The 230,686-nt window shown below is 64.5% G+C and carries 193 protein-coding genes, 9 tRNA genes and 1 riboswitch; of the genes, 127 read left to right on the forward strand and 75 right to left on the reverse strand.

All coding sequences use genetic code 11. The annotated features are described in order from the left end of the window. Nucleotides 1-47 precede the first annotated feature (47 nt). The 4 genes from xylF (at nt 48) to U5782_RS07465 (ending at nt 7,267) form a co-directional block, all read left to right on the forward strand. Nucleotides 48-1,076 carry a D-xylose ABC transporter substrate-binding protein gene (gene xylF / locus U5782_RS07450; protein ID WP_322043187.1) on the forward strand — a complete coding sequence of 343 codons (1,029 nt, stop codon included), beginning with the start codon at nt 48-50 and terminating at the stop codon, nt 1,074-1,076. A gap of 94 nt (nt 1,077-1,170) precedes the next feature. Next, complete coding sequence (gene xylG / locus U5782_RS07455; protein WP_322043188.1) at nt 1,171-2,724, forward strand: D-xylose ABC transporter ATP-binding protein; 1,554 nt, start codon at nt 1,171-1,173, stop codon at nt 2,722-2,724. Beyond that, the gene (locus tag U5782_RS07460) at nt 2,721-3,920 is read left to right on the forward strand and encodes a sugar ABC transporter permease (protein WP_322043189.1); all 1,200 of its coding nucleotides are present in this window, start codon (nt 2,721-2,723) and stop codon (nt 3,918-3,920) included. Before xylG ends, U5782_RS07460 begins: the two co-directional genes overlap by 4 nt. A 479-nt stretch (nt 3,921-4,399) precedes the next feature. After that, nucleotides 4,400-7,267 (forward strand): ATP-dependent Clp protease ATP-binding subunit, encoded by a 2,868-nt coding sequence (locus tag U5782_RS07465; protein WP_322043190.1) that lies wholly within the window; start codon nt 4,400-4,402, stop codon nt 7,265-7,267. 83 nt (nt 7,268-7,350) lie between these two features. Here U5782_RS07465 and U5782_RS07470 read toward each other — a convergent pair whose 3' ends face one another. Next, nucleotides 7,351-9,636 carry an ATP-dependent DNA helicase gene (locus U5782_RS07470; RefSeq protein WP_322043191.1) on the reverse strand — a complete coding sequence of 762 codons (2,286 nt, stop codon included), beginning with the start codon at nt 9,634-9,636 and terminating at the stop codon, nt 7,351-7,353. Then, nucleotides 9,633-11,393: a VRR-NUC domain-containing protein gene (locus U5782_RS07475; RefSeq protein ID WP_322043192.1), complete on the reverse strand. Its 1,761-nt coding sequence runs from the start codon at nt 11,391-11,393 to the stop codon at nt 9,633-9,635. Before U5782_RS07475 ends, U5782_RS07470 begins: the two co-directional genes overlap by 4 nt. 151 nt (nt 11,394-11,544) lie before the next feature. Here U5782_RS07475 and U5782_RS07480 point away from each other — a divergent pair, with 151 nt between their 5' ends. Then, a complete protein-coding gene (locus tag U5782_RS07480) occupies nt 11,545-12,159 on the forward strand; it encodes a hypothetical protein (RefSeq protein WP_322043193.1) in 615 nt (204 codons plus the stop codon). Nucleotides 12,160-12,171: 12 nt separating this feature from the next. On the opposite strand, the gene U5782_RS07485 is transcribed toward U5782_RS07480, so the two are convergent. Together U5782_RS07485 and U5782_RS07490 are read right to left on the reverse strand one after the other, a co-directional pair. Further along, on the reverse strand, nt 12,172-13,488 hold the full coding sequence (locus tag U5782_RS07485) for a DUF3443 domain-containing protein (RefSeq protein ID WP_322043194.1): 1,317 nt from the start codon (nt 13,486-13,488) through the stop codon (nt 12,172-12,174). Then, nucleotides 13,485-13,979: a DUF2844 domain-containing protein gene (locus U5782_RS07490; protein ID WP_322043195.1), complete on the reverse strand. Its 495-nt coding sequence runs from the start codon at nt 13,977-13,979 to the stop codon at nt 13,485-13,487. Before U5782_RS07490 ends, U5782_RS07485 begins: the two co-directional genes overlap by 4 nt. Nucleotides 13,980-14,375: 396 nt before the next feature. Between U5782_RS07490 and bamC (U5782_RS07495) the strand changes: the two genes are divergently transcribed. Beyond that, nucleotides 14,376-15,626: an outer membrane protein assembly factor BamC gene (gene bamC, locus U5782_RS07495; protein ID WP_322043196.1), complete on the forward strand. Its 1,251-nt coding sequence runs from the start codon at nt 14,376-14,378 to the stop codon at nt 15,624-15,626. A gap of 119 nt (nt 15,627-15,745) precedes the next feature. On the opposite strand, the gene U5782_RS07500 is transcribed toward bamC (U5782_RS07495), so the two are convergent. The 6 genes from U5782_RS07500 to U5782_RS07525 all read right to left on the reverse strand — a co-directional run bounded on the left by U5782_RS07500 (nt 15,746) and on the right by U5782_RS07525 (nt 22,281). Then, on the reverse strand, nt 15,746-17,347 hold the full coding sequence (locus U5782_RS07500; RefSeq protein ID WP_322043197.1) for an L-lactate permease: 1,602 nt from the start codon (nt 17,345-17,347) through the stop codon (nt 15,746-15,748). A gap of 301 nt (nt 17,348-17,648) precedes the next feature. After that, nucleotides 17,649-18,188, reverse strand: a complete 540-nt coding sequence (locus tag U5782_RS07505) for a hypothetical protein (RefSeq protein ID WP_322043198.1) — start codon at nt 18,186-18,188, stop codon at nt 17,649-17,651. Between the two features lie 351 nt (nt 18,189-18,539). Further along, nucleotides 18,540-18,761 carry a glycine zipper 2TM domain-containing protein gene (locus U5782_RS07510; protein WP_322043199.1) on the reverse strand — a complete coding sequence of 74 codons (222 nt, stop codon included), beginning with the start codon at nt 18,759-18,761 and terminating at the stop codon, nt 18,540-18,542. A gap of 228 nt (nt 18,762-18,989) precedes the next feature. Further along, the gene (gene thiC / locus U5782_RS07515; RefSeq protein ID WP_322043200.1) at nt 18,990-20,921 is read right to left on the reverse strand and encodes a phosphomethylpyrimidine synthase ThiC; all 1,932 of its coding nucleotides are present in this window, start codon (nt 20,919-20,921) and stop codon (nt 18,990-18,992) included. Between the two features lie 106 nt (nt 20,922-21,027). Then, nucleotides 21,028-21,167, reverse strand: a riboswitch (TPP riboswitch). 182 nt (nt 21,168-21,349) lie between these two features. After that, nucleotides 21,350-21,757 (reverse strand): GreA/GreB family elongation factor, encoded by a 408-nt coding sequence (locus tag U5782_RS07520; protein WP_322043201.1) that lies wholly within the window; start codon nt 21,755-21,757, stop codon nt 21,350-21,352. 128 nt (nt 21,758-21,885) lie between these two features. Beyond that, on the reverse strand, nt 21,886-22,281 hold the full coding sequence (locus tag U5782_RS07525) for a hypothetical protein (RefSeq protein ID WP_322043202.1): 396 nt from the start codon (nt 22,279-22,281) through the stop codon (nt 21,886-21,888). Nucleotides 22,282-22,503: 222 nt separating this feature from the next. Between U5782_RS07525 and U5782_RS07530 the strand changes: the two genes are divergently transcribed. Beyond that, on the forward strand, nt 22,504-23,433 hold the full coding sequence (locus tag U5782_RS07530; RefSeq protein WP_322043560.1) for an EamA family transporter: 930 nt from the start codon (nt 22,504-22,506) through the stop codon (nt 23,431-23,433). Nucleotides 23,434-23,605: 172 nt separating this feature from the next. Here U5782_RS07530 and U5782_RS07535 read toward each other — a convergent pair whose 3' ends face one another. Next, nucleotides 23,606-23,743, reverse strand: a complete 138-nt coding sequence (locus tag U5782_RS07535) for an entericidin A/B family lipoprotein (RefSeq protein ID WP_322043203.1) — start codon at nt 23,741-23,743, stop codon at nt 23,606-23,608. Nucleotides 23,744-23,953: 210 nt separating this feature from the next. Here U5782_RS07535 and U5782_RS07540 point away from each other — a divergent pair, with 210 nt between their 5' ends. Both U5782_RS07540 and U5782_RS07545 read left to right on the forward strand, forming a co-directional pair. Then, complete coding sequence (locus U5782_RS07540; RefSeq protein ID WP_103704055.1) at nt 23,954-24,115, forward strand: DUF1328 family protein; 162 nt, start codon at nt 23,954-23,956, stop codon at nt 24,113-24,115. Between the two features lie 75 nt (nt 24,116-24,190). Beyond that, nucleotides 24,191-24,733, forward strand: coding sequence for a ferritin-like domain-containing protein (locus U5782_RS07545; RefSeq protein ID WP_322043204.1), 543 nt, complete (start codon nt 24,191-24,193; stop codon nt 24,731-24,733). 47 nt (nt 24,734-24,780) lie between these two features. Here U5782_RS07545 and U5782_RS07550 read toward each other — a convergent pair whose 3' ends face one another. The 7 genes from U5782_RS07550 to U5782_RS07580 form a co-directional block, all read right to left on the reverse strand. Beyond that, nucleotides 24,781-25,992: an MFS transporter gene (locus U5782_RS07550; RefSeq protein WP_322043205.1), complete on the reverse strand. Its 1,212-nt coding sequence runs from the start codon at nt 25,990-25,992 to the stop codon at nt 24,781-24,783. A 137-nt stretch (nt 25,993-26,129) separates the two neighbouring features. Beyond that, nucleotides 26,130-26,957, reverse strand: coding sequence for a phosphodiesterase (locus tag U5782_RS07555; RefSeq protein ID WP_322043206.1), 828 nt, complete (start codon nt 26,955-26,957; stop codon nt 26,130-26,132). 21 nt (nt 26,958-26,978) lie between these two features. Beyond that, complete coding sequence (locus tag U5782_RS07560; RefSeq protein WP_322043207.1) at nt 26,979-28,019, reverse strand: ABC transporter ATP-binding protein; 1,041 nt, start codon at nt 28,017-28,019, stop codon at nt 26,979-26,981. Next, the gene (locus U5782_RS07565) at nt 28,016-28,948 is read right to left on the reverse strand and encodes an ABC transporter permease (protein WP_322043208.1); all 933 of its coding nucleotides are present in this window, start codon (nt 28,946-28,948) and stop codon (nt 28,016-28,018) included. The genes U5782_RS07560 and U5782_RS07565 overlap by 4 nt, the downstream gene beginning before the upstream one ends. Then, nucleotides 28,945-29,769: an ABC transporter permease gene (locus U5782_RS07570; protein ID WP_322043209.1), complete on the reverse strand. Its 825-nt coding sequence runs from the start codon at nt 29,767-29,769 to the stop codon at nt 28,945-28,947. The genes U5782_RS07565 and U5782_RS07570 overlap by 4 nt, the downstream gene beginning before the upstream one ends. 47 nt (nt 29,770-29,816) lie before the next feature. Further along, the gene (locus tag U5782_RS07575; protein ID WP_322043561.1) at nt 29,817-30,851 is read right to left on the reverse strand and encodes an ABC transporter substrate-binding protein; all 1,035 of its coding nucleotides are present in this window, start codon (nt 30,849-30,851) and stop codon (nt 29,817-29,819) included. An 86-nt stretch (nt 30,852-30,937) separates the two neighbouring features. Continuing rightward, entirely contained in the window at nt 30,938-32,005 is a 1,068-nt protein-coding gene (locus tag U5782_RS07580) for a substrate-binding domain-containing protein (protein WP_322043210.1), read from the reverse strand. Between the two features lie 460 nt (nt 32,006-32,465). Between U5782_RS07580 and U5782_RS07585 the strand changes: the two genes are divergently transcribed. Then, nucleotides 32,466-32,921, forward strand: a complete 456-nt coding sequence (locus U5782_RS07585; protein ID WP_322043211.1) for a hypothetical protein — start codon at nt 32,466-32,468, stop codon at nt 32,919-32,921. Between the two features lie 170 nt (nt 32,922-33,091). Here the strand turns inward: U5782_RS07585 and U5782_RS07590 are convergent, their stop codons facing one another. Further along, a complete protein-coding gene (locus tag U5782_RS07590; RefSeq protein WP_322043212.1) occupies nt 33,092-33,364 on the reverse strand; it encodes a hypothetical protein in 273 nt (90 codons plus the stop codon). Nucleotides 33,365-33,704: 340 nt separating this feature from the next. Next, nucleotides 33,705-33,953, reverse strand: a complete 249-nt coding sequence (locus U5782_RS07595) for a hypothetical protein (RefSeq protein WP_322043213.1) — start codon at nt 33,951-33,953, stop codon at nt 33,705-33,707. A gap of 470 nt (nt 33,954-34,423) precedes the next feature. On the opposite strand from U5782_RS07595, the gene U5782_RS07600 reads away from it, so the two are divergent. The 5 genes from U5782_RS07600 (at nt 34,424) to U5782_RS07620 (ending at nt 37,993) form a co-directional block, all read left to right on the forward strand. Continuing rightward, nucleotides 34,424-35,038, forward strand: a complete 615-nt coding sequence (locus tag U5782_RS07600; protein WP_322043214.1) for a glutathione S-transferase — start codon at nt 34,424-34,426, stop codon at nt 35,036-35,038. 191 nt (nt 35,039-35,229) lie between these two features. Further along, nucleotides 35,230-35,439 (forward strand): hypothetical protein, encoded by a 210-nt coding sequence (locus U5782_RS07605; protein WP_322043215.1) that lies wholly within the window; start codon nt 35,230-35,232, stop codon nt 35,437-35,439. A gap of 307 nt (nt 35,440-35,746) precedes the next feature. After that, a complete protein-coding gene (locus tag U5782_RS07610) occupies nt 35,747-37,162 on the forward strand; it encodes an FAD-containing oxidoreductase (protein WP_322043216.1) in 1,416 nt (471 codons plus the stop codon). After that, a complete protein-coding gene (locus tag U5782_RS07615; RefSeq protein ID WP_322043217.1) occupies nt 37,159-37,491 on the forward strand; it encodes a cupin domain-containing protein in 333 nt (110 codons plus the stop codon). Before U5782_RS07610 ends, U5782_RS07615 begins: the two co-directional genes overlap by 4 nt. A gap of 25 nt (nt 37,492-37,516) precedes the next feature. After that, nucleotides 37,517-37,993, forward strand: coding sequence for a metallophosphoesterase family protein (locus tag U5782_RS07620; protein ID WP_322043218.1), 477 nt, complete (start codon nt 37,517-37,519; stop codon nt 37,991-37,993). A 76-nt stretch (nt 37,994-38,069) separates the two neighbouring features. On the opposite strand, the gene proP is transcribed toward U5782_RS07620, so the two are convergent. From proP to argA, 3 genes are all read right to left on the reverse strand, one after another. Continuing rightward, nucleotides 38,070-39,524, reverse strand: coding sequence for a glycine betaine/L-proline transporter ProP (gene proP, locus U5782_RS07625; protein ID WP_415914268.1), 1,455 nt, complete (start codon nt 39,522-39,524; stop codon nt 38,070-38,072). A gap of 648 nt (nt 39,525-40,172) precedes the next feature. Continuing rightward, complete coding sequence (locus tag U5782_RS07630; protein WP_322043220.1) at nt 40,173-40,448, reverse strand: oxidative damage protection protein; 276 nt, start codon at nt 40,446-40,448, stop codon at nt 40,173-40,175. Nucleotides 40,449-40,521: 73 nt separating this feature from the next. Next, a complete protein-coding gene (argA, locus tag U5782_RS07635) occupies nt 40,522-41,925 on the reverse strand; it encodes an amino-acid N-acetyltransferase (protein ID WP_322043221.1) in 1,404 nt (467 codons plus the stop codon). A 23-nt stretch (nt 41,926-41,948) separates the two neighbouring features. Between argA and hrpA the strand changes: the two genes are divergently transcribed. The 5 genes from hrpA (at nt 41,949) to U5782_RS07660 (ending at nt 50,802) form a co-directional block, all read left to right on the forward strand. Next, complete coding sequence (gene hrpA, locus U5782_RS07640) at nt 41,949-46,625, forward strand: ATP-dependent RNA helicase HrpA (RefSeq protein ID WP_322043222.1); 4,677 nt, start codon at nt 41,949-41,951, stop codon at nt 46,623-46,625. Nucleotides 46,626-46,840: 215 nt separating this feature from the next. Continuing rightward, a complete protein-coding gene (locus U5782_RS07645) occupies nt 46,841-47,872 on the forward strand; it encodes a beta-propeller fold lactonase family protein (RefSeq protein WP_322043223.1) in 1,032 nt (343 codons plus the stop codon). Between the two features lie 20 nt (nt 47,873-47,892). After that, nucleotides 47,893-48,969, forward strand: a complete 1,077-nt coding sequence (locus U5782_RS07650; protein WP_322043224.1) for a sterol desaturase family protein — start codon at nt 47,893-47,895, stop codon at nt 48,967-48,969. 140 nt (nt 48,970-49,109) lie between these two features. Beyond that, nucleotides 49,110-49,943, forward strand: a complete 834-nt coding sequence (locus U5782_RS07655; RefSeq protein WP_322043225.1) for an EI24 domain-containing protein — start codon at nt 49,110-49,112, stop codon at nt 49,941-49,943. Nucleotides 49,944-49,986: 43 nt separating this feature from the next. Then, on the forward strand, nt 49,987-50,802 hold the full coding sequence (locus U5782_RS07660; protein ID WP_322043226.1) for a competence/damage-inducible protein A: 816 nt from the start codon (nt 49,987-49,989) through the stop codon (nt 50,800-50,802). Nucleotides 50,803-50,902: 100 nt separating this feature from the next. Here the strand turns inward: U5782_RS07660 and U5782_RS07665 are convergent, their stop codons facing one another. Continuing rightward, nucleotides 50,903-51,367, reverse strand: a complete 465-nt coding sequence (locus U5782_RS07665; RefSeq protein WP_322043227.1) for a rhodanese-like domain-containing protein — start codon at nt 51,365-51,367, stop codon at nt 50,903-50,905. 522 nt (nt 51,368-51,889) lie between these two features. On the opposite strand from U5782_RS07665, the gene glnA reads away from it, so the two are divergent. From glnA to U5782_RS07685, 4 genes are all read left to right on the forward strand, one after another. Further along, a complete protein-coding gene (gene glnA / locus U5782_RS07670) occupies nt 51,890-53,305 on the forward strand; it encodes a type I glutamate--ammonia ligase (protein ID WP_167056238.1) in 1,416 nt (471 codons plus the stop codon). A 221-nt stretch (nt 53,306-53,526) separates the two neighbouring features. Beyond that, on the forward strand, nt 53,527-54,669 hold the full coding sequence (glnL, locus tag U5782_RS07675) for a nitrogen regulation protein NR(II) (RefSeq protein ID WP_322043228.1): 1,143 nt from the start codon (nt 53,527-53,529) through the stop codon (nt 54,667-54,669). Between the two features lie 64 nt (nt 54,670-54,733). Continuing rightward, on the forward strand, nt 54,734-56,314 hold the full coding sequence (ntrC, locus tag U5782_RS07680; protein ID WP_322043229.1) for a nitrogen regulation protein NR(I): 1,581 nt from the start codon (nt 54,734-54,736) through the stop codon (nt 56,312-56,314). A 97-nt stretch (nt 56,315-56,411) separates the two neighbouring features. After that, nucleotides 56,412-58,493 carry a prolyl oligopeptidase family serine peptidase gene (locus tag U5782_RS07685; RefSeq protein ID WP_322043230.1) on the forward strand — a complete coding sequence of 694 codons (2,082 nt, stop codon included), beginning with the start codon at nt 56,412-56,414 and terminating at the stop codon, nt 58,491-58,493. Between the two features lie 48 nt (nt 58,494-58,541). Here the strand turns inward: U5782_RS07685 and xth are convergent, their stop codons facing one another. Together xth and U5782_RS07695 are read right to left on the reverse strand one after the other, a co-directional pair. Beyond that, a complete protein-coding gene (gene xth, locus U5782_RS07690) occupies nt 58,542-59,327 on the reverse strand; it encodes an exodeoxyribonuclease III (protein ID WP_322043231.1) in 786 nt (261 codons plus the stop codon). A 423-nt stretch (nt 59,328-59,750) separates the two neighbouring features. After that, complete coding sequence (locus U5782_RS07695) at nt 59,751-60,740, reverse strand: nitronate monooxygenase family protein (RefSeq protein WP_322043232.1); 990 nt, start codon at nt 60,738-60,740, stop codon at nt 59,751-59,753. 171 nt (nt 60,741-60,911) lie between these two features. Between U5782_RS07695 and U5782_RS07700 the strand changes: the two genes are divergently transcribed. Both U5782_RS07700 and U5782_RS07705 read left to right on the forward strand, forming a co-directional pair. After that, nucleotides 60,912-61,460 (forward strand): PadR family transcriptional regulator, encoded by a 549-nt coding sequence (locus U5782_RS07700; RefSeq protein WP_322043233.1) that lies wholly within the window; start codon nt 60,912-60,914, stop codon nt 61,458-61,460. Between the two features lie 121 nt (nt 61,461-61,581). Continuing rightward, nucleotides 61,582-61,658, forward strand: a tRNA-Met gene (locus U5782_RS07705). Between the two features lie 255 nt (nt 61,659-61,913). On the opposite strand, the gene U5782_RS07710 is transcribed toward U5782_RS07705, so the two are convergent. After that, a complete protein-coding gene (locus tag U5782_RS07710) occupies nt 61,914-63,050 on the reverse strand; it encodes an acyltransferase (protein ID WP_322043234.1) in 1,137 nt (378 codons plus the stop codon). Nucleotides 63,051-63,547: 497 nt separating this feature from the next. Continuing rightward, nucleotides 63,548-64,243 carry an aspartate/glutamate racemase family protein gene (locus tag U5782_RS07715; protein ID WP_322043235.1) on the reverse strand — a complete coding sequence of 232 codons (696 nt, stop codon included), beginning with the start codon at nt 64,241-64,243 and terminating at the stop codon, nt 63,548-63,550. Between the two features lie 220 nt (nt 64,244-64,463). Between U5782_RS07715 and U5782_RS07720 the strand changes: the two genes are divergently transcribed. Then, nucleotides 64,464-65,750 (forward strand): amidohydrolase family protein, encoded by a 1,287-nt coding sequence (locus U5782_RS07720; protein WP_322043236.1) that lies wholly within the window; start codon nt 64,464-64,466, stop codon nt 65,748-65,750. Between the two features lie 66 nt (nt 65,751-65,816). Here the strand turns inward: U5782_RS07720 and U5782_RS07725 are convergent, their stop codons facing one another. The 4 genes from U5782_RS07725 to fixL form a co-directional block, all read right to left on the reverse strand. Further along, complete coding sequence (locus U5782_RS07725) at nt 65,817-67,913, reverse strand: M3 family metallopeptidase (RefSeq protein ID WP_322043237.1); 2,097 nt, start codon at nt 67,911-67,913, stop codon at nt 65,817-65,819. 263 nt (nt 67,914-68,176) lie between these two features. Continuing rightward, nucleotides 68,177-69,031, reverse strand: a complete 855-nt coding sequence (gene folD, locus U5782_RS07730) for a bifunctional methylenetetrahydrofolate dehydrogenase/methenyltetrahydrofolate cyclohydrolase FolD (RefSeq protein WP_322043238.1) — start codon at nt 69,029-69,031, stop codon at nt 68,177-68,179. A 313-nt stretch (nt 69,032-69,344) separates the two neighbouring features. Then, the gene (fixJ, locus tag U5782_RS07735; protein ID WP_322043239.1) at nt 69,345-70,001 is read right to left on the reverse strand and encodes an oxygen response regulator transcription factor FixJ; all 657 of its coding nucleotides are present in this window, start codon (nt 69,999-70,001) and stop codon (nt 69,345-69,347) included. Further along, on the reverse strand, nt 69,998-72,514 hold the full coding sequence (fixL, locus tag U5782_RS07740) for an oxygen sensor histidine kinase FixL (protein WP_322043240.1): 2,517 nt from the start codon (nt 72,512-72,514) through the stop codon (nt 69,998-70,000). The genes fixJ and fixL overlap by 4 nt, the downstream gene beginning before the upstream one ends. 294 nt (nt 72,515-72,808) lie before the next feature. Here fixL and aceE point away from each other — a divergent pair, with 294 nt between their 5' ends. The 3 genes from aceE to lpdA all read left to right on the forward strand — a co-directional run bounded on the left by aceE (nt 72,809) and on the right by lpdA (nt 79,102). After that, nucleotides 72,809-75,505: a pyruvate dehydrogenase (acetyl-transferring), homodimeric type gene (gene aceE, locus U5782_RS07745; RefSeq protein WP_322043241.1), complete on the forward strand. Its 2,697-nt coding sequence runs from the start codon at nt 72,809-72,811 to the stop codon at nt 75,503-75,505. Between the two features lie 78 nt (nt 75,506-75,583). Continuing rightward, nucleotides 75,584-77,251 carry a dihydrolipoyllysine-residue acetyltransferase gene (aceF, locus tag U5782_RS07750; protein ID WP_322043242.1) on the forward strand — a complete coding sequence of 556 codons (1,668 nt, stop codon included), beginning with the start codon at nt 75,584-75,586 and terminating at the stop codon, nt 77,249-77,251. Between the two features lie 87 nt (nt 77,252-77,338). Beyond that, entirely contained in the window at nt 77,339-79,102 is a 1,764-nt protein-coding gene (gene lpdA / locus U5782_RS07755; RefSeq protein ID WP_322043243.1) for a dihydrolipoyl dehydrogenase, read from the forward strand. Nucleotides 79,103-79,372: 270 nt separating this feature from the next. Here the strand turns inward: lpdA and U5782_RS07760 are convergent, their stop codons facing one another. Continuing rightward, complete coding sequence (locus tag U5782_RS07760) at nt 79,373-79,945, reverse strand: phasin family protein (protein WP_322043244.1); 573 nt, start codon at nt 79,943-79,945, stop codon at nt 79,373-79,375. A gap of 207 nt (nt 79,946-80,152) precedes the next feature. After that, nucleotides 80,153-80,584 carry a hypothetical protein gene (locus tag U5782_RS07765; RefSeq protein ID WP_322043245.1) on the reverse strand — a complete coding sequence of 144 codons (432 nt, stop codon included), beginning with the start codon at nt 80,582-80,584 and terminating at the stop codon, nt 80,153-80,155. A gap of 122 nt (nt 80,585-80,706) precedes the next feature. Between U5782_RS07765 and pbpG the strand changes: the two genes are divergently transcribed. From pbpG to U5782_RS07780, 3 genes are all read left to right on the forward strand, one after another. After that, a complete protein-coding gene (pbpG, locus tag U5782_RS07770) occupies nt 80,707-81,891 on the forward strand; it encodes a D-alanyl-D-alanine endopeptidase (protein WP_322043246.1) in 1,185 nt (394 codons plus the stop codon). Nucleotides 81,892-82,137: 246 nt separating this feature from the next. Continuing rightward, on the forward strand, nt 82,138-82,434 hold the full coding sequence (locus tag U5782_RS07775; protein WP_322043562.1) for a hypothetical protein: 297 nt from the start codon (nt 82,138-82,140) through the stop codon (nt 82,432-82,434). A 3-nt stretch (nt 82,435-82,437) separates the two neighbouring features. After that, entirely contained in the window at nt 82,438-82,962 is a 525-nt protein-coding gene (locus U5782_RS07780; RefSeq protein ID WP_322043247.1) for a DNA-binding protein, read from the forward strand. A gap of 19 nt (nt 82,963-82,981) precedes the next feature. Here U5782_RS07780 and U5782_RS07785 read toward each other — a convergent pair whose 3' ends face one another. Continuing rightward, a complete protein-coding gene (locus U5782_RS07785) occupies nt 82,982-83,782 on the reverse strand; it encodes an IclR family transcriptional regulator (protein ID WP_322043248.1) in 801 nt (266 codons plus the stop codon). Nucleotides 83,783-83,986: 204 nt separating this feature from the next. Between U5782_RS07785 and U5782_RS07790 the strand changes: the two genes are divergently transcribed. The 12 genes from U5782_RS07790 to iscX all read left to right on the forward strand — a co-directional run bounded on the left by U5782_RS07790 (nt 83,987) and on the right by iscX (nt 93,613). After that, nucleotides 83,987-84,709: a (Fe-S)-binding protein gene (locus U5782_RS07790; RefSeq protein WP_322043249.1), complete on the forward strand. Its 723-nt coding sequence runs from the start codon at nt 83,987-83,989 to the stop codon at nt 84,707-84,709. A gap of 46 nt (nt 84,710-84,755) precedes the next feature. Further along, nucleotides 84,756-86,195 carry a lactate utilization protein B gene (locus U5782_RS07795; protein WP_322043250.1) on the forward strand — a complete coding sequence of 480 codons (1,440 nt, stop codon included), beginning with the start codon at nt 84,756-84,758 and terminating at the stop codon, nt 86,193-86,195. 169 nt (nt 86,196-86,364) lie between these two features. Then, a complete protein-coding gene (locus U5782_RS07800; protein WP_322043563.1) occupies nt 86,365-86,601 on the forward strand; it encodes a hypothetical protein in 237 nt (78 codons plus the stop codon). A gap of 144 nt (nt 86,602-86,745) precedes the next feature. Beyond that, nucleotides 86,746-87,228, forward strand: a complete 483-nt coding sequence (locus U5782_RS07805) for a low molecular weight protein-tyrosine-phosphatase (RefSeq protein ID WP_322043251.1) — start codon at nt 86,746-86,748, stop codon at nt 87,226-87,228. 179 nt (nt 87,229-87,407) lie between these two features. After that, nucleotides 87,408-87,941 carry a Fe-S cluster assembly transcriptional regulator IscR gene (gene iscR, locus U5782_RS07810; RefSeq protein ID WP_322043252.1) on the forward strand — a complete coding sequence of 178 codons (534 nt, stop codon included), beginning with the start codon at nt 87,408-87,410 and terminating at the stop codon, nt 87,939-87,941. A 69-nt stretch (nt 87,942-88,010) separates the two neighbouring features. Beyond that, nucleotides 88,011-89,234 carry an IscS subfamily cysteine desulfurase gene (locus tag U5782_RS07815; protein ID WP_322043253.1) on the forward strand — a complete coding sequence of 408 codons (1,224 nt, stop codon included), beginning with the start codon at nt 88,011-88,013 and terminating at the stop codon, nt 89,232-89,234. A 97-nt stretch (nt 89,235-89,331) separates the two neighbouring features. Beyond that, nucleotides 89,332-89,736, forward strand: a complete 405-nt coding sequence (gene iscU, locus U5782_RS07820; protein WP_322043254.1) for a Fe-S cluster assembly scaffold IscU — start codon at nt 89,332-89,334, stop codon at nt 89,734-89,736. A 186-nt stretch (nt 89,737-89,922) separates the two neighbouring features. After that, a complete protein-coding gene (gene iscA / locus U5782_RS07825; RefSeq protein ID WP_167056156.1) occupies nt 89,923-90,246 on the forward strand; it encodes an iron-sulfur cluster assembly protein IscA in 324 nt (107 codons plus the stop codon). Between the two features lie 86 nt (nt 90,247-90,332). After that, the gene (gene hscB, locus U5782_RS07830; protein WP_322043255.1) at nt 90,333-90,869 is read left to right on the forward strand and encodes a Fe-S protein assembly co-chaperone HscB; all 537 of its coding nucleotides are present in this window, start codon (nt 90,333-90,335) and stop codon (nt 90,867-90,869) included. A gap of 148 nt (nt 90,870-91,017) precedes the next feature. Next, a complete protein-coding gene (gene hscA, locus U5782_RS07835; RefSeq protein ID WP_322043256.1) occupies nt 91,018-92,889 on the forward strand; it encodes a Fe-S protein assembly chaperone HscA in 1,872 nt (623 codons plus the stop codon). 158 nt (nt 92,890-93,047) lie between these two features. After that, nucleotides 93,048-93,389 (forward strand): ISC system 2Fe-2S type ferredoxin, encoded by a 342-nt coding sequence (fdx, locus tag U5782_RS07840; protein ID WP_322043257.1) that lies wholly within the window; start codon nt 93,048-93,050, stop codon nt 93,387-93,389. 26 nt (nt 93,390-93,415) lie between these two features. Then, on the forward strand, nt 93,416-93,613 hold the full coding sequence (gene iscX / locus U5782_RS07845; RefSeq protein ID WP_322043258.1) for a Fe-S cluster assembly protein IscX: 198 nt from the start codon (nt 93,416-93,418) through the stop codon (nt 93,611-93,613). 122 nt (nt 93,614-93,735) lie between these two features. On the opposite strand, the gene U5782_RS07850 is transcribed toward iscX, so the two are convergent. The 5 genes from U5782_RS07850 to U5782_RS07870 form a co-directional block, all read right to left on the reverse strand. Beyond that, nucleotides 93,736-94,473: a glycine zipper 2TM domain-containing protein gene (locus U5782_RS07850; protein ID WP_322043259.1), complete on the reverse strand. Its 738-nt coding sequence runs from the start codon at nt 94,471-94,473 to the stop codon at nt 93,736-93,738. A 390-nt stretch (nt 94,474-94,863) separates the two neighbouring features. After that, on the reverse strand, nt 94,864-96,408 hold the full coding sequence (gene lysS, locus U5782_RS07855; RefSeq protein ID WP_322043260.1) for a lysine--tRNA ligase: 1,545 nt from the start codon (nt 96,406-96,408) through the stop codon (nt 94,864-94,866). A gap of 129 nt (nt 96,409-96,537) precedes the next feature. Continuing rightward, nucleotides 96,538-97,642, reverse strand: a protein-coding gene (gene prfB / locus U5782_RS07860) for a peptide chain release factor 2 (protein WP_322043261.1) whose coding sequence is annotated in 2 segments (ribosomal slippage) — nt 96,538-97,560 and nt 97,562-97,642 — 1,104 coding nt in all. Because the reading frame shifts where the segments join, the coding sequence is not laid out codon by codon here. Between the two features lie 150 nt (nt 97,643-97,792). Next, nucleotides 97,793-99,499, reverse strand: a complete 1,707-nt coding sequence (gene recJ / locus U5782_RS07865) for a single-stranded-DNA-specific exonuclease RecJ (RefSeq protein ID WP_322043262.1) — start codon at nt 99,497-99,499, stop codon at nt 97,793-97,795. A gap of 29 nt (nt 99,500-99,528) precedes the next feature. Continuing rightward, nucleotides 99,529-100,650: a regulator gene (locus tag U5782_RS07870; RefSeq protein ID WP_322043263.1), complete on the reverse strand. Its 1,122-nt coding sequence runs from the start codon at nt 100,648-100,650 to the stop codon at nt 99,529-99,531. Nucleotides 100,651-100,999: 349 nt separating this feature from the next. On the opposite strand from U5782_RS07870, the gene U5782_RS07875 reads away from it, so the two are divergent. From U5782_RS07875 to ftsB, 9 genes are all read left to right on the forward strand, one after another. Continuing rightward, nucleotides 101,000-102,253, forward strand: a complete 1,254-nt coding sequence (locus U5782_RS07875) for a lipoprotein-releasing ABC transporter permease subunit (protein WP_321841656.1) — start codon at nt 101,000-101,002, stop codon at nt 102,251-102,253. Next, entirely contained in the window at nt 102,246-102,977 is a 732-nt protein-coding gene (gene lolD / locus U5782_RS07880; protein WP_322043264.1) for a lipoprotein-releasing ABC transporter ATP-binding protein LolD, read from the forward strand. The genes U5782_RS07875 and lolD overlap by 8 nt, the downstream gene beginning before the upstream one ends. A 44-nt stretch (nt 102,978-103,021) precedes the next feature. Beyond that, nucleotides 103,022-103,810, forward strand: coding sequence for a TatD family hydrolase (locus U5782_RS07885; RefSeq protein ID WP_322043265.1), 789 nt, complete (start codon nt 103,022-103,024; stop codon nt 103,808-103,810). A 103-nt stretch (nt 103,811-103,913) separates the two neighbouring features. Next, nucleotides 103,914-106,475, forward strand: coding sequence for a ComEC/Rec2 family competence protein (locus U5782_RS07890; protein WP_322043266.1), 2,562 nt, complete (start codon nt 103,914-103,916; stop codon nt 106,473-106,475). A gap of 99 nt (nt 106,476-106,574) precedes the next feature. Next, nucleotides 106,575-107,378, forward strand: coding sequence for an alpha/beta hydrolase (locus tag U5782_RS07895; RefSeq protein ID WP_322043267.1), 804 nt, complete (start codon nt 106,575-106,577; stop codon nt 107,376-107,378). Nucleotides 107,379-107,563: 185 nt separating this feature from the next. Next, entirely contained in the window at nt 107,564-109,225 is a 1,662-nt protein-coding gene (locus U5782_RS07900; protein WP_322043268.1) for a CTP synthase, read from the forward strand. Then, a complete protein-coding gene (kdsA, locus tag U5782_RS07905) occupies nt 109,222-110,076 on the forward strand; it encodes a 3-deoxy-8-phosphooctulonate synthase (RefSeq protein WP_322043269.1) in 855 nt (284 codons plus the stop codon). Before U5782_RS07900 ends, kdsA begins: the two co-directional genes overlap by 4 nt. A 364-nt stretch (nt 110,077-110,440) precedes the next feature. Beyond that, on the forward strand, nt 110,441-111,724 hold the full coding sequence (eno, locus tag U5782_RS07910) for a phosphopyruvate hydratase (RefSeq protein ID WP_167056108.1): 1,284 nt from the start codon (nt 110,441-110,443) through the stop codon (nt 111,722-111,724). Between the two features lie 100 nt (nt 111,725-111,824). After that, nucleotides 111,825-112,244, forward strand: coding sequence for a cell division protein FtsB (gene ftsB, locus U5782_RS07915; protein WP_322043270.1), 420 nt, complete (start codon nt 111,825-111,827; stop codon nt 112,242-112,244). Nucleotides 112,245-112,343: 99 nt separating this feature from the next. Here the strand turns inward: ftsB and U5782_RS07920 are convergent, their stop codons facing one another. From U5782_RS07920 to U5782_RS07930, 3 genes are all read right to left on the reverse strand, one after another. Then, nucleotides 112,344-112,760 (reverse strand): hypothetical protein, encoded by a 417-nt coding sequence (locus U5782_RS07920; RefSeq protein ID WP_415914283.1) that lies wholly within the window; start codon nt 112,758-112,760, stop codon nt 112,344-112,346. 78 nt (nt 112,761-112,838) lie between these two features. Beyond that, the gene (gene hslO, locus U5782_RS07925; protein WP_322043272.1) at nt 112,839-113,801 is read right to left on the reverse strand and encodes an Hsp33 family molecular chaperone HslO; all 963 of its coding nucleotides are present in this window, start codon (nt 113,799-113,801) and stop codon (nt 112,839-112,841) included. 66 nt (nt 113,802-113,867) lie between these two features. Further along, a complete protein-coding gene (locus U5782_RS07930; RefSeq protein WP_322043273.1) occupies nt 113,868-114,392 on the reverse strand; it encodes a gamma carbonic anhydrase family protein in 525 nt (174 codons plus the stop codon). A gap of 223 nt (nt 114,393-114,615) precedes the next feature. On the opposite strand from U5782_RS07930, the gene U5782_RS07935 reads away from it, so the two are divergent. The 10 genes from U5782_RS07935 (at nt 114,616) to U5782_RS07980 (ending at nt 123,851) form a co-directional block, all read left to right on the forward strand. Continuing rightward, nucleotides 114,616-115,512 carry a ferritin-like domain-containing protein gene (locus U5782_RS07935; RefSeq protein ID WP_322043274.1) on the forward strand — a complete coding sequence of 299 codons (897 nt, stop codon included), beginning with the start codon at nt 114,616-114,618 and terminating at the stop codon, nt 115,510-115,512. A 70-nt stretch (nt 115,513-115,582) separates the two neighbouring features. Further along, the gene (locus U5782_RS07940) at nt 115,583-116,470 is read left to right on the forward strand and encodes an alpha/beta hydrolase (protein ID WP_322043275.1); all 888 of its coding nucleotides are present in this window, start codon (nt 115,583-115,585) and stop codon (nt 116,468-116,470) included. Nucleotides 116,471-116,554: 84 nt separating this feature from the next. Then, nucleotides 116,555-117,385, forward strand: a complete 831-nt coding sequence (locus U5782_RS07945; protein ID WP_322043564.1) for a 3',5'-nucleoside bisphosphate phosphatase — start codon at nt 116,555-116,557, stop codon at nt 117,383-117,385. Between the two features lie 202 nt (nt 117,386-117,587). Next, the gene (locus U5782_RS07950; protein ID WP_322043276.1) at nt 117,588-118,223 is read left to right on the forward strand and encodes an L-threonylcarbamoyladenylate synthase; all 636 of its coding nucleotides are present in this window, start codon (nt 117,588-117,590) and stop codon (nt 118,221-118,223) included. Nucleotides 118,224-118,304: 81 nt separating this feature from the next. Continuing rightward, nucleotides 118,305-118,970: a site-2 protease family protein gene (locus U5782_RS07955; RefSeq protein ID WP_322043277.1), complete on the forward strand. Its 666-nt coding sequence runs from the start codon at nt 118,305-118,307 to the stop codon at nt 118,968-118,970. A 4-nt stretch (nt 118,971-118,974) separates the two neighbouring features. Continuing rightward, nucleotides 118,975-120,177, forward strand: coding sequence for a tryptophan--tRNA ligase (locus tag U5782_RS07960; RefSeq protein ID WP_322043278.1), 1,203 nt, complete (start codon nt 118,975-118,977; stop codon nt 120,175-120,177). A gap of 18 nt (nt 120,178-120,195) precedes the next feature. Beyond that, nucleotides 120,196-120,876: a class I SAM-dependent methyltransferase gene (locus U5782_RS07965; RefSeq protein WP_322043279.1), complete on the forward strand. Its 681-nt coding sequence runs from the start codon at nt 120,196-120,198 to the stop codon at nt 120,874-120,876. A gap of 44 nt (nt 120,877-120,920) precedes the next feature. Continuing rightward, entirely contained in the window at nt 120,921-121,826 is a 906-nt protein-coding gene (gene dapA, locus U5782_RS07970) for a 4-hydroxy-tetrahydrodipicolinate synthase (RefSeq protein WP_322043280.1), read from the forward strand. A gap of 98 nt (nt 121,827-121,924) precedes the next feature. After that, the gene (gene bamC, locus U5782_RS07975) at nt 121,925-123,067 is read left to right on the forward strand and encodes an outer membrane protein assembly factor BamC (protein WP_322043281.1); all 1,143 of its coding nucleotides are present in this window, start codon (nt 121,925-121,927) and stop codon (nt 123,065-123,067) included. Nucleotides 123,068-123,074: 7 nt separating this feature from the next. Next, nucleotides 123,075-123,851, forward strand: a complete 777-nt coding sequence (locus tag U5782_RS07980) for an MBL fold metallo-hydrolase (protein ID WP_322043282.1) — start codon at nt 123,075-123,077, stop codon at nt 123,849-123,851. A 116-nt stretch (nt 123,852-123,967) separates the two neighbouring features. Here U5782_RS07980 and U5782_RS07985 read toward each other — a convergent pair whose 3' ends face one another. Beyond that, nucleotides 123,968-124,666 carry a Bax inhibitor-1/YccA family protein gene (locus U5782_RS07985; protein ID WP_322043283.1) on the reverse strand — a complete coding sequence of 233 codons (699 nt, stop codon included), beginning with the start codon at nt 124,664-124,666 and terminating at the stop codon, nt 123,968-123,970. A 294-nt stretch (nt 124,667-124,960) separates the two neighbouring features. Here U5782_RS07985 and ndk point away from each other — a divergent pair, with 294 nt between their 5' ends. The 17 genes from ndk (at nt 124,961) to U5782_RS08070 (ending at nt 144,605) form a co-directional block, all read left to right on the forward strand. Continuing rightward, complete coding sequence (gene ndk, locus U5782_RS07990; protein WP_158949587.1) at nt 124,961-125,386, forward strand: nucleoside-diphosphate kinase; 426 nt, start codon at nt 124,961-124,963, stop codon at nt 125,384-125,386. Between the two features lie 122 nt (nt 125,387-125,508). Further along, on the forward strand, nt 125,509-126,672 hold the full coding sequence (rlmN, locus tag U5782_RS07995) for a 23S rRNA (adenine(2503)-C(2))-methyltransferase RlmN (protein WP_322043284.1): 1,164 nt from the start codon (nt 125,509-125,511) through the stop codon (nt 126,670-126,672). 224 nt (nt 126,673-126,896) lie between these two features. Continuing rightward, nucleotides 126,897-128,060: a helix-turn-helix domain-containing protein gene (locus tag U5782_RS08000; RefSeq protein WP_322043285.1), complete on the forward strand. Its 1,164-nt coding sequence runs from the start codon at nt 126,897-126,899 to the stop codon at nt 128,058-128,060. A 112-nt stretch (nt 128,061-128,172) separates the two neighbouring features. Continuing rightward, nucleotides 128,173-129,492: a flavodoxin-dependent (E)-4-hydroxy-3-methylbut-2-enyl-diphosphate synthase gene (gene ispG, locus U5782_RS08005; protein ID WP_322043286.1), complete on the forward strand. Its 1,320-nt coding sequence runs from the start codon at nt 128,173-128,175 to the stop codon at nt 129,490-129,492. 76 nt (nt 129,493-129,568) lie between these two features. Continuing rightward, nucleotides 129,569-130,906, forward strand: a complete 1,338-nt coding sequence (hisS, locus tag U5782_RS08010) for a histidine--tRNA ligase (protein ID WP_322043287.1) — start codon at nt 129,569-129,571, stop codon at nt 130,904-130,906. Nucleotides 130,907-131,041: 135 nt separating this feature from the next. Beyond that, the gene (locus tag U5782_RS08015; protein ID WP_322043288.1) at nt 131,042-131,671 is read left to right on the forward strand and encodes a tetratricopeptide repeat protein; all 630 of its coding nucleotides are present in this window, start codon (nt 131,042-131,044) and stop codon (nt 131,669-131,671) included. Between the two features lie 61 nt (nt 131,672-131,732). Then, nucleotides 131,733-132,878, forward strand: a complete 1,146-nt coding sequence (gene bamB / locus U5782_RS08020; protein ID WP_322043289.1) for an outer membrane protein assembly factor BamB — start codon at nt 131,733-131,735, stop codon at nt 132,876-132,878. A 445-nt stretch (nt 132,879-133,323) separates the two neighbouring features. After that, nucleotides 133,324-134,661, forward strand: a complete 1,338-nt coding sequence (der, locus tag U5782_RS08025; protein WP_322043290.1) for a ribosome biogenesis GTPase Der — start codon at nt 133,324-133,326, stop codon at nt 134,659-134,661. A gap of 164 nt (nt 134,662-134,825) precedes the next feature. Beyond that, nucleotides 134,826-135,062: an RNA chaperone Hfq gene (hfq, locus tag U5782_RS08030; RefSeq protein WP_027814901.1), complete on the forward strand. Its 237-nt coding sequence runs from the start codon at nt 134,826-134,828 to the stop codon at nt 135,060-135,062. Nucleotides 135,063-135,136: 74 nt separating this feature from the next. Beyond that, nucleotides 135,137-136,309 (forward strand): GTPase HflX, encoded by a 1,173-nt coding sequence (hflX, locus tag U5782_RS08035; RefSeq protein WP_415914269.1) that lies wholly within the window; start codon nt 135,137-135,139, stop codon nt 136,307-136,309. A gap of 91 nt (nt 136,310-136,400) precedes the next feature. After that, nucleotides 136,401-137,864 (forward strand): FtsH protease activity modulator HflK, encoded by a 1,464-nt coding sequence (gene hflK, locus U5782_RS08040; protein ID WP_322043291.1) that lies wholly within the window; start codon nt 136,401-136,403, stop codon nt 137,862-137,864. An 11-nt stretch (nt 137,865-137,875) separates the two neighbouring features. Further along, nucleotides 137,876-138,775 carry a protease modulator HflC gene (locus U5782_RS08045; RefSeq protein ID WP_322043292.1) on the forward strand — a complete coding sequence of 300 codons (900 nt, stop codon included), beginning with the start codon at nt 137,876-137,878 and terminating at the stop codon, nt 138,773-138,775. A 44-nt stretch (nt 138,776-138,819) separates the two neighbouring features. Next, on the forward strand, nt 138,820-139,011 hold the full coding sequence (locus tag U5782_RS08050; protein WP_322043293.1) for a DUF2065 domain-containing protein: 192 nt from the start codon (nt 138,820-138,822) through the stop codon (nt 139,009-139,011). A gap of 120 nt (nt 139,012-139,131) precedes the next feature. Beyond that, a complete protein-coding gene (locus U5782_RS08055; RefSeq protein ID WP_322043294.1) occupies nt 139,132-140,286 on the forward strand; it encodes an ATP phosphoribosyltransferase regulatory subunit in 1,155 nt (384 codons plus the stop codon). Nucleotides 140,287-140,466: 180 nt separating this feature from the next. Further along, a complete protein-coding gene (locus tag U5782_RS08060) occupies nt 140,467-141,813 on the forward strand; it encodes an adenylosuccinate synthase (protein ID WP_322043295.1) in 1,347 nt (448 codons plus the stop codon). 23 nt (nt 141,814-141,836) lie between these two features. Then, nucleotides 141,837-142,409 carry a phosphoribosyltransferase gene (locus tag U5782_RS08065; protein WP_322043296.1) on the forward strand — a complete coding sequence of 191 codons (573 nt, stop codon included), beginning with the start codon at nt 141,837-141,839 and terminating at the stop codon, nt 142,407-142,409. Between the two features lie 309 nt (nt 142,410-142,718). Beyond that, on the forward strand, nt 142,719-144,605 hold the full coding sequence (locus tag U5782_RS08070; protein ID WP_322043297.1) for a potassium transporter Kup: 1,887 nt from the start codon (nt 142,719-142,721) through the stop codon (nt 144,603-144,605). Nucleotides 144,606-144,731: 126 nt separating this feature from the next. On the opposite strand, the gene U5782_RS08075 is transcribed toward U5782_RS08070, so the two are convergent. Continuing rightward, nucleotides 144,732-147,074, reverse strand: a complete 2,343-nt coding sequence (locus tag U5782_RS08075) for a Tex family protein (protein WP_322043298.1) — start codon at nt 147,072-147,074, stop codon at nt 144,732-144,734. 42 nt (nt 147,075-147,116) lie between these two features. On the opposite strand from U5782_RS08075, the gene U5782_RS08080 reads away from it, so the two are divergent. The 4 genes from U5782_RS08080 to U5782_RS08095 all read left to right on the forward strand — a co-directional run bounded on the left by U5782_RS08080 (nt 147,117) and on the right by U5782_RS08095 (nt 151,129). Continuing rightward, nucleotides 147,117-148,271 carry a hypothetical protein gene (locus U5782_RS08080; RefSeq protein WP_415914284.1) on the forward strand — a complete coding sequence of 385 codons (1,155 nt, stop codon included), beginning with the start codon at nt 147,117-147,119 and terminating at the stop codon, nt 148,269-148,271. An 80-nt stretch (nt 148,272-148,351) separates the two neighbouring features. Further along, nucleotides 148,352-148,585: a DUF465 domain-containing protein gene (locus tag U5782_RS08085; RefSeq protein WP_322043299.1), complete on the forward strand. Its 234-nt coding sequence runs from the start codon at nt 148,352-148,354 to the stop codon at nt 148,583-148,585. 75 nt (nt 148,586-148,660) lie between these two features. Beyond that, nucleotides 148,661-150,913, forward strand: coding sequence for an ATP-dependent DNA helicase (locus U5782_RS08090; RefSeq protein ID WP_322043300.1), 2,253 nt, complete (start codon nt 148,661-148,663; stop codon nt 150,911-150,913). 21 nt (nt 150,914-150,934) lie between these two features. Continuing rightward, a complete protein-coding gene (locus U5782_RS08095; protein WP_322043301.1) occupies nt 150,935-151,129 on the forward strand; it encodes a hypothetical protein in 195 nt (64 codons plus the stop codon). A 14-nt stretch (nt 151,130-151,143) separates the two neighbouring features. Here U5782_RS08095 and U5782_RS08100 read toward each other — a convergent pair whose 3' ends face one another. Beyond that, nucleotides 151,144-151,419: a hypothetical protein gene (locus U5782_RS08100; RefSeq protein WP_082991928.1), complete on the reverse strand. Its 276-nt coding sequence runs from the start codon at nt 151,417-151,419 to the stop codon at nt 151,144-151,146. 232 nt (nt 151,420-151,651) lie between these two features. After that, nucleotides 151,652-152,887 carry a cupin domain-containing protein gene (locus U5782_RS08105; RefSeq protein ID WP_322043302.1) on the reverse strand — a complete coding sequence of 412 codons (1,236 nt, stop codon included), beginning with the start codon at nt 152,885-152,887 and terminating at the stop codon, nt 151,652-151,654. 32 nt (nt 152,888-152,919) lie between these two features. On the opposite strand from U5782_RS08105, the gene U5782_RS08110 reads away from it, so the two are divergent. Next, on the forward strand, nt 152,920-153,465 hold the full coding sequence (locus tag U5782_RS08110) for a peptidylprolyl isomerase (protein WP_322043303.1): 546 nt from the start codon (nt 152,920-152,922) through the stop codon (nt 153,463-153,465). A gap of 97 nt (nt 153,466-153,562) precedes the next feature. Here U5782_RS08110 and U5782_RS08115 read toward each other — a convergent pair whose 3' ends face one another. The 4 genes from U5782_RS08115 to U5782_RS08130 all read right to left on the reverse strand — a co-directional run bounded on the left by U5782_RS08115 (nt 153,563) and on the right by U5782_RS08130 (nt 160,071). Further along, a complete protein-coding gene (locus U5782_RS08115; RefSeq protein WP_322043304.1) occupies nt 153,563-154,930 on the reverse strand; it encodes a hypothetical protein in 1,368 nt (455 codons plus the stop codon). Continuing rightward, nucleotides 154,896-157,592 (reverse strand): DNA mismatch repair protein MutS, encoded by a 2,697-nt coding sequence (mutS, locus tag U5782_RS08120; protein ID WP_322043305.1) that lies wholly within the window; start codon nt 157,590-157,592, stop codon nt 154,896-154,898. Before mutS ends, U5782_RS08115 begins: the two co-directional genes overlap by 35 nt. A gap of 163 nt (nt 157,593-157,755) precedes the next feature. Next, nucleotides 157,756-159,054 (reverse strand): lysophospholipid transporter LplT, encoded by a 1,299-nt coding sequence (gene lplT / locus U5782_RS08125; protein WP_322043306.1) that lies wholly within the window; start codon nt 159,052-159,054, stop codon nt 157,756-157,758. Nucleotides 159,055-159,261: 207 nt separating this feature from the next. Further along, nucleotides 159,262-160,071 carry an inositol monophosphatase family protein gene (locus tag U5782_RS08130; protein WP_322043307.1) on the reverse strand — a complete coding sequence of 270 codons (810 nt, stop codon included), beginning with the start codon at nt 160,069-160,071 and terminating at the stop codon, nt 159,262-159,264. Between the two features lie 383 nt (nt 160,072-160,454). Between U5782_RS08130 and U5782_RS08135 the strand changes: the two genes are divergently transcribed. Further along, nucleotides 160,455-161,306, forward strand: coding sequence for an RNA methyltransferase (locus U5782_RS08135; protein ID WP_322043566.1), 852 nt, complete (start codon nt 160,455-160,457; stop codon nt 161,304-161,306). A gap of 227 nt (nt 161,307-161,533) precedes the next feature. Further along, complete coding sequence (cysE, locus tag U5782_RS08140; protein ID WP_322043308.1) at nt 161,534-162,355, forward strand: serine O-acetyltransferase; 822 nt, start codon at nt 161,534-161,536, stop codon at nt 162,353-162,355. An 85-nt stretch (nt 162,356-162,440) separates the two neighbouring features. Here cysE and U5782_RS08145 read toward each other — a convergent pair whose 3' ends face one another. The 4 genes from U5782_RS08145 to U5782_RS08160 all read right to left on the reverse strand — a co-directional run bounded on the left by U5782_RS08145 (nt 162,441) and on the right by U5782_RS08160 (nt 165,321). Continuing rightward, nucleotides 162,441-163,253 (reverse strand): UDP-2,3-diacylglucosamine diphosphatase, encoded by an 813-nt coding sequence (locus tag U5782_RS08145; protein ID WP_415914270.1) that lies wholly within the window; start codon nt 163,251-163,253, stop codon nt 162,441-162,443. Nucleotides 163,254-163,320: 67 nt separating this feature from the next. Then, entirely contained in the window at nt 163,321-163,815 is a 495-nt protein-coding gene (locus U5782_RS08150) for a peptidylprolyl isomerase (RefSeq protein WP_322043309.1), read from the reverse strand. A 141-nt stretch (nt 163,816-163,956) separates the two neighbouring features. Further along, entirely contained in the window at nt 163,957-164,544 is a 588-nt protein-coding gene (locus tag U5782_RS08155) for a peptidylprolyl isomerase (protein WP_322043310.1), read from the reverse strand. Nucleotides 164,545-164,619: 75 nt separating this feature from the next. Next, on the reverse strand, nt 164,620-165,321 hold the full coding sequence (locus U5782_RS08160; RefSeq protein ID WP_322043311.1) for a tetratricopeptide repeat protein: 702 nt from the start codon (nt 165,319-165,321) through the stop codon (nt 164,620-164,622). 293 nt (nt 165,322-165,614) lie between these two features. On the opposite strand from U5782_RS08160, the gene cysS reads away from it, so the two are divergent. The 8 genes from cysS (at nt 165,615) to U5782_RS08200 (ending at nt 174,333) form a co-directional block, all read left to right on the forward strand. Beyond that, nucleotides 165,615-167,012 (forward strand): cysteine--tRNA ligase, encoded by a 1,398-nt coding sequence (cysS, locus tag U5782_RS08165; protein ID WP_322043312.1) that lies wholly within the window; start codon nt 165,615-165,617, stop codon nt 167,010-167,012. A gap of 47 nt (nt 167,013-167,059) precedes the next feature. Further along, nucleotides 167,060-168,019: a DNA-3-methyladenine glycosylase gene (locus tag U5782_RS08170; RefSeq protein WP_322043313.1), complete on the forward strand. Its 960-nt coding sequence runs from the start codon at nt 167,060-167,062 to the stop codon at nt 168,017-168,019. Nucleotides 168,020-168,213: 194 nt separating this feature from the next. Continuing rightward, a complete protein-coding gene (locus U5782_RS08175) occupies nt 168,214-169,185 on the forward strand; it encodes an acetyl-CoA carboxylase carboxyltransferase subunit alpha (RefSeq protein WP_322043314.1) in 972 nt (323 codons plus the stop codon). 48 nt (nt 169,186-169,233) lie between these two features. Next, a complete protein-coding gene (tilS, locus tag U5782_RS08180; RefSeq protein ID WP_322043315.1) occupies nt 169,234-170,685 on the forward strand; it encodes a tRNA lysidine(34) synthetase TilS in 1,452 nt (483 codons plus the stop codon). A gap of 487 nt (nt 170,686-171,172) precedes the next feature. Then, nucleotides 171,173-172,423: an aspartate kinase gene (locus U5782_RS08185; RefSeq protein ID WP_322043316.1), complete on the forward strand. Its 1,251-nt coding sequence runs from the start codon at nt 171,173-171,175 to the stop codon at nt 172,421-172,423. Between the two features lie 205 nt (nt 172,424-172,628). Continuing rightward, nucleotides 172,629-172,722 (forward strand) — tRNA-Ser (locus tag U5782_RS08190). A 334-nt stretch (nt 172,723-173,056) separates the two neighbouring features. Continuing rightward, entirely contained in the window at nt 173,057-173,542 is a 486-nt protein-coding gene (locus tag U5782_RS08195) for a hypothetical protein (RefSeq protein WP_322043317.1), read from the forward strand. 452 nt (nt 173,543-173,994) lie between these two features. Beyond that, entirely contained in the window at nt 173,995-174,333 is a 339-nt protein-coding gene (locus U5782_RS08200; RefSeq protein WP_322043318.1) for a hypothetical protein, read from the forward strand. Nucleotides 174,334-174,488: 155 nt separating this feature from the next. On the opposite strand, the gene fabI is transcribed toward U5782_RS08200, so the two are convergent. Then, nucleotides 174,489-175,280 carry an enoyl-ACP reductase FabI gene (gene fabI / locus U5782_RS08205; RefSeq protein ID WP_322043319.1) on the reverse strand — a complete coding sequence of 264 codons (792 nt, stop codon included), beginning with the start codon at nt 175,278-175,280 and terminating at the stop codon, nt 174,489-174,491. Between the two features lie 109 nt (nt 175,281-175,389). On the opposite strand from fabI, the gene U5782_RS08210 reads away from it, so the two are divergent. From U5782_RS08210 to U5782_RS08230, 5 genes are all read left to right on the forward strand, one after another. Beyond that, complete coding sequence (locus tag U5782_RS08210; RefSeq protein ID WP_415914271.1) at nt 175,390-177,327, forward strand: extracellular solute-binding protein; 1,938 nt, start codon at nt 175,390-175,392, stop codon at nt 177,325-177,327. A gap of 24 nt (nt 177,328-177,351) precedes the next feature. Beyond that, complete coding sequence (locus tag U5782_RS08215; RefSeq protein WP_322043320.1) at nt 177,352-178,389, forward strand: microcin C ABC transporter permease YejB; 1,038 nt, start codon at nt 177,352-177,354, stop codon at nt 178,387-178,389. 1 nt (nt 178,390) lies between these two features. Further along, the gene (locus U5782_RS08220) at nt 178,391-179,497 is read left to right on the forward strand and encodes an ABC transporter permease (protein ID WP_322043321.1); all 1,107 of its coding nucleotides are present in this window, start codon (nt 178,391-178,393) and stop codon (nt 179,495-179,497) included. Further along, on the forward strand, nt 179,494-181,122 hold the full coding sequence (locus tag U5782_RS08225; protein ID WP_322043322.1) for a dipeptide ABC transporter ATP-binding protein: 1,629 nt from the start codon (nt 179,494-179,496) through the stop codon (nt 181,120-181,122). Before U5782_RS08220 ends, U5782_RS08225 begins: the two co-directional genes overlap by 4 nt. 160 nt (nt 181,123-181,282) lie before the next feature. Next, complete coding sequence (locus U5782_RS08230; protein WP_322043323.1) at nt 181,283-182,005, forward strand: C40 family peptidase; 723 nt, start codon at nt 181,283-181,285, stop codon at nt 182,003-182,005. A 101-nt stretch (nt 182,006-182,106) separates the two neighbouring features. Here U5782_RS08230 and U5782_RS08235 read toward each other — a convergent pair whose 3' ends face one another. Then, a complete protein-coding gene (locus U5782_RS08235) occupies nt 182,107-183,066 on the reverse strand; it encodes a patatin-like phospholipase family protein (RefSeq protein ID WP_415914285.1) in 960 nt (319 codons plus the stop codon). 500 nt (nt 183,067-183,566) lie between these two features. Here U5782_RS08235 and gltX point away from each other — a divergent pair, with 500 nt between their 5' ends. The 9 genes from gltX to U5782_RS08280 all read left to right on the forward strand — a co-directional run bounded on the left by gltX (nt 183,567) and on the right by U5782_RS08280 (nt 186,803). Then, entirely contained in the window at nt 183,567-184,988 is a 1,422-nt protein-coding gene (gltX, locus tag U5782_RS08240) for a glutamate--tRNA ligase (RefSeq protein ID WP_322043324.1), read from the forward strand. 224 nt (nt 184,989-185,212) lie between these two features. Continuing rightward, nucleotides 185,213-185,288 (forward strand) — tRNA-Ala (locus tag U5782_RS08245). Nucleotides 185,289-185,343: 55 nt separating this feature from the next. After that, nucleotides 185,344-185,419: transfer RNA gene (locus U5782_RS08250), tRNA-Glu, on the forward strand. 76 nt (nt 185,420-185,495) lie between these two features. Beyond that, nucleotides 185,496-185,572: transfer RNA gene (locus U5782_RS08255), tRNA-Asp, on the forward strand. Nucleotides 185,573-185,642: 70 nt separating this feature from the next. Next, a tRNA-Glu gene (locus U5782_RS08260) sits at nt 185,643-185,718 on the forward strand. Nucleotides 185,719-185,796: 78 nt separating this feature from the next. After that, nucleotides 185,797-185,873, forward strand: a tRNA-Asp gene (locus U5782_RS08265). A gap of 56 nt (nt 185,874-185,929) precedes the next feature. After that, nucleotides 185,930-186,005 (forward strand) — tRNA-Glu (locus U5782_RS08270). 78 nt (nt 186,006-186,083) lie between these two features. Beyond that, nucleotides 186,084-186,160 (forward strand) — tRNA-Asp (locus U5782_RS08275). A 136-nt stretch (nt 186,161-186,296) separates the two neighbouring features. Beyond that, complete coding sequence (locus tag U5782_RS08280; RefSeq protein WP_322043325.1) at nt 186,297-186,803, forward strand: GNAT family N-acetyltransferase; 507 nt, start codon at nt 186,297-186,299, stop codon at nt 186,801-186,803. A gap of 35 nt (nt 186,804-186,838) precedes the next feature. On the opposite strand, the gene U5782_RS08285 is transcribed toward U5782_RS08280, so the two are convergent. Further along, nucleotides 186,839-187,711: a helix-turn-helix transcriptional regulator gene (locus U5782_RS08285; RefSeq protein WP_322043326.1), complete on the reverse strand. Its 873-nt coding sequence runs from the start codon at nt 187,709-187,711 to the stop codon at nt 186,839-186,841. Between the two features lie 159 nt (nt 187,712-187,870). On the opposite strand from U5782_RS08285, the gene U5782_RS08290 reads away from it, so the two are divergent. Next, nucleotides 187,871-188,272, forward strand: a complete 402-nt coding sequence (locus U5782_RS08290; RefSeq protein WP_322043327.1) for a gamma-glutamylcyclotransferase family protein — start codon at nt 187,871-187,873, stop codon at nt 188,270-188,272. Nucleotides 188,273-188,381: 109 nt separating this feature from the next. On the opposite strand, the gene aceB is transcribed toward U5782_RS08290, so the two are convergent. Further along, a complete protein-coding gene (aceB, locus tag U5782_RS08295; RefSeq protein ID WP_322043328.1) occupies nt 188,382-189,974 on the reverse strand; it encodes a malate synthase A in 1,593 nt (530 codons plus the stop codon). 71 nt (nt 189,975-190,045) lie between these two features. After that, complete coding sequence (locus tag U5782_RS08300) at nt 190,046-190,822, reverse strand: haloacid dehalogenase type II (RefSeq protein WP_322043329.1); 777 nt, start codon at nt 190,820-190,822, stop codon at nt 190,046-190,048. A 141-nt stretch (nt 190,823-190,963) separates the two neighbouring features. Here U5782_RS08300 and U5782_RS08305 point away from each other — a divergent pair, with 141 nt between their 5' ends. Both U5782_RS08305 and U5782_RS08310 read left to right on the forward strand, forming a co-directional pair. Beyond that, nucleotides 190,964-191,872, forward strand: a complete 909-nt coding sequence (locus U5782_RS08305; protein WP_322043330.1) for a LysR family transcriptional regulator — start codon at nt 190,964-190,966, stop codon at nt 191,870-191,872. A gap of 210 nt (nt 191,873-192,082) precedes the next feature. Beyond that, on the forward strand, nt 192,083-192,517 hold the full coding sequence (locus tag U5782_RS08310; protein ID WP_322043331.1) for a universal stress protein: 435 nt from the start codon (nt 192,083-192,085) through the stop codon (nt 192,515-192,517). Between the two features lie 145 nt (nt 192,518-192,662). Here the strand turns inward: U5782_RS08310 and aceA are convergent, their stop codons facing one another. From aceA to U5782_RS08325, 3 genes are all read right to left on the reverse strand, one after another. After that, nucleotides 192,663-193,970 carry an isocitrate lyase gene (gene aceA, locus U5782_RS08315; protein ID WP_322043332.1) on the reverse strand — a complete coding sequence of 436 codons (1,308 nt, stop codon included), beginning with the start codon at nt 193,968-193,970 and terminating at the stop codon, nt 192,663-192,665. Between the two features lie 467 nt (nt 193,971-194,437). Further along, nucleotides 194,438-196,180: a DEAD/DEAH box helicase gene (locus tag U5782_RS08320; RefSeq protein WP_322043333.1), complete on the reverse strand. Its 1,743-nt coding sequence runs from the start codon at nt 196,178-196,180 to the stop codon at nt 194,438-194,440. A 448-nt stretch (nt 196,181-196,628) separates the two neighbouring features. Next, nucleotides 196,629-196,898 (reverse strand): acyl-CoA-binding protein, encoded by a 270-nt coding sequence (locus U5782_RS08325; RefSeq protein ID WP_322043334.1) that lies wholly within the window; start codon nt 196,896-196,898, stop codon nt 196,629-196,631. 163 nt (nt 196,899-197,061) lie between these two features. On the opposite strand from U5782_RS08325, the gene tsaB reads away from it, so the two are divergent. Genes tsaB through U5782_RS08345 form a run of 4 tightly spaced genes read left to right on the forward strand, consistent with a single transcriptional unit; the run spans nt 197,062 to nt 200,405 of the window. After that, nucleotides 197,062-197,883 (forward strand): tRNA (adenosine(37)-N6)-threonylcarbamoyltransferase complex dimerization subunit type 1 TsaB, encoded by an 822-nt coding sequence (gene tsaB, locus U5782_RS08330; RefSeq protein WP_322043335.1) that lies wholly within the window; start codon nt 197,062-197,064, stop codon nt 197,881-197,883. Continuing rightward, nucleotides 197,880-198,374, forward strand: coding sequence for a ribosomal protein S18-alanine N-acetyltransferase (gene rimI, locus U5782_RS08335; protein WP_322043336.1), 495 nt, complete (start codon nt 197,880-197,882; stop codon nt 198,372-198,374). Before tsaB ends, rimI begins: the two co-directional genes overlap by 4 nt. Then, complete coding sequence (locus tag U5782_RS08340) at nt 198,361-199,350, forward strand: uracil-DNA glycosylase (protein WP_322043337.1); 990 nt, start codon at nt 198,361-198,363, stop codon at nt 199,348-199,350. The genes rimI and U5782_RS08340 overlap by 14 nt, the downstream gene beginning before the upstream one ends. Further along, the gene (locus U5782_RS08345; RefSeq protein WP_322043338.1) at nt 199,347-200,405 is read left to right on the forward strand and encodes a DUF1853 family protein; all 1,059 of its coding nucleotides are present in this window, start codon (nt 199,347-199,349) and stop codon (nt 200,403-200,405) included. Before U5782_RS08340 ends, U5782_RS08345 begins: the two co-directional genes overlap by 4 nt. A gap of 10 nt (nt 200,406-200,415) precedes the next feature. On the opposite strand, the gene thiD is transcribed toward U5782_RS08345, so the two are convergent. Further along, nucleotides 200,416-201,222 carry a bifunctional hydroxymethylpyrimidine kinase/phosphomethylpyrimidine kinase gene (thiD, locus tag U5782_RS08350; protein ID WP_322043339.1) on the reverse strand — a complete coding sequence of 269 codons (807 nt, stop codon included), beginning with the start codon at nt 201,220-201,222 and terminating at the stop codon, nt 200,416-200,418. 129 nt (nt 201,223-201,351) lie between these two features. Beyond that, complete coding sequence (lplT, locus tag U5782_RS08355) at nt 201,352-202,662, reverse strand: lysophospholipid transporter LplT (protein WP_322043340.1); 1,311 nt, start codon at nt 202,660-202,662, stop codon at nt 201,352-201,354. Between the two features lie 219 nt (nt 202,663-202,881). On the opposite strand from lplT (U5782_RS08355), the gene alr reads away from it, so the two are divergent. The 3 genes from alr (at nt 202,882) to U5782_RS08370 (ending at nt 205,822) form a co-directional block, all read left to right on the forward strand. After that, a complete protein-coding gene (gene alr / locus U5782_RS08360; protein WP_322043341.1) occupies nt 202,882-203,952 on the forward strand; it encodes an alanine racemase in 1,071 nt (356 codons plus the stop codon). An 85-nt stretch (nt 203,953-204,037) separates the two neighbouring features. Continuing rightward, on the forward strand, nt 204,038-205,414 hold the full coding sequence (gene radA, locus U5782_RS08365; RefSeq protein ID WP_322043342.1) for a DNA repair protein RadA: 1,377 nt from the start codon (nt 204,038-204,040) through the stop codon (nt 205,412-205,414). 144 nt (nt 205,415-205,558) lie between these two features. Further along, a complete protein-coding gene (locus tag U5782_RS08370; protein WP_322043343.1) occupies nt 205,559-205,822 on the forward strand; it encodes a DUF2866 domain-containing protein in 264 nt (87 codons plus the stop codon). A gap of 99 nt (nt 205,823-205,921) precedes the next feature. On the opposite strand, the gene U5782_RS08375 is transcribed toward U5782_RS08370, so the two are convergent. Continuing rightward, nucleotides 205,922-207,130, reverse strand: coding sequence for a CaiB/BaiF CoA transferase family protein (locus U5782_RS08375; RefSeq protein ID WP_415914273.1), 1,209 nt, complete (start codon nt 207,128-207,130; stop codon nt 205,922-205,924). A gap of 49 nt (nt 207,131-207,179) precedes the next feature. Next, nucleotides 207,180-209,141: an ATP-binding cassette domain-containing protein gene (locus U5782_RS08380; protein ID WP_322043344.1), complete on the reverse strand. Its 1,962-nt coding sequence runs from the start codon at nt 209,139-209,141 to the stop codon at nt 207,180-207,182. 184 nt (nt 209,142-209,325) lie between these two features. On the opposite strand from U5782_RS08380, the gene U5782_RS08385 reads away from it, so the two are divergent. Then, nucleotides 209,326-209,808, forward strand: a complete 483-nt coding sequence (locus tag U5782_RS08385) for a glutathione peroxidase (protein WP_322043345.1) — start codon at nt 209,326-209,328, stop codon at nt 209,806-209,808. 28 nt (nt 209,809-209,836) lie between these two features. Here U5782_RS08385 and cls read toward each other — a convergent pair whose 3' ends face one another. The 6 genes from cls to dapC form a co-directional block, all read right to left on the reverse strand. After that, a complete protein-coding gene (cls, locus tag U5782_RS08390; RefSeq protein ID WP_322043346.1) occupies nt 209,837-211,303 on the reverse strand; it encodes a cardiolipin synthase in 1,467 nt (488 codons plus the stop codon). A 244-nt stretch (nt 211,304-211,547) separates the two neighbouring features. Then, nucleotides 211,548-212,444, reverse strand: a complete 897-nt coding sequence (gene prmB / locus U5782_RS08395; RefSeq protein ID WP_322043347.1) for a 50S ribosomal protein L3 N(5)-glutamine methyltransferase — start codon at nt 212,442-212,444, stop codon at nt 211,548-211,550. A gap of 32 nt (nt 212,445-212,476) precedes the next feature. Next, a complete protein-coding gene (gene dapE / locus U5782_RS08400) occupies nt 212,477-213,616 on the reverse strand; it encodes a succinyl-diaminopimelate desuccinylase (protein WP_322043348.1) in 1,140 nt (379 codons plus the stop codon). 114 nt (nt 213,617-213,730) lie between these two features. Then, nucleotides 213,731-214,096, reverse strand: a complete 366-nt coding sequence (locus U5782_RS08405; protein WP_322043349.1) for an arsenate reductase — start codon at nt 214,094-214,096, stop codon at nt 213,731-213,733. Next, nucleotides 214,096-214,923 carry a 2,3,4,5-tetrahydropyridine-2,6-dicarboxylate N-succinyltransferase gene (dapD, locus tag U5782_RS08410; RefSeq protein WP_322043350.1) on the reverse strand — a complete coding sequence of 276 codons (828 nt, stop codon included), beginning with the start codon at nt 214,921-214,923 and terminating at the stop codon, nt 214,096-214,098. Before dapD ends, U5782_RS08405 begins: the two co-directional genes overlap by 1 nt. A gap of 143 nt (nt 214,924-215,066) precedes the next feature. Then, the gene (gene dapC / locus U5782_RS08415) at nt 215,067-216,290 is read right to left on the reverse strand and encodes a succinyldiaminopimelate transaminase (RefSeq protein WP_322043351.1); all 1,224 of its coding nucleotides are present in this window, start codon (nt 216,288-216,290) and stop codon (nt 215,067-215,069) included. A 286-nt stretch (nt 216,291-216,576) separates the two neighbouring features. Here dapC and U5782_RS08420 point away from each other — a divergent pair, with 286 nt between their 5' ends. From U5782_RS08420 to def, 5 genes are all read left to right on the forward strand, one after another. Next, nucleotides 216,577-217,740, forward strand: a complete 1,164-nt coding sequence (locus U5782_RS08420) for a DMT family transporter (protein ID WP_322043352.1) — start codon at nt 216,577-216,579, stop codon at nt 217,738-217,740. Nucleotides 217,741-217,950: 210 nt separating this feature from the next. After that, nucleotides 217,951-221,469: a chromosome segregation protein SMC gene (gene smc / locus U5782_RS08425; RefSeq protein ID WP_322043353.1), complete on the forward strand. Its 3,519-nt coding sequence runs from the start codon at nt 217,951-217,953 to the stop codon at nt 221,467-221,469. 164 nt (nt 221,470-221,633) lie between these two features. Beyond that, nucleotides 221,634-222,989, forward strand: coding sequence for a cell division protein ZipA C-terminal FtsZ-binding domain-containing protein (locus U5782_RS08430; RefSeq protein WP_322043354.1), 1,356 nt, complete (start codon nt 221,634-221,636; stop codon nt 222,987-222,989). Between the two features lie 220 nt (nt 222,990-223,209). Beyond that, nucleotides 223,210-225,270 (forward strand): NAD-dependent DNA ligase LigA, encoded by a 2,061-nt coding sequence (gene ligA / locus U5782_RS08435; RefSeq protein ID WP_322043355.1) that lies wholly within the window; start codon nt 223,210-223,212, stop codon nt 225,268-225,270. Continuing rightward, nucleotides 225,267-225,800, forward strand: coding sequence for a peptide deformylase (gene def, locus U5782_RS08440; protein WP_322043356.1), 534 nt, complete (start codon nt 225,267-225,269; stop codon nt 225,798-225,800). The genes ligA and def overlap by 4 nt, the downstream gene beginning before the upstream one ends. A gap of 90 nt (nt 225,801-225,890) precedes the next feature. Here def and U5782_RS08445 read toward each other — a convergent pair whose 3' ends face one another. After that, nucleotides 225,891-226,640 (reverse strand): pseudouridine synthase, encoded by a 750-nt coding sequence (locus tag U5782_RS08445; protein ID WP_322043357.1) that lies wholly within the window; start codon nt 226,638-226,640, stop codon nt 225,891-225,893. Nucleotides 226,641-226,667: 27 nt separating this feature from the next. On the opposite strand from U5782_RS08445, the gene U5782_RS08450 reads away from it, so the two are divergent. After that, nucleotides 226,668-227,891, forward strand: coding sequence for a hypothetical protein (locus U5782_RS08450; RefSeq protein WP_322043358.1), 1,224 nt, complete (start codon nt 226,668-226,670; stop codon nt 227,889-227,891). 3 nt (nt 227,892-227,894) lie between these two features. Here U5782_RS08450 and U5782_RS08455 read toward each other — a convergent pair whose 3' ends face one another. Continuing rightward, a complete protein-coding gene (locus U5782_RS08455; RefSeq protein ID WP_322043359.1) occupies nt 227,895-230,474 on the reverse strand; it encodes a [protein-PII] uridylyltransferase in 2,580 nt (859 codons plus the stop codon). Nucleotides 230,475-230,686 lie beyond the last annotated feature (212 nt).

A 230,686-nucleotide genomic window follows, 5' to 3' on the forward strand; every position in this document is an offset into this window, starting at 1 on the left:
CGCCGCGCTACGCACGGCAAGCGCGCCACATCACGAGGAGTGGAGACATGAAGTTCGCCAAACGTCGTTCGGTTCTGGGTTCACTAGTCTGCGGCGCAGTGCTCGCGAGTCTGTCGCTGGCCGCACCGCTCGCGCACGCGAGCAAGGATCATCCGGAAATCGGCTTCTGTATCGACGATCTGCGCGTGGAGCGCTGGTCGCGCGATCGCGACTACTTCGTCGCCGCGGCGGAGAAAATGGGCGCAAAAGTCTCGGTGCAATCGGCCGATGCGAGCGAGGAACGCCAGATTTCGCAGATCGAAAACCTGATCTCGCGCGGCGTCGATGTGATCGTGATCGTGCCGTTCAACTCAAAGACGCTCGGCAACGTGGTGGCCGAAGCGAAGAAGGCCGGTATCAAGGTCGTCTCGTACGACCGCCTGATCCTCGATGCCGACGTGGACGCCTATATCTCGTTCGACAACGAGAAGGTGGGCGAACTGCAAGCCCAGGGCGTCTACAACGCACAGCCCAAGGGCAATTACTTCCTGCTGGGCGGCGCGCCCACGGACAACAACGCCAAGATGCTGCGTGAAGGACAACTGAAGGTTCTGAAGCCGGCAATCGATCGGGGCGACATCAAGGTGGTCGGTCAGCAGTGGGTGCCGGAGTGGAGCGCCTCGACGGCGCTGCGCATCATGGAGGACGCGCTCACGGCGAACAACAACAAGATCGACGCGGTGGTGGCCTCGAACGACGGCACGGCTGGCGGCGCGATCCAGGCGCTGGCCGCGCAGCATCTGGCGGGCAAGGTGCCAGTCTCGGGTCAGGACGCGGATCTCGCGGCAGTGCGGCGTGTGATGGCGGGCACGCAGACCATGACGGTCTACAAGCCGCTCAAGCTGATCGCGGGCGAAGCGGCCAAGCTGGCTGTCGATCTCGCGAAGGGCCAGAAGCCCGCCTTTAACTCGCAGTACGACAACGGCAAGAAGAAGGTCGATACGGTGCTGCTGCAACCGACGCTGCTCACGAAGAGCAACGCCGACATCGTCGTGAAGGACGGCTTCTATACGCAGGCGCAACTCGCGAGCCAGTAAGTCCGGCCAACGGGCGGCCCGGGCGCGGGATGACTTCGCGCGCGGGCCGGTTCAACGCAACTCAAGCGGACCGACAACGCGGACTGAAAAGCGTATGACCGAACCCTTACTGACGATGCGCGGCATCGTCAAATCCTTCGCGGGCGTGAAGGCGCTGGACGGCATCGATCTCACGGTGCGGCCCGGCGAATGCGTGGGCCTGTGCGGCGAGAACGGCGCGGGCAAATCCACGCTGATGAAGGTGCTCTCGGGCGTCTATCCGCATGGCACCTGGAGCGGCGAGATCCGCTGGGAAGGCGCGCCGCTCGAAGCGCAAAGCGTGCGCGACACGGAGCGCGCGGGCATCGTCATCATCCATCAGGAATTGATGCTCGTGCCCGAGCTGTCGGTGGCGGAGAACATCTTTCTCGGCAACGAGATCACGCTGCCGGGCGGGCGCATGAATTACGCGGCGATGTATCAGCGAGCCGATCAGTTGCTGCGCGAGCTGGGCATCGACGGCATCAACGTCGCACAGCCGGTGATGAATTACGGTGGCGGCCATCAGCAATTGATCGAGATTGCCAAGGCGCTGAACAAGCGCGCGAAGCTGCTGTTGCTAGATGAACCGTCGTCTTCGCTCACGGCAGCGGAGACAAAGATCCTGCTCGATATCGTGCGCGATCTGAAGCGGCGCGGCGTGGCCTGCGTCTACATCTCCCACAAGCTCGACGAGGTCGAAGCCGTGTGCGATACGGTCAGCGTGATCCGCGATGGCCGTCATGTGGCGACGGAGCCGATGGCCTCGCTCACCACGGATCGCATCATCGCGATGATGGTGGGCCGCGAGATCAAGAACCTCTTTCCGCGCGAGCCGCATGACATTGGCGAAGTGGTATTCGAGGCGCGCAACGTGACGTGCTACGACGTGACGAACCCGCGCCGCAAGCGTGTGAACGACGTGTCGTTCGCGGTGCGGCGTGGCGAGATTCTCGGTGTGGCGGGGCTGGTGGGCGCGGGGCGTACAGAGACCATGCAGGCGATCTTCGGCGCGTATGCCGGCAACTGCACGGCGAGCGTGCTGCTCGAAGGCCAGCCGCTCAGGATCCGTTCGCCGCTCGACGCGATTCGCGCGGGCATCGCGATGGTGCCCGAGGACCGCAAGCGCCACGGCATCGTTCCGCAACTGGGTGTCGGGCACAACATCACGCTCTCGGTGCTGGATCGCTTCGCGAAACACGGACGCATCGACACGGCCGCCGAGCTCGACACGATCCGCACCGAGATGCAGCGTCTTTCGGTGCGTGCGGCCAACCCGATGTTGTCGATTGCGAGCCTCTCTGGCGGCAATCAGCAAAAGGCGGTGCTGACCAAGATGCTGCTCACCGAACCGAAAGTGTTGATCCTCGACGAACCCACGCGCGGCGTCGACGTGGGCGCGAAATACGAAATCTACAAGCTCGTGTTCCAGCTCGCGAAGCGCGGCGTGGCGATCGTGATGGTGTCGTCCGAGTTGCCGGAAGTGCTGGGCATCAGCGACCGCGTGCTCGTGATCGGCGAGGGCGAGGTGCGCGGCGACTTCGTCAACGACGGCCTCACCCAGGAACACATTCTCGGCGCCGCAATCCAGAGCGCGCGTCCCCAATCCTTTTCAGCGAGTGCAGCATGACCCCCGACGTCACGACCCAAGGCGCGCGCGAACCGCAACTGGCGGGCGGCAACGGCTTCGGCCAGCGTTTCCAGCAACTGTTCGCGCGCTACAAGATCCTCGCCCTGTTGCTTGCCGTCGCTGCGATCTGGGTGTTCTTTTCGGTGCTCACGCACGGCGCCTTCGTCACGCCGCGCAACGTGTCGAACCTGCTGCGTCAGATGTCGATCACGGGCATGCTCGCGTGCGGCATGGTGTTCGTCATCATCGCGGGCGAGATCGATTTGTCGGTGGGCTCGCTGCTCGGGCTGCTCGGCGGCGTGGCCGCGATCCTCGACGTGAATCGCCATTGGCCGATCGGCATCACGGTGCCGGTGGTGCTCGCGCTTGGCGTGCTGGTGGGGCTCTTCAACGGCTGGTGGTCGACCTACAGGCGCGTGCCGTCGTTCATCGTGGGACTGGGCGGCATGCTGGCGTTTCGCGGGGTGCTGCTCGGCATCACGGGTGGTTCGACCATCGCACCTGTTTCGGATTCCTTTGTGTTTATCGGGCAGGGCTATCTGCCGCGTATCGTGGGCGATGTGCTGGCCTTCGCGCTCTTCGTGCTGCTTGCGCTGCTCACGGTGCGTCAGCGTGCGAACCGGCGCCGCTATCAGTTGAGCGTGGTGCCGCTGTGGCAGGACGGTGTGAAGATCGTCGGGGCGGGCGCGATCGTGCTGGCTTTCGTGCTGATGCTCGACAGCTACGGCGGCATCCCCGTGCCGGTGTTGCTGTTGCTCGCGCTGCTCGGCATCTTCACGTGGATCGCCACGCAAACCGTGTTTGGGCGCCGGATCTACGCGGTGGGTTCGAATCTCGAAGCAACGCGTCTTTCGGGCGTGAACACCAACCGCGTGAAACTGGCGATCTTCGCGCTGATGGGCCTGATGTGCGCGGTGGCCGGCATCGTCAACACCGCGCGCCTCGCGGCGGGCTCGCCGTCGGCGGGCACGATGGGCGAACTCGATGCGATCGCGGCCTGCTTTATCGGCGGCACGTCGATGCGGGGCGGCTCCGGCACGGTGTACGGCGCGCTGATTGGCGCGCTCGTGATGGCGAGCCTCGACAACGGCATGTCGATGCTCGATGTCGATGCCTACTGGCAGATGATCGTGAAGGGCGGGATTCTCGTGCTGGCCGTGTGGGTCGATGTGGTGTCGGGGTCGAACCGACGTTGACTGACAGGGCGCGCGTGGCATCAAACAGCGCGCCTTTCGTATGACATGCTGCCGCGTCTGCGACGGCGTTGAAGGTGTTTCCCCAGTTGTTCTCCTCGCGCGTGAAACACGCGCACTCCGGGCGGGATAGTCATCCCGCCCGCTTTTCCCCCGCCATTTGCCAAGATCGCAAGGCCGTTGTCAGCGTCGTGCACGATGCACATTCGGCGCGCAGCGCCTCGAATCCTGCCACAATCGTTTCGTCGTGTGCCTCCGGCGCATCCTCATCGCTTCATGCCGCTGGAGCTGCCACCGCCCGTCGCGGCGCTGCACGCTTCGCGCGTTGCGCTTCACCTGGCATCAATCAGCCGCGATCGGCTTTTATCGGTGCCGCGCGCCGCCGCCTGTCACATTTCCGACGCATCCGCGCGATGCGCCGTGCTGCTTGACGTGCATGCCGCGCATGCCGTGAAGCGGCGCCGAACTGGAGACAAGTCGCCATGCCTACTCTCTGCGAGATCTGCAATACGCGGCCTGCTGTCGCGCGCGTGACCGTGGTGCAAAACGGCCAGCGCAAGTCGATGTCGATCTGCGATTACGACTACCGGCAATTGATGCGCCATCAAAGCATGCTCAATCCGTTCGATTCGCTGCTCGGCGGTGGGGGCGGCGGACTGTCGCGCTTCCTCGGCGGCCTCGGCGGCGAGGGTGATCACGACGATGACGACGATGCGGGCTTCGAAGCCGAAGTGCCGCGCGAATCCGTGGACGCGACCGATGCGTTCAGCGAACAGACGCTCGAAATCCTGCAACGCGCCGCTGAAAAAGCGCACGAATTGCGCCGCACCGAACTCGACACCGAGCATTTGCTTTACGTGCTGGCCGACACCGATGTCTGCGCCGCGCTGCTCAAGGAGTTGAAGCTTTCGCCGCAGGATATTCAGGGCTATATCGATCAGCACGCGCAGAAGGGCACGGCCAACCCGGACGCGCCCATCGACAAGATGACGATCTCGCCGCGTCTGAAGAAAGCGTTTCAATTTGCGTTTCAGGCGTCGCGCGATCTGGGCCACTCCTACGTCGGTCCCGAGCATTTGCTGATTGGCCTCGCGGCGGTGCCGGACAGCATCGCGGGCACGCTGCTCAAGAAGTATGGCGTGACGCCCGAGACGTTGCGCCAGAAGGTCGTCAAGGTGGTGGGCAAGGGCGCGGAAGATGGCCGCGTGGACGCGCCCACGGGCACGCCCACGCTCGACAAGTTCGGCCGCGATCTCACGGCGATGGCGCGCCAGGGCAAGCTCGATCCGGTGCTCGGCCGCGCACAGGAAATCGAGAGCACGATCGAAGTGCTCGCGCGCCGCAAGAAGAACAATCCGGTGCTGATCGGCGAGCCGGGTGTGGGCAAGACGGCTATCGTCGAAGGGCTAGCGCAGCGCATCGTCAATGGCGACGTGCCCGAGGTGTTGCGCGGCAAACGCCTCGTCGAAGTCAATATCAATTCGATGGTGGCGGGCGCGAAGTATCGCGGCGAATTCGAGGAGCGCGCCAAGCAGCTGATCGACGAAGTGACGGCGAAGAACGACGAACTGATTCTCTTCATCGACGAGTTGCATACGATCGTGGGTGCGGGGCAGGGCGGCGGCGAAGGCGGCCTCGATATCGCCAACGTGCTCAAGCCCGCGCTTGCGCGCGGCGAGCTGAGTCTGATCGGCGCGACCACGCTCAACGAATACCAGAAGTACATCGAGAAGGACGCGGCGCTCGAGCGGCGCTTTCAGCCGGTGCTGGTGCTCGAGCCCACGGTCGAGCAGACCATCGTGATCCTGCGTGGTCTGCGCGACAAGCTGGAGGCGCACCATCAGGTCACCTTCGCCGACGATGCGTTCGTGGCGGCAGCCGAGCTATCGGATCGCTATATCACGTCGCGTTTTTTGCCCGACAAGGCCATCGACCTGATCGACCAGGCGGCGGCGCGGGTGCGTATCGGGGCGACCTCGCGCCCGGCCGATATTCAGGAGCTCGAAGCAGAAATCGCCCAGCTCAAGCGCGAGCAGGATTACGCGTCTTCGCGCAAGCGTTTCGATCAGGCGAAGGGCTTCGAGGAGCGCATCAACGAGAAGCAGACGAAGCTTGAAGAACTCACGGAGGCGTGGCAACGCAAGACCGGTTCGGAGACGCTGGAGGTGACGGCCGCGTCGATCGCAGAAGTGGTCTCGCGGCTCACCGGCATTCCGGTGACCGACCTCACGCAGGAGGAGCGTCAGAAGCTGCTCCAGATGGAAGAGAAGCTGCGCGAGCGCGTGGTGGGGCAGAGCGACGCCGTGGTGGCCGTGAGCGATGCCGTGCGGCTCTCGCGTGCGGGTCTCGGCCAGGAGCATCGGCCGATTGCGACTTTCCTGTTCCTCGGGCCGACGGGAGTGGGCAAAACGGAGCTGGCAAAGGCGCTCGCGGAAACCGTGTTCGGCGACGAGCAGGCCATCATCCGCATCGACATGAGCGAGTACATGGAGCGTCACGCCGTCGCGCGGCTGATCGGCGCGCCGCCAGGATACGTGGGTTACGACGAAGGCGGGCAATTGACCGAGCGCGTGCGCCGTCGCCCGTACAGCGTGATCCTGCTCGACGAGATCGAGAAGGCGCACCCGGATGTCTATAACGTACTGCTACAGGTGTTCGACGATGGGCGGCTCACGGACGGCAAGGGCCGCGTGGTCGACTTCAGCAACACGATCATCATCGCCACGAGCAATCTGGGCGCGTCGATCATCATGGAGAACCTCGAGCAGCCCGAGGCGAAGCGCAAGAGCGACAAGGAGGTGCGTGGGGAATTGATGAAGGTGCTCAAGGGCCATTTCCGGCCCGAGTTCCTCAATCGTATCGACGAAATCATCGTGTTCCATGCGCTCTCGAAGGACAACATCCGCAATATCGTGCAGATCCAGCTGGACCGCGTGACGCGCACGGCGGCCGCGCAGGACATCACGCTCAAGATGAGCGACGCACTCGTCGAGCATCTGGTCGAGGCCGGTTATCAGCCCGAATTCGGTGCGCGCGAATTGAAGCGGCAGATTCGTCAGGAAGTGGAAACGCGCCTTGCCAAGGAGATTCTGGGCGATGCGCTGCAATCGGGCGACACCGTCGAGATCGGCTACGACAAGGCGGACGATGAAGTGACGATCAACAAGATCGCCGTGCCGGCCGATATCCCGGAAGGCAAGCCGGCGAAGAAAAGCAAGGGCGACGGCAAGGCGGCGAAGCTCGATGTAAAGGAAATCGCGCCCGAGATCGCCGCGGATGATCTCGAAGGCGATCCACCGCCGCCGCCGAAGAAGGGCGGCAAGGGTGGCGGCAAGTCGAAATCGGCTTGATGGGTGATGGATGGGTACGCAGCGCCGTCAGTGGCGCTGCGTTTGTGTCGTGTGAATTAATTCGTCGTGCGTATCAATGCGTGTCAGGCGACATCCCACCACGCAGGCAATAACGCGCGCACGTCGGGGCGCGCGAAGCGGTCGTCCAGCAGATGCACCACGCCGCTGTCCTGCTCGCTGCGGATCACGCGGCCCGCGGCCTGCACGACCTTGCGCAAGCCGGGAATCAGATAGGTGTAGTCGAAGCCCGAGCCATAGAGCGTGTCCATGCGCTCGCGCATCGCCTCGTTGACGGGATTCACTTGCGGCATGCCCAGCGTCGCTATGAAGGTGCCGATCAGGCGCGTGCCAGGCAGATCGATGCCTTCACCGAATGCGCCGCCGAGCACCGCGAAGCCGATTCCACAGCCATCCTCCACGAAGCGGGCAACGAACGCCTGCTGTTGCGCCTCGTCCATCGTGCGCGACTGCATCCAGGTCGCAATATGCGGATGGCGAGCGATGAAGGCATCGACGGCTTGTTGCAGATACTCGTAGCTGCTGAAGAAGCACAGATAGTTGCCCGGCCGCGCCGCGTATTGCCGTGCGATGCGGGCGACCAGCGCATCGAGCGAGCGCGTACGGTCCTTGTAGCGCGTCGAAATATCGCGCGCGATGTGCACATCGAGCTGCTCGGCGCGGAACGGCGTGCCGATCTCGACCTGCACCGTGTTGGCAGGCAGGCCGAGCATATCGGCGTAATAGTGCGCGGGCGCGAGCGTCGCGGAAAAAAGCGTCACGCTATGCGCGGCCGCCACGCGCGGTCGCAATGCGTTGGCGGGTACGAGATTGCGGATGCAGAGCGTCGAGCGCGTGTGCTTGCTGCGCGTCACGCTGGCTGGCAGCGGCGTGATATCGAAGATCGACTGCGCGTCGAAGCGCTCGGCTAGACGCACGAAATGCAAGGCGTCGAAATAGAAGCGTTCGAGTTCGGCGTCGCGCACGAGCGCGGGTTCCGCGAGTTGATCGCCGATGGCCGCAATTACATCGCCGAGTGCGGGAATCAGCCTGTCGGGCAGCGCATCGCTCGCACGCCACGCATCGGGCGAGATCGCGTTCTGCGCATTCCAGTGCCTCGCGAGACGCGTGAGCGCGCGTTTGACCGGCGCGCTCGCGGCGCGCCGCACGGCATCCACACGCGTTTGCACAAGCTCGGCGGAATACATCGCACGGGCGCGTTCGGGCAGGTTATGGGCCTCGTCGATGAGCAGGCTCATACGCCATTGATTGTGCGCGCCAAGCATGAACAGCATCGCGCTGACGTCGAAGTAATAGTTGTAGTCGCCGACGATCACATCGCTCCAGCGCGCGAGTTCCTGGCCAAGGTAGTACGGACAGACCGCGTGCTCGCGCGCGACTTCGCGCAGCGTCTCGCGGTTGAGCGTGACGTGCATGAGCGCGGCCTCGCGGGCCGCGGGCAGGCGATCATAGAAGCCGCGCGCGAGCGGACACGACTGCCCGTGGCACGCGAGTTCCGGATGCTCGCAGGCCTTGTCGCGCGCGACGAGCTCAAGCACGCGCAGCGGCAATCGTTCGTTATCCTGCGCATGGGCTTCGACGAGTGTGTCGAGCGCATCGAGCGCCAGCTGACGCCCCGGGCTTTTCGCGCTCAGAAACAGTACTTTGTCGATGCTGCCGCGCGCGCACGCCTTCAACTGCGGGAACAGTGTGCCGATGGTCTTGCCGATGCCGGTGGGCGCCTGGGCGAGCAGGCAGCGGCCTTGCGTCGCGGCGCGCCAGACGGCTTCGGCGAGATCGCGCTGACCCTGGCGAAAGGTGGGATGCGGCATGCGCAGCGTGGCGAGCGCCGCGTCGCGTGCTGCTCGGTGCGCGCTCTCCTGGTCGGCCCAGGCGACGAAGCGCGTGCATTGCGCTTCGAAGTCGGCACGCAGTTGCTGCGCGCTCGGCTGCTCGACCAGCGCCGTTTCGCGGCCCGAGCCGATCTCGTAGTACACGAGCGCGAGTTCGAGCGTATCGAGCGGGGCGAGGCTGAGCTTTTCGCACATCAGCGCGCCGTAGACCCGCAGTTGCGCCCAATGCAGCGCGCGCTGGTTTTCGCGCATCGCATCGAGATCGCCGCGATAAGTCTTGAATTCTTCGAGGCGGCGGCGCGCAGGATCGTAGCCGTCGGCGCGCCCGCGCACGGTCAGGGTGCCGAAAGTGCCGCTCAAGGCGATCTCGGTTTCGTAGCCAGCGGGGCGGCGTGCGGCGATGGCGGCGTGGCCCGCGCGACCCTCGCTTGCGTCGGGCGAGGGCGTGAAGCGCAGATCGAGATCGCCGCGTTTGGCGGTGAATTCGCAGAGCGTTCGAACCGCGACGGTATAGCTCATGACGTCGGGGCCGCGTGTTGGATAGTTTCGTCGCCGGCCTCGACGGCCCAGCGCGCTTGCAGCACCGTCACGGGCATGCCGTGCGCGGCGCAGTAGGCGAGCCAGCGGCGTTGGTTGTCCTGCAGGCGGTCGCCGGGACCCTTGACCTCGATGAGCTCGTAGCGCTGCTCGTGTGGCCAGAAGCGCACCAGATCGGGCAAGCCCGAGCGGTTCGCGGCGGGCTCGCGCAAGAGGCGCTCGAACCACAGGCGCAGATGCGCGGCAGGAAAGCAGTCGAGCGCCAGCGCGAGCAGGGCGGCGTCGAGCGCGGGCCAGGCGACGAAGGGCGACTGCGTGCCGTATTTGTCGGCGAATCGCTGCTCGATGGTGGCGCGCCAGGTGCCCGCTTCGAGTTCGGCCAGACACGCGGCGAACAGGTCGGCGCGGCGGGCGACGAAGTCGCTCGCGTGCAGATCGGCGGGGCCGCGCTGGAAGGGGTGGAAGAACGCGCCCGGCAGCGCGGCGAACAACGCGGGCCAGCAGAGCAGGCCGAAGAGGCCCGTGATCAGCGTGTTCTCGACGTAGAAGACCGGGGCGGCGGCGCTTTCGAGGGCGCGGCGCGCAGCTTCCTCCACGCGCAGATGCGCGTGAGCGGCAGGCAGCGTGAGTTCGATGAGCGCGTGAGTGGGCGCGCTGTCCGCGGAAGATGCCGTGGCGCGCCGGCGATCGAGACGGCCGAGCGTGCGCGTCGCGCGCTGCGCTTCTTCTTCGCTTTCGGGTGCGGCGGCGATGGCCTGGGCGAGGGCGCGCGCGTCGTCGCGGCGGCCGAGTTGCTCCAGCACGCGCACACGCCGGTAGCGCGATTCAGGATGCCCGCAGTCGAGGTACGCACGCAGCGCGAGCGCTGCTTCGCCCAACCGCTCGGCCGACTGGCCCACTGCGTGGCGCACGCGGTCGTGGCGCGCGCGCAGCCATGCGTTGTGGTGCGTTTGCGGCGCTAACGCGTCGAGCGTGTCGAGCGCGTTGGCGAGGTCCTCGGCGCTCAAGGCGGGCGGCGCGAGATCGAAGGCTTCGCGGCAGTCGCGCAGCGCCAGATACGCGTCGATATCCGCGCGCTGCTGGAATGCGCGCGAGGCGCCGTCGAGCGGCACCGGCTCGTAACGGTAGACGCCGAGATCGGCCAGTACGAACTCGCTCCAGTCCTGGCGCAGGTTACCGAAGAACATCAGCCGCAGCCGCTCGCACAGCGGGGCAGCGGCGAATTCGAAAACCGTGTCCGGCGATGCCGGGAACCAGGCTTCCCAGTCGCGCGCCTCGGGCGCGGCGGCGTGCAGCGCGTCGAGCGTCGCCGCGCGCGTGGCGGTGCGAAGCGGGAGGGCGCGCAGCGCATCCAGTGGGGCTGAAGCGCCATCGGCATTGGCCTCGTTCACGAGTCGCGTGGCGAGCGTTTGCAGTTCGGCCTTGGTGACAAGCGCTGCCAGTGCGTCGAGCGCGAGCACCGGCGCGGCGTCCAGCCATCCTGCCTCGATCAGCGCTACAGCCGCCGCGCGCGGGCAACCGATCTCGGCATAGTCGAGCTTGCTCGCACGAAAGTGCGGGCCCTTGCGCATCAGCATGCGTACGAACAGCGCGCGCGAGGCGCGCGGCAGGTCGCCGAAGCCGGACGCGAAACGCCGCTCGGCAGCGTCGAACAGGTCGGCGCAACGCGCGTCGAGCCAGCCGAGCGCGCGCTCGAAGTTTGCGAGGTAGTAGAACGGATCGGGAGAGTCGGGGAGCACGCGCGGCACTGTACGGATATACAGCGGCGATGATAGCAGGCTCGCGCGCGGGGCTGTCCGGCGCGCGCGGGAATCTGGCGAGCCGTAAGCTACAATTGCCGCAGCCTGAAAACCGAACCGCGCACCATGCGCGACAACAGCGACAAGAGCGATGAAGAAACGGAATGCCTGTCTCGTCGGCCTCGCGGCCGGCGCCACCCTGCTCGCGGGCTGCGTTGCGCAGTACCAGAACCCCAGCGCCTGCGAACAGGAGATGCGCACCCGGCTCGCCAATGCGTCGCTGGGCGAATTCTCCGTCACGCATACGGCGGCGGCGTATCGAGGCAAACGTGTCGTCATCGAAGGGCATCTCGAGCGTGGCATGCTGCCCGCCTCCCGTGTGCTGAGCGCTTCGGAAGCGGCTGCCGTTGGTGGTATGCCGGCGCCTGGCGCGGCACCCACCGGGGCCACCGCAGCATCGTCCGCCTCTGTTGCATCCGCTGCTTCGGCGGCTTCCGGCGTGGGTGCGACGCAGCATGCTGCGGCAGCCTCGGGCGCAACGGCTGCGAGCGCGCCGTCAGTGGCCCCCGCTAGCAAGGTCGATGAACCCAAGCCCACCACGCCGATCGAGATACTCGTCGCCAAGCTTGGCCTGCACAAGTCGCCGCCGCCACAAGCCGCCGCCGAATGTCTCTATGACCGCAACGGCGCGCTCACGGCGTTCCGCTGGCTCTCGCCCGCGGCGCTTGCCAAGACCACGCCGGCCTCGGAAGCCGCGGCAGAATAAGCCTCGCGCGCCTCAAAACGCGTAGAACGGGCCGGCGCCCGCCGGCGTCGTCTGCGCCTCGATCGCGGTGTACACGCGCCGCCCGAAGAAGAACGGCAGTCCCCAGCCGAACGCACTGCCGTTATAGCCCGCGAGGTTGTTGAACGCCCAGTTGCCGGTCGCAAACAACGTCGTCGCGCTTGCGACCGAGAGCGAGGCGGCGGCCGTGACGCCGTCGACGCCCTTGAGCGTCGCGCCGAGGCTCTGCGGCGAACTCGGGCAGAACCACACGCCGCAGCGCGTGAGCGTTGTATTCGCGAAGAAGAAGCCGTTCGAGCCGCTGTCGATGTAGCTCTGCGAATAGACCGTGCCGTCCGAGGTCGTGGTCGAGACAAAACCCGTCACCGAATTGCCGCGCAGCACCGTCGCGCCGCCGAGCGTGTTGTTCGCCTGCGAGCCGATGCCGAAGATCAGCGAGCCGCTCACGGTGCTCGAGCCGGTGCTCGAAATCGCGGGCAGATCGATGACGACGCCGTTGTTGTCGGTGGCGAATGCCGCGACCGGATTGCTCACCTGCTGCGCGAGCGGCTGTGCGCTCGGCGTGCAGTTGCCTGAAGGGCATGCGTAGTACCACGAACTATTGGGCTGATTCACGCAGGACGCGCCGCAGTCGGCGCCGAACGGCCCCACGCCGAGGATGCCGTTCGAGCGCAGTGCGGTGCTATTGATCATCGCGAGGCCAAAGCCCTTGCAGACGCTCGGTATGGTCGGCACCGACGGGTCGGCGATCAGCTGGATCGGCAGTGCGGCGGCCACTTCGCCTGCGAGCTTCACGTCGGCGCTGCGCACCGCCCCCCACGTGTAGCCGGAGCCGAAGGCCGCGCATGAGCCGGCCGGGTCGGTGCCGCTGCCGGCCGTCACGACGGGCAGCGCGAAGCCAGCCGGCAAGGCCGAGGCGAGCAGGCGCAGCCCCTGCGAGCCGGTGTCGACCTGGACGTTGTCCACCGTCGCGCAGGTGCTCGTTCCAGGCACGCAGACCGTCACGCTCGCCATCAGCATGTTGCGCGTCGAGGTGGGCGTCGAGGCCACCGCGATCGACAGGACGTTCGGCGTGGTGGACTGCGCCACGCTGCCGGTGTTCGAGGCGGTCGACGTGCTCGAGGTCCCTGAGGTACTCGATGCGCCCGATGATCCGCTCGAGGTCGCCGATCCTGAGGATGCCGCCGATCCAGAAGCGGCAGACGCGCTGGCGGGCGCCGCCGCGCTCGACGTGCCCCCGCTGCCACCGCCTCCGCAGGCGACCAGCGCGGTGGCGAGCGCCCCGGCGAGCAGGCACAGGCGCGCGTTCATCGCAGGTCTCCTTCAGTCACGCCCGCCGGCAGCGCGGCTGGCAGCCAGACGCGTCCCACGTAGCTGCGCATCAGCCCGCCCGATTCGACGACGACGCTGGGCGTATCGACGCGAGCGGCGTGCAGGCCGTCGCGCCCGGACGTGTGGAGCGCGACCACGCCGCTCTGGTAGTCGGCGGCGTAGCGGCCGAGGAGCGCGCCGAGGTCGGGCGCCGAGGGACCCTGCCACGTGTAGGCGACGATCTCGCCGCTGGCCGTGGCCACGTATTCGCTCAAACGCGTGCCGCCCGCGTCGACGGACTGCGTTACCTGCACGGCGCCGCCCGCGAGGAGGCGGGCGGCGTTCGCCTTGCTCGCGGCATTCACAGGCGAGACGGCGGGGGCGATGTCGCCGAGCGCCGCCCACGCGGGGCCGCTCACGCCCGCAACGGACGAAACGAGGCAGGCGCAGACCGCGGCGCGGCCCGCCTGCATGAAGCTGCAAGTTGTCATGACTCTCTCCGTACGACGTTCTGGAATTTTTCTTCTGATTTTTCGGCGAAATTAGCACCGGGTCGCCGAGACAAGTCATGTGTGACGAAGATGTCGATTTGCGCAAAGTTACGGGGGCGCGCAAATCACGGGCAAGTCATTGATAAAAAATGGGATTTATCCGATTAATGGCGTTGATGTGGAGTTTTTAGAATGTGGACGAACGTTACATGGAGCGGTCAGATCAACGCTCTAACATGCGTCCTGAACCACCTGGCGCGTGCGCTTCTTTACGGTTGCAATAGACGGAAACGTGCCCGTCTATTGCTGTTTTTGCACAGCGCGGCATCTCGCCGGTAAAATATCTGGTTGATCCACGGAAACTGGCCGTGGCGTAGCCGAAGGGATTACCCGAACATGAGTGATTTTCATCAACGTCTTGCCGCACGCGCGTTCGCGCTCCTGATGGCGGGCGGGCTGGTCGCCGGCTGCAGCTCGCCGACGCCAGGCAAGATCGATTACCGTAGCGACGCGAAGGCGAAGCAGTCGTCGCTGGCCGTTCCGCCGAACATGCTCGACGAGACGGCGGATCAGCGCTCGCTGCCCCCGCAGGGCGGCGAAACCTCGCTGTCCGCGCTCAAGCAGGTCCAGGCCGACGCGCCGCCGAGCACCGACGAAACCCAGGTGCTGCCGCAGGTTCCGGGCATGCATATCCAGCGTGACGGCACCGAAAGCTGGCTCGTCATCGACAGCAAGAAGCCCGACGAAGTCTGGGCGCAGGTGCGACGCTTCTGGCAGGAACAGGGCTTCCTGCTGGTGGTCGATCAGCGCGACAAGGGCCTGATGGAAACCGACTGGAACGAAACCCATCCGAAGATCAACGACGGCCTGATCCGTAACACGCTGTCGTGGGCCACGGGCAATTCCTACGTCACGGCGGAGCGCAACAAGTACCGCACGCGTCTGGAAACGTCGCCGACCGGCGGCACGTATGTGTTCATCAGCCAGAAGGGTCTGAGCGAACAGCTTTCCGGCACCAACAACGAAACGAGCAAGTGGGTGCCCAAGGCCAACGATCCGGCGCTCGAGCAGGAATACCTCAAGCGCCTGATGGTCACGCTTGCGCGCGCCAAGCCGGGCGTGCCGGACGCTCAGGTGGCCGCCGAAGCGGACGCCAAGGCCGGCGACAACGCGAAGGGCTCGAAGGGTGCAGCGTCGAAGCCGGATGCCGCCGCAGCGGCCATCGCGGCGCAGAACGCAGCGGCCGTGGGCCAGAGCGCGAAGGCTGGCGGCGCTGCCGCGGCAGGCGGCCCGTCCGGCCAGTACACCTCGACCGAGCTGACGCTGGGCGAGCCGTACGACCGTGCATGGCTGCGCGTGGGCCTTGCGCTCGACCGTGCGAACTTCACGGTGGACGACCGCGATCGCTCGAAGGGCGTCTACTACGTGCGCTACGTCGATCCGCAGGACATGACCTCGGCCGAACAGGGCTTCTGGAACCAGATCTTCCACGGTCGCAAGGAAAAGGTCGCGAAGCAGTACAAGGTCAATGTGCGCGCCGTCACCGACAACCAGACCCGCGTCGCGGTGGTGGACGACAACGGCCAGATCGATTCCTCGCGTGCCGCACGCGAAATCATGGGCCTCGTGGTCGAAGAACTGCACTAACGCTTAGGCATTAGTCACAAGGCAACGCGCAAGCGTTGCCTGCAAAAAACCCGCCTCTGCACAAGCAGGCGGGTTTTTTTTCGTCCCGATCTCGCTGCGGTGCGAGCGCCGCGCCGCGCTCAATGCGGCGGAATCATCCAAGTGAACACGTTCTGCTGCAGCCACACCAGAATGCCGAGCAGCACCGTCATCAGGATCGAATGCTTGAAGGTGCGTGCGAAGACGTGGCCTTCCTGACCTTTGAGTTCGGTGGTCGCGACGCCTGTGGCGATGTTCTGCGGCGAAATCATCTTGCCCATCACGCCGCCCGACGAATTGGTCGCCGCCATCAGCACCGGATTCAGGTTGAGCTGCTGCGCGGCCACGACCTGGAGATTGCCGAACAGCGCGTTGCCCGACGTGTCGCTGCCAGAAAGAAACACGGCGACCCAGCCGAGGAACGCCGACACCAGCGGAAACAAGGCGCCCACCGACGCGACGCCCAGCCCCAGCGTGTAGGTGAGGCCGGAGTAATTCATCAGGAACGCGAGCCCGACGATGGTCGCCACGGTCAGGATGGCGATGCGCGTCTGCACCCACGTATCGACGATCGCGCCGCCGAAGTCCGAAGGCTTCAGACGCACGACGAAGGCCGTGATGACGGCCGCGACCAGAATCGCCGTGCCCGTGGCGAGCGGCTGGAAGTCCCACACGGCGGCATAGGGCGTCTTGTAGAGCGTGATGAAGACGGCCTTGTTCAGGCCCGGCCAGGGCACCTTGACGTCGCCGATCGTGAACACCTTGGCAACGGTCCAGACGATCACGACCGCCGCGACGATGATCCACGGATACCAGCCCTGCGCGCCCGTCACGGCGCCGCGCACCTCTTTGGCACGATCGACGCGGATCGCGAACTGCGTATCGGGCTCGGGCTTCCATACGCGCAGGAACAGGATCGTGAGGATCAGAGAGACGAGCGAGGAGAGCACGTCGGTGAGGCTGTAGTTGATGAAGTTCGCGGTGATGAACTGTGTGACGGCGAAGCTGCCGCCCGACACCAGCAGCACGGGCCAGATGCGCAGCATGCCGCCCACGCCCGCGTAGATCGCGATCACATAAAACGGCAGCAGCAGCGCGAAGAAGGGCAACTGGCGCCCGACCATCTGGCCGAGCACGTCGGCGGGCAGATGGGTGACCGCGCCGAGCACGGTGATCGGCACGCCGAGCGCGCCGAACGCCACCGGCGCCGTGTTGAAGATCAGCGTGAAGGTGAGCGCTTCGAGCGTCGGGAAGCCGAGCATGATGAGCAGCGAACTCGTGATCGCGATCGGCGTACCGAAGCCGGAAATCCCTTCGAACAGCGCACCGAACGAAAAGCCCACCACCACCAGCACAATGCGCCGGTCGTTGGGCAGGTTGTCGAGCAGCCACATGCGAAAGGCTGCGAAGCGGCCGGAGCGCAGCGCGATGTTGTAGAGCAGGATGGCCGTGACGACGATCCACATCACCGGCCAGAGCGCGAAGACCACGCCGTTGAGCACCGCGCTGATCGCCAGATTGACCGGAAACTGCCAGCCCGCGATGGCGACCACGAGCCCGACGACGAGCCCCGCGAGCGAGGCCTGCCAGGCGGGACGGCGCGCCCAGCCCAGCATCGCAAGCACCACGACGATCGGCAGAACGGCGACGATAAACGACAGGGGCAGTGAATTGCCGATGGGAGTCAACAGCTGATGGAACATGACGTCTCCTTTCTGCTGGTTCGTATCGGCGCGTCGATGCTCAGGGGCGCATGACGTGCCGGGCATGGCGTCGGCGAGGCGGCGATGCGGGCGATCAGGCAAGGCAGTACGGCAGGCAGGCGGCACGGCAGCCTGCCTGCTTCACGAGCGTGAAGCGTGCGGCTGCCGCCAGAGGGAGGGCTTATTCAGTAAGGCAGTGCTTCAATCCCCGATGCCCACTTGCAGGATAGAAAATGGTGCGCAAGCGTCAAGGAGGGAAAGTACGGTCGTGCGGGGCGCGAGCGTGCGATGTCGCTCGGTCTCAACGGTGCCAGTGGCCACCGCCGTGGCCCCAACCGCCCCAGCCGCCGCCCCAATAGCCCCCACGACCCCAGTAACCACCGCCCCAGAAGCCGACGCTGAGCGAAACGGGCGCACCCCAACCCCATCCGCCGTAGCCGTAGTACGCGGGATACGAGTAGTAGCCGGGCCAGTTGTAGTAGGCCGGATAAGCGGGATAAGCAGGGTAAGCCGACCAGGCCGGCACCGCCACGGCCATGGGCGGCGAGGGGTAGAGCGGGCCTGGATATTGGGCGTCGGCAACGGCGGCGGGCGCGGGGTTGGGCCGCTGACTCACCTGCGCCGTTGATCGCGCGTTTGTTGACCCCGCAACGGCCACGGCAGTTTCCTGTTGCGTGCTGGTGGCGGGGACCGTCGGGTAGTAGTACGGCGGGTAGGCCGAATAGCCGTATGGCGTGTAGTAATAGCAGCCGGACAGCGCGAGCAGCGCGCCGGTCGCGCATAGCGAGGCTGCCCATTGAAACGGGCCGCGCGGCGTGGATGTCGGAAACGGGGATTTCATGGCAACTCCGGGCGAACACTTCAGGCTATCACGCCCCGGCGCATCTCGTTACTGCCTGGATGCTGCGTTTATATTGCATTTTTTTACGCCTTGTGGCTGGAACGCGGACACCGGAATGACGCCACCCCGCGCGCGCGACGAATTCCACACGGTCAATGCAAACGCGGCGCATGCTCCCGTAGAAGCATGCGCCGCGTTTCCTCTCTGAAGCCGGCAAGGCCGGCCGATTTGCCTGCTGGTTCGTCGTTGTTTTTAGCGGCTGTCGAATGGCCCTACGTCGCGGGCCCTATGTCACGGTCTCCAGCGCGTAATGTGGTGACTTCGGTAACTTAGTGCCGATATTGGCGGCCGTTACTTGCCGACCTGATTGCCGATGATGCCGCCCACTGCGGCGCCACCCACCGTAGAGAGCGCGCTACCGCCGATCACGGCGCCTGCCGCGCCGCCGACACCCGCGCCGATGGCGGTGTCGCGGTCACGTCGGGACATGTTGTCGCAAGCCGTCAGGCTGCCGATTGTGGCAACGAGCGTAGTGGCGATGAGCAGGGTACGGGCATGAGCGAGAGATTTCATTTTCGACTCCAGCTGTATGAGGTATGCAGTGCAGATCGAGCCGCATAAATCAGGCCCAGCCCGCACCTCCAGTACACCCATCGTAGCGACGCGACCCGTATCCGGGTGTGTGCGCTTGTCAGCGAGTTGTGGGAGTCGTGAGGAAATGTATCGACAGCAGAAAGACGCATTCGCTGCGCCACACACGCGTCATCTCATCGTGCAGCGCAGCGAAACCGCATCGAGCGCTTACTGGCGCTGATAAATCTCAGCGCCTTGCTTGACGAACTCGACGGCCTTCACTTCCATGCCCTTTTTCAGGGCCTCGTCGTCGGTCATGCCTTGCTTTGCCGCGAAGTCGCGCACGTCTTGCGTGATCTTCATCGAGCAGAAGTGCGGGCCGCACATCGAGCAGAAGTGCGCCACCTTGGCCGAATCCTTGGGCAGCGTTTCGTCGTGGAATTCGCGCGCCTTGTCCGGGTCGAGGCCGATGTTGAACTGGTCTTCCCAGCGGAACTCGAAGCGCGCCTTCGACAGCGCGTTGTCGCGCACCTGCGCGCCCGGATGACCCTTGGCCAGATCGGCCGCGTGCGCCGCGAGCTTGTACGTGATGATGCCTTCCTTCACGTCGTCCTTGTTCGGCAGTCCGAGGTGTTCCTTCGGCGTCACGTAGCAGAGCATCGCCGTGCCGAACCAGCCGATCATCGCCGCGCCAATGCCCGAGGTGATGTGGTCGTAGCCCGGCGCGATATCGGTGGTGAGCGGCCCGAGCGTGTAGAAGGGCGCTTCGTCGCACCATTCCAGTTGCAGGTCCATGTTCTCCTTGATGAGCTGCATCGGCACGTGGCCGGGGCCTTCGATCATCACCTGCACGTCGTGCTTCCACGCGATCTGCGTAAGCTCGCCCAGCGTCTTCAGTTCGCCGAGCTGCGCTTCGTCGTTGGCGTCGTAGATTGAGCCGGGACGCAGGCCGTCGCCGAGCGAGAAGCTCACGTCGTATTCCTTCATGATTTCGCAGATCTCTTCGAAATGCTCATAAATGAAGGATTCCTTGTGATGCGCGAGACACCACTTGGCCATGATCGAGCCGCCGCGCGAGACGATGCCCGTCATGCGGTTGGCCGTGAGCGGCACGTATTGCAGACGCACGCCCGCGTGAATCGTGAAGTAATCGACGCCCTGTTCGGCCTGCTCGATCAGCGTGTCGCGGAACATTTCCCACGTGAGGTCTTCGGCCTTGCCATTGACCTTTTCGAGCGCCTGGTAAATCGGCACCGTGCCGATCGGCACCGGCGAATTGCGGATGATCCACTCGCGCGTTTCGTGAATGTGCTTGCCGGTCGAGAGATCCATGACCGTGTCGCCGCCCCAGCGGATCGCCCACGTCATCTTGTCGACTTCCTCGCCGATCGACGACGTCACGGCGGAGTTGCCGATGTTGGCGTTGATCTTCACGAGGAAGTTACGGCCGATGATCATCGGCTCGCTTTCCGGGTGGTTGATGTTGGCGGGAATGATCGCGCGGCCGCGGGCGATTTCCTCGCGCACGAACTCGGGCGTGATTTCCTTGAGCGCATTCGCACCGAAAGCCGCGGCGCCGAACGCCTGGCCCGGATGCTGGCGACCCATCATGGCGGCGAGCTTCGCGCCGTTCGGGCCGCTGTTCTTGAGGCTTTCGAGGTACTCGGCGCGGCGCTGGTTCTCGCGGATCGCGATGTATTCCATCTCGGGCGTGATGATGCCCTGACGCGCGTAGTGCATCTGCGTGACGTTCTTGCCTGCCTTGGCGCGGCGCGGCGTGCGGTGCAGGCCGGGGAAGCGCAGCTCGGCCGTGGCCGGATCGGCGGCGCGCTCGCGCCCGTAGTCGGAAGAGAGACCCGTCAGGGACTCGGTGTCGCCGCGCGATTCGATCCACGCCTGGCGCACCGCGGGCAGGCCCGCGCGAATGTCGATTTTCGCTTCAGGATCGGTGTACGGACCCGACGTGTCGTAGACATAGATCGGCGGATTCTTTTCGCCGCCAAAGCCCGTGGGCGTATCCGCCTGCGTGATCTCGCGCATCGGCACACGGATGTCGGGCTGCGAGCCGGTCACGTAGATCTTGCGGGAATTGGGCAGCGGCGCGATCGCGGCTTCGTCGACGTGCGCGGTGGCGGAAATGAACTTGGGATTCGCGTTCATATGTCTCTCTCTCCATGAAGCAATGTGGGAACAACGGCTTCGCAGGAGACGAGACGGAACGTGGACGGACCTCGCAATGAGGAATGATGCAGTGATGCGTGTGAAGCTGCGAAGTCCGGACGCTTCCCTGCGCTGGCATTATCCAGATCAGGTTCAAAGGGTATTTCTCACCCGCGCGATACGCTGCCTGAGCATTCATATGAACGATTCGAAGCGGCGCATAACGCAGGACCCCCGCGTAAGCAGGCCAAACGATACACCGCGCTGCGACACTCTGGCAAGTGGCTTTGCGCGCAGGATGTGCCAGACGAAAAGCGTTTTCGCGCGCGCGACCCATATAGCGCGTCGCGCCCGGATGGCCTGAAAACCGGCGTAAAAAAATTGCAGTCGGACGGGGCGCGCGCGAAGAATGCACATCAAGGCGCTGATCAAAGCGCAAAGTCGTCGGCGGCTTCGGGTTGGTACAGGATGCGTGAAATCTTCAGCGTTTCGACGGCGCCGCTCGGGGGCGTGAAGCGCACGGTGTCGCCGCGCTTCGCGCCGAGCAGCGCGAGTCCCGCCGGCGAAAACACGTTGAGGCGGCCGTCGTCGACACTTGCGTTGGCGGGGTACACGACGGTCCAGGTCACGGGCTCGCCGGTGCGATCGCTCACGAGCGTGACCTGCGAATTCATGGTCACGACGTTGGACGCGACCTTGCGCGGATCGACGATCTCGGCGCGTTCGAGCAGTTCGTCGAGCATGAGTTGGCGCGCGGGCGCGGCACCCGGTTCGGCGGCGCATTTTTCGAGGCGAGCGAGATCGAGTTCGGTCAGATAGCGGATTTTCTTCGACATGCGAGTTCTCCTTGCGATCCAGGCGGATCGGATGGATTGGAATGGGTCCAGATGGGATGGGCGAAGCGGAAGCGGTAAAGCGGATCGGCCCGGAGCCCGACTGAACGGCTCCGGCGAAGGAGGGCGGTTCAGCGCGGGCGCCGGGCGAAGGCGAGCGGGGTCGGCAGGCCGCCTGGTCGTCGCAGCGTGCACGCGCGCGCCGACATCCGACTACGGATGTGCAGCGAACAGGCAACGGAGGACGCAAGCGGCGAAGACACGGCGCGATGTAATAAAAATGAAAGAATGTGCCATGCTAGCACGGTCTCAGAATGGGCGATCTGCATCAGTCGAAACGACACTTTTTTGTCCTGACGCGACATGTTTGCGCCCCCGGTTTTGTTGACGTTGCGCGCAAGCAGCGCGCCAGCGCATAAAGCACGCTCGCTGCGTCCGCAACGAGTCGCCGTGTTGCATAATGCGTGGCGCCCGATCCGGATATTTCGGGTGGCTTGCGACACGCTTGCAATTGGCTGTGCTTGCATGCGCGCACGTGTCGTGCATTGCCCCGGTGTACTTCTTTCGCGTCCCCTTCGCGTCCCAATCTTTCTCGTCGCCTTCATCATGCCGTCGCGCTTCATTCGTCCCGTCCCTCGTCTGGCGGGGCGTTCGCGGTTCCCCTTCCACCACGCGGCGGTGCAATGACGATGCCGCCCCGTTTGCCTTCCGGTTCTGCCCTCAGTCCCTACCTGCGCGGATTACTGCAGATGCTGGGCGCGCTCGGCGTGCGAAGCTGGCAGCTCGCGCGCAGCGTGCGGCTGCCGCAATCGCGCGGCGGCCGCGTCGCGCTCTCGCTTGCGGTCGTCTATTTCGTGTGGGGCTCGACCTATCTCGGCGTGCATGTGGCGCTCGGCTCGTTCCCGCCTTTGCTGCTTTCGGGGCTGCGTAACCTGCTGGCGGGCATCGGCCTGTTCGCGTTCGCGATGCGACGGCGTCCCGTCATGCCGACGCTCAACCAGGTGCGCAACGCGGGCGTGGTCGGCACGATGCTCGTCGGGCTGTCCAGCGGCATGCTCGCTTACGGCATGCGCACGGTTGGCACGGGCACGGCCGCGGTGCTGGTGGCCACGGTGCCGCTCTTCGCCACGCTGATCGCGGCCTCCACCGGGCGGCGGGTTGCGAAGGGCGAGTGGGCAGCCGTCGCGCTCGGTCTGGTCGGTATCGCGATCCTGAGTCATGGTGGCGGCGCGAGCGGCACGGCGGGCGGTTCCCTCGCGATTCTCGGCGGTGCGCTGTTCTGGGCGATCGGCGGGCATCTGGCCGGCCGGCTGGAGCTGCCGTCCGATCTGTTTATCGCGACCGCTTTGCAGATCGGCCTCGGCGGGGCGATCTCCACGCTCGTGGCGTGGATCACCGGCGAGCGCATGGGCACGCTGCATTTCCTGCCGTTTGTCGCCTTTGCGTATCTGATGTTGATCGGCACGATGGCCGCGTATGTGGCGTATGGCTATCTGATTCGCCACACGAGCCCGCTCGTCGCCAGTAGCTGCATGTACGTGAATCCGGTCGTGGCGGTGGCGCTGGGTGCACTCACGCTCGGCGAGCCGATCACGCACGCCACGATCATTGCGACCGTGCTGATTCTCGGCAGCGTTGGGTTGTCCTTCCTGTTCGACGATCGGCGGCGCGCATCCTGAGTAGTGGGAATTGTTCGGATTGCTGATCTATCCGGCGATCCGGTTTATGCCTTGATTAAAGCGGTCCGGCGTCGCCCGAGTGGGCAACGCCGGATGCCTGCGCGTCGCGAAACGGCTCGAAAATGGATCGAAACAAGCCGTCGCGACCCGCGTTTCACGCCTGCCGAGCCGGTTACTTCGCCTGCTCAGCGGTGTTCGTGATGGCGTGACCGCCCGCGGACACATCCTGTCCAGCGCCCGCAACAGTGTTGCAGGCGGCCAGCGCCGCGGCCGACGCGGCAACGAGAAGCAAGGCAATCAGGCGTTTCATGAGGGGTTCTCCTCGGAGTAAGGGAACCTCTTCTCCAGCACGCCGCGTGCCTGACATCCTCACGCGCCTTTCCGGCACCCTTCCTGCATCTACGCCGCCTTCCGCGGGACCACGCCTTGCTCAATGCATGGCGCAACCCGCACTCGCACACGCCAAAGCGCGGCACGTTCCGACACGTCGTCTGCGCACTGCCACCAGGAGGATGACGACATGCTTCACTACGCCATCGTGTTTTTCGTGATCGCCCTCATTGCCGCCGTGTTCGGCTTTACCGGGATCGCCGCAGGGGCGGCGGAAATCGCGAAGATCCTTTTTTATCTCTTCCTGGTGGTGTTCGTCGTCACCTTGCTGCTCGGCGTGTTGCGCGGCTAGCGGCTAGCGGTGCGCGGCCAGCGACGCGTGGGCAGTAGAAGTCATTCCCATCCCCACAGTCCGAAGGAGAGTCAGATGTCGAAGTCACACGCTGCGTTTGAGATCGACCTGAAGCGCGTGCGCGAGGAAGCGCGCCGCAATCTGGATCAGGGTTCCGTCACACCGAGCTACGGCGCCAATCGCGAGACCGTGCTCAAGCTGCTCAACGATTCGCTGGCGACCGAACTGGTCTGCGTACTGCGCTACAAGCGGCATTACTTCATGGCGAAGGGTATCGAGTCGGAAAGCGTCGCCACCGAATTTCTCGAGCACGCCAACGAGGAGCAGCAGCACGCGGACATGCTCGCCGCGCGCATCGTGCAGTTGGGCGGCGAGCCGGATTTCGCGCCCGCGCACCTGAGCGAACGCTCGCATTCGGAATACAAGGAGGGTAAGGATCTGCACGACATGATCCGCGAGAATCTGATCGCGGAGCGCATCGCTATCGAGAGCTATCGCGCGATCATCCAGTATCTCGGCGACACCGACACCACCACGCGACGCATCTTCGAGCAGATCCTCGCGGTGGAAGAGGAGCATGCCGACGATATGACCGATCTGCTCGATTCGGGGCGTTGATCGCCGGTCCGGCGCGAGCCGCAGACTAAACAGACTAAAGCAACGGATTAAAGCGTCTGCGCGTTCGCGTCGAGGCGCGGACGCGTCGCGAAGTGAATCCAAGCCGCGAGCGCGCTGAAGCACAGGCCCGCCACGCACACGCCGACCCAACCGAACGCGTGCCACGTGGCGGCGCCCACGGCCGAGCCGGTCGCCCCGCCAATGAAGTAGCACACCATGAACACCGTATTCACGCGGCTACGCGCTTCGGGGCGCAGCGCGTAGATGCGCGACTGGTTCGAGATCTGCGCGGCCTGCACGCCGATGTCGAGCACCACCACGCCGATCACGAGCCCGATCAGGCTCTTGCCCGAGAACGCGAAGATCACGAACGCTAGCGCGATCAGCGCGATCGACAGTGTGATGACCGCGCGCGGGCCGCGCTTGTCGGCCGAGCGGCCTGCCCACGGCGCCGCGAGCGCACCCGCCGCGCCGACGATACCGAACAGCCCCGCGACCTGCGGGCCCAGATGGAACGGTTCGCCCGCGAGCAGCAGCGTGAGCACCGGCCAGAACAGGCTGAACGCCGCGAACAGGCACGCGCCCGTTGCCGACGCCTCGCGCAGACCGCGCAACTCCACCGCCAGATGCCACATCGAGCCGATCAGCTTGCCGTAGCCGAGCGTCGAAGTGGGCTGGCTCTTCGGCAGCTTCTTCACGATCACCACAGCGAGCGCCAGCAGCGCGACGATCGACGCCGCGAACACGGCGCGCCAGCCGAAATACTGGCCGACGAAGCCCGCCGCGGTGCGCGCGAGCAGAATGCCGAGCAACAGACCGCTCATCACGGTGCCGACCGCGTGGCCGCGCTGCTCGGGCGGCGCGAGTTCGGCGGAGAACGGCACGGCCTGCTGGGCGATGGTGGAGAGCACGCCGATGGCGAGACTCGCGCCGATCAGCACGGGCAGCGTGGGCGCGGAGGCGGCGGCGAGCAGCGCGATGCACAGCAGGCCGGTCTGCATGAGGATGATGCGGCGGCGGTCGAAGCGGTCGCCGAGCGGCGCGAGCAGCAGCATGCCCGCGGCGTAGCCGAGCTGGGTCGCGGCAGGCACCGCGCCGATCCACGCCGAGCCTACCGGAAAGGTCTTGCGGAAATCGTCGAGGAGCGGCTGGTTGTAGTAGATGTTCGCGACCGAAATGCCCGCGATGGTCGCGAGCAGAAGCAGCAGGCCGCGCAGCGACTGGCTCTGGCCAGTGGATGCGGAATCGGGTGTGGACATGGGCACGGGTGCGGGCGAGGCCCGCCGGGACGGAATTGACGGCCCGGTCGAGGCCGGGCGTGCCGATCATACCGGAGCGCGTGCGATCGTGCTGGCGGCGTTGTGGACGCCCTTGGCGCGTCTTCCGTGGTGGCGGGTCAGGCGATCAGCTCGCCCGAAGGCTCGTGGAACGGGTAGGGGCCATCGGCGTCATCCACGTAGGCGTGATGGGTGACGATTCCGCGCGCCGCGTCGTAGTGATGCAGCGCGAACGCAGGCGGCTCCAGCGTGAAGGTGGAGGGGGCGTCTGGCGCGAGGTCGAGCGTGACCTGATGCGCGGGCGCCGGCACCGCGCTCGCAATGGTGCCGCCGAAGCGCACGAACATCGGCCGGTGCACGTGGCCGCAGAGTACGCGCTCGACGTTCGGATGGCGCGCGATCAGCGCTTCGAGCGCGCGCGCAGCGGTGTCCTCCAGCCGGATCGCGTCCATATGGCCGATGCCGCAATCGAACGGCGGATGATGAAGCGCGACGATCACGGGACGGCCGCGCGCGGCGTCGAGTTGCTGCGCGAGCCAGTCGAGCCGCGCGGCGCACAGCGTGCCGCCGCTCTGGCCTGGCGTCATGGAATCGAGCGCGATCAGGCGCAGCGGGCCCAGATCCGCCGCGTACTGGATAAATTCTCCGCCTGCCCGCAGTTCGGCGCGCTCGGGGAAGACCTCGCGCAGCGCCTCGCGGCCGTCGTGATTGCCGATCAAGAGCCAGCAGGGGATTTCCATCTGTGCGAGCAGGGACTTCAGATGCCGGTATTCGTCGGCGTGGCCGCGATCGACCAGATCGCCGGTCACGATCACGGCGTCGGGGCGGGGCGCGAGCGCATTCAGGCGCGCGATCGTGCGCAAGAGCCGCTCGGCGGTATCGACGCGACGATAGGCGAGCGCGCCCGGTTCCTTGATGTGCAGATCGCTGATTTGCGCGAGCAGCATGGGTGGCCTCGATTGTAAAAATTACGCGAGCGCGATGAGCGCTTCGGGGGCGATGGCGATGCCCACCCGCGTGCCGCGCGCGAGTTCGATGCGACCCGCGACATCGACGAAGAGGGCATCGGGCGCCGCGCCGCCGATGGTCAGGCGCGTTCGTTCGCCAAGAAAGGTCGCCTGCTCGATCACGCCGCGCAGCGGTGCGTGGGCGGGATCGGCGAGGGTGGCGTCTTCTGGTCGGAAGAAGAGTTCGCCCGCGCCCGGCGACGACTGGGCGGGCGCGTCCAGCTTGCCGCCCGTGGTGACGAGCGCGCCGTCGCGCCATTGTCCTGCGATCCGGTTGAGCGTGCCGACGAATTGCGCGACCGCACGGCTCGCGGGCTGATAGTAGATCTCGCGCGGCGTGCCGATCTGCTCGATCCGGCCCGCGCTCATCACGACGATGCGGTCGCCCAGCTCCATCGCTTCCGCCTGGTCGTGTGTGACGTAAACCGTGGTCACGCCCAGTTCGCGCAGCAGCGCATTCATCTCGCTGCGCAGCGTATCGCGCAGACGCGCGTCGAGGGCCGTGAGCGGTTCGTCGAGCAGCAGCACGCGCGGCCGCGCCGCCAGGGCGCGCGCGAGCGCAACGCGCTGGCGCTGGCCACCCGAGAGCTGGCCGATGGGTTTGTCCGCGTGCGCTTCGAGACGCATCATCGCGAGCAGTTCGTCCACGCGCTCGCGCGCGGCAGCGGCGGGCACGCGCGAGATCTTCAGACCGTAGCCGATATTGCCGCGCACATTGAGGTTCGGAAACAGCGCGTAGTTCTGGAACACCATGCCGACCTTGCGGCGCTCGATGGGCAGGGCGGTCACGTCGTCGTCGCCGAAGCGCACGCGGCCGCCCGCGTCGGGCGTTTCGAGACCGGCGATCAGGCGCAGCGTCGTGGTCTTGCCGCAGCCCGATGGGCCGAGCAGCACGAGCGTCTCGCCCGCGCCTATCGTGAGATCGAGCGGCTCCAGCACGCGCGCGCCGCGAAAGGTCTTGCCGCATTGCGCGAGCGTAATCGGAATCGAATCGAGTTTCATTGGGAATCCTGAGGAGTGCGCGATGTATCGGCGCGACGCTTGTGTGCGTCCGTTCCGGGCGCGTCTACGCCTAGCCATTGCATCGCCACGAGCAGCGGCATCGTCATCACGAAGAAGAGGATCGTGTAGGCGCTGCCGATCTCGATGCGCATCGAGGCATAGGTATCGGCAAGACCGACGGGCAGCGTCTTGGTGTCGGGCGTATGCAGCATCCACGTGAGGTTGAATTCGCCGATCGACAGCGTGAGCACCGCGAGCGCGCCCGCCACGATGCCGGGCCGCGCGTTGGGCAGCACGATCGAGAAGAAGCGCTGCACGAAACTCGCGCCGAGGCTTGCGGCCCCTTCCTCGAGCGTGCGCAGGTCCGAAGCCGCGCACACGGCGGCGACGGGGCGCACCATGAACGGCAGGGTGAAGACCACATGGCCCACGACAATGAAGGCCGCGCTCATGCGGAAGGCGGAAAAGCCGCCGTAGACCACCAGTAGCGCGAGCGCGGACGCGAGGCCGGGCAGCGCGACAGGCATCACAAGCAGTTCCTCGATCAGCCGCGAGAGGCGCGTGCGGCTGCGCGCGAGCGCATAACCCGCAGGCACACCGGTGACGAGCGTGATGGCGAGTGTCGCGGCGGCCACTTCGAGCGAGAGGAAGACGGAGCTGTGATACTGCGTCCAGACCTCGTCGAGCCAGCGCAGCGTGAGGCCGCTCGCCACGCCGCGAAAGTAGTTGACGGTCAGGCCCGCGACGATCGACATGATCACGGGCACGACGAGAAACGCGCAGGTGGCCAGCGTGACGAACCATTGCGCGGCGGCGAGCCAGCTGCGCGCGGAGGGAAAAGTCAGGCGTCGCCGTGCCGCATTGGCGGCAGCCGTGCGCGATGCGAGTCGGGCATTTTCCTGAGGGTCGTTGCGAGGCACAGCGTTCATGCGGCCGCCGCGACGGACGCGCCCGTGAGACTGCGCGCGATGGTCAGCACCGCCCACGTAACGACGCCGAGCACGATCGAGAGCCCGGCCGCCGTCACCATGTTCGCGTTGAGCGTGAACTCGGTGTAGATCGTCATGGGCAGCACGTCGATATCGGTGGCGAGCGTGAATGCCGTGCCGAACGCGCCCATCGCGGTCGCGAAACACACCGCGCCCGCAGCGATCAGACCCGGCGTGAGCGCGGGCAGGATCACGTCGCGCGTGACGCGCCAGGAGGACGCGCCGAGCGAGCGAGCCGCTTCCTCGAGCGACACGTCGAGCTGGCTCGCGCAGGCCATCACCGTGACGATCACGCGCGGAATCGAAAAGTACAGGTAACCGGCAAAGAGTCCCGCCATCGAATAGGCGAACACCCAGCGCTCGCCTGCAAGGCGCAGCGCGAGTGCGCCGATCAGCCCCTGGCGTCCCGCGAGCATGATGACCATGAAGCCGACCACCACGCCGGGAAACGCGAGCGGAAACGTGAGCAACGCGACCAGCGCGCGCCGTCCCGCGAATTCACGGCGCGCGAGCAGCAGCCCGCAGATCGTCGAGAGCACGAGTGTCGCCACGGTGACGGCTGCCGAAAGCAGCACGGTTTCCAGCAGGCTCGTCATGTAGCGGCCGTTCGTGAGGAGTGCACGATAGGTGGCGATCAGGTGACCGTCCGCGCTGACCTGGACGAGCGCCACCATCGGCAGAAGCCAGAAAGCGAGGAACACCGCGAGCGCGGGCGCAACGAGCGCCACGCGCCAGCGCAACGGGAAGGTGAGGTCGTGCATGGGAGACGAAAGAGCTATACGGAGAGGCTGAATAAATGCGCGACGGCCTAATGCATGATTTGCAGATAGCGTTCGCCGAATGCCTGCTGCTGGGCCGCCATCTTCGCGAAGTCCACCGGCTTCGCGCGCGCATAGTCGCTCGCGGGCAGGAATTTCGCGGCCGCCTGCGGCGACAGCGCGCTCGCGCGCACGGGGCGCAGCCAGGCGTCGGCCCAGAGCTTCTGGCCTTGATCCGAGAGCACGAAATCGAGCACTTTTTTGCCGTTCTGCGCGTGCGGTGCATTCTTCACGAGGCTCATCACGTAAGGCACCGAGATCGTGCCTTCGGCGGGAATCACGAATTCGACGTTGGCGTGATCCTTGTATTTCGCGCGGTAGGCGTCGAAGTCGTAGTCGAGCAGGATGGGGATTTCGCCCGAGAGCACGCGCGCGTAAGCAGTCTGCTTCGGCACGATCGGCTGGTTCGCGCGGAGTTTGCTGAACCACGTGAAAGCGGGCTGGAAATTGTCGAGCGTGCCGCCGAGCGCGAGATTGACCGCCACGGCGCCCGCATAGCCCACAAAGGCGCTCGACGGATCGAGATAGCCGATCATGCCTTTGTATTCGGGCTTGAGCAGGTCTGCCCACGAGCGCGGCACCGGGCGGCCGTCGAGCGCGTCCTTGTTGACGAAGAAGCCGAGCGTGCCCGAGTGGATCGCGAACCAGTAGCCCTGCGGGTCCTTCAGGTTCGCGGGGATCTCGTCCCAATGCGCGGGCTTGTATGGCGCGACCACGCCTTTGTCCTTCGCCTGGAAGGCGGAGGAAATGCCGAGATAGACGACGTCCGCGACCGGGCTCTTTTGCTCGGCCATCAACTGCGCGATCGACTGGCCGGAGTTTTTGTTGTCGAACGGCACGCGGATGCCGGTCTGGCGCTGGATCGCCTGGATCTGGCTGGCCCAGTCGGCCCACTCGGGCGGGCAGTTGTAGCAGATCGCGGTTTCGTCGGCGTAGGCAGGCGTCGATGCCAGTGTGGCCACGCCTGCGGCAGGCGCGAACGCGAAACTGAGCGCCGTGCTGGCGGCGAGGGCGAGGCGGCGTATCACGTCGGGGCTCCTGGTCGGATGGATGACGTTGCGATGAGCCACGCGTGGTGCTACGCGTGGGGGATGAGCACGACGTCGAGGCGTCAGGAAAGCGTGCCGCCGAGCGCGAAGCCGCGTCCCGCAGCGTTTGCGCGCGGCGCGGCGCCCGTGGCGATGGCGCCAATCGTGCCGCCTTCGCGCAGCGTGTGGGGCAGCGTGAGATCGAGCGTGTTGCCCACGTACTCGCCGCCGATGCGCGCCATGAGTCGCTGCCAGGCGGCGCGGCCAATTTCGCCGTTGGGCGTGCCGATGCTCGCGAGCGGCGGCGCGAGCAATTCGCCCATCGCGAGGCCGTCGAAGCCGAGTATCGACATGTCCTGCGGCACGCGCAGACGGGCGCGGCGCAGGCCGCGCATGACCACCATTGCGAGCAGATCGTTGCTGCAAAAGAGCGCGGTGGGGCGCGCGGGGCCGGTGCTCAGATGCGCGAGCACCGAGGGCGCGAGGTCGGCGGCATTGAAATCGATTTCGAGCGCGGGGGCGGGCGTGAGGCCGGCTTGCTGCATCGCGTGCGCGTAGCCCGCGTAGCGCTGGCGTGCGCGGTCGGAAGCGGCGAGCGTGCCGGCGAGCATCAGAATGCGCCGATGGCCGTGCGCGATCAGCATGCGCACGCCGTCGCTGGCGGCCTGGTGATTGTCGACGGATACCGACGGGCGGCGCGTCGTGTCGTTGTGCATGAGCACGTAGAGCGGGCCGTCGGCGTCGAGTTCGTCGAGCAGCGGATGCGTGTCCGCATCGGCGACGGTCAGGATCAGGCCCTCGACCCGTTGTGCACGCAACGTCTCGATAGCGTGGCGCTCGCGCTGCGCGTCGTACTGCGTCGTCATCAGCATGAGGCGAAAGCCCTGCGCCGAGGCGAGTTCATCGATGCCCTGGAGGCATTCGGCGAACACCGGGTTGGCGAGCGTGGGCAACACCACGCCGATCAGTCGCGTGCGTTCGCCGCGCAATTGGCGGCCGATTGGGTTGGGCCGGAATTTGAGCGCGTCGATCGCTTCACGCACCTTGATCAGCGTGACAGGATTCACCGTATGCGGTGCGTTGATCGCCCGCGAGACGGTGGCGATCGAAAAACCGGCGTGTGCAGCGACATCCTTGATGGTTGACGTCATACGAGCGACCCGAGCGATGTAAACGTTTTCGACGGGCCGATTATGGGAAGTGCTTGTGACCGTGCGATGACCGAACGATGACGCTAGTTGACCTGCGGCGCTTGGGAGGGCGCGGGGGGCAATGGTAGAATCGCGTCCGCCCTGCCGGCGTGATGAAATTGGTAAACATAGCGGACTTAAAAACAGATTGAGTGCCCAGCTGGAAACGGCTGGAGTAGAACCCCTCAAATTCGGCGAACCCCCTGGATTGTGCGACGCGCGAGCGTTCCGGACCGAGGCGACGCCGAGCCAAGCCGGCTGGCGCGCAAGCGTCGGCGCGGAAGGTGTAGAGACTAGACGGGGGGCGCCTAAGGCTCGAAGGCCCGCGCGGCTGCAATGCGCGCGAAACTCGGGCTACGGTGAAGGCATAGTCCAGCGCACGAACGCCGCTAGATCAGCGCGCGGCGTCGAAAGACGTAGTGTGACGAAAATCCGCCGCCTCACGGCTTACCGGTTCGATTCCGGTCGCCGGCACCAGGGCCACCCTGAATATGCTTCGCAAGAAGCCCTGAAACCCGCGATGGCGTTACGCCTCGCGGGTTTTTTGTTGCGTGCCGCGGATTCGATGACTGCGGTAACCGTGCCGCAAACGTTGGCAACGTTGAGCAGGGAGGTGACGTCTGGGAACGCGGATGGCGTGCTCGCCAGCGGTGTCGATACGCGCGCTGAAAAGCAGCAGAGAAGGCGGGCGCGAAGCGGGAAATGGCGGAACCGGCCGGTGCTGGCGTTGCAGTGGACCGGAATCAGACTGCGCCGTGTCCGATCAGCGGCTGCCGATCTGGCCGGTGCGAGGGTTCACGAGCCGTGCGAATCCGAACAATGCGGCAATGCCCAACGGCGATGCGATGAAGAAAGCGGTCAGCATGATACGAAGTGAGACAAACCGTAACAAAGTGTGTCTCAAGTGTATCGCGTTGATGCGCAATGAGTATCAGGGAGAACGACAACAAACTGTTGCTCAATCGCAAGTTCGATGCCGGGAGAGTGCTGGGAATCAGGCTGAATCCCCCGCTGGACGGGGCTTTGCGCCTGATGAGGGAGGGCGTCCTAGATGCAGTCGAATACTACTTCTACTGTTTGAGCGGTGACGCCGCGCAGGCCTTCGCTATGGACCTCGACGGTGTGCAACTCTTTCTTGCGCTTGTCGCAGTAGGCCTGCGCCTCCTTGATACCCGCGTTGCGAACGCGGTTCCAGGAAACGATGTCCCAGCGTGCGCGGCTGGTCACCGAAAGATGTCCATCCTGTCTCGAATTAATACCAGTCACCGACGTGCATGCCGTCAGCATGCCAAGTCCCACCAACAGGATGCTACCTTTCATAGATTCCCCTTGATTGCGCACCCATTGTCGCCGCCAAACGTTGGCATTGGCAACCCGAAAGAAAGGTTTGCAGACGTCGTGAGCGTAGGGGGGAACGGCGCGGCGACCGGTGCAAAAACGATGCCGCGCATAAAGTTGCGCAAGCGATGACGGGGAGAATGCGGCAGCTGCGCGCAAGCCGTGCGCCAAAGCGATCACTCTCGCGCGACGGCGTGCAGTGTCATTCCGCACAGCAGGCCGGGTCTGTTACAAAACGTGCCCACCCGTCCGTATTCGGAGGCAAGGCACGCTGCACGTCCTGGCGCGAATACTGGGCCAGGCGTGCAGGCCTCAGCAGGTTTCAGTCGTGGGCTACGACTTTGCCGACCTGCGCCTGACCGGACACGAGGCACGAGGACATGAAGTTCTCGCCCTGACTGCGCGCGCCCATCAGGCTGAAGCCGCGCGCCAGCGCTTCGAGACGGACCAGTTCGGAACCCTTCGAGCAGGACACGGAGCCGCTCTCGTGCGCCTGCACGCGAGTGAGGACCCGGTTGCCCACGAGGAGGGCGAGGATAACGACGACGCCAATATTGAATACCTTTCTCATGATTTCGTCTCCTTGTGCATCCTGTTGCAATCAGACTAACGCAGCCTTTGGACCGATGAATCCAGGAGTTTCCCGGCGATGCGGTGCAGCACATGCGGCGCAGAAAAACCCCTTGATTTTCAGCGTAAAGATGCTTCGGCATCCTGCTGTTTTGAGGGTCGATCCGCTTTTCCTTATGGAGCAAGGCTGCGGTGCTGGCGGTGCTATCGCGGGCCGGGCGTTGCGACGCAGCAATGCCGCGTCGCGGTATGCATGACGTCTGCGAACAAATTTACGCCTGGTCAAAAATAATCGTGCGTGGCGGATCGACACGGTGTCGTTTGCCTCGCATTGGCCACTTGATTTCGATCAGATTCACTCGCATCAAGAGGGGAAAGTGGTGCGTCTGCATTCGCAGACGAATGTTGAATTGCGCAGGGCTATGCGTCACCATCGACGGTCCGGTCCTCTTTTCTCATGCGAGGTGAGTAATGCAGTTGATTGGCATGATGGATTCTCCCTACGTCCGCCGTGTGGCGATCGCGTTACACGTGCTCGGGATGCCGTTCGAGCATCGCAGCGTGTCGGTGTTCCGGCAGTACGACGAGTTCGCGCAGATCAACCCGGTCGTGAAGGCGCCGACCTTCGTCGACGACGACGGCACGGTGCTGATCGATTCCACGTTGATTCTCGATTACCTCGATCACAAGGTGCCGGCCGCGCAGCGCCTGCTGCCCGTGGAGACGCTCGAGCGCACTTTCGCGCTGCGCGTGAGCGGTTTCGCGCTGGCGGCGATGGAAAAGACGATCCAGCAGGTGTACGAGCGCCAGTTGCGGCCCGAGGAGCGGCAGCACGAACCGTGGTTCGAACGTGTGAACACGCAGATGCATGCGGCCTGGGCGGTGCTCGACAAACTCGTGGCGGGGCGTGGCGGCTGGCTCTGCGCGGGGCGGATCACGCAAGCCGACATCACGGCGGCGGTGGCGTGGCGCTTCACGCAATTCGTCCTGCCAGGCGCGGTCGATCCGGCCCGATATCCCGCAGTCGCGGCGCTATCCTTGCGGGCCGAGGCCTTGCCTGAGTTCGTCGCGACGCCCCTGGAGTAAGCGGGCAGCGACGCAGCGTCTGCTGCGCGGCCCGCGAAGGCTTGCCGCGCCGCCCGAACGTCGATTGTTCGAGATTCGCGACAAGTGACTTCGCGCGCGGCGCATTTATCGGCAGACGCTACATTCCTACAATGGCTTCCATATTGATGCCGTTGCGTCACGACGACGCGGCGGCCGTAGCGGGAGCCGTCATGAAAGACTTTATCGAACGACAACTGTATCAGCCTGCACTGGTCCTGCCGATGGTGGACCTGATGCAGCTGATGGTGTCGCTCGACTTCAACATGGGCCAGATTGGTCTGCTGGTCGCCACGCGCGGCGCGCGTGCCGCCTTCCAGCGCTCGCGTGACCTCTGGTGCGCGAGCCACGGCTGCGCCGTGCCCGGCGAAAGCGTGCATTGAGCGGCTGGCGCCCGAATTCCGCGATTAGCCGCGACTCGCCCGACACCCGACAGAATCCTCGATCTCCCCCCGACGCGCAGCGGCATCGCCCGTTTGCTGTTGTGTCGTCACCCTGTGAGCCGCCCCACGTTTTGGGGTGGCTCTTTTTTTCGCTTTCCACTGTCTTTTTCGATCCGAAACACCGACGGACGTACTCGCGCGCCGCGTCATGGCGCCGGCGTAAGATGGCGCGAACGTGGCCACCGGACCACGCAACGTGCGGCATGCGCCATGCGCACACCGCGTCCTTTACGTCGAGGAGAGCGGCATGGCACAGCGATTCGATGCGATCGTGATCGGCACGGGACAGAGTGGTCCGCCGCTGGCGGTGCGTCTCGGTGCGAGCGGGCGCAAAACGGCCATCATCGAACGGGCCGCGTTCGGCGGCACCTGCGTGAATGTCGGCTGTACGCCGACCAAGGCCTATGTGGCCTGCGCGCGCGCCGCACACGTGGCGCGGCACGCGGCGGACTACGGCGTGCGGATCGGCAATGGCAGTGGTGACGCCCAGCGCGAAGTCAGTGTGGATCTCGCCTTCGTGAAGGAGCGCAAGGACGGCATCATCGGCGCATCGCGCGATGGCGTCGAGCGCTGGCTGCGCAACGCGAAAAACGTCACGGTGCTGCAGGGACACGGGCGCTTCACGGGCGCGCATACCGTAAGCGTGATGGACCACAGCGGCCAGACTGAAATACTCGAAGCCGACGAGATTTTCATCAATACGGGCACGCGTGCGGCGGTCCCGCCCGTGCCGGGGCTCGAACGCATCTGGTACGAAACGAATTCCACGATCCTTTCATTGACCGAGCTGCCGTCGCATCTCGCGATCTGCGGCGCCAGCTATATCGCGCTCGAATTCGCGCAGATGTTCCGCCGCTTTGGCAGCCGCGTGACGGTGCTGGTGCGCGGCGCACGCATCCTCACGCGCGAAGACGACGACGTCGCGCAGGCCGTTCAAAACGTGCTCATGCGCGAAGGCGTGGAGTTTCGCTTCGGAAACTCGCCCGATAGCGTGGCGCCGCTGGGAGCCACGCCCGAGCATGGCGTTCGCATCACGATTGGCGGAGAAACACTCGACGTCTCGCATTTGCTGTTCGCGACCGGCCGTATTCCGAACACCGACGATCTCGGACTCGACGCTGCTGGCATCGAGTGCGACAAGCACGGCTTGATTCCCGTCGATGGCGAGTTGCGCACGCGCGCCCCCGGTGTGTGGGCGCTCGGCGACGTGAACGGGCGCGGCGCGTTTACGCACACGTCCTACGACGATTACCAGATCGTTGCCGCGAATCTGCTGGACGGCGCGAACCGCAGCGCGGACAACCGTATCCCCGCCTACGCCGTGTTCGTGGACCCGCCGCTCGCGCGGGTAGGGGCGAGCGAGCGCGAGGTGCGCGAAACCGGCAAGCCTGCGCTGATTGCGACCATGCCGATGTCGCGTGTCGGTCGCGCGCGTGAGCGTGGCGAGACGGATGGCTTCATGAAGGCGCTGGTCGATGCGCAGACGAAGCGCATTCTGGGCGCGACGATCTTCGGCATCGAAGGCGACGAGGCGATCCACACCTTCATCGACACGATGACCGCCGACGCGCCGTACACCACGCTGCAATTCGCAATGCACGTGCATCCGACCGTGAGCGAACTCGTACCCACGTTGCTCGACGGTTTGAGGCCACTGAAATGAGTGGGCTGGGCAATCTGTTCGAGGGCATCCACGCCAGCGCGCGCGAGGAGGTGTTCGAGCAACTCGTCGCGCAGGCGGGTGTTGTCATCGAGCGTATCGTCTCGACCGGGCAGGCGAGCCCCGAAGGCTTCTGGTACGACGATCCGCGCGACGAGTGGGTGGTGCTGCTCGCGGGCGCGGCGGAGCTGGAATTCGAGGCGCAAGGCGGTGCACGTCAGCGCCTGAAGCCCGGCGACCATGTGCACATTCGCGCGCATTGCCGGCACCGCGTGGCGTGGACGGACCCGCAGACACCCACGGTTTGGCTCGCCGTATACTTTGGCGCTTGAATTTCCCTGCTGAGTCAAACCGTCCATGCCCCGAACACCGCTACGCGTTGCACTGGTTTCCGATACGCACAATCTCGTGCGTCCCGAACTGCTGACTTTCGTGCAAGGCTGCGATGCGATTGTCCATGCGGGCGATATCTGCGAGCCCAGTGTGCTCGATCAGCTTGGCCGCATCGCGCCGCTCACCGTCGTGCGCGGCAACAACGATCGTGGCGCGTGGGCCGATGCGCTGCCCGTGCAAACCGTTGTCGAAATCGGCGGCGTGTCGATCGCGGTGGTGCACGAGTTGCCCGATCTGCAAGGCGATCCTGCGGCGCAAGGCGTGGCCGTCGTTGTGAGCGGACATTCGCACAAGCCCACGCAGGAAACGCGGGACGGGGTGCTTTACGTGAATCCGGGCAGTGCCGGGCCGCGTCGCTTCACCTTGCCGGTCTCGGCCGCGATGCTGACGATCGGAAACGACGGCGCACTGCACGTCGGGCATAGCCGCCTGATCGACTAATCACGCGACGCGCAGACGCAAAAAAGGCCAGCGCGAGGCTGGCCTTTTTCAATATTTCCGATCGGAAAAGCGTGATTTAGACGCGCGCCGGCAGGGCCACGTAGTCGTCATCCATTTCACGTGCGAGGCGTACGCCGCGCAGCACCGCATGCGCTTCGGCCTTGGTGCCGACGATCGGAGCCGAACCCGGCAGCGGGCGGCGAGCCGTTTCGTGCAGCGCCAGCACCGAGATGATGCCGACTACGGCCGCGCCCATCAGGTAGTAGGCGGGCATCATGAGGTTCTGCGTGTGCTCGACGAGCCAGGCGGCAACCAGCGGGGTCGTGCCGCCGAACAGCGACACCGACACGTTGAAGCCGATGGCGAGCGCGCCATAGCGGATCGCGGTCGGGAACAGCGCGGGCAGCGCCGAAGGCATCACGCCCGTGAAGCACGACAGCAACGCGCCCAGGATCAGCAGACCACAGAACACCGGCAGCAGCGAACCCGTCTGGATCAGCGTGAGCGACGGAATCGCCAGCACGATCAGGCCAACACAGCCCGCGAGCATCACCGGCTTGCGGCCGATCGCATCCGACAGATGGCCGAATGCCAGCGTCATCGGCACCATCAGCACCATCACGGCGAGCACGATGAAGAGGCCATGCGTCTCGTTGAAGTGCAGCGTCGCCGACAGATAGCTCGGCAGATACGAGAGCGCCATGTAGTCGGTCACGTTGAAGATCAGCACGAGGCCCACGCACAGCAGGAAGGGGCGCAGATGCTGCGTGAGCAGCGTGCCGAGCGTGAGCTTCGGACGCGACACTTCTTCGGCTTCGCGCAGTTCCGCTTCCTTCTTGAACGCCGGCGTTTCTTCCAGCTTCATACGGATGTACAGACCCACGATGCCCAGCGGACCCGCGATCATGAACGGCACGCGCCAGCCCCAGTCGAGCAGTTGCTGATGCGAGAGCAGGGCGGTCAGCACTGCGACCGTGCCCGCGCCGAGCACATAGCCGACCAGCGTGCCGATTTCCAGGAAGCTGCCCATGAAGCCGCGGCGCTTGTCGGTGGCGAATTCGGCGATGAAGGTCGCCGCGCCGCCGTACTCGCCGCCGGTCGAGAAGCCTTGCACGAGACGCGCGACCAGCAGCAGGATGGGCGCGGCGATGCCGATCGAGTGGTACGAGGGAATCAGGCCGATGGCGAAGGTGCCGCAGGCCATCATGATCATCGTCATCGCGAGCACGCGCTGGCGGCCGATCTTGTCGCCCAGCGGGCCAAACACCATGCCGCCGATCGGGCGCACGAGGAACGCGGCCGCGAAGGTGCCGAAGGTGGCGATCAACTGTGCCGAAGGATTGCTCGACGGGAAGAACACCTGGCCGAGCGTGACGGCGATGTAGCTGTACACGCCGAAGTCGAACCATTCCATGGCGTTACCGAGCGCCATGGCGCCGACGGCGCGTTTGAGGAGGCTTTTGTCGACGATCGTAATGTCGTCGAGCGTCAGGTCGGACTGGGCCGACGAGCCGGAAGTGGAAGCGGTCAAGGTCTGCATCTCCAATGACTGCGACGAACGCAAAGGCGTTCGCCACGGTTGCCGGAGAGTGCCGTTTCGCGATAGCGGCGACAAATCGCGCAGGGACGCCGCAAATGGGGCATCCGGTCCGTCTGCAAGGTTTGCCGTGCAGGCGGTGCGCGAGAGGCATGCTGAATGTCGCGAAACGACACTCGATCAAATTGTGCGTATGCGTTGCGCCTGCGTGGCCGTGTGGGGGGCAGTGCGCATGTGACGCTGGACCAGCACGAGGGTGCCCGGTGAAGCGTCGCTGAAACGAAGAAGAATGTCCGCGTGGCGGAGCGTTCTGCTTGTATGAAAACACTCAGGTGGAAGGCATTTTTGGGTGCCGGCCTGAATGTAATTGATGGCTAATGCCTGTTGAACGAAGCGTTATGATAGCACGATAACGGAAGATCGCGCAAACCCGGGCATCGGCGGGGTTCTTGGGGATCGCCCCAAACCCTTGTGTGGCGGGGGATTGCGCCGATTCGGGCGGCCTCGCGCACGGGCCTCGTAGCGGGAACAATCGTGCATGAAGCGCATAAAAAAACCGCGCTCGGCGGCGCGGTTTTTGCGGTGCTGCGGCGTGATGTAATCGGTCGGGTGACAGATCAAAACACGTCGCTTGCGCGGGGCTTAGCCTTCGGTCGGCGGCACGAAGCCCGATGCCTGATCGGCGCCTTCGCCGAAGAAGTACTTTTCGGTCTGCTTCATCAGGTACTGGCGTGCGCGCGGGTCGGCCATGTTCAGGCGGTTCTCGTTGATCAGCATGGTCTGCTGCTTGAGCCAGGCCTGCCAAGCTTCCTTCGAGACGCTTTCATAGATGCGCTTGCCGAGTTCGCCCGGCAGCGGCGGAAAATCGAGACCTTCGGCTTCCTTGCCGAGCTTCGCGCATTGAATCATACGGGCCATGCTGTGCTTCTCCTTAGTCGTATGTGGGGTGTGGCGTTGCGCCTCATCTTCGCTAATGCGTTGGTGAGGGCGCTCAGAGCTGTTTCATCAGCACGAGCGATTTGCGCTGCCAGTTATAAAGGCGGCGGCGGTCTTCAGGCAGGTCGTCGACCGTGGCCTTGACGAAGCCGCGCTTGAGGAACCAGTGTTCGGTACGCGTCGTGAGTACGAAGATGCGCGTGAGGCCGCGCGCGCGGGCGCGCTGCTCGATGCGGCGCAAAAGGCGCTCGCCGTCGCCTGAACCTTGCGCCTCGGGCGACACCGTGAGGCAGGCCATTTCGCCGATGCGTTCCTGCGAGTAGGCGTAGAGCGCCGCGCAGCCGAACAGCACGCCATCGTGCTCGATCACCGAGAAATGATCGATGTCGCGCTCGATCTGGTGACGCCCGCGCCGCACGAGCGTGCCGTCCGATTCGAGCGGCTCGATCAGCGTGAGAATGCCGCCGACGTCGTCAGGCGTCGCCTCGCGCAGGCTTTCCAGGTTCTCGTACGAGATCATGGTGCCCACGCCATCGTGCAGGAACAGTTCGAGCAGCAGGCCGCCGTCGAGTGCGTAGGGAATGATGTGCGCGCGGCCCACGCCGCCACGGCAGGCGCGAATCGAATGCTTCAGATAGAAGCCCGCGTCGCCGAGCACGGTGCCGCTTTCCTGCAACTTGTAGGCGTCGTCGAGCGACATTTCGCGCAGCAGTTCGCCTTCCTCGCCGATCAGACCCTGCGTTTCCGTGAGGAACACGATCTTGTCGGCGCGCAGCGCAATGGCCGCCGCCGAGGCCACGTCTTCCATCGACAGGTTGAACGCCTCGCCCGTGGGCGAGAAGCCGAGCGGCGAGAGCAGCACGAGCTTGCGGCTCGCGAGCGAATGGCGGATCGAATCGGCATCGATCTTGCGCACGACGCCCGTGTGCTGGAAGTCCACGCCGTCGAGAATACCGACCGGACGCGCCGTCACGAAGTTGCCCGACACGACGCTGATGTGCGCGTGCGCCATCGGCGTGTTCGGCAGACCCTGGCTGATCGCGGCCTCGATGTCGAGACGCACTTCGCCGGCGGCTTCCTTGGCGGATTCGAGCGCGCGGGCATTGGTGATGCGCATGCCGTGCGAAAACTCGGACTCGACGCCGTGCAGGCTCATCTGTTCTTCGACCTGCGGGCGCGAACCGTGCACGAGCACGATCTGGATGCCCATGGCCTGAAGCAGCGCGATGTCGGCAACGAGCGCGTTGAGCAGATTCTGGTGCACCACCTCGCCGCCGAAACCGACGACGAAAGTCTTGCCCTGGAAAGCATGGATGTAGGGCGCGACCGATCGCATCCAGTCGACGAATTGCGCGTGCTGCGCGGCCTGCTGGGCAGCTTGCTCAGAAGCGGATTCCGCGGCGGCGGCGGAAGCCGGCGCATTCGCGGTGGCGGGGACGAGGTCGGTTTGGGAATTCATGCCCGGGATTATAATGCGCCCCCATGTCGAATGTACCCAAAAGACCTGCCTCGGCGCAGGGCAGCAACACCCCCGCCGGCAAAGACGCGGCGCACGGCGGCGCGCAGGAAAAGCGCGCGTCGCAAAAGTATGGCGATGGGCAGAATATTGCCTCGTCGGACCGGCTGGCCGCACTGATGAAGGGCGGGGCGCTGGGCGGCGCGCGCGTGCAGGACAAGCGGGTGGCGACGCCGCCGAAAGGCGCGCAGCCCACGACGCCGCAACCGCAGCAGCCCGCGCAGCCCCAGCCGCCGAAAACCGAAGCGCGCCCCGCGCCGCGCAGTGAAACGAAGCCCACGCCGCAAATGCCGGCGCGCGGCAAACCGGACGGCGACAGGCAAACGAACGCAGTGGGCGAAGCGCGGGCCGAGCGCGTGAGCGCTCCGGCATCCGCTGCGACGAGTCAACCCGAAGCGAAATCCGCTGCGGCGCGCGAAGCGCACAAGACGCCTCAACGCAACAAACCGCGCGAGGCGGGTACACCCGCGGCGGGCCCGCGCAATGCGCCGCCGCGCGCACAACAGCAGCAGCCGGATCAGCCGCGCCCCAATCAGCCGCGACAGAATCAGCCGCGACAGAATCAACCGCGACCGAATCCCCAGCGCCCGGAGAAGCCGAAATCCGACCAGACCCCGCGCGCAAGCGGCGAGAGCGAACGCGAACAGCCGCCGCGCGTTCCGCGTCAGGAACGCGAGGCCCGTGCGCCGCGTGCTCCTCGCGCGCCGATCACGCCGAACCCGATCCCGCCGATCACGTTCCCCGAAGCGCTGCCCGTCTCGGGCCGCCGCGAGGAAATCGCGCGCGCGATCGCCAACAACCAGGTCGTGATCGTCAGTGGCGAAACCGGCTCGGGCAAGACCACGCAGTTGCCCAAGATCGCGCTTGCACTCGGGCGTGGATTAGGCGCGGGCGGCTCTGGCCTGATCGGCCATACGCAGCCGCGCCGGATCGCCGCGTCGGCAACCGGGCGGCGTATCGCCGAAGAACTCGGCACGCCGTTTGGCGAGGTGGTCGGTTACAAGGTGCGCTTTACCGACAATCTTTCGCCGGGCGCGTCGGTCAAGCTGATGACCGACGGCATCCTGCTCGCCGAGACGCAGACCGATCCGCTGCTGAAGGCCTACGACACGATCATCATCGACGAGGCGCACGAACGCAGCCTCAACATCGACTTCCTGCTCGGCTATCTGAAAGAGATCCTGCCGCGCCGGCCCGATCTCAAGCTGATCGTCACGTCCGCGACCATCGACGCCGACCGTTTCGCGCGCCATTTCGGCAGCGACGAGAAACCCGCACCCGTGATCGAGGTGAGCGGGCGTCTGTACCCGGTGGAAGTGCGCTATCGGCCCGTGCAGGAGGACAGTCCGGCGGTGAAAAACGCGCAGGGCAATGCGCCGACGAAAAAATCGCAACGGGACACAGACCGCGACCTGATGGACGCAATCGTCGACGCGGTGGACGAACTCTGCCGCGAAGGCTCCGGCGATGTGCTGGTGTTCCTGCCCGGCGAACGCGAAATTCGCGACGCCGCCGAGGCGCTGCGCAAGCACCATCCGCCGCATACGGAAATCCTGCCGCTGTTCGCGCGTCTTTCGGCGCAGGAGCAGGAGCGCGTGTTCAAGGCGTCGAACGCGCGCCGCATCGTGCTCGCGACCAACGTGGCGGAAACCTCGCTCACGGTGCCGGGCATTCGCTACGTGGTGGATACGGGGCTGGCGCGCGTAAAGCGCTATTCGTACCGTAACAAGGTCGAGCAACTCCAGATCGAGTCGATTTCGCAGGCCGCCGCGAACCAGCGCGCGGGCCGCTGCGGCCGGGTCGCCGATGGTATCTGCATTCGTCTCTATGAAGAGTCGGATTACATCGCGCGTCCGCGTTTCTCGGACCCGGAAATTCTGCGCTCGTCGCTGGCCGCGGTGATTCTGCGCATGAAGTCGCTGCATCTCACGGCGATCGAAACCTTCCCGTTCATCGAGCCGCCGCCGGGCCGCGCGATCGCGGACGGCTATCAGTTGCTCAACGAGCTGGGCGCGGTCGATGACGACAATGCGCTCACCACGCTCGGCCGCGAACTCTCGCGCCTGCCGCTCGATCCGCGCGTGGGCCGCATGATTCTCGCCGCGCGCGACGAGCAGTCGCTGCGCGAAGTGCTGGTGATCGCCAGCGCCTTGTCGGTGCAGGACCCGCGCGACCGCCCGATCGAGGCGCAGGAACAGGCCGACCAGGCGCATCGCCGCTTCGCCGACGAGCGCTCCGAATTCCTCCAGTGGCTCAAGATCTGGGCCTGGTTCGAGGACGCGGTCGCGCACAAGAAGTCGAACAAGCAACTCGTCGATTCGTGCCGCGCGAATTTCCTCTCGCATCTGCGCCTGCGCGAATGGCGCGACGTGCATTCGCAACTGCTGACGGTGGTGCGCGAGCACGGCTGGCGCATCAACGAATCGGACGCCACGTACGAGCAGATTCATCACGCGCTGCTGACCGGCTTGCTCGGCAATATCGGTCTCAAGGCCGAGGACGAACCGCATTTCCTCGGCGCGCGCAGCATCAAGTTCCATTTGTGGCCGGGTTCGGCGCTCGTGAAAAAGGCGGGGCGCTGGGTCGTGGCCGCCGAACTCGTGGAGACGAGCCGACTCTACGCGCGCTGTATCGCGAAGATCGAGCCGGAATGGCTCGAAAAGGTGGGCGCTCATTTGTTGAAGACGTCGCTGTCCGAGCCGCATTGGGAAAAGCGCGCGGCCCAGGTGAGCGCGTTCGAGCGCGGTGTGCTGTACGGCTTGCCCGTGTATCAACGTCGCCGCGTGGCGTTCGGCAAGCAGGACCCGGTACGTGCGCGCGAGCTCTTCATTCGCGGCGCCTTCGTGGAAGGCGAATTCGATACGAAGCTGCCGTTCTTCGCGCACAACCGCAAGCTGCTTGCCGATATCGAGCAACTGGAGCACAAGTCGCGCCGCCAGGATGTGCTGGTGGACGACGAACTGATCTTCGGTTTCTACGATCAGGCGATTCCCGCGGGCATTTATTCGGGCGCGTCGTTCGAGCGCTGGTATCGCGACGAAGTGAAAAAGAGCGGGCAGCCCGAGGACAAGCTGCGTCTGCTCTACCTTTCGCGCGACGACCTCATGCGTCACGAGGCGGCGGGCGTGACGACCGACCTGTTCCCGAAGCGCATGACGATGTCGGGTGTCGGAATGGCGCTCACGTATCACTTCGAGCCGGGTTCGCCGCGCGACGGCGTGACGCTCGCGGTGCCGCTCTACGCGCTCAACCAGGTCGATGCGCGGCGCTGCGAATGGCTCGTGCCGGGCATGCTCAAGGAGAAGGCGCAGTTGTTGCTGAAGTCGCTGCCGCAGAAGCTGCGCCGTCACTGCGTGCCGCTGCCCGAATATGCGGCCGGTTTCGCCGATCGCGTGGGCGGCGAGCGCTTCGGCGCGGGTGGTCTCGTCGAAGCCCTGATCAACGACGTGCGCGAGCAGAAGCAGCTTCAGTTGAAGACCGCGGACTTCAAGCTGGAGACGCTGGCCGCGCATCTGTTCATGAACTTCAAGGTGATCGACGAGCACGGACGCCAGCTCGCGATGGGCCGCAATCTCGCCCAGCTGCGCACGGAACTCGGCGCGCAGGCTCAGCAGGAGTTCCAGAAGCTGGCGAGCGCGACCGCGCTGGCGGCGCTGGAAACGCGCGCGCAGCGTGAGGGCGCGGACGTGGCGGCAAGCGCGAATGACGCAAACGGCGCGCAGCCGCAAAGCGCCCCGAAAAAGGCCAGCGTGCCGCACACGCCCACCTCGGGCGATGCGTCCGCCACCGCGCTCTACGAGAACCTCACGACATGGAATTTCGGCAAGCTGCCCGAGCTGCTGGAAATCCGCCGGGGCGGCCAGACGCTGTTCGGCTACCCGGCGCTGGTCGATCGCGGCTCGCATTGCGATGTCGAGGTGTTCGATTCGCCGGAAGAGGCCGCGCGCATCCATCGCCAGGGGCTGCGACGTCTCTTCGCGCTGCAACTGCGCGAGCCGATCCGCTACCTGGAGAGGAACCTGCCGGGCCTGCGCGAAATGTCGATGCAGTTCATGGCGCGCGCGACGCAAGAAGAATTGCGCGACCAGCTGGTCGAGCTCGCGCTCGATCGTGCTTGCCTGCTCGATCCGCTGCCCGACGACGAAGCGAGCTTCCACGCCCGCAAGGACGAAGGGCGCGGGCGTCTCTCGCTGCTCGCGCAGGAGATCGCGCGGCTCGTGGGGCAGATTCTCGCGGAATACGCGTCGCTGGCGAAAAAGCTCGTGCAGGCCAAGGCTTTCGGTGCGCCGGCGGCGGACATGCAGGCACAGGTCGATGCGCTGATCAGCAAGCGTTTCATCCTGGACACGCCTTATGCGCAGCTCGTGCATTTCCCGCGCTACCTCAAGGGCGTGGCGCTGCGCATCGACAAGCTGCGCGCCGATCCCTCCCGCGACGCACGCCAGGCGGCCGAATTCCAGCCGCTTGCGCAGCAGTATCAGCGTGCGCTGTCGCAGCGTGGCGGCGTGTTCGATGCGCGCCTGAGCGAGTTCCGCTGGCTGCTCGAAGAGCTGCGTATTTCGCTGTTCGCGCAGGAATTGCGCACGCCGATGCCGGTGTCGGTGAAACGGCTTTACAAGGTCTGGGAATCGATGCAGCGTTAGGGAAGCGCCTCGCGCGACGGCATGAAACGCAGTGCGAACGCGGTATTCGCATAACGGGTCATAACAGCGCGTCGAACAAGTTCGAAAAGCCGGGCGAAAAGAACGAGAGAGGGGCGCGAAATGTCGCGCCCCTCTTCACATTTCAAGCGCCCTACGTCAACCTTGCGTGCAGGTAAGCGTTCTACAATCACCCACCCGTCCAGAACCGACAGTCCATGCTAAACCACTCATTCAGCCGTGCTGCGCGCCGCCTCGTCGCAAAGGCCACAGCCGCCGCGCTGGCCTGCGCCGCCGTCGCGGCCGCCACCGTGCCCGCCGCGCACGCGAACAACATCATCGTGCTCAATTCGGGTGAGGCAACGCTCAGCCTCATCGACGACAAGACGCACGAACTCGTCGGCACGGTGCCTACGGGCAAGGAGCCGCATCACCTGTTTCCGACGCCGGACAACAGCTCGCTGATCGTGGCGAACTCGGTGTCGAACAATCTGCTGTTCGTCGACCCGAAGACCGGCAAGCCGCAGCGCTGGATCGAGAACATCGAAGACCCGTATCAGCTGGGTTTCTCGCCCGACAACAAGTGGTTCGTGACCACCGGGCTGCGTCTGGACCGGCTCGACATCTATCACTACGGCGGCGCGGGTAATTTCACGGTCGCCAAACGCCTGCCGCTGTCGGCCATGCCCAGCCACCTTGCGTTCACGAAGGACAGCAATATCGTGTTCGTGTCGCTGCAAGTCTCGGGCGAGATCGCGGCGGTGGATCTGCCCACGCAGAAAGTGCTGTGGAAGATGAAGGTGGGTCCCGCGCCCGCGGGCCTGTGGCTCACGCCCGGAGAAAAATACCTGCTGGTCGGCATGACGGGCGCCGACTATGTGGCCGTGGTGGACTGGCGTACCCAGAAGATCGTCAAGACGATCCAGGTGGGCAAGGCGGCGCACAACTTCCGCTCGATGGTGGACGGTCGTCACGTGCTGGTGTCGAGCCGGGTCTCGAACGTCATCAGCATCATCGACGAAGAGACGCTCGAGAAAGTGGGCGAGATCAACGGTCTGCTGCCCGGACCCGACGACATGGAACTGTCCGCCGACAAGCGCTGGCTCTGGGTGACGTTCCGCTTCGCGAAGCACATCGGCCTGATCGACATGCAGACGAAGAAGCTCGTCAAGACGATTCCGGTCGGCCGCTCGCCGCACGGCATCTACTTCTATGACCGCGCGCCGGTCATGTCGCCCAACGGCGCGTAAAGCCTTCGAGCGGCGCCGCCATGTTCGCCTTCCTCGGTTCCTGCGCACATTGGATAGCGTCCGGCGCCGACGATTTCGTCTCGTGGCTCCAGACGCTGCTCTACGTGAATGTTCTCCAGCCGGCGCTGTTCGAGGCCGGCTTCATGAACGTCGACGAGGACACGTTCGACGCGCTCTACTGGGTGATCGTCGGCGTGCTGGGCATGGCGGCGATGTACGCGCTTTTGCGTCCCCTCGAAGCGCTGATCCCCGCCGAGCGCTGGCGCGACCGCAAGGGCGTGGGCGTGGATGCCCTCTATACGTGGATCACGCGTCTGGGCATTCTCAATCTGCTGTTTTTCTTCGCCATGCAGCCGGTGTTCGACCGCACGCAGAGCTGGCTGCGCCTGCATGGCGTGATGAGCGTCGATATCGACAATCTCTGGCCAGGCGTGACGACCCAACCGTTGGTGACGTTCGCGATCTATCTGGTCGTGCTCGACTTCTTTGGCTACTGGTATCACCGGCTCTCGCATCGTTACAGCCTCTGGTGGGAGTTGCATGCGGTCCATCACAGCCAGCGCAAGATGTCGTTCTGGTGCGATAACCGCAACCATCTGCTCGATGTGCTGATGCAGTCGTGCATGTTTGCGGGCATCGCGCTCGTGATTGGCGTGCCGCCCGCGCAGTATGTCGTGCTGGTCGCGCTCACGAATTTCATGCAGAACGTGCAGCATGCCAATATCCGCGTGCATTTTGGCTGGCTCGGCGAGCGCCTGCTGGTGAGCCCGCGATTTCATCGTCGCCATCACGCCATCGGTTACGGTCACGAGGGCACGACTTACGGCTGCAACTTCGGCGTGCTGTTTCCGTGGTGGGACATGCTGTTCGGCAGCGTGTCGTTCAACGCGCGGATCGAGCCGACCGGCATTCGCGACCAGCTCGAAGGCGCGCGCTACGGTGAAGGTTTCTGGGCGCAGCAGGGGCTGGCGTTTGCACGCATCGGGCGCCGGCTCGCGGCGCACCGGCCGGTGCGAGCCGATTCGCAGGACACGTCCCGCAGTCAGTCCGGCACCCCATCCAGCAAAGACTCGCGCGATTCGAGTCACACGGCCTGATCGGCAAGTTTCCATGCGCAACCGTGCTCGTTGTGCGCGTCGTGCCGGGCGAGCGCGTCGTAGTTTATGCTGTCGTTTTGTCGCACTGAACCACTTCGCTTCGTGACCCGTCTCCGTTTTTCCTCCGCTTTCCCGCTCGCATGAACGATCTGTTGCGCTCGCTCGGCCGCGCGCTCACCAGCGCGTTTCATCCCGCCATGCTGTTCCTCACCTTTGTGCCGTTTCTGGTGGCGGCGGCAGTCTGGGGCGGCGTCCTGTATGCCTTCTGGCAGCCCCTGATCGACGGCGTGCGCGGCACGCTCGACGCGTGGCCCGCCACCGGCTATCTCTATCACGCGTTCGACTGGGTTGGCTTCGGCTCGCTGCGCAGCATGATCGGGCCGTTCGTCGTCATCATCCTGACGATTCCGCTCATCGTCATTACGGTGCTGCTGCTGATCGTCGCGATCGCGATGCCGCGCGTGATCCGCCATCTGACGACGCGACAGTACGCGAATCTGGAAGCGCGGCGTGGCGGCAGCTGGTACGGCAGCGTGCTGCATTCGCTCTGGACCACGGTGCTGTGTCTCGCGCTGCTGATCGTCACCTTGCCGCTCTGGTTCATTCCGCCGTTCTGCGTGCTCGTGCCGCCGCTGCTATGGGGCTGGCTGACCTATCGCGTGATGACCTACGACGCGCTCGCGCAGCATGCGAGCAGCGAGGAACGCCGTGAGCTCGTGCGCCGGCATCGTCTGCCGCTGCTTGCGATCGGTGTCGCGAGCGGCTTGCTGGGTTCGCTGCCAACGGCGATCTGGGTGGCGTCCGCGTGGATGCTGCTGTTCTTCCCGGTCATCGCCGCGCTCACGATCTGGATTTACGCTTTCATTCTGGTGTTCACGGCGCTCTGGTTCGGCCACTACTGCCTGCGCGCGCTACAGCGCCAGCGCATGGAGCATACGCGCGAGGCGAGCCACGACGTGACCATCGTGCACTGACGCCCCCCCGCATCCGCAGATCATTCTTACGACGAGGCAACACATGGCATTTGGCGTCATCATCATCGGCGACGAGATCCTTTCGGGCCGCCGCACCGACAAACATCTGCCGAAGGTGATCGAGCTGCTCGGCGCGCGCGGTCTCACGCTCGACTGGGCCGAGTATGTGGGCGACGACCCCGCGCGCATCACCGCGACGCTCAAGCGTTCGTTCGCCTCGGGCGATATCGTGTTTTCGACGGGCGGCATCGGCGCGACGCCGGACGACCACACGCGCCAGTGCGCAGCCGCGGCGCTGGGCGTCGCGCTCGCGCTGCACCCGGACGCGAAAGAGGCGATCAGCGAGCGCATTCGCGACATGCATACGGGCAGCGATCCGGTCGATTTCGGCTCGCCCGAAAACCTGCATCGTTTCCAGATGGGCACGTTTCCGCAGGGCTGCGAGATCATTCCGAACGGCTACAACAAGATTCCAGGCTTCTCGATTCACGACCATCATTTCGTCCCGGGGTTTCCGGTGATGGCCTGGCCGATGATCGAATGGGTGCTCGACACGAAGTACGCGCATCTGCATCATCAAACGCCGCACGCGGAGAAGTCGCTGCTGGTGTTCGAACTGCCCGAATCGACGCTCACGCCGCTGATGGAAAGCATCGAACACGATTTCCCCGGCGTGCGCGTGTTCAGCCTGCCGAGCGTGGGCGATAGCGAGCGCGGCGGCATCTATGCGCGCCGCCATATCGACCTGGGCGTGAAGGGCGAGCCGGAAGCGGTGGCGGCGGCCTTCGTGAAGCTGCGCGAAGGGGTGCACCTGCTGGGCGGCGATGTGGTGGAGCCGCCTGAGGCGGGGCGCGGCTGAGGAGGGCGGGCGCCCCATCGCCGTATCATCGGCGTGTCATATGGGGCGCTCAAAGTGGCCCGTCGAGTATGGGCTGGCGGGCCTTTGGTTCAGTCCGGGCTTACGCGCCCAGCCACGGCAGGCCACGGAAGCACCAGCCGGTCACGCTCTTGCGATGGCCTTCGCTGTTCTTGTCGCCTTCGAAGCCTTCCAGCAGGTCGTAGGCGTGCGTGAAGCCAGCCTTGGCGGCTTCGATGGCGGCGAGCTTTGAGCGCGCGGCGCTGCGGCAGAGGAACAGCACGGGCGTGTCGGTGTCCGCTACGCTCTTGAGCTGCGAGATGAACTCGGTGTTGGGCACGCCGCCCGGATAGCGCGTCCATTCGACGTGGGCATACTGGCCTTCGCCAACGACAGGGCGGCCGACCCAGTCCAGTTCGGCACGCGTGCGCACATCGACGAGCTTCACGCGCGTGTCGAGTTGCAGGAGCTCGAACGCCTCGGCGGGCGAGACCGCGCCCGCGTAGGGCAGCTGGTTCTCGGCGCGGCGCGTATCGGCCTGGGCATACAACTGTTCGAGCGTACTCATGACGGCGAATCTCCTCTTTCATGTTGGACCAAAGAGGTTCATTCTAGCGCGCTGCATCAGTGCGGGCAGTGGGCGAGCGTGGCGCCGGCGATGAGCGGGAGCGGGGCACGGAGTACACGGGATGTCATCGCGCCGTGCCCAACGGCGGCAAATTTGCGCCGCATTGGTGCGTAAACGCCCTTATGCACCATAATGGAGTGAGTTTCGCGCGCCAAATCCGGGATTGCACGGGATTGGTGCCGGGAGGCAGCCCAACTGCCGGGCAGCCGGATGCGCCAGGGGCGGGAGTTACCCGCATGTTCCCCGTAGTTGCGCTTAGATTGCCCCAGGGTTGCCCCTTGGGGGCGCATCCAGAAAGAATTTGCGCCACGGTGGCGCAAACATGGCACGGAAGCTGCTTTATACGTCGCGATCGTTTCGCAATCGGCCAGCTTCAGGCGGGCCACTTAGCGGTAACCGGCGAGATCAGAAGATTGTGACGGCGGCAGCGTTCGCCGAAATCGTTAATCAGGAGAATAGGTTATGAGTAAATCCGTGGCCGACGTCATGCAACTCGTCAAGGACGAAGACGTCAAGTTTGTCGACTTCCGTTTCACCGATACGCGCGGCAAGGAGCAGCACGTTTCGGTTCCGCTGTCGGCATTCGACGAAGACAAGTTCGAGTCGGGTCATGCGTTTGACGGTTCGTCGATCGCCGGCTGGAAGGGCATCGAAGCCTCGGACATGCTGCTCGTTCCGGACGCGAACACGGCCTTCATCGACCCGTTCTACGAAGAACCGACCCTCGTGCTGACCTGCGACGTGGTCGAACCGGCAGACGGCAAGGGTTACGAGCGCGATCCGCGCTCGCTCGCGAAGCGCGCTGAAGCGTACCTGAAGAGCACGGGTCTGGGCGACACGGCATTCTTCGGTCCGGAGCCGGAATTCTTCATTTTCGATTCGATCCAGTGGAATACGGACCAGTCGGGCTGCTTCGTGAAGATCGGTTCGGATGAAGCACCGTGGTCGTCGGGCCGTGAAATCGAAGGCGGCAACACGGGTCACCGTCCGGGCACGAAGGGCGGCTACTTCCCGGTCGCGCCGGTCGACACGTTCCAGGACATCCGTTCGGAAATGTGTCTGCTGCTCGAACAGATCGGCATTCCGGTCGAAGTGCACCACCACGAAGTCGCTGGCCAAGGCCAGAACGAAATCGGCACGAAGTTCTCGACGCTGGTTCAGCGCGCGGACTGGACGCAGCAACTGAAGTACATCGTCCACAACGTGGCGCACACGTACGGCAAGACGGCGACCTTCATGCCGAAGCCGGTCGTTGGCGACAACGGTTCGGGCATGCACGTTCACCAGTCGATCTGGAAGGACGGCCAGAACCTGTTCGCAGGTAACGGCTACGCTGGCCTGTCGGAATTCGCGCTGTTCTACATCGGCGGCATCATCAAGCACGCTCGCGCGCTGAACGCCATCACGAACCCGGGCACGAACTCGTACAAGCGTCTGGTTCCGCACTTCGAAGCACCGGTCAAGCTGGCTTACTCGGCACGCAACCGTTCGGCATCGATCCGTATTCCGCACGTGTCGAACCCGAAGGGCCGCCGTATCGAAACGCGCTTCCCGGATCCGCTGGCTAACCCGTACCTGTGCTTCTCGGCACTGATGATGGCAGGTCTGGACGGCGTCCAGAACAAGATCCATCCGGGCGAAGCGGCTGACAAGAACCTGTACGACCTGCCGCCGGAAGAGGATGCAAAGATCCCGACCGTGTGCGCCGGCCTCGACCAGGCTCTGGAAGCGCTCGACAAGGATCGCGAATTCCTGACGCGCGGTGGTGTGTTCACCGACGGCATGATCGACGCGTACCTCGCGCTCAAGGAAAGCGAACTGCAACGCGTGCGCATGACGACGCACCCGGTCGAGTTCGAACTGTACTACTCGCTGTAATCGACGATGGCGCTTCGCTCGCAACCGCGCAGCGAAGCGTCTGTCCGACGTCGGCGAAACGGTCACGAAGGGACGGCTGCGCCGTCCCTTTTTTGTTGGTTTCGTTGACTGCATCGGCGCTTGAGCTGCATTGCCGATGCCCAGGCAGGTGTAATCCGTCACCCTTCATCATCGACATGGACTGCCAGCCGGCGCGCGATGCTCGCGACCGGCGCCGAAACATGGTGCTCAAGAATCTGATCAAGGCAAGAAAGGGCCACGCTGAGCCACTCTCGGACGACGCGCCGCTCGTTGACTCGGGTCTATTGCCCGGCTTCGAGGCGCTGCCCACGGTCGTGCTCGTGCTCGAGAAACGCAGCTTGCGCGTGGCGTTCGCGAATCCTTCAGCCGAGGCGATGCTCGACCTCTCGCGGCGTCAGCTCGCGCAGATGGCGTGGTCGGATCTCTTTTCCAACGCCGACGAACTTTTGCAGACGATCGCCTCGATCGCTGCGCATCGCTTCCACGCGACGCGTCTCGATGCGACGCTCGAACGTCCTGGCCGCGAATCGTTGCACGTGCATGCGATCGTCGGCTTCCTGGAGGCGGCGCCCGATTACGTGCTGCTCGAACTCTTCGAGAACGAGCGCCATTTAAGAAGCGATCGCGAGGAGCGCATTCATGACCTCGCGACCGTCAACAAGCATCTGATCCGCAATCTCGCGCACGAGATCAAGAACCCGCTAGGCGGCATCCGGGGCGCGGCGCAGTTGCTCGAGTTCGAACTCGGCACGCTCGAGCGCGGCGAGTTGCGCGAGTACACGCAGGTCGTCATCAAGGAGTCGGACCGCTTGCAGACGCTCGTGGACCGGCTGCTCGAACCGCACCGCCATCCGCATATCGTCGGCGACGTGAATATTCACGAGGTGTGCGAGCGCGTGCGCGCCGTGATACTCGCGGAGTTCCCGCGCGGCCTCACGATCGAGCGCGACTACGACGTGAGCGTGCCCGACCTGCGCGGCGACAAGGAGCAGCTGATCCAGGCGCTCCTGAACATCGTGCGCAACGCGGCGCAGGCACTGCGCGAACGCATTTCGCAGGGCGACGCGCGCATCGAATTGCGCACCCGCGTTGCGCGCAAGATCACGATTTCAAAACGCTTGTGCAAGCTGGCATTGGACTTGCATATCATCGACAACGGACCCGGCATTCCCGAGGATATCCGCGATCGCATCTTCTATCCGCTCGTCTCCGGACGCGAGGATGGCAGCGGTCTCGGCCTCACGCTCGCGCAGACCTTCGTGCAGCAACACGATGGGCTGATCGAAGTGGAAAGCCGGCCGGGGCATACCGAGTTTCAGATCCTGCTACCGCTCGACTGTTGAAACCTGCTGAACCCGTTTCCCGATCTACCGCTACCGAACGCCACCAGGACTTCTGACCGACCTTATGAAGCCGATCTGGATAGTTGACGACGACCAATCGATTCGCTGGGTGCTTGAAAAGGCACTCGCCCGCGAAAATTTCGCGACCCGCAGCTTCTCGAACGTGCGTGATGCCGCAGCCGCGCTCGACCACGACAGCCCGCAGGTGCTCGTCTCCGACATTCGCATGCCGGGCGGCTCCGGGCTCGAACTGCTGCAAACCGTGCGCGAGCGTCTGCCGGGGCTGCCCGTCATCATCATGACGGCGTTCTCCGACCTCGATAGCGCGGTGGCCGCGTTCCAGGGCGGTGCATTCGAATACCTCGCCAAGCCCTTCGACGTGGACAAGGCCGTCGAGCTGATCCGCCGCGCCGTCGACGAAAGCATGCGCGGCGAGCAGCACTGGGACGACCGTCCCGCCGAGGCGCCCGAGATGCTGGGCCAGGCGCCCGCGATGCAGGACATGTTCCGCGCCATCGGCCGGCTCTCGCATTCGGCCGCGACCGTGCTCATCACCGGCGAGTCGGGCACCGGAAAGGAGCTTGTCGCGCGCGCCTTGCACCGACATAGCCCACGCGCGAACGGCCCGTTCATCGCGCTGAACACCGCGGCCATTCCGAAGGATCTTCTGGAATCCGAACTGTTCGGTCACGAGCGCGGTGCCTTCACCGGCGCGCAGGCGATGCGCCAGGGCCGCTTCGAGCAGGCCGAGAACGGCACGCTGTTCCTCGACGAAATCGGCGATATGCCCTTCGATCTGCAAACACGCCTCTTGCGTGTGCTCTCGGATGGCCAGTTCTATCGCGTTGGGGGCCACAATCCGCTGCGCGCCAACGTGCGCGTGATCGCGGCCACGCACCAGAATCTGGAAACGCGCGTGCGTCAGGGTCTGTTCCGTGAGGACTTGTATCACCGCCTCAACGTGATCCGCCTGCGTCTGCCCGCACTGCGCGAGCGCAGCGAGGACATTCCGCTGCTCACGCGCCACTTCCTGCAAAAGAGTGCGCGCGAACTGGGCGTCGAGCCCAAGCGCGTCTCGGACGAAGCACTGGTGTATATGTCGTCGCTGCCGTTCCAGGGCAACGTGCGTCAACTGGAGAACCTCGCCAACTGGCTCACCGTGATGGCGCCGGCGCAGACCATCGAAATCAAGGATCTGCCGCCGGATCTTGGGCCCGCCTATGTGTCGGCCACGGAAGGCGCACCGGCGGTGGGCGGCGATGCCGCGACCGTAGGGGCTGGGGCCGTCAATGGCGTGCTCGCGGGCGTGGCGGCCGGTGCATCGGCGGGCTCGGCCGTGGGGCTGGGCGGTATGCCAGGCGTAACGGCTGGCGTGGGCAGCGCGTTGGCAGGCGGATTCCCGGCTGTCAACGGTATGCCTTCGCTGCCTGTGAGCGTCTGGGAGAGCGGCCTGCGTACCGAAGTCGCGCGTCTGCTGCGCGAGAACAGCGCCGACGTCATGGACGAACTGTCGCGCCGTTTCGAAGCCGCGGTGATCCGCGAAGCGCTCGACTTCACGCGTGGGCGCAAGGTCGAGGCCGCCGAGCGCCTCGGTATCGGTCGCAACACCATCACGCGCAAGATCCAGGAACTCAACCTCGAATGAGTGCGCCGTGCGCAGCGGTCCTCGCGGCCGCTGCGCACTGCGATCCTTTTTGTGCGCTGGGGCATAATCGACGCTGTTTTCCCGTCGACGATCGAATATGCCCGTGACTTCTCCGTGGCCCGCTGAGGCCGATCCTTTCCTCTCCCTCGAAGTGCTCGACGATCCCGCCGCGATGGCGTGGGTCGAGCAGCAGAACGCGCGCACGCGTGCCGCGTGGCAGGGCGGTGCGCGTTTCGAGGCGCTGGAGAAGCGTCTCGCCCAGGCCTATCTGCCGCGCGAGCGCCCTGTGATCCCGAGCCGCTGGCAGGAATGGGCCTACGATCTCTGGGAAGACGAGGACAACCCCAAGGGTCTGTGGCGACGCGCGAAATGGGCCGACTGGCGCGCGCATCGGCCGCAATGGGAAAGCCTCATCGATTTCGATGCGCTGGGTGAAGAGGAAGGCGTGCCCTGGGTGTGCGCCGGCATCGACATTCTGTACCCCGATGGCGACCGCGCCTTGATCCAGCTTTCCGATGGCGGCGCGGACGCCGTTATCGTGCGCGAATTCGATCTCGAACGACGCGTGTTTGTCGACGGTGGCTTTGCCATCGAGAAAGAGGGCAAGCACACAATCTCGTGGATCGACCGCGACACCGTGTATGTGGGCTGGGACCACGGCAAGAAAACGCTCACGCGTTCGGGCTATCCGCGCGAGGTGCGCCGCTGGAGCCGAGGCACGCGTCTGGCCGACGCCGCCGTGGTCTTTCGCGGCGAGTTTGACGACATCAGCGTGGAAGGCGACTACGATCCCATCGAACAGCGCCACGACGTGGTGCGTAGCGTCGACTTCTTCGATTCATACTCGTATCGTCTCGATGCGCGTGGGCAGTGGCAGTTGTACGACGTGCCTTCGCATGTGGCCGTGGGCGCATGGCATGGCTGGCTGCTGCTCGAGCCGCGCCTCGACTGGACACTCGACGCGCGGACGTACGCAGGTGGGTCGCTGCTCGCGATCCGCGAAGACGCGTTTGTCGCGGGCGATCGCAACGTCACGGTGCTCTTTGCGCCGACACCGGTCACGTCCGCCTGCGACTGGACCTATACGAAAAACGTCTTGATCGTCTCGTGGCTGGACGACGTGCAAAGCCGCACGATGCTCTGGCAGCCCGCTGAGGCGAATGGCGCGTGGACGTGGCAATCGCGCTTGTTCCCGACGCGCGCGAGTTCGCAGGTCGACGTATCGCCGATCGAGGACACGCTCAACGATGAAGTCTTTGTCGACGTCGACGATTATCTGTTGCCCCCTGAATACTGGCTCGCAGACCTCGCGCAGCAGGATCTCCAGACCTGGGAGTTGCTTGACCGCTGGCCTACACAGTTCAACGCGCAACCGCTCACCGTGATCCGCTCGCACGCGTATTCGGTCGATGGCACGCGGGTGCCGTTCACCGTGATCGGGCCGCGCGACGCACTCGAAGGCAGCACGCGCAAGCCGTTGCCGTGTCTGCTGGAAGGCTATGGCGGCTTTGCGATCTCGCTCACGCCGCAATATCTGGTGGGCTCCGGCATCGGCTGGCTGGAGCAGGGCGGCATCGTCGCCATTGCCCATATCCGTGGCGGCGGCGAGTACGGTACGTCGTGGCACGTGGACGCGCAGCGCGAAAACCGGCAGCGCTCGTTCGATGACTTCATCGCCGTCGCGCAGCAACTGGTCGTGGAAGGCTTCACGAGCGCGCCGCAACTGGGCATCAAGGGCGGCAGCAATGGCGGGCTGCTGGTCGCCGCGTGCATGGTGCAGCGCCCGGAGCTATTTGGCGCGGTGGTCTGCGAAGTGCCACTGCTCGACATGCAGCGTTATCCGCTGCTGCACGCGGGTGCTTCGTGGATGGACGAATACGGCGATCCTGAGGATGCCGAAGAAGCGCCGGCGCTGGCTGCGTACTCGCCGTATCAACGCGTGAAAGCGGGCGTGGCGTATCCCGCTGTGCTTTTCACGACCTCGACGAGCGATGATCGCGTGCATCCCGCGCACGCGCGCAAGATGGTCGCGCGTATGCAGGAACAGGGGCATACGAACGTCTGGTATCTGGAGAATACCGATGGCGGTCACGGGCCGGGCAGCGACGCGCTCGAACGTGCGCAGTACGATGCGCTGGTTTTCCGCTTCCTGTGGACCACGCTTGCTGGCACGTGGTGACAGGCTTTGGCGGCGTGCGCGAAGCCGCCGCCCGTGGTGTGACGTGCTTCAGCCTGCGAGTTTGAGATCGGCCACGACGGGCGTGTGGTCGGACGGTTGCTCCCATTTACGCGGCACCTTGTCGATCTCGCACGAGACGAGCGCAGGCGCGAGCGCGGGCGAAAGCAGGATGTGATCGATGCGCAGCCCCGCATTGCGGCGGAAGGCGAACATGCGGTAGTCCCACCACGTGAACATCTTCTCGGCTTGCTCGAACTGGCGGTATGAGTCGACGAAACCGAGCGCAATCAGCCGCTCGAACTGTGCGCGCTCTTCGGGCGATACGAGATTCTGGCCTTCCCACGCCTTCGGATCGTGCACGTCGCGGTCTTCGGGCGCGATGTTGTAGTCGCCGAGCAGGGCGAGCTTCGGATGCTGCTGCATCTCCTGCGCGAGCCAGTCGTGCATCGCGTTAAGCCACGCGAGCTTGTAGGTGAACTTCTCGGAGCCGGGCGCCTGGCCGTTCGGGAAATAGGCGCTGACAAGGCGCACACCCTCGACCGTCGCCGCGATGACGCGCTGCTGCGGGTCCTCGAAGCCGGGGATATTGCGCACGACCGTGGCTTCGTCGACGGCGAGGCCGTCGCGCACGAGAATGGCCACGCCGTTATAGGTCTTCTGGCCCGCGAACCAGCTCCGATAACCCTGCGCTTCGAGTTCGGCGCGCGGGAACTTGTCGTCGGTCAGCTTGAGTTCCTGCAGGCAGAGCGCGTCGACCTTGCTTTCGCCAAGCCAGTCGATGACATGCTGCAATCGGACTTTCAGGGAGTTGACGTTCCAGGTGGCGATTTTCATGGATGGATGAACCGGATAAGTGTGCGGCGGGCTGGTGCCCGGGATCGATACCGCACTATAGCCGCTTGGTCGGCGTCGGGCCAGGCGGCGGATTTGAGCGATAGCGAATCATAACGGGAAGCGGCGCACGCGCAACCGGGGCGCGGTCGCTTGAAGCGTCAGGAGAAGGGGAGGCAAGGCCCGCGTGCGTGGCACGGCATGGTCGGCCGACTGGCAGGGACTACGTGGAGCATGTTGCGAGGGAACGTGGCTCGTCCACGACACGTAGTAGGTATGGATAACTAACGATTAATCAGAGCGCTTAATCGCGCAAGCTGGGCGAGATGGAAGACGTGGTTACGCGCGTCAGGACGTTCTACGGGACATCGGCGTGCGCTTTTGCTGGGAACGCAATCTTGAATCATGCGTTCCCATCCTCGACGATCAGGCGGCGACCGGTGCGTCCGCGACAGCGGCGGACACGACACCCAGCCGTTCGCGCGCGGCATCGTACTCGCGCTTGAGACGCGCGATCAGATCGGCGGCGGGCAAGACGCTCTTGACCGCGCCGATGCCCTGGCCCGAGCCCCAGATGTCTTTCCACGCCTTCACGCGGGTCGAGCCGAAATTCATCTTCGACGGATCCGATTCGGGCAGCGCGTCCGGATCGAGGCCGCTCGCGACGATACTCGGGCGCAGATAGTTGCCGTGCACGCCGGTGAAGAGATTCGAGTAGACGATATCGGCGGCGTTGCTCTCGACGATCATCTGCTTGTACGCCTCGACCGCATTGGCCTCCTGCGTGGCGATGAAAGCCGAGCCGACATAGGCGAGGTCCGCGCCGGCGGCCTGCGCCGCGAGGATCGCGTTGCCATTGCCGATCGCACCCGAGAGCAGCAGCGGGCCGTCGAACCATTCGCGGATTTCGTGGATGAGCGCAAAGGGCGAGAGCGTGCCGGCATGGCCGCCCGCGCCGGCCGCGACCGCGATCAGGCCGTCCGCGCCTTTCTCGATCGCCTTCTTCGCAAACGTGTTGTTGATCACGTCATGGAGCACGATGCCGCCCCAGGCGTGGATCGCGTGGTTCACTTCCTCGCGCGCGCCCAGCGACGTGATGACGATGGGCACCTTGTACTGCGCGCACACGCCCAGATCGTGCTCCAGCCGGTCGTTGGACTTGTGGACGATCTGGTTGACCGCGAACGGTGCGGCCGGTCGGTCGGGGTGCTTCGCGTTGTGCTCGGCGAGTTCGGTCGTGATGCGGTCGAGCCATTCGCCCAGCGCGGACTCGGGCCGCGCGTTGAGCGCCGGGAACGAACCGACCACGCCCGCCTTGCACTGCGCGATGACGAGATCCGGGTTCGAAATGATGAAAAGCGGCGAGCCGACGACGGGAATCGACAGGCCACGGCGCAGGACGGCGGGCAAGGACATGCATATCTCCTGGACAGAACCGGCGTTTCCTCGGAGGAATGAGGGCGCCGTCGTGTTGTTGGTGTCGATAAACATAGCAAAGCAGCGGACACTATGCAACCAGTTGCATAGTGTCCGCATTCGGGAATAAACCGGGGCGGCATCGCAGGGAGCGTGGTTTAGAATCGGCGCATGTCCACGCCACACGCCATCCTCATTGCCCTGCTGGAAAAGCCGTCGTCCGGCTACGACCTCGCCCGGCGCTTCGACCGGGCGATCGGTTACTTCTGGCAGGCCACGCATCAGCAGATCTACCGCGAACTCGGCCGGATGGTGGAGGCGGGCTGGGTGGCGGTCGTTGAAGAGGACGCGGCCGCCACGCGCAGGAAGGTCTACCGCGTGCTGCCGGTGGGGCGGGAGGAAGTGGTGCGCTGGGCGCGCGAAACGCGCCTGGGCGGCGATGATCGCAATCTCCTGCTGCTGAAATTGCGCGCCGATGCGGTGATCGGGCCCTTGGGTCTCGCAGAGGAAGTGCAGCGGATGATCGGCGAAGCACGTGAGCGGCTCGATACCTATCGCGCCATCGAGCTACGCGACTTTAGTGCACCGTCGCTGACGCGCGGGCAGCAATTGCAGTACGCGATCCTCAAGGCCGGCTTTCACACGCAGGAAAGCTGGCTCGCGTGGGCCGAAGAATTGCAGGCGCTCTTTAAAGCGGTCGATGGGGCTAGTGAATCCTGATGTTTGGATTCCGAATTAATTTGACTGGATGATGAGGCGCTCGAACGCAGGGCGGTAAGTCGTTAGCAAATAAGTGTTGACGTCATGCAAATGACATTCTATCATTCTTTTCTCTGACGGACGCGGGGTGGAGCAGTCTGGCAGCTCGTCGGGCTCATAACCCGAAGGTCACAGGTTCAAATCCTGTCCCCGCAACCAGTTTCAAGCGAAGGCCTTGATTTCATAAGAAATCGAGGCTTTTTGCTTTTCAGGTCCGCGATGCGCGCGGAGTTCCGTGTGCATCGTCTATATCGGCATTTCTGCCGCCTAACGCTTCTTCAAGCGTTGCTTCTCACTGTTGTCGCTGGCGCAGACTTGGCATTCGCGCTGGCAGGACCGCTTTCGTTCAACGAAGCGATCCTGCTTGCTGCGTTCGGCGACACCATGAGTCAAATCGGTTCGCCGCCCTGTTCTTCATGCGTTGGCGGTTCTGGTTCGGAATTTCTGAACCCAGGCCGTGATTTCAGTGCGAACAACGGTTGTTCTTGATTCAAAAAAATAATAGATCAGACCTGCCCAAAGAACGGCCAAGATGACAACCGCCAGAAATTTGGTGAGAGAGGCGGCCGTCATCGCCGACATATGCCAAGGCGTATTGATGATCGCGCACATCAAGACGAGAAATGGCAAATGAGTCAGATAAAGCGTATAGGATATCTTCGCAGACCAGGCCGAAATCCAGGTGTATGGCGATGGATTGCTCGGTGTGGTTTGGCATTTTATCGTATAGACCAGAATGCTGACAAAGCTGGCGATCAGCAATTCAGCAGGGTACAGGGGTAAATTCAATTTCTTGATTCCCAAGAATAGTATCAGGAACGTGATTGAAGAAATCGACACGGCCCACGTTGCCCATCGTTTTGAAATCAGATTGGGCAATGCAGCAACTAGTGCTCCTGATAGCCATGTCAAAAACAAGAATTCCGCGTGTGCGCCTGGTAGTGAAAAAATCATTAAGGCAGCAGCACCATAGGCAAACCGGCGAGTCATGTCCACGTTAGAATTCAGTGCCAGCAATCCAGCCGGGAATAACAAGTAGTACCAGAATTCATTCGACAAGCTCCACAGGGACGTATTGGTTCCCAGTGTGGGGACATAGATCGTTTGAAGGAAAAACACGTTGCCCAGGATGACTGAGATTTTATGGATATTTTCGGCAAATCCAGCATGGACATATCCCCCTTCAATGGGGGTGGCATAAACGCTGCCGTTATGCGAGAAAAAATAAAGTCCGATGAGGTCGAGCAGAACGCCGATGAAAACTGCAGGGATTAGAACGATCCAGAGACGAACAAGGCGTTTGATAAGGTAATCGGCCCAATCCCATCTGTTATTTCTGATATTGTTTATCACGCTACCTCCAACGAGGTAGCCGCTCAATACAAAAAAGGCCATTACGGCTTCATCGCCAATGGTCAACTGTCCCGCTTTGGTGGAGCCCGTAAGGCTGGAAAAAAACAGCCCGCGAGCGTGACCAAGCGCGACAATTAACGCAGCGCCTCCTCGCAAGGCATCAAGGTGTACATCCGCCCACGTCGAACGTTTGTTCATGATTTCCCCGTAGAATAAATTCTTTATATTGAATGAAATTATATAGAGAAATAGGGCCGGGTAACCCGAGCGAGGACTTCAGATTGAAATGCAAACGTTAAAATCGATCGCGCGTCGTGAGTATGCGACGCCATTGGCCCCATCAATTTCGAAGAAATTCGATTCTTTGCGCAAATAGCGGCGTTTAGTCTGGAGGGATTTTCCGATCCAGACTAAAGGAGCCGCAATATGCGTCCAACGATACTTAGCCACTCATCACGGGAATTCGCCCACGAACACGCAACGCATCAGCTTGATGGCGTGTCGCTGCTTGGCAGCATCGTGTTACTGGCGTTCGCGATAGGTATCAGCGTCGCGACGTGCGGGCAACTCTGGAGCACGCTCAAAGGCCGCAATACGCGTTTCCGGTAAGCGTTGCTTCAGAGCGTTCCAATATGACGCTGGCGACGTCGTATTGGTGCAACTGCCGGGGGCAGGGCGACGGCAGCCTCCATCGATCAACCCATCAGCGCCCAGTCCACCGCCGCCTGCGCATGCAACGCGGTGGTATCGAACACGGGCAACGCGGAATCCTCCGCGCGTATCAACAGCGTGATTTCCGTGCAACCGAGTATCACGCCCTGTGCGCCGCGTGAGGCCAGCGAGTCGATCACGCGCTGATAGACAGCGCGCGACGCGTCCTTCACGACGCCGTGACACAACTCGTCGTAGATGATGTGGTGCACGTCGTCACGCTCATGCGCTTCGGGCACGAGCGCTTCGATGCCATGTACCTCGCGTAGCCGGCCCACATAAAAGTCCTGTTCCATCGTGTAGCGCGTGCCCAGCAGTCCCACGCGCGTCACGCCCGCCGCGCGCAGCGCTGCGCCCGTCGGATCGGCGATATGGAGGAAGGGGATAGAGATAGTCGATTCGATCGACGCGCACACGCGATGCATGGTGTTGGTCGCGAGCAGCACGATATCGGCGCCGCCTTGCTCGAGTTGCCGCGCGGCCTGCGCCATCAGTACGCCTAGCGCGTCCCAGTCGCCCGCGCGTTGCAGGGCTTCGATCTGGGCGAAATCGACCGTTGCCATCAGGCTGCGTGCGTTGTGGTGTCCGCCCAGCCGCGCTTTCATCTGGCTGTTGAGCAGCCGGTAATATTCCGCCGACGACTCCCAGCTCATGCCGCCAATCACGCCGATTGTCTTCATTGCCTGCACCACGAACGGTTGAATTGTCCGCACGAGTATAGGCGTGTGGCCACCGCTGTACAGGTACGGTCGAGGCCGACTGTGACGATACAGCCAGTGCACACATGGCGGACAGTTTTCCTGAAAATAGACGGCTGATTTCTGGCGCCGATAGAATCGACATACCGCGCTTTCGACGCGCCGTCCCGCACTAGAACAAAAGGCCAGCAAGGAGCCGTACATGGACCTCATCATTCGCCGCGCCGTGCTCGCGCATGCGCATCCTGCCGGGCATCCCACGGTCGATATTGGCATCGAAGCGGGGCGTATCGCCGCCGTCGAGCCCACACTCGCGGCGCAGGCGCGCGAGGAAATCGACGCGGCCGGTTCGCTCGTGTCAGCGCCGTTCATCGATGCGCACTTCCATATGGACGCCACGCTCTCTTACGGTTTGCCGCGCGTGAACGCGTCGGGCACGCTGCTGGAGGGCATCGCGCTCTGGGGCGAACTCAAGCCGCATCTCACGCAGGAAGCCCTGGTCGAACGCGCGCTTCAGTATTGCGATTGGGCCGTCGCGCGGGGTTTGTTGGCGATCCGCTCGCACGTCGATGTCTGCGATGCGCGCCTGCTGGCCGTCGAGGCGTTGCTCGAAGTGAAGCGCCGCGTGGCGCCGTATCTCGATCTGCAACTGGTGGCGTTTCCGCAGGACGGTCTGCTGCGCAGCGCGGGCGCGTTCGACAATCTCAAACGCGCGATTGCGATGGGCGTCGATGTCGTAGGCGGCATCCCGCACTTCGAGCGCACGATGGCCGACGGTGCGGAGTCAGTGCGCCTGCTCTGCGAATTCGCGGCGGAAAAGGGCTTGCGCGTCGACATGCATTGCGACGAATCCGATGATCCGCTCTCGCGCCATATCGAAACGCTTGCAGCGCAAACGCATCGTTTGGGCCTGCACGGCCGCGTGACGGGTTCGCATCTCACGTCGATGCATTCGATGGACAACTACTACGCGAGCAAGCTGATACCGCTGATGCGCGAATCGGGCGTTGCGGCCATCGCGAATCCGCTCATCAACATCACGCTGCAAGGGCGCGCCGATACCTATCCGAAACGCCGCGGCATGACCCGCGTGCCGGAGTTGATGGCGGCGGGCGTGACCGTCGCGTTCGGCCATGATTGCGTGATGGACCCGTGGTATAGCTTCGGCTCGGGCGACATGCTCGAAGTCGCGCAGATGGGCTTGCACGTCGCGCAAATGACGGGCGTGGAGGCATCGCGCGCGTGCTTCGATGCGGTGACGGTCAATCCGGCGAAGATTCTCGGCCTCGAAGGTTATGGTGTCGCGCCTGGTTGCGCGGCCAATCTGGTGGTGCTCGACGCGCGTGATCCGATCGAGGCGATCCGTCTGCGCGCGGCGCGCATCGCCGTGGTGAGCCGGGGCAAGGTAGTGAGCCGCCAACCGGCGCAGCGCGCGGCGCTCACGCTCGAAGGGCGGCCTGCGAGCGTCGATTTCAAGCTGCATCGATAAGCACCCGGCAATAAAAAACCGCGCACCTGAGTGCGCGGTTTTGTCGGGCGATCAAGCGCGTTGCGCTTATTGCGCCGGCGGCTGCTCCATGCCGTTATGACGCAGCAGGGCGTCGATGTTCGGCTCGCGGCCGCGGAAGGCCTTGAACGATTCCATCGCCGGGCGGCTGCCGCCCACTTCCAGAATCTCCTTGCGATAACGCGTGCCCGTGGCGGGATCGAGCACGCTCGTCTTCGCGACCTGTGCCGCTTCTTCGAAGGCCGCATAGGCATCGGCGGACAGCACTTCGGCCCACTTGTAGCTGTAGTAACCGGCCGCGTAGCCGCCCGCGAAGATGTGGCTGAAGGTGTTCGGCCAGCGCGAGAACGGCACCTGGGCGATCACGTGATAGCGCTCGTTGATCTCGCGCGCGAGATCGTTCACGGTCTTGCCCTTCGAGGCTTCGAAATCGACGTGCAGCGCCATGTCGAACATCGAGAACACGATCTGGCGCAGCGTGCCCAGACCGCTCTGGAAGTTCTTCGCGGCGAGCATCTTGTCGAACAGTTCGCGCGGCAGCGGCTTGGCCGTTTCGACGTGCGAGGTCATCTCGGTGAGAACGTCCCATTCCCAGCAGAAGTTCTCCATGAACTGCGAGGGCAGTTCGACCGCGTCCCATTCCACGCCGTTGATGCCGGATACAGCCAGCTCGTCCACGCGCGTGAGCATGTGGTGCAGGCCGTGGCCGAATTCGTGGAACAGCGTGATGACTTCGTCGTGCGTGAAGCAGGCCGGGCGGCCGCCCACGGGCGCGGAGAAGTTGCAGGTGAGGTAGGCGACCGGCGTCTGTACGCCGTTCGCTTCGAGCTTGCGGCGCGAGCGCGCGTCGTCCATCCATGCGCCGCCGCGCTTGCCTTCGCGTGCGTAGAGGTCGAGATAGAACTGTGCGATCAGCGTGCCGTCGGCATTTTCGACGCGGAAGAAGCGCACGTCGTCGTTCCAGACCGGTGCGCTGTCGTCGCGGATGCGCACGCCGAACAGCGTTTCCGTGACCTTGAAGAGACCCTTGAGCACGAAGTCTTCAGGGAAGTATTGCTTGACCTCGTTCTCCGAGAACGAATAGCGCTTCTGGCGCAGACGCTCCGCCGCGAACGCCATGTCCCACGGTTCGAGCTGCGTGAGGCCCAGTTCGCTGGCGGCGAATTCGCGCAGTTCCTGCCAGTCCTTCTCTGCGTGCGGACGCGCGCGCGTGGCGAGATCTTCGAGGAAGCTCATGACCTGCGCCGGCGTTTCGGCCATCTTCGGGGCGAGCGAGACCTCGGCGAAGTTGTTGTAGCCGAGCATCTTCGCTTCTTCGGCGCGCAGCTTGAGTTGCTCGTCGACGATGGCGGTGTTGTCCCACTCGGGCTTGCCGCCGCCGTAGACGGGGCCCAGTTCCGAGGCGCGCGTGACATAGGCGCGGTACAGCGTTTCGCGCATCGCGCGGTTTTCCGAGTACTGGAGCACCGGGAAATACGAGGGGAAGTGCAGCGTGAACTTCCAGCCTTCCTTGTTCTCGCGTTCGGCGGCTTCGCGCGCGGCGGCGATCACGTCTTCGGGTAAACCGACCAGATCGGCTTCGCTCGTTGCGTAGAACGCGTAGGCGTTGGTGGCGTCGAGCACGTGGTCAGAGAACGCCTTGGCGAGCGCGGCCTGGCGCTCCTGCAACTCGGCGAAACGCGGCTTCTGGTCTTCGGGCAACTCCGCGCCCGAGAGGCGGAAGTCGCGCAGGGCGTTGTCGAGAATCTTCTTGCGCTCGCTCGTGAGCAACTGGAACGAGTTGTGATTCGTGATGGCCTTGTACTTCTCGTAGAGCGCGAGATTCTGGCCGACGCTCGACCAGAATTCGGTCACGCGCGGCAGATTTTCGCCATAGACGGCGCGCAGCTCCGGCGTGTCGGCGACGGCGTTCAGGTGGCCGATCACGCCCCAGGCGCGCGAGAGCGGCTCGGTGACGCGCTCGACCGGATCGACCACATCGCTCCATTGCGCGGGCGTCATCGGCTGGGCGGCGCGTTCGACGGCGGCGCTGGCGTTCGCGAGCAGCACGTCGAGCGCGGGTGTCACGTGTTCGGGACGGATCTCGCCGAAGCGCGGCAGGCCGGAGAAGTCGAGCAGCGGATTATCGGAGGAAGTAATTGCCATGATGCGTCCTGTTCCTTCTGTCGCGGTTGATTCGCAAGGTGTGGGGCCGGGGGGCGGGCGGCGTGCAGCCCGCGCCCCGATAGATCGGTTATTGGGGCGCAGTGCGCACTTTCCAACCGGGTCATCCAAGCAAATTAACAGAAGTCGGGGTGGGGTGGCGCAATCGGCGCATGATCGGCAAGCTTCAATGCTGCGCACCAAAGCAAAGCGGCCCGCATGGGGCCGCTTTTTTATTACCGCTGGCTGAGAATGCCGCGCTGCGCTTACGCGCCCGCTGCACGCTCCGCGGCTTCGATCGTGTTGACGAGCAGCATGGTGATCGTCATCGGGCCGACACCGCCAGGCACCGGCGTGATGAAGCCGGCCTTCTCCTTCAGACCTGCGAAGTCGACGTCGCCGCACAGCTTGCCGTTGTCGTCGCGGTTCATGCCCACATCGATCACGGTCGCGCCCGGCTTGATCATGTCGCCGGTCAGCACGTTGCGCTTGCCCACGGCGGCCACGACGATGTCGGCGTCGAGCGTGTGCTTCGCGAGGTCGCGCGTCTTGCTATGGCAGATCGTGACCGTTGCGCCCTTTTCGAGCAGCAGCAGCGCCATCGGCTTGCCGACGATGTTCGAGCGGCCGATCACCACGGCGTTCGCGCCTTCGAGGGGAATGTTGTACTCCTCGAACATCTTCATCACGCCGTAGGGCGTGCAGGGGCGGAACAGCGGCTGGCCCGTCATCAGCGCGCCGGCGTTGGCGACGTGAAAGCCGTCCACGTCCTTTTCGGGCGCGATCGCTTCGATCACCTTGTGGCTGTCGATATGCCTGGGCAGCGGCAGTTGCACGAGGATGCCGTGGATCTTCGGGTCGTTGTTCAGTTCGTCGATGCGCTTGAGCAGATCGGCTTCCGAAAGCGTTTCCGGGTAGCGGTCGTACGACGAATAGAGGCCGTTGTCCTCGCACGACTTGATCTTGTTGCGCACGTAGACTTCGCTCGCCGGATTGTCGCCGACCAGCACGACCGCGAGGCCCGGCTGATGGCCGCGTGCGGTGAGGGCGGCGGCGCGCGCGGCGACGTCGGTGCGCAGTTTCTTTGAGAGGGCGTTGCCGTCGATGAGGGTGGCAGTCATGGTCGGTCGAGAATCGAGTGTGGCAAAGCGGGGAGCGCGCCGGCCGGGGCGGGAGGGCGGTTGCACGCACGCCGGGGGTCGTGGACCCAGGCGTCGCGCGCGGCGGGCGCTGCTGCGAAGGCCGATATTATAACCGGCGCGCGGGCGTGACTTGTCGCGTCAGGACAGATCGTCAGCCGGACGAGACAGGAAAGGTGGACGGAAATCGAGTGTAGCGGGTGGGTGCGGACTTGCGCGGCGCCCCGAAGCGAAAGCGGGCGCGCGCGGCAAGCGGCATGGTCGGCACCATCAGGCGTGGGCCCGATGGACGCGATTACTGCTGAGGCTGTTGCGCCTGTTGCGGCTTATTGGAGAGCGCCAGACGGAGCAGGTCGGCGACCGTGTTCACGTTGAGCTTTTCCATGATGTTGGCGCGGTGCGCTTCGACGGTCTTGATGCTGATGCCCAGGTCGTCGGCGATCTGCTTGTTCAGGCGGCCCGCGATGATGCGCTCGAGCACCTGATGCTCACGCGCCGTGAGCTTGCCCAGACGCTCGGCGGCGGCGCGCTGCTGCTGCACGTTGGTGCTCTCGCTGCGCGCTTTTTCCAGCATGCGCTCGACCAGCTTGCGCAGTTCGGCTTCGTCGAACGGCTTCTCGATGAAGTCCATCGCGCCCTTCTTCATGGTCGACACGGCCATCGGCACGTCGCCGTGACCGGTCACGAAGATGATCGGCAGCGAGGCGTTGTCGGCGATCAGGCGCTCCTGCAACTCGAGCCCGCTCATACCCTGCATGCGCACGTCGAGAATCAGGCAGGCGATCTGGCCGGCTTGCTGCGCGGGCTGATAGGCATCGAGGAATTCTTCCGCGCTCATGAAGCATTGAACGCGGTAGCCGTTCGCTTCGAGCAGCCAGCGCAGGGAATCTCGTACGGCCTCATCGTCATCAACGACAAAGACAGTTTCCTGGGTGGTGACTGGGCTGTTCATGGCTCTCCCGTAACGGTTTGTGGAGTCGGTTCGTCGGAGCCGTCCCGCGAGGGATGATCCGAATGGCCGATTGGCAGACTGCAATGGAACGTGGCGCCGCTGATGTGGCCATCTGCTTCGATGTTGTTGACCACCCACAGGCGCCCGCGATGCGATTCGATAATCGAGCGGCAAATATTCAGCCCCATGCCCATACCATCGGACTTGGTGCTGTAGAACGGTTCGAAGAGGCGCTCGGCGGTGGCTTCGTCCACGCCCGGGCCCTGATCCACCACGCTGATGCAGACGTTGCCGCCTTCGCGCTTCACGATTACGCGGATCACCGGGTCGATGGCATTCGGGCGCGCGTCGGCCATGGCTTCGGCGCCGTTCTTCAGAAGGTTGACGAGCACCTGCTCGATCAGCACCGGATCGACGTAGATCACGGGCATGCGCGAGCGCATGTCGGTCACGATGCGGATGCGGCGCTTGCGCGCTTCGATCTCGGCGAGACCCACGGCGTCGGCGACGATGTCGGCCACGCGCGACGCCTGGCGCTTCGGCTCGGAGCGCTTCACGAATTCGCGGATGCGCTTGATGATCATGCCCGCGCGCACGGCCTGCTGCGCGGTCTTCTCCAGCGCGGGCAAGAGGTTCTCGGGCGCGCCGCGGCCCGACTTCACCAGCGCCACCGTGCCCGAGGCATAGTTGTTGATCGCGGCGAGCGGCTGGTTCAATTCGTGCGCGAGCGACGAGGCCATTTCGCCCATCGTCATCAGGCGGCTGGTGAACTGGAGCTTTTCGTCCTGCTGGCGGGCCAGTTCCTGCGCCTGCTTGCGCGTGGTGATGTCGGTCGCGATCTGCATCTGCGCGAGATGGCCGTCCACCCACTGGATGTACTGGCGGCGCACTTCGAACCACTTCTGGATGCCTTCGACGTAGATTTCCTGCGCATCGGCGGCGCTGTCGGTGAGCGCCGTGGCGGGCAGGCCCGCATAGGCGTCGACCATGTCGATCGAGTCCGACGAGGCGCTGGCGGAATCGAAACCGCCGCCGCCCGCCAGTTCCAGATGGCCGTCCGGGCGAATGCCGAACAGGTGCCGGTAGTAGCGGTTTGCAAACAGCAGTTCGGCTTCGTCGGCGGCCAGCACGGAGACGGCCGCGTCGAGGCTTTCCAGCACGGTCGTGAAGCGCTCGTGCGCGGCGGCGAGTTCTTCGCGGGCGCGCTTGGGCTCGGTGATGTCGGTCATCGACGACATCCAGCCGGTCTGGCGCCCCGAGCTGTCGATCAGCGGGGAAACGTACAGGCGCGCATGGAACTGCGAGCCGTCCTTGCGGCGCACGCGCAACTCGAACCCCGAGGAGGGCGCCTTGCCGCGCAGCGTCATGTCGAGCTGGCGCTGCATTTCCGGATAGGCGTCGCGCGGCCAGTACGGGAACGGCGCATTCTTGCCCACCAGATCGCTTTCATCCCAGCCCGTCATGCGACAAAACGCCGGATTGACGTGCGTAATTCGGCCATGCATGTCGAGCACGCGCATGCCGATCAAAACCGAGTTTTCCATCGCGCGGCGGAAGAACGCTTCCGCGTACAGCGCCTGCTGCGCCTCGAAGCGCTGGCGCGTGTGTTTCCACAGGCTCCAGAGGCTCCACAGCACGAAGCACGACAAACCCGCGACCAGCCACACGAGCGTATTGTTCGTGAAGTTGGTCATCTGCGGATACGAGTACACGCGTACCGAGACGCCCTGGCCCGGCGGATCGAGCGGCAGGTCGTAGAAGACGTCGCGCGGCAGGCGTGGGCGCGTCGACGTGGTGGCGAGCTCGCGGTTGTTCGCGTCGAGGATCGTGATCTTGTACTTGGCCGACAGCTCCGGCGGGATGTCGTGCTTCAGGATCCCTTCGACCGAAAACACGGCCGCGATCGAGCCGAGGAATTCGCGGTCGCGGTAGACCGGCGTCTGGAGCGTGATGTAGCCGTTGCCGACATCGTCGTAGATGAGCGGCGAGTAGACCTGACGGCGCGTGGAGCGGGCCTCGGCGAAGGCGGCCTTCACGGCCTCGTCCATCTGCGAGTCGTTGGGCTTGGCCAGACGCTGGCCGAACACCGGCATGGCCGTATTGGGCCAGCGCGGCTCCTGCTGGCTCGTGTACCAGTTCAGGTAAAGGATTTCCGGATGGCCCTGCATGATGTCCGTGGTGGACACCTGGAACGACTGCGGGTCATTGTGGCCGGCGACCAGATCGCGCGCGAGCGCCTGCAATTGCTCCTGCGCGCCGGTCATGGACAGGCGGATCTGTTGCTGGGCCCAGGCCACGTTGCGATAGAGCGTGTCTTCCTGCTGCTGCTGCTCGCGGCGGTTCAGGCTCCAGAGGATCAGGCTCATGACGACCAGGAACACCAGGATCGACAGGAGCGGCGTCAGCAAATAGGAATTCGACCACCAGGGTCCGTGGTGCCAGCGGGACGGCGACGTGTCGCCGGGCGAACCGGGCGGCCGCGCCGAGCGTGCGAAAAGCCGTTCGGTCAACATGGCAAGGATTGTAGCTCAGCGTAAGACACGGAAATGCCGCGAAAAAAGCGATAAATCGCCGATAAACAGGTTCAAACTGGCCGATATCGACACAAGGGCGCGAACGATTCAGCGTGCGCTGCAGCAATTTTTCACATTATAAAATCCCATCCCGCAATTCGAAAATTCCCTTGCGCGAACGACAAGCCGGTCATTACAATCGCCCGCAAAGCTGCTGCGGTCGGCCCGGTCACGTTCCTCGCGTCCGCCCGCATGGTCCGATCAACAGCGTTCCCCTACATCCAGGAGACGAGCATGTCCGCTGTACCCGACGAAGTCCTGAAGTACGTTGCCGCTGACAAGGACGAGGATCCCCAGGAAACCGCCGAATGGCTGGAGGCGCTCGACGGCGTCATCTCGACCGTCGGCCCCGACCGCGCTCACTATCTGATCGAGAAGCAGATCGAATTCGCCCGCGTGCATGGCGAACATCTGCCGTTCTCGGCCAACACCCCGTACATCAACACGATTCCGGTCGTGGCCCAGGCAAAGAACCCGGGCGACCAGGACATCGAGCACCGCATCCGCTCGTACACGCGCTGGAACGCGATGGCCATGGTCCTGCGCGCGGGCAAGCACACCAACGTGGGCGGCCACATCGCCTCGTTCGCGTCGGCTGCCACGCTGTATGACGTCGGCTACAACCACTTCTGGCACGCACCGTCGCCGGAACACGGTGGCGACCTGATCTTCGTGCAGGGCCACTCGTCGCCGGGCGTCTACTCGCGTGCGTTCCTGCTCGGCCGTCTGTCCGAGAACCAGCTCGACAACTTCCGTCAGGAAGTGGGCGGCGAGGGCATCTCGTCGTACCCGCACCCGTGGCTGATGCCGGACTTCTGGCAGTTCCCGACCGTCTCGATGGGTCTCGGCCCGATCATGGCGATCTATCAAGCCCGCTTCATGAAGTACATGCAGGCGCGCGGCATCGTGAAGACCGAAGGCCGCAAGGTCTGGGCCTTCCTTGGCGACGGCGAAACGGATGAGCCGGAATCGCTCGGCGCGATCGGCATGGCCGGCCGCGAGCGTCTGGACAACCTCGTGTTCGTCATCAACTGCAACCTGCAGCGTCTGGACGGCCCGGTGCGCGGCAACGGCAAGATCATCCAGGAACTCGAAAGCGAGTTCCGTGGCGCCGGCTGGAACGTCATCAAGGTCATCTGGGGTTCGCGCTGGGATGCGCTGTTCGCACGCGACAAGTCGGGCGCGCTGATGCGCCGCATGATGGAAGTCGTCGACGGCGAATACCAGACCTACAAGTCGGAGTCGGGCGCGTATGTTCGCGAACACTTCTTCAACACGCCGGAACTCAAGGCGCTGGTCGCCGACTGGTCCGACGACGACATCTGGAACCTGAACCGCGGCGGTCACGATCCGCACAAGATCTACGCGGCGTTCCACGAGGCATCGAACTCCAAGGGCCAGCCGACCGTCATCCTCGCGAAGACGATCAAGGGCTACGGCATGGGCGAAGCCGGTCAGGCGATGAACATCACCCACCAGCAGAAGAAGATGCAGGTGGATCAGCTCAAGAAGTTCCGCGACCAGTTCCGTCTGCCGATCACCGACGAGCAGATCGTCGACGTGCCGTACCTCAAGTTCGAGGAAGGTTCGAAGGAACTCGAATACATGCGCCAGAAGCGCATGGACCTCGGCGGTTACCTGCCGGCTCGCCGTCAGAAGGCCGAGTCGCTGCCGGTGCCGGCGCTCGAAGCATTCGAGCCGCTGCTCAAGGGCACGGGCGAAGGCCGTGAGATTTCGACGACGATGGCGTTCGTGCGTATCCTCAACATCCTGTTGAAGGACAAGGCGATCGGCAAGCGCGTCGTGCCGATCGTGCCGGACGAGTCGCGTACCTTCGGTATGGAAGGTCTGTTCCGCCAGATCGGTATCTGGAATCAGCAAGGCCAGAAGTACGTGCCGGAAGATTCCGACCAGCTGATGTTCTACAAGGAATCGGAAAGCGGTCAGATTCTGCAGGAAGGCATCAACGAAGCCGGCGGTATGTCGGACTGGATCGCAGCCGCGACGTCGTACTCGACGCACGGCGAGACGATGATCCCGTTCTACATCTTCTATTCGATGTTCGGCATGCAGCGTATCGGCGACCTGGTCTGGGCCGCTGGCGACATGCGTTCGCGCGGCTTCCTGCTGGGCGGCACCGCAGGCCGCACGACGCTGAATGGCGAAGGTCTGCAACACGAAGACGGTCACTCGCTCCTGTGGGCGGCATCGGTGCCGAACTGCGTGAGCTACGACCCGACGTTCGGCTATGAACTCGCGGTCATCATGCAAGACGGTCTGCGCCGCATGGTGCAGGACCAGGAAGACGTGTTCTATTACATCACCGTGATGAACGAGAACTACGAGCACCCGGCGATTCCGCAGGGCGAGGCCGTAGCCGCCGACATCATCAAGGGCATGTACGCGTTCCGCAAGGGCGACGCCAAGGCCAAGGGCCCGCGCGTTCAGCTGCTGGGCGCAGGCACGATCTTCAACGAAGTCATCGCCGCCGCTGACCTGCTGAAGAACGACTGGGGCGTCGAAGCCGACCTCTGGAGCGTGCCGAGCTTCACCGAACTGGCCCGTGAAGGTCACGAAGTCGAGCGTTGGAACCTGCTGCACCCGAGCGAGCCGCGCCGCGAATCGCACGTCGAGAAGCTGCTCAAGGGCACGGAAGGTCCGGTCATCGCATCGACCGACTACATCCGCGCGCTGGTCGACCAGATCCGTGGTCTGGTGCCGCGCAAGTTCGTGGTGCTCGGCACCGACGGTTTCGGCCGCTCGGACACGCGTGAAAAGCTGCGTCACTTCTTCGAAGTCGATCGTTACTGGACGACGGTTGCCGCGCTCAACGCGCTGGCCGACGAGGGCAAGATCGAGCGCAAGGTTGTTGGCGAAGCCATCGCCAAGTACAACCTCGATCCGTCCAAACCCAACCCGATGACCGTCTAACGCATCACCCCCTGTGCATTGCGAGCGCGCCTCCCCGAAGCGGGGAGGCGTTCTTATGCGGCCCCGGAGACACTAACAATGAGTCAAGCGATCGAAGTCAAGGTGCCGGACATCGGCGATTACACGGACATTCCGGTGATCGAGGTGCTGGTGAAGGCGGGTGATACCGTCGAGAAAGAGCAATCGCTCATCACGCTGGAGTCGGACAAGGCGACGATGGACGTGCCGAGCCCGGCGTCGGGCACGGTTAAGGAAGTGAAGGTCAAGGTCGGCGACAACGTCTCGGAAGGCGTGCTGGTCCTCGTGCTGGAAGCTGGCGGCGCTGCCGCGGCTCCCGCTGCCGCACCGGCCGCAGCCCCCGTGCAAGCTGCGGCGCCTGCGCCCGCAGCAGCTGCGCCGGCTCCGGCAGCCGCCGCGCCCGCCGCTAGCGGCGGCGTGCAGAGCGTCAAGGTTCCCGATATCGGCGACTACAAGGGCGTGCCCGTCATCGAAATCGGTGTGAAGGTGGGCGACCGCGTCGAGAAGGAACAGTCGCTCGTCACGCTGGAATCGGACAAGGCCACCATGGACGTGCCGAGCCCGGTCGCCGGCATCGTGAAGGAAATCAAGGTCAAGGTCGGCGACGAAGTGTCGGAAGGCACGGAAATCATCGTCGTCGAGGCTGAAGGCGCTGCGGCTCCTGCTGCTGCACCGGCCGCCAAGGCGCCGGTCGAGCAACCTTCGGACGCGCCGCAGGCTGCACCCGCCAAGGCTGCGCCCGCTGCACCGTCGGCACTCGCACAAGCGCCGATCATTCCGGCAGGTGAAGGCGGTTCGCGCCGTCCGAGCCACGCTTCGCCGTCCGTGCGCAAGTTCGCGCGCGATCTGGGCGTCGATGTGGGCCGCGTCGCGGGCACGGGTCCGAAGGGCCGCATTACCCAGGACGACATCACCGCGTTCGTGAAGGGCGTGATGACGGGCGCACTGGCGGCTCCGGCTGCCGCTGCTGCACCGGCTGCGGGCGGTGGCGCGGGTCTGAACCTGCTGCCGTGGCCGAAGGTCGACTTCACGAAGTTCGGCCCGATCGACACGCAACCGCTGTCGCGCATCAAGAAGATCTCGGGCGCGAACCTGCACCGCAACTGGGTCATGATCCCGCACGTCACGAACAACGACGAAGCGGACATCACCGACCTCGAAGCGCTGCGCGTGCAACTGAACAAGGAAAACGAGAAGGCCGGCGTGAAGTTCACGATGCTGGCGTTCGTCATCAAGGCCTGCGTCGCCGCGCTGAAGAAGTTCCCGGCGTTCAACGCGAGCCTCGACGGCGATAACCTCGTCTTCAAGCAGTACTACCACATCGGTTTTGCTGCCGACACGCCGAACGGCCTCGTCGTTCCGGTGATCCGCGACGCCGACAAGAAGGGTCTCGTCGACATCGCCAAGGAAATGGCCGAGCTCTCGAAGCTCGCGCGCGACGGCAAGCTCAAGCCGGACCAGATGCAAGGCGGCTGCTTCTCGATCTCGTCGCTCGGCGGTATCGGCGGCACGCACTTCACGCCGATCATCAACGCGCCCGAAGTGGCGATTCTCGGCCTGTCGAAGAGCGCGATGAAGCCTGTGTGGGACGGCAAGCAATTCGTGCCGCGCCTCACGCTGCCGCTGTCGCTCTCGTACGACCACCGCGTGATCGATGGCGCGGCTGCCGCGCGCTTTAACGCGTACCTCGGCGCGATCCTCGGCGATTTCCGCCGCGTGATTCTGTAAAACCGCTTTCGACCGGCTCGTTCCGCCGCGCCGCACTTCGTGTGCGCGTCGCGGCGGGCGTCGCCGGTCGTTCCTGAAGGGGACACCATGAGTCTCGTCGAAGTGAAAGTGCCGGATATCGGCGACTTCAAGGACATCGACGTCATCGAAGTCAACATCAAGCCGGGTGACGTGATCGAGAAAGAGCAGACGCTGCTCTCGCTCGAATCGGACAAGGCCACGATGGAAGTGCCCAGCGATGTCGCGGGCACCGTCAAGGAAGTGAAGATCAAGGCTGGCGACAAGGCGTCGCAAGGCACCGTGGTCGCGATCGTCGAAGTGTCGGCAGCTGCGGCTGCTCCGGCCCCGGCTGCTGCACCGAAGGTCGAAGCGCCCAAGGCTGCTGAAGCACCGAAGGCTGCCGCGCCCGCACCGCAAGCCGGCAGCTTCGGCGGCAGCGCCGATGTCGAATGCGACATGCTCGTGCTCGGCGCCGGCCCTGGCGGCTACTCGGCGGCGTTCCGCTCCGCCGACCTCGGCATGAAGACCGTGCTGGTCGAGCGTTATTCGACGCTCGGCGGCGTGTGCCTGAACGTCGGTTGCATCCCGTCGAAGGCGCTGCTGCACACGGCGCTCGTGATCGACGAAGCTGCTGCGCTCGAATCGCACGGCATCTCGTTCGGCAAGCCGCAGATCGATCTGGATAAGCTGCGCGACTTCAAGTCGGGCGTCGTCAAGAAGCTCACCGGCGGTCTCGCCGGCATGGCGAAGGCGCGCAAGGTCGAAGTCGTGACGGGCCTCGGCACCTTCCTCGATCCGTACCACATTGAAGTGGCGGGCGAGGGCGGCAAGAAGATCTTCAAGTTCAAGCAGGCGATCATCGCTGCGGGTTCGCAGGCCGTGAAGTTGCCGTTCATGCCGGAAGATCCGCGCGTGGTCGATTCGACCGGCGCGCTCGAACTGCGCCAGATCCCGCAGAAGATGCTGGTGATCGGCGGCGGCATCATCGGTCTGGAAATGGCCACGGTCTACGCGACGCTTGGCGCGCAGATCGATGTCGTGGAAATGCTCGACGGCCTGATGGCCGGTGCGGACCGCGATCTCGTGAAGGTCTGGGAGAAGTACAACGCGAAGCGCTTCGCGAATGTCATGCTCAAGACCAAGACCACGAAGGCCGAGGCGAAGGACGACGGCATCTACGTCACGTTCGAAGGCGAAAAGGCTCCGGCCGAAGCGCAACGCTACGACCTCGTGCTGGTTGCCGTGGGCCGCTCGCCCAACGGCAAGAAGATCGGCGCGGACAAGGCAGGCGTGGCGGTGACGGATCGCGGCTTCATCGAAGTCGACAAGCAGCAGCGCACCAACGTGCCGCACATCTTCGCGATCGGCGATGTGGTCGGTCAGCCGATGCTTGCGCACAAGGCCGTGCATGAAGGCCACGTGGCAGCGGAAGCGGCGCATGGCGAGAAGGCGTACTTCGACGCGCTGCAGATTCCGTCGGTGGCCTACACCGATCCGGAAGTGGCCTGGGCCGGCAAGACCGAAGAGCAGTGCAAGGCCGAAGGCATCAAGTACGGCAAGGCAGTGTTCCCGTGGGCCGCTTCGGGCCGCGCGATCGCCAACGGCCGCGACGAAGGCTTCACGAAGCTGATCTTCGACGAAGAGACGCATCGTGTGATCGGCGGCGGTATCGTCGGCCTGAATGCGGGCGACCTCATCAGCGAAGTCTGTCTCGCGGTAGAGATGGGCGCGGATGCGACCGACATCGGCAAGACGATTCATCCGCACCCGACGCTGGGCGAATCGATCGGCATGGCCGCCGAGCTGTACGAAGGCGTCTGTACCGATCTGCCGCCGCAAAAGAAGAAGTAACTTCATGCCGCGCCGCTTCGGTGGCGCGCGTGAATGTAAAAACGGCGCACTCCGCGAGGAGTGCGCCGTTTTCTTTGGGGAAGCGCAGGACGACTGCGCTTTGCCGGGGTAATGCGAGAGGCGCCGGAGCGAAAAAAATTCCCGGTCGTCGCGGACCGGGCAAGCGACATGCCAGACGGCATGCCGGAGCGTCAGATCCGGCGCACGACGCGCGCGAAGTTCAGCACAGAGCCGGAAACTTCGCGGCGCGTCGCGTTAGCGCAAAGGCGCTCAGGCCGGCTTCTTGGCCGCGGCGGCAGCCGAGCGCGAAGCCTGGGCGGCAGCCTTGCTGGCCGCGGCGGTAGCGGCGTTGAAGTTGCTTTCGGCCATTTCGACAGCTTGCTTCGTGGCCTTGTGAACCGTTTCGTAGGTCGTGTTCGCGGCGTTGATGGCCGACTTGATGACAGCGACAGCCGTTTCCGAACCGGCCGGTGCGTTCTTCGCGACATTGTCGACGAGCGATTGAACCTTGCGGTTCTGCTCTTCGTAATGGGCTTCAGCGACCTTCGCGAATTCGGCTTGCGTGGCCGAGGCGATTTCGTAGACGTGGCGACCGTACGACAGCACCTTCTCGGCGAGCGGCTGCGCATAGCTCGACTGCAGCGCGAAGAATTCCTGCGCATCCTTGGCCGACAGCGCGCGCTGCGCGTGTTCCTGCGATTCCGCCAGATTCGAGCGAACGGCCTGAAGGTTCAATTCGACGAGCTTTTCCACGCCTTCGAAAGCCTTGCCGGTCAGACCGAACAGGGTTTCGAGGTTGGCTTTCTGTGCAGCGGCGAATTGCTCAGGGGTCAGCAGACTCATGTTTACGCTCCTGGATGGTTGGCGGCCTCGTAGGTGGGTCGCCTGGAGTAAGTGGCAAGACTCTGGTGATCTGCCCGACGCCGGGGGGAAATTCGGGTCATGCTTTGGTGCGTCGCAGCATTGATCCTGATTTTAGGACGGCTCAGACGAATGTCAAGGACTTTTGATGCGGCGCACAAACTCATTAAAGTATTATTAAACATATACTTATGCGAGCGGCATGAGGGTGCGAACGGCATTTCCGCTGAGGTGCGGCATAGCGCCCGCTTGGGGTTTGCCGGAGCGCCTTGCCTGACAAGGTTGCGCATATGCGCGCTGGTTCTGGCAAGATTGAGTCTGACGGTGCAACGTGGGTTTTTTTGCGTGCTCCGCCGTTGCATGAACGGTGTCAGGGAATGCACTGAGGTGCGTCCACCAGATTCCTACATGGAACGTTAAGGCTTTATTGCAGTCGAACTGCGCGCCGCCTGGTTCGGCAGTATGGATGTCAGAACATCGTCCTCGGTATTTATCCCACATAAAGTTCATCAAGTTGCGCGCCGTTAATGCGTAGGCGACAGCAAACGTTGTCGGCGCAAGGCGCAGCAGGGTGGGGTTGTCCGGGTGATTGTTTTTCTCCATCGAATGCGTGAAGAACATTGGTCTGCTCAATCAAAAACCAGACTTCGGTTTAACGAGTAGCCATAAGTGCTTCAATTTGCGAATTTTTCGTGGTTTTACTACACTTGGCGAACGATCCCGCCGCTTCATCCAGAACACCAATGAAATCCGACAAGTTCCTGTCGTTCAAACTGGTGCCTTCATCGGTTGTCAGTACCGCGCTGTCGGTAGCTGTCTCCGTGGCCATCAGCGCGACGCTCGTAGTGCCCGAGGGCGCTTTTGCTGCGTCGCAGAACACCGCCGCCGCGAAAACGGCGAAGGCCAAGAAGGCCACCAAAAAGGTTGTGAAAGCCGACGCCGCACCTGCGAAGGTGGCGAAGAAGGCGGGCGCGACCCGTACCGTTGCGGCGAAGGACGACGATGCGCGTCCGACGGCGAAAAAACGCCGCGTCAGCTACACGATGAATGGCCGCCACCATACGGCAGTGCGCCGCGTCGCGTTCGAGCCGCGCCAGCCGACCGTCGGTCAGGCGTTCGGCCTGCACGAGACACCGGACTCGCTGATGCTGCGCTCGGGCGTTGCCTTCGTGGTCGACCAGAATTCGCTCGAGCCGTTGTTCGACAAGAACTCGCGCGCCGTGGTGCCGATCGCCTCGATCTCGAAACTCATGACCGCCATGGTCGTGCTTGACTCGAAGGCGCCGCTCACCGAACAGATCGAAGTCACTGACGAAGACCGCGACTACGAGAAGAACACCGGCTCGCGTCTGTCGGTAGGCTCGGTGCTCTCGCGCGAAGACATGCTGCATATCGCGCTCATGGCATCGGAAAACCGTGCCGCTGCCGCGCTGTCGCGCTACTACCCGGGCGGGCGTCCGGCCTTTATCGCGGCAATGAACGCAAAGGCCAAACAGCTCGGGATGACCGATACGCACTTCGAGAATTCGACGGGCCTCACGAGTCACAACGTTTCGACGGCGCGCGATCTCGTGAAGATGGTGAATGCGGCGTATCAATACCCGATGATTCGCCAGTTCTCGACCGATCACAGCTACGACGTGTTCACGGGCAAGCGCACGCTGGCCTACAACAGCACGAACGCGCTGGTGCGCAATCCGTCGTGGGATATCGGCTTGCAGAAGACTGGCTTCATCAACGAAGCCGGCGAATGCCTCGTCATGCAGTCGACGATCCACGGCCGTCCGGTCATCATGGTGCTGCTGGATTCGAGCGGCAAGTATTCGCGTTTCGCCGACGCGACCCGCGTGCGCGCGTGGCTCGACAACGGTGGCGCGGACCAGCAGCCGCGCATCACGAGCGCGGACGCAGGCGGCGCAGGCACCTGATCTGCCCGTTTCCCAAGCTGCACCACTTTGGTTATCGAACGCCCCGCATTTGCGGGGCGTTTGTTTTTTGCGGCCCTCGTCAGGTATTCCTACGCCATACGGCCAGCTGTTTGAAGGCCGATGCCGTGGGCAGAATCTTCAGTGTTTCGCTACGCGTTGCCTGACCGGGCAACGCGAATCGCCCGCCCAAAGTTTGCTGGTTGTCAATTGACAACCAAAATAGCGGCGCTTACACTGGGTTCGCCAATGAGACGATCGCATCCGAGAAAAGAGATCGAGGCTGCGCTGACTTATGCCGAGGCAAAGGGTTGGTTAGTACGACCAGGCAAGGGCAGCGGTCACGCGTGGGGAAGGATGTATTGCCCCGCCAATCAGGCCGATTGCCGGTGCGGGGAGTTTTGCATCACGAGCATCTGGAGCACGCCACGCAACGCAGGGAACCACGCACATCTTTTGCAGCGCGTGGTCGACAACTGCACGGCACAGCGCGCCAATGCACCGCCCGCGCTTCCTGCGCGGGCGCGCACCACACAGCAGGAGTGACCCATGAATTACGTATTCACGCTCAAGTACCAGCTTGCGCCCGAGGATTGCGATCAGGAGCAGCTGATCGAGCGCCTGGCGCAGGCGGGCTGCGATGACGCAACCATCGGTGTGGGTTTGCCGGGGCGTATCGCGCTGGCGTTCGCGCGTGACAGTGAAAGCGCATGGGCCGCCATCTACACCGCGTTGCAGAACGTGAAAGAGGCGGTACCGTCGGCGCGCCTTGTCGAGGCGGCGCCCGATTTCGTCGGCTTGACCGACGTTGCCGATCTAACCGGCATGTCGCGGCAAAACATGCGCAAGCTCATGCTCGCGCATGTCGCCGATTTCCCGCAGCCGGTGCATGAGGGCAGTCCGTCGCTCTGGCATCTGGGCGACATCTTGATCTGGCTGAGTGGACGCGAGGGCTACAGTATCGACGCAGCCTTGCTGGATACGGCGTGTACGGCGAAACAGGTCAATCTGGCGAAGGACGCGCGCGAGGTCGATGCGCGCGTCAAACGCCAGCTAGCCGAGCTGGTGGCGTGAGGGGGCAGAAAGCGGCCGCTTAGGCCGTTTGCACGTGGCCTTCGGCGGGTTCGGCGTGGTAGCCGAGCGATTCCGAAATCGTGAGTGCGGTCTTGCTCAGTTGCCCAAGCCACGAGTCTTGCAGACGGTCTGCCGGAGCGGAAAGCGAGAGACCCGCCACCAGTTTGCCGGTGTCGTCGTAAATGCCTGCCGCAATGCAGCGCACGCCTAGCTCGAGCTCTTCGTTATCGCGTGCGCAGGACTCCTGGCGCACGTGCGCGAGTTCGCGTTCGAGGCGCCCGAGATCCGTGATGCTATTGCGCGTATGGCCCGACAGGCCGGTGCGCGTGGCGTAGGCGCGCACGCGCGTCGCTTCGTCGGCGGCAAGAAAAAGCTTGCCGACCGAGGTGAGATGCAAGGGCGCACGACCACCAATGGCGCGCACCACCTGCATGCCCGAACGCTCCGAGTAGGCGCGCTCGATATAGACGATCTCATCACCTTGCCGCACGGAAAGGTTCACCGTCTGGCCGGTGAGGCGGTGGAGCTCACGCATGGGCGAGAGTGCCGCATCACGCACGGAAAGGCGTGCTTTCACGAGGTTGCCGAGTTCCAGCAGGCGCATACCCAGGCGATAGGTGCCCGGGTCCGAGCGGTCGACAAGTCGGCAGCTCACCATGTCATTGAGAATGCGGTGCGCCGTGGACGGATGCAGTTCCGTGCGCTGGGCGAGTTCTTTCAGGCTGACCGGGTCCGTATGCGCGGCGAGCGCATCGAGCAGGCGCATCATGCGCTCGATCACCTGAATCGAGGTCTTCGGATCTGGATTGGTGTCGGTCATGAGGGCGTATTCCGGATGCAGATTCGTGTTTGACGCAGGATAGGGGCGGGAAGCAGAAATTCATTGTATCTCGTATTGTGAAAAAAGTAAGCGTCTAGCGGGAAGCCGCTGCTGCGGTGCGGCAGCAATCAGAGGCGTGACGCGAGCGTTGGTGGTGGCTGCGAAACATCGGATAATCGGGGACGGTTTTCAAAAGGATTCCCCATGCGAGTCGGACTGTTCGTCACCTGTCTCATCGACACGATGCGCCCCGAAATCGGCTTTTCGACGCTGAAGCTGCTCGAAGATGCTGGCTATGACGTCATCGTGCCGCCCGCGCAGACCTGCTGCGGTCAGCCGGCCTACAACTCGGGCGAGCGCGCGCTGGCACGCGATCTGGCGGAAAAGACGCTGCGCGAATTCGAGCAGTTCGACTATGTCGTGGTGCCATCTGGTTCGTGTGGCGGCATGATTCGTGTGCATTTCGGCGATCTGTTCCGCGACGATCCTGAATTGATGTCGCGCTACGGCAAGCTGCGCGAGCGCGTCTACGAATTGACGGATTTCCTCGTCAACGTCGCGCGCGTTTCGTTGCCGGAAGGCGAGTTTCGCGGTCCGGTGACGTATCACGATTCGTGTTCGGGACTGCGTGAACTGGGCGTCAAGGCACAGCCGCGCGCCTTGCTGGCGCAGCGCGGCGTGCAGGTGCAGGAAATGAAGGATTGCGAGCACTGCTGTGGCTTCGGCGGTACGTTCGCGGTCAAGTACGGCGCGATCTCGACCGCCATTGCCGACGAGAAGTGCATGAATGTGCAGGCAAGCGGGGCGGCCACGGTGGTCCTCGGCGACCTGGGCTGCATGCTGAATATCGAAGGGCGCCTGCGTCGCACCGGCGACCACAGCACGCGCGTCCTGCATATCGCCCAGGTGCTGGCCGGCGACATCTGACGCTGTCCCTTCGTCCGCTAACTCACGCTCCGACTCCTCATACGCCATGCAAGTCACGTCGATGCAGTTCAAGGCGCGCGCCGGTCAAAAACTGGCCGATCAGCGTCTGCAACACAACCTCAAGAAGCTCTCGACAAAATTCGTCAGCGCGCGGGCGGAAGCCATCACGGCCATCGACTTCGAAGCCACGCGTGCCGCGCTGAAGGAGCGCCGCAATCGCGCGCTCGACAATCTCGACGTCTGGATCGAGCAGTTCGAGGCCGAGGCGACGCGGCGAGGCGTGACGGTACTGTTCGCCGAGACAGCGCGCGACGCTGCAAAGCTTGTGGCCGACATCGCGCGCCGTCATGAGGTCCGCAAGGTCATCAAGACCAAGTCGATGGTGTCGGAGGAAATGCAGCTCAACACTGTACTGGCGGAGATGGGGGTGCAGTCCATCGAGACCGATCTCGGCGAGTACATCCTTCAGATCAACAACAACGAGCCGCCGAGCCACATCATTGCGCCAGTCGTCCACAAAGATAAGGACGAGATCGCCGATCTCTTCGCGCGCACGCACGACAAGCCGCGTCTGACCGAGATCCCCGATATGACGCGCGAGGCGCGTGAAGTCTTGCGTCCCCATTTTCTCTCGGCGGATATGGGCGTGACGGGCGGCAACTTCCTTGTGGCGCAGACCGGTTCGGTCGTGCTGGTGACGAATGAGGGCAACGAGGGCATGTGTACCGTGATGCCGCGCGTCCACGTGGCCGTCACCGGCATCGAAAAGGTGCTCCCAACCCTCGAAGACCTGGCCACGGCCATGCGCCTGCTGCCGCGCTCGGCCACGGGGCAGGCGACCTCGAATTACTTCTCGCTGCTCACCGGCCCGCGCGGCCCGCAAGATCAGGACGGCCCCGAGCACATGTACGTCGTGCTGGTCGATGGCGGGCGAACGGGCCTGATCGGCGGCGAGTTCCAGGACATGCTGCGCTGTATACGATGCGGTGCGTGCATGAACCATTGCCCGGTTTATCAGAAGGTGGGGGGGCACGCCTACGGCTGGGTCTATCCGGGGCCGATGGGTTCCGTGCTCACGCCAAGCTACGTGGGCATCGACAAGGCGCTCGATTTGCCGCAGGCGGCTACGCTCTGCGGCGAGTGCAACAGCGTGTGTCCGGTGGGCATCCCGCTTTCGGATCTGCTGCGCAAGCTGCGGGAAAAGCAGACTGAGCGTCGCCTGCGGCCGTGGCGCGAGCGCGCGGCGCTGGCCGCATGGGGCTGGCTGGCGTTGCATCCGAGCGTCTATGCGCTGCTTACCAAGCTTGGTGTGCGCATACTGGAACGCATGGGCGGGCACGCGCGCGTGATCCGCAAGATGCCGTTCGCACGCGGCTGGACGGATGGGCGCGACATGCCGGCGCCCGTCGGGCGTACCTTCCGCGAGTTGTACGCGGCACGCCAGACGCACCTGGACGCGAACGTCCCGACGCGCAAAGCCTCCTGAAGCGAATCCTCCGCCGCGGCATCGTCAACCGTGATGCAGCCACTGTTTAATCTGCGACAACAGTGTGTTCGACTTTGCCGGGTTTTTCCTGATTGCGATCCTCTATATCATTTCGACTGGCGATAGTGCGTCTGAGCTCGTCGCCCCACAGTCGATAGAGAGTCGCATCATGAGAAAGAAAATAGAGGTGTATTGGCCGCTGGCACTGATCGTGCCACTCGCGGTAATCGCATGGGTTCATGCGTGGAATACCGCCGAGCAGCAGTTCCCGCTCGGCGCCGATCAGGTGAGCGCCGAGTTGGCGCGCACGGTGTCATATGGTCTGGTTGGCAATGCCGCCGACATGAAAGCCCCGGTCAAGGCATTGCGCAGCGAAGCGCCGTTGCCGCGGGCCAGCGCAATCTAGGTCGATCCAGCCGTCGAGTCACGCCAAGCGCGCAAATCGTGCGCTTTGTATAATCGTGGATTCGCCGCTTTCCGAACCCGCGTAGCGTGTCCGCCAGTTCTAGCGAAACGCCCCAATCCTTCAATTTCCTGTGACGAAAAAAGGATGAAAAAGGTTTCCGTCTGCTTCGTGTGTCTCGGCAACATCTGCCGTTCGCCCACGGCTGAGGCCGTGATGCGTCGCCTTGTCGACGAAGCAGGCCTGGGTGCTCGCGTGACGGTCGATTCGGCGGGCACGGGCAACTGGCACATCGGCGAGGCGCCTGACGAACGCGCCCAGCGCGCGGGCGGGAAGCGCGGCTACGATCTCGCGACACTGCGAGCCCGTCAGATCGCGGAAGGCGATTTCAGCGCGTTCGATTTGATCGTGGCAATGGACGACGCCAACGTGACGGCGCTCCAGCAGGTCGCGCCGGCGTCGGAACGCGACAAGATTCGCCTGTTGATGGAGTTCGCGCCCAACGCGCAGGAGCGGGTGGTCACGGACCCTTATTTTGGCGGCGACGCGGGTTTCGAGGCGGTGCTCGATCAATGCGAGGCGGCCTGCAACGGTTTGCTGGCGGCTTTGCGCCCGCAACTGGTGGATTGAACGGATTTTGAAGCGGTCGGATTGAAATGAACGTGACGGCGCACTTTGATGGTCGTTTTGTGCCGTTTTCCCTTTTCGTCATGCGCCTAATAACCCGTATCGCGGCGCGGATACTTGACTAAACTAGTCATGTATTTATACTTGACGAAAATTGTCGAGAATTGCGGTTCCCCTACATCATGAGACTCACCACTAAAGGCCGTTTCGCCGTCACGGCGATGATCGACCTGGCCCTGCGCCAGGAGCAGGGCCCGGTGACGCTTGCGGGTATCAGCCAGCGCCAGCACATTTCGCTGTCGTACCTTGAACAGCTGTTCGGCAAGCTGCGCCGTCACGAAATCGTCGAATCGGTCCGCGGGCCGGGCGGCGGCTACAACCTCGCGCGTCGCGCAGAGGACGTCACGGTCGCGGACATCATCATTGCCGTGGACGAGCCGCTCGACGCCACCCAGTGCGGCGGCAAGGGCGCCTGCGAAGGCACCAAGCAGCACGACGGCCACTGCATGACGCACGAACTCTGGTCCACGCTGAACCAGAAGATGGTCGAGTACCTCGATTCGGTGTCGCTCAAGGATCTGGTGGACAAGCAGCGCGCCCGTGAAGGCGCCGCGCCCACCGTCCTGCGCGACCGCCGCACCGAGGCGCCCGCGGTCGAACCGGTCAGGGCGATACCGCTCGGTCCGAACTCGATCTTCAACATGGCGAGTTCATGAGCGTAGCGCCCACCGCCACGACGTAACACCACAGTACACGCGCAGCACCCAGATTCCCCGGAGCGATAGATGAATAACGACATTCCCCACCTGCCCATCTACATGGACTACAGCGCGACGACGCCCGTCGACCCGCGCGTGGTGGACAAGATGATTCCGTACCTGCGCGAGCAGTTCGGCAATCCGGCGTCGCGCAGCCACGCCTACGGCTGGGACGCGGAACGCGCCGTCGAGGAAGCGCGCGAGAACGTCGCCGCGCTCGTCAACGCCGACCCGCGCGAAATCATCTGGACCTCCGGCGCAACCGAATCGGACAACCTCGCGATCAAGGGTGCCGCGCACTTCTACAAGAGCAAGGGCAAGCACATCATCACGGTGAAGACCGAGCACAAGGCTGTGCTCGACACCTGCCGCGAACTCGAGCGCGAAGGCTACGAAGTCACGTATCTGAACGTGAAGGACGACGGTCTGATCGACCTCGACACGTTCAAGGCCGCGATCCGTCCCGACACGATCCTCGTTTCCGTGATGCACGTGAACAACGAGATCGGCGTGATCCAGGACATCGAGACGATCGGCGAAATCTGCCGTGAAAAGGGCATCATTTTCCACGTCGACGCAGCGCAATCGACGGGCAAGGCGCCCATCGACCTGCAAAAGCTCAAGGTCGACCTGATGTCGTTCTCGGCGCACAAGACCTACGGCCCGAAGGGCATCGGCGCGCTCTACGTGCGGCGCAAGCCGCGTATCCGCATCGAAGCGCAAATGCACGGCGGCGGTCACGAGCGCGGCATGCGCTCGGGCACGCTGGCGACGCACCAGATCGTCGGCATGGGCGAGGCGTTCCGTATCGCGCGTGAAGAGATGGCGACGGAAAACGAGCGCGTGCGCATGCTGCGCGATCGTCTGCTCAATGGCCTCTCGGAAATCGAAGAAACCTACGTGAACGGCGACATGGAAAAGCGTGTCCCGCACAACCTGAACATCAGTTTCAACTTCGTCGAAGGCGAATCGCTGATCATGGCCGTCAAGGACGTGGCCGTGTCGTCGGGTTCGGCGTGCACGTCGGCGTCGCTGGAGCCGTCGTACGTGCTGCGCGCGCTCGGCCGCAACGACGAACTGGCCCACAGCTCGATCCGTTTCACGGTGGGCCGTTTCACCACCGAGCAGGACGTCGACTACGTCATCAACCTGCTCAAGACGAAGATCGCCAAGCTGCGCGACCTCTCGCCGCTGTGGGAAATGCACAAGGATGGCATCGATCTGTCGACCATCCAGTGGGCCGCGCACTAATCATCGGCGCGCGAAGCAAAGCGAATCTCGACCCGGCCGCAGCGCAAAACGCAGACCACTGCATGCAGCGCGGCCAACGAATTGAAGGAGTGTGATCATGGCATATAGCGACAAGGTTCTGGACCACTACGAAAACCCGCGTAACGTTGGTTCGTTCTCGAAGGACGACGATGCGGTTGGCACGGGCATGGTCGGCGCGCCGGCTTGCGGCGACGTGATGAAGCTGCAGATCCGCGTGGGCGCGGACGGCGTGATCGAAGACGCGAAGTTCAAGACCTATGGCTGCGGTTCGGCCATCGCTTCGAGCTCGCTCGTCACGGAATGGGTCAAGGGCAAGACGCTCGACCAGGCGCTTTCGATCAAGAACACGCAGATCGCCGAAGAACTGGCCCTGCCGCCGGTGAAGATCCACTGCTCGATCCTCGCGGAAGACGCGATCAAGGCAGCGGTCGCCGACTACAAGCAGCGCCACACGGCAGACGCGAAGGTCGACGCGGCGTAAGTCGTGGCCTGAAGTTGGCACAAGCGCCTTGCGCGGCATCGAGCCGCGTGGGTCGGGTGGGACAGCGGCGCGGCAGATGGCGCGCCGCTGCGGAATGAACGATCGGGATGCAGGCAAGCCTGCGCCGCGTCGTGACGAAGCGGGCGCGAGTCTGAAGCGCACGACATGGAGTGGGGCGAGAACGTTATGGCAATTTCGTTGACTGAAAAAGCGGCACAGCACGTGCAGAAGTATCTGGTTCGTCGCGGCAAGGGCGTCGGCTTGCGCCTTGGTGTGCGTACGACGGGCTGCTCGGGTCTGGCGTACAAGCTCGAGTACGTCGATGAGCTCGCACCTGAGGACAACGTGTTCGAGAGCCACGGTGTGAAGGTCATCGTCGATCCGAAGAGCCTTTCGTATATCGACGGCACGCAGCTCGATTTCGTGCGCGAGGGCCTCAACGAGGGCTTCAAGTTCAACAACCCGAATGTGAAGGACGAGTGCGGCTGCGGCGAGTCCTTCCGCGTTTGAGTCCGTGCGTTGCGGTGAAAAGGCGGCCTGTGCCGCCTTTTTGATTTTTCGAAGCCCTGCAAGACCCCACTAGAACGTTCAATCCGATGGCCTCGCTTTCTTCGCTTTCCGACAGCCACTTCGTGCTTTTCGGCCTGCCCGAGCAGTTCGCGCTCGACGCCGACGCGCTCGATCACGCGTATCGCACCGTGCAGGCGCAGGTGCACCCCGACCGCTTCGCGGCGGCCGGCGAGGCGCAAAAGCGCGTGGCGATGCAGTGGGCCACGCGCGCCAACGAGGCGTATCAGACGCTGCGCGACCCGCTCAAGCGCGCGAAGTACCTGCTGCATCTGCGCGGCATCGACGTCGGCGCGGAGAATAATACGGCGATGGAGTCGGCGTTCCTGATGCAGCAGATGGAATGGCGCGAGGCGATCGAGGATGCGGTCGGCGCGAAGAATGTCGATGCGCTCGACGCGCTGGCGGGCGATCTGCGCGACGACGAACGCGCGCGCATGACGAAGCTCGGCGCGCTGCTCGACAGCGGCTCGAACCAGCCGGCGGCCGAGGCAGTGCGCCAGTTGATGTTCATCGAACGCGTGGCGGCCGAGATCGATACGCAGATCGAGCGCCTTGAAGGCTGATGCCTTGATGCTGCCTTGATGCTCGATACGCAGCGCTGAAACGAACGCGAGCGCGCAGACGCAAACAAGCGTAGAACCACGGATACAGGACAGGGCCGCGAGCGGCGCGCACGACGTGCGAAGCCACGGCCCGCAACAGATCACACAGATGGCATTACTGCAAATCTCCGAACCCGGCATGGCGCCGGCGCCGCATCAGCGGCGGCTCGCGGTCGGTATCGACCTCGGCACGACGAACTCGCTGGTCGCCGCGGTGCGCAGCGGCGTGCCCGACGTGCTGCCCGACGACGACGGCCACGTGCTGCTGCCGTCCGTCGTGCGCTATCTGGCGAACGGCGGCCGTCGCATCGGCCGCGCGGCGAAGGCCGAAGCGGCCACCGATCCGCGCAACACCATCGTGTCGGTCAAGCGCTTCATGGGCCGCGGCAAGGCCGACGTCGAAGGGGCGGCGAACGCTCCCTACGAATTCGTCGACGCGCCCGGCATGGTGCAGATCCAGACCATCGACGGCGTGAAGAGCCCGGTCGAAGTGTCGGCTGAAATTCTCGCGACGCTGCGCCAGCGCGCCGAAGACTCGCTTGGCGACGATCTGGTCGGCGCGGTTATCACGGTGCCCGCGTACTTCGACGAGGCGCAGCGCCAGGCGACGAAAGACGCCGCGCGTCTCGCGGGCCTGAACGTGCTGCGTTTGCTCAACGAGCCGACCGCAGCCGCCATTGCTTACGGCCTCGACAACGGCTCCGAAGGCCTCTACGCGGTCTACGACCTCGGCGGCGGCACCTTTGACCTGTCGATCCTCAAGCTGACCAAGGGCGTGTTCGAAGTGCTCGCGGCGGGCGGCGACTCGGCGCTCGGCGGCGACGATTTCGACCACGCGGTGTTCGAGTACGTGCTGGAACAGGGCGGTATCGCCCGCGCGGCGCTCACGCCCGAAGACGTGCGCCTCTTGCTGGATCGCGCACGCGACGCCAAGGAAGCGCTCTCGTCGGCTGCTGAAACGCGTATCGACGTCACGCTGTCGAGCGGCGCGCAACTCGCCGTGACGATCGACGAAGCGCGCTTCGAGGCGCTCACGCAAGCGCTCGTGCAGCGTACGCTCACGCCCACGAAGAAGGCGTTGCGCGACGCCAAGGTTGCCGCGAATGAGGTGAAGGGCGTGGTGCTGGTAGGCGGTGCGACGCGCATGCCGGTGGTTCGCCGCGCCGTCGAGCAGTTCTTCGGCCAACCGCCGCTCACGAATCTCGATCCGGACCAGGTGGTTGCGCTCGGCGCGGCGATCCAGGCCGACCTGCTCGCGGGCAACCGCGGCGGCGACGACGACTGGCTGCTGCTGGACGTGATCCCGCTCTCGCTGGGCGTGGAAACGATGGGCGGCCTCGTCGAGAAGATCATCCCGCGTAACTCGACGATTCCGGTCGCGCGTGCGCAGGAGTTCACGACCTTCAAGGACGGCCAGACCGCGATGGCGATCCACGTGGTGCAGGGCGAGCGCGAGCTCGTGTCCGACTGCCGTTCGCTCGCGCGTTTCGAGCTGCGCGGCATTCCGCCGATGGCGGCGGGCGCGGCGCGCATCCGCGTGACCTACCAGGTCGATGCTGACGGCCTGCTGTCCGTGTTCGCGCGCGAACAGCATTCGGGCGTGGAAGCGTCGGTGGTGGTGAAGCCGTCCTACGGTCTCGCCGACGACGACATCGCGAAGATGCTCGAAGACAGCTTCAAGACCGCCGACATCGACATGCGTGCCCGCGCGCTGCGCGAAGCGCAGGTCGAAGCGCAGCGCGTGATCGAGGCGACGCAATCGGCGCTGGCCGCCGACGGCGAACTGCTCGACGACGCCGAGCGCGCGGAACTCGACAAGCTGGTCGCTGCGCTGGCGCAGATCGCGCCGGGCGAAGATACCGACGCAATCGAAGCGGCCACCAAGGCGCTCGCCGAGGGCACCGACGAGTTCGCGGCACGTCGCATGGACAAGGGCATCAAGCGCGCACTGGCGGGCAAGAAGCTCGACGAGATCGGCTAAGGACGTGGTTGAATGCGCTTCAGAGGCGCACGGGCAAGCCTGCACCGTCTGCGTGCTTTCCCGATGCAGCGAAGCGCACGACGCCAGTAGAATGGGTGATGCCCCCGTCAATGGACGGGGCACACCCGAGATGACAAGTTTTGGATACGGAAATCAGAATGCCTCAAATCGTGGTGCTGCCCCATGTCGAACTGTGCCCTGAGGGCGCGGTGATCGACGCCAAGCCGGGTGAGAGCGTGTGCGACGCGCTGCTGGAACACGGCATCTCAATCGAACACGCCTGCGAAAAGTCGTGTGCCTGCACGACCTGTCACGTCATCGTGCGCGAAGGTTTCAACGCGCTCGAGCCGTCGGAAGAACTCGAAGACGACCTGCTCGACAAGGCATGGGGTCTGGAGCCGACTTCGCGGCTGTCGTGCCAGGCGCTCGTGCCGGCCGAGGATGACCTCGTGGTCGAGATTCCGCGTTACTCGATCAATCACGCGAAGGAAAACCACTGATCCATCCCACAGAGGAGCGCGCAGCCATGAAATGGACCGATACGCAGGACATCGCAGTGGCCTTGACGGACACCCATCCGGAAATCGACCCACAGTATGTGCGCTTCACTGATCTGCATCGCTGGATCACCGAACTCGAAGGCTTCGACGACGATCCACAGCGTTCGAACGAGAAGATCCTCGAAGCGATTCAGGCGGCATGGATCGAGGACGCGGGATACTGATTCCGCGTTGCCTCAGTCGTCGTAGAAGACGAGACGCAAAAAAGGCGATTCACCCTCGGGGCGAATCGCCTTTTGTTTTGCCCGCTCGCGGCGTGCGAAACGCGTATGAACTGCGTGCGAACTTATGCGGCGGCAAGCGTACCGTGCTCGACGCGCACACGCTGACCTTGCTGGAACGGCGGCGCTTCGTGATACGTGAAATAGCGCATCTTGCCGCTATCCATGCGCACGCGCACCGAGTACGACGTGGTGCTGCGCAGATGCTTCTCGACCGAGTTGCCGGCAAGACCACCGCCCAGTGCGCCTAGCAGCGTCATGGCTGTTCTGCCGCCACCGCTGCCGAACTGGTTGCCGACAACACCGCCTGCCACGGCGCCGCCTACTGCACCGATACCGGTGCCGTGACCTTCCTGACGCGTGGCCGAAACCGCCTCGACGACACCGCACGCCGCGCATGCGGCCTGTTGCGGTTGCGCTTCCTGGGCGTATTGCTGTGGCTGCTGCTGGGGCTGGCCGTACTGCGGCGGCGGGGCGGTCTGTGCCTGCTGCGGCTGGGTCGGTGCAGGCTGCTGCGCCTCGGGCTGTTGCGGCGCCGTGTTTTGCGCATATTGCGCGGGCGTGGCCGCGCTCGTCGAGTCGACGACCGGCTGCGAGGCCATCATGGTCGTCTGGCCGGTCTGGCTCTGCGCGTTCTGTTCAGCGTTGCTGGAGGCCTTCGGGAACACGCCGGTGATGGCGGCAGTGGCCGCCAGGCTCGCGACGATCACCGCGCCCGCGGCGGTGGCGACCAGCGGATGAATCCGGCGGTTCTGGGCAGGCGAGGTGGTCTGTGTGGTCGGTTTCGGATCAGGATTGTTCATGACTGGCTCCGTCTTTGGCAGAGTTGGCTCGTGGTGATTCGGGGGGAAGTCCCGCTTGAATCGCGTCAGCGCAGTGTGAGCCAAACCCGCGGCCTGGGCGTTTCAATTTGTAACCCGTCATGCGTATGTGGCGAGCCGGAAAAATGAACCTGTTCGCCTCATTCGCTACACGGCCCTGCGCGGCCTGGTTTTCCGCGATAGCGCAAAGCGCATGCCCGGGCGGACCACGCGCCACGGCGGCAGCTTTTACTGACGGTTACAAACAATTGACAATCGCCGCCCGGAACGCAGCCAAAAGAAACGGGGCGCATGCGGCGTGAACCGCATGCGCCCCGTCTGGGCGCGCCACCGTCGCACGGGGCGGCGGGGCGTGTCGATGTCAGTCAGTCCTTAGTCTTCGCGGCGCAGGTGCGGGAAGAGGATGACGTCGCGGATGCTCGGGCTGTTGGTCAGCAGCATCACCAGACGGTCGATGCCGATACCGCAGCCGCCCGTCGGGGGCATACCGTATTCGAGCGCGCGGATATAGTCGGCATCGAAGAACATCGCTTCTTCATCGCCGGCATCCTTCTGCTCGACCTGCTTCTTGAAGCGCGCGGCCTGGTCTTCCGGATCGTTCAGCTCCGAGAAGCCGTTGGCGATTTCGCGGCCCGTGATGAAGAGTTCGAAACGCTCGGTGATGCCCGGCGCAGTGTCCGATGCGCGCGCGAGCGGCGAGACTTCGACCGGGTAGTCGATGATGTACGTCGGCTCCCACAGTTGCGACTCGGCGGTTTCTTCGAACAGCGCCAGTTGCAGCGCGCCCACGCCCGCGTTGAGGAACTGCGGCTGGTTCGCGTCCACGCCGAACTTCTTGAGTTCCGTGCGCAGGAACGCGGCATCGGCGAGTTGTTCGGTCGTGTATTGCGGCGCGTACTTCTGGATGGCCTGCACGATCGTCAGGCGGTGGAACGGCTTCGACAGATCGAGTTCGCGGCCTTGATAGTCGAGCACGGCGGTGCCGCGCGCATCGATGGCGGCCTGGCGGATCAGTTGTTCCGTGAAGTCCATCAGCCACGTGTAGTCCGTGTACGCGGCGTAGAACTCCATCATCGTGAATTCCGGATTGTGACGCGGCGACACGCCTTCGTTACGGAAATTCCGGTTGATTTCGAACACACGCTCGAAGCCGCCCACGACAAGGCGCTTGAGATACAGCTCGGGTGCGATACGCATGAACATCTGCATGTCGAGCGCGTTGTGATGCGTGACGAACGGCTTGGCCGTCGCGCCGCCCGGGATCGGGTGCAGCATCGGCGTTTCGACTTCCATGAAGTTCGCGTCGGACATGAAGCGACGTACCGACGAGATCGCCTTGGTACGCGCGACGAAGGTCTCACGCGCTTCGGGCGTCACGATCAGGTCGACATAGCGCTGGCGATAGCGCATTTCCTGGTCCGACAGGCCGTGGAACTTGTCCGGCAGCGGACGCAGCGACTTCGACAGCAGGCGCAGTTCGGTGACGCGCACCGACAGCTCGCCCTTGTTGGTGCGGAACAGCACGCCCGTAGCGGCGACGATGTCACCCAGGTCCCACTTCTTGAACGCGTCGTAAGTGGCTTCGCCCACGTCGGCGGGCGTGATGAAGAACTGGATCTGGCCCGAGCCGTCGCGCACCGTGGCGAAGCTCGCCTTGCCCATCACGCGCTTGAGCATCATGCGGCCGGCAATCTTCACTTCGAGCGGATCCGCTTCGAGCGCGTCCTTGTCGGTGTCGGCGTAGTCGCGCTGCAGGTCGGCGGCGTGGTGGGTCGGGCGGAAGTCGTTCGGGAAGGCGACGCCCGCCTCGCGCAGCGCGCGCAGTTTCTCGCGGCGCTCGGCGATGATCTGGTTGTCGTCGATTTCGGGCGCGGCGCTTTGCGTATTCTGCGCGTTCTGCTGGGTCGGTTCGGTCATGATGGCTCGGGAGTTCTTGGAGTTCGGTTCCCGCAGCGCGCCGCGCTTCAGAAGGCGCGACAAGGCTGCGGGAGAGGGCGGCCCAGGTTGGCTGGGCACGCCCCTTGACGTGCAACGGGCTGGACGCCCTTACACGCCCTGTTTCAGGCTGGCGCTGATGAAGGCGTCGAGATCGCCGTCGAGCACGGCCTTGGTGTTGCTGATTTCGACGTTGGTGCGCAGATCCTTGATGCGGCTGTTGTCGAGCACGTAGGAGCGGATCTGGTGACCCCAGCCCACGTCCGACTTGCCCGCTTCGAGCTTGTCCTGCTCCGACTGGCGCTTGCGCATTTCGGCCTCGTAGAGACGCGATTTGAGCATGGCCATCGCTTCGGCGCGGTTGCGGTGCTGCGAGCGGTCGTTCTGGCACTGCACGACGATGCCCGACGGGACGTGCGTGATACGCACGGCGGAGTCGGTCTTGTTGATGTGCTGACCGCCCGCGCCCGAAGCGCGGTAGGTGTCGATGCGCAGATCGGCCGGATTGACTTCGATCTCGAACGAGTCGTCGATTTCCGGATACACGAACACCGACGAGAACGACGTGTGGCGGCCACCCGACGAGTCGAACGGCGACTTGCGCACGAGGCGGTGAATGCCGGTTTCGGTGCGCAGGAAGCCGTAGGCGTATTCGCCTTCGACCTTGATGGTCGCGCTCTTGATGCCGGCCACGTCGCCTTCGGACTCTTCGAGCACTTCGGTCTTGAAGCCCTTGCGCTCGCAGTAACGCACGTACTGGCGCAGCAGCATGGATGCCCAGTCGCAGGCCTCGGTGCCGCCCGCGCCCGCCTGGATGTCGATGAAGGCGTTGTTCGGGTCGGCCGGATTCGCGAACATGCGGCGGAACTCGACGTCGGCGACGCGCTTTTCGATTTCGGCGGCGTCACTCTCGCAGGCGACGAGCGTGTCCTCGTCGTCTTCCTCGCGCGCCATCTCGAAGAGGTCCTGCGCATCGCGCGTGTCGTTCTCGATACCGTCGAGCACATGCACGACGCCTTCGAGCAGCTTCTTTTCCTTGCCGAGCCCCTGGGCGTGCTTCGCATCGTTCCAGACGTTCGGGTCTTCGAGTTCGCTATTGACTTCGACTAGCCGTCGGGCTTTTACGTCGTAGTCAAAGATACCCCCGTAGCTCGCCTGCGCGTGAGCGCAGGTCCGCCAAAAGGGCTTCGATCGCGTTGAGACGTTCCGCTTCCATTTTCTCGTGATCCGGCGTGTAAAACACGCAATTATAGCTGATTGGCCCAGCACCAAGGGCGCGGCCGGACGGGACGGCAGCGCGTTTGGGCCATGTTTGGGCTCGCAGTCGGACGATGCGCAAGTTAGCCGGAACCGGCTCGTCGCGGGGTCAGAGCAGTGCGTGTTCGACGACCAGTTGCACCCGCGACACGCCGTTCCAGGTGTCGCGCACGAGACGGTAGGCGACGGTGGTGTGCTGCGGCAGCGATTCGGTGTGGTTGAACCAGATCGCGTTGAAGCGCTGGCGCCCGCGCAGCAGTTGCAGCTTCAGGTGCTTGTCCTTCACGAGCGCCTGCGAGGCCACCTCGAATTCGCCCGAGAACACCGGCGCCGGAAAGCCCTGACCCCACACGGCCGCATCGAGCATCTCGACGAAATCGGGCGTGAAATAGGCGTCTTCCAGGTCGCCGTCGGTTTCCACGGTGCGTGCGAGCGCTTCGGCGGTGAGCCATTCGCGGCCCACGCGCTCGAACGCGGCGGCAAAGCGCGGCACGTCGGTGGCGGCGATCGTCAGGCCTGCGGCCATCGCGTGACCGCCGAACTTGTGGATGAGGCCTGGCTCGCGCTTGGAGATCAGATCGACGGCGTCGCGCAGATGGAAGCCGGGAATCGAGCGGCCCGAGCCTTTCACGAGTTCGCCGTTATCGTCGGCCAGTGCGAAGGTGAAGGACGGCCGGTGGAACTTCTCCTTGAGCCGCCCAGCGACGATGCCGATCACGCCTTGGTGCCAGCCCTCGTTGAAGAGGGTGAGCGTCGCGCTGTCCTGCGGATCGACATCGGCGAGATCGGCGAGCGCCTGCTGCTGCATGCCGGCTTCGATCTCTCGGCGCTCGCGGTTCATCGCGTCGAGCTGCTGGGCGAGTTCCCAGGCGCGGCCGGCGTCGTCGGTGGTGAGGCACTCGATGCCGAGCGACATGTCCGAGAGGCGGCCCGCCGCATTCAGGCGCGGCCCGAGCGCGAAGCCCATGTCGAAGCCGGAGGCGCTTTTCGCGTCGCGGCCCGCGGCGCGAAAGAGCGCGGCGATGCCCGGCTGCATGCGGCCGTTGCGGATGCGTTGCAGACCCTGCGCGACCAGCACGCGGTTGTTGGCGTCGAGCTTCACGACGTCGGCGACGGTGCCGAGCGCGACCAGATCGAGCAGGCCGTCCAGGCGCGGTTCGGGGCGGTCTTCGCCGAATGCGCCGCGCTTGCGCAGCTCCGCGCGCAGCGCGAGCAGCGTGTAGAACATCACGCCCACGCCCGCGAGGGACTTGCTCTCGAACGTGCAGCCCGGCTGGTTCGGATTGACGATGGCGCGCGCGTCGGGGAGCGTGTCGCCGGGCAAGTGGTGGTCGGTCACGAGCACTTCGATGCCGAGCTCGTTGGCCGCTTCCACGCCTTCCACGCTGGCGATGCCGTTGTCCACCGTGATCAGGACGTCCGGCGGGCCGCCTTTGCGTTGAGCCGCGAGCGCGACGATCTCGGGCGTGAGGCCGTAGCCATACTCGAAACGGTTCGGCACGAGATAGTCGATCTGCGCACCCATCATGCGCAGGCCGCGCACGGCCACGGCGCAGGCGGTCGCGCCGTCGCAGTCGTAGTCGGCGACCACGAGCATGCGGCAGTCCGCTTCGAGCGCGTCCGCAAGCAGCGTGGCGGCTTCGTCGATACCTTTGAGGCCAGCGGGCGGCATCAGGCGGCCGAGGCCGATCTCGATGTCGTCGGGCTGGCACACGCCGCGCGAGGCATAGAGCCGCGCGAGCACGGGATGCAGGCCGTGGCGGATCAGCGCTTCGGTATCGGCGGGGGAACAGGGGCGGGTGACGATTCGGGTCATGCGTGACGGCTTCGGAGAGTGTTCGACGATTATTCGATGAAGAGCGACGCGAACTCGCGGCGTCGCCAGAATTTGCGCAGATCGCCGCGCGTGGCTTGCAGCGTGACCGAGCCGGTGTCGCCGCAGAGCGTGACGCCCAGTTCGGCCACCTCGCCGCTTTCGAGCGCGGCGAGCGCAGGCGCGAACCAGTCGCGCTCCAGCTGGCCGAAGGCGGCGTTCCAGCGGCCCCAGTCCTGCTGGATATAGGCGGCGGAGAACGGATCGAGCTCGATCAGCGTCGTGCCGGCGTTGGCCGCGCCATGGATCGAGGCTTTCAGCGCGTCGAACGTGGCGGGCGCCGCGCCCAGCTCCGCGCCAGCGGCGAGCGCGAGCCCGCGCGTGGCGGCGGCGTCCGAGCGCACGCGCGCGAATGCCCGCTGCACGGGTCGCAGCGACCCTTGCGCATGAAACCAGATCGAATTGACCGCAGGCAGGCCGTGCGCCTCACGCGCTTCGTTGACCGGATGCTCGAACCAGGCCATCTGCACCTCGTTCTGCACCTTCATCCACGCGCGCGAGCGCTGGCCGGAATGGGCCTCGTGCGGCAGCCAGATTTCGATATTGCGTCCGCTCGCGCGCAAGGGCGACGCACCCGCGAGCGTGCCGAACTGATCGCTCGACAGATACCAGCGCTGCGGCGTGGGCGCTTCGATGCGCACGCCCAATTCCTCGATCAGGGGCTTGGCGACCGCGTAGAGCGCGGCGGCGTCGGCATCGGTGAGTTCGAGCGCGCTGGGGTCGATCAGCACCAGATGATCGTGGGCGATGCGCACGTGCACGGGCTGGATGCACGCCCAGGTGGCGTCGCCGGGCGTGCCGCCGTCGGCGAGCAGCATCCACGGCGCGAGCGGGGCTTCATCGTCGGCGGCTGCGCCGTTCAAAGTGGCGGCCGGCGCGGCGGACGCACCGAACGCCCGCGCGACCCAACGCTCGTGCGGCAGCGTGCGCTGGAAATCTTCCCCGATCACCTGTTCGCCCAGACGGGCGCGAGCGACCAGTTTCGACAAAGCGGGGTACTGAAGGCCGGCGAGGGCCGTGGACGCCGCGGCCGCCGAGGGCAGCGCGAACGGCACGAGAAGATGGAGGCGGTCGGCAGGCATGATGGTGCGCATTGTACTTCGGCGCCGGGGGCGCGAGTCTGGCGATCCAGGGCCTGCATGGGCCGACAGAGACGCTGATGAATCGCGGTGCGGTGACGCCTGGTCATACAAATCATGGGCTTACGTACACGCCGATACAAATCTGCGTGGCACCTGCAAGCGATTTCCACGTCCAATTGGTGTCCGGACATCGAGGCGCAGGGGCGAGGGCGCGATGCCGCAAAGTCCTTCAGGGTGCGGTAGTGTGGCAAACTTCGCGCTTGATCGCCGACTTGCTCCGGCCCGCAATATCGCGAACTGGGTGGCGTTGCGCCCACCCGGTCACGAAGCAGACGCAACGACGAAGCAGAAAAGGATTCGCTTGAAACTTCCCTACGAATGGCAGATAGGCTGGCGCTACACACGCGCCGGCAAACGCACGACCGGCAACGGTTTCATCTCGTTCATCGCGCTCATTTCGATGTCGGGCATCGCGCTCGGCGTCGCGGCGCTGATCGTCGTGCTCTCGGTGATGAACGGCTTCCAGCGCGATGTGCGCGACCGCATGCTCTCGGTGCTCGCGCACGTCGAGATTTTCTCGCCCACGGGTTCGATGCCCGACTGGCAGCTCACGGCCAAAGAGGCCAAGACCAATCCCGAGGTGATCGGCGCCGCGCCTTACGTGGACGCCCAGGCGCTGCTCACGCGCGGTGACAGCGTGAGCGGCGTGGCGCTGCGCGGCGTCGAGCCGTCCGAAGAGCCGCAGGTCTCGGACATCGGCAAGGAGATGAAGCTCGGCAGCCTGAACGATCTCACGCCGGGCAGCTTCAATATTGTGCTTGGCGCGGATCTGGCCGTGAGTCTGGGCGTGACCAAGGGCGACAAGGTCACGCTGGTCGCGCCCGAAGGCACGATTACACCGGCGGGCATGCTGCCGCGCCTGAAGCAGTTCACGGTGGTGGGCGTGTTCGAGTCCGGCCATTACGAGTACGACAGCACGCTCGCGCTCACCAATATCCGCGACGCCGAAGTGCTTTACCGCCTCGCCGCGCCAAGCGGTGTGCGCCTGCGCCTGAAGGACATGCAGCGCGCGCCGGCGGTGGCGCGTCAACTGGTGCATACGCTTTCGGGCGACCTGTATATCCGCGACTGGACGCAGCAGAACAAGACCTGGTTCTCGGCCGTGCAGATCGAAAAGCGCATGATGTTCATCATCCTTACGCTGATCATCGCCGTGGCCGCGTTCAATCTGGTGTCGTCGCTCGTGATGACGGTTACCAACAAGCAGGCCGATATCGCCATCCTGCGCACGCTCGGCGCGCAGCCCGGCTCGATCATGAAGATCTTCGTCGTGCAGGGTGTGACGATCGGCTTCGTGGGTACGGCCATCGGCGTTGCGCTTGGCTGTCTTATCGCCTGGAGCATTCCGTGGCTCGTGCCGATGATCGAGCATCTGCTTGGCGTGCAGTTTCTGCCGCCGTCGGTCTATTTCATCAGTGAGCTGCCTTCGGAACTCGTCCCCGGCGACGTGATCCGCATCGGCTTGATTGCGTTCGTGCTGTCCGCGCTGGCGACGCTCTATCCCAGCTGGCGCGCGGCCAAGGTACGTCCCGCGGAGGCACTGCGTTATGAATGAGCGTCAATCGATCCAGGCCGCGGCGGGCGATTATCCCTATGTGATCGAAGCCAACGGTATTTCCAAGGTGTTCGGTCAGGGACCGCTCTCGGTGCAGGTGCTGCACGACACCGACATCACGGTAAAGCGCGGCGAAAAGCTCGCGATCGTGGGCGCATCGGGCTCGGGCAAGAGCACGCTGCTGCATGTGCTGGGCGGCCTCGACGAACCGGGTACGGGCAACGTGAAGCTGCTCGGCAAGCCGTTCACGGAGCTTTCCGAGCGCAATCGCAACGATCTGCGTAACCGTGCGCTGGGCTTCGTCTATCAGTTCCACCATCTGCTGCCCGAGTTCACGGCGCTCGACAACGTGGCGATGCCGCTGCGTATTCGCCGCATGCCGCAGGAAGAAGCACGCGCCGAAGCGCTGGCGATTCTCGACCGCGTGGGTCTCGCGCATCGCGCGCGGCACCGTCCGGGCGAACTGTCGGGCGGGGAGCGTCAACGCGTGGCGATCGCGCGCGCGCTGGTGACCAAGCCCGCCTGCGTACTCGCCGATGAACCGACGGGTAATCTCGACGGCAGCACGGCGGACAATGTCTTCAACCTGATGCTCGAACTCTCGGACCAGTTCCAGACCAGTTTCGTGATCGTCACGCACGATCCCGATCTGGCGGCGCGCTGCGACCGCATTGTGCGGCTGCGCGACGGGATGCTGCACCAAGAGCCCGTCGTGCCGGTCTGAGCGGCTGACGGATAGTCGCGGGTTATCGGCGGGAGCGCGTCTTTATGTGGATCGATACGCATTGCCACCTCGATGCGGGTGAGTTCGACGCCGACCGCGATGCGGTGGCGTCGGCCGCACGCGAGGCGGGCGTCTCGCGCATCGTGATCCCGGCGGTGGCGCGCGAGAACTTCGACACCGTGCGCGCGCTCGCGCATCGCACCCCCGGCGCGGTCTACGCGCTGGGGATTCATCCGCTCTATACGCCTCATGCGCGCGACGAAGATATTGCCGAGTTGCGCACGCAGATCGAGGCGAGTCTCGACGATCCTAAATTCGTCGGCATCGGCGAGATCGGTCTCGACTATTTCGTGCCCGGACTCGACGACGCGCGCCAGCAGCACTTCTACGACGCGCAACTGCGTCTCGCGCGCGAGTTTGAATTGCCCGCGATTTGTCATGTGCGCAAGTCGCAGGACCAGGTGCTTAAGGGGCTGCGGCGCAACGGCGTGCGTTGCGGCATCGCGCACGCGTTCAATGGCAGCTTCCAGCAGGCCAATGCGTTCATCGAACAGGGCATGCATCTGGGTTTCGGCGGTAATACGACGTTCGAACGCGCGTTGCAGATTCGCCGGCTCGCAGAGCAATTGCCGCTGGAGGCGATCGTCATGGAAACCGACGCGCCCGATATCTCGCCATCCTGGCTCTACAAGCAGCGCAACTCGCCGGATCAGGTGCCGCGCATCGGCGCCGCTCTCGCCGCCTTACGCGGCCTGACGCCCGAGGAACTCGCCCTTGGCACAACGGCTAACGCTGCGGCGGCACTGCCGCGGCTCGCGCTTTCGTCTGCATAATTTCTCCCTGAGTTGAGGCGCTTTTCGCGCGTTGAAGCGGTGGCATAACGTTGCGTACGCAACGTTATGCGGTTCGCGTTTTCGCCTCGCAAAAGGAGGCGCGATGCGGGCAGTGTGGTGCGGGTTTGCGCTGGGCGTGATCGCGTTGCAGCGTCAGGCGGAACTGCCAGGACGATGGGCGTGTATCGCTTTAGTGGCGTGCGTTGTGCTTGCTTCCCTGTGGGCGCGTTGGGCGTTTCGCGAGCAGGAGCGCGTGTCGGTCTGGCGACATAGGTTGGCATGGCTCGCGATCTGGCTGGCGGCCGCTGGCGTGGGCTTTGGCTATGCAGCGTTGCGTGCGCAATGGCAACTCGCTCAAGCGCTGCCTGCTGAATGGCAGAAGCGCGATGTCGAAGTGACGGGGCATATCGCGCGACTGCTTTCACAGAATGCGGACACGGCAAGCTTTCTATTTTCCGCCGAAGGATGGGGCATCAAGGCGCCTGAAGGCGCGCAGGCACTGCCGCGTCTGATCCAGTTGAGCTGGGTCGCACGCGAGGCGCCGTTGCCGCGACTCGTGCCCGGCGCGCGCTGGCGATTGAACGTGCGGCTCAAACGTCCGCACGCGGAGGGCAACGTCGGCTTGCGCGATACCGAGGCGACGCTGCTATCGCGCGGAGTGCGCGCGAGCGGCTACGTCAGCAATGAGCAGCTGGCCCAGCGCCTGACACCCGATGCCCAGGGCCTCGCCATCCGGATCGAGCGATCGCGTGCCGCGGTTCGAGCGCGCATCGACAGCGTGCTGGCGGGCGCACCGCATCGCGGCATCGTTGTAGCGCTGGCGACTGGCGGGCAGGACGCCGTCAGCGACGACGACTGGCGGCGGCTGCGCAATACGGGCACGAGTCACCTGGTGGCGATTTCAGGTCTGCACCTGGCGTTCGTCGCGGGGCTCGCGGGCTGGGCCGCAGGGGCTTGTTGGCGGCGCGCGCGCTGGCGCGGTGTTGAGGCGCCGCTCGTCGTGCCGGCGCAGAAGGTGGCGATGTTGGGCGCGGTCCTTGCCGCCGCCGCTTATGCTGCGCTCGCCGGTTTCAATGTGCCGGTGCAGCGTGCGCTCTGGATGCTGGCCGTCGCGGCAGTGGCGCTATGGCGCTCGCGCGAGGTGTCGCGTGGCCATGTGCTGGCCTGGGCGCTCGGCCTCGTCTTGTTGCGCGATCCGTGGGCGGTGACGGCGCCCGGGTTCTGGCTCTCGTTCGGGGCGGTTGCGGCGATTCTCTTCGCGGCCAGCGGCGTGCCACGTGTGCGCCGCGATGACGTATCGGCCCTGTCGCCGGAAGAACTCGATCCGATGCGGGAGCACGACGATGCACGGCCGGTGGGTCGTCTGCAAGCCTTGCGCTCACGCACTGCCGCGATGGTCGAGCGCTCCGCCCATCGCTTTGCCGGGCGCGCGGGCGATAGCGCGCGCGTCCAATGGGCAGTCACGCTGGCGCTCGCACCGCTTACGGCGTACTGGTTCATGCAGATTCCGCTGATCGGCCCGCTCGCCAACGCGGGCGCGATACCTTGGGTGAGCCTGTTCGTCACGCCGATCGTGCTGGCGGGCGTGGCGTTGCCCGCACCGCTCGATGTCTATGCCTGGCAGGCGGCGCATGCGCTGCTGGCCTGGCTGCTTGACGCGCTCGGGACGATCGAAGGCTGGCCGTGGGCTTTGCTGCGCCTGCCGCAACCGGGCGGATGGGCGTTGGGTTGTGCTGCAGTGGGTGTCGTCTGGGCGCTTGCCCCGCGTGGCTGGCCGCTGCGCTGGCTCGTGCCATTGACCTGGCTGCCACTGCTCGTACCGTCGCCCGGCGGGCCGCCCCCCGGATCGTTCCGGCTCACGGCGCTGGACATCGGGCAGGGCACCTCGGTGCTGGTCGAGACCGCGCGCCATACGTTGCTGTTTGATGCGGGGCCGGGGCCGGAGTCGACTCACGCGGGCGAGCGCATCGTCGCCCCTTATCTGCTGACGCATGGCGTGATGCGGCTGGACACGCTCATGATCAGCCACGACGATTCCGATCATTCCGGCGGCGCGCCCGCCGTGCTCGACGCCGTGCCGGTTCAGGCTTTCGTCGCGGGCATTCTGCCGGATCATCCGCTCTGGGCGAGTGCGCGCAAGCTGGGCGCGCAGACTGTGCAATGCGCCGCAGGGCAGCGTTGGCAGTGGGACGGCGTGGCCTTCGAGGTACTCTGGCCCGACCCGGGACCGCTGGCGGGCAAACCCAATGCGCATTGCTGCGTGCTGCGGGTGTCCACGGCGAATGGTCGAGCGGGGGCGGTTGCCGCGCTGCTCGCGGCCGATATCGAGGCACCAGCCGAGCGCACGCTCGTCGCCCGCGACGCCAGCCGGTTGCGTTCCCAGGTGCTCGTGGTGCCGCATCACGGCAGCCGAACATCGTCGACTGAACCGTTCCTCGATTCTGTCTGGCCGCTCGTCGCGATATTTCAGGTAGGCTATTTGAATCGCTTTCATCATCCGCATCCCGGCGTGTTCGCGCGTTATGCGTCCCGCCATATCGTGCTCTCGCGCAGCGACGCCGATGGTGCGGTGCGCATCGAGGCTGCGCCCGGCGCGCTCGTCATCGAGCGCTACCGGGACACGCAGCGGCGCTACTGGATGGAAGCGCCTGCTGATGTCGATTGAAGACGCAAGGCGATAACAAAACAACAAGACAGACAAAGGGAGCAGGCGGCGAAGTCCACGTGCGACGGCGCCGCCGTCCGGAACGGAGATAACAAGCCATTGAAAAACGTCATCCACTTTTCCCACGCGAACGGTTTTCCGGCCTCGACCTACGGCACGTTCTTCGCCGAACTCGGCGACACCTATGAGTTGCGCTACATCGAACGCATCGGCCACGACACGCGTTTTCCTGTAACGCGCGACTGGCCGCACCTCGTCGATCAACTGCTGGAGGACATCGGGCGCCGTTATGAGCAACCGGTGTGGCTGGTCGGCCATTCGCTCGGCGGCTATCTGTCGCTGATGGCGGCGCTCAAGAAGCCGCAATGGGTGAGGGGCGTGGTGATGCTCGACTCGCCGGTGATCGCGGGCTGGCGCAGTAGCATGCTCAAGGTTTCGCAATGGACCGGTCTCGACGAGCGGCTGTCGCCGGCGGCGGCCACTCGCACGCGCCGCACCCGTTGGGCGAGCCGCGACGAAGCATGGCGCCACTTCCATTCGAAGCCCGCCTTCGCGCGCTGGGACGAGCGCGTACTGTCGGACTACATCGACCACGGCATTCCTCAGACTTCAGCCGACGGTTCGCGCACGCTCGCCTTCGACCGGCGCACCGAATATCTGATCTACCGCACCTTGCCTCATACCTTCGGCACGCGGCTCGCGCATGGCTCGCCGGTGCCGGTCAGCTTCATCGCTGGCACGCACTCGAAGGAGGTGCGCCAGGTTGGACTGGCGGCCACGCAGCGCATCGCCGGGGAGCGTTTTGAGTGGATCGAAGGCAGCCATCTCTATCCGATGGAGCGGCCGATCGAAACTGCGCGCGCGGTGCAGCGCATGCTCTACGCGATGGAGAACGGTGGTTGAGTGGTGGCGCGTCGCGCCGCAAACGCACAGATTCGTGAAGGGGCGCGATCGGGCGGTAGCGGGGCGGCAAGGGATTGGGCAAGCGGGTTCGCGGCCGCGCGCGGCATTGTGCAAAGCGCTCAAGCAAAATTCAGGGTTAGCCCTTGCTTTACGGTATAATCCGTTTTTCCCGCGAGCATCTAGCGATGACCAAATATGTATTCGTCACCGGCGGCGTAGTTTCTTCCCTTGGCAAGGGTATTGCCGCCGCCTCCCTCGCCGCGATCCTCGAATCGCGCGGTCTCAAAGTCACCCTCCTCAAGCTCGATCCGTACATCAACGTCGACCCCGGCACGATGAGCCCGTTCCAGCACGGCGAAGTGTTCGTGACGGAAGACGGCGCGGAGACTGACCTCGACCTCGGCCACTATGAGCGCTTCATCACCACGAAGATGCGCAAGGCCAACAACTTCACCACGGGCCAGATTTACGAATCGGTGATCCGCAAGGAACGCCGCGGCGACTATCTCGGCAAGACGGTGCAGGTCATCCCGCACATCACCAACGAAATCCAGGCGTTCGTCGAACGCGGCGCGGCTTCCGCGACGTGTGGCGAGCCGGATGTGGCCATCGTCGAAGTCGGCGGCACGGTGGGCGACATCGAGTCGCTGCCGTTCCTCGAAGCCGCGCGTCAGATGAGCCTGCGCCTCGGTCGCAACAGCTGCTGTTTCGTGCACCTGACGCTCGTGCCGTTCATTGCGACGGCGGGCGAGCTGAAGACCAAGCCCACGCAGCACAGCGTGCAGAAGCTGCGCGAGATCGGTATCTATCCGAACGTGCTGCTGTGCCGCGCCGACCGCCGTATTCCGGACGACGAGCGCGCGAAAATCTCGATGTTCTCGAACGTTCCCGAAGACTCCGTGATTTCGGTGTGGGACGCCGACAGCATCTACAAGATTCCGCAGATGCTGCACGACCAGGGCCTCGACTCGATCGTCTGCGACGAACTGAAGCTCTCCGCCAAGCCCGCCGATCTGTCGATCTGGTCGGAAATGGTCGAGAAGCTCGAAAACCCGCAGCACGAAGTCACGATCGGCATGGTCGGCAAGTATGTCGACCTGACCGAGTCGTACAAGTCGCTGATCGAAGCGCTGCGTCATGCGTCGATCAAGACGTCGGCCAAGGTCAACATCGAGTACATCGACTCGGAGCAGATCGACGAAGAGGGGGTTGACAGCCTCAAGCACCTCGACGCGATTCTCGTGCCGGGCGGTTTCGGCCGTCGCGGCACCGAAGGCAAGATCAAGGCGATCCAGTACGCCCGTGAAGCGAAGGTGCCGTACCTCGGCATCTGCCTCGGCATGCAGCTCGCCGTGATCGAATTCGCGCGCGACGTGGTGGGCCTGAAGCACGCGAACAGCACGGAATTCGACCAGGACACGCCGGACCGCGTCGTCGCGCTCATCACCGAATGGGCCGATCGCGAAGGCAAGGTCGAAAAGCGTACCGAAGATTCGGACCTGGGCGGCACCATGCGCCTCGGCTCGCAGCGTTGCCCGATCAAGCCCGGCACGCTGGCCGCGGAAATCTATGGCAAGGATGTGAACGAGCGTCACCGTCACCGTTATGAAGTCAATAACGGCTACGTGCCCAAGCTCGAGGCGAACGGCCTTATCATCAGCGCCCGTACCCCGAGCGAAGACCTGCCGGAAATGATGGAACTGCCGCGCGACATGCACCCGTGGTTCGTCGGCGTCCAGTTCCACCCGGAATTCACGTCCACGCCGCGTGACGGCCATCCGCTGTTCAAGGCATACGTCGAAGCGGCGGTTGCACACCAGCAGTCGCGCGCCAAGGAGAAGGCATGAATCTGTGCGGTTTCGAGGTAGGTCTCGACAAGCCGTTCTTCCTGATCGCGGGCACCTGTGTCGTCGAATCTGAACAGATGACGATCGACACGGCGGGCCGCCTGAAGGAAATCACCGAAAAGCTCGGCATCCCGTTCATCTACAAGTCGTCTTTCGACAAGGCCAATCGTTCGAGTGGCAAGTCGTTTCGCGGCCTGGGCATGGACGAGGGGCTGCGCATCCTGTCCGAAGTGAAGCGTCAGCTGGGCCTGCCCGTGCTGACCGACGTGCACACGGAAGAGGAAGTGGGGCCGGTCGCATCGGTCGTGGACGTCCTCCAGACGCCTGCGTTCCTGTGCCGCCAGACCGACTTCATCCACGCATGTGCGCGTTCGGGCAAGCCGGTGAACATCAAGAAGGGCCAGTTCCTCGCGCCGCACGACATGAAGAACGTGATCGACAAGGCGCGCGACGCTGCACGTGAAGCGGGTCTGTCTGAAGACCGCTTCATGGCCTGCGAGCGCGGCGTCTCGTTCGGTTACAACAACCTCGTTTCGGACATGCGTTCGCTCGCGATCATGCGCGAGACGGCAGCCCCGGTCGTGATGGACGTCACGCACTCGGTGCAGTTGCCGGGCGGCCAGGGCACCAGCTCGGGCGGCCAGCGCGAATTTGTGCCGGTGCTCGCGCGCGCGGCCGTCGCTACGGGCGTGGCGGGTCTTTTCATGGAGACCCACCCGAACCCGGCGCAGGCGAAGTCCGACGGTCCGAACGCCGTGCCGCTGAATCGCATGGCGGACCTGCTCGAAACGCTCGTCACGCTCGACCAGGCGGTCAAGCGCACGCCGTTCCTCGAGAACGACTTCAACTGATTCACGTAGTAACGCGCGACGCACTTCATGTGCGTCGTGTGCTTTGTCGTTTTATGCGCCGCTTCGATTGCATGGGCGGCGCGATGGAGGAGCCGCGGCAAGCGGCCCGGCGGTGCAGCAGGTGTCATGAAGCGATGCCATGCTGCCCAGACCGGACCGCGAGCCGCGCCAGATGTACAAGGCAGCGTGGCGGTGCAGCGGTGACGGCGAATGCGTCACCCTCGCGCCGCAACCCGTTGAACCCGACGACCACGCCGCCTGTCCCAGTGACGGTGTGTCCCGCACGAGCGCAGAAGCTGCGCTGCGCCGGACTATGCAGATGGTGTGTGTCTCGCAAGAATTACTGTCATTTCCTGAGGAAACCATGAGTGCAATCGTAGATATCATCGGTCGCGAGATCCTGGATTCGCGCGGCAACCCCACCGTCGAATGCGACGTGCTGCTCGAATCGGGCACGATGGGCCGCGCGGCAGTGCCGTCGGGCGCATCCACCGGCTCGCGCGAAGCGATCGAACTGCGCGACGGCGAAGCCGGCCGCTACAACGGCAAGGGCGTGCTGAAGGCGGTCGAGCACATCAATACCGAAATCTCCGAGGCAATCATGGGCCTCGACGCGTCGGAACAAGCTTTCCTCGACAAGACCCTGCTCGAACTGGACGGCACCGACAACAAGTCGCGTCTGGGCGCAAACGCCATGCTGGCCGTGTCGATGGCCGTCGCGAAGGCTGCGGCCGAAGAAGCCGGTCTGCCGCTGTACCGCTACTTCGGCGGTTCGGGCGCGATGCAACTGCCGGTGCCGATGATGAACATCGTCAACGGCGGCGCGCACGCCAACAACAGCCTGGACATCCAGGAATTCATGATCGTGCCGGTGAGCCAGCCGACGTTCCGCGAAGCCCTGCGTTGCGGCGCGGAAATTTTCCACGCGCTCAAGAAGATCCTGTCGGATCGCGGCATGAGCACGGCAGTGGGCGACGAAGGCGGTTTCGCACCGAACTTCGGCAGCAACGACGAATGCCTCTCGACCATCCTGCAAGCGATCGAAAAGGCAGGCTACCGCGCCGGTGAAGACGTTCTGCTCGCACTCGACTGCGCAGCGAGCGAGTTCTACCACGACGGCAAGTACCAGCTGGCGGGCGAAGGCCTGCAACTGTCGTCGGCCGAATTCGCCGACTACCTGGCTACGCTCGCCGACAAGTTCCCGATCGTCTCGATCGAAGACGGCATGCACGAGTCCGACTGGGCCGGCTGGAAGCTGCTGACCGACAAGCTCGGCAAGAAGGTCCAGCTCGTGGGCGACGACCTGTTCGTCACCAACACGCGCATCCTGAAGGAAGGCATCGACAAGGGCATCGCCAACTCGATCCTGATCAAGATCAACCAGATCGGCACGCTGACGGAAACCTTCGCAGCGATCGAAATGGCCAAGCGCGCTGGTTACACGGCCGTCATCTCGCACCGCTCGGGCGAAACCGAAGATTCGACCATCGCGGACATCGCCGTTGGCCTGAACGCTGGTCAGATCAAGACCGGCTCGCTCTCGCGCTCGGATCGTATCTCGAAGTACAACCAGCTGCTGCGCATCGAAGAAGACCTCGGTGATATCGCCAGCTACCCGGGCAAGTCGGCGTTCTATAACCTGCGCTAAGCGGACCTGAGCCCGGCAGCAGCCTTGCTGTCCCCTTCGTAATCTCTCTCCGCCGCCCTGCGTACAGCGCAGGGCGGCGTGTATTTATCCGGCACTATTCATGCGGCTTGTCACTGTCGTCCTGATCATCCTGCTCGCGCTGATCCAGTATCCGCTCTGGTGGGGCCACGGCGGCTGGCTGCGCGTTCACGAGCTGCAAGGCGAGCTCGCGAAGCAGCAGAAGCAGAACGACGACGAGAAACTGCGCAACGAACGCATCGCGGGCGAAGTGCAGGATCTGCAAAACGGTACGGCGGCCGTCGAAGAGCGTGCGCGCTACGAGATGGGCATGGTGAAAGACAGCGAGGTGTTCGTGCAGTATGTGTCGCCGAACCAGCCTTTGCCGTCTACGCCGGCTGGATCGTCGAACACCTCGACGCGCGGCGAGATGTCGGCCGCGCCCGTCAAGGTGGTGCCGAATCCGGTGTCACGCGTGCCGGAGAAGCGACACCACGGCAAGGAAGCGAAGAAGGCAGGCTGAAGCGGTTTGGCCCGCAAGGCCTGACAGAGGACAAGAAAAAGCGCGACATCCTTTCGGATGCCGCGCTTTTTGTTTTGTGTGCGTCGGGTGAGGGGCGCCTTACCAGCCCCAACCCCAGCCAGGGTAGCCGTAACCGATGCCTCCGCCCCAACCGCGTCCCCAGCCGCCGCTGGAGTAACTGCCATACACGCTGACAGGCGGCGCATACGCGCGCGACCACGCTTCAGCCGCGGCTTCGGCGGCCATCGCGCGGTCCTGCTCGTTGAGCGCCTGCTGGTCGATGGCGTCGTAGCGCTTGAGTTCGCCCGGCGTAAGCACCGGCGACGTGGCGGCCACGCCGGATTGATTGGCGGGCAGGCGGCTGTAGATCGGCGACGGACCGGGCGGGTCCAGAGTGCATCCGCTCGTCAGTACAACGCCCGCTCCGAACGTCGCAACGGCAAACAACGTGCGCGCGACGCTTCGTCGCGCAGGTCTCACAGCGGTTACTGAAGCTTGTTGGGCCCCGAGGCTCATGTTCATGTCTTTTCCTTCCCCAGTCAGACGGCGTGCCCCAGCTTGCCGGGGGGGCGCGCCTGAAACCGGGGAACGGAATCAATGGCGCTGGTCCGCGGCGGGGGACACACCTTCTGAGAGCCCCGGCGCCGCGAAAAGTTGCGCCACATCGACGGGATCGAACTCGTAGCGTTGATTGCAGTAGTCGCAATGCACTTCGACATGGCCGCGCTCTTCGATCACGCTATCGATTTCCTCGCGGCCCAGCATCTTGAGCATGGCGCCCACTTTCTCGCGCGTGCAACTGCACGAGAAGCGCGTGTCGGTCGGTTCGAAGTGCGTCACGTTCTCCTGCCAGAAGAGCCGGCGGAACAGCGTTTCCGGCTCCTGCTCGAGCAGTTCTTCGCGCGTAAGCGTGCCGCCGAGCGTGCAGACGCGTTCCCACGTGTCCGTATCGAGTTCGTGCGGGTGCGGCACGATGCCGCCGTCGCCCGGCAGCTTCTGCAGCAACATGCCGACCGCACGGTCTTCATTGGCCCCGAGCCACAGGCGTGTGTCGAGCTGTTCCGAATGGTGCATATAGTGCTCGAGCACGTCGGCGATCGACGAGAGCGGGCCGTCCACGCCGTTCAGCGGCACGATGCCCTGGTACGGCTGCTGGCCGGGCTGCTTGTTGGCCGGATCGAGCGTGATCACGCAACGGCCCTGGCCGCCCACGTTGATGAGCTTGTCGAGCGTGAGGTCGGCCGGAAGCAGGGCCGCTTCTTCGGCGTCGATGCCGTCCGCCAGACGTGCGGTCGCGCGCATCGAGAGGTCCGAGCTGCACTGCACGACCAGCATCCGTACCGGGCCTTCGCCGAGAATCTGCATGATCAGCGTGCCGTCGAATTTCAGGTTGGCCGAGAGCAGGGCGCAGGCCGCCATCATCTCGCCGAGCACCGTGCGCACGGGCGCCGGATATTGGCGGCGCGTGAGCACCTCTTGCCACGTATTGCGCAGCGAGACGATCTCGCCACGCACCGGCGCGGCGCTGAACATGAATTTTTGCAACTGGTCGTTCACAATCTTTTCCTTCGTTTCGTTCCTGGCGGCGCGGCCCGCGAAGCACAGCGGCAAGGCAACAAGGCCTTAGCCGATGCGCACGAGCTGCGCCTTGAAATACTCCCGGCGCTCGGCGTAGACGTCCGCATTGCGCTTGAGGCCGGCGATGTCCGCTTCGGTCAGCTCGCGCACCACCTTGGCGGGCGCACCGAGAATCAGCGAGTTGTCGGGGAACACCTTGCCTTCGGTGACCACCGCGCCCGCACCAACCAGACAGTTGCGGCCAATGACCGCGCCATTCAAGACCACCGCCTGAATACCGATGAGCGCGCCTTCCTTGACCGTGCAGCCGTGCAGCATGGCCTGATGGCCGATCGTCACGTTCGCTTCGAGCGTGAGCGGGTAACCCGGGTCGGTATGCAACACCGCGCCTTCCTGGACATTGCTGCGCGGGCCGACCGAAATCAGCTCGTTATCGCCGCGCAGCGTCGCGCCGAACCAGACGCTCGATTCCTCGGCGAGTTCCACCTTGCCGATGATGGTGGCGTTGTCCGCGACAAACACGCTTTCGTGGATGGTGGGCGCTGCTTCGCCAAGCTTGTAAATGGTCACGGTGTTGCGTCTCCTGTTTTCTTGCGGGGCTGCGGCGTGCGCGCTGGGTCCGGACGCTGTTTCCAGGCGCGGGGTCCGGGCAAGGCGCAGGCGGCGCAGAGCGGGTGAATCGCGTATTGTAAACGGTTGCGCCCAATGCTTCCGGACGCGCCTCTTTTCTGCCCGGTTCAGCTTCCTGCCGAGATTTGTCCGTTTCTGTGTTCGCTTATTTGTCCGTTCCGCGATGAGTTCCGAGTTTTCCACCGTCGTCCCGTCTGTTCGAACCCGTTTAGCTGGCGCCGGCTGGCGCGCCGCCGCGCTCGATGCGCTGCGTGAGTGCGACCCGCTTGCCAAAACCGCGGCCGTCAGCGCGCTCCAGACGCTGACGCTCGAAGCCGCCTCGCGCGGTGAGGCGCACTGGGACGCCGCTCGCGTGTTGCCCGCGCCGGCCGACCTGCCAGGCCGTCCCGCACGGCCCGAGCTGGTCGAGCCGCGCAGCCTCCAGCGTCGCAGCATGAGCACGCCGCAAGGCCGCGTGGTGCTGCTGCACGCGCTCGCGCATATCGAGTTCAACGCGATCAATCTTGCACTCGACGCGGTCTGGCGCTTCCCGGACATGCCGGACGCCTTCTACGCCGACTGGCTCAAGGTGGCGGCGGAAGAGGCCTATCATTTTTCGCTGGTGAGCCAGCGCCTCGCCGATTACGGCCACGCCTACGGCGACTTCCCGGCGCACAACGGCCTCTGGGAAATGTGCGAGCGGACCTGCGACGATGTGCTCGCACGCATGGCGCTGGTGCCGCGTGTGCTGGAAGCGCGTGGTCTGGACGCATCGCCGCCGATCCGCGCGCGCCTGAAGCAGGCCAACGATCACGAATCGGCGGCCATCCTCGACATCATCCTGCGCGATGAGGTGGGCCACGTGCGCATCGGTAATCACTGGTTCCGTCATTTGTGCGACGTACGCGGGCTCGACCCGCACGCGGCGTGGCGCGCGCTCGCTGCTCAATACCACGCGCCGAAGATGCGCGGCCCCTTCAACGTCGAGGCGCGCCGCTCAGCAGGCTTCGACGAGGCCGAGCTGGACGCGCTGATCGCACAGGACACCGCTGCGGCCAGCGAACACGCCGCCGAAAAATAGGGTTGTGACCACGCATCTGTCAGAACCAGTCGATATAATCGAACGACCATTCGTTTTTAGTGCGAGCGCAATGAATCTTTCCCGATCCGAATTTGTCGCCGTCAACGGCATCCGCCTGCACGTGCGCCGCTGGGGCGCCGAAGACGCGCCCGTGCTTTTCATGTTGCACGGCTGGATGGACGTGGCCGCGTCGTTCCAGTTCGTCGTCGATGCGCTGGGCGGCGACTGGCAGGTGATCGCGCCGGACATGCGCGGATTCGGCCTGTCGGACTGGCCGGCTGCGCGGCAGGGCGGCGGCAGCTACTGGTTCCACGATTACGTTGCGGATCTCGATGCGCTGCTCGACCACTATGCGCCCGAAGGTGAGGTGAACCTCGTTGGCCATAGCCTGGGCGCCAATGTCGTGTGCTTCTACGCGGGTGTGCGGCCCGAGCGCGTGCGGCGCGTGGTCGATCTCGAAGGTTTCGGCATGCCGGCGACGGTGCCTGCGCAGGCACCCGGGCGCGTGCGCGACTGGCTCGACGAGATGCGCGCGCGGCCTCAGTTGCGCCCGTACGGCACGCTTGCCGACGTGGCTGCGCGCCTCGTGAAAACCAATCCGCGCCTGCAGCCGGCGCGCGCGCGTTTTCTCGCGCAACACTGGTCGAAGCCGGTGGGCGAGGGCGGCTACATGTTGCTCGGCGACCCTGCGCACAAAATGGTCAACCCGGTGCTCTATCGGCTCGAAGAAATGATGGCCGTCTGGGCCTGCGTGCGGGCGAAAGTGCTGCACGTCGAGGCCACGCATTCCGAGACGCTGGCGCGCATCGCGGGCAAGGTGCCCATCGACGTCTTCAAGAAGCGCTTCGAGGCCTTTCCCGACTGGCGCGAGCGCTTTATCGACGATGCCGGGCACATGGTTCACCACGATCAGCCGGAAGCGGTGGCGCGGCTCATCGAGGCTTTCTGCGCCGGCTAGGGCTGCTCGCAGGGGCGGCGGGGCGCGCGGGCACGGCTTCGCCGCATTGCAGTAAAATGAATGATCACCTCCAATACGCCCGCAATGAACGCCGATCTCCACTGTCACTCTACTGTCTCCGATGGCCAGATGGCCCCGGCTGCCGTCGCGCAGCTGGCCAAGGCGGGCGGCGTGACGCTGTGGGCGCTCACCGATCACGACGAACTCGGTGGCCAGCGCGAAGCGCGCGAGGCCGCGCAGGCGCTTGGCATGCGGTATCTGAGCGGCGTCGAGATCTCCGTGACCTGGGCTTCGCGCACGGTGCATATCGTCGGCCTGCACGTCGATCCCGAGTGCGCGGCGCTGGTCGACGGACTTGCCCGCACGCGCGATGGCCGTGCGGCGCGCGCCGAAGCCATCGGCGAACGGCTCGATACGCTCGGCATTCCGAACGCCTATGAAGGCGCGTTGCAGTACGTCTCGAACCCCGATCTGATCTCGCGTACGCACTTCGCGCGCTACCTGGTGGAATCGGGCCGCGCGCAGAACACGCAGGACGCGTTCACGCGCTGGCTCGGCGATGGCAAGCCCGGCTATGTGGCGCACCGCTGGGCGAAGCTTGCGGACGCCGTCGGCTGGATCAAGGCCGCGGGCGGCGAGGCCGTGATCGCGCATCCGGGACGCTACAACTACACGCAGCTCGAATTCGATGCCCTCTTCGGCGAATTCATCGATCTGGGCGGCAAGGCCATCGAGGTCGTCACCGGCAGCCACACGCCGGACCAGTACGGCGAATATGCTGCTGTGGCGCGCCGCTTCGGCTTCGAGGCGTCGCGCGGCTCGGACTTTCACGCCAAGGGCCCGGATTCGATCGAGCCAGGTAAGCTGCCGCCGCTGCCGTCCAATCTGAAGCCTGTCTGGGAGCGATGGCTATAGGCCCAGAGTTGCGGAGTTTGCCGAACCCGCCACGCGCCCGTAACCTCCATCCCTGCGCCACCGCCTCACCAGATCGGCTGTTAGCCGTTCGCGCACCGTCTCCCCGCGGTGCGACGCTTCTGCTGCGCCGTCCATTTCGCTTTTCGGCTCGCTTTGTGTTTCACTTCGCGTTCCGCACCGCCTTCGTTAGCTGATTCCTGCCATGTCACAGTTCTTTCGGCTTCACCCTGAAAATCCGCAGCCGCGCCTCGTCAAGCAGGCGGTGCAGATCATCCGCGACGGCGGCGTGATCGCGCTGCCGACCGATTCGAGCTACGCGCTGGCCGCCCGCATCGACGACAAGCAAGCCGCCGAGCGTCTGCGCCGCATCCGCCACCTCGACGAAAAGGCGCTGCTTTCGCTGATGGTGCGCGATCTGTCCGAACTCGCGAATTTCGCGATGGTGGACAACCGCCAGTATCGGCTGATCAAATCGGTGACGCCGGGGCCGTACGTGTTCGTGCTCGAAGCCACCAAGGAAGTGCCGCGCCGGCTTTCGCATCCGTCGCGAAAAACCATTGGTCTGCGCGTGCCGGGGCATCCGATTCCGCTCGCGATTCTCGAAGAGCTGGGCGAGCCGCTGCTTGCCTCGACGCTGATCCTGCCGCCCGATACCGAACCGCTCAACGATCCGGACGAAATTCGCGAACGCCTCGAAAAGCAGCTCGATCTTGTGATCGACGGCGGCGCCTGCCCGTGGGAGCCGTCGACGATCATCGACCTGAGCGGGGCGGAGCCCGTGCTGGTGCGCGCGGGGCGGGGTTCGCTCGCGCCGTTCGGGCTGGAAGAGGAAGCCTGATCCGCATGGTAGTTTCACTTCTTGCCCGCGCGCAGCGATGCGTCGCGGCGCACCCCTAGCGCATTGTTACAATACGCCGCCATGGAAGCCTCGATCATTCAGACGCTCGCCGTCTACGCCTTGCCCGTCATCTTCGCGATCACGCTGCACGAAGCCGCACACGGTTACGTCGCGCGCATGCTCGGCGACAACACCGCCTATGTGCTCGGACGCGTCTCGCTCAATCCGATGCGACACATCGATCCGGTCGGCACGATCGCGATGCCGCTCATCCTGTATTTCCTCACGAGCGGCGCCTTCGTGTTCGGTTACGCCAAACCGGTGCCGATCTCGTTCGGCAATCTGCGCAATCCGCGCTGGGGCACGCTCTGGGTCGCGGCCGCGGGTCCGGCCTGCAACTTCGTGCAGGCGCTCGTGTGGGGCGTGTTCGGCGTGGCGCTGGCGGTGCTCGGCGTCGACGAGCCGTTCTTCACCCGCATGGCCGCAGCCGGCGTGGGCGTGAATCTGGTGCTCGGCGTGCTCAACCTCTTTCCGCTGCCGCCGATGGATGGCGGGCGGGTGCTCGCGGCGCTGCTGCCCACGCGCGCGAGCATTGCGCTCTCGCGCCTCGAGCCCTATGGTTTCATCATCGTGATGGCGCTGCTGGTCTCCGGCGTCTTCACGCGATTCTGGCTGCGCCCGCTCGTTTCGATCGGCTACGACGTGGTGACCGCAGTCCTTACTCCCCTTGTTTCGCTATTCTCATAAGATCATGTTCCCAGACCGTATTTTCTCCGGCATGCGGCCCACCGGGTCGCTGCATCTCGGCCACTATCACGGCGTGCTGAAAAACTGGGTCCGGCTTCAGTCCGAGTACCCGTGTTTCTTCTGCGTGGTCGACTGGCATGCGCTCACGACGCACTACGAGACGCCGGATGTGATCGAGAAAAACGTCTGGGACGTGCTGATCGACTGGCTCGCATCGGGCATCGACCCGAACCAGGCCACGCTGTTCATCCAGAGCCGCGTGCCCGAACACGCAGAACTGGCGCTGCTGCTCGGCATGAGCACGCCGCTGTCCTGGCTCGAACGCGTTCCCACCTACAAGGAACAGATCGAGAAGCTGCGCGACAAGGATCTCGGCACTTATGGCTTCCTCGGTTACCCCGTGCTGATGGCCGCCGACATCCTGCTGTATCGCGCCTCGCTCGTGCCGGTTGGCGAAGACCAGGTGCCGCACGTGGAAATGGCGCGCGAAATGGCGCGCCGCTTCAACTACATGTACGGCCGCGAGCCGGGCTTCGAAGAGAAGGCCAACGACGCCGCGAAGAAGCTGGGCGGCAAGCGCTCGAAGCTCTATCACGAGCTGCGCAATGCCTATCAGCAGGAGGGCAACGATGAAGCGCTCGAACAGGCGCGCGCGATGCTGTCCGAATCGCAAAGCCTCTCCATGAGCGATCGCGAACGCCTGTTCGGCTATCTCGAAGGCTCGCGCAAGATCATCCTGCCGGAGCCGCAGGTGCTGCTGACCGAGGCGTCGCGCATGCCGGGTCTCGACGGCCAGAAGATGTCGAAGTCGTACGGCAACACGATCGCCCTGCGTGAAGACGCGCAATCGATCGAGAAAAAGGTCCGCACGATGCCGACCGACCCCGCGCGCGTGCGCCGCACCGATCCGGGTGATCCGGACAAGTGCCCGGTCTGGCAACTGCACCAGGTCTATACCGACGAGACGACGCACGAGTGGGTGCAGAAGGGCTGCCGTACGGCGGGCATCGGCTGTCTGGAGTGCAAGCAGCCGGTGATCGAGGGCATCCTGCGCGAGCAGCAGCCGATGCTCGAGCGCGCACAGAAGTACATGGACGATCCGTCGCTGCTGCGCGCGATCGTGGCGGACGGCTGCGACAAGGCCCGCAAGTTCGCCACCGAGACCATGCGCGACGTGCGCGAGGCGATGGGCCTCTCGTACAACTAAGCCCGTTAAGGCATGACGATGCGCGCGACTCCTGCCCAGCAGCCTCAACACGCCTTGCACGGGCAGGGCGAGCCGTCCTCGTGGGTGCGCCAGTGGGCGCACCTGATCGCGCCGGGCGGCACAGTGCTGGATCTCGCCTCGGGCGCGGGGCGCCATGCGCGCTGGCTCGCGCAGCGCGGCCATCCGGTCGCGGCGCTCGATCGCGACGCGGATGCGCTCGCCACGATGCGCGACGTGCCCGGTATCGGCGTTTTAGAGTGCGACCTCGAAGGCGCGCCCTGGCCGTTGCCCGACGATGCGCGCTTCGCCGCTATTGTTGTCACGAATTATCTGCATCGTCCGCTCATGCCGCGTCTGCTCGACGCGCTGGCGCCGGGCGGCGTACTTGTTTACGAAACCTTCGCGCAGGGCAACGAGACTGTGGGCAAGCCGTCGAATCCGGCTTTCCTGCTGGCGCCCGGCGAATTGCTGGCGGTCTGCGCGCCCACATTGCGCGTGATCGCGTATCAAGACGGATTTATCCTGCATCCGCGCGAGGCCTTCGTGCAACGCATCTGCGCGGTTCGGGAGGAGCATCAGGCGGCGGAAAGGCTTGTCCAGCAGGACGCGACTGCGACCACCGCGGTTTCGGCAGAAATACCCGGTCATATACAGACGACTCAGGTACTACCCCTATCGCGTTACGTTCTGGCTGGCTAATCCGCTACAATCGCGGTTTAACGTACTCATTTCTTTGACGTTTCATGGCTAACGGCACTCAGGACGGCATCACGTTGCGCGGCAGCATTCCCGCGATCGTCACCCCTATGCACGAAGACGGCAGTCTCGATCTGCCGGCCTTCCGCAAACTCATCGACTGGCACGCCCAAGAAGGGACGGATGGCCTCGTCGTGGTTGGCACGAGCGGCGAGTCCGCCACGCTGGACGTCGAAGAGCACATCCTGATGGTCAAGACGGCCGTCGAGCACGCCGCGGGCCGCATGACGATCATCGCGGGCGCGGGCGGCAACTCGACCGCCGAAGCCATCGAACTGACGAAGCACGCGAAGGAAGTGGGCGCCCAGGCGTCGCTCCAGGTCGTGCCCTATTACAACAAGCCGACTCAGGAAGGCATGTACCGCCACTTCGCGAAGATCGCTGAAGCGGTGGACCTGCCGGTGGTCCTGTACAACGTGCCGGGCCGCACGGTCGCCGACATGGCGAACGAAACCATCCTGCGTCTGGCCGAAGTGCCGGGCATCGTGGGCGTGAAGGAAGCGACGGGCAATATCGACCGTGCCGCTCACCTCATCAAGCACGCACCGGAAGGCTTCAAGATCTTCAGCGGCGACGATCCCACTGCGATCGCGCTGATGCTGCTGGGCGGCCACGGCAATATTTCCGTGACCGCGAACGTCGCGCCGCGTCAGATGAGCGACCTGTGCAAGGCCGCGATCGCCGGCGACGTGAAGACGGCGCGCGAGATTCACCTGAATCTCCTGTCGCTGCACAAGAACCTGTTCATCGAATCGAACCCGATTCCGGTGAAGTGGGCGCTGCAGGAACTCGGCCGCATCGAAGGCGGTATCCGTCTGCCGCTCACGCCGCTCGACGCTCGCTACCACGACGTGGTGCGCGCGGCCCTGCGCGAGGCCGGCCTGCTCGGCTAAGCCGACGCGCCGCATTTTCAATCGACGTCGCCATTGCCCAGTCGCTCATAGAGTTCTGGCAGGTCCTGGCTTAGCGTTCCCGTATTACGAAGGTCCACATGAAACGTTCTGCTCTTTCCCTCCACGCAACCCGCATGGCGGTGCTGGCGCTCGCACTCGGCTCGCTCGCAGGCTGCGAGTCGCTGAACGACATGTTCGCGTCGGATCGCGTCAACTACAAGGACACGCCGAACGCGCCGCCGCTGGCCGTGCCGAAGGATCTGTCGTCCGCGCCGGGCGACCAGAAGTACGTCGCGCCGGCAACGACGCTCACGTTGGGCGGCAGCGCCCAGCGCACCGTCACCACCGCGGGCAATGCCACGCTGGGCGTGCCGAGCTCGAAGGATCCGCTTGGTATGCACGTCGAGCGTGACGGCGATCGCCGCTGGCTCGTGATCGACGGCCGCTCGCCCGACGATGTCTGGCCGCAACTGCAGGAATTCTGGTCCGAAAGCGGCTTCACGCTGACGACGGACTCGGCTGCCACCGGCATCATGACTACGGATTGGGCCGAAAACCGCGCCAACATTCCGGACGACTGGTTCCGTCGCACGATTGGCCGCGTGATCGACTTCGCGTATTCCTCGGGCACGCGCGATCGCTTCCGTACGCTCGTGTCGCGCGGTCCTGACGGCCAAACCGATATTTCGGTCACGCATAGCGCGATGGAGGAAGTGCTGACGGGGCAGGACAAGACCGGTTCGAAGTGGGTCGAGCGTCCGCGCGATCCGGCCCTCGAAGCCGCGTTCCTTGCCAAGATCATGCAGAAGTTCGGTCTGACCGATGCACAGTCGAAGCAGTTGCTGACCGACGCGCGTCCGTCGTCGTCGGCGGCCAAGGTGGCCACGGGCTCGGATGGCACGACGCTCAATCTGTCGGAATCGTTTGACAGCGCTTGGCTGCGCGTGGGCCTTGCCCTCGACCGCACCAACTTCACGGTGGACAACCGCGACCGCGAGAAGGGCATCTACTACGTGCGCTACGCGGACTCGATGCAGGAACTCAAGGGCGACGGCCTGTTCGGCAAGCTGTTCTACAACCCGAAGAAGGACGCGAAGAACCAGGGGCCGGAATTCCTCGTCGCGGTTCGTGCGAACGGCGATGCGCAAACCCAGGTGGCAGTCGTCGACCAGCGCGGTCAGGTGGACACGTCGTCGGACGCGCAGCGCATCGTGACCGCGCTCCACGCCCAGCTGAACTGATCCGGCCGTGCGGTTTGCGAGCCTCGGCAGCGGCAGCGAAGGCAACGCACTGGTCGTAGAAGCAGGCGGCGGCACGACGCCCACGCGCGTGCTGCTCGACTGCGGATTCTCGGGCAAGGAAGTGGAGCGGCGGCTCGCGCGAGCGGGCCTCGCCGCCGATACCCTCAGCGCGATCCTCATCACTCACGAACACAGCGACCATATCGGCAGCGCGCTTACACTGGCGCGCCGCTGGTCGATTCCACTCTATATGAGCTGGGGCACGGCGCAGGCGGTCGGCGCCGACGATGCCGCGGGCGTCGAACTCAACGTCCTCTGGGGCGATGAGACGGTCGAAATCGGCGAACTCGGCGTGCTGCCTTATACGGTGCCGCACGACGCGCGAGAGCCGCTGCAGTTTGTGTTCAACGATGGCGCGAGCCGGCTCGGCGTGTTGACCGACGTTGGCGAATCGACGCCGCACATCAATGCGGTGCTCAGTGGCTGTGACGCACTCGTGCTCGAATGCAATCACGATCTCGACATGCTCTCGTCGAGCCGTTACCCGGCGTCGCTCAAGGCGCGCATCAGCGGCTCGCACGGGCATTTGAACAACGACGCGGCGGGTGAGATTCTCGCGGCGCTCGATCGCTCGAAGCTGCGCCATCTGATCGCAGCGCACCTCAGCCAGCAGAACAACACGCCGGAACTCGCGCGGGCGGCGATGGCGGCGGTACTGGGCGATGCGATCACGGAAATCGGGGTCGCGACGCAGACAGAGGGATTCGACTGGATTGCGCTCTAGCGTTTCGCCAGTTGTCTGTGCGTCGGAACGAGAGACGAAAAAAAGCCCATGATGTGAATCATGGGCTTTTTCTTTGTAGCGGGTCGAAAGCGATTCGACCCCATCAGCATGCTGTCTTAGTTGCGATTGCCGCCGAAAATGCCGAGGATCGCCAGCAGGTTCGTGAACACGTTGTAGAGATCCAGATAGATCGCCAGCGTGGCCGAGATGTAGTTCGTCTCGCCACCGTTCACCACGCGCTGCACGTCGAACAGCATATAGGCCGAGAAGATCACAATCGCCAGCACGGAGACCGTGAGCATGAGCGCGGGCAGTTGCAGGAAAATGTTCGCAACGCCTGCGAGCAGAATCACGATTACGCCCATGAACAGCCACTTGCCGAGACCCGAGAAGTCACGCTTGCTGACCGTGGCGATGGTGGCCATTGCGGCGAAAATCACGCCGGTACCGCCGAAAGCGAGCATGATGAGCGACGGGCCGTTCGAGAAGCCGAGGATGAACGACAGCAGGCGCGAGAGCATCAGCCCCATGAAGAACGTGAAGCCGAGCAGCACGAACACGCCGACGGAACTGTTCTTGGTGCGCTCGATGGCGAACATGAAGCCGAACGCGATCGCGAAGAACGCGAGCAGGCTCATGGCCGGGCTGGTGGCGGCGAAAAGCGAGAAGCCCGTGGTGACACCTACCCACGCGCCGAGCACCGTTGGCACCATCGACAGCGCGAGCAGCCAGTAGGTGTTGCGCAGTACGCGGTTACGGGTCTCGGCGGAGGCGACGGTGCCGCCGCGGCCGAAGTTGTAGGGGTACTCGTTCATGCTTTCTCCTTGCGTGAGACGCGTGGTTCGCGGCGTGCGCCAGATGCGCGCGCCGCTCCTCATAAGATATGCGCGGCGCTCCGGAGTTTCAACGGTTTGCCACACGGTTTGGGCTATCGTGAGGGAGCGTATGCCGGGATTCTTAAGCCTCGCTGAAAGCCCCGGCGGCGCGGCTTTTGCGCCCGTTTCAACCGGTTATCCGGCCTAACAGGGTTCAATCGCAATCATACATGGGAACATGCTACAATTGCGGATTCATTTGAATCTGTAACCTCTTAATTTTCTGGAGTTTTTATGGCGATCGAACGCACCCTGTCGATTATCAAGCCGGACGCAGTGGCAAAGAATGTGATCGGTCAGATCTACAGCCGCTTCGAAAACGCTGGCCTGAAGATCGTTGCTTCGCGCATGGTCCAACTGTCGCGCGCTGACGCAGAGAAGTTCTATGCTGTTCACGCAGAGCGTCCGTTCTTCAAGGATCTGGTCGACTTCATGATCTCGGGCCCGGTGGTGATCCAGGCTCTGGAAGGCGAAAACGCCATCCTGAAGCACCGCGACCTGATGGGCGCAACGGACCCGAAGAAGGCGGAAAAGGGCACGATCCGCGCCGACTTCGCTGACAGCATCGACGCAAACGCAGTCCACGGTTCGGACGCAGCAGAAACGGCACGCGTTGAAATCGCGTTCTTCTTCCCGGAAGTCAACGTTTACTCGCGCTAAGCAGTAAGCGGTAGTTCCCAGTAGCATAAGGTCGCGAACGGCGATCACGTTCACCGTCCGGTGCCGGTTTCTCCCGAAACCGGCGGTGAGCGCGCTCTCGCACTGAAATGGCAGGATTCGACATGACGAGCAGTTCCACCGTCAACCTTCTCGATTTCGACGCCCAAGGGCTTGTCGCATATTGCGAGAGTCTGGGCGAGAAGCCGTTTCGCGCCAAACAGCTTCAGCGCTGGATCCATCAATACAATGCCGCCGACTTCGACGGCATGACGGATCTGGCCAAATCGCTGCGCGAGAAGCTGAAAGGGCGCGCCATCATCGGCATGCCCGACATCATTTCCGACAACGTTTCCTCCGACGGCACGCGCAAATGGCTCGTGGACGTCGGCAACGGCAACGCGGTCGAAACCGTGTTCATCCCCGAAGAAACGCGCGGCACGCTGTGCGTGTCCTCGCAGGCGGGATGCGCGGTCAATTGCCGGTTCTGTTCGACCGGCAAGCAGGGTTTCTCACGCAATCTCACCACCGCCGAAATCATCGGCCAGCTGCGCATGTCGGAATTCGCCTTGCGCGCCTCGCTTCTTGGAGAGGCGGGCGGTCGCTCGACCGGCGGTGAGGGCAAGGGTGAGCGCGTCATCACGAACGTCGTGATGATGGGCATGGGCGAGCCGTTGCTCAACTACGACGCGGTCGTGCCTGCGATGCGCCTGATGCTCGACGACAACGCCTACGGCCTGTCGCGCCGGCGCGTTACGCTGTCGACCTCGGGTGTGGTGCCGATGATGGACCGCCTCGGCGCCGATCTGCCGGTGGCGCTCGCCGTTTCGCTGCACGCGCCCAACGACGCGCTGCGCGACGAACTGGTGCCGCTCAATCGCAAGTACCCGTTGCGCGAACTGATGGCGGCTTGCCAGCGCTATCTGAAAGTGGCGCCGAGAGATTTCATTACGTTTGAGTACTGCATGCTCGACGGCGTCAACGACACGGAAGAGCACGCACGTCAGCTGCTCGCCGTGACGCGCGACGTGCCCTGCAAGTTCAACCTGATCCCGTTCAATCCGTTCCCCGAATCGGGTCTGTTGCGCTCGAAGAACGAGCAGATCAAGCGCTTCGCGCAGATCCTGATGGATGCGGGCGTCGTCACGACCGTGCGCAAGACGCGCGGCGACGACATCGACGCGGCCTGCGGTCAGCTCGCTGGCGAGGTGAAGGACCGCACGCGTCTGGCCGAGCGCACCCAGCGCGCGGGCCAGAAGGTCATCGAAGTGCGTCCGGTCCAGCATTGAGCGCACGGAAGCCCGCAAGAGGACGGCGGGCACAGAAGGCCAGGCCGGTGCGGCTGCGCGGGGGTGACGCAGCGCTGCCGGTAGATTGACAAGAAACGTTGCAGAAGCGATCGGATGCGGCACAGATGCCGCGCATTTTGTTATAAAACGGTCTGCGAATCGGGACGGGGCGCGGTGCGCCCGCCGGTTCCGGGTTAGAAAAGAATCGACGCAAGGACTTTGGGATGAGCGAGCCGCAGCACCCTTTCGGGACAGACGGGACAGAGACCAACGCAGGCCGTTCGGCCCCCGAGGGCGTGCCGTCGCCGTTGCAGGCCGTGCCTGAGACACTCGGCGCGGTGGGCGCGCGTCTCGCGCAGCTGCGCGAGGCGAAAGGCTGGTCGGTCGAGGATGTCTCGGCGCGCCTGAAGGTGGCGGTGACGAAGCTGCGCGAACTGGAGGCAGGCGACATCAGCCATCTGCCCGACGCGACCTTCGCGGTCGGCGTGGTGCGCGCTTACGCGAAACTGCTCGGCGCCGATCCCGCGCCGTTCACCCAGGCGCTGCGCCGCGAGCGCGGTGCGTCGCAGCAGGATTTGTCGATGCCGGCGTCGGCGGGCGCGGATTTGCCGCGCGGCCGTGTGTCGCTGTCGCTCGGCGGCGGCGGCGGAGGCGTGCGTGCACCGCGTCGCCGTGCGTCGTGGCTTTGGGGTGTGGCGCTGGTGGTCGTCGCGGTGATTGTGATTGGCATGTGGCACACCAACAGCGGCGAATCGTCGGCATGGTTTGCCCGCATCAAGTCGATGGCGAACGGCGTTGGCAGCAGCACGGCAAGCCATGACTCCGGCGCGTCGTCGGCGACGGTGACGGAAGGCGAAACGGCAGGGGCATCGGCCGCGCAGGGCACGGACCAGACCGACGTGCAAGCTGGCGAGGTGACGAACGAGCAGGCCGGTGCCGATCAAGGCGCGGCGAGCGCGCCGCAGGCGGCTCAGGTCGCACCTGCAGCGCCGGCTAGCGCAGCACCGGCTGCGAATACGGCGGTAGCGCCGGTCGTGCCGAAGGCGGCGAGCGCCGTTCAGGCTCAGGCGCCGACTCCGACCCCGGCCGCAAGCGCGCCGGCGGCGGCAGCGCAGGGCGCCTCGGCACCCGCGGCTGGCGACACGTCGACGTTTGCGATCCGCGTGACGCAGGACACCTGGGTCAGCGTGCGTCAAAAGGATGGTAAGGAGGTCTTCTCCGGGCTGGTTCACGGCAGCGACGCGCGTGAAATCACCGGGGTGGGGCCGCTCAAGGTAACGGTGGGCAACAAGGCCGGCATTGAGTCGATGAGTATCGACGGTCAGCCGGTCGATGCGTCCAAATACGCGTCGGCGCGCGGCAATGTCGCGCGCTTCGTGCTGCCCTGATAGAGACATGGCATGCGTCGCGGCCGGCGAAGATCAGTTTGCCGGCCGCGACGCTTTTTCAATTCGCGCAGCGCAGCCGTTCGTTGTGAATCGCGGCGCGCGCGAGGTGTAAATGGATTTTTCGATGCAGAGCGAAACGCAATCCTCGACCAGCAATAGTCAGATCGTGTCCAATGAACCGGTCCTCGGCGGCCACGCGCCGCGCCGCAAGTCGCACGCCGTGCATGTGCGCTGGGGCGGCCAGCTGGTGACGATCGGTGGTGACGCGCCGGTGCGCGTGCAGTCGATGACCAATACCGATACTGCCGATGCGATCGGTACCGCGATCCAGATCAAGGAACTCGCACAGGCCGGTTCGGAACTCGTGCGTATCACGGTCAACACGCCGGAAGCGGCGGCTGCCGTGCCGCACGTGCGCGATCAGCTCGACCGTATGGGCGTGATGGTGCCGCTCGTCGGCGACTTCCATTACAACGGTCACCTGCTGCTGCGCGATCACCCTGCGTGCGCGGAAGCGCTCTCGAAGTACCGTATCAACCCCGGCAACGTGGGTCAGGGCGCCAAGCGCGATACGCAGTACGCGCAGATGATCGAAGCGGCCATCAAGTACGACAAGCCGGTTCGGATCGGCGTGAACTGGGGCAGCCTGGATCAGGATCTGCTCGCGCGCATGATGGACCAGAACGCAGCGCGTAGCGTGCCCTGGGAAGCGCAGAGCGTGATGTACGAAGCGCTGATCCAGTCGGCGATCGGCTCGGCGGAGCGCGCGGTCGAACTCGGCCTTGGCCGCGACAAGATCATCCTCTCGTGCAAGGTCAGCGGCGTGCAGGATCTGATCGCCGTCTATCAGGAACTGGCGAAGCGTTGCGATTTCGCGTTGCACCTGGGCCTGACCGAAGCGGGCATGGGCTCGAAGGGCATCGTCGCGTCGACGGCGGCGCTGTCGGTGCTGCTCCAGCAGGGCATTGGCGACACCATCCGCATCTCGCTCACGCCGGAACCGGGCGCGCCGCGCACCGGCGAAGTCGTGGTCGGCCAGGAAATCCTCCAGACCATGGGTCTGCGCGCGTTCACGCCGATGGTCATCGCCTGCCCGGGCTGCGGCCGTACGACCAGCACGCTGTTCCAGGAACTCGCTTCGCAGATCCAGGGCTATCTGCGGGATCAGATGCCGGTGTGGCGCAAGGAGTATCCGGGCGTCGAAACGATGAACGTGGCCGTGATGGGCTGTATCGTCAACGGTCCGGGCGAATCGAAGCACGCCAATATCGGCATCAGCCTGCCGGGCTCGGGCGAGAACCCGGCCGCACCGGTCTTCATCGACGGCGAGAAGGTCAAGACGCTGCGCGGCGAAAACATCGCGCAGGACTTCCAGCAGATCGTCAGCGACTACGTCGCGCGCAAGTACGGCAAGGAGCAAGTGACGGCGTAAGCGCCACCGCGCGCACCCGCGCGGACTTGCTACGGACAACCGAACATCGACACTCGCAACGACAATTCGCATCGCAATGACTGAACAGAAAAGAAAGCCCGAAAAGCTCGCCGGCGTGAAGGGCATGAACGATATCCTGCCGCAGGACGCAGGGCTGTGGGACTTCTTCGAATCGACCGTGAAGTCCATGCTCCGTTCGTACGGATACCAGAACATCCGCACGCCGATCGTCGAGCACACGCAGCTCTTTACGCGCGGCATCGGCGAAGTGACCGATATCGTCGAAAAAGAGATGTACAGCTTCACCGATGCGCTCAATGGCGAACATCTCACGATGCGTCCGGAAAACACGGCTGCGGTCGTGCGCGCGACGATCGAGCACAACATGCTTTACGACGGCCCGAAGCGTCTGTGGTACATCGGCCCGATGTTCCGTCATGAGCGTCCGCAGCGCGGCCGCTATCGCCAGTTCCACCAGGTCGGCGTGGAAGCGCTCGGTTTCGCCGGCCCGGACACGGACGCGGAAATCATCCTGATGTGCCAACGTCTGTGGGACGACCTCGGACTGACGGGCATCAAGCTCGAAATCAACTCGCTGGGTCTCGCCGAAGAGCGTGCGGCGCATCGCGTCGAACTCATCAAGTATCTCGAACAGTACGTCGAGTTGCTCGATGAAGACGGCAAGCGTCGTCTCTACACGAACCCGCTGCGCGTGCTCGACACGAAGAATCCGGCGCTCCAGGAGATCGCCAACAATGCGCCCAAGCTGATCGACTTCCTCGGCGAGGAATCGAAGGCGCACTTCGAAGGCCTGCAGCGCATCCTGAAGTCGAACAACATTCCCTTCAAGATCAACCCGCGTCTCGTGCGTGGTCTCGATTACTACAATCTGACCGTGTTCGAGTGGGTGACCGACAAGCTCGGCGCGCAGGGCACCGTCGCGGCCGGCGGCCGTTACGATCCGCTGATCGAGCAACTGGGTGGCAAGCCGACCGGCGCATGCGGCTGGGCAATGGGCATCGAGCGCATTCTCGAACTGCTCAAGGAAGAGAACCTCGTGCCGGAAGCCGAAGGTTGCGATGTCTACGTCGTGCACCAGGGGGAAGCTGCGCGTGAGCAGGCATTCATCGTCTCGGAGCGTTTGCGCGATACGGGTCTCGACGTCATCCTCCATTGCAGCGCAGACGGCCAGGCGGCCAGCTTCAAGTCGCAGATGAAGCGTGCGGACGCAAGCGGCGCGGCGTTCGCCGTGGTGCTCGGCGAGGACGAAGTGGCGAAGGGCGTGGCAGGCGTGAAGGCACTGCGCGGTAGTTCGGCGGAGGCCCGCAGCGAGCAACAAACGGTAGCCTTTGAGGACTTGACCGAATATCTGATCAATGCGATGGTTGCATCCGCCGAAGACGGCGACGACTGATAGTCGTCGCGCAGATCGCGCGCATCGCGTGTATTCGCACCTTATTCGCACTCTTTCGTGGCACGCCGCATCATTGCGCATCCCGTGCGGCATGCCCGAAAACAGGCTTCAAAATAAACGAGGAATCGCTACGCGATGAGTTACCACGACGAACAGGAATCGATCGAGAGTTTCAAGGCCTGGTGGACGCAGTGGGGCAACGCGACCACCTGGGTCGTGCTGATCGTTCTGCTCGCGCTCGCTGCGTGGAACGGCTGGAACTTCTGGCAGCGCCGTCAGGCGGCCGAAGCGGCCGTGTTGTACGACCAGGTCCAGCAGGCTGCCGCAGGCAGCGACAAGGCCATGCTCACGCGTGTCGCGACCGACATGGAAGATCGCTTCGGCGGTACCGCGTACGCGCAGATGAGCGCACTCACGGTCGCGAAATCGCTCTATCTGGCGGGCGACACGACGGGCGCGAAAGCGCAGCTGCAATGGGCCGCGGATCACGCCAAGGACGAGGAGTTCCGCCAGATCGCGAAGCTGCGTCTCGCGTCGGTGCTGCTCGACGAAAAGGCCTACGACCAGGGCCTCGCGCTGATTCCGCAACCCGATGCGGGTCCGTTCAAGGGTGTCGTGGCCGATGGCCGCGGCGACCTGCTCGCAGCAGCCGGCAAGCGTGACGATGCACGCTCGGCCTACAAGCTCGCGCTCGACAGCCTGCCGAAGACCGACGCATCGGAGCGTCAGCTGGTCCAGTTCAAGCTCGACGCGCTGGGCGGCTAACGCGCTGCCGGCATCGATCGCAAAGCCATTCAAATCAACTCCATTCATGCTTCGTTCACCGATGAATCTGCTGAAACGTACCGTTGTGCCTGTCGCCTGCGCGATGACCGTCCTTGCACTGGCGGCTTGCTCGTCGACGAAGGACGAGCGCCGCGTACCGGTGCCGCTGACCGAGTTCAAGCCGGCGCTGGATGTCCAGCAGGTGTGGAAGTCGAGCGTCGGCAAGGCCGGCCGCTATCTGTTCTCGCCGGTCGCCGTGGGCGATTCCGTGTACGCAGCGGGTGAGAACGGTTCGGTCGCGAAGTTCGACGCGCAAACGGGCAAGGAAGTCTGGCGCACCAAGCTCAAGGACGACCTGTCGGCGGGCGTGGGCAGCGACGGCAACCTCACGGCTGTTGGCGGCCTGAAGGGCGACGTCTACGTGCTCGATTCGAACGGCAAGCTCTCGTGGCAAGCCAAGGCGCCGGGCGAAGTTATCTCCCCGCCGCTGGTCGGCAACGGTCTCGTGATTGTGCGTACCATCGACGGTCAGATCGTCGCGTTCAATGCGCAGACGGGCGAGCAGAAGTGGGCCTACCGTAACCGCGCCGTGCCGTTGAATCTGCGTGTCTCGGCCGGTATGACCTTCGCAGGCGACCAGGCCGTACTCGCGGGCTTCCCGGGTGGCGCGTTCTCGGCGATCAACCTGCAAAGCGGCGACGCGTTCTGGGAAACGCCGGTTTCGTATCCGAAGGGCGTGACGGAAGTCGAACGTATCAACGACGTGAGCGGTCCGCCCACGCTGATCGGCGCGACGACCTGCGCCGTGACGTTCCAGGGCCAGCTTGGCTGCTTCGACGCGAACTCGGGCCGTCCGATGTGGGAGAAGCCGTTCTCGAGCACGAGCGGTATCGCCCAGGACGACAACACGGTGGTCGGCGGCGACGACTGGTCGGTCGTGAAGGCGTACAGCGTCTCGACGGGCCAGCAGACCTGGAGCACCGACAAGCTCAAGAACCGCGACGTCAGCGTGCCGGCCGTACTGGGTCACGCGGTAGCGGTGGGCGACTATCAGGGCTACGTGCACTTCCTCTCGCTCGACGACGGCAGCTTCGTCTCGCGCGTGAAGACCGACGGCAGCCCGATTACGGCGGCGCCTGTGCTGGCTGGCAATACGCTGGTCGTACAGACGAAGGACGGCGACCTGTACGGTCTGCGTCCGCGCTAAAACGCGCGACGGTGCCGGGCGGCAAGCCGCCGGGTGCCGTGTCGAGGGGCCGCGCCTGCGGGCAGCGGCCTCTTGTGTTTTGTGGCGTGCCCATTTGAGGCGTGCCAGCGGGATCGGGTCGAGGTGCTCCCGGAGCCCAGGCACTTTATGAGACAGCGGACGGTACGAGGCTCGCGCCCCACGTTCCAACTGGATACCCAGGCCTTTGCAGATGCTTTGCATTGGCCGCCGGCCAAGGCCGGTGCCGACGATCGGCAAGATCGGCGCGAAAGACGCGATCGGCCTCTGGCCGCCCAAAGCGGCCCCGACAGCCCTAACAGTCGGGCGCAAGGCCCGATTCGTGATAATTTGCAACTATTGCAGCATCTGCGGGCATCCATAGCAGACGCTTGCCGCGCAGCGTGCCGGGCTTTCCGGTGCCGCGCCTTACCGTAGAAAAGATCAGATGAAACCCGTAATCGCCCTCGTCGGGCGCCCCAATGTGGGGAAATCCACGCTCTTCAACCGGCTCACGCGTTCGCGCGATGCGCTGGTGGCCGATTTGCCCGGTCTCACGCGCGACCGCCACTATGGCGAAGGGCGCACGGGCGATCGCGCTTATCTGGTCGTCGATACCGGCGGCTTCGAGCCGGTCGCCAAGGACGGCATCCTGCACGAGATGGCGCGACAGACGCGTCAGGCCGTTGAGGAAGCCGATATCGTCGTCTTCATTTGCGACGGCCGTAATGGCCTCGCGCCGCAGGACAAGCACATTGCGGACTACCTGCGCAAGACCGGCCGGCCGATCTTCCTCGTGGTCAACAAGGCCGAGGGCATGAAGTACAGCGCCGTGGCCGCCGACTTCTACGAACTCGGTCTGGGCGACCCGCGCGCGATTTCTGCCGCGCACGGTGACGGCGTCACGGAAATGATCAACGAGGCGCTCGACCTGGCTTACGCCGATCGTCCCGAAGAAGAGGAAGACGACGCCAGGAAGCACGGCATCAAGATCGCGATCGTGGGCCGTCCGAACGTCGGCAAGTCCACGCTCGTCAATACGCTGATCGGCGAAGACCGCGTGATCGCGTTCGACATGCCGGGCACGACGCGCGATTCGATCTACGTCGACTTCGAACGCGGCGGCAAGAAGTACACGCTCATCGACACGGCTGGCCTGCGCCGCCGCGGCAAGGTGTTCGAAGCCATCGAGAAGTTCTCGGTGGTCAAGACGCTTCAGTCGATCGCCGACGCCAACGTCGTGATTCTGCTGCTCGACGCGCACCAGGAAATCTCCGACCAGGACGCGCATATCGCCGGCTTCGTGGTGGAGCAGGGGCGTGCGCTGGTGGTGGGCGTGAACAAGTGGGACGGCATGGACGACCATGCGCGCGAACGCACCAAGCATCACCTGCAACGCAAGCTGAAGTTCCTCGAATTCGCCAAGTTCCACTTCATTTCGGCGACCGAGAAGTTCGGCATCGGTGCACTGATGCGCTCGGTGGACGACGCCTACGCCGCCGCAATGGCCAAGCTGCCGACGCCGCGTCTCACGCGCGCGCTGATCGAAGCGGTGGAATTCCAGCAGCCGCGTCGCCGCGGTCCTGTGCGTCCGAAGCTGCGCTATGCGCACCAGGGGGGACAGAACCCGCCGATTATCGTGATCCACGGCAATGCGCTCGACGCGATCACGGAAACCTACAAACGCTATCTGGAAAACCGTTTCCGGGAAACTTTCTCCCTGACGGGGACTCCATTGCGCATAGAGTTTCGTTCTACGACGAACCCCTACGCTGAAAAAAGCTGAGCTACGTTCGCTACCGCGCTTAAAGGCGCTGCCGGGCCGTCTGGCCGGGCAGCCGCTTGCGGCGCGGGGTAACGAGAATCAGCTATAGTGTAGCGATTGCCGCCGGATCTCTTTTTCTTCGGCGGCAATTTAAGTTAAACCTGCAAAAAAATACGGAGTTTGCTATGAGCAACAAAGGGCAACTGTTACAAGACCCGTTTCTGAACGCGCTGCGCAAGGAGCACGTGCCTGTTTCGATCTACCTGGTCAACGGCATCAAGCTTCAGGGGAACATTGAATCGTTCGACCAGTACGTCGTGTTGCTCCGTAATACGGTTACGCAAATGGTTTACAAGCACGCCATTTCCACGGTGGTCCCGGCCCGTCCGGTGAACTTCCACCCGGACTCGGAAGCGTCCTGACCCATGACGCGGCCGGTCCGGGGCGCCTCGCAGGCGTTTCCTGACCGGCCGTTTCCATTTTGATACCTGCTAATTTGATCAACGCCGCACTTGTCGGCATCGACTTCGGCAAGACCGACTTCGAAGCCAGCCTCGAAGAACTCAGCCTGCTCGCCAAAAGCGCGGGCGCCCATCCTGCTGTCACGCTCACCGGGCGACGCTCCAGCCCCGACGCCGCCATGTTCATCGGCAGCGGCAAGGCCGAGGAACTCCGTCTCGCCTGCGTAGCGAACGACATTGAAATCGTCATCTTCAACCACGCTCTGACGCCCGGCCAGCAACGCAATCTGGAACGTGCGCTCGGTTGTCGCGTGGTGGACCGCACGAGCCTCATTCTCGACATCTTCGCGCAGCGCGCGCGCAGCCACGAAGGCAAGCTGCAGGTCGAACTCGCCCAACTCCAATATCTCGCTACGCGCCTCGTGCGCGCCTGGACTCACCTTGAGCGCCAGAAGGGCGGTATCGGTCTGCGCGGTCCCGGCGAAACGCAGCTTGAAACCGACCGCCGCCTGATCGGCGAGCGCATCAAGATGCTGCAAGGCAAGCTCGCCAAGCTGCACCGTCAGCACGGCACGCAGCGCCGTCAGCGCGAACGCACGCGCACGATGTCGGTGTCGCTCGTCGGTTATACGAACGCGGGCAAGTCCACGCTGTTCAATGCGCTCACGAAGGCGCAGGCTTATGCGGCCGACCAGTTGTTCGCGACGCTCGACACGACTTCACGGCGCGTGTGGCTCGGCGATCAGGTCGGCCAGATCGTGCTGTCCGATACCGTGGGTTTCATCCGCGAATTGCCTCACCAACTGGTCGCGGCCTTCCGTGCAACGCTTCAGGAAACGATCCAGGCCGATCTGCTGTTGCACGTGGTGGATGCGTCGAGCGCAGTGCGTCTCGACCAGATCGACCAGGTGAATGAGGTGCTCAACGAGATCGGCGCCGATACGATCCGCCAGGTGCTGGTGATCAACAAGATCGACGCGGTGCCCGAACTGGCGGCCCGAGGCGGGACGGTCGAGCGTGACGAATATGGTAATATTTCGCGCGTCTTTTTGAGCGCGCGCACGGGCGTCGGACTGGATGCGCTGCGCGCCGCCATCGCCGAAATCGCAACGGCCGATCCGCTCGCCGAGCCGTCGCAGCCCCACGCCGCCGCTGACTGGAACGCGGTGCCGCACGAACCCAGCAGGGAACCCGAGCACGGTCTCTGAACCGGATCCGGCCGCGCCCGGCGTCGCCTTCATGGCGCGCGGGCGCACTCCACGCACATGACCCGCTGTCTACTCTGGTGAACGAACACAGGTGAACGATTACAACAAGCGGACTGGCTGGCGCGCGCGTGCCATTTTCTCGCTGAACGACCCGCGATGGGGCCGTGGCGAGGGCAATGGCCAGCGCAACGACGACGCGCGGCGTCCGTCGGGCAATAACGGCAACGACGGCGGCAAGGGCGACGGCCCCCCCGATCTCGACGAAATGTGGCGCGATTTCAATCGCCGCCTGTCGTCGTTTTTCGGCAAGAAGGGCAAGGGTCCCGGCGGCCTCGGCCCGCGTCCGGACAACGGCCACGGCGCCCGCATCGGCGTGGGCATAGTGCTGGGTGTGCTGATCGCCATCTATGTGGGCAGCGGCGTGTTCGTCGTTCAGGATGGCCAGGCCGGCGTCGTGCTGCAATTCGGCCAGTATCGTCATACCGTCGGCCCCGGCGTGCATTGGCGTCTGCCGTTCCCGTTCCAGGCGCATGACGTCGTCAACGTCGGCCAGATCCGCAGCGTCGAGATCGGCCGCAACAATCTCGTGCGTCCGTCGAACGTGAAGGACGCGTCCGTGATCACGCACGATGGCGACATTCTCGATGTGCGCCTGATCGTGCAGTACCAGGTCAAGCAGCCGACCGATTTCCTGTTCCGCAGCGTCGATCCCGACCTCACCGTGAGCCAGGCCGCGCAAGCCGCCGTGCGCGCGGTGGTGGGTGCGCACAGCACCAACGATCTCCTTTACGCGGATCGCGAGCCGATCCGCGCGCAACTCGCCGACTCCATCCAGCACGCGCTCGACACGTACAAGACCGGGCTGGGCGTGGTGGGCGTGACGATCCAGAGCGTCGCGGCGCCGGATCGCGTGCAGGCCGCTTTCGACGACGAGGCGAAGGCACACCAGGACCGCGAACGCGCGAAGCGTGACGCCCAGGCCTACGCCGATCAACTGCTGCCGCGCGCACAGGCCGACGGAGCACGCCTGATCGACGACGCCAAGGCCTATAGCGACCGCGTGGTCGCGCAGGCGCAGGGCGACGCCCAGCGCTTCAACAGCGTCTACGAGCAGTACGCGAAGGCTCCGGCCGTGATTCGCGAGCGCATGTACCTGGACACGATGCAGCACATCTACTCGAATACGACGAAGGTGTTCGTCGACAGCAAGTCGGGCAACAACGTGATTTATCTGCCGCTCGACAAGATCGTCGACGCGACGCGTCAACGTGCCGCTGCTGCTGCGGCTTCGGGCGCAAGCGCGCCTGCAGCCAATGGTGCGCCGGATGCGAGTGCCAGCGCCGCCGCTGCAACGTCCGCGAACGCCGACGCGCAGCAGCAGAACGCGCAGCCGCAAAACACGCAGCCGCAAAACCCGCAGTCGGGTGCGCAGGCGCAAGCCACGACTTCCGCGGCTCCCGCGCCTTCGGCCAGCGACGCCGCGCAGGCCGCAAGCGACGCCTTCCGCTCGCGCGACGGTTTCCGTTCGCGCGGTCGTGAAGACGACGTGCAATAAGGGGCGCCGATATGAACAAGATCATTGCGTTCGTCGTCGCCTTCGTGGTGGTGGTGCTCGTGGCTTCGTCGGCGGTGTTCGTCGTCGATCCGCGTCATGTGGCCGTGGTGTCGTCCTCGGGCGGCGCCAAGGCCTCGCTTGCCGAGCCGGGCCTGCATGTGAAGCTGCCGCCGCCGTTCCAGACCGCGACGTTCCTCGACACCCGCATCCAGGCGTTCGATGCGCCTGACGCCGACCGTTACACGACCTCCGACAAGACCGAGCTGCTCGTGAACCCGGTCGTGCGCTATCGCATCGGCGAGCCGCTCAAGCTGTTCGCGGCTACCAAGGGCGACCCGCAGACGCTCGCCGACCGGCTCGCTTCGCTTTCGCGCGATGCGCTGTCCGACGCGTTCTCGAAGGTCACGCTCTCCGATGCGCTCGCGCAGCAGGAAGCCATCGCCAGCCGGGCGCGTGACGAGCTCAAGACCGCTGCCGCGCCGCTCGGTATCGACGTGATCGATATCGAACTCACGCGCATCGACTATCCGGCCGAACTCGCCGACGTGGTCTACAAGCGCATGAGCGCCGCACGCGAGCAGGCCGCTGCCGACGAACGTGCCAAGGGCGCGGCCGAAGCCCAGCAGATCAAGGACGACGCGGAGCGCAAGCAGCAGGGCGCGGTCGCGGACGCGTACAGCCAGGCGCAGGCCATCAAGGGCGACGGCGACGGCCGTGCCGCCTCCATTGCTGCGCAGGCGTTCGGTCGCGATCCGGACTTCTATCGCTTCTACCAGAGCATGCAGGCTTATCGCGAGAGCTTTAAGCCGGGCGACGTGGTCGTGGTCGATTCGTCGAGCGACTTCTTCCGCTTCATGCGCGGCCCGAATGGCGACGCGCCGACGGCTCCCGCCGCGCCGCGCAAACACTAAACGAGACACAGGCGTCGCGCGCGTGCGCGACGCATCTTCATCGCATGAACATAGCCGGCTCCCTGTTGCTCGCGATCGCATTGATGCTGATTATCGAGGGCATGTTCCCGTTCGTCTTCCCGACGGCGTGGCGTGACACTTTCCGTAGAATTGCGGAACGGCCGCCGCATCACATCCGCATCGGTGGACTGATCGTGATGGGGCTCGGTCTCGTGTTGTTGATGCTCGCCACCTGAATTCAAGGCGTGCGCCGCGAGGCGTGCGCCGTTTCTATCGTCCGGCCCGCGCGGGGCGTGTGCTCGCGCGCGCGTTCATGGCGCTTTTAGCGCGGCCCTAATCGTCGTAGGACTCACCCGATGTCGACCTGGTTACTTCCCGAGAATATCGCCGATGTGCTGCCGTCCGAGGCGCGCAAGATCGAAGAGCTGCGCCGCCGCCTGCTTGACCGCTTCCGCGCTTACGGCTACGAAATGGTCATGCCGCCGCTGCTCGAATACCTCGAGTCGTTACTGGTGGGCAGCGGTCGCGATCTGAATCTGCGTACCTTCAAGCTCGTCGATCAGATGTCGGGCCGTACCCTCGGTCTGCGCGCAGACATGACGCCGCAGGTCGCGCGTATCGACGCGCATCTGTTGAACCGTCAGGGTGTGACGCGCCTGTGCTATGCGGGCAATGTGCTGCACACGCGTCCGCGCGGCCTGCACGCCACGCGTGAGCAGATCCAGATCGGCGCGGAAATCTATGGCCACGCCGGCCTCGAAGCGGACCTCGAAATCCAGCAATTGCTGCTCGACGCGCTGCGTCTCGCGGGTCTCACGAAGGTTCGCCTCGACCTCTCGCACGCGGGCGTGCTCGCGGCGCTGTTCGAAGCCGATCCGGCCGCCGCCGCGCTCGGCGACGCGTTGTATGAAGCGCTCGCCGGCAAGGACGTGCCGCGTCTGGCCGAACTCACGGCGAACCTGCAACCGGTGACGCGTGACGCGCTGCGCGCGCTGCCGTCGCTTTACGGCGACGCAAGCGTGATCGAAGCAGCCCGCCAACGCCTGCCGGCGCTGCCTGGCATCGCACGCGCGCTCGATGATCTCGCGTTCCTGATGAGCGAGATCGAGGGCGCGGAGTTGATGCTCGACCTCGCGGATCTGGGCGGTTACGCGTACCACAGCGGCGTGATGTTCTCGGCCTACGTGGACGGCGTGCCGAACGCGGTGGCGCGTGGCGGCCGTTACGACAAGGTGGGCGAGGCCTACGGCCGTGCGCGCGCGGCGACCGGCTTTTCGCTCGATCTGCGCGAAGTGGCCCGTATTTCGCCGGTGGAAGCGCGCAGCACCGCGATTCTCGCGCCGTGGCGCCACGACGAGGCGCTGCGTGCGGCCGTCGCAGCGCTGCGCGACGCCGGCGAGGTGGTGATCCAGGCGCTGCCGGGCCACGAGCACGATATGGACGAATTCGCTTGCGACCGCGTGCTCGTCGAGCGCGACGGCGCGTGGGTGATCGAGGCGCGCGGCGCCTGACATGTCCGCCGTGCGGCGTGACCCGATGCGGCCGAACGGCGCGGGAAGGGCGCTCTGAACCCGGGGCGCCGACCCGCATGCCGTTGAGCGCAAAAGGAAATTCCGCGAATTTCGGGAAAAAATGGCGGGCTCGCCGCCGAACCCAGGTAGAATACGTTTTTAACCAGCTAACGAAACACCATGTCTGCCAGCGCAGTGAATGTAACCCCGGGACGCAACGTCGTCGTCGTGGGCACCCAATGGGGCGATGAGGGCAAGGGCAAGATCGTCGACTGGCTGACGGACCACGCGCAAGGCGTGGTGCGTTTCCAGGGCGGTCACAATGCCGGCCATACGCTCATCATCGGCGGCAAGAAGACCATTCTCCGACTGATCCCGTCGGGCATCATGCGCGCCGGCGTCGCCTGCTACATCGGCAACGGCGTGGTGCTGTCGCCCGAAGCCCTGTTCAAGGAAATCGGCGAACTCGAAGAAGCGGGTATCGACGTCCAGAAGCGCCTCTTCATCTCCGAAGCGACCACCCTCATCCTGCCGTACCACATCGCCATCGACCAGGCGCGCGAAGCCAAGCGCGGCGCCGCGAAGATCGGTACGACCGGCCGCGGTATCGGCCCGGCTTACGAAGACAAGGTGGCGCGCCGCGGTCTGCGCGTGCAGGACCTGTTCGAGCCGGAAAACTTCGCTGCTCGTCTGCGCGAAAACCTCGACTACCACAACTTCGTGCTCACGCAGTACCTGGGCGCACCGGCAGTCGATTATCAGCAGACGCTCGACACGATGCTCTCGTACGCCGACCGTCTGAAGCCGATGGTAACGGACGTTTCGCGTCGTCTTTATGACGTGAACAACGAAGGCAGCAACCTGCTGTTCGAAGGCGCGCAAGGCACGCTGCTCGACATCGACCACGGCACCTATCCGTTCGTCACGTCGAGCAACTGCGTCGCGGGTGCCGCTTCGGCAGGCGCTGGCGTTGGTCCGCAGAAGCTCAGCTACGTGCTCGGCATCACCAAGGCGTACTGCACGCGCGTCGGTTCGGGCCCGTTCCCGAGCGAACTGTACGACGCCGACAACGCCGATCGCCAGGAAGAAGTAGGCCTCACGCTCGCGAAGGTCGGCAAGGAATTCGGTTCGGTCACGGGCCGTCCGCGCCGCACTGGCTGGCTCGACGCCGCCGCGCTGCGCCGCTCGATCCAGATCAACGGCGTGACGGGCCTGTGCATCACCAAGCTCGACGTGCTGGACGGTCTCGACGAAGTGAAGCTTTGCGTCGGCTACAAGGTCGACGGCAAGGACGTGGATATTCTGCCGCGCGGCGCTTCGCAGGTCGCAGCGTGCGAGCCGGTCTACGAAACGTTCGAAGGCTGGAAGGAAAGCACGATCGGCGTCACGCAATTCGACGCACTGCCCAAGAGCGCGCAGGCATACCTCACGCGCGTGCAGGAAGTCGCTGGCGTGCCGATCGACATGGTGTCGACCGGTCCGGATCGCGACGAAACGATCCTGCTGCGTCACCCGTTCAAGGTCTAAGTAGCAAGAAGGCAGAAGCAAACATGATTCAAATGATGGACCCGCGCAACGACGATAAGCATCTGTGGGTCGGCTGGGATGAGTACCACCGTCTGATCGAACTGCTCGCGCTCAAGGTGCACGAGTCGCGCTGGAAGTTCGACCAGATCCTGTGCCTCGCACGCGGCGGTCTGCGCGTGGGCGACCAGCTTTCGCGCATCTACGATCTGCCGTTGGCGATCCTTGCAACCAGCTCGTACCGCGAAGCCGCGGGCACGGAGCAGGGCGACCTCGACATCGCGCAGTACATCACGATGACGCGCGGTGAACTCTCTGGCAACGTGCTGCTGGTCGACGATCTGGTCGATTCGGGCGTCACGCTCGCTCGTGTGCAGGAGCACCTCAAGTCGCGCTATCCGGCCGTCACGGGCGTGCGTTCCGCGGTGCTCTGGTACAAGGGCTGCTCGAAGGTGACGCCGGACTATTTCGTCCAGCATCTGCCGACGAATCCGTGGATCCACCAGCCGTTCGAGGAGTGGGACACGGTGCGCCCGCACAACCTGGGTGCATGGATCAAGCGCGGCCTCCAGCAGGCCAAGCAGGATTCGCAACAATAAGCATGGCCCCTGATCGCCAGCAGCGCTGCGTGCGCTGCTTCGGTGATCGGGAGTGGAACGGAGCCTCACGAGGCTCCGTTTTTTTATGCGCGAAGCCTTTACACGTCGGCGTTTCGCTCGCAATCGCGACGCGCCTGGCGCTTACCGGCGACGCAACCGGGCAGACGCTGTCAAACGCCAATGCTAAACTGCGCGGGTCCGGATTCGTCGCGGGGTCGCAACGGACGGCCAGCGGCCACTCTGGGTTTCGGCCCCAAGCCGGTTTAGAATAGCGCTCGTTTTTTCCGCCTCAAACGGATCTCCGCGTATATGACAACTAACACGCACGTGGCAAAGCAGCCGCTACCCACACTCGCCGTAGCGGCCATCGGCGTGGTGTTCGGCGACATCGGCACGAGTCCGCTGTATTCGCTCAAAGAAGCGTTCAGTCCGGCGCACGGCATTCCCCTCAACGACACATCGATCCTCGGCGTCATCTCCCTGCTGTTCTGGGCGATCGTGATCGTCGTCAGCGTCAAATACGTGCTGTTCGTGATGCGCGCCGACAATAACGGCGAGGGCGGTGTGCTGGCGCTCATGGCGCTCGCGATGCGGTCCTTCGATCGCAGAAGCCGTGCCGCTGTGGTGCTCACGGCGCTTGGCATCTTTGGCGCCTGCATGTTCTACGGCGACGCCGTGATCACACCGGCGATCTCCGTGATGTCGGCGGTCGAGGGGCTCGAACTCGCCGCGCCCAAGCTCACGCATCTGGTCCTGCCGATTACGATGGTGATCCTGGTCGCGCTGTTCTGGATCCAGCGTCACGGCACCTCGCTTGTCGGCCGCCTGTTCGGACCGATCATGGTGCTGTGGTTCGTGACGATCGCCGTATTGGGCGTTTCGCGCATCGTGCAGCAGCCGGGCGTGATCGCGGCGCTCAATCCCTACTACGCCATCACCTTCATGGGCGCGCACCTGCTCCAGGCCTACGTGGTGCTCGGCTCGGTCGTGCTGGTGCTGACCGGCGCGGAAGCGCTCTACGCCGACATGGGCCACTTCGGCGCGAAGCCGATCCGCTGCGCCTGGTATTCGCTCGTGATGCCGTCGCTCGTGCTGAACTATTTCGGTCAGGGCGCGCTGCTGATGCAGGACCATAGCGCAATCGAAAATCCGTTCTTCCTGCTCGCACCGCAATGGGCGCTGCTGCCGCTCGTCGTGCTCTCGACGGTCGCGACGGTGATCGCCTCGCAGGCCGTGATTTCCGGCGCGTACTCGCTCACGAGCCAGGCCATCTTGCTCGGCTACGTGCCGCGCATGAAGGTGCTGCATACGTCCGATCTCGCCATCGGCCAGATCTATGTGCCGGTCGTGAACTGGATGCTGCTCTTCATCATTTTGTGCATCGTGGTGGCGTTCAAGAGTTCGGACAATCTCGCCGCGGCCTACGGTATCGCCGTGACGGCGACGATGGTGATCACCACGGTGCTCGTCGCTGTCGTGATGACGAAGGTCTGGAAGTGGAACAAGGCGCTGGTCGCCGCCATCATCTCGGTGCTGCTGGTCGTCGATCTGGGCTTCTTCGGCGCGAACCTGCTGAAGGTCGAAGAGGGCGGCTGGCTGCCGCTTGGCATCGGCGCGCTGCTGTTCTTCCTGCTGATGACCTGGTTCAAGGGGCGCATGATCGTGAAGGAGCGCACCGCCGCCGACGGTATCCCGCTCATGCCTTTCCTGCAGGGTCTGCTTGCGCATCCGCCGCATCGCGTCTCGGGTACGGCGATCTACCTCACGGGCAGCGATACGCTCGTGCCGGTGAGCTTGCTGCACAACCTGAAGCACAACAAGGTGCTGCACGAGCGCACGATTTTCCTCACGTTCAAGATTCGCGATATTCCCTACGTGCCCAATTCCGAGCGCGTGACGGTCAAGGATATCGGCGGTGGCTTGTACCTCGTGAAGGCCGATTACGGCTTCAACGAGACGCCCGATGTGAAGGCCGTGCTCGAAGAAGTGGGCCGCACGCAGGGGCTGATGTTCGAGATGATGGACACGTCTTTCTTCCTGGCACGCGAGACCGTGGTGCCGACGCAGTTGCCCGGCATGTCGATTTTCCGCGAGCGCGTGTTTGCGTGGATGCACCAGAACGCCGCGAAGCCCACGGACTTCTTCAGCATTCCGGCCAATCGGGTGGTGGAGCTGGGGACGAAGATCGAGATTTGACGAGCTGTTCCGGCTTATGCCGGAGCAAGATGCAAAAAAGGCGCCGCGAGGCGCCTTTTTTCGTTGTGTGCGCAACGTGAGCCCGAAGGCTCACGTGCTTCGCGTAGCGTTCGTGCCGCTCGCGCCTTAGCGCTTGAGCTTCGCGAACGCCGCCGCCATCGCACCGGCCGGCTCCGCATCGCGCGAACGCTGGCCGCCGCGGTTGGCGTTGCCGCCACGATCGTTGCGATCGCGATTGCCGCTGCCCGCACCGCCGCCACTGCGCTGCGCGGCGCTTGCCGGGTCGTCGTCCATGCGCATCGTGAGCGCAATGCGCTGACGCTTCACATCGACGTCGAGCACCTTCACCTTCACGACCTGGCCGGCCTTGACGACTTCGTGCGGGTCCTTGATGAACTTAGTGGACAGCGCCGAGACGTGCACGAGACCGTCCTGATGCACGCCCACGTCGATGAACGCGCCGAACGCGGCCACGTTGGTCACGACGCCTTCGAGCACCATGCCCGGCACGAGATCCGACACCTTCTCGACGCCTTCGCGGAAAGTCGCGGTCTTGAATTCCGGGCGCGGATCGCGGCCCGGTTTTTCGAGTTCCGAGAGAATGTCGCGCACGGTCGGCAGACCGAAGCGTTCATCGACGAACTCGGTGGGCGCGAGACCCGAGAGCGCTTCGCGATTGCCGAGCACGTCGCCGATGGTGCGCTTGATCTTCGCGAGCATGCGCTCGACGACCGGATACGCTTCCGGGTGCACCGACGAGCGATCGAGCGGATTCTCGCCGCTATTGATGCGCAGGAAGCCCGCAGCCTGTTCGAAGGTCTTGTCGCCCAGACGCGGCACCTTTTTCAGATGTTCGCGCGAGGGGAAGGGGCCGTTCGAATCGCGATAATCGACGATATTACGTGCGAGCGTCGCGTTCAGACCCGACACGCGCGCGAGCAGCGCGACCGACGCCGTGTTCGCATCGACACCCACCGCGTTCACGCAGTCCTCGACGACCGCATCGAGCGAGCGCGCGAGTTCGCGCTGGTTCACGTCGTGCTGATACTGGCCGACGCCGATGGCCTTCGGCTCGATCTTCACGAGCTCGGCGAGCGGATCTTGCAGACGGCGCGCGATCGACACGGCGCCGCGCAGCGAGACGTCCATGTCGGGGAATTCCTTGGCCGCCAGTTCGGACGCCGAATAAACCGATGCACCGGCTTCGGACACCACGATCTTCTGCAGCTTCAGTTCCGGATGCTTCGCGATCAGTTCACTCGCGAGCTTGTCGGTTTCGCGCGAAGCCGTGCCGTTGCCGATGCTGATCAGCTCCGCTTGCGTCTGCGCGGCGATACGCGCGAGCTTGGCCAGCGAGCCGTCCCAGTCGCGGCGCGGCTCGTGCGGGTAGATCGTGTCGGTCGCGAGCACCTTGCCGGTGCGATCGACCACGGCCACCTTCACACCCGTGCGCAGACCCGGGTCGAGGCCGATCACAGCCTTCGGGCCAGCCGGTGCGGCCAGCAGCAGGTCTTTGAGGTTGCGTGCGAACACGCGGATCGCCTCGGCTTCGGCCTGTTCGCGCAGGTTGGTCAGTAGTTCGTTTTCGAGATGCGGCTGTACCTTCACGCGCCAGCTCCAGCGGCACACGTCGGACAGCCACTTGTCGGCCGGGCGGCCTTGATTGGCGATGTTGAAGTGACGCGCGATATGCGCTTCGCCCGGATGCGGCGTTTGCGTATCGAGCTCGCCGCCCAGGCCCAGCTTGACCATCAGCACGCCGGCGTTACGGCCGCGGAACAGCGCGAGCGCGCGGTGCGACGGCACGGTCTTGATGGTTTCGGAGTAGTCGTAGTAGTCGCGGAACTTCTCGCCTTCCTCGTTCTCCTTGCCCTCGACCACGCTCGACATCACCATGCCCTGGTTGTGCAACCAGTCGCGCAGCTTGCCCAGCAGTTCGGCAGTTTCGCCAAACTGCTCGGACAGGATGTCGCGCGCGCCATCGAGCGCGGCCTTCACGTCGGCGACGCCCTTTTCGGCGTCCACGTATTGCGCGGCTTCCGTTTGCGGATCGAGCAGCGGGTTGGCGAGCAGCGCGTCGGCGAGCGGTTGCAGGCCGGCTTCGCGCGCGATCTGCGCGCGCGTGCGGCGCTTGGGCTTGTACGGCAGATACAGGTCTTCGAGCACCTGTTTGCTGTCGGCGATCTCGATGGCGTGGCGCAGTTCGTCGGTGAGCTTGCCTTGTTCTTCGATGCTCGCGAGGATCGTGGCACGGCGCTCTTCGAGTTCGCGCAGATAGAGCAGCCGCTCTTCGAGCGTGCGCAGTTGCGTATCGTCGAGATTGCCCGTGACTTCCTTACGGTATCGGGCGATGAACGGAACGGTCGCTCCTTCGTCGAGAAGCTGGACGGCGGCCGCCACCTGACGCGGCTGAACGGTCAGTTCGCTGGCGATACGCTGGACAATCTTGAGTGCTACGGTTTCCGTCATAGGGTCTGGATATTCCTGCGAGGATCGGTTTGCGGTCCGGATCTGGATTCCGGCAGCCGGGGGGACAGGTCCGCGAGAGCGCGCCCGCCGGCCAGTGGAGCGGGGCATTTTGCCATAAATGGCGGAGCGCTCAACTCGGGGGGTGTTAGAATTTGCGGCATGTTCCGCTGCCCTCAGAAGACGTTGATCCCATTGCCCTTGTTACCCGTCCAGCCCGGCGCGCGCGAACGCGCGGCATGGCGGACTCCCGCCCGCGCGGCGGTTTGTGCCGTCGCCTTGCTGGCTGCGGCGAGCGTTCCGGCCCTCGCGCAAGAAGCGGCGGCCTCCGGGGTGGTATCCGGCGTTGACTCCGCGGCAAGTGGCGCGCAAGCCGTGCGCCCGGCTGCCGGTGCTGCGGCGCCGCTCGCGGCTTCGGGCGCGCAGGACAGCGCGAGTCAGAACGAAGCCGTTCAAAACGACTTCAGTGCGCGCCAGAAAGTGCTGGATCGGCGCTCGGCAGAAAACAACTATCAGTACGGCGTGGCGCAGCATAACTGCTACGACACGTTTTTCGTGAATCACTGTCTGAGCAAGGCGCGCGACGCGATGCGCGTGGTGCAGGCAGATATTCGCCGCGAGCAGCTGGCGCTCGACGAAGAGCAGCGCGCCGACAACGCGCGCCGCCGCGACGAACAGGCCGCGTTGCAACGCGCGCGCGATCAGGCCGATGCGCCGCAGCGCGCCGCCAACGAGGCGCAGAGCGCGCAGGCGTTCGAGGACAAGCAGCGGCAGCATGCGCTCGATCAGGCGCAGCGCCAGGCGGAAGCGCCGCAGCGCGCGGCGAACGAGCAGGCGTTCCAGCAGAAGCAACGCCAGCACGCGCTGGATCAGGCGCAGCGCGAAGGTGCGCAGGCGCAGTCGCAGCGCTCGGCCAATCAGGCCGCCTACGACAAGAAGCAGTCGGATTACCAGAAGCAGCTGGATCAGGCTCGTGCCCAAGGTCAGCAACAGGCGCAGGAACGCGCCGACAAGGCACAACGCTTCCAGCAGAAGCAGGAAGACGCGGCGAAGCATAAGGCTGACGTGGAAGCGCGTCAGAAGCAGGCGGCTGAGAAGGCACAACAGCAGCAGCAACAAAAGCAGCAGCAGGAACAGCAACAGCAGCAACTCAAGCAGCAACAGCAGCAACTCAAGCAGCAACAGCAGCAGAACCAGTAACACCACGCTTTTCAGCCAGACAGCAACCTCGGGCGCGTGGCCTTCGCAAGGCGCGCGCTCATCGTAACGAGGAGGCGAGCATGCGCGAGCAACGTGAAGTCAAGAGCGAGGTCCTTCGTGACCGTATTCTGCAACTGGAATCGGAACACGGTGACCTCGACCGTCTGATCGACCGGATGTGCGAGACGTCGGACTTCGACGATCTCGAACTCCAGAAGCTGAAGCGGCGCAAGCTCAAGCTGAAAGACAACATCATCCTGCTGCAATTGCAGCTGGACCCCGATTTACCGAAGACCTCGAACGGCCACGCCTGATTCCGGGTCCCGGCAGGCGCCGGGGCGCGGCAGCAATCGGGCCGCGCCCCGAGGACCGAGCAGGAACCGCTTGCCTTGAACTCAACGACCGTTTCCCGATCAGGCTCTGCGCGCGACGACGCTGCGCGCAGCGGTGACGCGCGTGCCGCGCAAACGGCGTCGGCGCCCGCCTTGAGCGCGCGCCGCGGCGCCGAGCTCGAAGAACTGTTTGCCGCCAATGGGCTGCTTGCGCGCGAGATCGATGGCTATCGTCCGCGTGCTGCGCAGATCGAAATGGCGCGTGCCGTGGCCGCAGCCATGGAAGCCGCTGCACAGGCGCAGCCCGAGCCGGCCGCGTTCGAACTGCAATCGCGCCCAGCGCGCCGTCTCGAGCGCGGCGCACCCGTCGCGCCGCAGGCCGAGGGCGCCGCCCAGGCTGCCGGCGAGGCAGGCGACAACACCTTGATCGTCGAAGCCGGTACGGGCACTGGCAAGACCTATGCGTATCTGGTCCCAGCCATGCTGTGGGGCGGCAAGGTAATCGTCTCCACGGGCACGAAACACCTCCAGGATCAGCTCTTCGCCCGCGACATTCCGACGGTGCGCGATGCACTCGCAGTGCCCGTGAGCATTGCGATGCTCAAGGGTCGCTCGAACTATCTGTGCCACTACTATTTGCAGCGCACGGCCGACAACGGCCGTCTGCCGTCGCGTCAGGAAACGGCTTACCTACAGGAAATCATCCGCTTCGCGAAGATCACGCGTTCGGGCGACAAGGCCGAGCTTGCGAGCGTGCCGGAGACGGCCGCGGTGTGGTCGATGGTCACCTCGACGCGCGATAACTGTCTTGGCCAGGAGTGTCCGAATTACAAGGACTGCTTCGTGATGCAGGCGCGCCGCGAGGCGCAGCAGGCCGACATCGTGGTGGTGAACCATCACCTGTTTTTCGCCGATATCATGCTGCGCGACACCGGCATGGCCGAACTGTTGCCAAGCGCGAATACGATCATCTTCGACGAGGCGCATCAGTTGCCCGAGACGGCGACGCTGTTCTTCGGCGAGACGCTGTCGACCACGCAGTTCCTCGAACTCGCGCGCGATTGCGTCGCCGAAGGCCTGAGCCATGCGCGCGATGCGGTGGAGTGGGTCAAGCTCGGTGCGGCGCTCGAGCGCGCCGCACGCGACGTGCGTCTCGCATTCAAGGAAGATTCGCTGCGCGTGTCGATCACGCAACTGCCGGACGATCATCCGCTGTTCGACGCGCTCGATGCCTTGCAAACGGAGCTTGGCACGCTTGCCACGGCGCTCGCGGGGCAGGCGGAGCGCGCGGAGTCGCTCGGCACCTGCCTGCGTCGCGCACGCGAGTTGCAGGGCGTGCTCAATGGCTGGACGGTGGTGCCCGGCGCACCGGCCGCTACGGCCAGCGATACGAAGCGCGAGAGCGAAGAGGGCGAAACCCGCGAGTCCGCCGACGATGAAAAAGTCCGCTGGGTCGAAGTGTTCTCGCATACGGTGCAACTGCACGAGACGCCGCTTTCCGTCGCGCCGATTTTCGCGAAGCAACGCGCGGGCGTGCCGCGCACGTGGATTTTCACGTCGGCGACGCTCTCCGTGCGTGGCGATTTCACGCACTACGCGGCGCAGATGGGCCTGAGTTCGCGCCGCTCGATGACATTGCCGAGTCCGTTCGATTATCCGCAACAGGGCTTGCTCTACGTGCCGCGCAATATGCCGCAGCCGTCGTCGCCGCAATTCACCGATGCCGTGTTCGATGCAGCATTGCCGGCCATCGAGGCATCGGGCGGCGGGGTCTTCATGCTGTGCACGACGCTGCGCGCGGTGGACAAGATCGCCACGAAGCTGCGCGATACGATCGAGGCGCGCGGCTGGAATACGCCACTACTTGTGCAGGGCGACGCGAGTCGCACCGAGTTGCTGGAGCGCTTCCGCGCCTATGGCAATGCGATCCTCGTGGGCAGCCAGAGCTTCTGGGAAGGCGTGGATGTGCGCGGCGACGCCCTGTCGCTCGTCGTCATCGACAAGCTGCCTTTTGCGCCGCCCGATGATCCGGTACTCGCTGCGCGTCTCGATGCGCTCACGAAGAAGGGCTTGAGCCCGTTTGCGGTCCATCAATTGCCGCAGGCGGTCATTACGCTCAAGCAGGGCGCGGGGCGCCTGATTCGCGCTGAAACCGATCGTGGCGTGCTGATGATCTGCGACACACGTCTTGTCGATAAGCCTTATGGCCGGCGTATCTGGCAAAGTCTGCCGCCGTTCAAGCGTACGCGCGAGATTGAGGTCGTGCAGGCGTTCTTTAGCGGGGAAGGCGAGACGCAAGAGGACGCATGATGCGGGGCGCGTAATACACGCTTGCAGATCAGCGAAATAGGTTACATGGACGGGTTAAATGCGCTGCGCATGAAACCCATCCCGCGCAGCCAACAAAAAAGCCACGAACTTGCGTTCGTGGCTTTTTTGCTTGCCCGTCGTACGCCTGACGATGCCGTCAGGCTGCACGACGGTTCGCTCCGATACCCGCTGAAAGCCGGAGCCTTGCGCGGGTAACGTGCGAATGCAGCTTACTGGCTTGCGCCCGATGCCGGAGCAGCAGCCGAAGCAGCAGCGTCCGAAGCAGCAGCGCCTGCGTCCGAAGCAGCAGCCGTAGCCGAAGCAGCAGCGTCGCTCGCAGCAGCAGCAGCGCCCGAAGCAGCAGCAGCGGCGTCCGAAGCAGCAGCAGCCGGTGCCGAAGCAGCGGTCGCATCGCTAGCCGGTGCAGCAGCTTGGTCGCTGCTCTTGTTGCATGCAGCCAGTGCAACAGCTGCCAGCAGGGATGCTACGAGGAGGGATTTCTTCATGATCACGTCCTTTTATGGTTAAAGGTAAGCAACAGCGCAAAATAAAACCGGTAATGTACCCCAACACCGACCTTGAGCCACTGGTGGAGATGCACTGCAAGAGCGTGAATCTTCCCTACGGCCTGGGCGGAAATTATAGGCACTTTCGTATCGACCGTCGACAAATCCGGGGACAATACGTTGTCTTTCTCATACAAGCGCTATATTAGTACGGTATAGCAGCCCGAAGCGCTTAGGCTAGCACCCCCAGCTGAATCCAGCCCGCACAATACCACTCGTGTAGCAGCACTGTCACACTCGAATCGTGTGATAGTGTTACAAAGCGTTTCCCATCCAGCAAGCGGTTATCGGCCAGTGCCGGCAGCCACTTCCTTGCTTCTTTGAGCAAGTACTGTTCCCCGTTGAGGTAATACGACCGCGCATCGTAAAGCAGGATTGTCCTGCGGTCGAGTCTTATCCCGCTTTTCGCGGCGCGCGCAACAAAACGGGCCTCGTCGAGGGGCTTTTCGGGGGCGTCGAACACCACATTGGATTTCGGTTCTGAAAGCCAGGAGCCGACAAACGACGAGACATCCGCGTCGGTCCAGCGCACTTTAGCAAGCACCGACGAGACGCGCTCCACAAGTGCCGGAGGCAGTTGCGCGGGCTGCGCGACGGCGGGCTGATCGGGGTCGCGATAGAGCGTCGGCTCGCTTGCGCACGCGTCGTCCGCACCCCGTTCGGCGAGCCAGTAGAGGAACTGGCTCGTGAGCTCGTTGGTGGAAGGCGAACGAAAGCCAATCGAGCACGTCATGCACTCGCCCTCGGCCACACCATCGTGCGCGATATGCGGCGGCAGATACAGCATGTCGCCCGGCTCGAGCACCCATTCTTCTTCCGGCTCGAAATTCGCGAGAATTTTCAGCGGTACGCCTTCCTGCAACGACAGATCGCGCTGTGCGCCGATGCGCCAGCGCCGCTTGCCGTGCACTTGCAGGAGAAACACGTCGTAGGAGTCGAAGTGCGGGCCTACTCCGCCGCCGTCGCTCGCGTACGAGATCATCAGATCGTCGAGGCGCGCATCGGGCGCGAAGCGGAACCGGTCGAGCAGTGCGCGGGCGCGATCGTCGTGAAGATCGGCGCCCTGCACGAGCAGGGACCACTGGCGCGTCTTCGGCGTGGGCAGTTCGTCAGCGGCGAACGGGCCATGCTCGAGCGCCCAGCGCTTGCGGAAATGCGTGACGAGGCGCGACTCGACATCGTCGTTGTCGGCCAGCGCGAAGAGTTCGTCGCGCGAGAGGGGCGCCTCGATGCCGGGTATCGCCTGGCGGATCAATAATGGCTTTTTCTGCCAGTATTTCTTCATGAACTGCGCCGGACTCAGGCCGCCAAGCAGCGGCGTGGGCGTATCGGTTGCAGGACATGCCAGGGAAGGGGGGGCGCGCCGCTTGCGGGCGTCCTCCGGGTGGTCAGGGGACCGCTTGGGCATCGTATAATGTGGTCTGTAATCTGGAGAATCGAATGAAAATCGCAAAGGACACCGTCGTGTCGGTCGCTTACAAGCTATCGGATGCGCAGGGCAATCTGATCGAGGAAAGCGACGAGCCGATGGTCTATCTGCACGGCGGCTATGATGGCACGTTCCCCAAGATCGAGGAAGTGCTGGACGGCAAGGAGCCGGGCTTCGAGACCCAGATCCAGCTTGAGCCTTCCGACGCTTTCGGCGAGTACGATCCCGAACTCGTGAAGGTCGAGCCGCGTGGCCGTTTTCCCGAGCCGCTCGAAGTCGGCATGCAGTTCGAAGGCACGCCCGAAGAAGGCGACGAGGATCTCGACGCGCTCATCTACACCGTCACCGACGTCGCGGAAGACAAGGTCGTGCTCGACGGCAACCACCCGCTCGCCGGCATGGCGCTGCGTTTTTCGCTGAGCGTCAAGGAAGTGCGTCAGGCGACCGAAGACGAAATCGAGCATGAGCACGCGCATGGCGCGGACGGCCTCGAAGTCATGGACGAGGACGACGACGAAGACGGCGACGAAGCGGATTCGAAGCCGACGCTGCACTAAGCGTTATCAAGCCCTATTGAGCGTCACGATGCGCCGGCCCCTGGATCGGGTGTCGGCGCATTCTGTTTGTCTTTAAGATCCGGCCTTTGCTGTCTGGTTAATTCGAAGGCGTCGCGGGCGTCTGCTGCTGTATCCACGGCGGCGGCATGAGCGGTCTTGGCGGCGCAACCGTTTGCGATGCGCCGGACGCCGGCGGCACGGCTGTGCCACTCATCCCTATCCCATTACCCGTCTCGCTCGCAGCATTGAGGTCGGGCGCCTGCTGCATGCCTGGAATTTCCGTCACATCGGGCATCGACGAGATCTCTGGCATTTCCGGCATCACGGGTTGCTGCTGAGGCGGCAGCGAGGGCAGGTGCCTGGGCACGTCATGCACGCTCACACGCAGCGGCGCGTTGCGCGCCATATCGGCGTCGATCTGTAGCCACTGCGTGAGCGGATCGCGCAGCGAAAACGCGACGCGCGTTACGTTAGCAATCCTGATTCCTTTCTCATTGCGCAAAGGCTGATCGATCGTGAAGCCGTGCGGGAGCTTGGTCTCTTCGGGATGCACGATGATGATCGGGCCGCGAAAATTCTCTGCGAGCTTCAGCAGGCTGCGACGCAGTTCCGCGTAACCATCGCGGGGCGCGCGATGAAAACGCAGCCAGGCGAAGCGGTCGGGCCTTTCTTCGCGCTCGGGCAGCGCATCGGCCTGCATGAAGATGACGATTGCACGCGCGTTGCGGCGGCGTGCGAACTCTGCCGCATGCTCGAGCCAGAATCCGTTGGCGATCACACGGTCCTCGAACTCACCGTTGCGCCCGCCTGCGTTCAGAAAGTGATTGTTGCCGTCGGGCGCGTTGAGCGCGACGAATACCGTGTCGCCGACCTGCCAGCGCGCGTTTTCCCGATAAGGGCGAAAGCGCGAGACTTCGCTTTCGCGCGTGAGCGCAAGCGGCGTTTCGCCGAGCGCGTTGGCGTCGTTGAAGAAGTTCTGTCGTAAATAGTCGAGCCGTTCGACGGGATCGTAGTTACCCGCGCCGCCTGTGCCGCAACTCACCCAATCGCGTTGGCCGGGCACGAACACCACCGGCGCACGCGATGCATCGAGCAGGCCGCGACGCCGCTCGAAGAGGGCATCCGAGCACGATTCGCGCGGACCACGAAGGTTGCCGTCGTAGACAACGAAGGAGACTTGCGGATTGCGCCCGATCCCATCGACCAGACGCTGTAGCGTGGACTCGTCGCCGGGTTCGGTGACGACATTGGCCACCACGGCGAACGCGTAGCGCCAGGTTGGTGCTGGCGGCTGCGCCGCGTATGACCTGCCGCTCGCGCCAAACAACGCGCCGAGCACAAGGAGGCAGGCCAGCGCGCGGTAGACGTGAAGACCGGCATAGCCGCCGCGGCCACTCATGAATGGCCGCAGCGGCGTCGCGAGACGACGCTCAGCGTTGGGCTTGAGCAGCGGTCGCCAGCTCATGCAGTTCGTAGAGGAGGTCGAGCGCTTCGCGCGGGCGCAACTCGTTCGGATCGAGTGTGCGCAGCCGTTCGGCGACGAGCGCCGCGGCCGTGTCCTCGGGGGCTGCCGGCCGGTCTTCAACATGCGGTTGCTCGTCGAAATCGTCGTCCAGATCGAGTGATGCGGCGGGTGCTGCGAACAGATCGAGCTGCGGCGTAGGCTGACCGGCAGAAAGCTGCTCCAGGTGCACGAGATGCTTGCGCGCCGCGCGGATCACGGCGTTGGGCACACCCGCGAGCTGCGCAACCTGTAGACCGTAGCTCTGATTCGCAGGGCCTTCGTTGACCGAGTGCAGGAATACGATGCCGTGCCCGTGCTCGACTGCCGAGAGATGCACGTTGGCCGCCTGCGCGAATTCCGCAGGCAGTTGCGTTAGCTCGAAGTAGTGCGTGGCGAACAGCGTATGGCAGCCGTTGCTTGCGAGCAGATGCCGCGCGATGGCCCATGCGAGCGCGAGGCCGTCGAAGGTCGACGTGCCGCGCCCGATCTCGTCCATCAGCACCAGGCTTTGCGGCGTGGCATCGTTGAGAATCGCCGCGGCTTCGGTCATTTCGACCATGAAGGTCGAACGCCCGCCCGCGAGATCGTCTGCCGCGCCGATACGCGTGAAGATGCGATCGATCGGCCCGAAACGCGCGCGCTTCGCGGGCACGTAGCTGCCTACGTAGGCGAGCAAGGCGATCAGCGCGGTCTGACGCATGAACGTCGATTTACCGCCCATGTTCGGGCCGGTGATGAGCAGCAGCTTGCGATCCGCGTTCAGCGCGCAGTCGTTGGCGATGAACTGCTCGACCTGCGCTTCCACCACTGGATGGCGGCCCTGTTCGATCTCGATGCCCGGTGCTTTTGAAAACTCGGGCGCACTCCAGTCGAGTGCACGCGCGCGTTCAGCGAAGGCGGCGAGCAGATCGAGTTCCGCGAGCGCCAGTGCGACACGCTGGCAATCGGGAATGAAGGGCAGCAGCCCCTGCAACAGCGCGTCATACAGGGCTTTTTCGCGTGCGAGCGCGCGTTCCTGCGCCGAGAGCGCCTTGTCCTCGAACGTCTTCAGTTCCGGTGTGATGTAGCGCTCGGCGTTCTTGAGCGTCTGACGGCGGCGATAGTCGTCGGGCACCTTGTCGGTCTGACCGCGCGTGACTTCGATATAGAAGCCATGCACCTTGTTGTACTCGACCCGCAGATTGCCGATGCCGGTACGCGTGCGCTCGCGCGCTTCCAGTTCGATCAGGAACTGGCCGCAGTTCTCGGTCATGTCGCGCAGCTCGTCGAGCTCTGCATCGTAGCCGCGCGCGATCACGCCGCCGTCGCGAATCATTGCCGCCGGTTCCGGCGCAACGGCCCGTTGCAGCAGGTCGGCGCAATCAGGCGGCGGTGCCAGCGCTTCGACGATGCGTGTGAGCGACACTGACACGCCGCCTGCCGCCGCAACCTGTTCGCGCAGGGCGGGCAGCGCGGCGAAGGTGTCGCGCAGGCTGGACAGGTCGCGCGGACGCGCCGAGAGCAGCGCGAGGCGGCCCGTGATCCGTTCGACGTCGGCGATCTGGCGCAGCGCGCTGCGCAGCGCATCGACGCTTGCGGGCGGCGGCGCGTCGAGCAGTGCGCCGATGGCTTGCTGGCGCGTCTGTGCGATGCCGGCATCGCGCGGCGGATGGTGGAGCCAATGGCGCAGCAGGCGGCTGCCCATCGTCGTGCTGCACGTGTCGAGCAGCGAGCACAGTGTGGGCGACTCGGTACCGCGCAGCGTTTCGGTGAGTTCGAGATTGCGGCGCGTGGCCGGATCGAGGCCGATATATTCGGACTCGGCCTCGACCTTCAGACTGCGCACATGGCGCAGTTGCTGGCCTTGCGTGGCCGCCGCATAGAGCAGCAGCGCGCCGGCCGCACCGCACGCGCTCGTGAGCGTCTGCGCGCCGAAGCCGTCGAGGCTTGCCACGTCCATCTGATCGCACAGGCGTTGCTTGCCCGAGGCGAGGTCGAAGTGCCACGACGGCACACGCGTGAGCGCGCCCGCGCCGGCGGGCGGCGCCCAGCCGGACGATTCCGTGGGCATGTCCGCGACCAGCACTTCGGCCGGACGGATGCGCTCGAACGCCGTCGCGACCTGTTCCGGCGCGACTTCCGCGAGACGCAGCGCGCCGCTTGCCAGATTGAGCCATGCGAGGCCGACGTTCACGGTCACGCCGCGCCGGTTGTGGCCCGGGCAGACCGCCATCAGATAGACGTCGTTCTTGTCCGAGAGCAAGGCTGCGTCGGTGAGCGTGCCGGGCGTGACCACGCGCATGACCTTGCGCTCGACCGGACCCTTCGACGTAGCCGGATCGCCGATCTGCTCGCAGATCGCCACCGACTCGCCGAGCTTCACGAGCTTCGCGAGATATTGTTCGGCGGCGTGATGCGGAATGCCCGCCATCTTGATCGGGTTGCCTGCCGACGCGCCGCGTTGCGTGAGCGTCAGATCGAGCAGGCGAGCGGCTTTCTCGGCGTCCTCGAAGAACAGCTCGTAGAAGTCGCCCATGCGGTAGAACACGAGCGTGCCCGCATGGTCGGCCTTGATGCGCAGATACTGCTGCATCATGGGAGTGTGTTGCGCGATGTCGCCGGCGCTGGCGGTGTGTGTAGCCATCCTCGAGATCTTGCTATGAGTTCAGGGCGTGAGTGTAACCCGCGCCCGGTGCGTGTGAACCTGGCCGGATGGCCAGGTGACGCGTAATCGTTGTCAGATAGCGTGCAAATGCGCGCCAGATTGCGGGAGTTTGCGCGGCGCATGGCGTGCCGCGGCGTGCCGCTTATTCGTCCACGAGCGCCTGCATATCGACGGTGCGCGCGTTTGCCGCACTGCGTCGCATGGCGAGCCAGATCATCCCCGATACGAAAATGCCGAACACGACGATGATCCACTGCACCGGCATTTTCGCCGTAAGCAGCAGCGCGTACGCGCCCAACATCAGCAGCACGGCAAGGTTCTGGTTGAAATTTTGCACGGCGATCGAGTGGCCGGCTGAAAGCAGTGTCGCGCCGCGATGCTGGAGCAGGGCGTTCATCGGCACGATGAAGAAGCCCGCGAGCGTGCCGAGCAGGATCATCAACGGGTAGGCGAACAGCAGATAGAAGGGCACGATGAAGGTGCCCAGTCGCACGCCTTCGCCGGCCGGAAAAAGGCTCTTGCTGTAGAACGCCATCGCCACGGCCACGAGGCCGCACAACACGCCAACGGGCAGCACACGCAGCGAGGCGCGCAGCGACACCCACGCGGCGGCCGCCCCCGCGCCCAACGCGATGCCGAGTCCCGTCACGCCCTGCATCACCGCGGCCTTCGAGAGCGACAGACCGAGGTTCGCATCCGCCCACTTGAGCACGAGCAGTTGCAGCGTGACGGCCGCGCCCCACATCAGCGTCGTGACCCACAGCGCGACCTGTGCGAGCTTGTCCGCCCAGAGCACGTTGAAACAGTGCGTGAAGTCGGAGACGAGACGGCCCGGTTCTTTCAGGCGGTTTTCATAGCGCGCGCCGGTATCGGGAATGCCGAAGTTGATGAGCGCCGCCACCGCGTAGGTGATCATCGTCGCGAGCATCGCCAGATCGGCGGCCGAGTGGATCAGCGGCAGCCGATGGTGCGAGACGAAGCGCTCCGCATAGGTGGAGACGAGCGCGCCACCCATCATCGTGCCGACGATGGTGGAAAGCACCGTGGCCGATTCGAGCCACGCGTTGGCCGCGACCAGTTTTTGCGCGGGCAGCAATTCAGTGAGGATTCCGTACTTTGCCGGCGAGTAAGCTGCCGCGCCGAAACCCACCACGCCATAGGCGAGCATGGGGTGCACGCCCGCAATCATCATGAGGCAGCCGATCGCCTTGAGTGCATTCGAGACAAACATGACGTGGCGCTTTTGCAGCGCGTCCGCGAAGGCGCCGACGAAGGGCGCGAGCACCACGTAGGAGACGGTGAAGAAGATTTGCAGCAGCGGTGTGACCCAGGCCGGCGACGAAATCACCGTGAGCAACGCGATTGCCGCAATCAGCAGCGCGTTGTCGGCGAGCGACGAAACGAACTGCGCGGCGATGATCGTGTAGAAGCCTTTCTTCATCGCGAGAGAATCGAGGGTTTGATCAGGCGAGCGCGCAAAACAAAAAAGCGGCCGAAGCCGCTTGACTCGTCGGGGCCGCCGGGCAAAGGTGCCCCGTATTGCGCGGCTTGCTGCGCCGACGCTCACGGAGCAGCAACCAGGGCAACGGCCCGGCGATTGTGACATGGGCGCCCGCGTGTTGCAGCGGGCGGCCCAGGCCATGCCCGATCAGGCTTCCTTGGTTTCTTTCTTGATGCGCGTGTACTTCGACAGGATCGGCACCATTTGCGCGTAGATCTTCGGGTTGCCCGCGACGACTTCGCCAACATGCAGGTAGTCCGAATCGCCCGTGTAGTTGCCGACGAGGCCGCCCGCTTCCGTGATGAGCAGCGCGCCCGCAGCCACGTCCCACGGGTTGAGACCCTGTTCGAAGAAGCCGTCCATGCGGCCCGCGGCGACGTTCGCCAGATCGAGCGCGGCGGCGCCCGGGCGGCGCAGGCCAGCGCAGGCGTTGGTCATGTCGGCGAACAGCTCGCAGTAGCTATCGAGGCCGTCCTTTTCGCGGAACGGGAAGCCCGTGCCGATCAGGCCGTCGGCGAGACGGTCGCGGCGGCCCACGCGGATGCGGCGGTCGTTCAGGAACGCGCCACGGCCGCGCGAGGCGGTGAACAGGTCGTTGCGCGTCGGGTCATAGACGACCGCCTGCGTGACGACGCCACGGTGCACGAGCGCGATCGAGACGCAGTAATACTGGAAGCCGTGGATGAAGTTGGTGGTGCCGTCGAGCGGATCGATGATCCACTGGTATTCGGACTCGTCGCCCGAGTCGCCCGATTCCTCGGCGAGGATCGCGTGATCCGGGTAGGCGGTCTTCAGCGTGTCGATGATCGCCGCTTCGGCGGCCTGGTCGACCTCCGTGACGAAATCGTTATGCTGCTTCTTCGAGACCTGCACGAGGTCGAGATCGAGCGACGCGCGGTTGATGATCTGTCCGGCGCGGCGCGCGGCCTTGACAGCGATGTTGAGCATGGGATGCATGAGCCTGGATCCTTGTTGTCCGGCGCGCGCTTCAGGGCGCGCACGCACGGGGGTGCCGAAGATAAAAGCGTCTAACGATTGGACAGGGCGTGAGCCGCGCGTGCGAGCTGCGCGGCCTGGCGGAACCTGTCCCGCCAACGGAGACGAATTGGATAAGAGCGGGGCGCGGCGGTCTTGCTGACCGAAAACGCGCGCGAACCTCGCATTTTACCCGAGTATTGATATTTCGAGATTTTTTCTGTGGCGATCGTCATTTTTGCAGGTTGAAGCCTGCGAAATCCGGCGCGCTGCCTGCCTGCGCCGCACGCCGAACCGGATAGGCCGTGCGCGCAAGGCGCGCTAACATAGGCGTTTCCTTACGCCGTCCTTTGAGATTCATCTTGGTGCAGCCCCCCGAATTCCCCTCCGCCCATCCCGCAGACGCCGTCGACGCCCACGAGCCGCTACGGGGCGGTTTTACCTCCACGCGTTTCGTGCTGGTCGAGCCTAGCCATCCCGGCAACGTCGGTGCGGCGGCGCGCGCGCTCAAGACGATGGGCTTCTCGCGGCTCGTGCTGGTTGCGCCGCGCATGCCGCAGGTTCAGCTCGATCCCGAGGCAATCGCCATGGCGAGCGGCGCAGACGACGTGCTCGCCGCCGCCCATATCGTTCCGACACTCGCAGACGCGCTGGTGGGCACGCAATGGTCGCTCGCGCTGACGGCGCGCACGCGCGAATATGGACCTCCGCCCGCCGCGCCGCGCCATGCGGTGCAGGATGCCTGCCGCCAGGTCGCGCACGGCGATATCGCGCTGGTATTCGGCAACGAACGCACCGGCCTCTCGAACGAGGACGTCGAGCGCTGTAGCGCGCTTGCGCATATCCCTGCGAACCCGGCCTACAGTTCGCTCAACCTCGCCCAGGCGGTGCAGGTGCTCGCCTACGAGCTTCGCCTCGCCTATCTCGGCGACAACGGCGCGGGTCTGGCCTTGCCTGCCGCAGGGGCAAGCGGCGCGGCGGGCGCACCCGCCACGGGCACGCCGCTCGCCACCAGCGACGACATCGAGCGCATGTACGTCCACCTCGAAAACGCGCTGATCGCGCTCGATTTTCTCGATCCCGCCAATCCAAAGAAGCTGATGTCGCGTTTGCGGCGGTTGTTCGCTCGCTCGGGGCTCGAGCGCGAGGAAGTCAATATCGTGCGCGGCGTGGCCAAACATATCCTCATGCTCAAGGGCAAGGAAGGCGGCAAATAAGCCGCGCGCAGTCGGGGCGCCATCAAGCCGCAGGCGCCCGCACGACGTCCAACCTTGCTGCGCGCGGGGGCTTGCGGGCCGCTGCGCGCCTTTCGCCTACAATCGACTCCACATCATAAGCAAAACAGCACGGCTGCTAAGGCCGTGCGCGAGCCGCGCGGCGGATGCGAATTCGCGACGCGTGGCCGAATTCATCCCCTGTTCTTCACGTCCAGCGTGTAACCGCCATGTTCAAGAGACTCCGCGAAGACATCGCCACGATCCGCGAGCGCGACCCCGCCGCCCGCAGCGCCTGGGAAGTCCTGACCTGTTATCCGGGTTTGCATGCGCTCGTTCTGCACCGCTTCGCACACGCGTGCTGGCGCGCGAAGCGCCGCTGGCTCGCGCGCTATGTCTCGCAGCTTGCGCGCTTTCTGACCGGCATCGAAATCCATCCTGGTGCGACTATCGGCCGGCGCGTATTCATCGATCATGGCATGGGCGTCGTGATCGGCGAGACGGCCGAGGTCGGCGACGACTGCACCATCTATCAGGGTGTGACGCTCGGCGGCACGTCGCTCACTCGCGGCGCAAAGCGCCACCCGACGCTTGGGGCCGGCGTGATCGTCGGCGCGGGGGCGAAGGTGCTGGGTGGCTTCACGGTGGGCGCGCAGGCGAAGATCGGCTCGAATGCCGTGGTCGTGAAGCCGGTGCCGCCGGGGGGGACGGCGGTTGGTAATCCCGCGCGCGTCATCGCGCCGGCGAAAAGCGCAACGGAGCAGGCGAAGCCCGCGTCGGCGCGCGAGGGCTTCTGCGCCTACGGCATCACGCCGAATGCCGACGATCCCGTATCGCTTGCCATTCATGGTCTGATCGATCACGCCGCGACCCAGACGCAGCGCGTGGATGCGATCGTCGTCGCGCTCGAACGGCTAGGTACGCGCCTCGAGGCGCTGCATGGCGCGGACGCGGCGCTGGTCGAATTGCGCAGGCTTTCTGCTGGGCTGGAGGGTGGGGCGCTTGCGCAGGAAGCGGCGAAGGCGGACGAGCGCACCACCGCGCGCGTTTGATCTGTCGCCCACGAATAAAAACAGCCGCTTTCGAGCGGCTGTTTTTATTCGTGTCCTGAAATGATTCGACTGTCGCGGTGTGCGCTCAATCGAGCGGCAACATCCTGAACCCTTCCGCATCCACGCGCAGATAGCCGCCACGCGGCGTGCCGTGGTCGAGTTCCCAATCGGGCAACACCCAGCGTGTGCCACCTGGCTCCTGATGCCGCGCAGGCCGGTGCGTGTGACCGTGAATGATCGTATTCGCGCGGGCGCGCTTGAAGAGCGCTGCCACGCCCTTGGCGGTGACGTCGTACTTCGCCTGCTCCGGCCGCGCGGGTCGTTCGCGGCCGGCTTCGCTCTTGCTGCGCATGCGTTCGGCCAGGGCGCGGCGCCAGCGAAATGGCCACGCGAGAAAGAGCAGTTGCGCTAGCCGGTTGCGCGCGAGCTTGCGAAAGAGTTGATAACCGCGGTCGTCGGTGCACAGCGCGTCGCCGTGCGCGAGCGCAATGCGCGTGCCGAATGCGGTGATGGCGATGGGGTCGGGCAGCCAGATCGCGCCCGCGGCTTTCATGAAGCGCTTGCCCATCAGGAAGTCGCGGTTGCCGTGCATGATGTAGAGCGCGATGCCGCGCTCGGAGAGCGTATGCATCAGCGCGGCCATGCGCGCGACGAACGGATCGACGAGCATGTCGTCGCCGATCCAGTATTCGAAGAGGTCGCCGAGTATGAACACCGAGTCGCCCTGGTCGGCCGAAACGCGGATGAAATGTTCGAACGCGGCGACCGTGCGCGGTATCGCTTCGCTCAGATGCAGATCGGAAATGAACAGGAAGGGACGTGCCGCGTGCGGACGCTTGCCCTCACCGGGCACGCCCGCGGCGGCCATCCCCAATCCCCGTATCTTTTCCTGCAGCATCGATGAAGCGTGCGCCTTGTGTGTTGAGTCGCGACTGGTTGATCGTTATCCGATCGTGAATCGATCGTTATTCGACGACGACAGCCTTCTCGATCACGACGTCGTCAACCGGCACGTCCTGATGGAAGCCCTTCGAGCCCGTCTTGACCGACTTGATCTTCTCGACCACGTCGAGGCCGTCGACGACCTTGCCGAACACGGCGTAGCCCCAGCCTTGCGGCGTCGGCGACGAGTGGTTCAGGAAGTCGTTGTCCGCGACGTTGATAAAGAATTGTGCCGATGCCGAGTGCGGATCGTTGGTGCGTGCCATGGCGATCGAGCCGCGCACGTTCTTCAGACCGTTGTTCGCTTCGTTTTCGATCGGTGCCTGGGTGGGCTTTTGCGTCATGCCCGCTTCGAAGCCGCCGCCCTGGATCATGAAGCCGTCGATGACGCGGTGGAACACCGTGCCGTCATAGTGGCCGCTCTTGACGTACTCGAGGAAGTTGGCGACCGTCTTCGGTGCCTTCTCGGCGTTGAGTTCGAGCTTGATGACGCCGTGGTTCGTGTGCAGTTCGACCATGATGGAATCCTTTGCCTGTGGCTGAGGGGAATGAGGCGGCGCTGCGCCGGTACGAGGCGGGACGTGTTGCCTTCGCGTGTACCGGAGCCGCGCCGCGCGGAGAATATTAAAGAGGAAAGTCCGTGCAGCCGCGTGGCGGAGTTACTTGCCGACGAGCGTGGCCGACTGGATCACGATTTCCTTCTGCGGTACGTCCGACATCGGGCCGCGCGAGGTGGTGGGCGCCGCTTCGATCTTCTTCACGACGTCCATGCCCTGGGTGACCTTGCCGAACACCGCGTAACCGTTGCCGTCCGGGTTCGGATAGTCGAGGTTGGCGTTATCCACCGTGTTGATGAAGAACTGTGCGGTCGCCGAGTTCGGATCGCTCGTGCGCGCCATCGCCAGCGTGCCGGTCTGGTTCTTCAGGCCATTCTTGCTTTCGAGCGGAATCGGCGCGCGCGTGGGCTTCTCGACGAAGCTCGCGGTGTAGCCGCCGCCCTGGATCATGAAGCCGCGAATCACGCGATGGAAGATCGTGCCGTTGTACTGGCCGGCCTTCACGTACTGGAGGAAGTTGTCGACGGTCTTCGGCGCCTTCTCGGGATAGAGTTCGACGCGAATGTCGCCTTCACTGGTCTTGAAGAGCACCTGCGGATGCGCGGCGGCGGCCGGGGCGGCCGACTGCGCAAAGGCGGGGGCGTTCGCGATCAGGGCGGCGCTGCCGAGCGCCAACATCAACCATTTCATTTGTGTCCTCGGAAGTGCGGGGAAAAGCATGTCGAAGCGCACCGGCGCTTATTTTATGCGCCGGCGCACCGCGGCTTAGTTCGACGGTGCCATGAAGGGCGGCATCGCGAGCGACCCGGTCGGGCCGCCAAACTGATACACCGGATTGTCGAGCATCGGACCCGCGCGGGTCGCGGAGGCAGCCGATGCGGCGGCCGCGCGCGCGGCTTTGGCCGCGGCCGGCGGATTGACGATTTTGTCGATATCGGCGAGGCGCTGCTGGGTCGCGCCGCTCGTGTGGCCGAGCGTGCTCGCGCGGTGGTACGACGCGGAGGCGAGACGCAGATACAGGTCGCCGAGGTTTTCCCAGGCGAGCGTGTACGACGGGTTGGCCTTCGTGGCCGTTTCCAGCGCGGCGCGTGCTTCGTCGTAGCGGCCATGCTTCGCATAGAGCGCTGCGAGGTTGTTGTACGGCTCCGGCAACTCGGGGTAGGTCTGCGTGAGTTCGGTGAACGCTTCGATCGCGTCGTCGTCGCGGCCGAGGCGCGCGAGGATGGTCGCGCGCTTGAATTTCGCCTGCACGTCACGCGGGTTCGACTTGATGCGCGCGTCGAGTTGCGTGAGCGCCGCGGCCCAGTCGTGCTGGGCGATCGCCGAGTCTGCGCCGGGGGTGCCGTCGGCCGTCGCGGGAGGCGCCGCATGGGCGGCGCGAGCGCCGCCGAGAACGAACGCAATGCTCGCGAGAGCCGCTACGGCAAAGGTCGCAGCGCTAGGCGCGCGGCCGCTGGAAGATTTCATAGGGTGAGGTCGCGGTGTTATACTCCGAGCCATTCTAACAAAAGGTCTGTGCGTTTTCGTCGCGCGCTTCGGCTGCGCTCTGGTTGAGCACCTGTTTCGGTTTATTGCAGTCCCGATTCCGGACAGTGGGCTCCCACGGGACGTCAGGCTTTCTTTCGCCACTCGTGGTCGTCTCCGCCTTGATGACTGAATGAGCGCGACTGTATGCAGCCTCGAGCAATGCGGTGCCATGCACCCACGGGCTGCTGTCGGCGCTGCTGCGGATTTCTTTCGACCCACGTATCCACGCCTTTATGGAATCACTGCGCATCTACAACACGCTCGCGCGTGACAAGCAAAATTTCGTGCCCCTCGAGCCCGGCGTCGTACGCATGTACGTCTGCGGGATGACGGTGTACGACTATTGTCACGTTGGCCATGCGCGTGTGATGGTGGTGTTCGATGTCGTGCAGCGCTGGCTGCGCACGCTCGGTTATCAGGTGACGTATGTGCGCAATATCACCGACATCGACGACAAGATCATTCGTCGCGCGGTGGAAAACGGCGAGACCATCAAGGCGCTGACCGACCGCTATATCGCAGCGCTCCACGAAGACGCGGACGCGCTCGGCGTCGCGCGTCCCGACCACGAGCCGCGTGCGACGCAATACATCCCGCAGATGCTCGACATGATCGGCATGCTGGAGCAAAACGGCTACGCCTATCAGGGTTCGGACGGCGATGTGAATTACGCGGTGCGCAAGTTCGCGCACTACGGCGCGCTCTCGGGCAAGTCGCTTGAAGATCTGCGCGCGGGCGAACGTGTGGCCGCGAACGATGCCAAGCAGGATCCGCTTGACTTCGTCCTGTGGAAACAGGCAAAACCAGAAGAGCCGGCCGATACGAGCTGGGACTCGAAATACGGTCGCGGTCGTCCGGGCTGGCATATCGAATGTTCCGCGATGGGCTGCACGTTGCTCGGCAAGCATTTCGATATTCATGGTGGCGGTCAGGATCTCCAGTTCCCGCACCATGAGAACGAGATCGCGCAGAGCGAGGGTGCCACCGGCGAGACGTTCGTCAACTACTGGATGCACAACGGGTTCGTCAATATCGACAACGAGAAGATGTCGAAGTCGCTCGGCAACTTCTTCACGATCCGCGAAGTGCTGGCAAAGTACGACGCCGAAGTGGTGCGCTTCTTCATGGCGCGTGCTCACTACCGCTCGCCGTTGAACTACAGCGACGTGCATCTCGATGACGCACGCGGCGCGCTCACGCGTCTTTACACATCGCTCAAGGACGTGACGCCCGATGCGGGCGAACTCGACTGGAGCGAAGCGCATGCGCAGCGTTTTCGCGCGGCGATGAACGATGACTTCAACACCCCGGTGGCCATCTCGGTGCTGTTCGAGCTGGCGAGCGAGGTGAACCGCACGCACGACGCCGTGCTGGCGCGCCAGTTGCAGCGCTTGGCGCGCGTGCTCGGCGTGCTCGTGCGCGAACCGCGTGCGTTCCTGCAACAGGCTGCGGGCGCGCAGGATGCGGGCGCGCTCGACGTGTCCGCGATCGAAGCGAAGATTGCCGCGCGCACGGCCGCAAAGCAGGCGAAACAGTATGCGGAGGCCGACCGGATCCGGGCCGAACTGCTCGATGCCGGCGTCGCGCTCGAAGACAAACCGGGCGGATTGACCGAGTGGCGCCGCGTGTGAGCGGGCTGTCCAGTTTCCACTGATCGATTCGCGAGGCAGGAGGCAGGATGGCAACGGCCACGAAGACGCAGGCCAGGCGGTCTGCGTCGCTAACGGGCGCGGCAGGCGACGAAACGAGCCTGGCCGCACGACGTGTGGCGCGCGGTGGCGCGCTCACGGCACAGCAGGAAGCCGAAGCCGCGAAGGCGGCCGGCGCGAAGAAGTCCACGGCGAAGGCGGGTGCCGGGCGCGGCGCGAAAGCGCAGGCGGATGCCGACGCGCACGCGCTCAATGGCGCGGCGAAGCCGTCGCGTGCGAAGGTCAATGGCGCCGCGATCGACGGTGCCGGCATGCTGCCCGCAGCGCAGCCCGAGAGCGCCGCGGCGGCCGATGGCGCCCAAGCCGCGGCTGCGCCTGAAGTTGTGCGCCCCGATTACTGGGACAAGGCCTGTGCGGACCTCGTCAAGCGCGATCGCATCCTCAAGAAGCTGATTCCGAAGTTCGGCCCCGTGCATTTGATGAGCAGCGACGATCCGTTCGTCACGCTCGCGCGTTCGGTGGTTGGCCAGCAGATTTCGACGGCGGCGGCGCAGGCGCTGTGGAAGCGCGTCGAGGCCGCATGCCCGAAGCTCGTGCCGCAGCAATTCCTCAAGCTCGGTCACGAAAAGCTCGCGGCCTGCGGGCTCTCGAAGCGCAAGACGGAATACATTCTCGATCTCGCGCAGCACTTTGTCTCGGGTGCGCTCCACGTGGGCAAGTGGACCACGATGGACGACGAGGACGTGATCGCCGAGCTGACGGCCATCCGCGGCATCGGCCGCTGGACGGCTGAGATGTTCCTTATTTTCAACCTCGCGCGCCCGAACGTGCTGCCGCTCGACGATCTGGGTCTCATCCAGGCGATCAGCGTCAACTATTTCAGCGGCGAGCCCGTCACGCGCAGCGAAGCGCGCGAAGTGGCCGCCAACTGGGAGCCGTGGCGAACCGTCGCAACGTGGTATATGTGGCGCAGCCTCGAACATTCGTAACGAGCATTCGTCATTGCGGGGCATGAACTCACGGCCGCACCACAGGTGCGCGGTGGTTCCGGCCCCTCTTAAACGTCTCCCGGTTGCATCAGAATTTTCCTATCGTTGTCTGAACCTGATAGTTCCGCTCCGATTTCGATGTCGGCCGGCGCGGTTAGAATACGCGCTGCCGCAAAGTGCAAGGATTCCAACACATGAAAACCACGTTTCTGGATTTCGAACAGCCGATCGCTGAACTCGAAGCGAAAATCGAAGAACTGCGCTTCGTTCAAGACGACTCGGCCGTCGATATTTCGGAAGAGATCGAGCGCCTCTCGAAGAAGAGCCAGCAGCTCACGAAGGACCTCTACGCGAACCTGAACCCGTGGCAGGTTTCGCAGATCGCACGTCATCCGCAGCGCCCGTACACGCTGGACTACGTGAACGAGCTGTTCACCGACTTCCACGAACTGCACGGTGACCGTTCGTTCGCCGACGACCTCTCGGTCGTGGGCGGCTTCGCGCGCTTCAATGGCCAGCCCTGCATGGTGATCGGCCATCAGAAGGGCCGCGACACGAAGGAGCGCGCTGCGCGCAACTTCGGCATGCCGCGTCCGGAAGGCTATCGCAAGGCCGAACGCCTGATGCGTCTGGCCGAGAAGTTCGGCCTGCCCATCTTCACGTTCGTCGACACGCCGGGCGCCTACCCTGGCATCGGCGCGGAAGAGCGTGGTCAGTCGGAAGCGATCGGCCACAATCTGTACGTGATGGCCGAGCTCAAGACGCCGATCATCACGACGATCATCGGTGAAGGCGGTTCGGGCGGTGCGCTCGCGATCGCGGTGGCCGACACGGTCATGATGCTGCAATTCTCGACCTACTCGGTGATCTCGCCGGAAGGCTGCGCATCGATTCTGTGGAAGAGCGCCGCCAAGGCGCCGGACGCCGCGGAAGCGCTGGGTCTGACGGCGCATCGCCTGAAGGCGCTGGGTCTGATCGACAAGATCGTCAACGAGCCGCTCGGTGGCGCGCATCGCGATCCGAAGGGCATGGCGGCGCTGCTGCGCCGTGCGCTGTCCGACTCGCTGCGCCAGTTCCAGGGCATGAGCATCGCCGAGCTCAAGGATCGCCGCTTCGAGCGCCTGATGGCCTACGGCAAGTTCAAGGAAACGACGCCGGGCGCGTAAGGCGCACGACGTCATCAACTTCGGCCGGCGCTTACGCGCCGTCATGACGTGACTGCCCCCCCCGAGTCTGACTCCGGTTCCGACGCCGGGCGTATCCTCCGCGATGCGCTCGGCGTTGTGCTTTGTGCGCTGCCCGACGATGCGCGCGACGCACGCATTGCGATTGCGTATAGCGGCGGCCTCGATTCGTCGGTGCTGCTCGACGCGGCTGTCCGTACGGTGGGCGCGCAGAGGCTTGTCGCGTTACATGTTCACCACGGTCTGAGTCCGAATGCCGATGCCTGGCTCGCACACTGCGAAGCGACGGCGAACTCCTACGGCGTGACGTTCGACGCGCGCCTCGTGGAGGTTGCGCACGACGACGCAGCAGGCGTGGAAGCGGCGGCGCGCGACGCGCGCTATCGTGCGCTCGACGCGATGTGTGCGGCGCATGGCGTGCATTCGCTCTGGCTTGCCCAGCACGCCGACGATCAGGCCGAAACCGTCTTGCTGCAACTGTTGCGCGGTGCGGGTCTCGCGGGTCTCGCGGCGATGGCGGCCACGCGTGCGCTGGCGGGCGGCGTGCCACGCGTGCGGCCGTTGCTGGGTTTGTTGCGCGCGCAACTGGAGCGTTACGCGCACGCGTATGACCTGCGCTGGATCGAAGACGAATCGAATGCCGATACGCGCTACGCGCGCAATGCGCTGCGCCACGATGTGACGCCCGCGCTCTCCGCGCATTTTCCGGGCTTTCGCGAGGCGCTCGCGCGCACGGCCGCACATGCGGCCACAGCACAAGGGCTACTCGACGATCTTGCCCGGCTCGACCTGCGCGAGGCTGGCATCGACGAGACCGAACGGCTTTCGCACGCCGCGCTGGTCGCGCTCGACGACGCGCGGGCGCTCAACCTGCTGCGCTACTGGATGCGCGCGTCGGGCCTGCCCGCGGCCTCGACGGCACGGCTCGCCGATGCCTTGCGCCAGTTGCGCGAGATCGCACGCGAAGGCGAGGGACACGCGCTGCGCGTCGATCATGCGGGGCGCACGTTGCGTTGCTATCGCGGCGAAATTTTCTGGGATGAGCCACGCGTGCCCTCGGTTGCCGCGGTGACGGCAGGCGAGGGCGTTCATCGCGAACCTGCGCAATTGAACTGGTGCGGCGAAGAAGTGTGGCGCCTGCCGCACTGGCGCGGCACCTACGTATTCGCTCCCGCCGATCAAAGCGATCCGGATGCCGTACCCGAAACCGTGCTGCGGCGAGCGCCGCTCGTTGCGCGTGCGCGCGAAGGCGGGGAGCGTTTGCGCGATGAAGCCGCGAACCTGAGCCGCACGCTCAAGAACCTGTTCCAGTCGCGCGGTATCCCGGCGTGGGAGCGCGACGTGCCGCTGCTCTATAGCGGCGAAACGCTGCTGTTCGTGCCCCGCATCGGTGTGAATCGTTCGATGCTCGGCGAGCAAGTTATTGCGCCCTCGGGCGGCTGGCGCCGCATCGAATGGCGCGAAGATCTGCAAATAGCTTAAGCCGGCTGGTGGCGGGCAAAGTTACCGGGGCACTCGGGAATGCTGCCGACGCCCCGCGGCCGATGTCGCGTGCACGCCGCAAATCCTTGCTGCACAAGCCTTTTTGGCTCTCCGCCGGCCACTTTCGCCTTGAAATTTTGACCTCGATCGGGTAGGGTAACTTGTTTGTCCAGCCCGCTTTTTCGCGTTCACGGACGCCGTCAAAAGCGGCGCATACCCTGAAACTTCGTGAAACTTCGCAGAAGGCGCGATTTTTCCTTCGAGCGGTATCCGACGATTGCAAGGACGTCGTAGCGGTGTGCGGGCGGAATTCGTGAACCAACCTGGCTTCGCGGTTCCGGGGCAAATTCCGCGTGTGCTGCACGCGCCAAGCCGCTGCCGCGGTCCGGTCGCCTGGTCGTATCCATATACAACACGGCTTTCCCGTCCTTCCGGCAGCGCCGTCTTCGGTGCGCCAGCGCGGTAACATCTTCAGTTCAGAACGACAATGGCACTCATCGTACACAAATACGGCGGCACCTCGATGGGCTCGGTCGAGCGCATCAAGAACGTTGCCAAGCGCGTTGCCAAATGGCACAAGGCCGGCCACAAGATGGTCGTCGTGCCCTCGGCGATGTCCGGCGAAACCAATCGTCTGCTCGGTCTCGCGAAAGAGATTTCGCCGCAGCCGAATCCGCGCGAGCTCGACATGATTGCGTCGACCGGCGAACAGGTGAGCGTCGGTCTGCTCTCGATCGCGCTGCAGGACGCAGGCGTGGACGCCATCAGCTACACCGGCTGGCAAGTGCCCGTCAAAACGGATAGCGCCTTCACGAAGGCGCGGATCAACGACATCGACGGCGAACGCGTGCTGGCCGATCTCGACGCCGGCAAGGTCGTCGTGATCACGGGTTTCCAGGGCATCGACCCCGAAGGCCACATCACCACGCTCGGCCGTGGTGGTTCGGACACCTCGGCGGTCGCAGTCGCGGCCGCGCTCAAGGCCGACGAATGCCTCATCTACACCGACGTGGACGGCGTGTACACGACCGACCCGCGCGTGGTGGATGACGCACGACGCCTCGACCGCATCACGTTCGAAGAGATGCTGGAAATGGCGAGCCTCGGCTCGAAGGTGCTGCAGATCCGTTCGGTCGAATTCGCGGGCAAGTATCAGGTGAAGACGCGCGTGCTCTCCAGCCTGACCGACCCGATGATGAATCTCGACGAGGAAATGTCCTCGGGCACCCTGATTACTTTTGAAGAAGACGAGACCATGGAAAAAGCAGTCATCTCGGGTATCGCGTTCCAGCGCGACGAGGCCCGCATCATCGTGGCAGGCGTCCCCGACAAGCCCGGCATCGCGTATCAGATCCTCGGCCCGGTGGCGGATGCGAACATCGACGTCGACATGATCATCCAGAACCAGAGCGTGGACGGCAAGACCGACTTCACGTTCACCGTGCCGCGCGGCGATTATCAGCGCGCAGTGGATGTCCTCAAGAACACCGTGCAGGCGCACGTGAGCGCCGAGCAGGTTCTGGGCGACGCGAAGGTGTCGAAGGTGTCCGTGGTCGGCGTGGGCATGCGCTCGCACGTGGGCGTGGCCAGCAAGATGTTCCGCACGCTCTCGGAAGAGGGCATCAACATCCAGATGATTTCGACGTCGGAAATCAAGATCTCGGTGCTGATCGACGAGAAGTACATGGAGCTCGCAGTCCGCGCGCTGCACAAAGCATTCGAGCTCGAACAGGCTTGATGATGTGACGGATGATGGCGGTGTGACGGTCCCTGGTTGAGCTGGACGCTGCACGCAACAGGCTTTGAACGAATGGTTTGAACCGGTTCGCGTGCTTGCAGAAAAAAGTTTGCAAAAAAAGCGTCTAATGAATTGACCGATCGGATTTAACCCGCTATTATCTTGGCTTCGTTGCGCTGCCTCCCTGGCGCAAACGAAGGTTTCGGGAGACGTGGCCGAGAGGTCGAAGGCACTCCCCTGCTAAGGGAGCATCTGGGCCAAAACCTGGATCGAGGGTTCGAATCCCTCCGTCTCCGCCAGTAATGGCGGTGAAAACCCCGCAAGTCTAGGCTTGCGGGGTTTTTCTTTTTTCGCGCCGCTTTTCGTCTGCTAGCGCGTGCGCGAAACACGTTGTTGATCAGGTGTTGTCGTTCTCGTCGCATGGGTCGCAAGAATTTTGTACAGGACTGCGACGTTTTCCTGTTTCCCCGCAATTTCAAGATCTTCTGACAGACATGGTGGCCGCACGGCCGCTGTGAAGCTGCTCTGCTTGACGCTCATCAAGTTTTATTCTGAGATGCCGTATTCAGGCTTGTAGTGGCGACTGCCACGCGATCGTGGCGGTTCTGGCGAAACGCATGAGCGGAGAGCGAGATGAATGCACGGCAGGGCAGTGGGCGGACGTCGCACAACACGTGGGTGACCGCGGTTGCGGTTGCGGCGCTATGGACTTCCTCGGCCGCCTGGGGGCAGGGCGGTACGATCCGCATTGAAGGCGCCATCGTTGCGCCGACGTTCAGGATCGCGCCGTGGCGCGCGAGCGACATGCCATCGATGACGATGGACGTGCGGCATCATTTGACTTCCACCTCAGGTGCCGTAGCACTGGTCTTCACCAGTGAGCCGAACGCTACGCTGCGCGCCACGGTGTCGCTCCTCGATGCAGGCGGCGCGCGTGCGAATCGCAACCCGATACGCGTCGAGACGACATTCACCGACGGGACGCGTCACCGTCGGATCGCCAACGTGACTGGCGGTTACGGTATAGGCACGTCGGGCGGTGTACTGATGCTTGCGCCGAAGTCTGCGTATCGAGATGCGAGCGGTGCACTGATCACCGTAATGACCGACTATCGCTGAATTCATATCGATATGGATTCCGAAATAACTCGCGTGCGTTTGATCCGGAAAATGGACCGATCGCGAAATACATTGGAAGGATGGTTGTAAGCCTTTCGGCAGCTAACGATGCCTATGCCGGACAGACCTCGATACGTAAGCGAATCGGGGCCTGTTGATGCGCGCACGCCAGATGCGCGAGCGATGATATCCTCCGGGTCCGCTGTCTCAAGTGCACGGTCGGCGCTGCGCGCAAACGGTTGCTCACGACACGGCAAGCACGCGTAATCGAGCCTTTAAAAGCCGCTTCCAGAGGGGTTTGGCGGCGGTTTGCCCCGCCCGATGTAACCAGACGTTACGCAGGTGATTGCGCCGTGCCTTTGTGCATCAGTTATTACAAAGTTGAAATACGCGGGCTGGGGAGCCTGCGCTATATTGGCTTCAACAAAACATCAACCCCAAAAGGTGAGTCCATGAAGTTCGCTCGTGTTGTTGCAATGCTGCTCGGGGGCTTGGCTATCGGTGCGTCGAGCGCGGCTTTCGCCGGCGTGAGCGTCGGTGTCAACATCGGCATTCCGGCCCCGGTTTATGTCGCTCCGGCGCCGGTCTATGCACCGCCGCCGCCGCCCGTCGTCTATCAGCCCGCGCCGGTCTACGCGGCGCCCGCCATCGTGATCGGCTGGCATGGCGACCGTTACTGGGATGGCCGCCGTTACTGGGGCCGCGATGACTGGTATCGCCATCATGGCGGTGGCTATGGCCCGGGCCGTGGCTGGGATCGTGGTGGTCCGCCCCCGGGACACTGGCACTAAGCCAATTTCAATCTGACGCTGCGCATGTCTTCCGTTGAAGAGCACGCGTTGCGCCAGAAGTAAAAAAGCCGCCCACGGGCGGCTTTTTTATTGCTCAATGCACGTTGTGTGCGCAACGAACCGTATGCGGCGGTGACCGATGACGCCTGCCTGGACTATTCGCCCAGATTCGCCATACCGCCTACGACGGCATTGAAACCCGCATCGACGTGCACGATTTCCGCCGTCACGCCGCCCGCCAGATCGGACAGCAGGAATGCGGCTGTATTGCCGACCTGTTCGATGGTCACGTTGCGCTGTAGCGGCGCGTTGTGCTCGACGAAGTCGAGAATTTTTCCGAAGCTCTTGATGCCGCTCGCCGCAAGCGTCTTGATCGGGCCGGCCGAAATGCCGTTGACGCGCACCCCTTGCTTGCCGAGCGAGACCGCGAGATAACGCACGCTTGCTTCGAGCGAGGCCTTGGCGAGTCCCATCGTGTTGTAGTTCGGAATCGCGCGCTCGGCGCCGAGATAGGTGAGGGTGAGCAGTGCAGCGTTGTCGGCCAGCATCGGTTGTGCAGCCTTCGCTAGCGCAGCGAAGCTGTACGCCGAGATGTCGTGCGCGATGCGGAAGTTCTCGCGCGTCATGCCTTCGAGGAAGTCGCCCGCAATCGCTTCGCGTGGCGCGAAGCCAATCGAGTGCACGAGACCGTCGAGCGCGTCCCAGTGTTGTTTGAGATCGGCAAAGAGCGCGTCGATCTGGGCGTCGTCCGCCACGTCGCAGGGGAACACCAACGTGCTGCCGAATTCATGCGCAAACTCGGTAATGCGATCCTTGAAGCGCTCGCCGACATAGGTGAACGCCAGTTCCGCGCCTTCGCGTTTGCAGGCCTGGGCGATGCCATAAGCAATCGACCGGTTCGAGAGCAGGCCAGTCAACAGGATGCGTTTGCCAGCGAGGAAGCCCATGAATTCTCCTGAAGAGGTTCACTGTGCCGCACGCCGGCCACTGCGCAGCCGCGCGGTTTGGGTAGAATTCTCTCACACTGGACCAGGCAGCCCGGACACCCCTCTCTCTATGACGACAGGAACGCAAGGCAGGACAGCGCAGGCGGCGCGCGGAGCAACGATTCCTGCCGGGCGGCGCGCGAGGCCCAAGGGGCGCTTTCAGCGCGCGCTCGCAACCCTGAGCGCCATTGGCGCGCTGGCGTGGTGCACCATGCCAGCCGCGCACGCCGTCTACGCGATCGCGCAATACGGCGAGCCGAAATATCCGGCGGACTTCAAGCACTTCGATTACGTGAATCCGGATGCCCCCAAGGGGGGCACGCTGGTGCTCGCGAATCCGGACCGCTCGACGAGCTTCGACAAGTTCAACCCGTTCACGCTGCGCGGCAATGTGGCGCCCGGCATCGGCATGCTGTTCGAGAGCCTCACGACGGGCAGCATGGACGAGGTGGCGTCGGCCTACGGCTTGCTCGCCGACGATATCAGCGTCGCGCCCGATCGCCGGTCCGTCACGTTTCATCTGAATCCGCACGCGCGCTTCTCGAACGGCGACCCCGTCACGGCCGCCGACGTGAAGTTTTCGCTCGATACGCTCAAGAGCCGTCAGGCGGCGCCGTCGATGCAGGCTTACTACAGCGATATCCTGCGCGCCGTGGTGGTCGATCCGGCCACGATCCGTTTCGAGTTCCGTTCCAACAGCCGCGAGCTGCCGTTGATCGCTGGCGGCTTGCCGGTGTTCTCGCACAAGTGGGGCTTGCGCGCCGACGGCACCCGCATCGCCTTCGATCAACTCGCCTTCGAGCAGCCGATCGGCAGCGGGCCGTATGTGATCGAGCGCTATTCGAACGGCCGCACGATCACCTACCAACGCGATCCGCATTACTGGGGCAACGATCTGCCTGTGCGGGTGGGCCAGAATAACTTCGAGCGCATCGTCTACAAGCTCTATTCCGATGACGTCGCACGCCTCGAAGCGTTCAAGGCCGGCGAATACGACACGATGGTCGAATACGTTGCCCGCAACTGGGTGCGCCGCGACATCGGCAAGAAGTTCGATAGCGGCGAGCTCATCAAGCACGAGTTCCCGCAGCACAACGGCACAGGCATGCAGGGCTATGTGATCAATTTGCGCAAGCCGCTCCTCCAGGATGTGCGTGTGCGCCAGGCGCTCGATCTCGCGCTCGACTTCCAGTGGCTCAACCGCATGCTGTTCTATAGCCAATATCGGCGCATCGACAGCTGGTTCGTCAATACCGATCTGCAAGCCAAGGGGCCGCCATCGCCGGGTGAGCTGGCGTTGCTCGAACCGTTGCGCAAGCAACTGGATCCCGCGGTGTTCAACCCGCCGCCCGCGCAACCGGACACGAATCCGCCCGGTTCGCTGCGCGCGAACCTGCTGAAGGCGCGTGCGTTGCTCGCGGACGCGGGCTGGACGTATCGCGATGGCGCGTTACGCAACGCGAAGGGTGAGCCCTTCGAAATCGAGGTGCTCGACGACACCGCCGCGTCCGCGCAGTGGGCGCCGATCATGGCGCAGTACAGCCAGGCGCTCGCGCGTCTGGGCATTCGCGTGAACTATCGTTCGGTGGATTTCGCGTTGTATCAGAAGCGGCTCGACGATTTCGACTTCGACCTCACGACGATCAAGTTCCCCGATGTGCAGGTGCCGGGCGCTGAGCAACTCGACCGCTTCGGCAGCAAGGCGGCGGGCGAGTCCGGCTCGGGCAACCTGATCGGTCTGAGGTCGCCGGCCGTGGACACGATCCTCAAGGCCCTGATGCAGGCGCAGACCCGCGAGCAACTGCTCGACGCCACGCATGCGCTCGACCGGGTATTGATGCACGGCTACTATGTGGTGCCGCAGTGGTATAGCGCGACCCATCGCGTGGCCTATAAAAACACGCTCGCCTATCCCTCGACGCTGCCGCTGTACTATGGCGCGACCGACTGGATCATCTCGACGTGGTGGCTCAAGACACAACCGCAGTCGCAGCCACAGCAACATTGATCATCTTCGACGGAACGCGCAATCATGTGGAGCTACATCGTCAAACGCCTGCTGCTGATGATCCCGACGCTGTTCGGCGTGCTCACGCTGACCTTCGCCGTGATCCAGTTCGTGCCGGGTGGTCCCGTCGAGCAGGCGGTGCGCGATTTGCGGCGCGGCGCGGAGCAGGGCATGCCGTTCGGCATGCGCGCGCATTCGGGCGTGGACGCGCAGCAGATCGCGCAACTCAAGCAACTGTATGGCTTCGACAAACCGCCGCTGCAACGCTATTTCCTGATGCTCAGCCGCTTTGCGCGTTTCGATCTGGGGCAGAGCTATTTCCATCACCAGAGCGTATGGTCGCTGGTGGTCTCGAAGCTGCCGGTGTCGATCAGCATCGGCTTGTGGACCTTCTTTCTGACCTATCTGATATCGGTGCCGTTGGGCATCGCCAAGGCGGTGCGCAACGGTTCGCGCTTCGATCTCGTCACGAGTCTGGTCGTGCTGCTCGGCTATGCGATTCCGGGCTTCGTGCTGGGTGTGCTGCTGCTCGTGCTGTTTGGCGGCGGCACCTTCCTGCAACTGTTCCCGCTGCGCAATCTCACTTCCGACGACTGGGACACGCTCTCGCTCGGCGGCAAGATTCTCGATTACCTGTGGCATATCACGCTGCCCGTAACCGCCTCGGTGGTCGGCAGCTTCGCGGTGACGACGATGCTCACCAAAAACGCCTTCCTCGAAGAGATTCGCCGCCAGTATGTGCTGACCGCGCGCGCGAAAGGGCTGTCCGAGCGCACCGTGCTCTGGAAGCATGTGTTTCGCAACGCGCTGCTGCCGCTCGTGGTGGGCTTTCCGGCGGCCTTCATCGGCGCGTTTTTTACGGGGAGCCTGCTGATCGAGACGTTGTTCTCGCTCGACGGTCTGGGCCTGCTTTCCTATGAGTCGGTGGTGCGGCGCGACTATCCGGTCGTGCTCGGCACGCTCTATCTCTTCACGCTGATCGGACTCCTGACCAAGCTGATTTCCGATCTCTGCTACGTGTGGGTCGATCCCCGCATTCAATTCGAACAACTGGAGCGCTGAGTTGAACCGAGTCCGCACCGGCGCCGAATCCGACCTGCGTACCGAGAGCGTGCGCGCCTTCAAGTCGCCTACGCCTGCGCGCCGGGTCTGGTTGCGCTTCAAGCAGCAACGGCTGGGCTACTGGAGCCTGATCGTCTTTGTCGTCGCGTTTGCGGCCAGCCTCGCGGCCCCGCTCTGGTGCAACGACAAGCCGATCGTCGTGCGCTACGAAGGCCATCTGTATTTCCCGCTCTTCAAGGACTATCCGGAGACGGCTTTCGGCGGCGATTTCCCGACGCCCGCCGATTATCTCGACCCATACATTCGCCACCGTTTCGACGCACCCGGCAACTTCGCGCTTTATCCGCCGAATCCGTACTACTACGACACGCTCAACTACTTTTCGAAGGTGCCGAACCCGGCACCGCCGTCGCGCCAGAACTGGCTCGGCACCGATGCGAGCGGACGCGACCTGTTCGCGCGCCTGCTCTACGGCTTTCGCGTCTCGGTGGAGTTCGGGCTCGTGCTGACCGCCATCGGCACGATACTCGGCGTGCTGGCGGGCGCGGTGCAGGGCTATTTCGGCGGACGCACCGACATCGTCGGGCAGCGCCTGATCGAAATCTGGAGCGCGTTGCCCGAGCTGTATCTGCTCATCATCTTCGCCTCGATCTTCGAGCCAGGCTTCATCCTGCTGATCGTGCTGCTATCGCTATTCGGCTGGATCGGGCTGTCCGATTACGTGCGCGCCGAGTTTCTGCGCAACCGCAACCAGGACTACGTGATCGCCGCACGCGCGATGGGCCTGTCGAACTGGCAGATCATCTGGCGTCACGTGCTGCCCAACAGCCTCACACCCGTCATCACCTTCCTGCCGTTTCGCATGAGTGGATCGATTCTCGCGCTCACGAGCCTCGATTTTCTGGGCCTGGGCGTGCCGCCGCCAACACCGAGCCTGGGCGAATTGCTCGCTCAGGGCAAGGGCAATCTCGACGCGTGGTGGATCTCGATGTCTACGTTCGGCGTGCTCGTGGTCACGCTGCTGCTGCTCACCTTCATGGGCGACGCGCTGCGCAACGCGCTCGATACGCGTATCTCCGACGCCATGAAAGCCGGGGGCAATCAATGAGCGCCGTGCCTGAGGTCATCGACGCGCCGCTGCTGTCGATCGAGCACCTGAGCGTGCGCTTTGGCGACACGCTCGCCGTGGACGATATCGCGCTTGCCATCGGCCGCGGCGAGCGGGTCGCGCTGGTGGGCGAGTCGGGCTCCGGCAAGACCGTGACGGCGCTGGCGATCCTGCGCCTGCTCAGCGATGCGCAGATCGAGGGCGCCATCCGTCTCGACGGCGACGATCTGCTCGCCAAAAGCGAGCGTGCGATGCGCGGCCTGCGCGGCAACGAGATCGCGATGATCTTCCAGGAGCCGATGACGGCGCTCAATCCGCTTTACACGATCGGCGAGCAGATCGCCGAGACCCTCGTGCTGCACGATGGCGTGACGAAGAAGGAGGCCTACGAGCGTGCCGTGGGGCTGCTGGAGCGCACGGGCATCCCCGAGCCGCGCCGCCGGCTCTTCAGCTACCCGCATCAGCTTTCGGGCGGCCAGCGTCAGCGCGTGATGATCGCGATGGCGCTGGCGTGCCGTCCGCGTCTGTTGCTGGCGGATGAGCCCACCACGGCGCTCGACGTGACCATCCGCGCCCAGATCGTCGATCTGCTGCTCGAACTCCAGCGCGAGGAGGCCGCGCGCAATCACGGCGGCGGCATGTCCGTGCTGCTGATCACGCACGATCTGAACCTCGTGCGCCGCTTCGCGCAGCGCGTGGCGGTGATGGAGAAGGGCAGGCTGGTGGAGACGGGCACGGTCGAGCAGATCTTCGCGTCGCCGCAGCATCCGTACACGCAGCGGCTGATCGCCAGTCGCCCCGAGCGCAATGTGCTGCCCGTGCTGCCGATCGCGCCGGTGCTGCTCGAAGGGAAGGACGTGAGCGTCGATTTCGCGACAAAGCTGCCAGGTTTCCAGGGCTGGTGGCGGCGCGGGCGCTTTCGCGCGGTCAACGACGCGAGTGTGTCGGTGCGCCAGGGCGAGACGCTCGGCATCGTCGGCGAATCGGGGTCGGGCAAGTCGACGCTCGCGATGGCCTTGTTGGGTCTGCAACGAACTGTAGGCGGCGGCGTCGAGTTCCAGGGGCGTTCGCTCGCGAGCTATCAGGGGCGCGAGAAGCTCGGCATGCGCGCGCATCTCCAGGTGGTCTTTCAGGATCCGTTCAGTTCGCTTTCGCCGCGTCAGACCGTCGAGCGCATCGTAGGGGAGGGTCTCGCGCTGCACCGGCCCGAACTTTCCGCCGACGAGCGGCGCAAGCGCATCGTTGCCGTGTTGCGCGAAGTAGGCCTCGATCGCACGGCGCTGCAACGCTACCCGCACGAATTTTCCGGCGGCCAGCGTCAGCGCATCGCCATCGCACGCACGCTGGTGCTGGAGCCGCGCGTGATCGTGCTCGATGAACCGACCAGCGCGCTCGATGTCTCGATCCAGCAGCAGGTCCTGCGATTGTTGACGGATCTGCAACGCAAGTACAACCTGGGCTACGTGTTCATCAGCCACGATCTGGCGGTGATCGGGGCGATGGCGCATCGCGTGGCCGTGATGCAGAACGGGGCGATCGTCGAGAGCGGAGATGTAACAAAAATCTTTGACGACCCCACCCATCCTTACACGCGAAAGTTGCTGAAAGCCGCCTTCGATCGCTGAACCTTCGAGGAACTTTAGAGAGAATTTTGGTGAAATTCACCAATGAGGTGCGCGTCGCGATTGTTTTTTTCTATTTGTTTTGACACACAAATACTATCTAGCTAGTATCGTCCAAACTTTTCTTCTAACTCCCTGATTTACGGGCAATTTCTACCGACCCATGCAGCACCGATACCTGACCCAGGCTTGCACGCGAGTCGTCGCCGGCATGTTCATCGGCGTACTGATGGCAGCAGCTCCCGTCGCATTCGCCGACGAAGCCAGCAGCTTTAACCAGAATGTCTCATTCGCCCCGGCCAGCCAGGCGAATTCCCAGTCGCTTCCCTCGGCCCAGGCCGCGGTTCAGAGCACCACGTCCGCACCTTCGAACCCGCAATCCGCACCGGCGCCGACCGATGGCGGCGGCGCGCGCGCGTTCCTTTCCGGCATGGCCGGCAAGGCCGGTGACGTTGTCGTTGGCGCCCTGAATATGATCGGTGTCCGTTACCGCTGGGGCGGCAACACGCCGGATTCGGGGCTCGATTGCAGTGGCTTCGTGCGCTACGTGTTCCAGGACACGCTGGGTATGAACCTGCCGCGTCGTGCCGAAGAAATGAGCCGCGTCGGCGAAAAGGTGAGCATGAGCAACCTGAAGCCGGGCGATCTCGTGTTCTTCAACACGATGCGCCGCACGTTCTCGCACGTGGGCATCTACATCGGCGACAACAAGTTCGTGCACTCGCCGTCTACCGGCAGCACGATCCGCGTCGACGATCTGGACGACGGTTACTGGGAAAAGCGTTTCACGGGCGCTCGCCGTATCGAGACCTCGTTCACGCCGGACCAGCAGCAAAGCCTCAAGCAGCGCGTGAGCGCACAGTTCGACAACAGCGGCGGCAACTGATCGCGGTTTGACGACTGGCCCGGATCATTGCGCCGGGCAACAAAAAGCCTGCTTCATCGAAGCAGGCTTTTTTGCGTCTGACGTCGCCGAAACGAGGGATGTCAGGCTGCCGCACTGCGCGCCGCAGCCAGCTTGCGCTCGATTTCGGCCGCCGCGCGTGCACCGGCTTCTTCGCCCGCGAGGATCGCCGCGTTGCGCTGCGTGAAGTCGCTGCTCGACATGGCGTTGAGGCTCGGGCGGATCACCACGTCGGCGTACTTGTCGAGCTCATAGGTCTTGATCGACTGGCCCATGATCGTGAAGGTCTGCATCAGCACGTCGAACTGGCTCTGTGTCGAAGCCGATTCCGGGCGCGACGAGATATCCACGGCGATCACGAAATCGGCACCCATCTTCTTCGCGAAGGAGGCGGGTACCGGGCTGACCAGACCGCCATCGACATACTCGTGACCGCCGATCCGGACCGGCTCGAAGATCGACGGGATGCTGCACGACGCGCGCACCGCGATGCCGGTATTGCCGCGCTGAAACAGGATCGGCTGCCCGGTTTGCAGATCGGTGGAGACGACGCCCAGCGGCTTGTTCATCTTCTCGATCGGGCGGTCGTGCAGGGTCGTGTTGAGGAAGTTTTGCAGCGCCACGCCTTGCAGGATGCCGCGCGTGCGAAACGGCATGGCCCAGTCGCTGATGGACGCCTCGTCCATCGTCAGGGCGAGCTTGTTGAGCGCGAAACCGTTCATGCCCGAGGCGTACAGTGCCGCGACCACCGAACCCGCGCTCGTGCCCGTGACAAGATCGACCTGGATATTGCGTGCTTCCAGCGCCTTGATCACGCCGATGTGCGCGAAACCGCGCGCGGCGCCGCCGCCCAGCGCCAGGCCCACGCGAACGGGGCGTTGGGTGCGCGCGACTGGCGGGGGAGCGACCTGCGGCTTGTTGTCGGGGGATTGCGTGCCGGCGGTCGTACAGGCCGCGAGGACGCTGGATGCCGCCGCGAGCGAGAAGTGACGGCGGCGCAGCGAGAACGATGTGGAATCAGCAGCGCTATCGGCTTGCGCGATGGACTGCAAAACGGGCTTCGAACTGGGCTTCAAACAATTTCTCCGGGCGGCGGGCCATGAGGCCAGAGCGTGTGGCGGGCTCGCCGCGTTTGTTCTTGCGGGCCGCGTTGGCGGACCGGTTCACGCGGGCGAGGGCGCCAGCGCGCCGACATCATAAGGCAAAGCCTGGTGCGCACACGCGTTGCGCGTGTAACGCGATGTGACGTGCATTCAGCAGAGCGTGTGGTGTCATGCGAGGCGAATCGTCTCGCCGTTTGTCCCCCTCGGCCTGGGGCGGCCGAAGCCGCTTGTGGCGGGTATAATCCCGTCTCTCAATTTCCCGGTTTTTTGTTCGCCTCTGGCGCCGCACCGTGTTGTCCGACGAGCCTTGCATGCCCGCACACACGGCCTGCGCCGCGAACCCTCGCCGTCCACCGCCGCCGGATTTGCCAGCCCCGTATGCATGCGCACGGGACTGCGTGAACCCTGTGCCGGGCGGCACCGTCCTCGAGTATTCGCCCATGACCACGACTCCCGTCCGTACCCGTTTCGCGCCGAGCCCGACCGGCTTCATCCACCTCGGCAACATCCGTTCCGCGCTTTATCCGTGGGCCTTCGCACGCCGCAACGAGGGTGTTTTCGTGCTGCGGATCGAGGACACCGACGTCGAACGTTCGTCCACCGAGGCCGTGGACGCGATCATCGAAGGCATGGCCTGGCTCGGCCTCGATTTCGACGAAGGTCCGTTCTACCAGATGCAGCGCATGGACCGTTACCGCGAAGTGCTCGCGCAGATGCAGCAGCAGGGCCTCGTGTACCCGTGCTACATGTCGACCGAAGAGCTCGATGCGCTGCGTGAGCGCCAGCGCGAAGCCGGCGAGAAGCCGCGCTACGACGGCACATGGCGCCCGGAGCCGGGCAAGGTCCTGCCGACGCCGCCCGAAGGCGTTCAGCCCGTGCTGCGCTTCCGCAACCCGCTGACGGGCGTGGTTGCCTGGGACGACGCCGTGAAGGGCCGTGTCGAGATCTCGAACGAAGAACTCGACGATCTCGTGATCGCCCGTCCGGATGGCACGCCGACCTACAACTTCTGCGTGGTGGTCGACGACCTCGACATGAAGATCACGCACGTGATCCGCGGCGACGACCACGTGAACAACACGCCGCGCCAGATCAACATCCTGCGCGCGCTCGGCGCCGAGCCGCCGGTCTACGCCCACCTGCCGACCGTGCTCAACGAGCAGGGCGAAAAGATGAGCAAGCGCCACGGCGCAATGAGCGTGATGGGTTATCGCGATGCCGGCTATCTGCCGGAAGCCGTGCTGAACTATCTGGCGCGACTGGGCTGGTCGCATGGCGACGCCGAAGTGTTCTCGCGCGAGCAGTTCGTCGAGTGGTTCGACCTGGATCACCTCGGCAAGTCGCCGGCCCAGTACGACCACAACAAGCTCAACTGGCTCAACAACCACTACCTGAAGACGGTCGACAACGCACGTCTGGCCGAACTCGCGAAGCCGTTCCTCGCGGAGTTGGGCGTGGACGACGCGGCGCTGGCCCAGGGCGCGCCGCTCGAAGGCGTCGTGGCGCTCTTCAAGGATCGCGCGAACACCGTCAAGGAAGTGGCCGAAAGCGCCGCGATGTTCTATCGCGAGCCGCAGCCCGAAGCCGAAGCGATCGCGCAGCACGTCACCGACGCGGTTCGTCCGGCGCTGGCTGACCTGCTCGTCGCGCTGAAGGGGGCGGAGTGGAAGAAGGAAGCGATTTCGGCCGCCTTCAAGGCGACGCTTGCGACGCATAAGCTCAAGATGCCGCAACTGGCCATGCCGGTGCGCCTCTTTGTGGCGGGTACGACGCATACGCCGGCCATCGACGCGGTGCTCGAATTGTTCGGTCGTGATGCGGTCGTGAGCCGCATCGAAAAGGGCATTTCTGCGTCCGTGTAAAAAAATTGAGATTTTCTTGCTCTGGCACTAGCGCCGGGGCAAGAAGTCCTGTAGTATTCGGTCTCCGTTGAACGCGGCACGCAAGAAAGCAGCAGATCTTGCGGGAAGTACTGAGAATCAAGCAACGAAGTTTCGCCAAAACTTCAAAGCGTAGTAAAAAAATGATTCGAAAGTGCTTGACAAGCAAGAAAATGAAGTTTAAAATCTTGCTTCTGTTTTGCAAGGGGGGTATAGCTCAGCTGGGAGAGCGCTTGCATGGCATGCAAGAGGTCAGCGGTTCGATCCCGCTTACCTCCACCAACAAAACAGCGTGTTTAGCAGTAAAGTGTAGCAAGACGTTATCTGAAAAGATTATGTCCCCTTCGTCTAGAGGCCTAGGACATCACCCTTTCACGGTGAGTACAGGGGTTCGAATCCCCTAGGGGACGCCAGACACAGGCGTCGTCAACGAGGTTGGTGATGCAGCAGGTGGGAAGTAGTTGACACCCATCTGCCGATGTCGAAGTTGGAGCGGTAGTTCAGTTGGTTAGAATACCGGCCTGTCACGCCGGGGGTCGCGGGTTCGAGTCCCGTCCGCTCCGCCAAAATAGAAGCCCGCTCAGAAAGCGTGAGTGGGCTTTTTAGTTGTATCAGTTAAAGGCGTAAGCCTGTGTTGTCCCCTTCGTCTAGAGGCCTAGGACATCACCCTTTCACGGTGAGTACAGGGGTTCGAATCCCCTAGGGGACGCCAAATTCAAGTGGCGCCAACAAGTTGTAGGCGACGCAGCCAGCAGGAGCCAGTCGGCTCTAGCAGGTGATGCAGGAAGCTGGAGCGGTAGTTCAGTTGGTTAGAATACCGGCCTGTCACGCCGGGGGTCGCGGGTTCGAGTCCCGTCCGCTCCGCCAGTTTCAAGCTGTCCAGAATATCGGATAGTATTTAGTTCAAGGCGCAAGCCTGTGTTGTCCCCTTCGTCTAGAGGCCTAGGACATCACCCTTTCACGGTGAGTACAGGGGTTCGAATCCCCTAGGGGACGCCAAATTCAAGTGGCGCCAACAAGTAGTAGGCGACGCAGCCAGTGGGAGTCAGTCGGCTCTAGCAGGTGATGCAGCAAGCTGGAGCGGTAGTTCAGTTGGTTAGAATACCGGCCTGTCACGCCGGGGGTCGCGGGTTCGAGTCCCGTCCGCTCCGCCAGATAGAAGCCCGCTGGGTAAAACCAGCGGGCTTTTTCTATTTCTCCGCACTTTTATCGCAACTCGCGAGACACTTCCTCTTTTCTTTCGCCGTACGGACAAACGGCCATTGCTTGCGCTGGCGCGATATCGTAGCGTTGTCGAAACTTCGAATTTTCGCGATTGCCGCCTTGCCTGCCATGTTCGCACCGAACGACATTCCGTCGCGCTTCCAGTTGCGTCACGCCACCATGGACGACTTCGAGTTCGCCGAGTCGCTCACGCGCCGCAACATGGGGGGCTATTACCAGCGACATCATCTGATCTGGCGCGGCGATCTTTTTCTCGCCAGCTACCGCGAATCGGAAAATTTCATTCTCGAACTCGATGGCGACGCAATTGGCGTGCTGCGCGTGACGCAGGAGGCCGATTCGCTGCACATCCGCGACGTGCAGATCGCCGAGGGCTATCGTGGCAACGGGGCAGGGACCTTCCTGCTCGATATTTCGCATCGCTGGGCGCGCGAGCGCGGTCTGCGCGAATTGCAATTGCGTGTGTTCGTCGATAACCCGGCGGCGCGGCTCTATCTGCGCATGGGTTATCGGGTAGCGGGGCCGCGTCTGGCGCGGCTTGGCTCGATCCGGCACATGACACGGCTGGTCTGACGCCGATCGCTGATCGCCGATGCAGCACAAGCCGATCAGGCGTCGTGTGGCGCCGCGATCGGCTCGTCGTTAGTCGCTTCTTCTTCCCGCTGATCCTGCTCGCGCTCGCCCGTGCCGCGTGCAATAAAGGCGCGCGGACTCTCGCCGAACGCACGTCGGAACATCGCCGAAAACGCACTCTGGCTTTGATAGCCGAGTTCCTGCGCGACGATCGCCATCGGCTTGCCTTGATTGAGTAGCGGAATCGCGCGCGCGAGGATCGCCTGCTGGCGCCACTGCGAAAAGCTCACGCCCAGTTCCTGGCGGAACAGCCGGGCGATGGTGCGCGTGCTCGCGCCGACCTGCGCGGCCCAGTGTTCGAGCGAGCCCGGACCAGCGGGATCGGCGATCAAGGCCTCGCAGAGCGAGCGCAGACGCTTTTCCTCGGGCATCGGCACTGAAAGCGGCAGAGGCGCGGAGCGCGTGATTTCGTCGAGTGCGACGGCGCCCAGCAGGCGCTCGCGCGCGGGTCCGATGGCGCGCTCGTCGAAGGCTGCGATCGCCTCGCGCAGCAGGCCCGACACTTCGACCACGCGACAGGCATCGAGGCCCGGTGGAATCACCGAGGCATCGACATAGAGCGTGCGCAAAAATGCATCCTCGACGATGGAGACTTCGTGCGTCACATGCGGCGGCACCCAGATGGCGCGCGAAGGCGGCACCATCCAGGTCGTGCCGGGCGTCGCCATGCGTAGCACGCCACGCGAGGCATAGGCGAGTTGCGCCCACGCATGGGTATGGCGCGCGATGCGCACGCCAGCGGCCATCGGCCGGGAGCGCACCCGGATCGGATGTTCGCCCGTTGGCTCGAACTCGGGCGGAATGTCGGCGAGTTCGGCGGGCGGGACGAAGGGCGTGTCGGCGTGCATGGCGGCGGGGAGGGGCGATCGGAGCGACTCTGTCGGCATCATTTTAGGCGGGTGTGGTGCATCGCGGACAAGCGCGTGAGATTGCACCCACAGCGACAGCGTCAGGCAGCATAATGCTGCCGATTGTTTTTGGCGCACACGAGCGAAGGAACCCCGGGCATGAAATACGTATTCGTCTACGGCACGTTGCGCGCCGGCGAGATCAACGACATCAATCTGGCGGCGGCGCGCCACGCCATCCGGCAACCGCGTCTCGTCGGCCAGGCGGCCGTGGCGGGGCGGTTGTTCGACTTCGGGCGCTATCCGGGCATGGTTGCCGATCTACAGGCCGCACCGGTGCTCGGCGACGTCTACGAGATCGACGAAGCGCTGGTGCCCGTGCTCGACGAGATCGAGGAAGTCTATCCTGGCGTTGAAGGTCTTTTTCTGTCGCGCCAGGTGAGCATCGAAGTGGACGGCGCGCAGCACGACTGTCTGTTCTATCCGGTCGCGCAGCATGCGGTCGAAGGCCTGCCGCAGATCCACGGCGGCGACTGGATCGCGCACCGGATCGCGCGCTAACCCTAGCCAGCAGGGTGCACGGCGCAGAAAAAACGAAGGGCCAGCGGACTCATCATCCGCTGGCCCTTTTTCATGGACTCATCGCCTGAAGCAATGACCCCCTAATCGCTTAGATCTCTTCGTACAGCGGCAGCGTCAGGAATTCAACGAAGTTCTCCGACGTCGACATCTCTTCGAAGATTTGCGAAGCACGCTCGTACGGCTTCGTGTCGCCGCCCACCACGCCCTTGACCTTCTCCAGCTCCTGCGGGATCAGCTCGCGCACGAGTTCCGCCGTGACCTTGCGACCGTCTTCGAGCTTGCCCTTGGGCGAGCGGATCCACTGCCACACCTGCGAGCGCGAGATTTCGGCCGTCGCGGCGTCTTCCATCAGGTTGTGGATCGGCACGCAGCCATTGCCCGCGAGCCACGAACCCAGGTAGTGGATACCGACGTTGATGTTGTTGCGCAGGCCCGCTTCGGTGATCGGCGCTTCCGGACGGAAGTCCATCAGATCCTTGCCCGTCACGTTGACGTCGGGGCGCTGCTTGCCGATCTGGTTCGGCTTGTCGCCGAGCACCTTCACAAACTCTTCCATCGCGATCGGCACGAGACCCGGGTGCGCCACCCAACCGCCGTCGTAGCCGTCGCCCGCATCGCGCGCCTTGTCCGAGCGCACGCCGCCCATCGCCTTGTCGTTGGCCGCCGCATCGTTCTTGATCGGGATCAGCGCGCTCATGCCGCCGATTGCCGGCGCATTGCGCTTGTGGCAGGTCTTGAGCAGTTCGAGCGCGTAGGCGCGCATGAACGGCACCGTCATCAGGATCTGCGAGCGGTCGGCCAGGCAGAAGTCCTTGTCGTTCTTGAACTTCTTGATCGCCGAGAAGATGTAGTCCCAACGGCCCGCGTTGAGGCCCGAGCTGTGTTCGCGCAGCTCATAAAGGATTTCGTCCATTTCGAACGCGGCGAGGATCGTCTCGACCAGCACCGTCGCGCGGATCGTGCCACGCGGAATGCCCACGCCTTCCTGTGCCGCGACGAAGATGTCGTTCCACAGGCGCGCTTCGAGGTGGCTTTCCATCTTCGGCAGATAGAAGTACGGGCCGCTGCCGCGAGCGATCAGCTCCTTCGCGTTGTGGAACAGGTAGAGCGCGAAGTCGAAGATGCCGCCGGAGACGCGCTGGCCGTCGACCGTCACGTGCTTTTCGTCGAGGTGCCAGCCGCGCGGACGCACGATCAGCGTGGCGATCTTGTCATTGAGCTTGTACGACTTGCCGTTCTGTTCGAGCGAGATCGTGCGGCGCACCGCGTCCTTGAGGTTGATCTGGCCGGTGATCTGGTTGTCCCAGTTCGGCGCGTTCGAGTCCTCGAAGTCCGTCATGTACGAATCCGCGCCCGAGTTCAGCGCGTTGATGATCATCTTGCGCTCGACCGGGCCGGTGATTTCCACGCGGCGGCATTCGAGATCCTTCGGCAGCGCCGCGATCTTCCAGTCGCCTTCGCGGATCGATTTCGTCTCGGCGAGGAAGTCCGGACGCTCGCCCGCGTCGAGGCGCTTCGTGCGCTCGACGCGCGCTTTCAGCAGTTCCTGCCGACGCGGTTCGAACGCGCGGTGCAGCTTCGCGACGAGTTCGAGCGCCTCGGGCGTGAGGATCTGTTCGAAGCCGGGTTGGATCTCGGCCGTGATCTGCATGCCTTGCGGCAGTTGCAACGTGTTCGCCATTTGCTAACTCCTTGGTCGGTCAGATTGGAATGCTTGGGTGTTGTGATTACCGTGCTGGCTGAACGATGGCGTCATGCGCCCGGGCTGGGGCGGGGGCGGCTTCGTTCGGCGGTTGCGGCGGTTTCTAAAGGTGAAGCGATAAAGGCGGCAAGTTCTGCCATGCCGCTGCCGGTGCCTTGCGGCGCCACGCCGAGTTCCTCGGCGGGCAGACGCTGGCGGTTGATCCAGAAGGTGGTGTAGCCAAACCAGCCGGCGCCTGCGGCGTCCCAGCCATTCGACGACACGAAGACGATCTCGCGCGGCGTGGCGTCGAACGCGGTCGTGCCGAGCGCGTAGGCCGCGGCGGACGGCTTGTAGGCGCGCACCGCGTCGACCGACAGCACGTGATCGAAAAGGCCATTCATGCCGGCGCTTTTCACGGCGATGTCGAGCATCTGCGGATTGCCGTTCGAGAGGATCGCGAGACCCAGACGCGTGCCGTCCTCGCGCGGCTCGCGCAACCGGCGCAGGACCGGCAGCACGTCGGGGAAGGCGGAGAGGCAGGCGTATTCATCCATCAGGCGTTTTTCGCCCGCGCCGGTGAGCGGCAGGTTCAGACGACGCGCCGCGTAGCGCAGCGCGTCGAGCGTGATCTCCCAGAACGGCCGGTAGCGTGCGCCCGCCGGGTCCGACAGCGTGCGCAACTGGGTGTACTCGATCTGCTTGAGACGCCAGAGCTGCGAGAGCGCCTCGCCGTGAGCGGGAAACATCTGCTCGGCGGCGGCGACGACCGAATGCACGTCGAAGAGCGTGCCGTACGCGTCGAAGATCACTGCCTTGGGATGGTGAATTGTCGTTGTGGCCGACATAGCCTTGCACTCCATCAGAGGTCGAGGAGCATTGTATTCATGAGTGCAATGGTGGAAAAAGTCGGGAATGATCACTTGATCTTTTACTTTTACCAACCTAATCTGACGCCCGACTCCACGTATTCCGTTATAGGCGCGCTCATGGATCGTTTCAAACAGATCGAAACCTTTGCAACCGTCGCCGCGAAGGGCAGTCTTTCCGCCGCTGCGCTGGCCGAGGGTGTCGCGCCTGCGATCATTGGCCGTCGTATCGACGCACTGGAGGAGCGACTGGGCGTCAAGCTGCTGGTGCGGACCACGCGCCGCCTCACGTTGACCTTCGAAGGCTCGGCATTTCTGGAGGATTGCCAGCGCATCATCCACGAACTGCAAAACGCCGAGGCGAGCGTCTCCGCGGGCGGCGTGAAGGCGAGCGGGCACCTGCGCGTGTCGGCGCCGGCGGGCTTCGGGCGGCGTCACGTCGCGCCGCTCGTGCCTGATTTCACGACGGCACACCCCGACGTGACGATTACGCTCGATCTGTCCGACCGTCTCGTCGACCTCGTCAACGAAGGCTTCGACTGCGCGGTGCGGCTGGGCGAGTTGCCCGATTCGTCGCTGGTTTCGCTCAAGCTCGGCGAAAACCGGCGCGTGGTGGTGGCCTCGCCCGCGTATCTGTCGCGGCGCGGCGCACCCGACACGCCCGCCGATCTCGCGCGCCATAACTGTCTCGCCTTTGGCGCGAGCACGAACCAGCAGCGCGGCTGGGCCTTCCAGGAAGAGGGCAAGGTGGTGCAGATCCGCGTGTCCGGCACGATGGAGTGCTCGGACGGCGCCGTGCTGCACGAATGGTGTCTCGAAGGCCACGGTCTCGCGTGGCGCTCGTGGTGGGAGGTCGGTGAGGACATTGCGGCGGGCCGGCTCGCGAGCGTGCTCGACACGTACGCCGCGCCGCCCATCGGCATTCATGCCGTGTTTCCGCAGCGCCGGCATCTGCCGCTGCGCGTGCGCCTCTTTCTCGACTATCTCAAGCATACCTACGGTCAACCGGGTTACTGGGGCCAGGACTGAGTCTGCATCGTTCGTGTTGTGCCGTTGCCGTGAAGCCGGGGCGGTTTCATGCGCGTTTTCACTATGCGGAGAAGCCCGCATGCGCGCCTTGCGCCGGATTTCCGCGCACTACAATCGAATCAAGGGCCGCGCTGTCCACCGGCAGCCCGCTTATGCCGCACACGCTATGCACGCCGGGCCGCACCGCGCCGCACGAACACGGAGGGCGCCATGTTCAAGCACATCCTCGTTCCGACCGACGGCTCGGATCTGTCGCAAAAAGCCATCGACGGTGCGATCGACCTGGCGCGCACGGTGGGCGCGCGCCTGACCGCCTACGCGTGCCTGCCGCAATACCCGTACTCGCCTTACGCCGATGTCGTGATCGAATTGCCCGGCGATTTCCAGACGCGCAGTGAGCGAGAGGCGCGCGCGCATCTGGATGAGGTGGAGGAGGCCGCGCGCAGCGCGGGCGTGACCTGCGACAGCTGCGTCAGCGTGCATCCCTCGCCGTACCTCGGCATCATCGAAGCCGCTGAAAACTGCGGCTGCGACGTGATTTTCATGGCCTCGCACGGGCGCCGTGGGCTCGGCAGCCTGCTGATCGGCAGCGAGACGCAGCGCGTGCTGACCCACACGAAGATTCCGGTGATCGTCTATCGCTAGCATCCGGGCTACGCATGAACACGCTGTTGGCCGTGGCGCGGGGTTCTGATCGTGACGTCAGCGACAGCCGGCGCGTCCCGCCAAGGACTCGCACGCCGGCCGCCGCTGACGCCCTACCAGAACGGCGCCAGAGCAGGGAGGCTTGTTAGGCCACCTTCTGGTCGAAAAACTGTTCGTCTTCGGTCGAGCCGTGCAGGGCGGTCGTCGATGCGTTGCGCTCGACCGTTTGCGTCACGGCGTCGAAGTAGCCCGTGCCCACTTCGCGCTGATGCTTCACGGCGGTGAAGCCCTTTTCGGCGGCGGCGAATTCGGCCTGCTGCAGTTCCACAAAGGCGCTCATGTTCTGGCGTGCATAGCCGTGCGCGAGGTTGAACATCGAGTAGTTCAGCGAGTGGAAGCCCGCCAGCGTGATGAACTGGAACTTGTAGCCCATCGCGCCCAGTTCGCGCTGGAATTTCGCGATGGTCGCGTCGTCCAGGTTCTTCTTCCAGTTGAACGACGGCGAGCAGTTATACGAGAGCAGCTTGTCCGGGAACTCCTTGTGGATGGCATCGGCGAACTGTTTCGCGAACTCCAGATCCGGCTTGCCCGTTTCGCACCAGATCATGTCGGCGTACGGTGCGTAAGCAAGACCGCGCGAGATCGATTGATCGAGGCCGTTCCTCGTGCGGAAAAAGCCTTCGACGGTGCGCTCGCCGGTCAGGAACGGCTTGTCGTTGTCGTCGATGTCGGATGTGACGAGGTCGGCGGCTTCCGCGTCGGTACGGGCGAGCAGCACGGTGGGCACGCCGCAGACGTCGGCGGCGAGGCGCGCGGCCGTCAGCTTGGCGATGTTTTCGCGCGTCGGCACGAGTACCTTGCCGCCCATGTGGCCGCACTTCTTCACCGAGGCGAGTTGGTCTTCGAAGTGCACGCCTGCTGCGCCCGCTTCGATCATGGCCTTCATCAGTTCGAAGGCGTTGAGCACGCCGCCGAAGCCTGCTTCCGCGTCGGCCACGATCGGCTGGAAGTAGTCGACGTAGCCTTCGTCGCCGGGATTCTTGCCTTCGGACCACTGGATCTGATCGGCGCGCGTGAGCGTGTTGTTGATGCGCTTGACGACTTGCGGCACCGAATTGGCCGGGTAGAGCGATTGGTCCGGATACATTTCGCCCGCGAGGTTGGCGTCGCCAGCGACTTGCCAGCCCGACAGATAGATCGCCTTGAGGCCGGCCTTGACCTGCTGCATGGCCTGGTTGCCGGTGAGGGCGCCGAGCGCATTGATGAACGGCTCGTTATTCACGCCTTGCCAGAGCTTCTCGGCACCGTTCTTTGCGAGCGTGTGCTCGGGCTGGATCGAGCCGCGCAGACGCACCACGTCCTCAGCCGTGTAATTGCGCTTGATGCCCTTCCAGCGCGGGTCCGTTTCCCATTGCTGTTGAAGTTGCTCTGCTTGCTGTTGACGAGTCGACATGGTGTGCTCCTTCGTTGACCTGGTAATCAGGGCGAATAACCGGAAAAGGAACTGCTGATCGGTACGGCTGAGCTGACGAACTTCGCGAAGCTGACGCAGGGACTGCGCTTTCTGTGACCTGGACGGCGTTTCGGATCGCGAACTCTTATATAAGAGTCTAGGCAAATCGATCGCTGCGCAACAGAGCGGCAATGAGGAATTTTATGGATTTTTAAGTCCATAAAATCATAGTGTTAGGTGGCCGCTTTCGCAATAAGAAAAGTAATTTCCCATCTTGCAACGGCCTTGGTTGTGCCCCGCAACATGCCATTTTATGGGGCAAAAAAATTTTTCATATCGTGAAATTCGGCGTGAAGACAAAAAAAGACCGGTGCCTGAGCACCGGTCTTTCTATCTGCCGATCGTGACTGGCGTGCGACAGGCGCAGACCTCGCTGCACCTGTGCCGCTCAGGCACGTAACAGTGGCTTAGTTGTCGCGACGTGCGCCACGCGGGCCGTCGTTGCGACGTGCGCCGCTGTTGTAACCGTCGCGCGAGCGGCCGCCGAAGCCTTCGCCGCGCGGTTGGCCGTAGCCACCACGGTTGTTGCCGCCGCCTTCGCCGCGCGACGCGCCGTAGCCGCCTTCACGCTGCTGGCCGTAGCCACCGCGCGAACCTTCCGAACGGTTGCCCCAGTTGTTGCCGGTGCGCTCGCCGCCGTTGTTACGGTCGCCGAAGCTGCGTTCGCCGTTGTTGCGGTCGCCGAAGCTGCGCTCGCCGCCGTTGCCGCCACGGTTGCCATAGCCACCCGGCTTGCCGTTGCCGCCGCCGTTACCGAAGCGACGACCACCGCCGTTGCCGCCGCCCGGACGGCCACGGCCGCCAAAGCCACGGTTCGACGGGGCTGCCTTACGCGGCTCGAAACCTTCGACGACGTTGACCGGCAGCGTGCCGCGCACGAAACGCTCGATGCGCTTGAGCGCGCCTTGCTCGGCGTGGTGCACGAGGCTCACAGCCGTGCCCGAACGGCCTGCACGGCCCGTACGGCCGATACGGTGGACGTAGTCTTCCGCGAACTTCGGCAGGTCGTAGTTGAACACGTGCGTGATGCCCGGGATGTCGATACCGCGAGCAGCGACGTCCGTTGCCACCAGCACGCGCACGCGACGCTCGCGCAGCGCACGGATCGTGCGGTTACGCGCGCCTTGCGGCAGGTCGCCGTGCAGGGCGGCGGTTTCGAAGCCCGCGTCGGCGAGCTTGCCGGCCAGCTGGTCGGCGTCCATCTTGGTGGCCGTGAACACGACTGCCTGGTCGAGCTTTTCGTCGCGCAGCAGGTGGTCGAGCAGACGATCCTTGTGATCGCGGTCGTCCACGTAGTGCACGGTCTGGGCGATGTTCGAAGCGGCTTCGACCTTGCGCACGATCTCGATACGCTCCGGATCCTTCAGCAGGCGGCCGGTGACAGCGGCGATCTTGCCGTCGAGCGTGGCCGAGAACAGCATCGTCTGACGCGTTTCCGGGGTAGCGGCGACGATCGTGTCGATGTCGTCGATGAAGCCCATGTCGAGCATGCGGTCGGCTTCGTCGAGCACGAGCATCTTCAGCTCGGACAGGTCGATACGGCCGCGTTCGAGGTGATCGAGCAGACGGCCCGGGGTCGCCACGAGAATCTCGGGGTTCTTCGCAAGCAGCATCAGCTGCTGGCCGTAGGCCACACCGCCGAGAATGCTGACGGTGCGCAGACGGCGCAGGTGCTTGCCGTAGTTCGCTGCGGCCGTGGTCACCTGCATGGCGAGCTCACGCGTCGGCGTGAGGACGAGCAGGCCCGGACGGGCGACCGGTTGTTGCGGACGGCGCGAGCGGTTATCGCCTTGCGGGCGCGGCTCACGCGGTTGTGCGGCTTGTGCCTTCTGCATCTGCGCGAAGCGCTCGATGGCCGGCAGCATGAAGGCTGCGGTCTTGCCCGAACCGGTCGGGCTGGAGACCAGCAGGTCGCGGCCCGCGATACCGGCAGGAATGGCGCGTTCCTGAACGGGAGTCGGAGCCTTGTAGCCCGCCGCGATCAGCGCGGAGACGATCTCCGGCGACAGACCGAGCGATTCGAACGTCGGACCTGCGGGGACATCGGCGGCTTGCGCGGGCGCTTCTTGCGAAGCAGCGGCAGCAGCGTCGAGACCGAGGGCGTCGTTAGCGATCGCGTCGAGGGGGCTTTGGGTATTGCTCGAAGTCATGAAAATCCTTGGTACACAGGAAATAGAACGTCGGCGCCAATCGGCATACCCAAGTCGTCGGATTTTGCGAACAAATCGAAAAACGGGGGCAATCCGCACCACAGGGAGGGCGGATTTTTTTCGTTAGAAGCTGTTTTGGGTGCGACTCTAGCCGGGATTGGCCAGTCGCCAGCCTGATTCTTGACGGCCCGAAAAGGGGGCCAGGGCAGGGGGGGACAGGTTCTAAACTGGATTGGAGCTTAACGCTACGTGGCGTATTGCTGATCGCACAGGCGACCGGAGCGCAACGCAGCAAGCATTGTATCTCGTTTTGTTGCGCCGCGCCAGTGCGACGACCGCCTCACGCCCTGCGACAGCCTGACGCAAGGGGCGGGAACGGGCAGGGTGAGCCCGGACGGATCTGACACTAGCGAGCGTCGGGCCTGTCCGGACAGCGCGAGCGGCTTGCTCAGCTTGCGGCGCCGCTCTTGAGCGATTCGACGAGCTCCACGTATTGCGCCTTCGCCTTCTCCTCGGCGGTGCCTTGCAGGGCGGCCCAGGCGTCGTACTTGTATTTGCCCACGATGTCGGTGAAGCCGGGCTTGTCGCCGTGCACGTCGCCTTCGGTGGCTTGCTTGAACAGGGCGTACAGGCGCAGCAGCGTCAGGTTGCCCGGACGCTCCGTCAGTTGCTGGACGTCTTCCTGGGCCTGGGCGAATTGCGTGTTTACGTCGCTCATTGTTTTTTCCTCCTCTTAATGATCGAAATAGCCTGACGATAGTAGCAGCGTCATCCGGCATAGGGCTGGAACGATTCCTCCACTCTAGTAAGGCGTGCGCCGTCGGCGCACAAGCCACGCCCAGGCGGCGACTGCGCGGGAACGGCGCATTACAATAGCGGTCATGACTGAAACCGTGCTGCTTGCCCTCGATACCTCGACCGAATATTGCTCGGTCGCGCTGCTTCGCGCCGCCACGCCCGCTGGCGACGCTACCGCTTCCGCCCATTGTGCTGACCCGACCCAGACGCCGCCCGAACCGCGCGTTTGGGTGCGCCACGAGGCGACCGGCGCCGTCTCCAGTACGCGCCTCTTGCCTGCCATCGGCGAACTGCTCGCCGAAGCGGGGCTCACGCTCGCGGACTGCGACGCGATTGCGTTCGGTTCCGGCCCCGGTTCCTTCACCGGGCTGCGAACGGCAACCGGCGTGGCGCAAGGGCTCGCGTTCGGGCTCGACATTCCCGTGGTGCCCGTCAGCACGCTGCTCGTTTGCGCCGAGAGCGCGCGACTGCGCGATCCGTCGACCACCCGCGTGCTCGCCGCGCTCGATGCGCGTATGGATGAGGCGTACTGGGCGGACTACGCATGGGACGAGACCACGGGAGACTGGCGCACGCTCCAGGCGGGCTCGCTCGACGCGCCCGAAGCCATCGTCGCGCCCGACAGCGCATTCACGCTCGCCGGTAACGCGGCGGCGGCGTTCGGTGCGCGACTGAGCGCGTCGCTGGCGGCGCGCACCCTCGACGCCGAGGCGCTGCCGCATGCCGTGCCGCTCGCCCATGTGGCGTTGCGCGCGTTCCGCGCAGGGCGCACCCTGCCTGCCGATCAGGCCGCGCCCGAATACGTGCGCAACAAGGTCGCGCAGACCACGGCCGAGCGCATGGCCGCCAAGGCTGAAAAAGCCGAAAAGGACGCGCGCGACGGCGCCCCCGAGGGGGGACGATGAGCGGCGTGTTGATGACCGACCGCTATCTGTCGCAGATGACCGAGAGCGACCTCGACGAGGTCGTCGTCATCGAGAAGTCCGCCTATGAATTTCCGTGGTCGCGCGGCAACTTCGAAGACTCGCTGCGCAACGGTTACTACGGCATCTGCATGCGCCACGTCACGGGTACGTTGATCGGCTATAGCGTGCTGATGCCGGTCGTCGACGAGATGCATTTGCTGAACCTGTGTGTGGCGCCGCCGGCGCAGGGCGCGGGTGCGGGTCTCGCGATGCTGCGCGAAGGCGTGCGCATCGCGCGCGTACAGGGCCTCGAAGGGCTGCTGCTCGAAGTGCGGCCCTCGAATCATCGGGCGATCCGGCTCTACGAGCAGTTCGGCTTTGTCACCATTGGGCGCCGAAAGAACTACTATCCGGCCCGCCATCACAGCCGCGAAGACGCGCTCGTGATGCGTTTTTCTTTTGCACTGGAGGGCGCGGATGCCACTCGATGAGAACGCGCTGGAAGAGTTGGGCCTCGCGCCGCGCTGGGTGCGCAAGGGGCTGACGACTGTGGCGCCTGAAGCCGTCGCGACGGTGAGCGTAGCGACCGAAGCTCAGGCTGAGGCCGAAGTGCGTCCCGACGTGCGTCCTGTTGCGCGCGAAGTGGCTGCGACCACCCCGGTCGTGGAGCGCGTGACGCCGCCGGCGCGCGCCGAAGAAACCTTCGCCGCTCAGGACGCGCCGCAAGCCCAACCTGAGCGCACTGCCGTGAAACCGGCGAGGCCTGCCCAGCCCGCGCAGATGGCTTCGGAAGAACCGCCGCCGTTCACCGAAGACGATTTCGCGTGGTTCGACGCCGTGGCGGAGCCGGTGTTGCCCCACGACATCGAACCGGTACGCGCGCCGCGCGACGACGTCGCCACGCTCGACTGGGATGCGCTCGCGGAACGCGTCGCGTCCTGCACGCGTTGCCGCTTGTGCGAAAAGCGCACCAACACCGTGTTCGGCGTGGGTGACCGTGCGGCGGATTGGATGCTGATCGGCGAAGCGCCGGGCGAGAACGAGGACCGTCAAGGCGAGCCCTTCGTCGGTCAGGCGGGCAAGCTGCTCGACAACATGTTGCGGTCGCTCACGCTCGCGCGTGGCGAAAACGTTTATATCGCGAATGTGATCAAGTGCCGTCCGCCCGGCAACCGCAATCCGGAGCCGGACGAAGTCGCGCGCTGCGAGCCGTATCTACAGCGCCAGGTGGCGCTCGTGAAGCCGAAGATCATCGTCGCGATGGGCCGCTTCGCCGCGCAGAGCCTGCTCAAGACCGAGAGCAGCATCGCCTCGCTGCGCGGGCGTGTGCATGAATACGAAGGCGTGCCGGTGATCGTCACGTATCACCCGGCGTATCTGCTGCGCAGCCTGCAGGACAAATCGAAGGCCTGGAGCGATCTGTGCCTCGCGCGCGACACGTGGCGCGCCGCGGGCGGCGGCCAATGAGCGACTTGCGGCCCGCGCTTGCCGTTGACGACGGGCCGCCTTCAGCAGGTTGGGTTGAGCGTCTCAACGATACGGCCGTTCGCGACCTCGCGTGGTTGCTGACCAGTGCCGACCTGCTGCGTGCCCAGCCCGGCATGCCGCTCGCCCAGTTGTGGTCGAGTGAAGACGCAGCGGATCGAGCCTTTGAGTGGCTCGCGCAACTCGATCGGGAGCCTTCCCGTCTGCATGCCGCACTCGACAGCGCACGCGTTACGCGTCTTGGCCGCTATGCGGAAACCTTGCTTGGCTGGTATCTGGAGCACGGCCCATTGGCACGCCTCGTTGCGGCCACCGTCGCGCTGCGCGGTGAAGGGCGCACGATCGGAGAGTGTGATTTCCTGCTCGAAACGCACGCCGGTCTGCGCCTGCATTGGGAACTCGCCGTGAAGTGCTTTTTGCACGCCGGCGCGCCGGGTGAGACGATGTCCCGCCTGGCCGATTACGTCGGGCCTAATCTGCGCGATCGCCTCGATCTGAAGTTCGCGCATTTGCGCGACCATCAACTGCGCTTGAGCGAACGGGCGGAGTTCGCTTCGCTCGGCTTCGCCGGGCCGTGGCTCGCGCAGATGTTCATCAAAGGCTGGCTGTTCTACCGCGCGGGCGAGCAGATGGCCGAAGCGCCGGAGCTCGCAGAGGGGCACGGCCGTGGCTGGTGGGTGACACACGCAGACTGGCGCGCATTCGCTGAGCGCACCGGCGCGGATGGCTGGAGTGTTTTACCGAGGCTGGCCTGGCTGGCGCCCCGGCGTCTTGAATCCGGGCGTGAGTTCGCAACTAACAGCCAATTCAGCGTGCCACATGAGAACGACAACTACGCTGCCGCAAGAGCGGCGCGCACGGACGTTCATGCGCCGACTGACCCTGCGTCGCTTTTCGAGAGCCTCGAGCGTCCGCACGACCCCACGATGGTTGTCGCCTTCATCGCCGATGGGGCGGGCGGCTACGTCGAACACTCACGCGGTTTCATCGTCCCCGACGACTGGCCGGCGCGTGCGCAGGCTTACGCGCGAGCGTAGCGCGCAGGGCTTACCACCAGCGCCAGAAGTGATGCACCGGGCCAACGCCGTGGCCCACGTCAAGCCGATCGCTCGCTTCGAGCGCGCCCGTCAGATACGTCTTCGCCTGAGCGACCGCATCCGCGAGCGTCGGCTGCTGCGGCCAGAGCGCGGCAATTGCCGAGGACAGCGTGCAACCCGTACCGTGCGTATTCGTTACCGGCACGCGCGGGCCACCCAGACGCAGCGTGCCCGTAGTCTCGATGAGCCAGTCGGGACTATCCGTGCTACCCAGATGGCCGCCTTTCATCAACACGGCCTGTGCGCCGAGTGCGCGCAGCGCTTCGCCTTGCTCGACCATCGCGGCTTCGTCCGTGGCCGCAGCGACGCCGAGCAACGCGGCCGCTTCCGGCAGATTCGGCGTCACGATGCCCGCGAGCGGCAGCAATTCCTCACGCAGCGCAGCAACGGCTTCAGGCGCGAGCAGCGCGTGATTGCTCTTCGAAATCATCACGGTGTCGAGCACGACACGCGCCGGCTTGTGGCGGCGCAGCGCATCGGCGACGGCGCGCACGATCGCCGCATTGGCAAGCATGCCGATCTTGACGGCGTCGATGCGGATATCGTCGAACACGGCGTCGAGTTGCGCGGTCACGAAGCCCGGATCCGGCGCGTGAATCGCGGTGACGCCGCGCGTGTTCTGCGCGGTGAGCGCGGTGATGACGCTGGCGCCATATGCGCCGAGTGCGGAAAACGCCTTGAGATCGGCCTGGATGCCGGCGCCGCCGCCGGAATCGGAACCGGCGATGGTGAGGACGTTGGAAATCGGAGAGGTCATGTCAGCGTCGCGAACGCGCCGCGCGCGGGGCTTCGATGTCGAGGCCGCGTATGCGCTGGCGCAGGAGAGAAGTCGAGGGTCAACGAAAACGCTCGAAGGAAAGCGGCGTGAAGCGTGACGCCGCCTCGATCAATGGCGGTGATTTTCGCCGATCAGCGCCACGGAGTCGAACGCGCGCTGATTGGCCTGATGACGGCGCATCACGAGCCACATCATCAGGCAGACGAAGGTGCCGAACAGCACGATCACGAAGGTGACCGGCACGTCGAGCCAGACGAGCACCGCGTAGAGGCACAGCATCACGAGCACCGAGAGGTTCTCGTTGAAATTCTGCACGGCGATCGAGTGACCGGCGGACAGCAGCACGTGACCGCGATGCTGGAGCAGGGCATTCATTGGCACGACGAAGAAACCGGAGAGTGCGCCCACCACCATCAGGAACAGATAGGCGCAGAGCAGATAACCCGGCACGCGCATGTGGCCGATATGCAAGCCCCAATGCGGCGGAAACAGGTTGCGCGTGTAGAAGGCCATCAGCATCACGGCAATACCCATCATGATGCCCACGGGCAGCACGGACAGCGACTTCTTGAGCGGGATGCGAGCGGCGGCGATCATCGCGCCTGCTGCAACGCCCACGGCCACGACGGCCTGGAGCACCGCGCCTTCGGACAGCGACATGCCGAGCGAGACTTCCGCCCACTTGAGCACGATGAATTGCAACGTTGCGCCCGCGCCCCAGAACAGCGTCGTGACCGCGAGCGAGATCTGGCCGAGCTTGTCGTGCCAGAGCGTGTTGAAACAATCGGCGAAGTCGGTGATGAGGCGGATCGGCCCATGTTCCTGGCGCGGGTAGCGTGCGCCGGTATCGGGAATCCGCAAATTGAAGAGGGCGGCGATAACGTAGATGCCCATGATCACGAGCATCGCGGCTTCGGCGGGGGTATTGATCGACGCGGGCGTATGGCGGATCACGTGCGCCGCGATGTGCGGGCTGATCAGCGCGCCGCCGAGCACGGTGCCGAGAATGATCGAGCCGACTGTCGTGCCTTCGATCCAGCCATTGGCGGCGACGAGGCGCTCAGGCGGCAGCAGTTCGGTGAGAATGCCGTACTTGGCGGGTGAATAGGCGGCCGCGCCAAAGCCCACCACGCCATAGGCCAATAGCGGATGCGTGCCGGCCAGCATCATGGCGCAGCCCACGACCTTGATGGTATTGGTGATGAACATGACGCGCCCCTTGGGACGCGAATCGGCGAAGGCGCCGACGAAGGCGGCAAGAACGACGTAGGACAGGACGAAGAACAGCTTGAGCAGCGGCGTCATCCAGTTCGGAGCGTGGAGGTCTTTCAGCAGTGCTATCGCAGCGATGAGGAGCGCATTGTCGGCCAACGACGAAAAAAACTGCGCGGCCATGATGGTGTAAAAGCCTTTTTTCATCTGATGCGATGCTGTCCTCGCTGCGGTCCGTCCGCCCCGGACGGGTGGAGGCATCCGGGCTTATTACGTTCGAAATGGGTTGTGCGCAGGGCTTTATATCATGAAAATAGCTGTATTCGGACTAGCACATTCCTTGACCGCCCATCAGGCGGGCCTGCCGGGCGCTGAAAACACCCTGTAAGCTCCTGATTAGAAAGCGTCTTTGCGAAAACATATCCCATGCCGCGCCCCCTCTCAGCCACGATCCATACCACCGCTCTCGCTAACAATCTCTCCGTCGTCCGGAAATACGCGCCGAAGTCGAAAATCTGGGCCGTGGTCAAGGCCAATGCCTACGGGCACGGGCTCGCGCGTGCGTTTCCGGGTCTGCGCGCAACCGACGGTTTCGGCCTGCTGGATCTCGAAGAAGCGGTGAAACTGCGCGAACTGGGCTGGGCGGGCCCGATCCTGTTGCTGGAGGGCTTTTTCCGGCCCACGGATATCGACGTGATCGACCGTTATAGCCTCACGACGGTGGTGCATTGCGACGAACAGATGCGCATGCTCGAAATGGCGCGTCTCTCCAAACCGGTCAATGTCCATCTCAAGATGAATAGCGGTATGAACCGGCTTGGATACACGCCGGAGAAGTATCGCGCCGCCTGGGAGCGCGCGCGCGCCTGTCCCGGCATCGGCCAGATCACGCTGATGACGCACTTCTCGGACGCCGACGCGCCGCGCGGCATTGGCGAACAGATGGCGGCTTTCGAGCGTGGCGCGCAGGGTATCGCGGGCGCGCGCAGCCTCGCGAATTCGGCGGCAACGCTCTGGCATCCGTCTTCGCATTTCGACTGGGTGCGTCCCGGCATCATTCTGTATGGTGCTTCGCCTTCGGGCGTGGCGTCGGCGCTCGACGGCGTCGGTCTGCAACCGGCCATGACGCTCGCTTCCGAGATCATCGGCACGCAGACGGTCGCCGAAGGCCAGTCGGTCGGCTACGGTTCGACCTTCACGGCGCGCAAGGCGATGCGTATCGGCGTGGTGGCCTGCGGTTACGCGGACGGCTATCCGCGCGTCGCGCCCGAAGGCACGCCGGTCATCGTCGAGGGTGTGCGCACGCGCATCGTGGGCCGCGTGTCGATGGACATGATCACGGTCGACCTCACGCCGGTGCAGAACGCGGGTGTCGGCGCGCGCGTCGAGCTCTGGGGCGCGAATCTGCCGATCGACGAAGTGGCGGCATCGTGCGGCACGATCGGCTACGAGCTGATGTGCGCGGTCGCGCCGCGCGTGCCAGTGCGCGCGGAATAAGTGTCGCATTCGGGCCGTGAGGCCCGAACGAATCCGAACAAACCTTAATCAAGACAGGCGCGGCAACACGCGGCACGGCAAAAGCATGGCGAAGGCGAAGACGCTCTATATCTGTACGGAATGTGGCGGGCAGGCTCACAAGTGGCAAGGACAATGTCCCGCGTGCCAGGCGTGGAACACGTTGGTGGAGAGCGTCGCGGAGCCGGCTGGCAATCACCGCTTCCAGGCGCTCGCCAAGAGCGCGCCGGTGCGTCGCCTCTCCGATATCGAAGCGTCGGACGTGCCGCGTTTCACCTCCGGCGTCGGCGAGTTCGACCGGGTGCTGGGCGGCGGCCTCGTTGCGGGCGGCGTGGTGCTGATCGGCGGCGATCCCGGTATCGGCAAATCGACCTTGCTGCTGCAATCGCTCGCGGAAATCGCCGCGGATCGTCGCGCACTCTATGTGAGCGGCGAAGAGTCCGCCGCGCAGATTGCGTTGCGTGCGCAACGTCTCGGGCTGCTCGAGCAGGGCTCGAAGATGAACGATCTGCAACTGCTCGCCGAAATCCAGCTGGAAAAAATTCAGGCAACCATCGAGGCCGAAAAGCCCGACGTCGCCGTGATCGACTCGATCCAGACGATTTATTCGGAAGCGCTGACCTCCGCACCCGGCTCGGTCGCGCAGGTGCGCGAGTGCGCGGCGCAACTCACGCGTATCGCCAAGCAGTCGGGCACGTCGATCATCATGGTCGGCCACGTGACGAAAGAGGGCAATCTCGCGGGCCCGCGCGTGCTGGAGCACATCGTCGACACGGTGCTGTACTTCGAGGGCGACACGCATTCTTCGTTCCGGCTCGTGCGCGCATTCAAGAACCGCTTCGGCGCGGTGAATGAACTGGGTGTGTTCGCGATGACCGAGAAAGGCTTACGGGGTGTGGCGAATCCTTCCGCACTCTTTCTGTCGCAACACGAGCAGAGCGTGCCGGGTTCGTGCGTGATGGTCACGCAGGAAGGCTCGCGGCCGCTGCTGGTGGAGGTTCAGGCGCTCGTGGATACGGCGCAGGTGCCCAATCCGCGCCGCCTCGCGGTGGGTCTCGAACAGAACCGTCTGGCGTTGCTGCTGGCGGTGCTGCACCGTCACGCGGGCATCGGCTGCTTCGATCAGGACGTCTTTCTCAACGCCGTGGGCGGCGTGAAGATTACCGAGCCTGCCGCCGACCTCGCCGTGCTGCTGTCGATCCATTCGTCGATGCGTAACAAGGCGTTGCCCAAGGGTCTGATCGTTTTTGGCGAAGTGGGGCTTGCGGGCGAGATCCGACCCTCGCCGCGCGGCCAGGATCGTCTGAAGGAAGCGGCCAAGCTGGGTTTCACGTGCGCGCTGATTCCCCGCGCCAACGCGCCGAAACAGCCGATCGAAGGTTTGAACGTGATTGCCGTCGAGCGTATCGAAGAGGCGATCGACCGGGTGCGCGAGTTCGATTGAACGCCATTGAGCGCCGGCTGAACGCGCGCTCTGGCGCGTAATGATTAGTAACAACACCGCTGCGCGCTGTAACCAGAAAGTTTTGCGATTTCCCTATCCTTGGCCGCATGAGCAACCCCGCATCCAGCGGAAAGGATAGCGATCTTGAAACAGACAGAAACGTCCACGAGCGCCAATTCGATCGTCGTGCGCGGCTGCCGGGTCTCCGAGCCGGTCATGCAGCCTTGGGGGAGCAGCTGTCGCATCGTCGAATGGATCGATAGCGACGGCCGCATCTCGCGTCAGGTGGTGGCCAGCAATGTGACGGCTGCACAGGTGCGCAGCACCATCGCCCATCACGTCGAAGGCCGCAAGCACGTACTCTATGACGACGAGCGCGCACCGCGCCAGACCCTGCCGCGCCGCTAGGCGCGCGGCTTCGATTACTCCAGCAAGCAACCAAACCAACGGAACAATGGGCGCCTGATGCGCCCATTGTCGTTTTCGTCTCTTTCTTCGCCTGGGAGCTTAGCCCCACGGTCCATAGTTGAACGGCTTCTTGCCCGGCTGACCGGCGCTCGGGTGCGCGCTGGTCGGCGAGACGGCGGGGACTGCCGACGGATTGACCGCTGGCATTCCCATTGGCAGTCCGGCTGCCTGGCGCGCCGCGGCCTCGCGTTGCGCATCGACCTCGTCGAGCATCGCCTGCAGCACTTCGGCATTGAAAAGCGGATGGTTCGCAGCCTCGCCGGGTTTGAGCACGGGCGTCACGCAACAATCGATGATCTCGAGTCGGTCGATCCACGTTTGCAGGGTTTCGGTGGCGATCAGCGCGGCCAGCTCGCGTGTGAGCGAGGCCGCGTCCGAGCCGCCGATCGCCTGACCGAGACTCCAGTGGCGCTGCGCCCAGTCCTCGCGGCCCAGCGCCGTGCAGAGCGCCTGCCAGAACTTGAGTTCGAGCGCGCCGACAGCGAGCCAACGCTCGTCCTGGGTCCGATAGACGTTGTAGCAAGGCACGCCGCCGTTTAGCAGACCGCCGCCCGGCTGGAGTGCCGCCGCGTCGTCGTTGGCGAGCGCCACCTGAGCCACCACGTTGTTGGCGTAGGATTCGTGCGCCATCGAGATGTCGACGAAGCGGCCTTCGCCGCCGCGTGCCACCTGCCAGAGTGCAGCGAGGATCTGCGTGACGGCCGACAACGCACCGCCGAGCAGATCGGCGATCTGGAAATTCGGCAGCACGGGCGCGCCGTCGCGCGTCGCGATCTGGTCGAGCACGCCGGAATAGGCGACGTAGTTGAGGTCGTGGCCGGCGCGGTCCGAAAAGAGACCCTCCGAGCCGTAGCCCGTAATCGCGCAGTAGACGAGCTTGGGGTTGGCCGCGCGCAGCGTCTCGTAGCCCACGCCGAGCCGGTCCATCACGCCGGGGCGGAAGCTCTCGACCAGCACATCGGCGTCGCGCGCGAGCGCCAGCAGTACGGAGCGCCCGCCCTCGGACTTCAGGTCGAGCCGCGTCTCGCGCTTGCCGCGATTGACGAGCCGGTAGAACGCGCCGGGTCGTCCTGCGATTTCGTCGGCGGCGCTCTGCATCATGGTGCGCGCCGCGTCGCCCGTGCCGGGCGGCTCGATCTTGAGCACGTCCGCGCCCATTTCGGCCAGACGCAGCGTGGCCACGGGCCCCGGCAGGAGCCGGGTCAGATCGAGAACGCGTAGGCCCTGCAATGCAGCGGGTGTCGACACTCGGGTGGCTCCTGACGATGGCGCTAACTGGCGTGGACGGTGGGTGAATTTAACCGATCTGTTCGAGTTCCTCGTGGGCTTCGAGCCAGTCGGCTTCGAGCGCTTCGAGGCGCGCCTGGACTTCGGCCTGACGGCGAATCGACTCGGTCAGCCGGGTTTTTTGGGCGGCTTCATAGCTGGCCGGATCGGCAACGAACGCATCCAGCGTGGCTTTCTCCGCGTTGAGCGCATCCATTTCTTTCTCGATTTTGCCGATCTTCGCCTGCAAGGGCCGCTTCAGATGGCCGAGGCGCTGGCGTGTTTCCGCTTCCTGACGGCGCTGTTCCTTGCGGTTCACGCCGCCATCGTCCGCGCCGGCGCCATTGGCCGTATCGGCCGCATTCGCCGTGCCGCTCGCTGCGGCCTTGAGCGCCGCGCGTTGTTCGGCTGCGTGCTGGAGCAGCCAGTCGCGGTAGTCGTCCAGATCGCCGTCGAAGGGTTGCAGACGGTGTTTGGCGACCAGCATGAACTGGTCCGTGGTGGCGCGCAGCAGATGGCGGTCGTGCGAAACGACGATCAGCGTGCCTTCGAACTGCGCGAGCGCCATCGTGAGGGCGTGGCGCGTTTCGAGGTCGAGGTGGTTGGTCGGTTCGTCGAGCAGCAGCAGGTTGGGCTTTTGCCAGATGATCAGTGCGAGCGCGAGGCGGGCCTTTTCGCCGCCCGAAAAGGGCGCGATCGACGACGTGGCCATTTCGCCGGGGAAGTTGAAGCCGCCGAGGAAGTCGCGCAATTCCTGCTCGCGAGTGTCCGGTGCGAGGCGTGAAAGATGCTGGAGCGGCGTATCGTCGGGGCGCAGCGTTTCGAGCTGGTGCTGCGCGAAATAGCCGATCTGGAGACCCTTGCCCGTGCGCAACTCGCCCGACAGCGGCTCGAGCGTAGCCGCAAGCGTCTTGATGAGTGTGGACTTGCCTTGGCCGTTCGCGCCCAGCAGGCCGATGCGCTGGCCGTTCTGGATGGAGAGCGCCACGCCTTCGACAATGGGCGTCTCGCTGCCGTCGTCGGCGCGATAGCCGCAGCGCACCCGGTCCATCACGAGCATCGGATTGGGGGCTGAATCTGGCGTGCGGAATTCGAACGTGAACGGCGAGGTGGCGTGCGCGGGCGCGATCAGCTCCATACGCTCCAGCGCCTTGACCCGGCTTTGCGCCTGGCGCGCCTTGGTGGCCTGGGCCTTGAAGCGGTCGATGAACTTTTGCAGGTGCGCGACGGTTTTCTGCTGCTTTTCGAACGCGCTTTGCTGGAGCGCGAGTTGCTGCGCGCGCAGGATCTCGAACTGCGAGTAGTTGCCGCCGTAACGTTTGACCTGCTGGTTTTCCAGATGCAGGGTGACGTTGCAGACCGAGTCCAGGAATTCGCGGTCGTGGGAGATCACGACGAGCGTGCCGGGATAGCGGTGCAGCCAGTCTTCGAGCCAGACGATGGCGTCCAGATCCAGGTGGTTCGTGGGTTCGTCGAGCAGCAGCAGGTCGGAGCGGCACATCAGCGCCTGGGCGAGGTTCAGGCGCATGCGCCAGCCGCCCGAGAAGCTCGCGACCGGCTGGCGGGTCTGCTCCATCGTGAAACCGAGGCCGAGCAGGAGCGCTTCGGCGCGCGCGGGCGCCGTGTAGCCGTCCGCGTCCGCGAAGGCGGCGTGAGCTTCGGCTTCCGCTGCGCCATCGTGCGCTGCAGACGCCGTGGCGATGCGTTCCTCGATCTCGCGCAGCGCGGCGTCGCCGTCCAGGGTGTAGTCGAGTGCGTTTTTTTCGACGGCCGGTGTTTCCTGGGCGACGTGGGCGATTTCCCACGAGGGCGGCATCGAGAAGTCGCCGGCGTCCGCGTGCAGTTCGTCGCGCAGCACGGCGAACAGCGTGGATTTGCCCGCGCCGTTTGCACCGACGAGGCCGGCCTTCTCGCCCGGATTCAGGGTGAACGAGATCTGGTCGAAGAGCGGCTTGGTGCCGCGGGCAAGGCTGAATTGATTGAAGCGGATCACGGAGGCGCCAGCACAGACAAAACGTAAAGCGCTATTTTAGACTGGCTCGAGGCCTGGCCGACATCGGCCGTACGGCTAATGTGTTGTCGCGTTCGATGGATCGCCTTTGCCGCTGGCCATTCGGCCAGGGTGCGGGCCGCCCCGGTTCTCACGTAGACTGGCGCTTTCCTTGGGGAGGAGCCAGATGAGCACGGTTTATTCGTTCACCGCGCAACCGCTTGGCGGCGGCGCGCCGGTGAGTCTCGAACAGTACGCGGGCAAGGTCCTGCTGATCGTCAATACCGCGAGCGAATGCGGCTTCACGCCGCAGTATGCGGGTTTGCAGAAGCTCCACGAACAGTTTGCCGCGCGGGGTCTCGCGGTGCTCGGTTTTCCGTGCAACCAGTTCGGCAAGCAGGAGCCGGGCGACGCCACGCAGATCGGCGCGTTCTGCGAGAAGAACTTCGGCGTGACTTTTCCGATGTTCGAGAAAATCGACGTGAACGGGGCGAATGCGCATCCGCTCTACAACTGGCTCACGGGCGAGGCGCCGGGCCTGCTCGGGCTGGAGCGCATCAAGTGGAATTTCACCAAGTTCCTCGTCGACCGCAGCGGCAATGTCGTGAAGCGCTATGCGCCGCTCACGAAGCCCGACGCCATCGCCGCCGATATCGCGAAACTGCTGTAACGCCCGCCGCCCGCGCGAGCGCGCTGTCTTAGAGTATCGGCGCGAACAGGCGCGCGACGTGCATCGCGATCTTGCGCCACGCGGGCGCGTCGCGATATTCGCTGCGATCGATTTCGAAGCTCGATTCGAAGTCGCGCAGCAACATCGCTTCGACTTCCGAGGCGAAGCCTCGATGCACCGTCAGCACCATGATTTCGAAGTTCAGGCGGAACGAGCGGTTGTCCAGATTCGCGCTGCCAATGGCGGCCGCCGTATCGTCGATGAGCACGACCTTCTGGTGCAGGAAGCCCGGCTTGTAGCGGAAGATGCGGATGTCCGCGCGCACGGCGTCGTAGGCGTAGAGCGTCGAGGCTTCGAACACCACGAAGTGGTCGCGGCGGCTTGGAATCAGGATGCGCACGTCCACACCGCGCAGCGCCGCCAGGCGCAATGCGGCGAATACCGCCGAATCGGGCACGAGATAGGGCGTGGTGATCCAGATGCGCTTGTTGGCGGCGTTGATCGCTTCCACGAAAAAGAGCGAGCAGGTCTCCTGACGATCGGCGGGGCCGGTGGGCATCACAAGGCAGGCCATGTCGTCGCCGTCGCGTGGTTTTAGCGCCGGTGGCTCGCTGCCCGGCAGTTCCTGCGTGACCCAGTACCAGTCTTCCGTGAAGGCGAACTGGATATTCGCGACCACCGGCCCGCGCACTTCGATGTGCGTGTCGCGCCACGGCGAAAGCGGGGGCTTGGCGCCCAGGTATTCCACACCCACGTTGTGTCCGCCCACAAAGGCGCGCTCGCCGTCCACCACGACAATCTTGCGGTGGTTGCGGAAGTTGAGCTGGAAGCGGTTGACGATGCGTCGTTTCGTGGAGAACGGATGCACTTCCACGCCGCCCGCGCGCAGCGCGTTCACGTAGCTCGCGGGCAGGTCGAAGCTGCCGATGCTGTCGTAGAGGAAATGCACGCGCACGCCGCGCGCGGTACAGGCGAGCAGCAGGTCCTTGAGCATGTCGCCCAGCGCGTCGGCGCGCACGATGAAGAACTGCACGATCACGTAGTGGCGTGCCTGCTCGATGGCGTCGAAGATCGCGGAAAACGTAGCCTCGCCGTTCACGAGCGTGCGTACCGCGTTGCCGGGCACGAGCGGCATCCCGCCCAGATGCGAGAGCGTGCGGATCACGCGTGGGTTCAGCGCATCGGCCGGGCGGCCCGCTTCGGTGCTCAGTTGCTCGTCCGACTCACTGCCGGCTGGCCCCAGATCCGGTGCACGCGCGCGCGAACGCAGCGTTTCATTGCGCAAGCGCCGCGCGTCCGCGTAGCCCGCGAACTTGCTGCGGCCAAGGAACAGATAGGGAATGAGCGTGAGGTAGGGCATCGTCGCGAGCGAGACAGCCCACGCGATCGCGCCTTGCGAGGTGCGGGTGACGAGGATGGCGTGACACGCTGCGATCAGTCCGAGTAGGTGGACGATAGCGAGCAGGGTGCCGAGGGTTGACCAGTCGAATCGCATAAAGACGCGGGACGCTCCTGAAGCCGGGCAGCCGGTCCACGTATGTGGACCCTGGCGCTGACCCAGTGAGCCGCAAGACGTCCACGCCGTGTGAGCCGGGAAATGCCCATCTTACCGAACCTGCGCAATAGGGGCTCAACCGGTACGCCACCCGGTGCGGCTGCGTCGATCGCGTGCAGCGACAGTGCGTGCGATCGACGGTTGGCGGACCGATGGGTTAGACCGCCAACACCGCTGACGCCGCTTAAACCGGCAGGTCGCAGGCCTGGATCAGGAACACCTGGTCGTCGCCGGCGCTCGTCGAAAGCCACACGAGGTCGAGTCCGCCGAAGGCAGCTTCCACGTTCTCACGCTCGTTGCCGATTTCGACCACGAGCACGCCGTCGTCGGTGATCCAGTTGCGCGCTTCCTTGATGATGCGGCGCACGATGTCCATGCCGTCCGCGCCGCCTGCGAGCGCCATTTCGGGCTCGTGGCGATATTCCGGCGGCAGCGCCTGCATCGAATCGGCGTTCACGTAGGGCGGATTCGTGATGATGACGTCGTAGCGGCGCTCGGGCAGCGGTGCGTACAGATCGCCTTCGAACAGCGAGATGCGTTCGTCGAGATCGTGCTCGTGGACATTGCGCTTCGCCACTTCGAGCGCGGGCGCGGACAGATCGACGGCGTCGATATCGGCGTTCGGGAAGGCGTGCGCCGCGAGGATCGCGAGGCTCGCCGAACCGGTGCAGAGTTCGAGCACGGCAGTGACTTGTTCGGGATCTTCGACGTAGGGCTGCAGGCCGTCTGCGAGCAGCTCGCCGATGAACGAACGCGGCACGATCACGCGCTCGTCCACGTAGAAGCGCAGGCCGTGCATCCACGCTTCCTGCGTGATGTAGGCGGCGGGCACGCGCTCGGTCGCGCGGCGCTCGATCACGGCGAGCACCTTGTCGATTTCCTCGGGCGCGAGGCGCGCGTCGAGAAACGGATCGAGCAGGTCCAGCGGCAGATGCAGCGAGTGCAGGATCAGATACGCGGCTTCGTCGTAGGCATTGGACGAACCGTGGCCGAACGCGAGTTGCGCGGCCGAGAAACGCGACACGCCGTAGCGCAGCAGATCGCGCACGGTGTTGAACGTCGTGGAAAGCGGATGGGTCATGTTATGGACTCCTGCCTGGGCGCGTGGGGCGTTCAGGCGATCAGTTGTTCGAGCACGCGGCGGTACACGTTCTTGAGCGGGTCGATGAACTTCACTTCGATATGCTCATCGATCTTGTGGATGCTGCCGTTGGGCGGGCCGAACTCGACGACCTGCGCGCACATGCGCGCGATGAAACGGCCGTCCGAGGTGCCGCCCGTCGTGGAGAGTTCGGTCGTGACGCCGGTTTCGTCGAGAATGGCTTTCTCGAGCGCATTCGAGAGCGCGCCGCGCGGCGTGAGGAAGGGCAGGCCGCTCACGCTCCAGTGCAGATCGTATTCGAGACCATGCTTGTCGAGGATCGCGTGCACGCGTTGTTGCAAGCCTTCCACCGTGCTCGCGGTCGAGAAGCGGAAGTTGAACTGCACTTCGGCGTGGCCCGGAATCACGTTGCTCGCGCCCGTGCCACTGTGCATGTTCGAGACCTGCCAGGTGGTGGGCGGGAAGTATTCGTTGCCGTCGTCCCATTTTTCGGCGACGAGTTCGGCCAGCGCCGGCGCGAGCAGATGTACCGGGTTCTTCGCCAGATGCGGATAGGCGATATGGCCTTGCACGCCCTTGACGATGAGCTTGCCCGACATCGAGCCGCGGCGGCCGTTCTTCACGCAATCGCCAAGCGTAGCCGACGAGGTGGGCTCGCCGACGATGCAGTAATCCATCTTCTCGCCGCGCGCCTGGAGCGCCTCGACCACCTTGACGGTGCCGTCGGTGGCGGGGCCTTCCTCGTCGCTGGTGATCAGGAAGGCGATCGTGCCGCGGTGCTGCGGCTGCGCGGCGACGAACTCTTCGCTGGCCACGACGAAAGCGGCGAGCGAAGTCTTCATGTCGGCGGCGCCACGGCCAAACAGCACGCCGTCGCGATGCGCGGGCTCGAACGGCGGCGAGCTCCATTGTTCGAGCGGGCCGGTCGGCACGACGTCGGTGTGGCCCGCGAAGGCGAGCAGCGGGCCTTCGGTGCCTGCCGTGCCGCGCTTGACGGCCCACAGGTTGGTCACGCCGTTGGATTCGATCGTTTCGCACGCGAAGCCGAGCGCGTTGAGGCGTTCGGTCATGATGCGCTGGCAGTGCTGGTCGTCGGGCGTCACGGACGCGCGCGCGATCAGGGCTTCGGTAAGGGCGAGGGTGGCGGACATGGATGGACCGGTTGCAAATGAAAATGCCGGCACCGCTGACGAATCAGGGGCCGGCAACAGCTTGTGACGGCGTAGTCCGATGTGCATTGAGCGCTCATCGGACTCACGCAAACTTCAGGCAAAAATTGCTTCGAGCTGCTCGGCGGAAAAGCCGAGCGTCTTCACGCGGCCGTTCACGACGATCACCGGGCGCTTGATGATCGACGGCTTGTGGCTCATCAAGGCGATCGCGCCGGCGGTCGTGTCGGCTTCGGCCTTGTGCACCTCGGACAGGCCGCGCCAGGTCGTGCCGCGCTTGTTGATCAGCTGATCCAGCGACACATCCTTGAGCCAGTCCTGAACCAGCGCACTCGACACGCCTGCCTTCTTGAAGTCATAGAACTCGAACTCGACGCCGTGCTCTTCCAGCCACACGCGGGCCTTCTTCACGGAGTCGCAGTTCGGAATGCCGTAGACGACGGTCTTCGCGGCCTTCGCCATCAGTCGCCTCGCAGCAACTCGTTCAGGCCGACCTTGGCGCGCGTCTTGGCGTCCACCTTCTTGACGATCACGGCGCAGTAGAGGCTGTGCGAGCCGTCCTTCGAGGGCAGGTTGCCCGCGACCACGACGGAGCCTGCCGGAATGCGGCCGTACGAGATTTCGCCGGTTTCGCGGTCATAGATCTTGGTCGACTGGCCGAGGTACACGCCCATCGAGATGACCGAGTTTTCCTCGACGATCACGCCTTCCACGACTTCCGAGCGCGCGCCGATGAAGCAGTTGTCTTCGATGATGACCGGGTTGGCTTGCAGCGGCTCGAGCACGCCGCCGATGCCGACGCCGCCCGAAAGGTGCACGTTCTTGCCGATCTGCGCGCACGAACCGACCGTCGCCCACGTATCGACCATCGTGCCTTCGTCCACATAGGCGCCGATGTTGGTGTACGACGGCATCAGCACGACGTTCTTGCCGATGAACGAGCCGCGGCGCGCGATGGCCGGCGGCACGACGCGGAAGCCGCCTGCTGCGAAGTCTTCAGCCGTGTAGTTGGCGAACTTCGAGGGCACCTTGTCGAAGAATTGCGTGAAGCCGCCGGCGGCCATCGGTGCGTTGTCTTCCAGGCGGAACGACAGCAGCACGGCCTTCTTCACCCACTGGTTGACGACCCAGTCGCCGTCCTTCTTCTCGGCGCAGCGCAGCGTGCCTTTGTCCAGTTCGGCGATGACGTGGGCGACGGCTTCACGCACGTCGTTCGGCGCGGACTTGGGCGAGAAGTCGGCGCGGTTGTCCCAGGCGGTGTCGATGATCTGCTGAAGTTGTTGCGACATGGTGGTGATTTCGTGAGAGTTCGGTGAAAAAACGCGCTAAAAAGCGCGATCGGCGAAGCGTGGCACGCGCGGCGGGGCGCGCGTGCGGGAAGATCGGTTTTGGCAGGCTACCTGCGAGGTTACGTGCGCGCTTACGTGCTCTGTTACGCGCTCAGCGAGCGGCAGAAGTCGACGATGCGCTGCGCGCCCTCGGTGCACTCCTCGACGTCGGCGACCAGCGCGAGGCGCACGAAGCCAGTGCCGGGATTCGTGCCGTGCGCTTCGCGCGCGAGGAACGAGCCCGGCAGAACGGTCACATTATAGTCGGCGTAGAGACGCTGGGCGAACGCGGCGTCCGAGAGGCCGGTGCGAGCGACATTGGCCCAGAGGTAGAAGGCGGCGTCGGGCAGTTTCACGTCGAGCACGTCGGCGAGCATGGGCGTGACGGTCGAGAACTTCTGCACGTACTTCGCGCGATTGTCGCGTACGTGCGCTTCGTCGCCCCACGCGGCGATGCTGGCGGACTGCCAGACCGGCGACATGGCCGAGCCGTGATAGGTGCGATAGAGCAGGAACTGCTTGAGGATCGCCGCGTCGCCCGCGACGAAGCCCGAGCGCATGCCCGGCGCGTTCGAGCGCTTCGAGAGGCTGGAGAGCATGACGAGGCGCTCGAAGCCGCGGCCGAGCTGGCGGGCCGCTTCGAGGCCGCCCAGCGGCGGCCTGGTCTCGTCGAAATAGATCTCCGAATAGCATTCGTCGGACGCAATCACGAAGCCGTAGCGGTCCGAAAGCGCGAACAGTTCGCGCCAGTCGTCGAGCGTCAGCACGGCGCCCGTCGGGTTGCCCGGCGAGCAGACGAAAAGCAGCTGCGTGCGCGCCCAGACGTCCTCCGGCACCTGCGAATAATCGCAGGCGAAGTTGCGGGCCGGATCGCTGTTCACGAAGTACGGCTCGGCACCCGCGAGCAGCGCGGCGCCTTCGTAGATCTGGTAGAACGGGTTCGGGCAGAGTACGATCGGCCGCTTCGCCGGGTCTTTTGCGCCCGCCGTGGGATCCACGACCGCCTGCGCGAGCGCGAACAGCGCCTCGCGCGAACCCGAGACCGGCAGCACCTGCGTCGTGGCGTCGATCGCGGGCAGGCTGTAGCGCTCGGTCACCCATTTCGCGATCGCCTCGCGCAGCGCCGGGGTGCCGCCCGTGGCCGGATACACCGACAAACCGTCGAGCGAGGCGACGATGGCGTCGCGGATCAGCGCGGGCGTCGGATGTTTCGGCTCGCCGATCCCGAAGCTGATGTGGCGCAGGCCGGCGTTCGGCGTGACGTCCTTGAAGAGCACGCGCAGCTTTTCGAAGGGATAGGACTGAAGAGTGTCGAGTAGCGGATTCACGGGCTTGGCGGGCGGAAAGCGAAAAACGGATGGGCAGCGCATGGTGCGCTGGCGCAGCGGTGTCGGATCGACATGCCGCAACCGGCACAGCGCAGTCACTGCGCGGCGGGTGCGGCTGGAAAAGCGGGAATTATAACTTGGCGTCGTCGGGACGTTGCGGGCCTTGCGGGCTCGAACGGCAAGCCGTCGACGCTTCGGAGACGGAAAAGGGCCTGGACATGCAATCTGTGAGCTGGACATCGCGCGCGACGCGGTGCGTTTCGCCAACCGTTTTGCGGTCCGTGCGATGAACTCGAGCCTGAAGGCCGGCTGGCCGACACTCGCCATCCTGATCGGCGCGTCCGTTTGGGGCGTGATCTGGTATCCGCTGCGCACGCTCGCGGGCTATGGTCTGACCGGCACGGCGGCAGGCGCTGCCACAAGCGCGGCGGGCTGCCTCTTCGTGCTGCTGCTGCGCCGCCGCTCGATCGCCACGGTGCGCTGGCACTGGATTCTGCCGATGCTGGGTCTCGCGGCCGGCGTGACCAATATCGGCTTTGTCTGGGGCGCGATCCACGGCGAAGTGATGCGCGTGCTGCTGCTGTTCTATCTCACGCCCGCGTGGACGGCGATCTTCGCCCATTTCATCCTGCACGAGCGCCTCTCGTGGTCGGGCGCGGCGCTCGCCGGGCTGTCGCTTCTGGGTGCGGTGATGATGCTGTGGTCGCCGAAACTCGGCGTGCCCTTGCCCGGCAGCGCGGCCGAATGGGCGGGCCTCGTCGCTGGCATGGGTTTCGCGATGAGCAACGTGCTGGTCGTGAAAACGAGCCGCGTGCTGCCGCAGATGAAGGCCGAGATGCGCACCGCCGTGATCTTTGGCGGCGCGGCGATCTTCGGCGCGCTCGCTTCATGTTTCGAACCCATGCCCGTGCTTCATGCGGGCGAACCGCGCGCGCAGATTGTCCTGCTGGTGTTGCTGCTCGGCCTGTTGCTCAGTTCGAACAATATGCTCGTGCAGTACGGTTTGGCGCGTGTGCCGGCCAACCGCGCCTCGATCATCATGCTGTTCGAGATCGTCGTGACGGCGCTCTCGTCGTGGCTGCTCGCGGGCGAGACGCCAGGGCCGCGCGAATGGGCGGGCGGGGCGTGCATCGTGCTCGCCTCGCTGCTGTCGAGTTGGGTGCATCGCGCGCAGGACGCGAAGCGGCAGGACGCGCACACGATGCACACGGCCCACGCCAGCGCCGATGCCAGCGCAATCGCGCACGCGCAAACGGCCCGCATCGAGGACGACGATGGCGAGCGAGGCGCCAGCCCCGCGAATGAACCGGCAACTGGCGCCCAGGCCGGGCCACCCGCAAGCGCGTCGGGAAGCGGCGCGAACGACAGTGGGAACAATAGTGCGAACGACGGCACCGCGCCTGCCGCTTCGCCGCGCAGCGGTCAGAATGGCACGCGCGCGATGGTATGATTGCCGCTGATCCTCGCCGGCCGGCTCGCGCATGCAGTGAATGAAGCGCGTGGTGCGGCGAGCCGTGGCGGCTGCCTGAGATGTTTGCTGTATGCCTGATGCGGCGCGCCGCGCCGTCGTGCGACCGGTCCCGAGGTCGGCGGCGCGCGGCCTGCGACCAACGGCGCGGGCGGTCCCGTTCACTCTTCCTATTCCAACAGCGATATCGCCGTGCGTCTGACTTCGATTAAACTCGCTGGCTTCAAATCATTCGTCGATCCCACGCATTTCCAGGTTCCGGGCCAACTCGTCGGAGTGGTCGGACCGAATGGCTGTGGCAAATCGAACATCATCGACGCCGTGCGCTGGGTGCTCGGCGAATCCCGCGCTTCCGAACTGCGCGGCGAGTCGATGCAGGACGTCATCTTCAACGGTTCCACGGCGCGCAAGCCCGGTAGCCGCGCCAGCGTCGAACTCGTGTTCGACAACGCGGACGGCCGCGCCGCCGGGCAGTGGGGCCAGTATGCCGAGATCGCCGTCAAGCGCGTGCTCACGCGCGACGGCACCTCGAGCTACTACATCAACAATCTGCCGGCACGCCGCCGCGACATTCAGGACATTTTCCTCGGCACGGGTCTCGGCCCGCGCGCCTACGCGATCATCGGTCAGGGCATGATCGCGCGCATCATCGAGGCCAAGCCGGAAGAGCTGCGCGTGTTCCTTGAAGAAGCCGCGGGCGTTTCCAAGTACAAGGAACGCCGCCGCGAGACCGAAAACCGCCTGCACGACACGCGCGAAAACCTGACGCGCGTGGAAGACATCGTGCGCGAACTCTCGACCAATCTCGACAAGCTCGAAGGTCAGGCCGTGGTCGCGACGCGTTTTCGCGAGCTGCAAAGCGACGGCGAAGAGAAGCAACGCCTGCTGTGGCTGCTGCGCAAGAACGAAGCCGCAGCGGAACAACAACGCCAGCAACGCGCCATCGAGCAGGCGCAGATCGACCTCGAACGCCATACCGCGCAATTGCGCGAAGTCGAGGCGCAGCTCGAAACGTTGCGCGTCGCGCATTATTCGGCGAGCGACGCCATGCAGGGCGCGCAAGGCTCGCTCTACGCGGCGAACGCCGAGGTAAGCCGCCTCGAAGCCGAGATCAAGTTTATCGTCGAGTCGCGCAACCGCGTGCAGGCGCAGATCGCCGCGTTGACCGCCCAGCGCGAGCAATGGCAGGTGCAGGCGCAGAAGGCGCAGGACGACATCGAAGACGCCGAAGAGCAACTCGCGATGGGCGAGGAGAAGGCGGCCGTCGCGGAAGAGGAAGCGGCCGCGAAGCAGGAAGCGCTGCCTGCGCTCGAAAACCGCTGGCGCGATGCGCAGTCGCAACTGAACGAAGAGCGCGCCGGCATCGCGCGCACCGAACAGTCGATCAAGCTCGAAGCCGCGCATCAGCGCAACGCCGACCAGATGCTCCAGCAGCTTCAGCAGCGTGAAGAACGCCTGAAGTCGGAGGCGGGCGGTCTCGATGCGCCCGACGAAGCGCAGCTCGAAGAGTCGCGCATGCAACTGGCCGAGCAGGAGGAGGTGCTGCGCGACGCGCAGGATCGTCTCGCGGATGCGCAGGAAACCGTGCCGCGCCTCGATGCCGAGCGCCGCGCCGCGCACGAGCGCGTCAATGCGGAAAGCGCACAGATCCATCAGCTCGAAGCCCGTCTCGCCGCGCTCAAGCAGCTGCAGGAAAACGTACAGACCGAAGGCAAGATCCAGCCGTGGCTCGAACGCCACGAACTGGGTGCGCTGCCGCGTCTGTGGAAGAAGCTGCACGTCGAAGCGGGTTGGGAAACGGCGCTCGAAGCCGTGCTGCGCGAGCGTCTTGCCGCGCTCGAAGTGTCGAATCTCGACTGGGTGAAGGCCTTCGCAAGCGACGCGCCGCCGGCCAAGCTCGCGTTCTACGCGCCGCCGCTGGCGGGGCAGACGTCGGCCGCGCCGGCCGGTCTCACGCCGCTGCTCTCGCGCGTGCGCATCGACGATGCGGGCTTGCGCGCGGTGTTGAACGAATGGCTCGGCACGACCTTCGTGGCGGCCGATCTCGCCGAAGGGCTTGCCCAGCGTGCGCAGTTGCCCGAGGGCGGCGTGTTCGTCGTCAAGGCTGGCCATATGGTCACGCGTGTGGGCGTGCAGCTCTACGCCGCGGACTCCGAACAGGCCGGCATGCTGGCGCGCCAGCAGGAAATCGAAAATCTCGTGCGCGAGGTGCGCGCCCAGGCATTGCTCGCCGACGACGCGCGCTCGGCTGTGGTGCGCGCGGAAGCGGCCCATACCCAGGCGGCCCAGCAACTGGGCGAGCTACGCCAGCAGGCGGAGCGCGCGACGCAGCGCGTCCACGCGCTGCAAATGGACGTGCTCAAGCTGACCCAGGCGCACGAGCGCTACACGGCACGTAGCACGCAGATTCGCGAAGAGCGCGAAGAGATTCGTGCGCAGATCGAAGAACAGCGCGCCCTGCGTGCGGAGTCCGAAGCGAATTTCGAGCGTCACGACGTGGAACTCGCCGAACTGCAGGCGCGCTTCGAAGACAACCAGCTCGCGTTCGAAGCGCTCGACGAGGAACTGGGCACGGCGCGCAACCAGGCGCGCGATCTCGAACGCGCCGCGGGCGATGCGCGTTTCGCGGCGCGCAACATGGCCAACCGCATCGAAGAGCTCAAGCGCAATATCCAGGTCGCGCATGACCAGAGCGAACGCGTGGCCGCTTCGCTCGAAGACGCGCGCGCCGAACTCGAAACGATCAACGAGCAGACCGCTCACACGGGGCTGCAGGACGCGCTGGAAATCCGCGCGGAAAAGGAAGAAGCGCTGCGCAATGCGCGCGCCGAACTCGACGATCTGAGCGCCAGACTGCGTGCCGCCGACGAGACCCGCCTGAACGCCGAACGCGCGTTGCAACCGCTGCGCGACCGCATCACCGAACTCCAGTTGAAGGAGCAGGCCGCGCGCCTGAACGGCGAGCAATATGTCGAGCAGCTCCAGGCCGCCGGCGTGGACGAAGCCGCGTTGCAGGAAAAGCTCACGCCCGATCTCAAGGCGCCGTATCTGCAAGGCGAAGTCACGCGCATCAACAATGCGATCGCCGCGCTCGGCCCGGTCAACATGGCCGCGCTCGACGAACTGGCCGCCGCGAAGGAGCGCAAGACCTTCCTCGATGCGCAGTCGGCCGACCTGACGAGCGCGATCGAAACGCTCGAAGACGCGATCCGCAAGATCGACCAGGAAACGCGCACGCTCTTGCAAGGCACCTTCGACCAGGTGAATCACCATTTCGGCGAGCTGTTCCCGCGTCTGTTTGGTGGCGGCCAGGCGAAGCTCATCATGACCGGCGACGAAATTCTCGACGCGGGCGTGCAGGTGATGGCGCAGCCGCCGGGCAAGAAGAATTCGACGATTCACCTGCTGTCGGGCGGTGAGAAGGCGCTCACGGCCACGGCACTCGTGTTCGCGATGTTCCAGCTCAATCCGGCGCCGTTCTGTCTGCTCGACGAAGTGGACGCGCCGCTCGACGACGCCAACACGGAGCGCTTCGCCAACCTGGTGCGCGCGATGTCGGACAAGACGCAGTTCCTCTTCATCTCGCACAACAAGATCGCGATGGAGATGGCACAGCAACTGATCGGCGTGACGATGCAGGAGCAGGGCGTGTCGCGCATCGTGGCCGTCGACATGGAGTCGGCGGCAGGTTTCGCACAGAATATCGGCTAGTTGGTTCGAGCCGGTCCAGGAATCTAAGGGACGGCGCGCAGCGCGCGTCCGGCAACGTCTCACGAAGGCGGCCGGCGCGCAGGTCTGCCGCGCCATGCTTGCGGTACGCGTGCTGGAAAAAGCGCAGCGCGCGCCGCCAGAAAAGAATTGCAGATGGAGCATGCATGGATCAGTTGACTCTCGGGTTGATCGGCGCTGGCGCTGTGGTCGTCGGGGGCGTCGTGGTGTACAACGCGTGGCAGGGCGCCCGTGTGCGCCGGCGTATGCCGCGCCCGATGCCCGAAGAAGCGGTCGAGACGCCGCCGCGCGACGATTTGCAGGAGCCGAGCCCGTTCATCGAACCGGCGCGCGCGCCGTCGCGGCGCGAGCCGTCGCTCGCAGGCGTGAGCGCCGAGGAACAGGCGGAACGCGTCGAACCGGGCTTTGGCACGGCCGCGCCGGCTGACACGCCGGTCGATATTCAGGCCGAGAACACATCGCCCAATGGCTTTGCACAAGCGGAAGCCGAGCACGCCGAAAGCGCAGTGCCGGGCAATGTGGTCGAAGCTGGCGATCAGCCGGTGATCGCACCCGTCGCGCCGGCCGAACATGGCGAAGCCGCGGCCGCGGAAAACGACGAGGCGTCCGCGCCCGCCGTAGCTGACGAGGACGAGCGCATCGAGCCGGTCCTGCCGGCCGCGACGACGATTTCCTCGGCGCCGCCCGCGATCGTGGACCGCCGCATCGACTGCATCGTGCCGATCCGTTTGGGCGCCGTGCTGCCCGGCGAACGCGTGATTCCGCTCGCGCAGCGTCTGCGCCGCGCGGGCAGCAAGCCCGTGCATATCGAAGGCAAGCCCGAAGGCGGCGATGGCTGGGAACTGCTGCAAAACGGCGTGCGCTACGAGGAACTGCGCGCGGCCGCGCAGCTCGCGAACCGCAACGGCCCGCTCAACGAACTGGAGTTCTCCGAGTTCGTCGCGGGCGTGCATCAACTTTCCGACGCACTCGACGGCCTGCCTGAATTCCCGGACATGACAGAGACCGTGGCGATGGCGCGCGAGCTCGACGGTTTCGCGGCGCAGTGCGACGCGCAGCTCTCGATCAACGTGCTCTCGGATGGCGCGCCCTGGTCGGCGAACTATGTGCAGGCGGTGGCGGCGCAGGACGGGCTGCTGCTCTCGCGCGACGGCACGCGTTTCGTGAAGCTCGACGCGAAGCAGAGCCCGGTGTTCATGCTGCAATTCGGCGACACCAACTTCCTGCGCGACGACCTCACCTACAAGGGCGGCCAGATGATCACGCTGATCCTCGACGTGCCGGTGGCCGACGAGGACATCCTGCCGTTCCGCCTGATGTGCGATTACGCGCGTTCGCTCGCGGAGCGCATCGGTGGGCGCGTAGTGGACGATCAGCGCCGGCCGCTGCCGGAATCGGTCCTGCAAAACATCGACAAGCAACTCATGACGCTGTACGCGAAGCTCGAGCAGGCTGGCATTCCGGCGGGCTCGGCGGCGACGCGCCGCTTGTTCAGTCAGTAACGCGGTCGGTTACGGCCAGATTTTTGCCCGTGCAGAAGGCGCGGCGCTCATTGGGCGCCGCGCCTTTTTCGTTTGGAGCGACGGCAATGCTTCCCGGCCTACGAGGTTTGCCGGACGATTCGTCCGATGGCGCACCAAGCTGGCCGTTCGGACGATGCCAGCAGCGCGGCTTCCTGAGATAATCTGTCTCCGATATCACTTGTCAGAAGCCGCAACCAGCATGGTCCGTCATCCCGCCCGTCCTACCGAAGCATCCCCCGCGACCGAGCGCGCGGCGTGGCTGCGCGCCGAACTCGAGCGCGCCAATCACGCGTACTACGTGCTCGACCAGCCGGAGCTGCCCGACGCGGAATACGACAAGCTGTTCGGCGAGCTTCAGCAGATCGAAGCCGAACATCCCGAACTGATCACACCCGATTCGCCCACCCAGCGCGTGGGCGGCGAGGCGGCGGCCGGTTTCGAGCCGGTCGTGCACGACGTGCCGATGCTCTCGCTCAACAACGGTTTCGCCGACGAAGACATCGTCGCGTTCGACAAGCGCGTGCACGACACGCTCGGCAAGGCCGAAGGCGACGAAGTCGAATACGCCTGCGAGCTCAAGTTCGACGGCCTGGCGATTTCGCTGCGCTATGTGGACGGTTTGTTCGTGCAAGCCTCCACGCGCGGCGACGGCACGACCGGCGAAAACGTCACCGAGAACGTGCGCACGATCCGCTCGCTGCCGCTGCGCCTGAAAGGCAAGCGCGTGCCGAAGGTGCTCGACGTGCGTGGCGAGGTGCTGATGTTCCGCCGCGATTTCGCGCGCATGAACGATCGCCAGCGCGAAGCCGGTCAGAAGGAGTTCGCCAATCCGCGTAACGCGGCGGCGGGCAGTCTGCGTCAGCTCGATTCGAAGATCACCGCACAGCGCCCGCTGTCGTTCTTCGCCTATGGCATCGGCGTGCTCGAAGGCGAACCGATGCCCGCCACGCACGGCGAACTGCTCGACTGGTACGCCGAAATGGGTTTGCCCGTGAACGCCGAGCGCGCCGTCGTGAAGGGCGCACAAGGCCTGCTCGACTTTTTCCGTGCCGTGGGCGAGAAGCGTGACGGACTGCCTTACGACATCGATGGCGTGGTCTACAAGGTCAACCGTCGCGACGAGCAGGACGTGCTCGGCTTTGTCTCGCGCGCGCCGCGCTTCGCGCTCGCGCACAAATTCCCGGCCCAGGAGGCGCTCACGAAGCTCCTGGCCATCGACGTGCAGGTGGGCCGCACCGGCGCCATCACGCCGGTTGCGCGGCTGGAGCCTGTGTTCGTAGGCGGCGCGACCGTCACCAACGCCACGCTGCACAACGAAGACGAAGTCCGCCGCAAGGACATCCGCATCGGCGACACGGTGATCGTGCGTCGCGCGGGCGACGTGATTCCAGAGGTGGCGAGCGCGTTGCTCGATCGCCGTCCGTTGGATGCGCGCGAGTTCGTCATGCCGACCGAATGCCCGGTGTGCGGCTCGCGCATCGAGCGACTGCCCGACGAAGCCATCGCCCGTTGCACCGGCGGCCTGTTCTGCCCGGCGCAACGCAAGCAGGCGCTGTGGCACTTCGCCCAGCGCCGCGCGCTCGACATCGACGGACTCGGCGAAAAGATCATCGACCAGTTGGTCGAGCAGAACCTCGTGCGCACGCCCGCGGATCTCTTCAACCTGGGCTTTGCGACGCTGGCGGAACTCGACCGCATGGCCGACAAGTCGGCGCAGAACCTGCTCGATTCGCTGGAGAAGGCCAAATCGACCACGCTTGCGCGTTTCATTTACGCGCTCGGCATTCGCCAGGTGGGGGAGTCCACGGCGAAGGATCTGGCCAAATACTTCGGCTCGCTCGATCCGATCATGGACGCGAGCCTCGAACAGCTGCTCGAAGTGAAGGACGTGGGGCCGGTGGTGGCGGAATCGATCCACCAGTTCTTTGCGGAAGAACATAACCGCACCGTAATCGAGCAACTGCGCGCGCCGGGCAAGGTCACATGGCCTGAAGGTCCGCCTGCGCCGAAGGCGCCGGTGGGCGTGCTCGCGGGCAAGACGGTCGTGCTCACGGGCACGCTGCCGACGCTCACGCGTGATGCGGCGAAGGAGATGCTGGAAGCGGCCGGTGCAAAGGTGGCCGGCTCGGTGTCGAAGAAGACCGACTACGTGGTGGCGGGCGCCGACGCGGGCAGCAAGCTCGCGAAAGCCGAGGAACTCGGCGTGCCGGTGCTCGACGAAGAAGGGTTGCACAAGCTCCTGGAGGGGCATTCAACATGATTCGCGAAATTCTCAGGATGGGCGATCCGCGCCTGCTCAGCATCGCCAGACCCGTCGATCATTTCGACACGCCGGAACTGCACGAGCTGATCGCCGACATGTTCGACACCATGCACGCGGCGAACGGCGCGGGGCTGGCCGCGCCGCAGATCGGCGTGGATCTGCAGGTGGTGATCTTCGGCTTCGAGCAGAACGAGCGCTATCCGGAGGCGCCCGCCGTGCCGCAGACAGTGCTTATCAACCCCGTCATCCATCCGCTTTCGCACGACATGGAAGAGGGTTGGGAAGGGTGTTTGTCGGTGCCGGGTATGCGCGGCGCAGTGAGCCGCTATTCGATGATCCGCTACAACGGCTACGACCAGTACGGCAAACCGATCGAGCGTGTCGCGGAGGGCTTCCATGCACGCGTCGTGCAGCACGAGTGCGATCACCTGCTGGGCAAGCTGTACCCGATGCGGATCACGGATTTTTCGAAGTTCGGCTTCACCGAGGTGCTGTTCCCGGATCTCGACCCGAGCAGCGACGACTGACGGCTTGTAAAGCGCGTACGCAAGAAAAATGGGAGCCAGCGGCTCCCATTTTTTATGGTCCGGCGCGATGACGCGCCGGTGTCAGGGCGTTCAGAATCCTTCGTCCGCCGACAGATAGCGCCACTGGCCTTGCGGCAGCGCGCCCAGCAGCACCTGGCCCATGCGCACGCGCTTGAGGCCCACGACATGCAGACCGACCAGCTCGCACATGCGGCGAATCTGGCGCTTTTTGCCTTCGCGCAGCACGAAACGCAGCTGCTCGCCGTTCTGCCAGCTCACTTGTGCGGGCTTGAGCGGTACTTCGTCGAGCGACAGGCCGTGACGCAGTTTCGCCAGCAGATCGGCCGGGAAGTGCTGATCGACTTCGGTCTCGATGTCGCCATAGGTGACGCGTACGAGGTATTCCTTGTCGATGTCCGAGCTTTCGCCGATCAGCTGCTTCGCCACGCGACCGTCCTGCGTGAGCACCAGCAGGCCCGTCGAGTCGATGTCGAGGCGGCCGGCTGGCGCCAGCGTGCGCAGATGTTGCGCCGAGAAGCGGATGCCCGAACGGTCGCCCTCCCAATGATTCTCACCGGTGATGAGCGTGGCTGCGGGCGCGTAGCCGTCTTCGGCCTGGCCGGAGACATAGCCGATCGGCTTGTGCAGCAGGATCGTGACCTGGCGCGCCTGGGCGGCGAGTGCGGCGGGATCGACCTCGATACGTTGCTCGGGGGTGACCTTTGCGCCGAGGACGTCGACTACGACGCCATCCACAAAGACCCAGCCTTTTTCGATCCACTCGTCGGCTTCACGGCGCGAGCACAGGCCCAGCTCCGACATGCGCTTGGAGAGGCGCATCGTGTTGTCGCCGTCGATTTCCTCGCGATGCGCGCGTTGCGGCGCTTTGTCGAAGGACTTGCCGGCGGGCTTGTCGGAGAATTTGCGCGGGGCTGCGCCGTCACGGTCGTTGCCGTACGAGGACTTCACGGGGCGTGCAAAGCGGCGCTCGCCCGATTCGTCGCGCGGACGGCGGTCGCTGTTTTCGTCGCGTGCGCGGAACGGGCGGCGTTCGCCACCTTCGTCACGGCGCGGGAAGTTGCGCTCACCGCCTTCTTCGCGCGAGCGGAAGGGGCGGCGTTCGCCACCCTCGTCACGGCGCGGGAAGCTACGCTGACCACCTTCTTCACGAGCACGGAAGGGGCGACGCTCGCCACCCTCATCGCGACGCGGGAAATTGCGTTCACCGCCTTCTTCGCGCGAACGGAACGGGCGGCGTTCACCACCTTCGTCACGGCGGGGGAAATTGCGCTCACCACCTTCTTCGCGCGAACGGAACGGGCGGCGCTCGCCACCTTCGTTACGGCGCGGGAAGTTGCGTTCACCACCGTCTTCGCGCGAGCGGAAGGGGCGGCGCTCGCCACCTTCGTCACGGCGCGGGAAACTGCGCTGACCACCTTCTTCACGTGCGCGGAACGGACGGCGTTCGCCACCCTCATCACGACGCGGGAAGCTACGCTCACCGCCTTCTTCGCGTGCGCGGAACGGGCGGCGTTCGCCACCTTCGTCACGGCGCGGGAAGCTGCGTTCACCACCGTCTTCGCGCGAGCGGAACGGGCGGCGTTCGCCACCTTCGTCACGGCGCGGGAAGCTGCGCTGACCACCTTCTTCACGTGCGCGGAACGGGCGGCGCTCGCCACCCTCATCACGACGCGCGAAGCTGCGCTCACCGCCTTCTTCGCGAGCACGGAACGGGCGACGTTCGCCGCCTTCATCACGACGCGGGAAGCTGCGCTCACCGCCTTCCTTACGCGCGCCGAACGAGCGACGTTCGCCACCTTCATCGCGGCGCGGGAAACGACGTTCGTCGCCGGAGCCGCCGCCTTCGCGGGGCGGGCGCGCCGGGCGATTCGCCGCGTCACGCTCGCGCGACATCGGTTTGCCGGACGCGGGCTTCCCAGCCGTCGGCCGCGCGTCGGCGGGCCGCACCTCAGGCCGCACCGGCTTGCGCGCGGTCGTACTGCCGCGGCGGACGGGGGCGCGTTCCGGAGTGGTCGGGCGCGGATGTTTGGCTGTCAGTTTGGCTCGCATGATTCAGGTAATTCGCTTTGACTTTCACACTGCTATCGCGCGCAGCAGTTCGGTTTCGACACGGATCTGCAGACGGTTATCGGACAGACCCGAGCCGTCGAGCAGGAACACGTCCTCGACGCGCTCGCCGAGGGTGTTGATCCGCGCCGCATGGACGCCGACCCGGTGCTCGGCCAGCACGCGCGCGATCGAATAAAGAAGGCCCGGCCGGTCGTTGGCCGACACGGACAGGATGTAGTACTGGCCGCGCTCGTCGGCCCGCAGGTCGACGCGCGGCGTCACCGGGAAGGTGCGCGACAGTCGCGAGAGCCGTCCCTTGGACGGTTCGGGCAACACGTGGCTTTCGGCCGCGAGTCGCTCGGCGAGTTCCTGTTCGACCAGGTTCGCGATGTCGCGGTAATGCACGTCGCCCTCGGTGTGGGCGACGATGAAGTTATCGAGTGCATAGCCATGACGCGTCGTGCTCACGCGTGCGTCGAGCACGGACAGGCCGCTGCGGTCGAAGTAGGCGCACATCGTCGCGAACAGGTCGGGACGATCCTTCGCGTAGACGAGCACCTGCAGCGCTTCGCCGATCGGCGAAGGCCGCGCGCGCACGACCGGCGAGGGCGTTTCGACGTGACGGTAGAGCACGCGCGTCTGCCACGCGATATCGGCGGCGTCGTGGCGCAGGAAATAGCCGACGTCGAGCTTGTCCCAGAGCGTGCGGTGGGCATGCTCCGGCACGGTTTCGAGGCGCAGCAGCGCGAGCGCCAGTTCCTGGCGCGTCTTCAGCTCGGAATGCGTATCGGGCCGCGCGCCGCCGAGCACGGCCAGCGTCGATCGGTAGAGATCTTCGAGCAGCTTGCCCTTCCAGTTGTTCCAGACTTTCGGGCTGGTGCCGCGAATGTCGGCCACCGTCAGCAGATAGAGCGCCGAAAGACGTCGCTCGGAGCCCACCATATCGGCGAAACGCTTGACCACCTCGGGGTCGCTCGTGTCCTGCTTCTGCGCGACCTGGCTCATGGTCAGATGCTGCTGGACGAGCCAGACGATCAGATCGGCGTCCTCGCCCTCGATGCCGTGCTCGCGGCAAAAGCGCCGCGCGTCGGCCATGCCGAGCTGCGAGTGATCACCGCCACGCCCCTTGGCGATGTCGTGGAAGAGCGCCGCCACGTAGAGCACCCAGGGCCGCTCGAAATTAGCGATCAACTGGCTACAAAACGGATATTCGTGCGCGTGCTCGGCCACGGCAAAGCGGCGGATATTGCGCAGCACCATCAGGATGTGCTGATCGACCGTGTAGACGTGATACAGGTCGTGCTGCATCTGCCCGACGATGCGCCGGAAGTTCAGCAGATAGCGCCCGAGCACGCTCGTCTGGTTCATCAGCCGCATGGCGTGCGTGATGCCGGCGGGCTGGCGCAGGATTTCCATGAAGAGGCGCCGGTTTTCCGGGTCGCGGCGCCAGTGCAGGTCCATCTTCTCGCGCGCGTTATAGAGCGCGCGCATGGTCCGCGCGGAAAGCCCTTTGACGCCCGGAACCTGCTCGTAGAGCAGGAAGGCTTCGAGGATCGCGTGGGGCTCGCGTTCGAACACGTCGTCGGACACGATTTCGATCATGCCCTGTTTTTCGACGAAATGATCGGATAGCGTGCGCGTGATGCCGCTCGTGCTCGGGAACAGCTGCGCCTCGATGTTCTGGATCAGGATGCTAGCGAGCTGCGTCACGGCTTTCGCCGCCCAGTAGTAGCGCCGCATCAGCTGTTCGCTGGCGCGCCGCGCGGTGCTGGCCTTGAAGCCGAAGCTCTCGGCGACGGGCGTTTGCAGGTCGAATACGAGGATGTCCTGGCGGCGTCCTGCGATCACATGCAGGCGTGCGCGCAGCGCCTTGAGGAAGGTTTCGTTGCGGCGCAGTTCGCGCGCTTCGCGGGTCGTGATCAGGCCGCGCTGGTCGAGTTCCTTCCAGCTGCTGCCGAAGGCCGCGGCTTCGGTGATCCAGAGGATCAGTTGCAGATCGCGCAGGCCGCCGGGGCTTTCCTTGACGTTCGGCTCCAGCGCGTAAGGCGTGTCCTGGAAGCGCGCGTGACGCTGGCGCATTTCCAGCACCTTCGCCTGGAAGAAGGTGCGCGGGTCCATGGCGTCGCGGTAATGCCGGGCGAAGTCGGCGAACAGCGTCGTGCTACCGGTGATGGGGCGTGCTTCGAGCAGCGAGGTCCGCACCGTGACGTCGTTGGCGGCTTCCTCCAGGCACTGCGAGACGCTGCGCACACTGCTGCCGATTTCGAGCCCGAGATCCCACGCGAGACCAATGAAGCGTTCGATGTTCGCTTCGAGCGGCGCGAGCGCTTCGTCGTCGGGCAACAGTACGAGGATGTCGACGTCCGAGAACGGCGCGAGTTCTCCGCGGCCGAAGCCGCCAACCGCCACCAGGGCGAGCGAAGGCGGCAACTCGCACAGATTCCAGGCGTGGCGCAGCGTCTCGTCGGTGGTGCGGGCGAGCGCACGCATCAGCGAATCGACGTTGGACGCGCTTTTGAAGCGTTCGAGCAACTCGGCCTTGGCGGCCTTGTAGTCGGACTTCAGCGACGACGTATCGGGTGCGGCGACGGCGAGAACGCTCATGGGTCAGGATGGTGGTGGCGCGGTTGGGAACGCGGTTGGTCTTGCGTCCGGTGCGGCCGGAGGTCGGGCCGTTCGGGCTGTGATGCCGTATTCAGCAGCTTCTCTTGCCGGCTTTGCTGCTGGCTGGTGCCTGGTTGGTGATGCCTGAGGTGCCTGTGTTGCGGGTGACGCTCTGTCTTGCTCGTACCGGCGACCTGCGCTGCGCAGGAAAC

This window comes from Paraburkholderia sp. J67, from assembly GCF_905220265.1.
Taxonomy (GTDB): Bacteria; Pseudomonadota; Gammaproteobacteria; order Burkholderiales; family Burkholderiaceae; genus Paraburkholderia.

Excerpts from the sequence above, each read along its gene's own strand:
- ligA (WP_322043355.1), top strand. The coding sequence starts at position 223,210 with ATGGTCCGTCATCCCGCCCGTCCTACCGAAGCATCCCCCGCGACCGAG.
- U5782_RS08075 (WP_322043298.1), bottom strand. The coding sequence starts at position 147,074 with ATGACGGAAACCGTAGCACTCAAGATTGTCCAGCGTATCGCCAGCGAA.
- alr (WP_322043341.1), top strand. The coding sequence starts at position 202,882 with ATGCCGCGCCCCCTCTCAGCCACGATCCATACCACCGCTCTCGCTAAC.
- U5782_RS07815 (WP_322043253.1), top strand. The coding sequence starts at position 88,011 with ATGAATAACGACATTCCCCACCTGCCCATCTACATGGACTACAGCGCG.
- U5782_RS08145 (WP_415914270.1), bottom strand. The coding sequence starts at position 163,253 with ATGCTGCAGGAAAAGATACGGGGATTGGGGATGGCCGCCGCGGGCGTG.
- mutS (WP_322043305.1), bottom strand. The coding sequence starts at position 157,592 with ATGGCTACACACACCGCCAGCGCCGGCGACATCGCGCAACACACTCCC.
- U5782_RS08405 (WP_322043349.1), bottom strand. The coding sequence starts at position 214,096 with ATGGCGAAGGCCGCGAAGACCGTCGTCTACGGCATTCCGAACTGCGAC.
- U5782_RS08000 (WP_322043285.1), top strand. The coding sequence starts at position 126,897 with ATGAGCGAGCCGCAGCACCCTTTCGGGACAGACGGGACAGAGACCAAC.
- U5782_RS08385 (WP_322043345.1), top strand. The coding sequence starts at position 209,326 with ATGAGCACGGTTTATTCGTTCACCGCGCAACCGCTTGGCGGCGGCGCG.
- aceF (WP_322043242.1), top strand. The coding sequence starts at position 75,584 with ATGAGTCAAGCGATCGAAGTCAAGGTGCCGGACATCGGCGATTACACG.
- U5782_RS07645 (WP_322043223.1), top strand. The coding sequence starts at position 46,841 with ATGCTAAACCACTCATTCAGCCGTGCTGCGCGCCGCCTCGTCGCAAAG.
- U5782_RS08230 (WP_322043323.1), top strand. The coding sequence starts at position 181,283 with ATGCAGCACCGATACCTGACCCAGGCTTGCACGCGAGTCGTCGCCGGC.
- U5782_RS07775 (WP_322043562.1), top strand. The coding sequence starts at position 82,138 with ATGAGACGATCGCATCCGAGAAAAGAGATCGAGGCTGCGCTGACTTAT.
- def (WP_322043356.1), top strand. The coding sequence starts at position 225,267 with ATGATTCGCGAAATTCTCAGGATGGGCGATCCGCGCCTGCTCAGCATC.
- bamB (WP_322043289.1), top strand. The coding sequence starts at position 131,733 with ATGAATCTGCTGAAACGTACCGTTGTGCCTGTCGCCTGCGCGATGACC.
- U5782_RS07480 (WP_322043193.1), top strand. The coding sequence starts at position 11,545 with ATGAAGAAACGGAATGCCTGTCTCGTCGGCCTCGCGGCCGGCGCCACC.
- U5782_RS07605 (WP_322043215.1), top strand. The coding sequence starts at position 35,230 with ATGAAAGACTTTATCGAACGACAACTGTATCAGCCTGCACTGGTCCTG.
- U5782_RS07900 (WP_322043268.1), top strand. The coding sequence starts at position 107,564 with ATGACCAAATATGTATTCGTCACCGGCGGCGTAGTTTCTTCCCTTGGC.
- U5782_RS08430 (WP_322043354.1), top strand. The coding sequence starts at position 221,634 with ATGGATCAGTTGACTCTCGGGTTGATCGGCGCTGGCGCTGTGGTCGTC.
- U5782_RS08155 (WP_322043310.1), bottom strand. The coding sequence starts at position 164,544 with ATGAAATGGTTGATGTTGGCGCTCGGCAGCGCCGCCCTGATCGCGAAC.
- U5782_RS07485 (WP_322043194.1), bottom strand. The coding sequence starts at position 13,488 with ATGAACGCGCGCCTGTGCCTGCTCGCCGGGGCGCTCGCCACCGCGCTG.
- U5782_RS07800 (WP_322043563.1), top strand. The coding sequence starts at position 86,365 with ATGAGAAAGAAAATAGAGGTGTATTGGCCGCTGGCACTGATCGTGCCA.
- U5782_RS07960 (WP_322043278.1), top strand. The coding sequence starts at position 118,975 with ATGTTCCCAGACCGTATTTTCTCCGGCATGCGGCCCACCGGGTCGCTG.
- ndk (WP_158949587.1), top strand. The coding sequence starts at position 124,961 with ATGGCGATCGAACGCACCCTGTCGATTATCAAGCCGGACGCAGTGGCA.
- U5782_RS08420 (WP_322043352.1), top strand. The coding sequence starts at position 216,577 with ATGAACTCGAGCCTGAAGGCCGGCTGGCCGACACTCGCCATCCTGATC.
- U5782_RS08215 (WP_322043320.1), top strand. The coding sequence starts at position 177,352 with ATGTGGAGCTACATCGTCAAACGCCTGCTGCTGATGATCCCGACGCTG.
- fdx (WP_322043257.1), top strand. The coding sequence starts at position 93,048 with ATGCCTCAAATCGTGGTGCTGCCCCATGTCGAACTGTGCCCTGAGGGC.
- recJ (WP_322043262.1), bottom strand. The coding sequence starts at position 99,499 with ATGACCCGAATCGTCACCCGCCCCTGTTCCCCCGCCGATACCGAAGCG.
- U5782_RS07560 (WP_322043207.1), bottom strand. The coding sequence starts at position 28,019 with ATGAAACTCGATTCGATTCCGATTACGCTCGCGCAATGCGGCAAGACC.
- cysS (WP_322043312.1), top strand. The coding sequence starts at position 165,615 with ATGGAATCACTGCGCATCTACAACACGCTCGCGCGTGACAAGCAAAAT.
- U5782_RS07720 (WP_322043236.1), top strand. The coding sequence starts at position 64,464 with ATGGACCTCATCATTCGCCGCGCCGTGCTCGCGCATGCGCATCCTGCC.
- prmB (WP_322043347.1), bottom strand. The coding sequence starts at position 212,444 with ATGACCCATCCGCTTTCCACGACGTTCAACACCGTGCGCGATCTGCTG.
- U5782_RS08105 (WP_322043302.1), bottom strand. The coding sequence starts at position 152,887 with ATGCCCAAGCGGTCCCCTGACCACCCGGAGGACGCCCGCAAGCGGCGC.
- bamC (WP_322043281.1), top strand. The coding sequence starts at position 121,925 with ATGAAACGTTCTGCTCTTTCCCTCCACGCAACCCGCATGGCGGTGCTG.
- U5782_RS08290 (WP_322043327.1), top strand. The coding sequence starts at position 187,871 with ATGAAATACGTATTCGTCTACGGCACGTTGCGCGCCGGCGAGATCAAC.
- U5782_RS08055 (WP_322043294.1), top strand. The coding sequence starts at position 139,132 with ATGTCGACCTGGTTACTTCCCGAGAATATCGCCGATGTGCTGCCGTCC.
- U5782_RS07725 (WP_322043237.1), bottom strand. The coding sequence starts at position 67,913 with ATGGCAATTACTTCCTCCGATAATCCGCTGCTCGACTTCTCCGGCCTG.
- U5782_RS08325 (WP_322043334.1), bottom strand. The coding sequence starts at position 196,898 with ATGAGCGACGTAAACACGCAATTCGCCCAGGCCCAGGAAGACGTCCAG.
- xylG (WP_322043188.1), top strand. The coding sequence starts at position 1,171 with ATGACCGAACCCTTACTGACGATGCGCGGCATCGTCAAATCCTTCGCG.
- U5782_RS08225 (WP_322043322.1), top strand. The coding sequence starts at position 179,494 with ATGAGCGCCGTGCCTGAGGTCATCGACGCGCCGCTGCTGTCGATCGAG.
- fabI (WP_322043319.1), bottom strand. The coding sequence starts at position 175,280 with ATGGGCTTCCTCGCTGGCAAACGCATCCTGTTGACTGGCCTGCTCTCG.
- U5782_RS07550 (WP_322043205.1), bottom strand. The coding sequence starts at position 25,992 with ATGTCCACACCCGATTCCGCATCCACTGGCCAGAGCCAGTCGCTGCGC.
- iscU (WP_322043254.1), top strand. The coding sequence starts at position 89,332 with ATGGCATATAGCGACAAGGTTCTGGACCACTACGAAAACCCGCGTAAC.
- hfq (WP_027814901.1), top strand. The coding sequence starts at position 134,826 with ATGAGCAACAAAGGGCAACTGTTACAAGACCCGTTTCTGAACGCGCTG.
- U5782_RS07470 (WP_322043191.1), bottom strand. The coding sequence starts at position 9,636 with ATGAGCTATACCGTCGCGGTTCGAACGCTCTGCGAATTCACCGCCAAA.
- U5782_RS08345 (WP_322043338.1), top strand. The coding sequence starts at position 199,347 with ATGAGCGACTTGCGGCCCGCGCTTGCCGTTGACGACGGGCCGCCTTCA.
- U5782_RS07580 (WP_322043210.1), bottom strand. The coding sequence starts at position 32,005 with ATGACGTCAACCATCAAGGATGTCGCTGCACACGCCGGTTTTTCGATC.
- U5782_RS08310 (WP_322043331.1), top strand. The coding sequence starts at position 192,083 with ATGTTCAAGCACATCCTCGTTCCGACCGACGGCTCGGATCTGTCGCAA.
- tsaB (WP_322043335.1), top strand. The coding sequence starts at position 197,062 with ATGACTGAAACCGTGCTGCTTGCCCTCGATACCTCGACCGAATATTGC.
- U5782_RS07890 (WP_322043266.1), top strand. The coding sequence starts at position 103,914 with ATGCGGGCAGTGTGGTGCGGGTTTGCGCTGGGCGTGATCGCGTTGCAG.
- dapE (WP_322043348.1), bottom strand. The coding sequence starts at position 213,616 with ATGTCCGCCACCCTCGCCCTTACCGAAGCCCTGATCGCGCGCGCGTCC.
- cysE (WP_322043308.1), top strand. The coding sequence starts at position 161,534 with ATGTTCAAGAGACTCCGCGAAGACATCGCCACGATCCGCGAGCGCGAC.
- U5782_RS08045 (WP_322043292.1), top strand. The coding sequence starts at position 137,876 with ATGAACAAGATCATTGCGTTCGTCGTCGCCTTCGTGGTGGTGGTGCTC.
- der (WP_322043290.1), top strand. The coding sequence starts at position 133,324 with ATGAAACCCGTAATCGCCCTCGTCGGGCGCCCCAATGTGGGGAAATCC.
- glnA (WP_167056238.1), top strand. The coding sequence starts at position 51,890 with ATGAGTAAATCCGTGGCCGACGTCATGCAACTCGTCAAGGACGAAGAC.
- U5782_RS07700 (WP_322043233.1), top strand. The coding sequence starts at position 60,912 with ATGTCCACGCCACACGCCATCCTCATTGCCCTGCTGGAAAAGCCGTCG.
- U5782_RS08445 (WP_322043357.1), bottom strand. The coding sequence starts at position 226,640 with ATGCGCCTCTCCAAGCGCATGTCGGAGCTGGGCCTGTGCTCGCGCCGT.
- U5782_RS07500 (WP_322043197.1), bottom strand. The coding sequence starts at position 17,347 with ATGTTCCATCAGCTGTTGACTCCCATCGGCAATTCACTGCCCCTGTCG.
- U5782_RS07540 (WP_103704055.1), top strand. The coding sequence starts at position 23,954 with ATGCTTCACTACGCCATCGTGTTTTTCGTGATCGCCCTCATTGCCGCC.
- gltX (WP_322043324.1), top strand. The coding sequence starts at position 183,567 with ATGACCACGACTCCCGTCCGTACCCGTTTCGCGCCGAGCCCGACCGGC.
- U5782_RS08455 (WP_322043359.1), bottom strand. The coding sequence starts at position 230,474 with ATGAGCGTTCTCGCCGTCGCCGCACCCGATACGTCGTCGCTGAAGTCC.
- U5782_RS07465 (WP_322043190.1), top strand. The coding sequence starts at position 4,400 with ATGCCTACTCTCTGCGAGATCTGCAATACGCGGCCTGCTGTCGCGCGC.
- U5782_RS07665 (WP_322043227.1), bottom strand. The coding sequence starts at position 51,367 with ATGAGTACGCTCGAACAGTTGTATGCCCAGGCCGATACGCGCCGCGCC.
- U5782_RS08305 (WP_322043330.1), top strand. The coding sequence starts at position 190,964 with ATGGATCGTTTCAAACAGATCGAAACCTTTGCAACCGTCGCCGCGAAG.
- U5782_RS07610 (WP_322043216.1), top strand. The coding sequence starts at position 35,747 with ATGGCACAGCGATTCGATGCGATCGTGATCGGCACGGGACAGAGTGGT.
- U5782_RS07545 (WP_322043204.1), top strand. The coding sequence starts at position 24,191 with ATGTCGAAGTCACACGCTGCGTTTGAGATCGACCTGAAGCGCGTGCGC.
- xth (WP_322043231.1), bottom strand. The coding sequence starts at position 59,327 with ATGAAAATCGCCACCTGGAACGTCAACTCCCTGAAAGTCCGATTGCAG.
- U5782_RS08195 (WP_322043317.1), top strand. The coding sequence starts at position 173,057 with ATGAATGCACGGCAGGGCAGTGGGCGGACGTCGCACAACACGTGGGTG.
- U5782_RS07595 (WP_322043213.1), bottom strand. The coding sequence starts at position 33,953 with ATGAGAAAGGTATTCAATATTGGCGTCGTCGTTATCCTCGCCCTCCTC.
- U5782_RS07570 (WP_322043209.1), bottom strand. The coding sequence starts at position 29,769 with ATGCACGACCTCACCTTCCCGTTGCGCTGGCGCGTGGCGCTCGTTGCG.
- rimI (WP_322043336.1), top strand. The coding sequence starts at position 197,880 with ATGAGCGGCGTGTTGATGACCGACCGCTATCTGTCGCAGATGACCGAG.
- U5782_RS08130 (WP_322043307.1), bottom strand. The coding sequence starts at position 160,071 with ATGCATCCCATGCTCAACATCGCTGTCAAGGCCGCGCGCCGCGCCGGA.
- U5782_RS08150 (WP_322043309.1), bottom strand. The coding sequence starts at position 163,815 with ATGGTCGAACTGCACACGAACCACGGCGTCATCAAGCTCGAACTCAAC.
- U5782_RS07920 (WP_415914283.1), bottom strand. The coding sequence starts at position 112,760 with ATGAGCCTCGGGGCCCAACAAGCTTCAGTAACCGCTGTGAGACCTGCG.
- fixL (WP_322043240.1), bottom strand. The coding sequence starts at position 72,514 with ATGTTGACCGAACGGCTTTTCGCACGCTCGGCGCGGCCGCCCGGTTCG.
- U5782_RS07520 (WP_322043201.1), bottom strand. The coding sequence starts at position 21,757 with ATGTCGAAGAAAATCCGCTATCTGACCGAACTCGATCTCGCTCGCCTC.
- U5782_RS07555 (WP_322043206.1), bottom strand. The coding sequence starts at position 26,957 with ATGCTGCTCGCGCAAATCAGCGATCTGCACATCAAGGAACCGGGCGCG.
- U5782_RS08050 (WP_322043293.1), top strand. The coding sequence starts at position 138,820 with ATGAACATAGCCGGCTCCCTGTTGCTCGCGATCGCATTGATGCTGATT.
- U5782_RS07510 (WP_322043199.1), bottom strand. The coding sequence starts at position 18,761 with ATGAAATCTCTCGCTCATGCCCGTACCCTGCTCATCGCCACTACGCTC.
- folD (WP_322043238.1), bottom strand. The coding sequence starts at position 69,031 with ATGACTGCCACCCTCATCGACGGCAACGCCCTCTCAAAGAAACTGCGC.
- thiC (WP_322043200.1), bottom strand. The coding sequence starts at position 20,921 with ATGAACGCGAATCCCAAGTTCATTTCCGCCACCGCGCACGTCGACGAA.
- U5782_RS07955 (WP_322043277.1), top strand. The coding sequence starts at position 118,305 with ATGGAAGCCTCGATCATTCAGACGCTCGCCGTCTACGCCTTGCCCGTC.
- U5782_RS07490 (WP_322043195.1), bottom strand. The coding sequence starts at position 13,979 with ATGACAACTTGCAGCTTCATGCAGGCGGGCCGCGCCGCGGTCTGCGCC.
- aceE (WP_322043241.1), top strand. The coding sequence starts at position 72,809 with ATGTCCGCTGTACCCGACGAAGTCCTGAAGTACGTTGCCGCTGACAAG.
- U5782_RS07965 (WP_322043279.1), top strand. The coding sequence starts at position 120,196 with ATGCGCGCGACTCCTGCCCAGCAGCCTCAACACGCCTTGCACGGGCAG.
- aceB (WP_322043328.1), bottom strand. The coding sequence starts at position 189,974 with ATGGCGAACACGTTGCAACTGCCGCAAGGCATGCAGATCACGGCCGAG.
- U5782_RS07850 (WP_322043259.1), bottom strand. The coding sequence starts at position 94,473 with ATGAACAATCCTGATCCGAAACCGACCACACAGACCACCTCGCCTGCC.
- U5782_RS07695 (WP_322043232.1), bottom strand. The coding sequence starts at position 60,740 with ATGTCCTTGCCCGCCGTCCTGCGCCGTGGCCTGTCGATTCCCGTCGTC.
- ispG (WP_322043286.1), top strand. The coding sequence starts at position 128,173 with ATGGATTTTTCGATGCAGAGCGAAACGCAATCCTCGACCAGCAATAGT.
- U5782_RS07505 (WP_322043198.1), bottom strand. The coding sequence starts at position 18,188 with ATGAAATCCCCGTTTCCGACATCCACGCCGCGCGGCCCGTTTCAATGG.
- pbpG (WP_322043246.1), top strand. The coding sequence starts at position 80,707 with ATGAAATCCGACAAGTTCCTGTCGTTCAAACTGGTGCCTTCATCGGTT.
- xylF (WP_322043187.1), top strand. The coding sequence starts at position 48 with ATGAAGTTCGCCAAACGTCGTTCGGTTCTGGGTTCACTAGTCTGCGGC.
- lpdA (WP_322043243.1), top strand. The coding sequence starts at position 77,339 with ATGAGTCTCGTCGAAGTGAAAGTGCCGGATATCGGCGACTTCAAGGAC.
- U5782_RS07650 (WP_322043224.1), top strand. The coding sequence starts at position 47,893 with ATGTTCGCCTTCCTCGGTTCCTGCGCACATTGGATAGCGTCCGGCGCC.
- U5782_RS08200 (WP_322043318.1), top strand. The coding sequence starts at position 173,995 with ATGAAGTTCGCTCGTGTTGTTGCAATGCTGCTCGGGGGCTTGGCTATC.
- U5782_RS07950 (WP_322043276.1), top strand. The coding sequence starts at position 117,588 with ATGTCACAGTTCTTTCGGCTTCACCCTGAAAATCCGCAGCCGCGCCTC.
- U5782_RS07885 (WP_322043265.1), top strand. The coding sequence starts at position 103,022 with ATGTGGATCGATACGCATTGCCACCTCGATGCGGGTGAGTTCGACGCC.
- ntrC (WP_322043229.1), top strand. The coding sequence starts at position 54,734 with ATGAAGCCGATCTGGATAGTTGACGACGACCAATCGATTCGCTGGGTG.
- U5782_RS08070 (WP_322043297.1), top strand. The coding sequence starts at position 142,719 with ATGACAACTAACACGCACGTGGCAAAGCAGCCGCTACCCACACTCGCC.
- dapD (WP_322043350.1), bottom strand. The coding sequence starts at position 214,923 with ATGTCGCAACAACTTCAGCAGATCATCGACACCGCCTGGGACAACCGC.
- eno (WP_167056108.1), top strand. The coding sequence starts at position 110,441 with ATGAGTGCAATCGTAGATATCATCGGTCGCGAGATCCTGGATTCGCGC.
- U5782_RS08340 (WP_322043337.1), top strand. The coding sequence starts at position 198,361 with ATGCCACTCGATGAGAACGCGCTGGAAGAGTTGGGCCTCGCGCCGCGC.
- U5782_RS07940 (WP_322043275.1), top strand. The coding sequence starts at position 115,583 with ATGAATCTTTCCCGATCCGAATTTGTCGCCGTCAACGGCATCCGCCTG.
- hscA (WP_322043256.1), top strand. The coding sequence starts at position 91,018 with ATGGCATTACTGCAAATCTCCGAACCCGGCATGGCGCCGGCGCCGCAT.
- U5782_RS07525 (WP_322043202.1), bottom strand. The coding sequence starts at position 22,281 with ATGCAAGCACAGCCAATTGCAAGCGTGTCGCAAGCCACCCGAAATATC.
- U5782_RS07715 (WP_322043235.1), bottom strand. The coding sequence starts at position 64,243 with ATGAAGACAATCGGCGTGATTGGCGGCATGAGCTGGGAGTCGTCGGCG.
- U5782_RS07945 (WP_322043564.1), top strand. The coding sequence starts at position 116,555 with ATGAACGCCGATCTCCACTGTCACTCTACTGTCTCCGATGGCCAGATG.
- U5782_RS08160 (WP_322043311.1), bottom strand. The coding sequence starts at position 165,321 with ATGAAATCTTCCAGCGGCCGCGCGCCTAGCGCTGCGACCTTTGCCGTA.
- U5782_RS08450 (WP_322043358.1), top strand. The coding sequence starts at position 226,668 with ATGCGCGCGTTGCGGCGCTTTGTCGAAGGACTTGCCGGCGGGCTTGTC.
- bamC (WP_322043196.1), top strand. The coding sequence starts at position 14,376 with ATGAGTGATTTTCATCAACGTCTTGCCGCACGCGCGTTCGCGCTCCTG.
- U5782_RS07780 (WP_322043247.1), top strand. The coding sequence starts at position 82,438 with ATGAATTACGTATTCACGCTCAAGTACCAGCTTGCGCCCGAGGATTGC.
- U5782_RS08285 (WP_322043326.1), bottom strand. The coding sequence starts at position 187,711 with ATGCACGCCGACACGCCCTTCGTCCCGCCCGCCGAACTCGCCGACATT.
- U5782_RS08300 (WP_322043329.1), bottom strand. The coding sequence starts at position 190,822 with ATGTCGGCCACAACGACAATTCACCATCCCAAGGCAGTGATCTTCGAC.
- U5782_RS07600 (WP_322043214.1), top strand. The coding sequence starts at position 34,424 with ATGCAGTTGATTGGCATGATGGATTCTCCCTACGTCCGCCGTGTGGCG.
- kdsA (WP_322043269.1), top strand. The coding sequence starts at position 109,222 with ATGAATCTGTGCGGTTTCGAGGTAGGTCTCGACAAGCCGTTCTTCCTG.
- lysS (WP_322043260.1), bottom strand. The coding sequence starts at position 96,408 with ATGACCGAACCGACCCAGCAGAACGCGCAGAATACGCAAAGCGCCGCG.
- U5782_RS07565 (WP_322043208.1), bottom strand. The coding sequence starts at position 28,948 with ATGAACGCTGTGCCTCGCAACGACCCTCAGGAAAATGCCCGACTCGCA.
- cls (WP_322043346.1), bottom strand. The coding sequence starts at position 211,303 with ATGCGATTCGACTGGTCAACCCTCGGCACCCTGCTCGCTATCGTCCAC.
- rlmN (WP_322043284.1), top strand. The coding sequence starts at position 125,509 with ATGACGAGCAGTTCCACCGTCAACCTTCTCGATTTCGACGCCCAAGGG.
- U5782_RS07535 (WP_322043203.1), bottom strand. The coding sequence starts at position 23,743 with ATGAAACGCCTGATTGCCTTGCTTCTCGTTGCCGCGTCGGCCGCGGCG.
- U5782_RS08115 (WP_322043304.1), bottom strand. The coding sequence starts at position 154,930 with ATGAGCTGGCGACCGCTGCTCAAGCCCAACGCTGAGCGTCGTCTCGCG.
- U5782_RS08110 (WP_322043303.1), top strand. The coding sequence starts at position 152,920 with ATGAAAATCGCAAAGGACACCGTCGTGTCGGTCGCTTACAAGCTATCG.
- U5782_RS08320 (WP_322043333.1), bottom strand. The coding sequence starts at position 196,180 with ATGACTTCGAGCAATACCCAAAGCCCCCTCGACGCGATCGCTAACGAC.
- U5782_RS07870 (WP_322043263.1), bottom strand. The coding sequence starts at position 100,650 with ATGCGCACCATCATGCCTGCCGACCGCCTCCATCTTCTCGTGCCGTTC.
- U5782_RS07530 (WP_322043560.1), top strand. The coding sequence starts at position 22,504 with ATGCTGGGCGCGCTCGGCGTGCGAAGCTGGCAGCTCGCGCGCAGCGTG.
- U5782_RS08015 (WP_322043288.1), top strand. The coding sequence starts at position 131,042 with ATGAGTTACCACGACGAACAGGAATCGATCGAGAGTTTCAAGGCCTGG.
- U5782_RS07805 (WP_322043251.1), top strand. The coding sequence starts at position 86,746 with ATGAAAAAGGTTTCCGTCTGCTTCGTGTGTCTCGGCAACATCTGCCGT.
- U5782_RS07660 (WP_322043226.1), top strand. The coding sequence starts at position 49,987 with ATGGCATTTGGCGTCATCATCATCGGCGACGAGATCCTTTCGGGCCGC.
- U5782_RS07710 (WP_322043234.1), bottom strand. The coding sequence starts at position 63,050 with ATGAACAAACGTTCGACGTGGGCGGATGTACACCTTGATGCCTTGCGA.
- U5782_RS07765 (WP_322043245.1), bottom strand. The coding sequence starts at position 80,584 with ATGTTCTTCACGCATTCGATGGAGAAAAACAATCACCCGGACAACCCC.
- lplT (WP_322043340.1), bottom strand. The coding sequence starts at position 202,662 with ATGAAAAAAGGCTTTTACACCATCATGGCCGCGCAGTTTTTTTCGTCG.
- U5782_RS07615 (WP_322043217.1), top strand. The coding sequence starts at position 37,159 with ATGAGTGGGCTGGGCAATCTGTTCGAGGGCATCCACGCCAGCGCGCGC.
- radA (WP_322043342.1), top strand. The coding sequence starts at position 204,038 with ATGGCGAAGGCGAAGACGCTCTATATCTGTACGGAATGTGGCGGGCAG.
- argA (WP_322043221.1), bottom strand. The coding sequence starts at position 41,925 with ATGAATTCCCAAACCGACCTCGTCCCCGCCACCGCGAATGCGCCGGCT.
- U5782_RS08085 (WP_322043299.1), top strand. The coding sequence starts at position 148,352 with ATGCGCGAGCAACGTGAAGTCAAGAGCGAGGTCCTTCGTGACCGTATT.
- U5782_RS07985 (WP_322043283.1), bottom strand. The coding sequence starts at position 124,666 with ATGAACGAGTACCCCTACAACTTCGGCCGCGGCGGCACCGTCGCCTCC.
- dapA (WP_322043280.1), top strand. The coding sequence starts at position 120,921 with ATGGCTAACGGCACTCAGGACGGCATCACGTTGCGCGGCAGCATTCCC.
- U5782_RS07790 (WP_322043249.1), top strand. The coding sequence starts at position 83,987 with ATGCGAGTCGGACTGTTCGTCACCTGTCTCATCGACACGATGCGCCCC.
- U5782_RS07655 (WP_322043225.1), top strand. The coding sequence starts at position 49,110 with ATGAACGATCTGTTGCGCTCGCTCGGCCGCGCGCTCACCAGCGCGTTT.
- aceA (WP_322043332.1), bottom strand. The coding sequence starts at position 193,970 with ATGTCGACTCGTCAACAGCAAGCAGAGCAACTTCAACAGCAATGGGAA.
- U5782_RS07590 (WP_322043212.1), bottom strand. The coding sequence starts at position 33,364 with ATGAAAGGTAGCATCCTGTTGGTGGGACTTGGCATGCTGACGGCATGC.
- thiD (WP_322043339.1), bottom strand. The coding sequence starts at position 201,222 with ATGACCTCTCCGATTTCCAACGTCCTCACCATCGCCGGTTCCGATTCC.
- U5782_RS08100 (WP_082991928.1), bottom strand. The coding sequence starts at position 151,419 with ATGAAGAAATCCCTCCTCGTAGCATCCCTGCTGGCAGCTGTTGCACTG.
- lolD (WP_322043264.1), top strand. The coding sequence starts at position 102,246 with ATGAATGAGCGTCAATCGATCCAGGCCGCGGCGGGCGATTATCCCTAT.
- U5782_RS07630 (WP_322043220.1), bottom strand. The coding sequence starts at position 40,448 with ATGGCCCGTATGATTCAATGCGCGAAGCTCGGCAAGGAAGCCGAAGGT.
- hscB (WP_322043255.1), top strand. The coding sequence starts at position 90,333 with ATGGCCTCGCTTTCTTCGCTTTCCGACAGCCACTTCGTGCTTTTCGGC.
- U5782_RS08170 (WP_322043313.1), top strand. The coding sequence starts at position 167,060 with ATGGCAACGGCCACGAAGACGCAGGCCAGGCGGTCTGCGTCGCTAACG.
- glnL (WP_322043228.1), top strand. The coding sequence starts at position 53,527 with ATGGTGCTCAAGAATCTGATCAAGGCAAGAAAGGGCCACGCTGAGCCA.
- hrpA (WP_322043222.1), top strand. The coding sequence starts at position 41,949 with ATGTCGAATGTACCCAAAAGACCTGCCTCGGCGCAGGGCAGCAACACC.
- U5782_RS07935 (WP_322043274.1), top strand. The coding sequence starts at position 114,616 with ATGAGTTCCGAGTTTTCCACCGTCGTCCCGTCTGTTCGAACCCGTTTA.
- U5782_RS07795 (WP_322043250.1), top strand. The coding sequence starts at position 84,756 with ATGCAAGTCACGTCGATGCAGTTCAAGGCGCGCGCCGGTCAAAAACTG.
- ftsB (WP_322043270.1), top strand. The coding sequence starts at position 111,825 with ATGCGGCTTGTCACTGTCGTCCTGATCATCCTGCTCGCGCTGATCCAG.
- hisS (WP_322043287.1), top strand. The coding sequence starts at position 129,569 with ATGACTGAACAGAAAAGAAAGCCCGAAAAGCTCGCCGGCGTGAAGGGC.
- U5782_RS07460 (WP_322043189.1), top strand. The coding sequence starts at position 2,721 with ATGACCCCCGACGTCACGACCCAAGGCGCGCGCGAACCGCAACTGGCG.
- U5782_RS08065 (WP_322043296.1), top strand. The coding sequence starts at position 141,837 with ATGATTCAAATGATGGACCCGCGCAACGACGATAAGCATCTGTGGGTC.
- U5782_RS07685 (WP_322043230.1), top strand. The coding sequence starts at position 56,412 with ATGCCCGTGACTTCTCCGTGGCCCGCTGAGGCCGATCCTTTCCTCTCC.
- U5782_RS07620 (WP_322043218.1), top strand. The coding sequence starts at position 37,517 with ATGCCCCGAACACCGCTACGCGTTGCACTGGTTTCCGATACGCACAAT.
- U5782_RS08210 (WP_415914271.1), top strand. The coding sequence starts at position 175,390 with ATGACGACAGGAACGCAAGGCAGGACAGCGCAGGCGGCGCGCGGAGCA.
- iscX (WP_322043258.1), top strand. The coding sequence starts at position 93,416 with ATGAAATGGACCGATACGCAGGACATCGCAGTGGCCTTGACGGACACC.
- fixJ (WP_322043239.1), bottom strand. The coding sequence starts at position 70,001 with ATGAACAGCCCAGTCACCACCCAGGAAACTGTCTTTGTCGTTGATGAC.
- U5782_RS08060 (WP_322043295.1), top strand. The coding sequence starts at position 140,467 with ATGTCTGCCAGCGCAGTGAATGTAACCCCGGGACGCAACGTCGTCGTC.
- lplT (WP_322043306.1), bottom strand. The coding sequence starts at position 159,054 with ATGAAGAAAGGCTTCTACACGATCATCGCCGCGCAGTTCGTTTCGTCG.
- U5782_RS08185 (WP_322043316.1), top strand. The coding sequence starts at position 171,173 with ATGGCACTCATCGTACACAAATACGGCGGCACCTCGATGGGCTCGGTC.
- iscA (WP_167056156.1), top strand. The coding sequence starts at position 89,923 with ATGGCAATTTCGTTGACTGAAAAAGCGGCACAGCACGTGCAGAAGTAT.
- U5782_RS08175 (WP_322043314.1), top strand. The coding sequence starts at position 168,214 with ATGAAAACCACGTTTCTGGATTTCGAACAGCCGATCGCTGAACTCGAA.
- U5782_RS07785 (WP_322043248.1), bottom strand. The coding sequence starts at position 83,782 with ATGACCGACACCAATCCAGATCCGAAGACCTCGATTCAGGTGATCGAG.
- iscR (WP_322043252.1), top strand. The coding sequence starts at position 87,408 with ATGAGACTCACCACTAAAGGCCGTTTCGCCGTCACGGCGATGATCGAC.
- U5782_RS07760 (WP_322043244.1), bottom strand. The coding sequence starts at position 79,945 with ATGAGTCTGCTGACCCCTGAGCAATTCGCCGCTGCACAGAAAGCCAAC.